General features: G+C 25.2%; 112 protein-coding genes, 10 tRNA genes, 1 other RNA gene and 5 pseudogenes (2 of these 128 cut by a window edge). 73 read left to right on the top strand and 55 right to left on the bottom strand.

From position 1 onward, the window contains the following. The 8 genes from ihfB to dcd form a co-directional block, all read left to right on the top strand. Positions 1–19: the final stretch of an integration host factor subunit beta gene (gene ihfB / locus K0T98_RS02160; RefSeq protein ID WP_225639227.1), read on the top strand. 260 nt of this gene lie to the left of the window's left edge; 19 of the gene's 279 nt are visible here — the last part of the coding sequence; its start codon lies off the left edge, out of view; it ends in the stop codon at positions 17–19. Positions 20–2,109: 2,090 nt separating this feature from the next. Beyond that, on the top strand, positions 2,110–2,343 hold the full coding sequence (locus K0T98_RS02155; RefSeq protein ID WP_225639226.1) for an oxidative damage protection protein: 234 nt from the start codon (positions 2,110–2,112) through the stop codon (positions 2,341–2,343). 114 nt (positions 2,344–2,457) lie between these two features. Next, positions 2,458–3,537, top strand: coding sequence for a membrane-bound lytic murein transglycosylase MltC (gene mltC / locus K0T98_RS02150; protein ID WP_225639225.1), 1,080 nt, complete (start codon positions 2,458–2,460; stop codon positions 3,535–3,537). Between the two features lie 1,844 nt (positions 3,538–5,381). Beyond that, positions 5,382–7,130, top strand: coding sequence for a lipid A ABC transporter ATP-binding protein/permease MsbA (gene msbA, locus K0T98_RS02145; protein WP_225639224.1), 1,749 nt, complete (start codon positions 5,382–5,384; stop codon positions 7,128–7,130). Then, the gene (gene lpxK / locus K0T98_RS02140; RefSeq protein WP_225639223.1) at positions 7,127–8,113 is read left to right on the top strand and encodes a tetraacyldisaccharide 4'-kinase; all 987 of its coding nucleotides are present in this window, start codon (positions 7,127–7,129) and stop codon (positions 8,111–8,113) included. Before msbA ends, lpxK begins: the two co-directional genes overlap by 4 nt. Positions 8,114–8,405: 292 nt before the next feature. Next, complete coding sequence (gene cspE, locus K0T98_RS02135; protein ID WP_225639222.1) at positions 8,406–8,615, top strand: transcription antiterminator/RNA stability regulator CspE; 210 nt, start codon at positions 8,406–8,408, stop codon at positions 8,613–8,615. A 3,303-nt stretch (positions 8,616–11,918) separates the two neighbouring features. Then, positions 11,919–12,407: an RNA pyrophosphohydrolase gene (gene rppH / locus K0T98_RS02130; RefSeq protein ID WP_225639221.1), complete on the top strand. Its 489-nt coding sequence runs from the start codon at positions 11,919–11,921 to the stop codon at positions 12,405–12,407. Positions 12,408–14,307: 1,900 nt separating this feature from the next. Then, entirely contained in the window at positions 14,308–14,889 is a 582-nt protein-coding gene (dcd, locus tag K0T98_RS02125) for a dCTP deaminase (protein ID WP_225639220.1), read from the top strand. Between the two features lie 941 nt (positions 14,890–15,830). Here the strand turns inward: dcd and phrB are convergent. Further along, a complete protein-coding gene (gene phrB / locus K0T98_RS02120; protein WP_225639675.1) occupies positions 15,831–17,252 on the bottom strand; it encodes a deoxyribodipyrimidine photo-lyase in 1,422 nt (473 codons plus the stop codon). 3,010 nt (positions 17,253–20,262) lie between these two features. Between phrB and dnaA the strand changes: the two genes are divergently transcribed. The 4 genes from dnaA to yidA all read left to right on the top strand — a co-directional run bounded on the left by dnaA (position 20,263) and on the right by yidA (position 28,220). Beyond that, positions 20,263–21,663, top strand: coding sequence for a chromosomal replication initiator protein DnaA (dnaA, locus tag K0T98_RS02115; RefSeq protein WP_225639219.1), 1,401 nt, complete (start codon positions 20,263–20,265; stop codon positions 21,661–21,663). Positions 21,664–21,687: 24 nt separating this feature from the next. Beyond that, positions 21,688–22,791, top strand: a complete 1,104-nt coding sequence (dnaN, locus tag K0T98_RS02110; RefSeq protein WP_225639218.1) for a DNA polymerase III subunit beta — start codon at positions 21,688–21,690, stop codon at positions 22,789–22,791. Between the two features lie 1,203 nt (positions 22,792–23,994). Next, a complete protein-coding gene (gene gyrB, locus K0T98_RS02105) occupies positions 23,995–26,412 on the top strand; it encodes a DNA topoisomerase (ATP-hydrolyzing) subunit B (protein ID WP_225639217.1) in 2,418 nt (805 codons plus the stop codon). 992 nt (positions 26,413–27,404) lie between these two features. Then, positions 27,405–28,220, top strand: a complete 816-nt coding sequence (gene yidA / locus K0T98_RS02100; RefSeq protein ID WP_225639216.1) for a sugar-phosphatase — start codon at positions 27,405–27,407, stop codon at positions 28,218–28,220. A gap of 726 nt (positions 28,221–28,946) precedes the next feature. Here yidA and nfuA read toward each other — a convergent pair. From nfuA to rfaD, 5 genes are all read right to left on the bottom strand, one after another. Continuing rightward, positions 28,947–29,522: a Fe-S biogenesis protein NfuA gene (gene nfuA, locus K0T98_RS02095; RefSeq protein ID WP_225639215.1), complete on the bottom strand. Its 576-nt coding sequence runs from the start codon at positions 29,520–29,522 to the stop codon at positions 28,947–28,949. Positions 29,523–31,314: 1,792 nt separating this feature from the next. Continuing rightward, positions 31,315–31,396 (bottom strand) — tRNA-Leu (locus tag K0T98_RS02090). A gap of 954 nt (positions 31,397–32,350) precedes the next feature. Next, a complete protein-coding gene (gene rfaC, locus K0T98_RS02085) occupies positions 32,351–33,319 on the bottom strand; it encodes a lipopolysaccharide heptosyltransferase RfaC (protein WP_225639214.1) in 969 nt (322 codons plus the stop codon). A gap of 6 nt (positions 33,320–33,325) precedes the next feature. Next, the gene (waaF, locus tag K0T98_RS02080; protein ID WP_225639213.1) at positions 33,326–34,375 is read right to left on the bottom strand and encodes a lipopolysaccharide heptosyltransferase II; all 1,050 of its coding nucleotides are present in this window, start codon (positions 34,373–34,375) and stop codon (positions 33,326–33,328) included. A 28-nt stretch (positions 34,376–34,403) separates the two neighbouring features. Further along, a complete protein-coding gene (gene rfaD, locus K0T98_RS02075; RefSeq protein WP_225639212.1) occupies positions 34,404–35,336 on the bottom strand; it encodes an ADP-glyceromanno-heptose 6-epimerase in 933 nt (310 codons plus the stop codon). A 2,232-nt stretch (positions 35,337–37,568) separates the two neighbouring features. On the opposite strand from rfaD, the gene mgtA reads away from it, so the two are divergent. Next, a complete protein-coding gene (gene mgtA / locus K0T98_RS02070; RefSeq protein WP_225639211.1) occupies positions 37,569–40,274 on the top strand; it encodes a magnesium-translocating P-type ATPase in 2,706 nt (901 codons plus the stop codon). A gap of 160 nt (positions 40,275–40,434) precedes the next feature. Here the strand turns inward: mgtA and rpmG are convergent, their stop codons facing one another. Then, a complete protein-coding gene (gene rpmG, locus K0T98_RS02065) occupies positions 40,435–40,602 on the bottom strand; it encodes a 50S ribosomal protein L33 (RefSeq protein WP_225639210.1) in 168 nt (55 codons plus the stop codon). Between the two features lie 1,826 nt (positions 40,603–42,428). Continuing rightward, positions 42,429–42,518 (bottom strand) — tRNA-Ser (locus tag K0T98_RS02060). Positions 42,519–44,036: 1,518 nt separating this feature from the next. Here K0T98_RS02060 and ppa point away from each other — a divergent pair. The 9 genes and pseudogenes from ppa (at position 44,037) to mlaB (ending at position 62,527) form a co-directional block, all read left to right on the top strand. Then, entirely contained in the window at positions 44,037–44,567 is a 531-nt protein-coding gene (gene ppa, locus K0T98_RS02055; RefSeq protein ID WP_225639209.1) for an inorganic diphosphatase, read from the top strand. A 1,516-nt stretch (positions 44,568–46,083) separates the two neighbouring features. Next, positions 46,084–47,877, top strand: a complete 1,794-nt coding sequence (gene cysJ, locus K0T98_RS02050; RefSeq protein WP_225639674.1) for an NADPH-dependent assimilatory sulfite reductase flavoprotein subunit — start codon at positions 46,084–46,086, stop codon at positions 47,875–47,877. A 3,638-nt stretch (positions 47,878–51,515) separates the two neighbouring features. After that, entirely contained in the window at positions 51,516–52,160 is a 645-nt protein-coding gene (adk, locus tag K0T98_RS02045; protein ID WP_225639208.1) for an adenylate kinase, read from the top strand. Positions 52,161–55,026: 2,866 nt separating this feature from the next. Beyond that, positions 55,027–58,254 (top strand): ribonuclease E, encoded by a 3,228-nt coding sequence (gene rne / locus K0T98_RS02040; RefSeq protein WP_225639207.1) that lies wholly within the window; start codon positions 55,027–55,029, stop codon positions 58,252–58,254. 1,151 nt (positions 58,255–59,405) lie between these two features. Beyond that, a pseudogene (gene mlaF, locus K0T98_RS02035) lies at positions 59,406–60,209 on the top strand (phospholipid ABC transporter ATP-binding protein MlaF); the annotation flags it as partial. Positions 60,210–60,239: 30 nt separating this feature from the next. After that, positions 60,240–61,022 (top strand): lipid asymmetry maintenance ABC transporter permease subunit MlaE, encoded by a 783-nt coding sequence (gene mlaE / locus K0T98_RS02030; RefSeq protein WP_225639673.1) that lies wholly within the window; start codon positions 60,240–60,242, stop codon positions 61,020–61,022. 4 nt (positions 61,023–61,026) lie between these two features. Next, positions 61,027–61,521 carry an outer membrane lipid asymmetry maintenance protein MlaD gene (mlaD, locus tag K0T98_RS02025; RefSeq protein ID WP_225639206.1) on the top strand — a complete coding sequence of 165 codons (495 nt, stop codon included), beginning with the start codon at positions 61,027–61,029 and terminating at the stop codon, positions 61,519–61,521. A gap of 53 nt (positions 61,522–61,574) precedes the next feature. Further along, positions 61,575–62,219: a phospholipid-binding protein MlaC gene (mlaC, locus tag K0T98_RS02020; RefSeq protein WP_225639205.1), complete on the top strand. Its 645-nt coding sequence runs from the start codon at positions 61,575–61,577 to the stop codon at positions 62,217–62,219. Continuing rightward, complete coding sequence (gene mlaB, locus K0T98_RS02015) at positions 62,219–62,527, top strand: lipid asymmetry maintenance protein MlaB (protein WP_225639204.1); 309 nt, start codon at positions 62,219–62,221, stop codon at positions 62,525–62,527. The genes mlaC and mlaB overlap by 1 nt, the downstream gene beginning before the upstream one ends. A 576-nt stretch (positions 62,528–63,103) precedes the next feature. Here the strand turns inward: mlaB and K0T98_RS02010 are convergent. The 6 genes from K0T98_RS02010 to K0T98_RS01985 form a co-directional block, all read right to left on the bottom strand. Next, entirely contained in the window at positions 63,104–63,841 is a 738-nt protein-coding gene (locus K0T98_RS02010; protein ID WP_225639203.1) for a phosphatase, read from the bottom strand. Between the two features lie 1,430 nt (positions 63,842–65,271). Next, on the bottom strand, positions 65,272–66,102 hold the full coding sequence (truA, locus tag K0T98_RS02005; protein ID WP_225639672.1) for a tRNA pseudouridine(38-40) synthase TruA: 831 nt from the start codon (positions 66,100–66,102) through the stop codon (positions 65,272–65,274). Positions 66,103–71,343: 5,241 nt separating this feature from the next. Continuing rightward, positions 71,344–71,415: transfer RNA gene (locus K0T98_RS02000), tRNA-Gln, on the bottom strand. Between the two features lie 30 nt (positions 71,416–71,445). Then, positions 71,446–71,530: transfer RNA gene (locus tag K0T98_RS01995), tRNA-Leu, on the bottom strand. A gap of 33 nt (positions 71,531–71,563) precedes the next feature. Further along, a tRNA-Met gene (locus tag K0T98_RS01990) sits at positions 71,564–71,640 on the bottom strand. A 1,875-nt stretch (positions 71,641–73,515) separates the two neighbouring features. Next, positions 73,516–74,469 (bottom strand): TerC/Alx family metal homeostasis membrane protein, encoded by a 954-nt coding sequence (locus K0T98_RS01985; protein WP_225639671.1) that lies wholly within the window; start codon positions 74,467–74,469, stop codon positions 73,516–73,518. A gap of 1,834 nt (positions 74,470–76,303) precedes the next feature. On the opposite strand from K0T98_RS01985, the gene K0T98_RS01980 reads away from it, so the two are divergent. Both K0T98_RS01980 and murA read left to right on the top strand, forming a co-directional pair. Next, positions 76,304–76,558 carry a BolA family protein gene (locus K0T98_RS01980; protein WP_225639202.1) on the top strand — a complete coding sequence of 85 codons (255 nt, stop codon included), beginning with the start codon at positions 76,304–76,306 and terminating at the stop codon, positions 76,556–76,558. Positions 76,559–76,621: 63 nt separating this feature from the next. Continuing rightward, positions 76,622–77,887, top strand: a complete 1,266-nt coding sequence (gene murA / locus K0T98_RS01975; RefSeq protein WP_225639201.1) for a UDP-N-acetylglucosamine 1-carboxyvinyltransferase — start codon at positions 76,622–76,624, stop codon at positions 77,885–77,887. 2,445 nt (positions 77,888–80,332) lie between these two features. On the opposite strand, the gene ispF is transcribed toward murA, so the two are convergent. The 4 genes from ispF to gltX form a co-directional block, all read right to left on the bottom strand. Continuing rightward, the gene (gene ispF, locus K0T98_RS01970; RefSeq protein WP_225639200.1) at positions 80,333–80,800 is read right to left on the bottom strand and encodes a 2-C-methyl-D-erythritol 2,4-cyclodiphosphate synthase; all 468 of its coding nucleotides are present in this window, start codon (positions 80,798–80,800) and stop codon (positions 80,333–80,335) included. Between the two features lie 67 nt (positions 80,801–80,867). Then, on the bottom strand, positions 80,868–81,575 hold the full coding sequence (ispD, locus tag K0T98_RS01965; protein WP_225639199.1) for a 2-C-methyl-D-erythritol 4-phosphate cytidylyltransferase: 708 nt from the start codon (positions 81,573–81,575) through the stop codon (positions 80,868–80,870). Between the two features lie 115 nt (positions 81,576–81,690). After that, on the bottom strand, positions 81,691–81,990 hold the full coding sequence (ftsB, locus tag K0T98_RS01960; protein ID WP_225639198.1) for a cell division protein FtsB: 300 nt from the start codon (positions 81,988–81,990) through the stop codon (positions 81,691–81,693). Between the two features lie 1,134 nt (positions 81,991–83,124). Next, the gene (gltX, locus tag K0T98_RS01955; protein WP_225639197.1) at positions 83,125–84,531 is read right to left on the bottom strand and encodes a glutamate--tRNA ligase; all 1,407 of its coding nucleotides are present in this window, start codon (positions 84,529–84,531) and stop codon (positions 83,125–83,127) included. A gap of 1,175 nt (positions 84,532–85,706) precedes the next feature. On the opposite strand from gltX, the pseudogene dnaX reads away from it, so the two are divergent. After that, positions 85,707–86,810 (top strand): annotated as a pseudogene (dnaX, locus tag K0T98_RS01950) (DNA polymerase III subunit gamma/tau); the annotation flags it as partial. A 1,347-nt stretch (positions 86,811–88,157) separates the two neighbouring features. On the opposite strand, the gene K0T98_RS01945 reads toward dnaX, so the two are convergent. Further along, positions 88,158–88,233: transfer RNA gene (locus K0T98_RS01945), tRNA-Val, on the bottom strand. Positions 88,234–89,498: 1,265 nt separating this feature from the next. Here K0T98_RS01945 and zapG point away from each other — a divergent pair. The 3 genes and pseudogenes from zapG (at position 89,499) to nlpD (ending at position 94,486) form a co-directional block, all read left to right on the top strand. Beyond that, positions 89,499–89,894 (top strand): Z-ring associated protein ZapG, encoded by a 396-nt coding sequence (gene zapG / locus K0T98_RS01940; RefSeq protein ID WP_225639196.1) that lies wholly within the window; start codon positions 89,499–89,501, stop codon positions 89,892–89,894. Between the two features lie 284 nt (positions 89,895–90,178). Beyond that, a pseudogene (locus K0T98_RS01935) lies at positions 90,179–91,393 on the top strand (Do family serine endopeptidase); the annotation flags it as partial. Positions 91,394–93,472: 2,079 nt separating this feature from the next. Then, positions 93,473–94,486 (top strand): murein hydrolase activator NlpD, encoded by a 1,014-nt coding sequence (nlpD, locus tag K0T98_RS01930; protein WP_225639194.1) that lies wholly within the window; start codon positions 93,473–93,475, stop codon positions 94,484–94,486. Positions 94,487–95,116: 630 nt separating this feature from the next. Here nlpD and queD read toward each other — a convergent pair. The 3 genes from queD to K0T98_RS01915 form a co-directional block, all read right to left on the bottom strand. Beyond that, complete coding sequence (queD, locus tag K0T98_RS01925; protein ID WP_225639193.1) at positions 95,117–95,476, bottom strand: 6-carboxytetrahydropterin synthase QueD; 360 nt, start codon at positions 95,474–95,476, stop codon at positions 95,117–95,119. A 3,323-nt stretch (positions 95,477–98,799) separates the two neighbouring features. Next, on the bottom strand, positions 98,800–99,681 hold the full coding sequence (gene htpX, locus K0T98_RS01920) for a protease HtpX (RefSeq protein WP_225639192.1): 882 nt from the start codon (positions 99,679–99,681) through the stop codon (positions 98,800–98,802). A 2,717-nt stretch (positions 99,682–102,398) separates the two neighbouring features. Further along, positions 102,399–103,262 carry a YicC/YloC family endoribonuclease gene (locus K0T98_RS01915; protein WP_225639670.1) on the bottom strand — a complete coding sequence of 288 codons (864 nt, stop codon included), beginning with the start codon at positions 103,260–103,262 and terminating at the stop codon, positions 102,399–102,401. A 1,318-nt stretch (positions 103,263–104,580) separates the two neighbouring features. On the opposite strand from K0T98_RS01915, the gene rpmB reads away from it, so the two are divergent. The 10 genes from rpmB (at position 104,581) to galU (ending at position 115,044) form a co-directional block, all read left to right on the top strand. After that, the gene (gene rpmB, locus K0T98_RS01910) at positions 104,581–104,817 is read left to right on the top strand and encodes a 50S ribosomal protein L28 (protein ID WP_225639191.1); all 237 of its coding nucleotides are present in this window, start codon (positions 104,581–104,583) and stop codon (positions 104,815–104,817) included. 969 nt (positions 104,818–105,786) lie between these two features. After that, complete coding sequence (gene tolQ, locus K0T98_RS01905) at positions 105,787–106,485, top strand: protein TolQ (RefSeq protein ID WP_225639190.1); 699 nt, start codon at positions 105,787–105,789, stop codon at positions 106,483–106,485. Position 106,486: 1 nt separating this feature from the next. After that, the gene (gene tolR, locus K0T98_RS01900; RefSeq protein ID WP_225639189.1) at positions 106,487–106,912 is read left to right on the top strand and encodes a colicin uptake protein TolR; all 426 of its coding nucleotides are present in this window, start codon (positions 106,487–106,489) and stop codon (positions 106,910–106,912) included. A 166-nt stretch (positions 106,913–107,078) separates the two neighbouring features. After that, positions 107,079–107,918, top strand: coding sequence for a cell envelope integrity protein TolA (gene tolA, locus K0T98_RS01895; RefSeq protein WP_225639188.1), 840 nt, complete (start codon positions 107,079–107,081; stop codon positions 107,916–107,918). A 2,075-nt stretch (positions 107,919–109,993) separates the two neighbouring features. After that, positions 109,994–111,289, top strand: a complete 1,296-nt coding sequence (gene tolB, locus K0T98_RS01890) for a Tol-Pal system beta propeller repeat protein TolB (protein WP_225639187.1) — start codon at positions 109,994–109,996, stop codon at positions 111,287–111,289. Positions 111,290–111,335: 46 nt separating this feature from the next. Continuing rightward, positions 111,336–111,878, top strand: a complete 543-nt coding sequence (gene pal, locus K0T98_RS01885; RefSeq protein WP_225639186.1) for a peptidoglycan-associated lipoprotein Pal — start codon at positions 111,336–111,338, stop codon at positions 111,876–111,878. Next, positions 111,868–112,644 carry a tol-pal system protein YbgF gene (gene ybgF, locus K0T98_RS01880; protein WP_225639185.1) on the top strand — a complete coding sequence of 259 codons (777 nt, stop codon included), beginning with the start codon at positions 111,868–111,870 and terminating at the stop codon, positions 112,642–112,644. Before pal ends, ybgF begins: the two co-directional genes overlap by 11 nt. A gap of 189 nt (positions 112,645–112,833) precedes the next feature. Beyond that, positions 112,834–112,906 (top strand) — tRNA-Lys (locus K0T98_RS01875). Between the two features lie 299 nt (positions 112,907–113,205). Continuing rightward, the gene (gene rimI / locus K0T98_RS01870; protein WP_225639184.1) at positions 113,206–113,685 is read left to right on the top strand and encodes a ribosomal protein S18-alanine N-acetyltransferase; all 480 of its coding nucleotides are present in this window, start codon (positions 113,206–113,208) and stop codon (positions 113,683–113,685) included. A gap of 453 nt (positions 113,686–114,138) precedes the next feature. Further along, the gene (gene galU, locus K0T98_RS01865; RefSeq protein WP_225639183.1) at positions 114,139–115,044 is read left to right on the top strand and encodes a UTP--glucose-1-phosphate uridylyltransferase GalU; all 906 of its coding nucleotides are present in this window, start codon (positions 114,139–114,141) and stop codon (positions 115,042–115,044) included. 86 nt (positions 115,045–115,130) lie between these two features. On the opposite strand, the gene hns is transcribed toward galU, so the two are convergent. Further along, entirely contained in the window at positions 115,131–115,538 is a 408-nt protein-coding gene (gene hns / locus K0T98_RS01860) for a histone-like nucleoid-structuring protein H-NS (RefSeq protein WP_225639182.1), read from the bottom strand. A gap of 4,328 nt (positions 115,539–119,866) precedes the next feature. Between hns and gshB the strand changes: the two genes are divergently transcribed. Further along, on the top strand, positions 119,867–120,814 hold the full coding sequence (gshB, locus tag K0T98_RS01855) for a glutathione synthase (protein WP_225639181.1): 948 nt from the start codon (positions 119,867–119,869) through the stop codon (positions 120,812–120,814). Positions 120,815–121,928: 1,114 nt separating this feature from the next. Here the strand turns inward: gshB and hemW are convergent. After that, positions 121,929–123,062 carry a radical SAM family heme chaperone HemW gene (hemW, locus tag K0T98_RS01850; protein WP_225639180.1) on the bottom strand — a complete coding sequence of 378 codons (1,134 nt, stop codon included), beginning with the start codon at positions 123,060–123,062 and terminating at the stop codon, positions 121,929–121,931. After that, on the bottom strand, positions 123,055–123,651 hold the full coding sequence (gene rdgB, locus K0T98_RS01845; RefSeq protein ID WP_225639179.1) for an RdgB/HAM1 family non-canonical purine NTP pyrophosphatase: 597 nt from the start codon (positions 123,649–123,651) through the stop codon (positions 123,055–123,057). Before rdgB ends, hemW begins: the two co-directional genes overlap by 8 nt. Positions 123,652–125,051: 1,400 nt before the next feature. Between rdgB and rluC the strand changes: the two genes are divergently transcribed. Beyond that, a complete protein-coding gene (gene rluC / locus K0T98_RS01840; protein ID WP_225639178.1) occupies positions 125,052–126,002 on the top strand; it encodes a 23S rRNA pseudouridine(955/2504/2580) synthase RluC in 951 nt (316 codons plus the stop codon). 43 nt (positions 126,003–126,045) lie between these two features. On the opposite strand, the gene K0T98_RS01835 is transcribed toward rluC, so the two are convergent. The 8 genes from K0T98_RS01835 to thrS all read right to left on the bottom strand — a co-directional run bounded on the left by K0T98_RS01835 (position 126,046) and on the right by thrS (position 136,039). Then, positions 126,046–126,627, bottom strand: coding sequence for a Fe-Mn family superoxide dismutase (locus K0T98_RS01835; protein ID WP_225639177.1), 582 nt, complete (start codon positions 126,625–126,627; stop codon positions 126,046–126,048). Positions 126,628–128,216: 1,589 nt separating this feature from the next. Next, on the bottom strand, positions 128,217–128,504 hold the full coding sequence (locus K0T98_RS01830) for an integration host factor subunit alpha (protein ID WP_225639669.1): 288 nt from the start codon (positions 128,502–128,504) through the stop codon (positions 128,217–128,219). Positions 128,505–128,508: 4 nt separating this feature from the next. Further along, positions 128,509–130,899 (bottom strand): phenylalanine--tRNA ligase subunit beta, encoded by a 2,391-nt coding sequence (gene pheT, locus K0T98_RS01825; protein ID WP_225639176.1) that lies wholly within the window; start codon positions 130,897–130,899, stop codon positions 128,509–128,511. Positions 130,900–130,911: 12 nt separating this feature from the next. After that, positions 130,912–131,895: a phenylalanine--tRNA ligase subunit alpha gene (gene pheS / locus K0T98_RS01820; protein ID WP_225639175.1), complete on the bottom strand. Its 984-nt coding sequence runs from the start codon at positions 131,893–131,895 to the stop codon at positions 130,912–130,914. A 958-nt stretch (positions 131,896–132,853) separates the two neighbouring features. Then, positions 132,854–133,210 carry a 50S ribosomal protein L20 gene (rplT, locus tag K0T98_RS01815; protein WP_225639174.1) on the bottom strand — a complete coding sequence of 119 codons (357 nt, stop codon included), beginning with the start codon at positions 133,208–133,210 and terminating at the stop codon, positions 132,854–132,856. 46 nt (positions 133,211–133,256) lie between these two features. After that, positions 133,257–133,454 (bottom strand): 50S ribosomal protein L35, encoded by a 198-nt coding sequence (rpmI, locus tag K0T98_RS01810; protein ID WP_225639173.1) that lies wholly within the window; start codon positions 133,452–133,454, stop codon positions 133,257–133,259. A 112-nt stretch (positions 133,455–133,566) separates the two neighbouring features. Continuing rightward, entirely contained in the window at positions 133,567–134,106 is a 540-nt protein-coding gene (infC, locus tag K0T98_RS01805; RefSeq protein WP_225639668.1) for a translation initiation factor IF-3, read from the bottom strand. Then, positions 134,102–136,039: a threonine--tRNA ligase gene (gene thrS / locus K0T98_RS01800; protein ID WP_225639172.1), complete on the bottom strand. Its 1,938-nt coding sequence runs from the start codon at positions 136,037–136,039 to the stop codon at positions 134,102–134,104. The genes infC and thrS overlap by 5 nt, the downstream gene beginning before the upstream one ends. A gap of 1,835 nt (positions 136,040–137,874) precedes the next feature. Here thrS and greA point away from each other — a divergent pair. The 15 genes from greA (at position 137,875) to K0T98_RS01725 (ending at position 157,249) form a co-directional block, all read left to right on the top strand. Then, positions 137,875–138,351, top strand: coding sequence for a transcription elongation factor GreA (gene greA / locus K0T98_RS01795; protein WP_225639171.1), 477 nt, complete (start codon positions 137,875–137,877; stop codon positions 138,349–138,351). Between the two features lie 480 nt (positions 138,352–138,831). Then, positions 138,832–139,461 carry a 23S rRNA (uridine(2552)-2'-O)-methyltransferase RlmE gene (rlmE, locus tag K0T98_RS01790; protein WP_225639667.1) on the top strand — a complete coding sequence of 210 codons (630 nt, stop codon included), beginning with the start codon at positions 138,832–138,834 and terminating at the stop codon, positions 139,459–139,461. Between the two features lie 48 nt (positions 139,462–139,509). Further along, positions 139,510–141,456: an ATP-dependent zinc metalloprotease FtsH gene (gene ftsH, locus K0T98_RS01785; RefSeq protein ID WP_225639170.1), complete on the top strand. Its 1,947-nt coding sequence runs from the start codon at positions 139,510–139,512 to the stop codon at positions 141,454–141,456. Positions 141,457–142,908: 1,452 nt separating this feature from the next. Continuing rightward, positions 142,909–144,246 (top strand): phosphoglucosamine mutase, encoded by a 1,338-nt coding sequence (gene glmM, locus K0T98_RS01780; protein WP_225639169.1) that lies wholly within the window; start codon positions 142,909–142,911, stop codon positions 144,244–144,246. Between the two features lie 175 nt (positions 144,247–144,421). After that, a complete protein-coding gene (gene secG, locus K0T98_RS01775) occupies positions 144,422–144,727 on the top strand; it encodes a preprotein translocase subunit SecG (protein WP_225639168.1) in 306 nt (101 codons plus the stop codon). Between the two features lie 114 nt (positions 144,728–144,841). Continuing rightward, positions 144,842–144,928: transfer RNA gene (locus K0T98_RS01770), tRNA-Leu, on the top strand. A 64-nt stretch (positions 144,929–144,992) separates the two neighbouring features. Then, positions 144,993–145,069 (top strand) — tRNA-Met (locus K0T98_RS01765). 189 nt (positions 145,070–145,258) lie between these two features. After that, positions 145,259–145,711: a ribosome maturation factor RimP gene (rimP, locus tag K0T98_RS01760; RefSeq protein ID WP_225639167.1), complete on the top strand. Its 453-nt coding sequence runs from the start codon at positions 145,259–145,261 to the stop codon at positions 145,709–145,711. A 21-nt stretch (positions 145,712–145,732) separates the two neighbouring features. After that, entirely contained in the window at positions 145,733–147,214 is a 1,482-nt protein-coding gene (nusA, locus tag K0T98_RS01755) for a transcription termination factor NusA (RefSeq protein WP_225639166.1), read from the top strand. Positions 147,215–147,240: 26 nt separating this feature from the next. Further along, positions 147,241–149,883 carry a translation initiation factor IF-2 gene (gene infB / locus K0T98_RS01750; protein WP_225639165.1) on the top strand — a complete coding sequence of 881 codons (2,643 nt, stop codon included), beginning with the start codon at positions 147,241–147,243 and terminating at the stop codon, positions 149,881–149,883. A gap of 532 nt (positions 149,884–150,415) precedes the next feature. Further along, a complete protein-coding gene (gene rbfA, locus K0T98_RS01745) occupies positions 150,416–150,814 on the top strand; it encodes a 30S ribosome-binding factor RbfA (protein ID WP_225639164.1) in 399 nt (132 codons plus the stop codon). A gap of 10 nt (positions 150,815–150,824) precedes the next feature. Continuing rightward, a complete protein-coding gene (gene truB, locus K0T98_RS01740) occupies positions 150,825–151,772 on the top strand; it encodes a tRNA pseudouridine(55) synthase TruB (RefSeq protein WP_225639163.1) in 948 nt (315 codons plus the stop codon). 297 nt (positions 151,773–152,069) lie between these two features. Further along, the gene (gene rpsO, locus K0T98_RS01735) at positions 152,070–152,339 is read left to right on the top strand and encodes a 30S ribosomal protein S15 (protein ID WP_225639162.1); all 270 of its coding nucleotides are present in this window, start codon (positions 152,070–152,072) and stop codon (positions 152,337–152,339) included. A 273-nt stretch (positions 152,340–152,612) separates the two neighbouring features. Continuing rightward, positions 152,613–154,703, top strand: coding sequence for a polyribonucleotide nucleotidyltransferase (gene pnp / locus K0T98_RS01730; protein ID WP_225639161.1), 2,091 nt, complete (start codon positions 152,613–152,615; stop codon positions 154,701–154,703). 692 nt (positions 154,704–155,395) lie between these two features. Further along, positions 155,396–157,249 carry a DEAD/DEAH family ATP-dependent RNA helicase gene (locus tag K0T98_RS01725; protein WP_225639160.1) on the top strand — a complete coding sequence of 618 codons (1,854 nt, stop codon included), beginning with the start codon at positions 155,396–155,398 and terminating at the stop codon, positions 157,247–157,249. Between the two features lie 474 nt (positions 157,250–157,723). Here K0T98_RS01725 and gpmM read toward each other — a convergent pair whose 3' ends face one another. Beyond that, the gene (gpmM, locus tag K0T98_RS01720; protein WP_225639159.1) at positions 157,724–159,265 is read right to left on the bottom strand and encodes a 2,3-bisphosphoglycerate-independent phosphoglycerate mutase; all 1,542 of its coding nucleotides are present in this window, start codon (positions 159,263–159,265) and stop codon (positions 157,724–157,726) included. Positions 159,266–160,308: 1,043 nt separating this feature from the next. Between gpmM and K0T98_RS01715 the strand changes: the two genes are divergently transcribed. From K0T98_RS01715 to K0T98_RS01695, 5 genes are all read left to right on the top strand, one after another. Next, positions 160,309–160,746, top strand: a complete 438-nt coding sequence (locus K0T98_RS01715) for a rhodanese-like domain-containing protein (protein ID WP_225639158.1) — start codon at positions 160,309–160,311, stop codon at positions 160,744–160,746. A gap of 267 nt (positions 160,747–161,013) precedes the next feature. Then, positions 161,014–161,487, top strand: a complete 474-nt coding sequence (secB, locus tag K0T98_RS01710; protein ID WP_225639157.1) for a protein-export chaperone SecB — start codon at positions 161,014–161,016, stop codon at positions 161,485–161,487. Then, entirely contained in the window at positions 161,487–162,500 is a 1,014-nt protein-coding gene (gene gpsA, locus K0T98_RS01705; RefSeq protein ID WP_225639156.1) for an NAD(P)H-dependent glycerol-3-phosphate dehydrogenase, read from the top strand. Before secB ends, gpsA begins: the two co-directional genes overlap by 1 nt. A 2,245-nt stretch (positions 162,501–164,745) precedes the next feature. Beyond that, the gene (locus K0T98_RS01700) at positions 164,746–165,408 is read left to right on the top strand and encodes a DedA family protein (RefSeq protein ID WP_225639155.1); all 663 of its coding nucleotides are present in this window, start codon (positions 164,746–164,748) and stop codon (positions 165,406–165,408) included. A 1,539-nt stretch (positions 165,409–166,947) separates the two neighbouring features. Further along, positions 166,948–167,020: transfer RNA gene (locus K0T98_RS01695), tRNA-Ile, on the top strand. 1,990 nt (positions 167,021–169,010) lie between these two features. Here K0T98_RS01695 and accA read toward each other — a convergent pair. The 16 genes from accA to rpsB all read right to left on the bottom strand — a co-directional run bounded on the left by accA (position 169,011) and on the right by rpsB (position 189,011). Then, a complete protein-coding gene (gene accA, locus K0T98_RS01690) occupies positions 169,011–169,961 on the bottom strand; it encodes an acetyl-CoA carboxylase carboxyl transferase subunit alpha (protein WP_225639154.1) in 951 nt (316 codons plus the stop codon). A 12-nt stretch (positions 169,962–169,973) separates the two neighbouring features. Next, positions 169,974–173,456 (bottom strand): DNA polymerase III subunit alpha, encoded by a 3,483-nt coding sequence (gene dnaE, locus K0T98_RS01685; RefSeq protein ID WP_225639153.1) that lies wholly within the window; start codon positions 173,454–173,456, stop codon positions 169,974–169,976. A 556-nt stretch (positions 173,457–174,012) separates the two neighbouring features. Beyond that, positions 174,013–175,215, bottom strand: coding sequence for a lipid-A-disaccharide synthase (gene lpxB, locus K0T98_RS01680; RefSeq protein ID WP_225639152.1), 1,203 nt, complete (start codon positions 175,213–175,215; stop codon positions 174,013–174,015). A gap of 5 nt (positions 175,216–175,220) precedes the next feature. Next, positions 175,221–176,009 carry an acyl-ACP--UDP-N-acetylglucosamine O-acyltransferase gene (lpxA, locus tag K0T98_RS01675; protein WP_225639151.1) on the bottom strand — a complete coding sequence of 263 codons (789 nt, stop codon included), beginning with the start codon at positions 176,007–176,009 and terminating at the stop codon, positions 175,221–175,223. Beyond that, a complete protein-coding gene (fabZ, locus tag K0T98_RS01670; protein WP_225639150.1) occupies positions 176,010–176,468 on the bottom strand; it encodes a 3-hydroxyacyl-ACP dehydratase FabZ in 459 nt (152 codons plus the stop codon). It lies immediately after the preceding gene. Positions 176,469–176,631: 163 nt separating this feature from the next. Then, a complete protein-coding gene (lpxD, locus tag K0T98_RS01665) occupies positions 176,632–177,660 on the bottom strand; it encodes a UDP-3-O-(3-hydroxymyristoyl)glucosamine N-acyltransferase (RefSeq protein WP_225639149.1) in 1,029 nt (342 codons plus the stop codon). A 4-nt stretch (positions 177,661–177,664) separates the two neighbouring features. Next, positions 177,665–178,165: an OmpH family outer membrane protein gene (locus tag K0T98_RS01660; RefSeq protein WP_445082776.1), complete on the bottom strand. Its 501-nt coding sequence runs from the start codon at positions 178,163–178,165 to the stop codon at positions 177,665–177,667. Between the two features lie 167 nt (positions 178,166–178,332). Then, entirely contained in the window at positions 178,333–180,723 is a 2,391-nt protein-coding gene (bamA, locus tag K0T98_RS01655) for an outer membrane protein assembly factor BamA (RefSeq protein ID WP_225639147.1), read from the bottom strand. 36 nt (positions 180,724–180,759) lie between these two features. Then, positions 180,760–182,115, bottom strand: coding sequence for a sigma E protease regulator RseP (gene rseP, locus K0T98_RS01650; protein WP_225639146.1), 1,356 nt, complete (start codon positions 182,113–182,115; stop codon positions 180,760–180,762). A 28-nt stretch (positions 182,116–182,143) separates the two neighbouring features. Next, the gene (cdsA, locus tag K0T98_RS01645) at positions 182,144–182,989 is read right to left on the bottom strand and encodes a phosphatidate cytidylyltransferase (RefSeq protein ID WP_225639145.1); all 846 of its coding nucleotides are present in this window, start codon (positions 182,987–182,989) and stop codon (positions 182,144–182,146) included. Between the two features lie 40 nt (positions 182,990–183,029). Further along, positions 183,030–183,764: a polyprenyl diphosphate synthase gene (gene uppS, locus K0T98_RS01640; protein WP_225639144.1), complete on the bottom strand. Its 735-nt coding sequence runs from the start codon at positions 183,762–183,764 to the stop codon at positions 183,030–183,032. 205 nt (positions 183,765–183,969) lie between these two features. Next, complete coding sequence (gene ispC / locus K0T98_RS01635; RefSeq protein WP_225639143.1) at positions 183,970–185,169, bottom strand: 1-deoxy-D-xylulose-5-phosphate reductoisomerase; 1,200 nt, start codon at positions 185,167–185,169, stop codon at positions 183,970–183,972. Between the two features lie 114 nt (positions 185,170–185,283). After that, the gene (frr, locus tag K0T98_RS01630) at positions 185,284–185,841 is read right to left on the bottom strand and encodes a ribosome recycling factor (RefSeq protein ID WP_225639142.1); all 558 of its coding nucleotides are present in this window, start codon (positions 185,839–185,841) and stop codon (positions 185,284–185,286) included. 92 nt (positions 185,842–185,933) lie between these two features. After that, positions 185,934–186,659 (bottom strand): UMP kinase, encoded by a 726-nt coding sequence (gene pyrH / locus K0T98_RS01625; RefSeq protein WP_225639141.1) that lies wholly within the window; start codon positions 186,657–186,659, stop codon positions 185,934–185,936. A gap of 179 nt (positions 186,660–186,838) precedes the next feature. Beyond that, the gene (gene tsf, locus K0T98_RS01620; RefSeq protein ID WP_225639140.1) at positions 186,839–187,636 is read right to left on the bottom strand and encodes a translation elongation factor Ts; all 798 of its coding nucleotides are present in this window, start codon (positions 187,634–187,636) and stop codon (positions 186,839–186,841) included. Positions 187,637–188,291: 655 nt separating this feature from the next. Continuing rightward, positions 188,292–189,011, bottom strand: a complete 720-nt coding sequence (rpsB, locus tag K0T98_RS01615; protein WP_225639139.1) for a 30S ribosomal protein S2 — start codon at positions 189,009–189,011, stop codon at positions 188,292–188,294. A gap of 373 nt (positions 189,012–189,384) precedes the next feature. Between rpsB and map the strand changes: the two genes are divergently transcribed. The 3 genes and pseudogenes from map (at position 189,385) to feoB (ending at position 194,294) form a co-directional block, all read left to right on the top strand. Then, a complete protein-coding gene (gene map, locus K0T98_RS01610; protein WP_225639138.1) occupies positions 189,385–190,185 on the top strand; it encodes a type I methionyl aminopeptidase in 801 nt (266 codons plus the stop codon). Positions 190,186–191,614: 1,429 nt separating this feature from the next. Continuing rightward, positions 191,615–191,844 (top strand): annotated as a pseudogene (gene feoA, locus K0T98_RS01605) (ferrous iron transporter A). Between the two features lie 169 nt (positions 191,845–192,013). Beyond that, a pseudogene (gene feoB / locus K0T98_RS01600) lies at positions 192,014–194,294 on the top strand (Fe(2+) transporter permease subunit FeoB). Positions 194,295–195,236: 942 nt separating this feature from the next. Here the strand turns inward: feoB and ligA are convergent. Both ligA and zipA read right to left on the bottom strand, forming a co-directional pair. After that, positions 195,237–197,279 (bottom strand): NAD-dependent DNA ligase LigA, encoded by a 2,043-nt coding sequence (ligA, locus tag K0T98_RS01595; RefSeq protein ID WP_225639137.1) that lies wholly within the window; start codon positions 197,277–197,279, stop codon positions 195,237–195,239. A 76-nt stretch (positions 197,280–197,355) separates the two neighbouring features. Then, entirely contained in the window at positions 197,356–198,333 is a 978-nt protein-coding gene (gene zipA / locus K0T98_RS01590) for a cell division protein ZipA (RefSeq protein ID WP_320412429.1), read from the bottom strand. Between the two features lie 2,854 nt (positions 198,334–201,187). On the opposite strand from zipA, the gene ptsH reads away from it, so the two are divergent. Together ptsH and ptsI are read left to right on the top strand one after the other, a co-directional pair. Next, complete coding sequence (ptsH, locus tag K0T98_RS01585; protein WP_225639136.1) at positions 201,188–201,445, top strand: phosphocarrier protein Hpr; 258 nt, start codon at positions 201,188–201,190, stop codon at positions 201,443–201,445. Positions 201,446–201,495: 50 nt separating this feature from the next. Further along, positions 201,496–203,211: a phosphoenolpyruvate-protein phosphotransferase PtsI gene (gene ptsI / locus K0T98_RS01580; RefSeq protein WP_225639135.1), complete on the top strand. Its 1,716-nt coding sequence runs from the start codon at positions 201,496–201,498 to the stop codon at positions 203,209–203,211. A 1,620-nt stretch (positions 203,212–204,831) separates the two neighbouring features. On the opposite strand, the gene purB is transcribed toward ptsI, so the two are convergent. Further along, positions 204,832–206,202: an adenylosuccinate lyase gene (purB, locus tag K0T98_RS01575; RefSeq protein ID WP_225639134.1), complete on the bottom strand. Its 1,371-nt coding sequence runs from the start codon at positions 206,200–206,202 to the stop codon at positions 204,832–204,834. A 1,602-nt stretch (positions 206,203–207,804) separates the two neighbouring features. Here purB and smpB point away from each other — a divergent pair. Next, positions 207,805–208,284 carry an SsrA-binding protein SmpB gene (smpB, locus tag K0T98_RS01570; protein WP_225639133.1) on the top strand — a complete coding sequence of 160 codons (480 nt, stop codon included), beginning with the start codon at positions 207,805–207,807 and terminating at the stop codon, positions 208,282–208,284. A 63-nt stretch (positions 208,285–208,347) separates the two neighbouring features. Further along, positions 208,348–208,711, top strand: a transfer-messenger RNA (tmRNA) gene (gene ssrA, locus K0T98_RS01565). Between the two features lie 3,418 nt (positions 208,712–212,129). Here ssrA and plsB read toward each other — a convergent pair. Both plsB and tsaD read right to left on the bottom strand, forming a co-directional pair. Continuing rightward, on the bottom strand, positions 212,130–214,568 hold the full coding sequence (plsB, locus tag K0T98_RS01560; protein WP_225639132.1) for a glycerol-3-phosphate 1-O-acyltransferase PlsB: 2,439 nt from the start codon (positions 214,566–214,568) through the stop codon (positions 212,130–212,132). Positions 214,569–216,848: 2,280 nt separating this feature from the next. After that, a complete protein-coding gene (tsaD, locus tag K0T98_RS01555) occupies positions 216,849–217,862 on the bottom strand; it encodes a tRNA (adenosine(37)-N6)-threonylcarbamoyltransferase complex transferase subunit TsaD (RefSeq protein ID WP_225639665.1) in 1,014 nt (337 codons plus the stop codon). A gap of 291 nt (positions 217,863–218,153) precedes the next feature. Between tsaD and rpsU the strand changes: the two genes are divergently transcribed. The 6 genes from rpsU to tusD form a co-directional block, all read left to right on the top strand. Next, positions 218,154–218,369: a 30S ribosomal protein S21 gene (gene rpsU, locus K0T98_RS01550; RefSeq protein WP_225639650.1), complete on the top strand. Its 216-nt coding sequence runs from the start codon at positions 218,154–218,156 to the stop codon at positions 218,367–218,369. A gap of 212 nt (positions 218,370–218,581) precedes the next feature. Further along, the gene (dnaG, locus tag K0T98_RS01545) at positions 218,582–220,330 is read left to right on the top strand and encodes a DNA primase (RefSeq protein WP_225639664.1); all 1,749 of its coding nucleotides are present in this window, start codon (positions 218,582–218,584) and stop codon (positions 220,328–220,330) included. A 267-nt stretch (positions 220,331–220,597) separates the two neighbouring features. Beyond that, the gene (gene rpoD / locus K0T98_RS01540) at positions 220,598–222,415 is read left to right on the top strand and encodes an RNA polymerase sigma factor RpoD (RefSeq protein ID WP_225639649.1); all 1,818 of its coding nucleotides are present in this window, start codon (positions 220,598–220,600) and stop codon (positions 222,413–222,415) included. Between the two features lie 1,310 nt (positions 222,416–223,725). Beyond that, positions 223,726–224,904: a phosphoglycerate kinase gene (locus K0T98_RS01535; RefSeq protein WP_225639648.1), complete on the top strand. Its 1,179-nt coding sequence runs from the start codon at positions 223,726–223,728 to the stop codon at positions 224,902–224,904. Between the two features lie 124 nt (positions 224,905–225,028). Beyond that, positions 225,029–226,111, top strand: coding sequence for a class II fructose-bisphosphate aldolase (gene fbaA / locus K0T98_RS01530; protein ID WP_225639647.1), 1,083 nt, complete (start codon positions 225,029–225,031; stop codon positions 226,109–226,111). Between the two features lie 4,202 nt (positions 226,112–230,313). Then, on the top strand, positions 230,314–230,686 hold the 5' portion of the coding sequence (gene tusD, locus K0T98_RS01525; protein WP_225639646.1) for a sulfurtransferase complex subunit TusD. It continues 20 nt past the right edge of the window; 373 of the gene's 393 nt are visible here — the first part of the coding sequence; it begins with the start codon at positions 230,314–230,316; its stop codon lies beyond the right edge, outside the window.

Genomic DNA, 230,686 nt, shown 5'->3' with positions numbered 1-230,686 from the left:
TGATCAGGTGAATATATAAATTGAGTTTACATAGCATTATAGAATATAACTATAAATAGATCATTTTTTTAAGATTTAAATATTTTATTAGAGAAACATGCTTACTTGATAGCTTGTTTCTCTTAAAATGCTAATTATTTAAAAGTAAAATAATTGCAATATTTTGTTATATCATGTTAATAACCTAACATAGTTTTACTGGTTAATTATTGATTGATTTTATCAAAATACATCAATAATACCCAATATATTATACAAAAGCATAAAATAATTCTATTAAATTAATTATCAGTAATATTTATATACAATATAATAGTATCAAGCTTAAATAATTAAGCTTGCGGTATTTAAAATATATTTTAAATATATTAACCAAGGGGTGTTCTTTTATTTAACCCAAGTACAAATCAAATAATATTTTTATTTTAAAATATACTTTGTTAATTTATTAGGGGGATGAAAAATTAAGTATTTTTAATAAAAAAAATTATATCTAAGTTACTTATTACCTCAGATATTAAATAATAATAAAATTATTTATGTACTAAATTTTATATCGTAGTGTTAAATTTAATTTTTAATATTAATTTTAAAAGTATAACACTAATCTGTTAACTATAGTTATATATTAAGTCCTAATACTTTTAACTATTTTAATAATATTTTATTACTATAGTAATAAAATATTATTAAAATATGCATGTACTAGTTAGCTGATATAATAATTAAATAATATTATTAAAAATTATTATTTTTAATAGTTAAGAAATTATATCAATAATAATATATTGCACTTATTGCAATATATTATTTAAAAAAGCTTCTAATAAATATAAAAATACTATTTTCAAGAAATTATCATAAACAGGAAAATTATAAATATAGTATATATTTTCTATTTTATTATAATAGTAGGTAAATTTTATAAAATTACATATAGATTATTTAAAATAAAGTACTATATAGCATATATCTATCTAATATCACTTATTTATATAGATAAAAAAGGAAATACAATATTATTTGTTTAAATATTTTTAATTATCTTTAATATTGCATATAATTATTATTATAATACCCCCTTTATCTTTTAGAAAGATATTAAGAATTATTTTATTTGTAATAAAGAAAGGTTATACTCTAATTTTATAGATCTAATAACTATGTCTTTAAAAAACTATTTTATTTATTTATGTATCTTTTATATAAGAAATCTGCAGTTTATATAATATTTTAATATTTATGCTAAATTTAATTTTTTATTATTAATTGATAGTTTTTAAAACTAATAACTATAAACGATCTATATAAATTACTTAATTATTTGCCCCGATAATATCTTTTTCTTGTTTTTATATTTTATTAATTTATAGCTTTTATTAGTAAGAAGATTTAACATACTATAGCATCATAGTATGATACTATACACTGATATCAGTATTATGTATAAAAATATCTATGAGTTTCTATAAAAATATTATACTTATATATTCATTGATTCAATAATCAAATAAAATAATTAGTATTCTCAATCTATATATATTAATATGAAATTTTATTTTTATTGTATAGATATAGGGCATTTTAGCATGGAATATTTTTTCCTATTAGACAAATATTATTTAATATATCATTATATAATTTTAATGTTATACTTTTTACTTTTTATTAGTAAAATAAGTGAAAGCTATTGTAGATATATAAAATATTATTTATTATTTGCTTAAGTAAGAATAATATGACTTTAACTTTTAAAATAAGGTGCTTAAAGAGAATAATTATCACTCTAAATTGCAATATAAAAAAATATCATTAGAGCGTAATGTCAAATAAAATAACTGATAAATACTAATTCTTATACAATAGTGTATAATACAAGTTATTGAGCTATTTCTAGCGACGATAAAAATAGATAGAAACTATTCTTAAATTAATTTATAATAGCGACCTGAATTTAAATTTAACTAAACATTATGTTTAAATAAATTTTATGGCATCTCTCTCACCCTAAATATTACCTTTTTTATAAAAAACCGTATAATAGAGCTATGAATTATTCATAGAAAATAAATAATGGTTTGCAACTAGGATAATTTTATATAAAATATTATGAGTAGAAATATTTTTTGTACATTTTTAAGAAAAGAAGCAAAAAAACAAGATTTTCAGTTATATCCAGGTGAGTTAGGTATACGTATATTTAATGAGATTTCAAAAGAAGCATGGTTACAATGGGTTGATAAACAAACAATATTAATTAATGAAAAAAAACTTAGCATGGTTAATCCTAAAGATTGCAAATTAATTGAGCGAGAAATGGTTAGATTCCTATTTAAAGGATAGTAATTTAATATTATTTATGGCATAGAATACTAAGAAATTAGTTTTACTAATAGTGCTTTATGCTATGAATACTTATACTTTAAACCTCCATATTTATCTAATATGGTTGTAAATATGAAAAAATTTTTGGTATTAATTCTTATTATATTTCTGCAGGTTGCTTGTTCTGGAAATAAAAATTCTTATAAGAATAAAAAATTACTAAAAGATACTCATGGCTTCAATATTTTAATGGGGCAGTTCTCTCATGATATTGAAAATATCTGGGGAATCAATGAAGTACTTATTGCAGGCCCTAAAGACTATGTAAAATATATTAATCAATATTTAACACGTATACATATTAACTTTTACTCTGGGCAAATTACTGTTGAGACTATTTCATCTAAAAATCCTGTATCCAACTTGAAAGAGGGTATTATTACTACATTATTAATGGGTGATGATCCAAATTCGATAGATCTTTATTCTGACTTAAATAACATTAAGTTTAGTAAGGAACCATTTTTATATGGCCAGGTTTTAGATAATAATAAACAACCAATTCGCTGGAAAGATAGAGCTAGTAATTTCGCTAATTATTTAATACATCATAAGATGATTAGGCGTATTTCCAGATCGCACGTCATTTATTCGGTTATTATTCAATTAGTACCAAATCACATGGATAAACGTGCGCGTAAATATTTTAGTATGGTGCATTATGCATCTTATAAATACGGTATTGATGAATCTTTAATTTTGGCTATTATTCAAGCTGAATCTAACTTTAATCCTTATGCAGTAAGTAATTCTAATGCTCTTGGTTTAATGCAGATTGTTCCACATACTGCTGGTAAGGATGTGTTCTTACATCAAGGTAAGTGGGGGGTGCCAAGTCGTAGTTATTTATTTAATCCAAAAAATAATATTAATATTGGTACGGCATATTTATCTATTTTACAAAATCATTACCTAGGAGGCATCCAAAATAAGATGTCACGTCTTTATGCGGTAATTACTGCCTATAATGAAGGTGCAGGAAACGTATTACATGCGTTTTCTAGCGATCGTAACTATGCAGTAGATGTTATTAATAATTTAACTCCGGTGAATGTTTATAAAGTATTACTTAGAAGTAGCTCTTTAGCTGGAAAAGATTGTTATTTATATAAAGTAAATAATATAAATAATATTTATAAGTATATAAAATAAATTTTAGATTTCTCTTACTATACAATATTGAATATTAAAGCGATCTATATAGTAGAATTACAAGCTATATTTGAATATTTAACTCTAGATTGTATTACGATTTTAAAGTTATAGAGTTAATAAGATAGTTATATAATTTTTTATAATGTTTATTCTTACTTAATTACGCTTTATTTATGTTATAATGCTAACTAATATATTATAAAAATTTTATTTTCTCTGCTGCTGTGGTGTTAATTGTAAAATATAGTTATAAATGATGATTCAATTAATATTAACTTAAGAGTCATATTTAAAAGTAATTAAAAATATTGTTATATTATATTAGATATATTGCATCCAAATAAAATACATATTTATTATTGATTCATATAAGCAATATAATTTATCCAAAATAAATAATTTTTTATTCTTATAAAATAATAAAAAAACTTTAATAAATTTAGTTTTTATGAGGTTAATTGTAATAAATTAACATTATTATTACTAAATATAATATATAAAAAGTCAATAAAAAAAATTTAGTAAAAGATATTTAACAATATTTAATCACTACTTTTATTTTCTAATAACAAAATATTATTTATTGATTGATGAAATAATATTATATAATATGTAATTATAAATAAGCTTATAAATGTATAAATAATTTTTTATTCATTATAATTAAGAGTAGTTTACCTTATTAAAACTTTGTATCTATTTTAGAATATAATAATTAAAAAGAATAATAATTTTTATTAATATATTATTAATATACCTTCTTTTTCCGAATAGAGTATTTTCTTACTATATAATATAAGATAAGTATATTCATTATGTTAATAAAAATTTATTCCATATTTCTTTTTTACTCGTTATGTACATCATATTATTTTTTTTATAAACTAATATATTTTACTACTTAGTGAAAAAATAATTTTCTATATTATATAACTGGAGTAAGAATAATTTATTTATAAACATTACTGATAAATAAAATATTTTTATATTAATAGTAATATCTTGAAAATATGCATTATAAAGTAATTCAGAACCGAAAGTATAAACTTTTGTTATATTATCAACAAATCTTATATGTAGCGAAAGAGATATATTATAGATCATATCTACTAACTGTATTATTTAGTAGTAATAACAATACAATAGTTTAATAGAAATTAAACAACTAAAAAGAAAAATTAAATCAAACATCTTTAAGATAAAGTTTGTAATATATTTCAATACTTGAATAATGATACATATAGCACTAATTATAACATTATTACTTAATTATAAATTGTAATATTTTTAGAATAATGATTCTATAACTATTGTTGATTTAATTAAATATTTAGATATTAAATTTTAAAATACTATTTTTAATCTAATACCCTATTAGGGTATTATACTAAAAAGATATTATTTAGACAAGACTGTTAATTCTAATAAAACTGTAATTTCTTATAATATCGTACATTATTAATAAGTATAATAATATTACATATAGATAATGACTATAGGTATGCTAACTTCAATAGATAGTATTCTAGAAGTAAATATATTCTTGAACAATTTTACTAAAATAGCTAAGAAAGCGTAAGTATGTAGTAAAATAATTTTACTAATTTTACCTTGAAATTGTATATAACTTAGTATCCTGTAGTGATAAGGGAGAGATGGTGTTAATTAGTATTATTAACATACTCACTTCATCATAGGTGGATTAATGTTTATAAAAAATTAATAAGTAGCGAATAAGTACATCAAATTTTTTTAATTTATATTGGTGTAATGGTAGACTTAATGTTAAAGAATATAGTGAATACAATTTATAGATCTTTTATTTTTAATTGGTTAACTAAATGTTAAATAATAAATGTCTTTCGACGTGGCAAACATTTATTCGCTTATGGCCATCAATTTCTCCGTTTAAAGGAGGACTAATTGTTGCGTCAATTGCTCTAGTAATTAATGCAGGTAGTGATGCCTACATGCTCTCATTGTTAAAACCATTATTAGATGATAGTTTCAGTAATACAGAGGCAGATATTCTTAAATGCATGCCATTTGTAGTTATCGGGTTAATGATTGTTCGTGGTATTTCTGGTTTTATTTCTAGCTATTGTATTTCCTGGGTTGCAGGAAAAGTAGTAATGAATATGCGTCGCCGTTTATTTAGCCATATCATGGGTATGTCGGTTTCATTTTTTGACCAACAATCTACTGGAACATTATTATCACGTATTACTTATGATTCTGAGCAGGTAGCTTCCTCATCATCAGATGCCTTAATTATTGTTGTGCGTGAAGGTGCTTCTATCATTGCTTTATTCTGTATGATGTTTTATTACAGTTGGCAGTTATCTTTTATTTTGATAATCATTGCTCCAATAGTTTCTATTACTATCCGTAAGGTATCAAAAAGATTTCGTGATATCAGTAATAATATGCAAAATACTATGGGTACATTAACTACTAATGCCGAACAGATGTTAAAAGGACATAAAGAAGTATTAATTTTTGGTGGTCAGGATGTAGAGATAAAAAGTTTTGATAAAACTAGTAATTGGATGCGCCAACAAAATATGAAGATGGTTGCTGCATCTTCTGTATCAGATCCGATTATACAATTGATATCTTCTTTTGCTTTAGCGTTTGTACTTTATGCAGCTAGTTTTCCATCAGTTATGGAGACTTTAACTGCAGGTACTATTACGGTAGTATTCTCCTCAATGATTGCATTAATGCGTCCTCTTAAATCACTGACTAATGTAAATGCTAAATTTCAGAGAGGTATGGCAGCTTGCCAAACTTTATTTACTATTCTAGATCTAGAACAGGAAAAAGATACTGGCAAGCTGGAAGTTAATCGCGCAAAGGGGGATGTTGAGTTCTGCAATGTAACGTTTCACTATAATGGTAAAAGTATACCTGCTCTTAAGAATGTTAGTTTTAAAATTCCCGCTAATAAAACTATAGCATTAGTTGGACGTTCAGGTGCTGGTAAATCAACAATTGCTAATTTGCTAACGCGTTTCTATGATCTTAAAGAGGGAAAAATTCTTTTAGATGGACATGACTTACGTGAATATACATTAAGTTCTTTACGTAATCAAGTTGGTTTAGTTTCTCAAAATGTCTATTTATTTAATGATACTATAGCAAATAATATAGCTTATGCACGCCATGAAGTTTATAGTCGTAAGCAAATAGAAGAAGCTGCTCGAATGGCTCATGCTATGGATTTTATTGAGAAAATGGATCATGGTTTAGATACTTTTATTGGTGAGAACGGTGTTTTACTATCTGGAGGTCAACGTCAAAGAATTGCTATTGCTCGTGCATTGTTACGTGACAGTCCAGTACTGATCTTAGATGAAGCTACTTCTTCATTAGATACTGAATCTGAGCGTGCAATTCAATATGCTCTGGATGAATTACAAAAAAATCGTACTTCTTTGGTAATTGCGCATCGACTTTCTACCATTGAAAACGCTGATGAGATTATTGTAGTTGAAGATGGTCACATTGCTGAACGAGGAGATCATAATACATTGTTAGCAAATAACGGTGCTTATGCACAGCTTCATAGATTGCAGTTTGGTTTATGATTGAACGTATATGGTCAGGGAAGTCGCCAATATATCTATTTTTACTTCCTTTTTCTCTACTTTACGGATTAGTCAGTAGTATTCGCCAGTTTTGCTATTCTATTTCCTGGTTAAAAAGTTGGAAAGCACCATGTCCTGTAGTTGTAGTTGGTAATTTAACTGTGGGGGGGAATGGTAAAACACCATTTGTGATCTGGCTAGTAGAACAGTTACATATTAAAGGTTGTCGTGTTGGTGTGGTATCCCGTGGATATGGAGGATATTCAGAAAATTACCCTATTTTATTAGATATAAAAACCTCAACAGATGAAGCGGGAGATGAAGCTGTTCTCATATACCAACGTACTAGAGCTATTGTTGCTGTAGCACCTAAGCGTAGCGATGCTATTAAAGTAATTCTAGCATATTCTGTAGTAGACATTATAATAACTGATGATGGCTTACAGCATTATGCTCTAGAGCGAGATTTAGAATTAGTTTTAGTGGATGGTGTCCGCCGTTTTGGTAATGGTTGGTGGTTGCCAGCTGGGCCAATGAGGGAACGAGCTGGACGTTTGCGTTCTGTTGATGCAGTAATTACTAATGGTGGTAAAGTAGTTACTGGAGAGATTCCAATGAGTCTTTCTGGTTACAATTTTGTGAATATACAAACTAGAGAATCATGTACCCCTGATTTTTTTAAAAGTGCTGTAGCTATGGCAGGTATATGTTATCCTACTAGTTTTTTTTCTACATTAAGACAGTTGGGAGTATCAGTGACTGAGGTTGTTTCTTTTTCTGATCATCAAAAATATAATGTAAAAATTTTAAAAGCCCTTACTCCTGATAACCAACCGCTTATTATGACTGAAAAAGATGCAGTAAAATGTCGTGATTTCGCTCAATATAACTGGTGGTATTTACCTGTTAATGTCAAAATACCTAATGACAAAAGAAAAGAATTATTAACAAAAATTACTGCATTAATTTTAGAAAAACATTAAATATCAATAATTATATTCTATAAAGATAGAATATAATTAAAATACTTTTATAGTTAGTAATTTTTTAAAAAAAATGACTTGCTCATTATTCGCCTTTATGAGTAAATATAATTAACCTATGATAATAATTAATTTATGTAACGACATAAGATAAATCGTTCTTTCTTAAGAAGTTATCTTTCGATTCCTCTTGTTAGACGAACCATATTCTTAGTGCCATTCATAAGTGTTGTTAATTAGCGTAGGACTCTACCCCTTAGGGAAATTTTAATTCAGTTATAAGGTAATATAAATGACTAAGAAGACCGGTCAAGTAAAATGGTTTAACGAAAGCAAGGGTTTTGGTTTTATTGAACAACAAGATGGTAGTAAAGACGTATTCGTACATTTTTCTGCTATCGCTAGTGAAGGTTTTAAAACTCTAACTGAAGGCCAGCGTGTAGAATATACTATCCAAGATAGTCCGCGTGGGCCTGCTGCTGCTAATGTTGTTGCTTTGTAATATTTTGTAGAGTACTTAGTTTATAATAGTTCATGGATCTCTCTTAAAGAGAGATCCCTAGTATTCTAACAATGCATTTTAATATGGTAGTAAGTAAGACCTCAAGGCCCGCTTTTGCGGGCTTAATTTATTGAATTATATAATATATGAAAATTTTGTATGTTTAATTAGAATTAAAATTTAAAATTTAAAAGTATACAAAAAATAAAGTGTAATATAAAAAATAAATTTAAGTATAATAATTGAGTTAATAAAAAATTTTTAGTAAATTATTTTAATTTGACTATGTTAATAATTTTTATAAATAGTTCTAGTATTTTGAATTTAAAAGAGACTTATAAATAATCGTATGTTGAGTGTTTAATAATGTATTTAGCTAGTTGTGGATAAGCACAAAAATATAGTCTCTTACTGAAAAGTAAGATAATAATAATTGTATATATTACAATCTTTATATATTACTAGTATAATTATTTGTTATATCTAAACATATTATGTTTAAATATAACATTATATAGTTTAATATAATTCAACTTAGTTTTGTATATCTCTTAATATAATTACTATTAATTGCGGTAATGTTTTTATTTTAAATAATTGTATTATTAGAATAATAACTTTATAAAATGATTTATATCTATAATATTACTCTAGATAAGTTAGAATAATATTATAAACACTGATTTATTTTTTATAATGAATGATATGAAATGCTTTAATAATACTTCATTAGAAGTATGATAATGTTTAGTGATAAACTTATAATATATTATAGAATTTAATTGTTTAATTTTAGGATAAAAATATTATATATATTCTATTAGATATGTGCATAATAATATTAATAAATTCATATTGCAAAATAGACTAAGTGTAATATTATCTACTAGATATTTAATTAAGTATTTTAAAGTATATATATTTTTTAATTAATAAAATATTTACTAGTATAAATGTTTTACTGTTTAAAACCATAATATACTATTAAATATTAAAATATTTAATAAAAAATATTTTAATAATAAATGGTAGATGTATCTATAATTATTTTATTAATAAATTAGTAAACAAAATTGGTTTGAATAGTATCTATTTTATAGATAACGTAATCTTATTATTTAGTTTAATAGATCAAAAAGTATAATAATTTATTTAAAATAAATATTTAGCTTTTTTATTAAAAATAGAGCACTACAATATAGTGATTGTTATAGGATACCAGTATTAAATATATATCTTTTAGTTTAATGCTTACTATTAAGATATCTTAAGCAAATAAATTTTAATTACATCTGCAGTAATTTTTATAGAATAAAATAGTGATTTGATAATTAATATATACTTTACATTTGTATCATTATTTCTTTCTATAATGTAAATCATAGGATGCTGTTTTAACATATACTAGTATTGTTATATGCTTAATACTATTTTTAATATTTATATATGGTGAAGTAATTATAGTATAATATTAAATATACATCTTCATAGAGAATAGATATTTATATTCATTCTAGGTATTATGTCTTTATAAAATTAGATTTAATTATTTTATCATATTTATTACTTGATACTAATTCTTAATGTACTTATAAACCATTAATCAATAGGATAGATATCCATTATGTAACTTTTTATTTACTTAAGTAAAGTATCTTACTAGATAATAGTATACTATCTGCCTGTTAATGGTTTTTTTGAATATTTTATACTATTATCTTATTAATTATATGTATTGGCTATTGTTTAACAATGGTATCTTATCGTTTTTTATGAAATATAAACTTTTTTAAATTAAATTTTAACTTAAAAAGGTTTTTGTAGTTTTGATAATTTAGTAAAATATATGTTTATAATTTAAACTAAGCTGTATATAATATGATTATATTTAATAATTAATAATTTTATTTAGTTTGTATTCTACTTTTTCAAATAATTCAATATATATTTATGTAATAATATTGATATTTTTAGGTGTCTTATTTAGTGTAAGGAATATTTTGTAGCTTTATTCTTTAATATAATGGCTAACATTTATATGTTATTATAATAATAATATATAGTCAAGAATTGATTAGCAAAATATATTTATATTATTTTTCAAAAATATAAATCTAATAATTTACTATAGTACCCTTATTATATAATAGTTAGCATAGTATTTAAGCAGTTATATGTACTAATTGATTTGGAGTAGTTTATAAAACCAGATTAATTAATAAGAGTAATAATCGCTATTATAGAGAATTATTCTTCTAACGTAAAAACTATGTAATACAAAATATAATATCTATTATTTTGATTTAGGATGTTTTAAAACTAAAACTAACTAGATTTCTTAAAAAATATGATAAATTTTAAAAATCTAAATAAAATATATTAGATATATTTTGTTTAGATCAAATTTTAGAAAAATTATAAGGTATGTTTTATATATGAAAATTAACTCTTAATACAATACTGTTATTACATATTGTTAATTTAATAGATAAAAAATATTCTTAAATATTTTAATCATGCTTATTTGTTTATCTCTCAAGCTGGATAAAATGTATTTAAATTACTAAGTAATACTAATATTGATTTTGAGCTACAAGTTATATAGATACGCTACTCTCTAGAAGAGTTTTTTTATCAATAATACTTATTTGCAATTATACTTTAATGTTAAATTTTTTTGTGATTAATATAAATTAGTAGCTCTATGTATAGAATGAGATTACTTTTAGAAATTAAAATAATGCACTTTATTATTTTGTAAAATACTACAGCATAGAAATTAATATAATTTTTATTAATGTATATAGTATAACCAGTCAATCACTATACTTAATTTAATATATTTTTATTGTGAGAGTGATTATCATAAATAAGGTAATAATTAGAATGCGATTTTAAAATGATTATATTGTATTAAACTTATAATGCAAATACAAAGTAATGATCTTGCAGTAAATATAGAGTGGGTGACGAGTAATGAATTTATTATAAATGTTATAATAAACATAAAATATATTATCAATATTATTGAATAATTTTAAAAATATATTATTGAATAATATTCAATAATATATAATGATGATAATACTATTAAATACATTAGATATTGTTAATACTTAATAAAATAATTTTTATTTTAAAAATTCAATAAGCTAATTAGCTATAATAAGGATATTAACATAAAGAAAATTTATTATTTATATTAATTTTACGAGTTTTTATCTCACTCACGAATTGCTTTACTCTTAAATATAATTTTAAAATGATAATAAGATATTTACTAATTATTGTTGAGGAAGTCTAGTGATTGATGATAATGGCTATCGTTCAAATGTAGGTATTGTAATCTGTAATCATCAAGGGCAAGTACTTTGGGCTCGTCGTCTTGGTCAAAACTCTTGGCAATTTCCCCAAGGGGGGATCAATCCTAGAGAAACCCATGAGCAAGCAATGTATCGGGAATTATTCGAAGAAGTGGGATTAAAGGAAAAAGATGTAAGAATTATAACATCAACACGTTACTGGTTACGTTATAAATTACCTATACGTTTAGTACGTTGGTATAAAAAACCGGTATGTATTGGCCAAAAGCAACATTGGTTTTTATTACAGCTTATGTGTCATGAGTCTGAAATAAATATGAAAAGAATTATTGCTCCCGAATTTGATTGTTGGCGTTGGGTGAGTTTTTGGTATCCTGTATGTCAGGTAGTGTCATTTAAAAGAGATGTATATCGTAAGGTTATGAAAGAATTCTCTCCTTTAATTATGCCATTGAGAGATTTAAATTAATATGAAAAATTTAATTTCTTTAAAAAATCTATAATAAGTTGTATATATTATATAAATCAATATAATAGCACTTCAATATTTTTGTATAATTGCAGTAGAAATTTATTATATATATTATAAATCTAAATATATTATATTTAAATATTGTATTTATTGTTTTATTTAAAATGATGGGTTATGTTAATAACAAATCAATATTTAAATTATATAATATTATTTGCTTTTATATGATTTAGGATTCTTAAAATCCTAGGTATAGTATATGAATTAAAATAAAAAATTGAGAATTTTAGTGTTTAAGATGTTTTTAAATCTCTTATATTAACTAGAGTATAGTTACTATTTAAATATTCTCCATTAATATTAGTATATTTTTTCTTTTATGGTAAAATTTTTATTAAAAATATATTATTAAGATAATAATTAAATTATTATGGGTAATGAAATATAATAAAATCACTTATTTAGTACAGAAGTAATACTAAATAATCATTAAGCATATAAAATGGTATTTTATATCAGTAATTACTGAATACTTATCATTTTTGTGTGTATTATAAGTATAATTGCCCACGCTTATCTTTTATATCAGAGCTACGTAATATTTAATTAATAATTCATGCTAAAAGTAAGGGGGAAATAAAAGAAAAAACTTTTTAAAGTTTAAAAAATTAATTTAATATATTAAAATTATCTTAAAATATTTTACTATAAAATAATTTCTTTTTCCCTCTATGACTTTAAAATAGTTGATAGAATATTTAATTAATAGATTGTCTATGTTTATAATAGATAATTACACTACTTATTTAATTAAAAGAGTTAAAAATAGTTTTAATAATGTTTATGCTGATTTAAAATTTTTTTTAAATAAGGTAATAATAATATAATTATAACTTATTGTAAGTTATAATTTACTAATTGTATTAGTAAATTATTTTAATCTTTTCATGTAGTTGTTTTAAAAATAATATTAAAATATTATTTTAATTTTCGTCTAATTTTAGATACTATTTTTTTTAAAAAATCAGTCTAGTGGTAAACCGTGATTTAAGTCTTACAAAATAAATTATCCTTATATCTATACTTTAATTGAAAGCATTTTAATTTGTAAATCATTAATTAAAATTAATTATATATTGAAGTTATAGATATATCATCTAGTAATCTTCTTATTGAACTTCAATATACAGCATAATATATTCTTAAAAAATAAACTTATAAAATAATATAATTACTTTTACTAGTAGATAGTAGTAAAAGTAATTATATTATTACCATATACTAAAAGATAAATAATGATTTTTATATTTTTGTAATATATAATACCATATTCATGGTATTATAAGTAATTTTCTATTTCTTATGTTTATAAAATACAAGAGTTTATTTATACATAATTTTATATTAATTTTTTATTTAAAAAACATAATAAAATTTATATAAAAATTTTAGGTTTAAATATTAAAAATATACAAGAAAGTACAGTATTTATTGCCTAATATATATTATAATGGATACATTAAATCAAATTAAAATTTTTAATATAAGTTAAAAAAGGATTAAGAAAATTTGTCTTTATGATTATATATAAAATATTATAAAACCATAAAGAGCTCTATTAGTTCTTAATAGTGAAATATAACTATCCTTGTCATATCTACTGTGTTAAAATAATAAATGTTTTAAGAAATTTATAATTATACTAATAATTACTTTTAAAAAGTAGTGATTAATATATAAATAAAGCTAGGTACTATAAAATTTGGTAATGCTATTACTAAGCCATAGATATAGTTATTATAAAAATATCATATATCTTTTAAATATCTTAGATAGATAAGAGTTATAAGATACTATATATACTATGTAATGATTTTCCTCTATAGAGAAAGAAAGTATGAAACTTTGCGATCGTGATATTGAAGCATTGTTAGATTCGGGAAAAATTATTATTTTACCTCGCCCACCGGTAAGTTGTATTAATGGTGCCACGGTTGATGTGCATTTAGGAAATAAATTTCGTGTTTTTAGGGGGTATACTGCCGCTTATATTGATCTAAGCGGACCTAAGAAAGAGCTATCAGAATCATTAGAACGGATTATGAGTGATGAGATTACACTCGAAAAAGAAAGAAAATTTTTTTTGCATCCTGGGGAGATAGCACTGGCAGTAACATTAGAGGTGATAACTTTACCTGATGATTTAGTCGGCTGGTTAGATGGTCGATCCTCACTAGCTCGTTTAGGGTTAATGGTGCATGTAACGGCACATCGTATTGATCCTGGTTGGCAAGGATGTATCGTTCTAGAATTTTATAATTCCGGTAAACTTCCTTTAGCACTTAGTCCTAATATGACTATCGGTGCTATAAGCTTTGAATTATTATCTGGACCAGCTTTACGTCCTTATAATAGTCGCCAAGATGCAAAATATCGTGATCAGCGAGGAGCTGATCCTAGCCGTATTGATAAAGATTGATGTTTTAAGAACCATATTATTTTACTATTATATATTAAGATTAGTTGTGCTATATAAATATATATAATATTTATTATTATTTATATAAAAAAGTGTACAAATACTTTGGGAATATTATTGTAATACATATTGATATATTGTTTATAAAAGACTTCTTTTATAGCAGAAGAACATTTTTAATACTACTTAATTATTATTAAGTATAATAATTAAGTATAAAAATATATTTATATTTTTTATATAAATAAAGTATATAATATATTTAATTATATAATGTAAGTGTAGTACAAGAAGAGCATAGTTAACTAATTTTATTAATTATTATAACTATTCACGGTTATATTATACTTGTAATATATATATTGATATCAATATAAGTTAATATATTTATATTGTCTAATACTGTGAGAGGACATAATATATTTTCTTATATTAAAATATTATTTTAAGTAATACTTAAAGATATATAAATATTTTTTTATGTAAAATTATTTTAAAAGTAAGGAAATATTTACAATATGATATTATCAACTTATATAAGTTTAATATCATAAATCATAAATCATAAATCATAAATCATAAAATATAATATTTTATCTAGAATATCCCACTTAGAAAGTGTACAAAAATTATTGTAAAATTAAATATAAGCTATAGAAGTAATTAGCGTTATTTTATTTAGATTAATCCCATAAAAATTTTATTTGTATAATATATGATATAGAAAAGTAATATATATATAAAATATTTTTATGTTTTTTAATATCTTAAGAAATACATAAATCATTGAATTTAATATTCAATAAAAAATATTTTTTAAAAAAATAAAGCAAGAAAGTTTATTTATAACTAAAGAATATTTTTAGCTTATAAACCTTCTAATGTTAAATAAGTTTAGCGAATATAGATAAAATCTTAGTAATATTTTATCCTATATTATTCTATTGATATTTTGCTTTTTTAAAAAATTCAAGAGTATGCTTACGTGCTAGTGCATGATCCACTAATGGTTTAGGGTAGTCTAACACGAGATGTTGCTTTATCGCCCATAGATGTGGGTAATGTATTTCATTATTTGGTACATCTTTTAATTCAGGAATCCAACATCGTATAAAATTACCATCTTTATCGAAACGTTTTCCTTGGGTTATAGGATTAAAAATGCGGAAATAATTTATAGAATCCACTCCAGAAGATGCTGCCCATTGCCAACCTCCATTATTAGCTGCTAAATCTCCATCTAGCAGTTGAGACATAAAGTAACGCTCTCCCTCTCTCCAGTTAATCAATAAATCTTTAACTAAGAAACTAGCTACGATCATGCGTAAACGATTATGCATCCAACCAATATAGTTCAGCTGACGCATAGCTGCGTCAATAATTGGGTATCCAGTTTTTCCATTTTGCCAAGCTACTAAATATTCGTCCTTATTAATCCAATGGATATTATTAGTCCATTTTATAAATGGTTTATGGCAACATAGTTTTGGATAAGCTACCAATAAGTGACGATAAAATTCACGCCAAATTAGCTCATTAATCCAAATAAAAGCACCACTGTTAGTATTATCTAATGTGTTAGGATATTCTATTAATATCTGATTAAAACACTGACGCGGAGATAATACACCAAGTGTAAGATACGGAGAAAGCATACTTGTACCATGTATAGATGGAATATTACGACGATGAGAATAATGTTGTACACTTTTTCGGCAAAACAAAAGAAGTCGTTTTAAAGCTGCATCTTCTCCTGCAGGAAATAGCACGGGATCTATCTCTTGTTTGGGATAATCAAACGGTTTAAGTTTAAATAGATGAAATATTTGGTTAATTACCTTAGGTGCCGGTAAAGAATTTGTATCTAAAGGTGTGAGTCTTTGCAAAAAAGCTCTGCGAAATGAGGTAAATATCTTATACATCTCACCCTTACGAGTAATTACACTACCTGGTGGAAGTAATAAAGAGTCATCAAACTCATAAACTTTACATATACCACTTAATAGATCAGTTATATTATTATCTCTACGTCTTTCATTTATCTCATACTGTTTGTTATAAAATATATTTTTTATATTATTTTTTTTGCAGAAATCTGGCAACCATTTTATTATTGCAATAAAATCATCACACTGATGATAATATAGTGGGATATTTTTTTTTGCTAAATTATATGCTAAATATTGTAAATTTTGATAAATAAATGTTGCTTGACGCGGTGACATGTCATGCTGTTTCCATTGTACGGGTGTTGCGATATATATAGCAAGAACTTTAGCATGCACATTTTTACAGGCTTCATATAGAGCCCTGTTATCAGTGATCCTTAAATCATTACGAAACCAAACTAAATGTGTTGTGATCATTACGATCCCTATCGTATAATACCAATTATTGTGTTGTAAATTATATTATTTTCTATATAAGAATATAAATTTTTTATCAAAATACGGTAAAAGTAAGTGGTAATAAAGTGTTTTAATAAATAATCACTATTATAGTTGTTTATGCTACCGGTGCACATAGAATAAAATATACCATATAATTTTTTATTAAAATTTAGGCAAATTAGTATAAATAAACCTTCATGGAATATATTGTAAATATTTAATAATCTCACGATAAAATATTTATAATAAAAAATTATCTTAAATAATATGTTATGTTCATAGAACTTACTAAGATACTTTGCAACTAGAGGTATAATTTAAGTATAAATATTTTTATTGTTATACTAAAACCCAAATATTCAATTTATATTACTTATAAAAAGAAAATCTTAATTTCTATTTTTATTTTGCTAATATAAGTTTTAATAAGTTACATTTTTTAGTATTATTATAGGTATTTATTGATAACAAAAATATATATACATAATAAGTATATAACGATTTATAAAATAATACTTTTACATATAGCAAGCAGTGTAGTAAGTTTGTATTATATAAATATAGATTATTTATATTCTGTTATTAGTACTAATGTAATTTTAGTATATTATATAATCTTATTGTACTATAATTAATAACAGTGATAATATTAATACAGGATTGTATCTATCCATTTATTTTTATAAAATGCTTTTTAACATTAAAATAATATAACAGATATGAATGTATCTTAAATTTATTATAGAAATTTTCATTATATAGTAGTAACTAAAAATATATTTTATATTAATTAATTAAATATATTTTGTTAGTTTAAAAATTTTGAGTAATTTTTTAAAATTTCAATGCTCAATAATTCATGTAAAACCAGTAAAAAGTATTTATTTTATCTCAGGTTACGTTTACTCTTTACTATAAAAATAATTAACTATAAGGTAAATTAATTAAATATAAATTACTTATATTAGTTATATAGTATAGTAATAAAACTTAATAAGTTATAAACCACTAATAAATTAGTGGGTATAGGTTATATAATTTCATAATTTTAATTAAAATAATTCATTATTATTATGCTCCTAAATACATAATCATCCATAAAATTTATTATAAATTAATCTCTATATGTTTAATTTAATTTTGTATAGAATTTATTTTATAATACTAATTTATTTTTAGATTCAGAAAGTATGTTATAAATTAATTACTCAATTTATTATGTATTAATTATAATATATCTGGTTTACATAAAGATATTTTTTATACACTATAAAATTATTTCTTTACTTAGGGTGTTAATAAAATTGTTTTATCAATTTTATTAAAGACTGAGTTTTTTAAATATCAATGATTATTGTTATTTAAGCTATTTAGCTAAAAAATAAAACACAGTTCAGCATACATATTTATAGAACCCCTTCAATCTTATCAATATGATGTTTTATATAAGTTATATGAAATAACTATATAAGAATATAATTTATAATTATTAGTAGTATATGGACTGCTAATCATAATAGTCAGAACATCTTATTTGTAATACATTATTTGAATTATATTCACTTAAGATAGTAAAAATTATCTATATGTAAAATATTTAATTATTTATTATCAAGGATAATAAAAGACATTATATTTTCTGAATTAATTATCTTTAATCAAATAATTATTTGAGAATTTTATATGATTAAACAATTAAACTTTTCAAGGAAAGTCATTCCATTTAATATATTAGAATATATTAAATTAATAAGATATTAATCTAAGTAATTTATATAATTTTAATTTTGTTAAATATCTAAAAGTAGCTTAATTAAATTTTATTATTTAAAGCTACATACGATATCTATCGTATGTAGCTTTATATTTATAGTAAATGCTATTAAGATAAAAATATTTTTATTTCTCTCTAAATATTTTTTATAAAAATACAACCCTACTACTATAAAATAGTACATACTATTTTGTAATAAAATATTTAATTTTATATCTATTCAATTAAGTTAGCAAGATATATAGATAATCTATTATAAGATACTTATTAATTTTTAATTCTCTATTAGACCTCTCGTATATATCATATTAAATATTATATATAAGTCGCATTACTAGTATAATTAGGTAGATATAATTCAATGTATTTTGAATACATTGGCATATTAGAGATATCTAATAACACTTAATATATACTTTTTATAATTAGTGTTATATTTAATGGATTTTTATTTATTTTAACTAAAATATTATACGTTATATCTAATTAAGATTAAATTAGTAAAAATTACTCTTTTTTTAAAATTTTGTTTCAAAATTAATATTTTTAATTGTTTATTATGTAAGTATACATCTAGATATCTAACAATAGATTTATTAGTTTTAAACTATAGTATGATTAAAATACTTTAGTTCTTTTTGTAATATGTTAAATAAACTATTTATTAGTAATATATTAGTAGTAGTTTTTTTATATTAATATATTTAATTAAATTTATTATTACAAGATTGACATTCATCTGATCATTTAATTTTAATAATTTTTATTAGATAAAGTATCTCTTTTAGTTAATCGTAATAATTATCAAGGAAGATCCATTAAATGGTTTATATCTATTCAACTAGATATATAAATTATAAATTATTCTCTATAAACTTTATATTTAGATAAAAACGATAAATATTTTTTGTAAAATAAATTATGAGTATTCTTATTAGTTTACGCTATTATGATATGTTTTATTTGTAATATAATACATATAATATTATTGTTTTTATATAAAATGATATGTATGCATCGTATTTAAAAGATATTATTATTTTATAGTTTTATTTTTAGTAATCTAATGTATATATTTTTATGTATTAAGATTAGATTCATTGTATATGGAGTACAAACTTTTATCAGTTTTAAATAAACATATTTTTTAAATAGTAATGTGAAATATTTTATTTATTTCTTATTAATATTGTTCTAGTGGAGTACGCCGTGTCACTTTTACTTTGGCAACAGTGTCTTGCCAGATTACAAGATGAGTTACCTGCCACAGAATTTAGTATGTGGATCCGTCCTTTACGAGCGGAATTCAGTGACAATATCCTGGCCCTTTACGCCCCTAATCGTTTTGTATTAGATTGGGTTCGTGATAAATATCTTAATAATATTAATCTATTATTAAATAATTTTTATGGAAGACACTCACTATTGATACGTTTTGAAATTGGAATTAAACCTGTTACAATCACTATGCCTTCTAAAAATTCAGTCACCAATATAGTTACAACTCCTATCATTCAGACTAAAAGTAACGGTCTTACAACTATGCACCTTAGTTTGAATAAATCACCTATTCAATCAGAGTTATGTTATTATTCAAATGTAAATTCTAAACATACCTTTGATAATTTTATTGAAGGTAAATCTAATCAATTAGCACACGCAGCAGCTCGTCAGGTAGCTGAGAATCCTGGTATAACTTATAACCCATTATTTTTATATAGCAGTACTGGATTAGGTAAAACTCACCTTTTACATGCGGTAGGTAATAACATCGTTACATGTAAAAATAACGCTAAAGTTATTTATATGCATTCTGAAGATTTTGTTTATAATATGGTTAAGGCTTTACAAAATAATAAAATAGAAGATTTTAAACATTACTATCGCTCTGTTGATGCTCTATTTATAGATGATATTCATTTTTTTGCTAATAAAGAACGTTCTCAGGAAGAATTCTTTCATACTTTTAATGCTCTACTAGAAGGTAACCAGCAGATGATTTTTACTTCAGATCGTCATCCAAAAGAGATTAATGGTGTAGAAGACCGATTAAAATCAAGGTTTGGCTGGGGATTAACTGTATCTATTCAGCCACCAGAATTAGAAACAAGAGTAGCTATTTTAATAAAAAAAGCAAATGAAAATAGTATACATTTACCTGGTGAAGTTGCATTTTTTATCGCTAAGCATCTGCGTTCCAATGTACGTGAGCTTGAAGGAGCATTAAATAGGGTCATTGCTAGTGCTAGTTTTACTAGGAATGTTATTAACATTGATTTTGTTCGTGAAATACTAAGAGATTTATTAGTCTTACAAAAAAAAATTATTACTATATATAGTATTCAGAAGACAGTTGCTGAGTTTTATAAGATAAAAATTATAGACTTACTATCTAAACGACGTGTACGCTCTGTTACTCGTCCACGTCAAATAGCAATTGCATTAACAAAGAAATTAACTAATCATAGTTTATCAGAAATAGGTGATGCTTTTGGTGGTCGTGACCATACAACAGTATTATATGCTTGTCGTAAAATTGATCGACTACGTGTAGAAAACTATAGTATTAAAGAAGATTTTTCTAAATTAATTAGTATATTGTCATCTTAATTAAATAACAGTAATAATAAATATATGAAATTTATTGTTAAACGAGATCATCTGCTAAAACCTTTACAACAAGTTAGCAGCTTAAAGGGTATACGATCAACATTACCCATTCTGAATAATTTGCTATTGCGAGTTAAAGAAAATTATTTATTTTTAATAGGTAGTGATCTAGAAATAGAAATAATAGCACGCATTCCTATTTTACAAGATTATGTTATGGGTGCTATTACTGTCTCTACTCGTAAATTTGTTGATATTTGCCGAGGTTTGCCAGAAGGCGCAGAAATAACTGTGGTCTTAGAAGGAAATCGTATGCTTGTATATTCAGAGCGTAGCAAATTTTATTTAGCTACGCTACCTGCTTCTCACTTTCCTAACGTAGATGATTGGCAGAGTGAAGTTGAATTAAGTTTACCCCAGGTGACACTAAGAAAACTAATTGAATCTACTCAATTTTCTATGGCTAATCAGGATGTGCGTTATTATCTTAATGGTATGCTATTTGAAACTAAAAATAAATATTTACGCACAGTTGCTACTGATGGTCATCGTCTTGCAGTATGCTCTATGTCTATTGGTAAAAAAGTATTACCTTATTATTCTGCTATCGTACCACGTAAGGGTGTAATAGATCTATATAGACTACTTGATAATAGTGAGACTTTATTATTTTTAGAAATTGGTAGTAGTAATATTCGAGCTCATATAGGTGATTTTACTTTTACTTCTAAACTTATTTGTGGTCTTTTCCCTGATTATCGTCTTGTATTACCAAAAAATCCAAATAAAATGTTAAAAGCTAGTTGTGATAAGTTAAAACAAGCATTTTCTAGGGTAGCTATTCTATCTAATGAAAAATTTCGTGGCGTACGTTTTTGTCTCAGCAATAAGCAATTAAGAATTACTGCAAACAATCCAGAGCAGGAAGAAGCAGAAGAAATTATGGATGTAAATTACGAAGGTCATGCTTTAGAGCTTGGTTTTAATGTTAGTTATGTTTTAGATATACTGAGTGTACTAAAGTGCAAATATGTACATATTTTTTTTACTGATGAATCATCTAGCGTTCAAATTGAAGATGCAGAGACTACTTCTACTACTTATATAGTAATGCCTATGAGAATATAGTAAATAAGATATATTTACTTTTTATTTATTACTTTATTTTTAGGTTATATCAATAATATTGATTGTATGATAGGTTAATTTGATATATGAGTTTTATTAGAACTAATACATTTTTTTGATAATATTTTTGTAATTTAAGTAAAAATATCATTATTACAAGACATATAAAAATTTATTATATTATGATATAATATCATTCTTTAGTTTTATTATATATTTATTATTAAAGTTAATTTTATTTATAATAATATAGCGGAAATATAGTATACTTAAAATAATTATTTTGATATATTTTCATTAAGTTTAGAATATTTTTTCACTTATTAGATTAGTAATCTACTAAAATATAATTTATTTTAATTAATAAACTAATTTATTATTGTTTAATAAGATTATATATCTGATATTACTGATTGATAATATTGATTAATAGTCAACATATTATTTATTAATATCTATATATTCATTTTTATTAATAATCTAGATAGATGCTTATATAACTCTTTATAAAATTTTTTATAAACTAGGATAAATATTATCCTATTTTAATAAAATGATATAATAAAAAACATAATTACTTAATTTGTTAAACATTACTCTAATATTGTAATAACTTACTTCTATAAGTCATTGATTCTTTTAGGTTAATTAATTTATAGCAAGATAATGTTAGTATATCTTGCTGACTAAATTTATAAACACTTTACCATTAGAGTTATATCGTAAAGTATAGTTTTTAGTCATTTTTTTTAAAGAGTATTAGTTATTTCTTTTAATTTAACTTAATTTAATTAATTCATTAAATATATAGTTATTGCAATATATTAATAATAATAAAAAATGTTCAATTTTAAATATAGTATTAGATAATATAAATTATTTTTTATTTAGAAGAAATTTTTTATTTACCTAGGTGATTTAAGTGAATATAAAAATAATGAATTGTATTATAATAGCTTATACAATACCACTGTAATGATTACATAGATTGCTAATATCTTCTAGACAATCTTATTGATTAGTTTTTTGATGTTAATTAATCTTAATTAGTTACATAACTACTCTAACTATTTTACTCTATATTTAAATTTTTATAGTAATGTATAAATAAATTTTAGATATTTTTTACATAAAATTATAAAAGTTTTAGTTAATAAATTAAAATAGTAATTTTACCATAATTTAAAATAAACGAGCCATATGATGTTAAATACTTATAACTCTTCAAGTATCAAGGTATTAAAAGGATTGGACGCCGTACGAAAACGTCCCGGCATGTATATAGGTGATACTGATGATGGTACAGGTATGCATCATATGGTATTTGAGGTTGTAGATAACGCCATTGATGAAGCACTTGCTGGTTATTGTAAGAAAATTATTGTCACTATTCATAGTGATCACTCTGTATCAGTACAGGATGATGGTCGAGGTATTCCTACAGACTTGCATGAAGAAGAGGGAGTATCTGCTGTTGAAGTTATAATGACCATGTTGCATGCCGGGGGTAAGTTTGATAATAACTCTTATAAGGTTTCTGGAGGTTTGCATGGAGTAGGTATCTCTGTAGTTAATGCTTTATCTGAAAGACTAGAAGTAATTATTCGTCGTGAAGGTAAAGTTTACAAGCAAACTTATGTACATGGTGTACCTCAATTTCCTTTAAAATTAATTGGTAACACAGAGGATACTGGTACAACAGTACGTTTTTGGCCTAGTAGGGATACCTTCTCTAGTAATACCGAATTTCAGTATGAAATTTTAGCTAAACGTCTAAGGGAACTTTCTTTTTTGAATTCTGGTGTCTCTATTAATCTACACGATAATCGTAATTATCGTGTAGATTACTTCCATTATAAAGGTGGCATTAAATCCTTTGTGGAATATATAAATAAAAATAAGCGTTCCATTCATTCAAATATATTTTATTTTTCTACTGTAAAAAATAATATAGGAGTTGAGGTAGCTCTTCAGTGGAATGATGGTTTTCAAGAAAATATATACTGTTTTACTAATAATATTCCACAGCGTGATGGTGGTACTCACTTAGCTGGTTTTCGTGCTGGGATGACGCGTACTTTGAATAACTATATAGAAAAAGAAGGCTATAGTAAGAAAGCTAAAGTTAGTGTTATTGGTGATGATGCTCGTGAAGGATTAATTGCAGTAGTTTCCGTAAAAGTACCAGATCCTAAATTCTCCTCTCAGACTAAAGATAAGTTGGTTTCTTCTGAGGTTAAAACTGCCGTTGAAACACAAATAAACACACTACTTGCCGAATATTTACAAGAAAATCCAGCTGATGCAAAAATGATTACAGGCAAAATAATTGATGCTGCTCGTGCACGCGAATCAGCTCGTAAAGCCCGTGAAATTACGCGTCGCAAAGGAGTGTTAGATTTATCAGGAGGACTACCAGGTAAATTAGCTGATTGTCAAGAGAGAGATCCAGTTTATTCTGAACTATACTTAGTAGAAGGAGATTCAGCAGGGGGTTCTGCGAAGCAAGGACGTAATCGCAAGAATCAAGCAATACTTCCTCTAAAAGGTAAAATATTAAATGTTGAGAAAGCACGCTTTGATAAAATGCTTTCCTCTCAAGAGGTTGCTACATTGATTACTGGTTTAGGATGTGGTATAGGTCGTGAGGAATACAACCCAGATAAGCTTCGTTATCATAGTATTATTATAATGACTGATGCTGATGTAGATGGATTACATATTCGTACATTACTATTAACTTTTTTCTATCGTCATATGCCTGAAATTATTAAACGCGGTCATTTATTTATTGCTCAACCTCCGCTATATAAAGTGAAAAGATGCAAGCAGGAGCAATATATTCAAAATGATGATGCAATGGACAAATATCAACTTTCTATCGCTCTTGATAGTGCAAAACTTTATGTTAATCAATATTCGCCAGCTATATCTAAAGATCATCTAGAAAAATTAGTAACCAAATACTATCAGGTACAGAAAATTATTATTAGAATGGAATTCCGTTATCCTAAGAAGGTATTAAACGAGCTAATATATTACCAACCACTATCAGATGTAGAACTTAGTAATCAAGATCAAGTACATCAGTGGATTACTTCCTTGGCAAATATTCTAAATGAGAAAGAGATTGACGGAAGCACTTATTCTGCAATGCTAAATAAAAATATTGAGCATCAAATGTTTATACCTGCCTTACTTATCCGTACCCATGGTGTAGAAATATGTTATAAATTAGATTTAGATTTTATTAATAGTGTTGAATATTGTCTTATTTCTAATTTGGGTAAGACTTTATGTGGTCTAATTAAAAAAAATGCTTTTATTATGCGAGGTGACCGTCGTAAATCAATTACTAGTTTTGATGAAGCTTTACAGTGGCTGGTAAAGGATTCTCGTCGTGGTTTATCTATACAACGTTATAAAGGTTTGGGTGAAATGAACCCAGACCAGCTATGGGAAACTACCATGAATCCTAAAAGTCGTAGTATGTTGCGCATAACTATAAAAGATGCTGTTGCTGCAGACCAATTATTCACTACTTTAATGGGCGACGCAGTTGAACCTCGTCGTACTTTTATTGAAGAAAATGCACTTCGTGCATCTAATCTAGATTTATAATCTACTTTAAAAAATAGCAAATCCAGCACATTATATTTTAGAATACTATTCTAAATTTTTAAGTATATTTAGTTATAAAATATTTTTAAAAACCATAGTATATAATACTCTTTATTTTTTATAAATTATAAATAATTTATTATTATTTGATAATTTATATTACAACAATTACCTCTCTTAATGAGAGGTAATTGTTAAGATGCTAAATGATATTAATTTAGATTGTATTATAGTAATAATATATTTTAATTAAATTAATATAAAATTATTTATTAATAAATAATTTTATATATAAAATACTTTAAATATTATTACGATATTTTAAGAGAAAAAATTTACCTATTGTATTTTGTAAAAATCTTAACTTTAAGAAGTTATTTAATCACCCCATTCATATAATAATTTATTACTAATATAATTTTAAGTATTAGGTTTGTGAATGCTATTAGTCTTTCATTATTTTTAGTGTAATTATTCAATTACTGATTCCTATTCAGGAATGATACATAACCTTATCAAGCTTCAATTGGTTAATATAGATAAAATACTTTCTTTATTATAGTGGTATATATTTCTATTATAAAATAGAAAGTTTATACGGTGATATGGATTTTATCCATATATTAGTTACCCGATAACTGATATAATTAATAAATTAATTTTATATTGTTATATTATTTATTTTAAAATTAGTTAGTATATTGTATATAAAGTTAGAATATAATTCTAGTATAAGAAAAATAGTAATCAAATAAATTATTTAAATTTTTATTCAGTAATACTTTCCACAATTTTTATTGTATCAATTAAAGAAAAAATTATAGTATTTTATTTCATTTTAAAATTACTTTAATTTTATATGATCTATAATTATCATAAAAAAAATTTTTGGTAATATATATCTGATTTTTTTATAAAATATTACTATAATTATTTGCATGAGTTTTATTTAATATAATGCATTAGTATAATGTATTTTAAGGAAAAATATAATGTCAATTAAATTAATTGCCATAGATTTAGATGGTACCCTTCTTAATAATAATCGTGTTATTACATCTGCGGTAAAGAAGAGTATTTTAACAGCTAAATCTTATGGTGTGCATATACTACTAGCTACTGGACGTCCTTATATTGGCACTCAGCAATATCTACATGATTTAGAGTTAGATAAAGTAGGATGCTATTGTATTTGTAATAATGGCAGTCTAATAGTACATGCTGAAAATGGGAAACCTTTATTTGAAACTTTGCTTAATTATTCTGATTATGTATATCTTGAATCACTATCGCGTCAGGTTGGCTCACATTTTCATGTCTTTGATCATCAAAAACTGTATACTGCAAATCGTGACATAAGCAAATATACTGTACATGAATCTTTTATTACTGGTATCCCACTATATTTCTGCCCTGCTGATGAAATGGATCAGAAGATTAGTTTTTCAAAGATGATGATGATAGATTATCCGTCAGTACTTGATAGGGCTATTACTTATATCCCGGAAAAAACATACAAGCTTTATACTATTATGAAAAGTAGTCCATATTTCCTGGAAATTCTGAGCAAAGATGCAGATAAAGGTAAGGGAATAGCCCTGATGGCTAACTATCTTAATATTTCACGCGAAAATATAATGAGTATTGGTGACCATGAAAATGATTTAGCGATGTTGAAATACGCGGGTATTGGTGTAGCTATGGGAAATGCAGAGCCTTTAATTAAAAACGCAGCTCAATTTGTTACTAAAAGTAATCAAGAGGATGGTGTAATGGTAGCAATAAATAAATTTTTGTTACATCAATAGATTAGATACATACTTTTAATTAAAATATTGCTTACTAGTTACAATTTTATTTGCTATAATAATAGCAATATTAGTTTGATTATCGTTAAGATCAATAATCTTTATGGCTAATCTTTTTAGTATCATTATATTGTATTATAAGGTAGTAAATTGATAATCATCAGTACATTACTTAATGATATATCAATAAGAAGATTGACAGTATATTTTAAGCAAAAAATTAAATAGATTATTTTTAATATAACTACACTATTAATCATATCCTTAGATAACTAACATTAATGAGTTATTTACATTTTATAATAAAATATCTAAATATATTTATTTATATATAATTAGATTTATATGGTGTTAAATTTAACATAAAAAATAAAAAATAAATTTTATATTACTTAATATTATATTATTTTCAGTTATATTATTATAATAATTTATACATTCTAAAATTATTTTTAATATTAAATAACTTAATTTTATAAGCTTTGATATTTTAATATTAAATAAAAATAACTTTACGTAGATAGAATATTATTCTAATTTATATAAATTAGAATATTATATAATGAAATTATAAAACAGCAATATAAATATTTTTTAGGAAAGATTTTATCTTGAGATACATAATCTGTATTATTTTTTTTTAAAAGTCCAATTAACATCCAATAATGTATTGCAAGTATAATTATTAATTTTATAATGATACCTTAAAACTAACGTACTAAATATTTAGTAGTAAGAATGTTTACTACGTTTATGATCAGTTATATCCCTTACACCTCTTAATTCAGGTATTTTACGTAATAACTCCTTCTCAATACCATCTTTTAAGGTATAGCTTACCATTGAACAACCATTACATCCTCCGCTAAATTTCAGGATAGCTATATTATCTTGAGTTATTTCTATTAATAGTACAATGCCACCATGATTAGCTAGCTGAGGATTAATTTCTACTTGTAACATATATTCAACACGCTCTTTTAATGAAGCGTTGTCATCCAATTGACATAGTTTGGCTTTTGGGGCTTTTAAGGTTAGTTGGGAACCTAATTTATCACAAGTAAGATCTATTTTTGCACCTTCTAGGTATGGTGCACTTATATTATCAATATAAGCTGATATTTCTTGAAAATCTAGTTTAGTATCACTGTCTTTTACTGTATCCAATGGGCAGTAAGATATACCACATTCTGCGTTTGATGTACCTGGATTTATTACAAAAATACGTATTTGGGTACCTGATTTTTGTTTTTTTAGCAGCAAAATAATGTGCTCTTCCGCAGCTTTAGTAATGTAAATCATAGTATTTGCTCAATAAATTATTTTTCTCTACTTCAATTATTATATACTTATTATAATAGTATTTGCAAGATTAAATAAAATATATATCTATTTTATAGATTAATAGTATTTTTTACTTAAAAGTATATCTATCTAATGATAGATACTAATTCTTAGAATATAATAAATTATTAATTTAAATATTATATTTAGAGGGATTAATTTAACTTCTAGTATTAATTGTACTATAATACATATAGGTTATAATAATAACTATAGATTACTTATCTCTATAAAGAGATAAGTCTTGTTTTATAAAAAACTTCGTATTTTTAGATTTTTTATCTTATTCAGTAAATATAATTTTTACTACATTAATGATTACTATATAATATTTTAACTAGGTTAGCATAATAATTTTTACCTAAAGTTAAAGAAGATATTACACTTATACTCTTAAAAATAAATACACTACTATAATTAATAGGAATATATATTAGTAATATATTTCAATAATTATTTATTAAGGTATTCATCTGTTATAAAAATTATTATTTATAATATAGTTAGTGATATTTTAGAATATGAATAAATTAATATTAATTTTATTTAAATAAATGAATGAAATTAGTTATTTAAAGAATATTGTTGTTTATAAATTTAATAAGTATAAAAAAGTCTATCATAAAAATACACACTTAAAACTTAGTAGACTTAAAATGAAATTATTTTATTAATATTGTATTAAAGCAATATTATTTTTTTATTTTATATATGTTTTATTTTTTTATAACATATTAATTTATTCATTCTAATTCATTCTTTTATTATTGATTAAGTGATAAATACTATTATATTTTTATATATAGTTTAATAAATAATCAATATTTTTTATGTTAAATAACCTATTATGACTATTTTAGTAAATCAATAGGATTATATATCATATATATATTTTAAAATATTTTGATAAACTATATATGTAATAAGATTTTTTTATAAAAGACACAGTAATATATTGCTGTTATATTTCTATTAATATTATCCATTATTTTAAAATAATAAAAGTAATAAATTAATTAATAGCAACTATAGAGAATTATCATTTTAAAGTACAATAATAGAGCTAATGTATTATTCATCGATAGGCTAAGTAATATATTTTTTATAATATAAGATATTATATGAGAATTTACTTGCTTGTATATATACCTAGTTAGATACATTTAACATACGAGGCAATATTGATATAAAATTAATATTGATTTATAATAATTATTATATTGAAAGTAATTATATTTATCTTATCTAATGCGTTATTAAAGTTGATATATCGAATAATATTATAAACTAGTTTTAATAAATACACATAAGCTATTCTATTGCATTAAAACTTAAGTATTGATTTTACTGTATGAGACATTAATTTATATAAAATTAATTATTAAAAGATATAATATAAATTATTTTTCTTTCAAGAACAATATTCTTAATATATTAATATAATAATTATAATTTAGTAAAATAACGTTTTTTATTTTATAACCTATCATTATATTAATAATCTTATAATGATTAATAATCATAGAACTTTTTATTAGCAAACTATTAATATTATAGATAAAGTTTTTAATATTATATAACTTGCTTTAATTTAGATAAAAAATCTTTCTATAAGAATTATATTGTTTAGTAAAAAAGTTAATATTAATTTTAATAAAATATTTATTTTTATTAAAATTAATTTATATCTCAAAATTCTTTCTCTAAGAAAAATTTAATATTATGAAATATGTTTTCTATAATTTTGTAGTGCCGAAAGCCGGACTCGAACCGGCATGTTTTACAACGATTGATTTTGAATCAATTGCGTCTACCAATTTCGCCATTTCGGCATTGTATAATATATAAGAATAATTACAAAATAATTTTGTATATAAGTATCCTAATAATATTATATAAGGATGATTTTATTGTATAATAATTTGCAATATACAATAATTCTGTATTATTCTTTATGTATATTTATAGCTAATTGTATATTGTAAATGAATATCATGCATATTTTTTTAGTTTTAAGACTTAAGATTATAATATATAATGATATTAAATAATATATTTATTATTAAATGCAAATTATTGATGAATGATTATATATTAATTTATAGTTAATTTTATGTATACTTTGGTATTACAAGTTAAATATATAATATATTTTATATACAAAATAATTAAATAACAAGTAGATTATTCCTTATAATATTTTGAATATTCTTTATATATCATAATTTCTGGATTTATTAAATCATACCTATTATATTCTTTTTTGAGTAGACCTAATTATATCATTAGTATGTGTATACCATCCCTAATTAAAAATTAGATATATTTAAATGTATTTCCTTACTGTTTTTTCGTAAAATTTTTATGCTGTTCTTTTATAAGTAGTTGTATAATAAATCTAAAAATTAATATAAGTCATTTAAAATAAAATCTTTTATTTCTGTGATATTAGTTAATATTTTAGAGATTAATAATAATAGATATTATCAGATAATTTGTTACTTGTATTGTTATACTTATAACTTATTTTTTATTCTTAATCTTATATATTTTTTATATATAAACAATAAAAATATACTAGCAATAAGAAAAAAATTTTACTAAAAACCATCTAATAATTAATAATTTTAGATATGAATAATAAATTATTTTATATACTGTGCATATTTTAGATATAAGTAATTATATTACTACTTATTTAAGTGTTTACAATTAATAAAGTATATAATATATTTTAATTTTATATAGTTAATGATGGTACAATAGTATTGTTTTATAAACATACTTTAAGTTGTTATATAAATTAATAATAATTTTACAATCATATCAGGACTTAGGTCTTTAATATTTTTATTTATCGAACAACATGCTACTTGATTATTTCCATACGCACCAATTAATTTCGGGTCTGTTTGGCCATATATAGTTATATTTGGTATATCAAGAGCAGCAGCTAAATGGCTTAAACCTGTATCTACCGATACAACTGCTCTTGCTCCTGCAATTATTATTGCTATCTCATGGAGCGATAAACGAGGTAATACCTCTACATGTTCAAAGCCATCTGCTAAACGCAAAGCTTGTTGGTGATCAATTTTTGTCCCCCAAGGAAGTTTAATCTTTATACCGATATAATGTATTAAAGATATTAATTGACGCCAGTTATTTTCCGGCCAGTATTTATAATTACGAGTTGTACCATATACAAAAACTAAATAATATCCACAATTTTTCGTTAGATACTTAAAGAAATGTTTTGAAATACCGTAATCTTTTACACTTTTAGGTTGATTGTATTCCAGGCTTAATGCAAATAGTTCACACATTCTTTCTACAGCATGTTTTGTTTTGCTTATGCTATGTTTATGGTTAAAAAACCAACTAGCAAGAGGTTCTCGTGCACTTCGATAGTCTTGTCCATGTAAAGGACCTTTTGCAATGCGTGTTATTAGAGCTGCGCTTTTAATTAGTCCTTGAGCATCAATGATAGCATTGTAGGTTCTACATTGAATTTCTTTTTTAAAACGATAACGCTCCTGACGAGTAGCTGCATGAAACCAATTTTTCCTCCAACGACGAATGGCTACAGGAATAACTCGATCAACAGCAGGATGCCAGCTAGGTATTTCTGAAAATCCCTCTTCTACTACCCAATCAAATTTAATTGATGGTATTGCATAGGTAGCATCTGTTAATGCTGGTAACGTTTGGAGTATGTCACCCATTGATGAAGTTTTTACTATCAAGACATGCATAATTATTTAATCATCCTTTAACAATAATTCTTTTAACGCTTGAATTACAATATCAGGGTGAATATCTACAAGAGTAGAATGGTAGTCATTATAATTTGAATTACGCTTGCGAATTTTAATATTACTAGTACTCAGGTGTATTATAATTGATTTTTTACATAATGGAGGAGTAAAGTAAGGATTGGTAGGTCCATAAAGAGCAACTACTGGTTTATTGAGAGCTGCAGCAATATGCATAAGACCTGAATCATTTGTAACTATTGCCTTGCAAGCTGCTATTAATATAATAACCTGCTCTAAATTAGTTTTTCCTATAAAATTAGAACAATATTTGCGTTCATATTTTGTTAGAGCGTAATAGATGTTTGTTCCGATATTATTATCTTGATATGAACCAAATAAAGCAATATAATACCCGTTTTTTATCATTTTTTGAGCTACAACAGTGTAGTGATAATGTGGCCAACACTTTGCTATACCTAATGCAGCACCTGGACATAAACCAATCATTAAGCGATGACTTGTAAGGTTAAATGTATCCATTGTTTTTATAATATCTTTATCCATGACTTTTAATATTGGCCAGAGTAAAGGTTTAGATAAATCTTCTGCCGTTTTAATTAGGTGTGATGGATAAGCTAATGCAATATAACGTTCTACCATCAATGGAAATGAGTTTTTATTAATCTGATAGTGTACATGTGTCAATATACCATAACGCATTTCACCCTTCCAACCTACTCTAAAAGGAATACGAGCAAAAAATGGTATAAGTGCAGATTTAAATGAATTAGGTAATATATATGCACGATCGTATTTTTTTTGACGTAAACTTTTTCCTAAACGATAACGTTCATTGATAGCTAATTTTTTATGTTCTATATGCATCTCAATAGCTTGATTTACTTCTGGCATATATGTTAATAAAGCATGGCACCAGTCTGGTGCCATAACATCTATTTCAGCATTAGGATTTATATCTTTTAAGGTTCGGTATAAACTATGAGACATAATCATGTCTCCTATCCAGGAAGGTCCTATAACTAGTATTTTCATACAGTATTTTATATTTTATTGTTTAATGTTATATTGAATTTTTATTCAGCCACGTAAGATATTCAGAGACACCATCTGTTATATTTTTAAATACTCTATCATATCCTATTGCTCTTAATTTAGCTGTGTTAGCTTTAGTAAAAATTTGATAACATCCCTTAAATTTATCTGGAAAAGGAATGTATCTAATTTTTCCTTTATTATGGTACGCAAAGATAGCATAGGCAATATCTTGAAAGGACTCATTACGGCCAGTACCACAATTAAAAATACCCGAAATATTTTTTTGCCAGAACCATATGTTTATATCAACAACATCACTTATATAAATAAAATCACGTTTAAAAATATCACTACCTTCAAAAAGTGTTGGATCTTCACCGTTGTTTATTTGATTATTCAAATGAAAGACAATACTAGCCATACTACGTTTATGGCTTTCACGCGGACCATACACGTTAAAGTAACGAAAACCACAAATTTGTGATTTTGCTTGTGGTAGGATATAATTAACATATTTATCGAAAAGTAGTTTAGAATATCCATAAACATTTAATGGTCTTTCGTCTTTACTTTCCTCGTTGCACTGCTTCTCTAAACCATAGACAGCCGCTGAAGATGCATATAGGAATGGAATATGATGTTTTAGACAAAAATCTAGAAGTATTTTAGAGTACTGGTAGTTATTATTCATAATGTACTTACCGTCCCACTCAGTAGTGGACGAACAAGCACCTTCATGAAAAATAACATCTATTTTTGTGAAAAAATTACCAGATATAATATTTTCAATAAATTGATTTTTATCAAAATAATCAATTATCTCTAGATCTACTAAATTAGTAAATTTAGTACCATCTTTAAGATTATCAACTACGATAATATTACTATAGCCAATATTATTTAGCTTTTTGATAAGGTTACTGCCGATCATACCAGCTCCACCTGTTACAATGATCATAAAATTTACCTTGATTATATAAAATAAAATCTCATAACAATTAATGATTTAATATAGCAATAATAACTGCATGACTACTGAAATTTTTTTTATTTATTAATAATAATATAATTTTAATAATTGTGATTTTAATATATAAATAATATTTATATGTTTATAGCAGAATTATATTAATTATCTTTTTTAATTTAAGTATTAAATTCTATTTAACTGAACTTTAGTAGTTATAGTAATAAAATATGATCTAATACAAAATCATCATCTTCATTAATATAAAAACTAACTAATATACATTTTAGATATTACTGTAGTGAGGTAAATAATCTCTTTCTATTTTATTTTCTTTTTATTATATTTTCTAATCACTAGAAGAGCAAAAATTAACATAATATTATTTTATTATTACAATACATAAAAGTATAATGTAATTCCTAATTACTATCTATATATAGTAAAATATCATTTTTATATTCTTATGTTATAAAATTTTTAGATTAAATGTATATTATATAAATATATATTAAAAATATAATAAGAAGATTTAATATATAAAATATTATAGAGGTAAATAGTTTAAGTATTAAGATTATTTTATATATATTTTTTTTATCTAAGGTTTTTATAGTAAAATATATATTTACATTTATTATCAAATTATACTTATAAGTATATAGATGCTTTTTCCAATTCAGTAAAATAATAAATTTGTTATATTTTTAATGACAAGTACTAGTAAAGTATGAATATAACAATAAATTTAAAGTATGTAATCCTAAATTACCTAGTGACTATTTTAGTATAACGCAATTTAGTTAATTGCTTAATTTTATTTAGATAACGTTAAGGGGATGCATAATTTTAATTTTCATAAGTATTTATAAATTAATATGAAAATAATTATTAATTTTATATTAATTTATAAAGTTAAGAGTATTTGTAGTTTAACTTTTTATATTTAAAATATAGAACAAAGCATGATTAAATAATTCTTTCTTACCCTGTAATTTTTAATTTTATATAACAAATACCATAGAAATAATATTATGAATAGTAATTTAAGGTAATTATATAAAAATAATTAAAATATAATATTATAAATATTTTATTAATATAGAAAATATTTTACAAATTATAGGACTAATAACTCCTTATAATGTTAGTATGTTGTATTATTAAATATTTAGCATATGCAATTATTAATGTATTACATTTTATTATTTATTAGTTGTGAAAATAAATAGTACTTAATAAATTAATATGTACTCGAGGGTACATTATAACTCATATACTAAAATTAAAATTTATTTATTTTACTAAAAATTTCTTTTACTTTATACTACTATTAGTACTTATTAAATTTGAAATTAATTTTATATAATGAATAAATTATGACTGCATTAGCTGTATATTTTTTATTAAAAAAATATACATTTAAACTAGTAATAATCCATAAAATAGCAATAATAAATATTATATAATATCATATCATTAAATAATGTATAATATCAAAAGCTATTTTAGCTGGCTGGATACAATCAGTTTCACGGAATATTTTTATAAAATAAAAAAACTTATTAAGTCATCTTAATAAGCTAAATTATAGTCTAGTAAAGGTTAAATACTTTTAAAAGTATAATATTATAAAATAAAATATTTGTTTCTTAATACAATGGCCTCTATTTTACTAGATTAGTACTCTACTATAATCGTATATATAATCTATAGTATCATGTTTTCTGATTTTAATAATATATATAAAAATACTAAGAATCGTATAAATATTATTTTATTAGTTAATAATAGGTTTATCTGGTATAATTAGATATTTATTTTAATAATCGTAATGGTTTTAATAAGTTAGGGGTAATGATATTCTCTATTATTAATTGAGATACCACTATTATAGTATTAATGGGTGATATAAATATCCTATATTATAGATTATTTATTAAAATTATCATTATAATCTTTATTAATAGGTATATTTTAAGATTATTATATAACACTCCTGCGTACTATAATATAAATAATTTATTGTGATAACTTACTTAAAATAACTTAAATATATTAAGTATATTTTGGTTTTATACGTCCTTATATTAGTCAATATTTTCTAAATATATTGAAGTATAATTATTTGTATTTATTCCTAATGAGATAATCTAGCCAAAAATAATATCTCTATTTTAGAGTATGGTCTGTTTGTACATTTACAGATGGTTATGAATATTTATGGCCCCAATCATAAAAAAAATCACTGAACAAGTTAATTATATAAATTATAACAAGAATAATAATTTTCTTGTAGAAGAGTCTATTATTGATATAGATCAAACTTTTCTTCACTTTGTTTCTAGCATACATGGCTTAGAAGAGCAAGATGCACAAGAACGTTTATTAAAAATAGGTTTAAATCAAGTTCCTCATAAAAAAATAATGCCTATGATTTGGGGGAAGCTAATAAGATCATTAAATAATCCATTTATTTTTATATTAATAGTAATATCTGTAACTAGTTTCTTCATAGATTATTGGTTACCGTTAAAACATCATAAAGAACCAAATATCATACCTATAATAGTCATGTTAATTATGGTATCTTTAAGTGGATTACTATGTTTTTATCAAGAATTACAAACCAATAGATCCGTAAATGCATTAAAATATACAGTCAAAACTACTGCTACTGTTTTACGTCGGCCTTATGCAGGTGCAGTAGGACAATGTAAAGATATTATCTTGCAGGAATTAGTTCCAGGAGATATAATTCTTTTATCTGCTGGAGATATCATTCCAGCAGATATAAAATTATTTGAGTCTGATAATTTTCTTGTTAACCAATCTATATTAACTGGTAAGCCCCTTCATATTAAAAAAAATCACTTAAATACTACACTTAGTCAGGAAAAATATATTGATAATATAGAAAGAGTATTGGAACTATCTAATATCTGTATAATGGGAACTCATGTTACTAGCGGTACTGCCAAGGCTATTATATTAGCAACCGGTGTAAACACTTATTTTAGTTCATTAACAAGATATTTAGTAAATCAGCGCGAAAAAAATTTATTTGAGCATGGAATAAATAGAGTAAGTTGGTTATTAATTCGCTTTATGTTATTTATAGTACCAATAGTTTTTATTATTAATGGTATAACTAAAAGGTGTTGGGCTGATGCGGCTTTATTTGCATTATCGGTTGCAGTTGGGATAACTCCTGAAATGTTACCTATAATTATTAGCGCTAACTTTGCTCATGGCTTAATTTCGCTATCTCGCAAGAAAGTTATCGTAAAGAATCTAAGTGCAATGCAGCATTTAGGTTCTATGGATGTATTATGCACTGATAAAACTGGAACTCTTACTGAAGACTGTTTAATTCTTAAACATTATATTGATATTAATGGACGAGAAAATAAAAAAATATTACATTTAGCCTGGTTAAATAGCCACTATCAAAGTGGAATAAAAAACTCTATAGATCTCGCTATAACAAAGTTTGTTAAAACATTACATGATACTAGAGATATTGTAGATCTTACTAAGATTGATGAGTTACCTTTTGATTTTAATCGTCGACGCCTTTCTATTATAATCAGTGATAAAGACTGTCGGCATACGTTAATTTGTAAAGGCGCAGTTGAAGAAATGATGACAATTGCTACCCATATCAATAATAATGGTAATATTTTACCTCTTGATGATAAAGTGCGCAATACATTGCTTCAGTTAGTTACTTTTTACAATAAACAAGGATTTCGAGTACTTATGATAGGTACTCGTGATTTTGGTATAAAAGGTTGTATAGTTCCATTAAGTAGTAGTGACGAAAAAAATATAGTAATATTTGGGTTATTAACGTTTTTTGATGCACCAAAAGATTTTGCTGTTAAAGCTATTAATGCCTTACATGAAAAAGGTGTTACAATTAAAGTACTAACTGGTGATAATCATGTCGTTACTCAAAAAATTTGCCTGGACATTGGTTTAAAACTACATAAGCCTTTATTAGGCTACCAAATTGAAGAGATATCTGATAAACAACTCGCTTTACTCGTAGAAGAACGTACTATATTTGCTAAATTAACACCCTGTCATAAGTCTCGTATACTTAAAGCACTGATGAGTAATGGTCATATTGTAGGATTTTTGGGGGATGCTATTAATGATGCTCTAGCATTAAGAGATGCTAATGTAGGCATTTCAGTGGATACAGGAGCTGCTGTATCTAAAGAATCAGCTGATATTGTTTTATTAGAAAAAAATCTCATGGTGCTAGTAGAGATAATTATAACTGGACGTAAAACTTTTGGTAATATAATTAAATATTTAAATATAACCGCTAGCTCTAATTTTGGTAATGTAATTTCAGTATTAGTTTCTAGTTTTTGTATTCCTTTTTTGCCAATGATGGCGATTCAGCTAATGTTGCAAAATTTTATTTATGACATATCCCAATTTGCTCTATTATGGGATGATATGGATAAGGAATTTTTATATAAACCTCGTAGATGGAACACTAAAAACATTGGCCGTTTCATGTTATGGATTGGTCCTATATCATCTGTTTTTGATATTATTACCTATTTTATTATGTGGTTCTGTTTTTCTGCTAATAGCATTGAACAGCAAGGATTATTCCAATCTGGTTGGTTTATAGAAAGTTTACTATCACAAATGTTAGTTATTCATATGCTACGTACTCATAAGATTCCTTTTATTCAAAGTACTGCAACATGGCCTATTATAATAATTACAAGTATTATTATAATCTTAGGTATTTATATTCCATACTCCACACTAGGTACTTTAGTTGGTTTTAAGGCTTTACCGTGGCAGTATTTTCCATGGTTAGTTGGTATATTAATTATCTATTGTATTATAATTCAATTAGTAAAACATTTATATATTAAGCGTTTTGGATTATGGTTTTAACTTATTACTCTTGTTTTATCAGAATAAAAAATCTATAACCTTATAGGAAATATAAAAGTATAAAGAATACAGTGAATTAACTGTGAACAATATAATTAAATAACATTCTAAAAGATTTAAAAAGAAAAAGTTAATATCTTATAATATAGTTATATTAAATTTATTTAATTTTATTTTCTTTATAAATTAAATGTCTACGTACAACCGGATCAAACTTTCTTAGTTCTATTTTTGCTGGTTTAGAGCGTTTATTCTTAGTGGTGGTATAAAAATGTCCAGTTCCTGCGGGTGAAACTAGTTTAATTTTTTCTCGAATCGATTTAGCCATTAATTAAGTTCCTTAATAATTTCTTGTAGAAGTATATTATAGTTAATATATTTATATATAGTTTAATTAATAACGATGACAATTTTTTATATAAAATAAGAATAATAAATATTATATAATAACAAGGTTAAATACTATATATGTAAAGTTAAATAAAAAAGTTATCTGTTCGATTTATTGTATTAGATCTTTTATTATTATTCAATTTAATTTTATTTATTATTTTTAATTTTAATTATACCCAATGGTATTAAAAAATAAATTTAATTTAAATATGTTAATAAAAGTAATAAAATTTTTAGTTTTATAGATATTTTAGTAAATACTTGGTGTTGTGAGTAATATTATTAAAAATATTAATTGCTGAGAAAATTTATATTTTCTATAATTACTTCTAATAATGAACATTAGTATAATGTTCATTTTATATTTATACTCAACACAATAATTGTAACTTATAAAAATATTATATTAATGACGTAAGATAACTAATTAAGTAGATTATTTTATCTATGATATTACTTACTAAGTATTACTCTATAATTAAGTCAAAGAATATTATTTAATCTATAATATTTATATTTAAACTATAAAATAGCAAAATGTTTATTTGATTTTACTAAAAATATCTTTTTAAAGGATTCATATTTTTATTTTATTATAATTTTTAATAAGTATAATCTTATTAAAGAAATTTGAACTATTATTCATGGTATAGAGTTTATCTCTATGGTATTATTAAAGTCTCTATCTGGCACGTAATATATGATACTATTTTATATAGAATACTAGATAGAGAAAATACTATATTATTTCTTGTTTGACTAACATGTAATATATAGTTTTGGTAGTATTTATTCATACTCCGGTAAAGTTATTTAATTTTTGTATACAGACTTAATTATTACTGTAAGTATTATTTAATAATACCAAATAATTTTAGTCTTATTTAGAAGTTAATTAAGCTATTTTTAAAATCAAACCCATAATCGTTGTTATTGTTTTTTTTTTGAAAATAACCTTCCTATAGAAGACAGAGTCTAATACTCCTTAATACATTTTAAACATATTAAAAAACTATCTATAGTAACTTTACTAATATCTATTCAATTAAGATATTTAAACTATTTAGTGTATATTTTCTTTATTTACTCGTGCTTTAATTATTAAGTACTAATAAATAATTTTATTTATTTTATTATTTTTGTTCTAATCTAGTAATTTTATATAATTTCATATAATACTAATGCATTTTACTCTGTATTCTTGATAGTGTAAACTACATAATGTATGATATTACTATCAATACTAAATTTAGTAACTTACATAATATTAATTATAAACCTAATTATTGAATGATTATATTTATATACTAATTTTCCTGTTAGTTTTAATAATAGAATAAATATATTTTGTAATGTTAAGGTATATATACCTTACATACTTCGAGATGTTTAATACAAAGATTATCTTAACTACTGTTACAATAAACTTATAATTATAAATTTTATCATGGATTTATATACTATAGACTGATTATTTATCATTATATCAAGTATTTTATGAATATAAAGTATTTTATGAAAAATATTTCATATAGTTATTCGTTATGTTTATAAATTTATTTTCTATATAAGGAGATATTTTTAAAATAACTATAGAAATCTCATGAGAGAAAATCTTACTTTTTAAGTATTTAAATAAAATTTATTTTTAAATTAAAATTATTATATTTTTTATGTAAATGTTTCTTTTTTAAGTTTGATTTTTAATAAATATATATCTACATATATATGTTTTACTAAATATTAATATTAGATAAGATATGGCGGTGAGAGAGGGGTTCGAACCCTCGATACGATTACACGTATACACGCTTTCCAGGCATGTTCTTTCAGCCACTCAGACACCTCACCTATTTTATCTGTCTATTATTTTAAAAAAATTAATCAAAAGGAATAGATTGGTTAATCAACTTAAGTGTTTTATTACAAACCCTTGTAGTTTATATACAAAATATTTCTATTATAAATAGTCAATATTTTATAGTAACTATTCATACAGATTATTGTAATGTTATTGGTATTCATTGTAATTATTGTATATATATTGTAATATATTGTAATAATAAAGTATAGTATATAATATTTTTATTATTAAATTTAAATAAATTATATTCTCTTTAAATATAAGTTTTAACCTATTTGGTTTTGTTTATAGTAAAATACTACTAGTAATATAATTTCTAATTAAATATTAATATAGTTTGAGCGCATTACAGCATATCTTTATAAAGTATTTTATTGTATCATAATATTTGTTTTGTATATTAAGGTAACATTATATGTAAGGTAAAATTAATAGAATTGATAATAATGTTATATTTATTAGTTATATAGATCACTTATTTTTAATAATTATTTAATTTAAAAATTATTTTTCTTTAGTTTTTTTTTAATAAAAATATATAGTAGTTAAGTAGTTAAGTAGTTAAAGACAGATAAATATTATAAGATAATATAAAAGTAACCAATCATTTGTTATTTATATTATGAGTATTGATATTGTCTATAGACATGATATTTAATTTACTAATGTAAGCATTAAGCTAATTAGCAGAATTTTATTGCTTATTTTGTATATCACTTATGTAAGTAACACATTACGTATATTTATACTAGAATTATTTCTCTATGAGAATTATTCAAATACTATTAACTAGGGCAATTAAAAGTATATAATAAAAAAATTACTAAATAAAAAGAACATATGCAAAATAATAATAGTATTTTATACTAATCTTTTTTTTCATTAGTATAAATCAAATAAAATACTCTGTTTTTATTAATTATTGATATAAATACCATTATAACTATAAAATATTATTAATTAGAAATTGTTTTTCTATCTAATTTTTATCAGCGTTCTAAACTAGAACATGCTAATCATTGACTTTAAGCAGTAAAAAATAATAATTTGAACTTGATAAAAATTATCTACTTTTATAAAGTATAAATAACGTTTTTTAAAACGTAAAATATTGACTAATAATAGTCGATATTTTAGAGATAATTTTTTTAAGTATTTGTAGTGCATTACAATATACTATAGCTATATAGTATATTGTGTATATATCGACTAATTAAAAACAATTAACATTATATATAGAATATTCTATAATGACTAATTATATTTTAGTAAAAAAAATTTTAGTTTAATAAAATTATTATTATAAACATATAGAAAATAACTAGTTATTTTCATTATTATAAATATATTCTGGATATAAACAACAATTATCTTTAGTAAGATAAGTATAATCAATTCAACGTTAGCTTATTTTCTCAAGAAAATATGTGTATATTTATAGCAACGTGTTTTATATGTATGTATTTTTTTATTACAATGTTATTAATGTCATAAAGGAAGTGGACATGAGCTTAATAAATATTCCTATTGGTAAAAATGTTCCTGAAGATATTTATGTAATTATTGAAATACCTTCTAATTTTATTCCAATTAAATATGAAATAAATAAAGTCACTGGTTGTTTATTTGTTGACCGTTTTATTCCTACTGCTATGTTCTACCCATGTAATTACGGTTATATTAATCATACTTTATCTTTAGATGGCGATCCAGTGGATGTTTTAGTGCCTACACCTTATCCATTACAGCCAAGTTCTATTATTCGTTGTCGTCCTGTAGGTATGCTAAAAATGATTGATGAATCAGGCGAGGATAATAAATTAATTGCTGTTCCACATAGCAAAATTACAGAAAAATATAATAATATTACAGAAATCAATGATCTTCCTGAGTTACTACTTGCTCAAATTTTACATTTTTTTGAGCATTATAAAGATCTAGAAAAAGATAAGTGGGTAAAAGTGCAGGGTTGGAGTAATTCTCAATCAGCAAGAGATGAAATTATCTCTTCTTTAGAACGATCTAGAAAAAAATAATTTTTTAATTATACAAGTCATTGGCGACTATCTAACTATTTACTATTGAGTTATATTTGGATATTCTAATATTTATTTGTATTTTTATTATTACATATAAAATATAAAATGACTTGTTATTATGTAGTATAATGTAGGATGATTTTATGGATAACAACATACTTTATAATATTTATTTTAATAAAATAAATGTTCTTGAATATAGTAATAAAATTTTAAAAAATTAAAAATAAATTTTACAAATTATTCTCATAGAGATATTTGCTATTTACCTTAACTAAAGTAGAATACTATAATAATAAAATGTCTAGTAAAATAGACTATTTTTTATTGATTTTCAATTAAAAATATAAACAATAAATTTTATTTATAAAATTTTTTACAGAAAATATTAATTTTCATAGAAATATTGTTTCTAATATTTAGTTATTATAAATAAATTAAATGTTTTTAAATAACTAATTGCTATATAATGATACATAAATTTTCTTTAATATTAAAGCTTATTGGCGCTATATCTTTAGTAAATCTTTTATATTATATAAAATTAAAGTATTTGATTGTAAAATAAGTATTATTTTGTTTAATATTTTTTTAATTAATTTACTATAATCCTAATCATATATGGTATTTTTTAGTTATTTAAACTGAATAGTTTACTAGGTAATAATCAATTTTATTATATTTATATATATACTAATAATACAAACAAGAGATAATAATTATAACTTATATTAATAAGGTTTAAGTTATTTTAAAAGTAATAGATTATATTAATAATATACCTGGACACATATACATAGTAGTATGTAGTATGTAGTATGTAGTATGTAGTATGTAGTATAAGTATAAGTATAAGTATAAGAATATTCATATTATATATTTTATACCTACTACTAATCAACTTAACATAAAATATATTTATTAGAGATTAATATTAAGTTTCTATGTAATTTAAAATATATAATTAGGTAATAATTAGGATTTATTGTTACTCACTTTTTCTAATCAAGAGAGAAATAGCAATAACCACTCATTTTGTATATTAATTAATAATATACACTTGTTAAAAACATTATAATTATAACTAAATGTAGTATAACAATTATCTATATAAAATTTAATACCCCATTAAGATAATATATCAAGATGTTATTAATTATGTATTAAATGGAATAATGTTATTAACTAAAACTTTGTTTTATATAATTATATTTAATAAATATAATTATAATACTAATATATTATTTACTTAATTTATTATGATAAATAATAGTATATTACCGATAACATCGATAACATATATAATATTACACTAAATATAATAATTATTATAAGGGTATATTCTAAATTAGAATTATTTTATTATCTCATTACTTGTTAATATATTCGTTATCTAACTAAGTAATTTTACAATACTGCACTAATTAATAATAGAATCTGCCGCGATTTTAATAGTTAAGTTTAATTATCATTTAAGTATTTCAGGGGATCATTGCGCAAGGAAAACTTAGTAATGACTGTTTATCTTTTAACTCCTTTTATGTTGCCATTAACAGCAGAGAAATTAATTAAGCTTCATTTAGATATTTACGAATTATTATCAGATAATCTTGCTTATATTTTTGGATATTTATGGGACATGATTATTCAACAATCAGATATTTCAATAATTTCTTATGTTTCCATAACGGTGGATGCAGCATCACATACTGGTAATACATACCATATAATTGAATATTTATATAACATTCTCACATCTGCAATCTTTATAGTTAAATTAGTTAATGTTTGTTCTTATAAATTTAAAACAATTATACAAGAAAAGTTTTTTTTATTAGTTGTCTCTACACAGAGAAAAAACAATCTTCTAAAGGAAATTATAGATTTTTATGAGTATTCATTCTCAAATAAGGTACCACAGCTAACAGATATTGCATTTGTAATATTTAGTTTAAGTACTGGTATATTTTATGAAAAATTTTTTCAAACTGGAATAGATCTTGATGCCAAATTGGGTGTACTAGGAGATGAACGTTTATTAAAATATGAGGGTAATAATGTTAATTTTAAAAATATAAGACAAGTATGGACCAGGAATATCATTGAAATTTTAAAAAAACGTTTTTCACAAGCTAATACAATAAATAAGTTATTAGATAGTGTTTGTAGAAACTTTGTTCAAAATACTACAATGCGCTATAGTAAAGAACATCCACTGACTGCAACTCTTTTACTTAATCAAAAAATTACTGGACATTATTCTAATAAAAATATACATCATATTGAAATAGATCTGGGTGAATCTGGTCTTTGTTATCAACCGGGTGATGCATTGGGTGTATGGTACCACAACGATTTAGAGCTAGTGAAAGAGATTCTAGGATTATTATTACATACTGGAAATGAAATAGTTACAATTCAAGGGAAGAATATTACGCTACATAAAGCATTAAGTGATCATTTTGAATTAATGCAAAACAATACTATAATAGTAGAAAAATACGCTAAGTTATCAAATGATAAGCATCTTATTACTTTATTGTCTAATAAAAAAAATTTACTGGAATATACAAAGAGAACTCCTTTTCCAGATATGATCCGACAAGCTCCTACTAACTTAAGTGTCGAACAGTTACTATCACTGTTATTACCCCTTACTCCACGCTTTTATTCCATATCTTCTTCTCAAGCAAAGGTTGGTAAAGAAGTTCATATTACAGTGGGAGTCGTAAAATATAATATAAATGGACATACCCGTACAGGTGGTGCTTCTGGGTATTTATCTACTCGTTTAAAAGAAAATAGTAAATTGCGAATATTTATTCAATACAACAATAATTTCCGTCTCCCTTCAAATCCACAAGCTCCTATTATTATGATTGGTCCTGGCACTGGTGTTGCACCGTTCCGATCTTTTATCCAACAACGTGCTGCAGAAGGGGCCACAGGGTTAAATTGGCTGTTCTTTGGTAATCCACATTTTACTGAGGATTACCTTTATCAGATGGAATGGCAGTATTATATAAAAAAGGGGATATTATCACGTATAGATTTAGCTTGGTCACAAGATCAGGTATATAAAATTTATGTTCAAGATAAAATGCGTAAGCAGGGGGGTGAATTATGGCACTGGATTAAAAATGGTGCATATATTTATGTCTGCGGAGATGCTAACCGTATGGCTAAAGAAGTTGAATATACGTTACTGGAAATATTAGTTAAACATGGTGGTATGAATATTAAACAATCCAATAAATTTTTAAATGAGCTACGTATTAATCGCCGTTATCAACAAGATGTTTATTAATAATTAAAATATTCAAAGTAATGATACTTTTAATCTAAAATAACCTTATTTATTACTAATAAATAAACTTTAAATAGATATTAAAAATCTTAAAGTATAATAATTATTTATGCGTGGTACAATTATTTAATATTTTATTTTGACTAGTTATTTCAATAAAGATAATATGATTTTTAATAAGTTATTCTATCTTAATAAAGTAAACTGAATATTTGTGCAAAAAATATTTAATAAAAATTAGAACTTTAGTATATTATAATGGTAAGCTGCAGCTTACTAGATAAACTATCTATGACGAGTAATGTCTGATAAATATAATATATTTACTATCTAAAATATTATTTACTGTAGTATTTAAATTACCACTATACAGTAATTTTATTACTTAATAGATTCTGATGAGACATGTCAGTAAAATAGCTAAAATATACACTTGCAATATACTATATATCTTCCATTTTATAGGATAAAGGTTATATTAATAATTTTATGAGTGTGCTAAAAAAAATTTTGTGCATCTTTTACTCAATATTTATACCTAAAACTAAAGTATATTTAGGTAAAAAATAACCACTATCGATAAACACTAGTTTAGAAAGAGGCACATTACTTACCTCATAATTTTAAAACTACGATGGTAATTAACTTCCGTAGAATAATATAGATATTATGTTTACAATTTTTGTTGTTGTATAGTAATTTCTAAAAAACAATTTTATTTTTATGCATTTATAAGTAAAGTCTATCTATTACGCAGGGTAATAAAACAAACAATGTATGTATTATTAATCATTTAGTTATTATTTAAGTATAAAATATATTCACGTAGCTTAAAGCGTAGTAATAACTAAACGTGATTGGAATTAAAACAGTACTAATCATAAAAATTCTAAAGATTATGTAGTTATAAATAACTATAAAATCAAAGTAAAATAAAATTTATAAGTGTCACTTTTAGATCAGTACTTATATATCAGATTTAATTAAAAAATAGTAGTGTATTGTAATTATCTAAGTTATTTTCTTAAAATTTACATCCTTCAAATTACTCAAATGTATAATAGAGATTTTTATTTAAAGACTAATTAAAATTTATTATTACTAGTGTAGTTTAAGAATATAAAATATATATAACCGTATTTTTAGTGAGTATAATGTAATTCAATTACACATTAAATAAAATAAATAAAATTTAATAACTGATATGCCTTATCCAACTCTTTATTAGATACTATTTATAAAGAGTATTTTTTCTTTGCAATTTTATTGTACGGACTTAAAGACTAATATAATAGATATGCTATAAAAATCAAACAAATTATGATTTATATTACTGAGTATTTTAATAAATACGGGAGCATATTTTGATAACTAATATTATGTATAATGGTACAATAAAAAATATTTAGTCGCTATAAACCGTACTTAGTGGTTAATCATTTAGGAATCCTTATTTCAATTATATATCGTGACAATATTAATAATACTGAAATTCTTAATTTATTTAAAAAGTTCATCGGTTTTTAGGTTAAAAAGTGCTATATAATAATATTTTTGTAATTTTATAATTAATTTAATAGGATTTATATATTTTTTTATTTAAAGGTTTAGTTAGATTATTTATTAGGGATAAAAAACTAAAGGTAAAATCTTATTACAATAATAATATTATTAATAGCATCAGAAATGTAAGTAATTAAGAGAATTGATAATTTTCATATATATTAGTAATTTTAATTTTTATTAATTTATAATCAGATGATAACATCATAATTTTATATTTTAAATAAAACAATACAAAAAGTAAGTAATAAGTATGTTAGACTAAACATTCTATTTTCTATAATTATAAAATAAGAGTATTGATTTTGTTATTATATTATAATTATATTAAAAGTGATATCTAAAGATACAGATATACTAGTATTAGTGGTATATAGTAATGTATATTTAAAATGCACTATGATAATACCATACTCTGATTCTATAGATTTTATCTATATAGTGTAAACTCTAATAAAGTTTTAAAATTGAAATAGCAGTATTATAACATTTAGTTAACTATTAATTAATAGATATTCAGAGAATATTAACCAATACTAGTTATCTTTCCTAAAAAATATCAATTGATTATTACTATAACTAAGATGAATATAAATCTAAAAATATTACTGTATACTTTATTTACTGGATTAAAAAAAGAACGTTATATAACACTCTAGAAATAGGATGTTGTAAATATTAAGAAGTTATAATTATAACAATAAGATTAATCCTAAGTACAGCGCAATCATGGGTATTAAAATACATATTTTGCCGTTTTGCTTCGTGAGCAATCAAGTAGTAAAATTGATTTAATAGTATATGTTAACAACATAGCAGTGTTTATAACACTAGCAATTATAGATGGCAACCTTAATAAATAGAATTCAATAATTATATAAAAAATTTTTTAGATTTTAAATCGCATATAACTTACTATATAGTTTTTCTATTATTTTTATAAAGTTATTTTACTGTCAATGTTATGTATTTTATTTTTATATTAAATATTATAGTCCGTATATATTTTCTATAAATTAAAGAAGATATTTTTACTGTCATGTTTATGAAGTTATATAAAACATAGATAATATATTTGAGTTTTATTTATATTAAATAGTAAAATGTATTTACCTTTATAAGGTCTTTCTTATTAAGAAATTTCCTGATAATATCTCAATAAGAACTATAAAATTATTTTTGAGTTACTATTTAAATAATAATTTAGCTATAATATTATAAATAAATATTTCTAGAGGTATAGCATAAATAAAAAACAACTTTTTCTGAGATATAGAATATATACATAATTTTATTATATCAAGTTATTTTATTTACTACTACTATTCTATACTTAAAGAATATTTTATATAAATTTATCTTTTGGGTTATTACGACTATAAAAAGATATTAATCTGCATTATAGTAATGAAAATGTATACTTTAAATTAAAAAAATATAGAAAATATAGTAAGATAATTATAAAATAATTAATTATTTTAGATAAAAATCTATTTAAGTAATGACTGTATTAATAAAGTAAAATTAAATGCAAAATAAATTAAATCAAGCTAATTACTAGAAGGTGTCTATAGCATAGGTATTACTTTATATAACATAGGATAATCAAAATAACAATATAATAAAACACCTCATGTTACACATGAACTAAGATTTGTATTGATTTTAATATTAAAAAATTTATGTTAATATTAGAGTTTATTAAATATTTACCATCTATTGTAAAAAATAAGTATTTTCAAAATAAAATATTAAGTTTATAATATAATATATTAATTAATATTAAATAAATATAATAAATATCACTAAATATTAATGCTATATATTTTTTAGCATCTACTAGCAGTAGTAATATATAAATATATTAAGTTGATTGATAAATTATCTTAAAATAATTACTTATAGTATGCACTTATAATAATTTATTTATATAAGTAGTTAGCTATATAAAAGGGTAAATATTTATTATTTTCTTAAAGTTACTTAAAGGTATTATTTCAATTTGAAAATAAACATGAAAACACAAGAGATAATATCTTTTAATTTTATTATAAAAATTTAAGAGAGTGTGCTTAATGCGTATTATTTTACTTGCTGCTCCTGGCTCTGGTAAGGGTACTCAAGCGCAGTTTATTATGGAGAGGTATAATATTCCCAAAATATCTACAGGAGATATGCTGCGCGCTGCTGTCAACACTAATATTGCATTAAATAAAAAATCAAAAGATATATTAAATACTGGTATGCTCGTTGCTGATGAATTAGTTATTTGTTTAGTTAAACAGCGTATTTTCCAAAAAGACTGCAAGAATGGTTTTTTGCTAGATGGGTTTCCTAGGACTTTATTTCAAGCTCATTCACTAAAAGCAGCAAATATTACAATAGATTTTGTATTAGAGTTCAATACTCCTTATACACTTCTCTTTGAACGTATTGCTGGTCGTCGAGTGCATTATGGCTCTGGCCGTGTTTACCATATTAAATTTAATCCTCCTAAAGAGGAAGGAAAAGATAATATTACCGGGGAGGATTTAGTTACTCGTCAAGATGACCAAGAAGATATTATACGTCATCGTCTAGCTGAATATCGAATACAAACTCATCCACTTATAGGTTACTATAAAGAAGAAGCTGCGAAAGGTAATACAAAATATATTAAATTAGATGGTACTCAATCTATCACTGCCTTACATACAGAATTAGGAAATATTCTAGGATAAGAATTTATAACTAGTTTAATTATAAAAAATATCTTTATTCTACTAATTAAAAATATCAACATACTATGTTAGTAAGTTGTTATAGCACATAAGTAAATAAAATTCTTTAATTTTGTATTATGATATTATATATTAATAATATTGATATAATATAGATTTAATCTATAATTCACTGTTCAAATATAAATATTGGAAAAAGTAACTTAATTTTTTGATATCATTAGTACAAACAATAATTATTTATTAAATTAATAGTGTATTGTAAAGTAATTATTTTATTTATATATCTACAAAGATCATTATACATAAAAGTAATAAAAGTTATGAACTATCTAATTAATTTTGTATTATTGTTTAATAAATAATATATTACTTTAAGTTGCCTTATTAGGCAAAATCTAGATACTGTAAAGAGATAAAGATATTAACTATAATAAAGTATATTAAATATATTTTATATAAACAAGTATAAGTATAAACATGAGATGTAATACCATGAGATAAGTAAGAGTACATTGATATAATAAAAATTTATGAAGAGTTTATCAGTGCTCATGGATGTATTACGTTAAGTTTCATGATGATACTTATTGTTATATGATGATATCAGTTTATATAGTTATAAGTAAGTATATAAGACCTACTATAATAATAGTATGTTTTCTATCCTATAGTATTTATTAAAAGAAAAAATTATATAATATATAATTAGTTAGATAGGAAAATAAAAATTTTTATACATTTATTCAATATTATCTAATATTTTTTAATGCAACTAGAGTTAAATATGAAGTTATAATCGTATTATATTAAAATGTACTATCTATAAAATTTTATAAAATTTACATATAGATTAAATTATTATTTTACATCTACAGTCTTAATGCTCTACTAATACTACTGTATTTTATAAAGTAATTAAATTTATTTAATATCATGTAATGCATCCTTGTCTCTGATAATTATATTTGTAAGAATAGCTAAATATTGAGTATTTATGTTTTTTTTCTGTTTTAATACTAATTAAAATTATATTTAATAGGGATATATATATGCTATTATTTTATATAATAAATTTGTATATTAAACTTTTTAATTAGTTATTAATGAAATATGTAACAAGTTAATTTTCTATATAGTTGTTAGAATTTTATTTATATCCCTTATACTAATAAAAGTTTCTTAATTTATTATTTAAGTATAATCATAACTTATGTTTAATATAAAATATTAACTGAATTAAGTATATTTTCTATATATACATATTAAATGCGAAATAAGAAGTTAAGATTTGTATTTTAAATTTAAAAGTTAACTATTTTATTTATAAAAGTTTTATACCTTAAACTATTTAATATAATTTCTTATACAAGTTATGTAACAAATGCAGCTTTATACTATACCATAATTTTTATAAAAAATATATTAAGATTATTAAAAATATACACTATTTTAATTTTATAAAATTATATATTATTATTATGTTTTATTACATTAGATAAAACCTATTTATAATACTATAAATTTTAATATTATTAAATTACATATTAAAGATTAAGTAGTGAGGTTATATTGTGTATTATCTTGGTAGTGACATATTAGTTATAATTTATATTATTTAAAATAATTATAAAATGTGGTGTATGTATCTTGCTTAATACAAACAATATATAGTGATTAATTAGATGGAATTATATTAAATACTATAAAATCTAATAGGTTAACTCATAAAATAAGTTTTAATATTTATATAAAAATATTTTTCTAATATTTAGAATATGTACTAAAATTATTTAAATATAAGTGATGATTTGTGAAGTAATTATAGTTGCTTTGATGTTATAGTATAAATAATTAACTAGAGTATTAATTCTATATTAGAGTATTGATTGTATATTAACTTGTAGGTGTAATTAATTTGTATATATTATTAACGTACTGCTTTATATTTAAGTAAGACTATTTGTAATAAATAGTGATATAAATATGATTTTAAATCATAATTCTTTGTGCTCTATTCAACATACTGTTACTGCTCTAGTATGTTATCTTATATTCTACATTTATCTTAATTAATACATTAATCTATTAGCAGATATGTATTTACCAGGACTAATATAGCTAAAAATTTAAAAAAATAAAATACTATTTTTAAATATAATGACTAATAGTGTATGGTTAAATCATATAGAAGCAAATAAAGAAATATTTTTCTAAAAAAATTAAATTTAAATTAACTAATCAAGATAATTTTTATAAAATATTAGAATAAAATATACTCTTTATAAGAGTATTATAAATATTAAATATTATATAAAAATAAAGGTTATTTTATGTTTTTATCTTATTAGAGTTATTTAAATAATGTTACATTAATATATTATTATATAATAATATAATTAGAAAATTTAATTGTCAGGTTATAAATATATCTAAATAACTAAACAGTAATTTTATAATCCATATTTTTATAATAAAATAATAATAAATATTTACGTTGTTAATCTCAAAATATAAAAATATAGATATAATCTAACGTTTATTAAATATCTAGAAATATAACAATATTATAAGAAATATTACTAATCAGGTAATGAGCTAGGTATGGGTATAAGTACAATATAAAACATACAAACAGGAGTCTTGATCTTTTATATAAGATCTACTAATAAATAGTATTATCCTTTATAAGGATAATTTTACGCTAATTAACATAATTTTGCTGAAATATGTATCCATATGCAAGCAATAATTATTAAGTTAATGACTTTACGATAAGTCTCATGGCTCCCCCCTGACCTTTTCTTGGTTAGTATGTTAGTTTACCCCGCAGCTTAATTGCCAATACAAAATGAGTAAGTTTAAGATGAAAAGAATGTTGATCAACGCAACTCAACAGGAAGAGTTGCGTGTTGCTCTTGTAGATGGACAGCGTTTATACGATCTAGATATTGAAAGCCTAGGTCACGAACAAAAAAAATCAAATATTTATAAAGGAAAAATTATCCGTATCGAACCAAGTTTAGAAGCTGCTTTTGTGGATTATGGTGTCGAGAGACATGGTTTTCTCCCTCTAAAAGAAATATCCCAAGAATATTTATCTAGCAATCACTTATCTTCTGGACGCCTAAATATTAGAGATGTCTTACGCGAATATCAAGAAGTTATTGTTCAGATTGATAAGGAAGAGCGTGGTACTAAAGGTGCAGCATTAACAACTTTTATTAGTTTAGCTGGTAGCTACTTAGTATTAATGCCTAATAATCCCCGTGCTGGTGGTATTTCTCGTCGTATTGAAGGTAATGACCGTATAGAATTAAAAGAATCACTATCTTATCTGAAACTTCCTGATGGTATGGGACTAATTGTTCGTACTGCTGGAATTGGTAAATCTACTGAAGAATTACAATGGGATTTGTCATTTCGCCTAAAACATTGGGAAGCTATTCAAAAAGCTGCTGAAGGACGATCTGCACCGTTCTTAATTCATCAAGAAAGCAATGTTATTGTGCGTGCATTTCGTGATTATCTGCGCCCTGATATTGGTGAAATATTAATTGATAACCCTAAAATTCTAGGGTTAGCCAAAAAACATATTGCTGCACTTGGGCGTCCTGATTTTAATAATAGAATTAAACTTTATACTGGTGAAGTTCCTCTATTTAGTAAATATCAAATAGAATCTCAAATTGAGTCTGCTTTTCAACGTGAAGTGCGTTTAAACTCTGGTGGTTCTATTGTAGTTGATTCTACTGAAGCCTTAATAGCTATAGATATTAATTCTGCTCGCGCAACGCGTGGAGTAGATATTGAAGAAACAGCGCTTAATACTAATCTTGAAGCTGCTGACGAAATTGCTCGTCAATTACGTTTACGAGATTTAGGGGGATTAATTGTGGTTGATTTTATTGATATGACTACAGTACGCCATCAACGCGAAGTTGAAAATCGTTTACGAGATGCTGTTAGGCAGGACCGCGCTCGTATTCAAATTGGTAGAATTTCTCGTTTTGGTTTATTAGAGATGTCTCGTCAGCGTCTTAGTCCTTCATTAGGAGAATCTAGCCACCATGTTTGTCCACGCTGTAGTGGTACCGGTACTGTACGTGATAACGAGTCTTTATCGCTTTCTATTCTTCGTCTTATTGAAGAAGAAGCTCTTAAAGAAAATACCAATGAAGTCCACGCTATAGTTCCTATTCCAGTGGCTTCGTATTTACTTAATGAAAAGCGTGATTCAGTAAGCGTTATTGAAAAACGTCAAGACGGCGTAAAGATTATTGTAGTACCACACTATCAAATGCAAACACCACACTATTCTGTAGTTCGTGTACGTCATGGTGAGGTAACTAGCACACTCAGCTATTTACTTCCTCAGTTACATGAAGCTGATACCCTTAATACTGAAGAAGATCTTATGTTTGAGCGTAAACGTCCTGAACAACCAGCGCTAGCTACTTTTTCTTTAGATGTTTCAGCAGCATTAGCAGAAGATAACGTAGCTCCTATAGTAAAAAAATCGTCTCATACTTCTTCAGGATCTAGTTTGATTAGACGTATTTTTTCTGCAATAAAAAATATATTTACAGGTTCAGAAAAAGAACAAACAATAATAACAAAATCTATAATACCATTAAAAGAGCCGCATCTTTATGATCAAGAATTTGATAATAATCAATATCATGATAATAATAGTAGTTATTTAAATCATTACAATAAATCTAATAGTAATTCTACAGATCAATGTAGTAATAATTACTACTCAGATCAATCAACTAATAATGAAATTGATTTCAGTGTTCTAACTAATGTACAGAGAAATCATAAGATATCGCTCTGTACATTACATGATAATGATCATCAGAATATTCATCATGAAGATGAAAGTAAGCATGATTTCCAGCGGGAAATAAAGTATGCAGCAAATAATGATAGACATATAAATACTGAAGTAGAAAAAAATAAATGTAAAAATAATAAGTATATAACTCGTTATAATCAACGTCATGTAATGAACAAAGTACACCTTAAAAATGAAGTTAAAAATGAAGATACTCTTACAGTTGTAACATTACCGGAATCATTAATTGTTGATAAATTTAATATTACAAAAATTAAAAGAGTTGCTCCGGGTGATGATATACAGCCACAGAATCATAAAGAAGAAAATTGCTATTACAATCGTCAATACCAAAAAAGTGCACTACGTCGTTCTCGTCGCTCACCACGCCATCTACGTGTTAGTGCTCAACGTCGTCGTCGTTATCGAGAAGAATTGTACCCTGCTAAATCTCCTATACAGCTAAAACTTGCTGCTGCATCTCTTGAGATGGCATTGGGTAAAGTATGGATTAGTTATCCAGTAGTTCAAAAGTTATCTACTGAAGTAGAAAAGAAACCATCAATTATTAAAAAACTTCAGACAAAAAATGATTGTTCATATATTTCTAAAAATATTACAGTAAAATCATCTATCATGAATACTTGTTCAGTTGCGCCAGTTATTGAGCCAATAATTATCCAATCGGTAGTAAATTCTATGATACCCACATCTGTTGCATTGTTATCAGGAGTTTCCTCTCTAGCTGAGTCATTATTAGAAGATAATAAAAAAAAGCTAAAATCATCTTTAAATAAAAATACAAAATTTAAAAAAATAGCTATTAATCAACATAAGGAAAAAGATCCAATTACTGTTAGCGCAGAAGTTACTTCAGCTGCAATTATAAAAGAAGATATGAACAGTTTTTTTGTGTCAAAAAATAAATTAAAAGCAGTAGTTATTAACAAGGAAGGGATACAAACTATTAAATCAGAGACTATTGTTTTTAAAAAACATAATCTAGAGGCTATTAATAAACCCTTGATTACTAATGATGAATTTATTAGGGTAGTTACAGATAAAAATCAGAAAATAGCCACAGCTCCTATTACTAAAGTACCTGCGGATAATACATATATATCTTACGTTCCTCGTAAAAAGTATCTACAATATTTTGATATAGATATACATAGTAAAGTTGGAGCTGGTGGTCACGCAGCAACAAATCAGTCAGCAGCACCAGTCACTAAGACGTCGTTAGTAATCGACTAATTAATAATTTTAGTTATATAAAAGTTAATTAGAGAGTGTATATTTTGGTGCAAAAATATTTTATAGAAGATTTCTATACTATCGTATAGTAATAAAATATTAATGTTATTATCCTCTCTTGAACTGCTTTCTAGGTATTTTCTATCTACGTTACTTATAGTAATGTAGAATTAATTAAATTTTTCAGAATATTATTTCAGTTAGAAAATTACTGTTTTTAATTATTGAGTGGTAGTATTTTTATACTTATTAACTTCTTTATTAGATTATTAGCTGTTCAAAGTATTTAAACATTATTAGTATCTATAATATGTAGGGGTATTATTGTTAATACAGTATTATTTATTATAAAATGATAGAATAAGTTTCTATTTTAAATGGCTGTTATTATAACATAAATATATATTATTTAGTAAATGTACATTATATGAATTAATATTAGGTTAATATGTTTTATTATGTAGTCATATTAACAATATTTAATAATTTCAATATAGTTATATTTATTTAGAATATCATTACTGAACTAATATAAAGATCGAAGTACATGGTTTGTTATATTATTTATGATTAATTATACAATTAAAAGTTTTTGTCATAAAAGATAAAGTATTATGTAGTTTAAAAATAGTTATTACGCACTTACTAACCCAGTAATTTAGTTATATTTTAGAAAACATCCCATATATTCATTACATTATAAATAATAAACTCAGGATTAAATACTAGATTTAAATTTTTCTTATAAGGAAAATCCTTATATACTAAATATAGATATTTGATCATATCATCTGCTAAAAATATTTATATTAAATAATAGTATTGATACATATATTCAATAACTACCTTAATTATTAATTTAAAATAGTATTTAACTTACTTATTTTAAGAATATCAAAATAAGATTTATACTGAAATTATTATATTATATAAAGATATAATCTTATCAAATTTTAATTTCCTTAGAGTATGAAAGATTATTTATATCTTGTAAAATACTATTACAGAGTTAAATTTGCATATTTAAAAAAAAATAATAATATATCGCATGAATCTATATAGTATAGTTGAAGAACTATTGCAAATCATAAGATCCAGCAGGATCGCTAAAAAATATCATTGGCATAATGATGACTAAGAGAGCATGGCTTATGCATCAACAGGCAACTAATTTAATAGAAATTAAAGATATGAGTTTTAGTTGTGGTAACCGTCAAATTTTTACTGATATAAATATGACCGTACCTAGAGGTAAAATTACCGCTATTATGGGTCCATCTGGAATTGGAAAAACGACTTTATTACGTTTAATTAGTGGTCAAATTCTTCCGGACAAAGGTAAAATATGGTTTGATGGGTATGATATTCCATCACTTTCTAGATATCAATTATTTGAAGTTCGTAAAAAAATGAGTATATTATTTCAATCAGGTGCTCTGTTTACTGATTTAACAGTAAGTGACAATGTAGCATTTCCGCTGCGCGAGCATACACATCTACCTGAATATTTGATTCGTACTATAGTTTTAATGAAGCTTGAAGCAGTAGGTTTGCGTGGTGCAGCTAATTTAATGCCGTATGAGTTATCTGGAGGAATGGCACGACGTGCTGCTTTAGCACGGGCTATTGCGCTTGATCCCGAAATGATTCTTTTTGATGAACCATTTGTTGGGCAAGATCCTATAACTATGGGAATTCTTGTAAAACTAATTGAAGAATTAAATCATTCTTTAGGTATTACCTGTATATTGGTATCGCATGATGTATCAGAAGTGTTGAGCATTGCCGATTATGCATATATTCTAGCAGATCAACGTGTTATTACGCACGGTAATTCTAAAGAACTACAAAATAATATTGATACGCGAGTAAGGCAGTTTCTAGATGGAATTGCGGATGGGCCTATGTCATTCCGATATCCTGCTGATGACTATCGGAATGCAACCCTTGGAATATCGCGATTAGAATCTGATAAAAATAATCGTATATTATTAAAATCATTAGTATCTTTTGGACGTTTAGGAATAAGATTGTATGTCTTTTTTAAGCGTTCTGGTTTTATAATGTTTAATGCTTTAATAGGCAAGCCTGAATTTGCTAAACAATGGCCATTACTATGCAAACAGTTATATAATGTTGGCGTGCAGTCTTTGCTAATTATTATGGTTTCTGGATGGCTTATTGGTATGGTACTTAGTTTACAGGGTTATTTAATTTTAACTACTTATAGTGCTGAGGCTAGTTTAGGTATGATGATAGCACTATCACTTCTACGAGAGCTTGGCCCCGTTGTTACTTCTTTAATTTTTGCTGGTCGAGCTGGTTCTACGGTAACTGCAGAAATTGGTTTAATGAAAGCTACAGAACAAATTTCTAGTATGGAAATGATGGGAGTAGATCCATTACGCCGTATTATTGCTCCTCGCTTTTGGGCGTGTATTATAAGTATGCCTTTATTAACAGTAGTTTTTATTGCATTGGGTATTTGTGGTGGATCTATGGTTGGTATTGATTGGAGAGGGGTTGATAGTGGATTATTCTGGTCTGCAATGCAGCATTCAGTAGATTTTTATACTGATTTTATTAATTGTATGATTAAGAGCGTAATTTTTGCGATTATAATTATATGGATTGCCTTATTAAATGGATATGATGCAATACCTACTTCTGAAGGGATTAATGACGCCACTATGCGCACCGTAGTACATTCTTCTCTAGCTATTTTAGGATTAGATTTTGTATTAACAGAACTAATGTTTGGAAATTGATGTAATGCATATAAAAAAAAGTGAAATATGGGTTGGTATATTCATGTTTATCGCATTATGTGCGTTTGTATTTCTATGCTTTCAAGTTGCTAATGTTCAATCTCTAAGAAACGAGCCTACTTACCGTATTTATGCAAGTTTTGATAATATTGGGGGGTTAAAAGCAAGATCTCCTATTAAAATTGGTGGTGTAGTCATAGGACGAGTGGCTAATATTACACTTACTACACAATCTTATTTACCACGCGTAGCGATAGATATAAATGAACAATATAACCAAATTCCTGATACAAGCTCATTAACTATTTGTACTTCAGGTTTATTAGGTGAACAATTTATAGCATTAAACGTAGGTTTTGATGACCCTAATATGGGAACATCTATCCTTAAAAATGGAGATGAGATTCAGAATACTAAATCAGCTATAATTTTGGAAGATTTAATTGGTCAGCTGTTATATAAAAGCATCAGTTATGATGCTAATAAAAAATATACTTAGTTTAAGACTATACCATTTAAAGTTTTGGTAGTATACTAATTTAAGGGTTATTGATGTTTAGATATATGTTTATAGTAGCATTTCTGCTTGTATTCTTTATGGTTATAACACTAGCAAATGCCAAAGTAGATCCAACTAATCCTTACAAGCTGATGGATACTGCGGCTAAGCATATTTTTAATCGTCTAAAAATAGAACAGTCTAAAATTAAGCAGGATCCCAATTATCTACGAACCATTGTACATGAGGAGCTAATGCCTTATATACAAATAAAATATGCAGGTGCTTTAGTTTTAGGTCAGTACTATAATAATGCTACTTCTTTACAGCGTGAGGTTTTTTTTAAAGCTTTTCAATGCTGTTTAGAACAGGCATATGCTCAAGCTTTAGCTATGTATCATGGACAAGAATATAATATTGCTTCTGAACGTACTATAAGTTATGATGTAACTATAGTTCCTATTCGCGTTACTATCATTGATCCTAAGGGTAGCTTTCCCGTGCGTATGGATTTTCAATGGCGCAAGAATAGTCAAACAGGAAATTGGCAAGCATTTGATATGATAGTGGAAGGTGTTAGTATGATTATCACTAAGCATAACGAGTGGGCATCTATTTTACGTATATATGGTATTACCGGATTGACCCAACAACTCATCTCTTCTGCGCAACAGTCTATTACAATAGAACAAAAGTAATGTCACTTCCCTATGCCCTTATATGGAGTAGCGAAGAAAAAACACTTAAACTTATTGGTATTCTTGATAGAAATTCTCTTATGATATTTTGGAATAATAGATATACCATGCTTCATGGTAAGCAAACTTTAGATTTAAGTGGATTAGTACGCGTAGATTCAGCCGGATTAGCTATGTTAGTTTATTTACAAAATACACGTATACCTCAAATTTTTATTACCGGAGCAAGCGAGCGTTTACTTACGCTAATTGCAGTTTATAATCTTCATGATCTATTACAAATAGATAGTACCCCATTAATATACTAAAACTAAGATGAATTGATAATTAGTAAATCTAAATACTGGTACTATCTATTAAGAGAAATACTTAAATTTAATCAATTTCAGTGATACGATTAATAAATTAAGGATACATGATAGCTTTTAATTTATTTAAAATAAAGAATATACTTAATTATTTAAAATATATCTCTAAAAGATCATAAGAAAAAATATAAAATAGGTTTCTTCCAATATTCAAGAAAAGATGTATTAATCTTTACTTTATTTTTACAAACTAATTCTAATTAATATATTAATTATAGTTAAGTATATAAAAAGATGTATACTTAAATAAGTTATTTTGTAAGCTTTTATATCCTAGTAATTGTGATATATAAGTATTATTTTATAAATATATATATTATTTTTGTAATACTTTAAGGTTAATCAATAATATTTTAATAAAAGGGAACATCTATATCTTATAGATAATCAGTACATGTTTATAATATAATATTATAGTTAAAATATTATGTTATAAACATAATATATATACCAGATATCATCTAATCGTATATGTTTTTAACAAATAATATTTTACTTTCAGAATAATAAATCAAATTACCAATCGTCCAGTTCTATAATAACACGTTTACCTCGATTCACTAAAAAATCTAGTAAACGACGAGGGGATACATTGAGCACACGATCCTGTGGAAAATCTACCTCTTTTATAATATGCATGCAATGCTCAAAAATTCCTAACGAGAAGGCTATATGAGAATCAGTTCCTAATGCAATATACCCCCCTGCTTTACGTACTTCTTTAACAATATTACGGCAGTTTTTTGCACTACCAAGACGAGAGTGATTAAATGAAGAGTTATTTAACTCTAGTGCTACGTTGTAACGCGCTGCAGCTTCTGCTACTGCACAGATATCAATAGGAAACTTAGGATTACCCGGGTGACTTATAATATCAGCTATCCCTTTTTCTATAGTGGATATCATTGCTTCAGTATTGTAATTGCAATTACGAGGTTTAAAAACTGGTTCATGTAATCCAGCAATAACTAGATCTAGCTCATCTAACATAATATCACTACAATCAATCTCTCCTGTTATATTTTTTATATTAGATTCAATACCTCGCAAAATAGCAATACCATCTATTACTCGTGGCCATATACGCATATTCATAAAATGCCAATAATGAGGAGCGTCTACCATATCAGGTCCATGGTCAGTAATGGCTAGTAGTTTAATGCCGCATTTCTTAGCTTGTGCTACATATTCTTGGAGTGTGCTATAAGCATGGGTACTTGCCACAGTGTGCATATGTAAATCTACGGGATACATGCTTTCTCCTGTATTATATAGGAAACTTTTCAGTTCTGAGCAATTATCATCGTATTTTATAATACTATTATATAAATCATATATTCAATAATCAATAATAAATTTTTTTATATTTTATAGTGAAGTTCAATAGTTTTGAAGATGCAATATTAATATAAATTTATAACTAAAATAATTTTAAATATAACGATATAAACTTATAGCTACTTATGTCTACTAGATATTCATCTTACTATATAGTGTACTTTTAGTACACATCAGAAATATATTTAATATTCAGTATTAATATTTATAGAATATATATTCTATCTTATATTTTTTATAAAATACATGGATTATAAAAGTATTATACTTTAATTTTATTATATATAATAAATTATATATTTTATATATACATATATAATGTTATAAGAAAAATATTTATTTACTAATTTTACGTCACCTTGTTTTTCTATTAATATGAGTTTATTTATTTTAAGATACTAACTATAGTGTTACCTCCTTTCTATCAATGTCTATAATTATTCTTAAAGATCATTTCTCTATTAGATTTTATTAATTTAAATAAGTATTACATAAATACAAATACCCCTAATTTTACTATAAATTTAGTATTATCTTTTTTAAAAATTTTTTTTATCACCTTAGTCTCAGAGTTGTAGGGTTTTATTAGTAAGTAATTTAGTATCTGATGTATGAGTAAATATTACTATATATAACTATATACATGATAATAATTTTTTATTTTAACTATTAAATTTTATAATTCATTTAATATAATTAAATATTAGCAGTATTCTTATATAGAAATATTTTTAAAAAAATCAAGAGATACAGAATATTTTTTAGTATTTACATTATCTATTAACTAAATATATTTAACTTATATATTAATTTTATGTCTAGGATATAAATAAATTTAAAATATCTGGGATATTAATTCAATATATTTTAATATATTTAAATTGTTCGAAAAATATAAATATATAAATTGTATTTCATTGGCACTCTAATAATTAATCAGATTATTATAATAATATACTTTAAAATAAGTCACATCTAGTTATATATGATATATAATATCTATTATATTATATAATATATTACCAATATATATATAATTATTATATAAAAACTAGCTTACAATCATTATTGTAACTATAATTTTTTATTCAAAATCTATTAAAATTTTATATGTATATCTCGCTAAGATAATCATATGTAATAGTGTAGCATGTAATTAGTAAAATAATTCTCTATTTTACTAGTAATCAATTACTAGAATATATTCTATAAATTAGAATAGAGGAGATTAAAGAGTTTTTAAGATCTTTTATAAGGTTATATAGTTATTTTATATATAAGATGTATATTAATAATAATGCTATTGTTACAGCATCTAAATATAGATATTATTATGAGTTAATCAACTAAAATAGAGGTCCTATTTTAGTTTTTGGAAGTTCAAAATGTCCGGGATAATCTACTGAAATAAGATACAATCCAGATGATTTAGCAGTAGCAGCTGCTAACCGGCGATCTTTTGCCTTTAATAGCTCAGCTATCCATCTTTCAGAATAATGACCGCGTCCAATTTCTATTAAACTGCCCACGATATTACGTACCATATGGTGTAAAAAACTATTTGCTTTAATATCTATTATAACATATTCACCTAGACGTATTACCTTGAGATGGAATACTTTTCGCCATGGAGTACATGATTGACAGTGAGAGGATCTGAAAGAGGTAAAATCATTTTCTCCAAGTAATACCTGTCCTGCTCTTTCCATACTTGCAGCATCTAGATAGTAAGGAAAATAAGTCATCCCATTTTGTAAGATGGCTTTACGATATCGGTTATTATAGATTATATATCGATAACGGCGAGCTATTGCGCTAAAACGGGCATGAAAGTTCTTATTTACAACCTTTATCCAGCGTACTGCAATATCTTTTGGTATATGACTATTTACTCCCATGATCCATGAACTATCTTTGCGTTTAACATTTGTCTCTAAATGTATTACCTGTCCTGTTGCATGAACACCGGCATCTGTTCTGCCGGCGCAGAAAATTGTTATAGGCTCACCGGCTACTTTACTTAATGCTCTTTCTAAATATTCTTGTACACTCGACACATCTAATTGACGCTGCCATCCTGAATATTGACTCCCATCATATTCAATACCTAGAGCAATTTTATACAGTAGATAATTAGTAGGTGTAACTTCAGGATATATATCTGTTGTTTTTAACATTAAGTTTATTATTTCAACCACCTGATTGGATATTTTGAAATTATTATCAAATAGTTAACTACTAGTTATAGCCTATCTTGGTGTAGATAAATATTAGAAGATTCAATAGTATTAAATTAATCTAATCTAATCTAATCTAATCTAATCTAATCTAATCTAATCTAATCTAATCTAATCTAATCTATTATAATATAATATAATATAATATAATTTATTATTTATTTGTTAGATATAAAAATATACAGCCGAAAGTATTAAAAATATGCATTGTTCTAGTAAGTAAATTACTTTATAGTGGATATATTCTATATCCTATATTTAAAATACAATATATTTATTAAATAACATTTATACTATACAATATATAAATTTATCACATTCGTATAATTACCTATACTTAATCTATTACCTGAATCTTACTTTCTCTTTATAAATTTTTTATATATTAGTTTTATAATTTTATATAATATTTATATATCACCGATAATAACATATTTTAACTATTATCTTCATATAATATTAGTTAGATATAGAATATTTTATTCTTATTTACTAGTAATAATCTTTTGTGCTATAAGAACAATATTCATTTTTTGCTAATTATTTAATTTACATTAAAATGCAGTAGTAATTTGTACTATAATAATTTTATGATTGAATAGTTATTATTAACTTTAGATGTGAACTTATTTTAATTTTTATTCATTTAATATCATATTTATTTTTATAAATATCAGTTTGATTATATATTTTAATATAAAATTATTAATTTATTGAGATTAGATTTAATTTGATATTTTAAAATAAATTATTCTTAATTCATAAAATAATTTTATAAATTTAATGATATAAATTAATTAATATTTTAACGATTATATTAATAATTATTTATTAATTAGATAAAAAATAGTATTTATTACTAGTATAGTTTATATTATAAATAAATTAGAGATTTAGTTAAATTTCATTTAAACTAATTAGGTTAATTATGCTGGTAAAAACTTATCATAAATTCTCTTAAGTAGTCTGTAAGATATATTAAAAATAAAATGATTAATAAAATATTATTTTTATATATACTAAGAAATATATTGTATCTCTATCTAAGTAATACTGATGATATTTAACTAAATATTAAATTAATTATTAATTTTTATATAATCTTTGTTTTATTTATAGTTTATTTTACAGGATATTTAAAATAATTAAGTTATTTTTAAAATACACTGAATATAGTTTCTATAATTATTCTTTAAGTATAATAATATATTTAATTAACTTGATAATAATTTTTAAGTAAATGACATAAATACCTTATCAAATTTAATAAGTATTATATTTTTAAAACTATGGTTAATATAATATATTAAGTTATAATATTTTTATATATTAATAGATACTTAGACAGGGAGTTATGTACTTAAAAAAATAAAAACAGCTCTATTTTTGATATTTTATTTAATACTGAATATATTTAAATAATATATTATAATATTTTGTCACTTCTTTTATTATTATTTCCTATAATATTAAGTGTAATTTAAGGTACAGATATTTATAAGATTTATAGAACTTTATCTTTTTATTTAAATAAAAATATCTTAATACTATTAAAATTAGGTAATATATTATAAAGTAATAATTACCTAATTTACTGTATCAAAAAAGATTACTAATAATAACTATCAAAAAAATATTAGTTAAAAACTATACCTAATAATTCATGGAAATAAGTGTATTTCTCAAAAATATTATCTATATTTGTGCTATATAGTTATTTTCTTAAGCTCATTAAAGCTCTTAATAAGTAAGAGTATATCTAAAATTTATTTTATAGGATAATCATTAAATATATTTATTAATAGTACCATTAAATTATAACTGTGTTTTACAGATTATTTCTAAATATATGTATACTGCAATATAAATTATAAATAGATACTACTAATATATTATAATTTTAGTTATAATTAGTTTATACCTTTAATAATTTAATAAATATTTTAGAAATAAATCCAGTTTATATGTATATGATAATTTATCATACGGATAATATTTTTATTGATATTAGAGAAATAATAACTTTTTATTATCAAAAAGTAGTTACCTACTCATAATAAATACATTAAAGATATATAGATTTGAAATCATTCTTGATATATAATAAAAGATTATATCACTTAAGTATGTATTTACGAATTATACAGAATATTTTACCATTATATAAATTATGATGATAATAAATTTTTTTATCTAAACTAGTTAACAGTTATATTTATTAGATAAGTTATCCTACATGGTAGTTATAATATTTATAAGTAAAATATTGTTAGTATTTTATACTATTACTGAATGATAAATTTATAAGAATATATAGTTATAAGTATTATTAATACAATAAAATTGATAATAAGTATGTATTTGATTTGAAATATTAGCAAGTTAGTAAAAATATTTTTATTATATTTATATATATGTATTGAAAATTACTATTTTTATCATAATGTAGAGTAGTATTAACTATTATTTTAAGCATATATATGAAGTTTACTGGAAGTATTTATATTAAATGACTGTATTTGTCTTTTATAGTCCACTAGACCTTATTAGTTCAAAGAGAGGGATAAGTTATATAATACTTTCTATTTTTAAAAAAAATAATTTTAATTTTTATTAAAGTATCTAAAGAATATTAATTTCTAAAACTAAAAGTAGTATTGGTTTTTTATTATTTGGATTATTATAAATAAATAGTATAGTACCTTAAATATAAATATATTTTCTGATGTTAAGGTTAAAATAGTAGAATATATAATCTAAGATTTTATTATGTATCAATAATAATATTATAATATGCTTATATTGAAGTTAGTTTGTATATAAAATAATTAGTAAATTTTATATATATGTAATTTACTTATTATTTTGTTATATTAATTAATATTTATAATAATAAATTACCAAAGTATTATAAAAAATATTTTTCTTATAAAATTACTTACTAGTAATATACATATATAAATTTTTTGACATTAAATCTTATTTAATTTTAAAAATATTTTTATATTATAAGGGGAAACAATTATTGTAACTAAAAATAATATAATTGTCATTAATAGGTATTATTATAGATATAAAGCTACTGTTTTATATATAAAAAACTATTCTAATTTTAATCAATCCTAAAAAATTATAGGTTATAATCTTTTTGAATTTTAAGAAAATTTTAGATTTATATATATAGTATAAGTGTTTCTTTAATAAAAGCATCTTGAAGTTTAGTATTTTTATAAAAAAAGTTATAATAATTAGTATTATATTTAAATTTTAAATACCCATACAAATGTCTATAATGTCTATATTTAATGTATATTAAATATCTTATCTTTTTATAATACTATTAAATACTTGGTTTTATGAGTTTAGTTAATAATGTTCATATTAAAATTTTAATAAATCTTCGATTCTAATAAAAAATACTAGTAATTAAAATCTTTATAAGTAATTAGTATGTTTAATTGATAATATTTCTTATTATTTATGTATATTTTACCTCTTTAAAAATAAATGAGCATTTTCTAGACTAAACTTGTTATTAATTTACACCATATAAATTATTATGTTTTTACTTTTCTTGATAAGAAAGTAATACCAATATAGTAAGTTATTCTAACTTACTATTAATAATTTTATAATATTACTAATCATGAAACTAATAGAAAAATAAATTAAATTCTCTATATATTTGTGGAAATACAATAACTTTGACAAAGTATTACTGGATAGTATAACCATTAATATTAGTGATTAAAATATAGAGAAAGTTCATAATAGTATTATTCATTAAATATTTTTAGTAAAGTATTTCTTTTTATATATGATAAAATTTTAAAAAGTACTTTAACTATAGATATTTAGATATTTTTATTAAATATAATAATATCTAATATTACTTAAAAATTGTTAGTATCTTTTTCTCATTTATTTTTGATATTTTACTAAAATATAAACTAGTTTCGTAGTACTTATTAGTTTTATAATACGCACTAAATACTACCTACCGGAACTACATATTTTCATATATTCTATGTATCACTGATTTATTTTATAAGCATAATTTATTATATATATTAGTAATATTATTTTTAGCTCAGTTAAGTATATATAAAAAAATATTTATTAATATAATATATTATTAATATTATTTAAATCTGTTATTTAAAATTTCTTAGTGTTTTAAAATTTTAGGTAATACTTAATAAATAGAATGTTATTTAATAAATAATTAATAATTATTTGAATATAATAATAAAATAATTATTTAGTTAAATTATGTATTAAAGGTATTTATTGAGTATAAAAATTGTATTTTATAAAAATTAAAATTTCATTAATAAGTGGGTTATTAAAAATTTCTTGAGTTATTTTAAAAGTATAAATAATACACTATAAAATATAATTTTTAGTTAATATCACCTAAGTTTAAGTTCTTATAAATATTTGGGTATTAAGATTAATTTTATTATAATTTGATAAAGAAATTATATTTTATATACAATATTTAAGTATTTCTAGATTATATAATACTATCATGAAAGTAAGTATAATGTAAAATTTAAGTATTCATATGTGTTATTATTATGGACAAACTATATAAAATTAATATGGTACAATAATATCTAGATATTCTTAAGTATTAAATAAATTCTATATTGTTTATTTAAAATATCTTTAAATTCATATTGTAAGTTACTGTAATATTTCAATAAAAATTGTAGGTTATATTTATAATATTTAATTGGATAGATATTGTTTTACTATAATTTAAACTTGAATGACGTAGAATACAGAGGGCATAATAGGTCATTATATGAATGATTATCTAAAGTTAGTGAAATAATTTATATATTGTTATATAAAACATAAATTATAGAGAATTATTAAATACTATAATGATGCTTCTTATATATTCATTAGTTTGCAATAATAAAAAATATATACCTGTTAAGATATATAATATATACCCTATAGATTATATATAATTTTTATTAAAAAATACACTTAACTAGTTAATAAAGTATTATAGATAGATTGTCTTATTAGACATAAAAAATAAATTCTTAAGGAATATTTTATATCTTCTGATGTATACATATTAAAATATATAATTACATAAGGCAATTAAATTATTTTAATACATATAATACCTAAATATAAAAAATGGTTGTTATACCTATGTTGCTGGGGTACCAGGATTCGAACCTGGGAGTGCTGGGATCAAAACCCAGTGCCTTACCACTTGGCTATACCCCAAAATATCTAAATAATTAAATTTAATTTAAATGGTACGGGAGACGAGAGTTGAACTCGTACACCTAATGGTGCTAGAACCTAAATCTAGTGCGTCTACCAATTTCGCCACTCCCGCTTATTAAAGAAAAATAATTTAATTATTAATTAATGGTGGCTACGACAGGATTTGAACCTGTGACCTCATCATTATGAGTAATGCGCTCTAACCTACTGAGCTACGTAGCCATATTCTAGATTATTTAATTAGGCACTTTAAATGAATATGCTGTCGCATTATGTATATATGAAAAAGATGCGTCAACTAATTTTATTAAGGTAATGTAATAAAATTATTTTACTTTTAAATTTATATCTCTTAAAAATTAATATAATAGCATTAATAGAATATGACTTCCAATATTAATAATTTATTAAAAAAATATTTTTATATATAATGTAAAATTATACATTTGATTAAATTATATTTTATATAACAATACATAATCTAATTTTTTATCAAAATATATAAGATATATTAAAATAATCACTTATGTAAATATAAAAAGTAAGTTTTTAAAAAAACTTACTGCAATAAATTACTTCATATATAAAAATTTATTGATGTTTTTAAATATTACTTTCATAAGTAAACATTATATAGAGACAAAAATATTTTAATTATACAGTTACTTAGTTTACCACACTAATAACATAATTTTATATAATTAAAAAATTATTATATAATAATAAATAGTATAACCGTATTAAAAAGTTATATTAATATTATTAATATTAATTGGCTAATATTTATTATAATTCACTACTTTGGCGCGGGATTATACTTCTAATAGAATAATAATCAAAAAATACCAAATATAGAATAGAAATATACTTGAATAATTTTACTATATTTAAAATTATATTTACCTATGTAACGAAACTGATTGAAATTGCAGGTACTTTATAATGAATATTATAAATAATACATAGTATATCAAATTAAAACAAATTTTACTTTAAAAAAGTATATATTACTAGTTTAAAGATTAAAGATTAAAATATTCTTTAATATTATTATTTTTATATGCGTTATTATATGGACTATAAATATATATCTTTTATTATTAAGTTATTTAATAAAATTAGATTAAAATATGAGGTAAAATACTATTTTATTTTGATATTAAATTATATTACTAAGTGTTAGTAGGATAAATAAGTTTTTATCTATCTGTTTATTTTACAAAATAGTTACATAGAAAAGTATATAATAAAATTTATCTCAACTAATAAATAATAAGCTTAAATAATATTTCTTATAAACATTGTAAATAATAAAAGTCAACCCGTTTTTTTTTAAAATTTATTTGTAATATAAAGGTTAATTATTCTAATAGAAAAAACCCTCAAATAATTCATCTATCTTGTTGAAATTGTTGTTGATTTAATTGCTCTTTTTAAAGAGCAAGTAAATATATTTACTATTTTAAATAGATTATACGGTATTAGAAATGAATGGGATTAAAAATCCTATATGATTTATTTGATTTTATCATTAACGTAGATTTTATCTTTTAGATGTAAAAGTACAGCAATATATATAATGATTCTTATCTAAGTAGATAAGTTAATATATTTTTATTAATGTAGTTATTTTTCTATATGAAAAGAGGGGGGGTGAGATAATCTCTTACTTATTTTAGAACTTATTGTGGTTAAATAACCTATCTGTATTATTTTTTTATATGATAATCTTGATAGTAAAGATAAAAAATATTATATAATAAAATTATATAATATTTTTTAGTGGTTAACTATCTATTTTAAGTAGATATTAAATGACAAATAAATAGATTATAAAAGTTCATTAGACTTGAATTATTGAGAAATAGTATTTAGAGTTTTAATTAGTATTAATATCCTTTATGTTTAATTAAATAGAAGATTAATAATAAAAGTATTTAATATACTTAATAAAATTAAAATATAACTAGATTATCTAAAAATTAAAAATAATATAAAATATATAATGTAAAATTTCATAAAATAATCCTAAAATATAATTTTACTTCTTTCCGTTAAAATTTAGGTTATTTTTAAAAAAATATAAATTTATTATTGCTAACTACCATCTTTGTGATTAATTAATATATTAATTATTAATGTGAGCACTATTATACCAATAACCACGCTTAAAGAAATAATAGTGCGTATATTATAAAAATTCATACAAAGCATTTTGCAACCTATAAATATCATAATTACCGATAGTCCGTACTTCAGCATAGAAAATCGCTTTACTATACCAACAAGAAGAAAGTACATAGCTCGCAGACCCAGAATAGCAAATAGATTAGAAGTTAGTACTAAAAATGGATCTTTGGTTATTGAAAATATAGCTGGGATGCTGTCTAAAGCAAAAATAATATCACTAAGTTCAACAAAAATTAGTATGGGTAGTAGTTGACTAAAAAGTGAAGTTCCTTTGTTATTAACAGATAAGTTTTCTTTTTTAATACTATCATTTACTCTAAGTTGTCTTCTAATCCAGCATACCAATGTCTTTTCCTTATTCTTGAGATCATTATTTTTTTCAAATACAATCTTTAATCCAGTAAAAATTAAAAGTGTACCAAATATATATAAAACCCACTGAAAATGAGTAACTAAACAGCTACCAAAAAATATCATCATAGTACGCAGAATAATAGCACCAAAAATACCGAATATTAGCACACGATGCTGTAGATTGGGTGGTAAAGAGAGAGATTGAAACAGCATTAACCATACAAATAAATTATCTATTGCTAGCACTTTTTCAATTAAATAACCTGTTAAAAATACTGTAGCCTGCTTATATGCAATAATATGTCCCATAGTTCCACTAAGATGCCACCAGAGAAATAAGTTAAATAATAAAGATAGAATTACCCATAAGATAGACCATATAGCTGCTTGGCGCAGTGTCATAATAGTTGTACCGCGTTTTTTTTGTAACAGTAAGTCTACGGCAAGCATAATAATTATAATAATCGCAAAAATAACCCATAATAGGGGAGAGCCAATGGATTTAATCATGTAAATATCCTTTGTAATACTTATTTAATAAAAATATTACGATAACTAAGGATGACAATAACTAATGTTATCTAATTTTAATACACCTTATTGTTGGTAAGATCTATCTAAAAAAACTTCTTGATATTTAATAACTTAATGCAATTATAAATAATAAGTTATGCATACTCGATAACTATCGTATTGATCTATGATAGTAACTAAAGATAAATGTAGTTATCAGCTATATTCATACATTAATGAGTGTAATTGGTGTATACTGTAATACTAATTAACTAGTAATAAAGTAACTAGGTTGTAATATGTAGTAGATAATGCATAAAATTTATTAGATTAATCTTGTAAGTATTCAAGTAGAAAAATATTCTAGTTAATACTTTAAAGATGTATTAGATTATAAATTACCTAAACTATATAACTCAATACTTTGTGATCGACTAAGACCTATTAAATTATATAGTGAATTATGTATTAATATTAGCGTAAAAATATAATTTAATATTACAGATATTTTATATAATTACTTATTATTATATAATGAATAATAAGTATTAAATTAATTTAATTAATATATTATGTTAATAGAAAATATTTTTATAATATATTTTATTTATTATAATTATATTAGATTATATCATTTGTATAAACATTATGAGAAAGTTAAGAGAAGTTCATTATTTTTTTAATTTTAAAAAAATATATTCCTTAATAACTATATTTATTTTTTTATTAATTAATATTTTAGATAAAGACAATAGTATGTAATCTAGTCACTCTAATTTGAGATACTAGATATATGATATTAAAATTATTTGTAGTAATAATGGGTCACTTTTTATATACATCTAGTTATATTTTTATTAAAGATGACATTGTAAGATGATCTACGCGTAGAAGTATCTCTTTTACTGATTGACAGTGAAAGAGATAAAAGAAATAACTTAAAATATTGTTGTACTCTAATAACATAATCTTAAATACTAATAAAGGATAAAGTTGTTATGTGACCATTCAGCAAATAATTTGATTATCTCGATATTTAAATAAAATAATAACTTAGCTGAAATAATTTTCAATTATTTAAAAATTTTTATATAATAATATTGATTTTAGATTATATTTTAAATATTAATCCTTGTTTTAAATTCTTTTTTCAATAATATAATTAGAATAATTATAGTTTTATCCTAATAGTTAAAACTAACTGTTATTTTTATCTCAAATACAATTCTTTATTTATAATTTTATTATATTCATAGATTTTATCTTGATAAATTTACGATTTTATAGTTTAAACAGATAGTAAGAATAAAATCAATGATTGATAATATATTTCTCTAAAAACTATATCAATATATTTATCTAATTTTAAATTAAAAAATACTTCATATACCCTTTTATTTTTAATATTATAAATAAAACATTAGTTAATAATGAGTTAATATTAAAAATATTATCTAGTCATATACTCTGTATATCATTTTAATACTATGTTTAGATTATTATCTATAATATTTTACATAGATTATAATATCTTAATCTAAAATAAGAGTACAATTATTTAAATAAGTTGTTAAGGACTTATTTTAGAAAATAAAAGAATTTTTTTAACTAAAAAATTGAGTGTATTATTTAAATAATAGAGTATTTTATTATATTATTTTATGTATATTTGTTATGTAGTTATATTTTATTATTTGTAATATAAGTTCTTGAAGAATTTTTGTTGTCCTTATATAGTTTGATATCACATCAAAACATAAAGATTGTTATAGTGAATTATATTATAATTCTTATATTGTTCTGTATAATTTAATTATTGTTGAGTACTATGGATAATAACGAAATTAAAAATTTATTAATCAATGCATTATCCCCTCAGGAAGTTTATGTAACATGTAATGGAAACCATGTTCAGGTTATTATTGTTTGTGAACAATTTATCGGTATTAGTAATGTAAAAAAACAGCAAGTAGTTTATGCTCCATTAATGAAATATATTGTTAATAGTAGAATTCATTCTTTATCAATAAAGGCACTTACTCCTAAAGAATGGCAATTCTACTATAAACTAAATACGTTATAATTATAATACTAGTTCTTTTATTACAGTAATAATTATTTAAATAGTGAATTTATATTGATAATAATGGATAAGTTTTGTGTGCAGGGTCCTTCTTGCCTAAGAGGTGAAGTAATCAGTTCTGGTGCAAAGAATGCAGCTCTACCAATTATGTTTGCTGCATTGTTAGCTGAAGAACCTGTAAAAATTGAGAACGTACCAGAGTTAAAAGATATTGATATAACTATAGAGTTATTAACTTATCTAGGAGTATATATTAAACGGAGAAACTACATATATATAGATGCTAGAAACATTCATGCATTCTGTGCCCCGTATCATCTAGTTAGAACCATGCGCGCTTCTATTTGGGCACTTGGTCCTTTAGTAGCTCGTTTTGGTTATGGTCAGGTTTCTCTACCTGGAGGTTGCGCTATAGGGGATCGTCCAATTGACTTACATATCACTGCTTTAGAACAACTAGGTGCTAAGGTAACATTAACAAAAGATTATGTAACAGCTTCTATCAATGGACGTCTCAAGGGATCACAAATACTTATGGATAAAGTGAGCGTTGGTGCTACAGTTACTAGTATGATAGCAGCTACGTTAGCTAAAGGTACAACATCTATTGAAAATGCTGCGTGTGAACCAGAGATTGTTGATACCGCAAACTTTCTCAATACTATAGGTGCAAAAATATCTGGTGCTGGCACTGATCTGATTAGTATTGAAGGTGTTAATCGATTGGGTGGTGGTAGTTACCGAATATTACCGGACCGTATAGAAACTGGAACTTTTTTAGTTGCAGCAGCTGTAACTCGTGGAAAAATTATATGTCGTAAGACACGTCCAGATACTTTAAATATAGTATTAACAAAATTACGTGAATCAGGTGCAGATGTTGAGGTCGGTGAAGATTGGATATCTTTAGATATGCATGGTAAACGTCCTAAGGCAGTGATTATACATACAGCGCCTCATCCTGGTTTTCCAACTGATATGCAAGCACAGTTTAGTTTATTAAATATCGTAGCTAAAGGTAATGGTGTAATTACTGAAAATATTTTTGAAAACCGTTTTATGCATATCCCTGAACTAATTCGTATGGGAGCTCATGCGAAGATTACAGGTAACACCACAACGTTTAAGGGTGTGCATAAGTTATTTGGTGCACAAGTTATTGCAACTGATTTACGTGCATCAGTAAGCTTAGTTATTGCTGGATGTGTTGCTGAAGGTACTACTATTATTGATCGTATTTATCATATTGACCGTGGTTATGATAAAATTAAGAATAAACTAAACTCATTAGGAGCTAAAATAGAACGCTTTAAAAGCAAATGTAAATAAGTAAATTGTTTTGAATTATAAAATATATTAATACTTTAATAAATTATATTTTTTATTTTATTTTATAATAAATTAATGAATATTATTTAATAATATTTTTATAAAGATACTATTGTAAATAGTTGTTTATAATTTGCTATAAATAATTATTTTTAAATATTTATAAGTTTATTAAAAAATATTAATGAACAAAATTATTATTTATATATAAATAATAATTTTTAAATAATTCCTGTATTTTAGTTACTAATTTTTGTATAATTAATAGCAGATTATAATATCTTTGATATTATATTATTATTATTGTGCAATACGAGTAATTTTATTAAGTATGATATTATAAATAATAAATTTTATTTTTAACCTTATATAATATTTTAATATACTTCTAGAAGAAGAATAAATTTTATAATTTACAATTAATTATTTAATAATGTGCAATATACTAATTTTTTTAGTATCTCATGTAAGATAAAATTATATTATATATAATACAGAAAGATAATGAAAAATAATTTTTATTTTAGTTTAATAAATATACTTTAATAGTGACTATGTTTATTTAATTTTATTAAAGAAAGTTTTCTTAGGGTATTAAGTAATACAATTTATAATATAGAAGGTATTTTGTACATAAAAAGATAAATGAAATATAATATTATTTCATTCATAAAAATATATTTTTTATATTATTAATATTGTTGAGTATTATATATATTTTAAACTTAACTAAGTTTACTCTGTATTAAAAAATAAATTTAACTGTCTAAATGGACTGAATCAAAAAATTTAAATCACACTATTTTATATATTTTAAGATCTGTTTTTATTTATTTTACTAACAGGTAAAAATAAACTTCCAATATAATATAATGGCGCTAATAAACCCTTAAGGATTTCAGGTTATACTGCGGTAACAATGATAGCACTAAATAAGTAGTCCACGCATATAGCACATCTCTATCACCCATCACTATGACAAATGAAAATATTCTATATATTTAATTGTTTCAGATTTCTTTTGCTTGTCATTATAGATTTTTAATCCTTTTACCAAAAATTATACGCCTTACTGGATGCGCTAGTATTGCTGTTTAATATCCCAATTCCATGCCAATTTCTCATACTCTATTTTTACACCCTGTATGTAATAATTCTATTATTACTTCTATTCATATAAGGTTATCAAATAAATAGTTTATCCCGAACTTATTAGTACACCTGTATTCCATAGGCTTTATAAGACATAAACTCATCAATAAATTTTTCACGGGGTACTGTATAACTAGAGATTTCAACACTAGATCATCATGCATTTCGTAATGTATTAATTATTGTAATAATCTCAACATACGTTGTGATATAGCATTTACCACCGACCTTGTTGTATTTGATTAATAAATAAAAGACGATAACTATACTTAATATAGTATAATATACTATCATTATTGAAAGTATTATATAAACTTATTTTACTGAGCAGAAGTATTATAAAAAATTTTTAATTTTAGTTCAGTGAATTCGTTTATTTTATCTATATCCACTGTATTATTAATTAATTAATTATCTTATTCCTCAATCTAGTATAACAAGTTACTTTGATTTAATTTAAGATAATAATTATTCTTTATATCCAGGAGGGAGTATTTATCATATATGTATATATTTGATCGGTAAATTATTTTAATTTTACTATATGAGTTTTTTTATTAAATAAAATCTGGTATTTTAATACCATTAATATCTTTCATAAAACCTTTAAATCAATATTAGATACGATCTAATACATAAGTATATCCAGTTTTTTTAGCAAATTATATTATAAACGTTGTATACAGTCTAAATAAAGCTAAGATTTGCAGTGTTATCTTGATGTCCATTAATAATATTAAATTGATTAAATAATTTTAAATTGTATTTTTTATATTTTTTATCCCTATTTTAATATCTAAATATTATTGTTATGTAAAAAAGATAAATATATTTTTATATACTGCTCTAAATATCCAAAGACTAATATTTAGGTTTATGAAATATCTTATGATATCTTATTACTACAATGTTAATAATAGATATTATAAGTTAGATTAATTATTTTAAGTAAAAGTAGTTACTATAATATAGATAAAATACATTACTAATAAATAATGTTAAAAATTTATTTTAGAATTTATAGAATAACTTACTAATACTAGTCAACCTAATCTTAATATACATAAGAAATAGTATGAATAATTTTTTGTGTATATAATATATGAAGAACAATTATATTTAGTATTTATTAAATAAATTCAATTTATTAAGATCTTATTTAGAATAAATATAATAAGGTTTTGAATATAATTTTTATTTAGAAAAATAATTCTTCTGTGTAGTTTGAAGAACTATTTAATTTTATTAAGAAATATTTAGATAATAATAAATATTTATAATTTAATAGTTTACTTATAGTAATAGTACTACTGCTTCACAAGCAATACCTTCACTACGACCAGTAAAACCTAACTTTTCTGTTGTGGTTGCTTTTACACTAATATTATCTATATGACAATCTAGATATTCAGCTAAATTAGTACGCATTTTAGAAATATATGGAGATATTCTTGGGGTTTGAGCAATAATAGTGATGTCAATATTTCCTAAATAATATCCTTTTAGTCGTATAAGACTAAACGCTTGGAGTAAAAATACATAACTATCTGCGTTTTTAAATACTGGATCAGTATCAGGGAATATATTACCCATATCTCCTAAAGCAACAGCACCAAGTAATGCGTCAGTTGCAGCATGCAATAATACATCACCATCGGAATGTGCAAGCAAACCAAATTTATATGGAATGCGTACGCCCCCAATAATTAATGGTCCTGAGCCACCAAATTTATGCACATCAAAACCGTGTCCAATTCTCATAAATCACTCTCCTTTAAATATCATTTAAAAATAAAAAAATAAAGATTATATTTAAATATTTTAAAAGTTATATATTTTGAGATAAATATATTTGAGCTAATCTCAAATCTTCAGGATTTGTTATTTTGATGTTATCATAACGACCAGATACTAATTTTGGATGATAACCGCAATACTCTAATGCAGATGCTTCATCTGTTATATGAGCTCCTTCATTAAGAGCATGTTCTAAACACATTATTAGTAATTTTCGTGGAAAAAATTGTGGAGTTAATGCATGCCATAGCCATTCGCGATTAACTGTATACTTAATACTATCTATTTTAGCTGTCGATCTTTTTATGGTATCCCTAACAGGAACAGCCAGGATTCCACCTACTTGGGATGTGTAGCGTAGTGCCAATAAATTACTAAGATCATTTTGATGCAAACAAGGCCTTGAAGCATCATGTACTAATACCCAATATGCATCACTAGCAGCTCTTAATCCGGCTAGTACTGATTCTGCACGACTTGCTCCTCCTCCATGTAATACCTGAACACGATAATCTTTTGCTAGAGGCAAATTATAAAAATAATTATCTTCGGAGTTAATTGATACGATAATGCGTTTAATATCTGCATTGCATAGTAATGCAGTAACTGAATATTCCAGTATTGTTTTACCTTTAATGGACAGGTATTGCTTTGGACAAGACGCTTTCATCCTACTTCCAATACCAGCTGCTGGTACGATAGCCACTATAGGTAGATATGTTAATTGATCATGAAGCATTATATATTTAACTTGTAATGAATATAAATTATTTTAATATGCTTAATAAATAAATATTATTTATGGTAAACTAATTAAATGATGCATAAGATACAGAGAAATAACCTAATAAGCACTAATGCGTTATAATATTGTGCTTATTTTGTTTTGGTACTAATCGATAAAATATCTCACCAATCTTTATCATACCAAGCTCATTACGTGCGCACTCCTCAATGGCTTCTTGATTATTACTAAGATCATCTATTTCAGCAAAAAGTTTATCATTACGATATTTTAGTATTCTGTTATTATGTTTTTGAGTTATAATATCTCTTTGTATTTGTATATAATCATGCATACCATTTTTGCCTATCCATAATGAATACTGAAGCCAACCCCATATTATTATTAATAATATCTTGAATGTGTTCATGTATATCCTCTAAACCACATAAAACTTCTTATTAACTTTATTAATATGCTAAAATAAGTGTTTTATTAGTTAGTATTATTTATACTATAATTGTAGTTTACTATTATACTAAATAATATTGGGGATTAGTGATCATAAATATTAATATATTAAGATTATCATGGTAAAGTACCGTACGAACTATAGTATTAATATTTAATATATTTATATAACTAAAAATAAGTGTATTTTTTCTAAAATAGTGTTGTTGTATAATAAAGGTTTTATTTTTATTTCTGATATTGGAACTTAAAGTTTTAGTAACTTATTTAAAATAGTACAAACCTCTTTTTAATATTTATAATAAAAACCTCAAATATATTTAATTACTTAACAAGATTTATTCAAAACATTACTAGTTCAGTTAATTAATACTTTATGTTTTCTTAAATGTGTGTAAAATGTCATAGACTATTTACGCGTAAATTATTGTACAAATTAGCATCTAACTTAATATATAGTTATGTACAATAAAATTAGTATATGATAAAAGAGCTTGTATTTTATTTTTCAAATCTTTAGATATAGTTTATAAACTATACTTTCAGGCTAATTAATATGCTGGTTAATTATTTAAATAACCTCTAATTAGTAAATATTTTAATAAAGTAAATATAGTAAAAATAAATATAGATATTAGTATTTTAATAAATTTTGATTTAATATTAGGTTATATCAACACATCCTTAGTTCAGAATATATAACACGATATTACCTATATGAATATAGATAAATCAAGCGTATTAAATTTATAATGTATTTATTAATATATTATATAGAATATAAAAATTATTTATGCTCTTCTTTATAAGAAGATCTTCTTTAAATACAATGTAGTATCAGAAAGTTATTAAGTAGTTTTAAAAACCACATAAAACTATAAAATTTAATTTTTATTAGTTAATAGTAGTAATATTTCTTATTATAATCTACACAATTATTGTAATTTTAATAGTTATTTATAGTTATGTATAACAAAACTACATAATATTTTAGTGATTAATAGTATCATATTTTATATATTATATTTTATAATTTTTTATAACAATATATTATCTAATCTAACTTATATTTTCTTATTTAGTTATTACCTTGTTATATATGTTTAGTGATTAAAGCTAAGGCTGCATTAATACGTTTTAGTGAACGCTGTTGACCAATATAATAAATGGTTATATCTATGCCTGATGACTTGGATGTACCTGTTACAGCAACACGCAATGGCATACTCACTTCACTGATCTTAACGTTAAGATAATTTGCAGCACTTTTAATTTCATTAGAGATATTTTTAACAGTCCAATCAACGATTGATGCAAGTTTTTCGCTTATTATTTCTAGTGGTTTATATGCAATTGGACTTAGATATTTTTTTACTGCTTCTGTTTCAAATTCAGTAAAATCTTCATAAAAATAATGCGCCTGTTCTGCCATTTCTTTTAGAGTGTTGCAACGTCCAGCTAATATCTGAATAATGTCCAATAAATTTGGACCATTATTAGTATTATAACCAGCATTACAAATATGCCATGCTAAATGAATAGATATATATTTAGGAGACATATGTTTAATATAATATTGATTTAGCCATTGTAATTTTTTAGTATTTAATATACTCGCAGATTTACTAATGTTATCAAGAGTAAAAAAATTTTTCATTTCATCAATACTAAAAATTTCTTGATCTCCATAAGACCAACCCATACGCACTATATAGTTTAATATAGCTTCTGGTAAATAACCTTTATTACGATATTCTATGACTCCAGAAGTACCATGACGTTTAGATAATTTTTGACCATGATTATTTAGTATCATAGATACATGTGCATATTCTGGAATCGGTGCTCCTAATGCTTTTAATATATTAATTTGGCGTGGTGTATTATTAAGATGGTCTTCACCGCGGATAACATGCGTAATTTCCATATCCCAATCATCAATGACAACACAAAAATTATAAGTTGGAGAACTATCAGTACGACGAATGATAAGGTCGTCTAGTTCTTGGTTACTAAATTCAATATAACCACGAATCTTATCAATAAAAATTACCGATCCTTCCCTAGGATTTAAAAAACGTACTACATGTGGTTCATGTGGAGAATGATGTAAATGATTATCGCGACAATACCCATCATACTTAGGTTTTATACCTTTAGCCATGCTTATTTGACGCAATGAGTCAAGACGCTCTTTAGAGCAATAACATTTATATGCAGTACCTTGTTTTAGCATGTGATTTATAATATCATTATAACGGTCAAAACGCTCAGTCTGGTAATAAGGTCCTTTATCCCAGTCAAGATTAAGCCACCTCATACCATCTATAATAACCTGAACTGCTTCTTTTGTCGAACGCTTAAGATCGGTATCTTCAATACGAAGAATAAATTCGCCATTATTATGACGAGCTAATAACCAGGAATAAAGAGCAGTACGTGCACCACCTAAATGTAGATAACCAGTGGGGCTGGGTGCAAAACGAGTTTTGATTTTCATATAAAATAGCCCATTTACTAAAATTGATATAATCATAGATTAATAAATTATTATACTTGTATATAGTAAGTTTATATTCTACTTTTTAATAAAAAAGCTACATTTTTTATAAAAATTAGCTCGAATAATCGATTTATATTATCCTAAAGTGAGGCTTATTTTAAAAATATTAAAGAATATTTCTCAGTATAAAGTAAATTCTTTAAAATAAATACTATTTATATATAATGCTATTACATGATGTAGTTTATGAACTATTATTATATATTCACTACTATGTAAATATAAAGTGAGATATTACACCTAATGTAACTAACAATAAAAATTTATTACACTTATACTCTATGTGTATTTAAAGGAAATATTCTAATAGCAAGAAATATTTTACGTAATTATAAAAAATCAATTTAGGTTCTAATTATTAATCATAATTAATACTATATATTTTATATTATATAGATTTTTATTTAATATTTCATAAATAATTTATTAATTTTATTGTTCTAATACTCTATGTAAGTAGAATTTCATTTATATTAAAATAATGGATGTAATAATTTTATATGCTCAATAGAAAGATTGACATATTTATATGTATTCGATCTAGTATTTATAGTAATAATAAAGACTATAGAACTACGTTAGTCGATAGGTAAGAATATTTGATACAATCAAATTCTTTATCACTACATAATTTATTATGACATATTAAAAATTTTTCTCTATTTTATGAGACTGATTAAAACTAGTATTTATTACTCAAAATTTTACTGAATTATTAGGATAATATCCCTAAAGTAATTATAGGGAGAATATTAAATTAATCTTACAAAATAATTTAAAAACCATAAAAATACAAAATATTATTTTTAACTGAGTGTTATTCTAAATCAATATAGATCTGATCTATTATTATTTAATATAAAATTTAGTGTAATGAAGAATATAAAAAATTAACATTAAGATTATGTATTATCATTGCAAAATATATTAGTATTGAAAAATATAATACGATCAATATTTAGAGTTGGATTAATTAATTATTATATTTTGTATTGATAAAATTTTACTTATACAAAATAATATATTATAATTAGTTTAATGCATTATTTTGTATAAAATTATATTATTTATTTTACTTAATAAAATTATTCTTTATATATTAATTATTATTAATGAGTTATCAAGTTCTTGCCCGTAAGTGGCGTCCACAAAAATTTTCTGATGTTTTAGGTCAGAAACATATTATTGTTGCGTTAGAAAATTCTCTTTCTTACGCACGCATTCATCATGCATATTTATTTTCTGGTACACGCGGTGTAGGTAAAACTAGTATTGCACGTATTTTCGCTAAAGGATTGAATTGTAAAATAGGGATTAGTGCTACACCATGTGGTATCTGTGATAACTGTCAAGAAATTGAACAGGGACGGTTTATTGATCTTTTAGAGATCGATGCAGCATCACGTACTAGAGTTGAAGATACTCGTGAGCTATTATACCATATGCAGTACACGCCAGTGCGTGGGCGTTTTAAAGTTTACTTAATTGATGAAGTACATATGCTTTCCCGGCATAGCTTTAATGCGTTGTTAAAAACACTAGAAGAACCTTTTCCGCATGTTAAATTTCTATTAGCTACCACAGAACCATTAAAATTACCGATTACCATCTTATCTCGGTGTTTACAATTCCACCTGAAATCATTAGGTGTCGAGGAAATTCGTAATAAGTTAGAAAGTATCGTTATAGCTGAAGGATTAACAGCAGATTCTCATGCGTTGCATCTGTTAGCACGAGCTGCTGAAGGTAGTATGCGAGATGCTTTAAGTTTAACAGATCAAGCAATTGCTATGGAATTACATCAGATAACTATAGAACATGTTTCTCAGATGCTTGGTATATTAGATAATAATCAATCTTTATCTATTATTGAAGCTCTCATAGAAGCAGATAGCGAAAAAGTAATGAATTTAATTGAACAAATAGCTTTATTAGGGGTAGATTGGGAAAATCTTCTTATTGAAATACTTACTCTTTTACACCGTATTGCAATATTACAGTTATTACCTAATAATTTAGACAATTACTATGCTTCTATTGAGCATAGGTTGCGAGCAATAACAAATACTTTATCACCTTCAGATTTACAACTATTTTATCAGATCTTGCTAACTGGTCGTAAAGATCTTTATTATTTTCCAGATCGTCGAATGGGTATAGAGATGACTCTCCTACGTGCTTTGGCTTTTCATCCAAATGTATTAATTAATGAACCTGTATCTACATCTTAACAAAGAGTCTTACTTAATATTTTGCTATAAAATTAATCTATCAATAATTATACGTACTGTAAAATAAAAACTAATTCAACTAATAATATAGCACTTTTTCCAACAATAAAGTTTAGTTTAAAGACACTATGTTTACTCACTAAAAAACAAAATATAATTTATCTGATGTAAATACTACTTAAAATTTTATATACTAGGAGTAAGATACTTGAAAATATATTAGTAAAATTCATTTAAAGTTACTAATAAATTTACTAATAAGGTTGCAATGGATAAAACTAAAGTTTTGAAAAAAGACATTAATTATTAATTATTTCAGAATGAAAATATTAAATATTAATCTTAAGAAGATGAATATTATAAAAAATTCTTAAGAATTATAGCAACAATAAATTACCTAATATATATAAAATTATCCCAGTAGTAGTATATTCAGTAGAATACTCGTCTATCGGGTGCTACATACACTCAATTTGCCGAAATTAATTAAGTATATAAACATGAAATATTTTTTAAAATTTATAGAAAAGGTAAAATTACTCTGTATTTACGTTTTTTACGGAATTATTTAAACTCTAATTCAGTAAGATATATACTATCTCAAGCAATCAAGTATAAAAATTATAGTAATATTAATATTCTAAGGTATTTATTAGATGCTTAATTTTATAAAGCTAATATTAGCCCATTTTCAATACTATAATTATAATTTCTTATATGAATATATGTACTCCAAGGTATAACCTTTTATGTATTATAAAAAGATTAGTAAATGATCTAATTATCAAGATAATTACAATATTATTCTTAAAAATATAGTTAAAAAAACATTTATTTAAGTGATTATTTTTAGTGGTCTGTAACTATATTAGTAATCATCTCTTTATAGAGCAATTAAAAATTGTATAATTATTTTATTTTATTTTAGTAATTAATTAAAATATTAAAGATATATCAAATATTTAATAATTATGATATTACTTATGGAGTACTTTTTACAAAGTATTTAAATACTTCTTTATAGTTTTTTAATGATACTAAAAGATATAAAAAATTAGTATGCAGATAAATTTTATTACAAATAAAAAATTTTATAAATACTCATTAAAGTCTTATTTATTCTATATATAAATTAAGCTTATCTTTTAGAATATCATAGATATGTAAGTATAATTACTTTTGATGGAATAGTTACTTTTAAGATGGAGTTATTTAATTAATTTATAAAAATATAATCACATATAATACAATAATTTAACTCTATGGTTTTTTTATTTGTTTTACTTTAGTATTGCATTATAAAAATTTAAATATATTAATAGTTATTGAACTTGGTGGGTGATGACGGTATCGAACCGCCGACCCCCTCCTTGTAAGGGAGGTGCTCTCCCAGCTGAGCTAATCACCCTCTTGCTTGGTAAGTAAATTACCATAATTAATTATTTAGTGATAGTCAAGTTTTTTTTAAGATATAATCTTATATTTAAAATAATAATAAGCATATTATATAATATATATAAAAACTTATATCTCAAGTGTTTAATTTATTTTTTTATAAATTGAGTAAAATATCTTATAATATATTTTACAAAGTACAGTCTTAATTTTAATATTGCAGGATTATACTGTATTACTTTTAACTATTATTTAAGACTATTTTATTTAAAATAATAATATATTTTAAGAATTTTCTAACATAGAATATATATATATTTTATATAACTTATACCTTGTTAGGTGATTATAATAAATCACTATATTATAGATATCTTACATAAGATAAGATAAGATAAGATAAGATAAGATAAGATCTTATATCATTTTGATAAATACAGTTGCAAATGTATTTTTTAATATTTAATGATATATAGTAAAAATACTGCATTTATATCCTTTAAAATAGTAATTTATTAGTATTCATCTTTATATTGAATAGTATTTCATTTAGAATAGAATTATTATTCTATGTTTGAATATTTTTAATAGGTTTTTTATACAATGAATTTTTTATAAAAAATTTTAGTATTTTGTAGAAAATATTATGTATTTTATATGTATTACTATTTAATACCTAAAGTGAGAGGTTTTACTAAAGTTAAATTTATATAAATAATTTTTATCTATATTATTTAGTACTATTAGATGAAATCATCTATATAATTAGATTTTTGAAAAAAAATATAGTATTGATACTTTATGTTATTTTCTACAAAATTTTTAAGCTAAAATTGTAAGTTGTTATATTTTAATTCTATTAATTATTTTTGGGGAATATTTATATATTGATAAATAATAAATTCCCTCCTTAGTTTACTGACTTAAACACAATATAAAAAATTTGTAGGTTTTTTAAAACCTATTACTAGGAGATTAATCTTTATATTATTTATACACGAGAAATCAAATTACTTATTAGGCTCATATTATCTGATAGTTTTTTTATTTTGTTATCGCTACTGATCCTTAAGTAACTTAAATGAACAAGTAGTAAGATATCTTATTTAAATATTAATTTAACTTAATACAATACAATACACATGAATAATTTTAGTTTATTAAAATTAACGATTATAGTGTGTTTGCACGTGGTAATATTATCTATAAATAACATAGGTTAATAAATAAAATATTTTATATATACAATAATAATTATATATAATTATAGGAGTAATTATGACTTGGGAGTATATACTTATTGGTTTAGTTTTTGGTATTTTGATTGGTGTTATATTAATGCATTTTAGCAACCCAAAACCTTATCATCAACAGATGTTAAAAAATGAACTGGAAAAAAGCAAAAATGAATTAGCACAATATCGTCAAGAGTTAGTAGGGCATTTTGCCCATAGCGCTGAACTACTAGAAAATATGAATAATAATTATCGTCAAATTTATGATCATATGATGACAAGTTCAAAAAACCTTCTACCTGGTACACCCCAACAAAATAATCCATTTAGGTATAGGTTAAATTCAATTGAGAACGATCAGTTACCTATAGAATTTCCTCCTCGAGATTATTCTGAAGGATCTTCCGGAATCTTACAAGCTGAGCATAGCAATAAATAAATTGTTATATGTTATTTATTTACTAGCAGTAATTCTTTTATTAACCTGCTGGAATATCAATCTATCACATTGTAAGAATAAGTATGTAGTACGCTATACCTGTTCTTAAGTAGCAATAGCAGAAGCTTATTACTAAGATACATTGCATCTTTTTGAAAGAAATGAGAACTAATTTAATGACGAATAAAAATTTTTTTTTGCATAGTGTATATATTTTGAGTATGGGTTTAACAATATTTTCTACACCAATAGTCAATGCAGCATTACCGCCGATAATTGCTGTACAAAGCGTTCCCAGTTTAGCTCCAATGTTGGATAAAGTATTACCAGCAGTAGTGAGTGTCCATGTTGAAGGAATGCAGAATACTAGAATATCCAGGGGGGTAGAACGCCAGTTTGAAGGATTAGGATCCGGTGTTATTATTGATGCCACAAAAGGTTATGTACTAACTAATAATCACGTAATAAGTGATGCTACTACTATAAAAGTACAATTGAATAATGGACGTGAGTATGCGACTAAGCTTATCGGTCGAGATGAGCAATCTGATATTGCTCTTATCCAATTGATAGGAGCTAAAAATTTAATTGCAATAAAAATTGCTGACTCAGATAAACTTAGAGTAGGTGATTTTGCCGTTGCTGTAGGTAATCCTTTTGGTATTGGTCAAACTGCTACATCTGGTATTATCTCTGCATTAGGACGCAGCGGTTTAAATCTTGAAGGCTTAGAAAACTTTATTCAAACTGATGCTGCTATTAATCGTGGTAATTCTGGCGGAGCATTAATTAATTTGCAAGGCGAACTCATAGGTATTAATACCGCAATATTAGCACCTGGGGGTGGTAATATTGGTATTGGTTTTGCAATTCCTAGTAATATGGCTCAAAGTCTTAGTGCTCAATTAATTAAGTATGGTGAGTTTAAACGTGGTGTTTTAGGTATTCGTGGTCGAGAAATGACAGCTGATCTCGCACAAGCATTTAAATTAGATGCCCAGCGTGGGGCTTTTGTTAATGAAGTTTTACCTCATTCAGCTGCAGCTAAAGCAAGAATTAAGGCAGGTGATGTAATAATATCCTTAGATGGTCACCAACTGAGTAGTTTTGCTGAATTACGCGCTAAAATTGGTTCTGCAGCACCAGGTACCGTTCTAAAACTTGGTATATTACGTAATGGTAAACCATTAACAGTTCCTGTTACTTTGGGTGATAGTGGTTTAACTACTACTCAAGCGGAAAATATATGCCCCGCCCTCCAAGGAGCAACACTCAGTGATAGTGATCTAAAGGGCACTCCAGGAATTCATATTGATGATGTTGCAAAAGGTTCTATTGCCGCTAAAATGGGTATACATAAAGGTGATCTAATCATTGGTGTAAATAGCGAACGTATCCATAATATCGCATCATTACGTAAAGCTTTGGCAACTAATCCTCCAGTTATAGCTCTACATATGTTACGTAACGGGACAAATCTATATTTACTTATACGCTAATATATTTTTTATGAAAATAATTTTAAACAAACACTTGTAAAATTTGGTATATATTACGCGCTACTCCCAATTTTACAAGTTTCTCAAAAAAAATGACCATTTGGATATTAATAAATATAACTAAGATAATAATAAATATAATTAACATTTTAGTTAAAAACTAAAATTATTAATTACGAGATAACCTTATATAAAAGATGTTTAGATAATACAAAGATTGTTTTTTAGTAAAAAATCAAGTTTAGCAAATATTATATTGAGTGTTTTTAGAATTACTTAAAACATAGCTACTTTTATGTGTACTATTGTTAATTTTTTAAATAGAAGTATACATCTTATAATATAATAATATTAAATTCTATAATTTATAAAATTATAAGTAAAATTTGTATTTTTTGCGTATATATTATAGTGTAATATGTTAATCTCTTAATAAAGATAATTATTTTAATCTACATTAAAAGAGATGCATTATTATAGTGCATTTATTGCATACTTATGAAGTATACTAAACTATGAGTAATTATTAAGTTGTAAGTAATTATTAGAGTAATCGTTAATTATGTTTAATAAATTAAATAACTTTATCACTACAGATAATTAATTACAGTATTAAAATAAATATTATTTTGCTAAAAATAATTTAGTATTATATTATGTAACATTATTATTATATACTAAAGATATATTAAGATAGTTTTATATAAAATTACTACTATCAATATTAAACATTAAATTTATTAACTATATAAGGTTAGATATTTGTATTATTTTAATTGAAAGTATAGAATATTCTTGTAAGTTTTAAGATTTCATTATATTATTGATTATTAGTGAGTATAAAATGCTATATAAATATTTTTAAATACATATAATAGATATTTTAATTATATTAAATAGTACTTTTTATAATAAAAATATTAAACAAAATACATTGTATGTATAATTGTATAGATTTAATAATCCATAAATAATCATAAATTTCTTGTAGTTTTCAAGATATATAACATATACTCAATTTTTTAATTTCATAAAACTAATAATAAACTTATTTAGTATTTACTAAACTATGCTTTTCTGTTTAATAATATATCTAAAATATTTTTATTTACTAATTAATAGAATGAATTAGTAAATATTTTAATAAAAATAAGTTTTTCTGTATTAGTATATTAATTAATATGAATCTTTACAGAAGTATTGATAATTCAGTAATAGATCACAAAATAATATTATAAATTAAATGCTATTTTTATATTCTTTCAAAATAATTAATAAAAATATTATATATCTAACCAAGTAATTATTAATATACACCTTTATAAAACTATTCTTTAGATATATTCAATAATTTATCGTAAACTTTTTTTAAAGTTTCTTTAGATAAAGATCATAAAAAATATTTAATGATATTTTTTAATGATAATAAGAAAATTATTTATCTTTTTTATCCATTATAAAAATAATTTAAGTAATAGTTAATTATTATATATTAATATATAATTTATGTATTTCTATTATCAAATTATAATAAATAATACAGGGAATACTATTAAACAATTATAGTATATATACTAGGTATAAAAATATTTTTTATAATAAGTATTATAGAGTAAATCTATTACTATTAAATTTATTTTAATTATTAATTAATGTCCCAGATATTTTTATATAATATAAAAATTAAAATATATTATTTTTAATAATATTGAATAGCAATTTACTGGTAGTACTTGAATAATTCAACTATTTAATAAAATAGTACATTTTTTATAGAAAGAGTTAATTTTTAATAAAAGAGAATATAAAATATAATAGATCATTAGATCTGATTGTATTTATTTAATACATACTAATTCAAAATTATTTATACTAAAAAGTTATGGTGTTAACCTCAATAATTATTAATATAGATAATACATAAGTAATGTATTAAATTTATCTGATTATTAGAGATTAAATTTTCTCCTTGATAATACTATATGTGAGTTAAGAACCCTACTGAAAACTATTTTTTATAATACAAGCTCTAAAGATATAGCTTATTTAAAATTGCAACATGGAAGCATTGCAAAATAAATGCGTTTATATAAAAACTATAAGAATATTACAGGTTTATTAATAAATTGGAGTCATATAAAGGCTTTTACTTTAATGACTTTATGTTTAACTAGTTGTTCGTCATACAATATCTCTGCACCAATCACTACAATACACAGAATGAGTGATATTAATATATTTTCAAATAGGGAAAAGCGTAGTCATTTAGTAAAAAACAGTAAAAAAGATCCTATTTTATATAAACGTAGTTATTATAAAATTCCCTATGGAAGTTATAATAATAATACATATACCATCAAACGTGGTGATACTATGTATTATGTCGCGTGGATTTCGGGAAGTAACTGCCGTATGCTTGCGAAGAAAAATAATATTACTAAACCTTACAATCTTTATATTGGTCAGACTATTCAATTAAATATAAACTACAATAATAACTTGATTATAGATAAGAATAAAAAACATAGAATTTTAACTCAACATTCAAGTAGTAATGTTACTATAACTAATATTAATTCTTCATTTAATAAATATCATTCTAAAAATACAGGTATACGAAATATTAATCCAATATTTCCTCGATCTGTTTCTAAAAAAACTATAACCTCTTCAGCAATAAATCTAAACTCATCGACGAAAAGTCTTTTAGGTAATAACCCATCTAATATTTGGAAATGGATTACTAAAGGTAAAATCATCGACAATTTCTCTTCTGCGGAAGGTGGGAATAAAGGATTAGATATTGCTGGTCTACGAGGCCAAGATATATTAGCTACGGCGAATGGTCGTGTAGTATATGCCGGTAATGCTCTTAGTGGGTATGGTAATTTAATTATAATTAAACATTATAATAACTATTTAAGCGCTTATGCACATAATGAGACTATACTAGTACAAGAACAGCAAGAAGTAAAAGCTGGTCAAAAAATTGCAACTATGGGTAGTACGGGAACTAGTTCAGTAAGATTACATTTTGAAATTCGTTATAAAGGAAAACCTGTAAATCCTTTATATTATTTGCCGCGTAGATAATTAGCATAGGATACTAAGTATTATGCAGTAATATTACTTATAGTGTAAAGATAAAAGTTATGTAGTATATTAAAAGTATAATGAAATAAAAAATTAAAAGTTTTTATATACAAGAAGAAGATAATTTAAATAAACTATTTTAAAATAGTTTAGTCCATATCAACGCATTATATGAATTTATTGTATAAAGTTTTTAACTTATTTATTATATTATAAGGTTTATTTTTAATATTTCATATATAGCAAGATTACTTAAATTTAACTAGAGATTTTTTATTATTAAACATTAACCTGATTCTTATCTCTTCTAATTTTAATATTGTCTTTAAACTTCTATCTTAAACTTTTAATAAAATTTATATATTCAATTAAATAACATCAGGAGTAATATAATTATTAATTATATAATATATTTATTTTTATAAAAAATATTACAGTGTGAATTACAAGTAATCCAATTTCCTAAAAGAGTAAAATATTCTTTATAAATTAAAGAATTATTTATAAACAAAAATAATCTTTTATTTTTAAAATAAAAAATATCATTTTGGTTGTATAATTTAAAAATTTTTTTATTTATTGTATATTTTATTATAAAGAGAGAAATCTATAGATAGGTACATACTTAAATTATCCGCGATATATACATCCAGCGGTGCATGTTTCTTTCACGGATATTGCGCTTAATAAAGATAGTTTAGGTTTAAGTTCTTTCCATATCCATTTTGCTAAGATTTCGCTAGTAGGATTTTCTAGTCCAGGAATATCGTTTAGATAATAATGATCTAAACGATCTTTAATTGGTTTAAATTTTGATTTAAGCTCTGAAAAATCCATAACCCAACCTGTATAAATATCTATTTCTCCAGTAATTTCAATACGCACTAAAAAAGAATGACCATGTAATCGACTACATTTATGATTTTCTAAAACATATGGTAAGCGATGTGCAGCCTCAAACTTAAAATCTTTAAATAATATTGCAGTCATAATAAATACTCTTATATAGTTTGTAAGGAGGTATTGTAACTTGATCGATCATGTAACCTGATATTTTAGAATAATTGAATATCTTAATAATAAAATTAAATATCAAAAAAATATATAGAATCTTATTCTAATTTAAATAACAAGAAAAATATTAATTAAATTTGTTATATTCAAGATAAGGTATTTTTATAGTAAAGATACTAAATTTATATTACAACTATATAATGTAAATTAATAATCTATTTAATATATTTTTCCTAAAAGGAAGGTTTATTAAAGTAATTTTTTTATAAAAAATATATTTATATTTCTAATTAAAAGTCATTTACCATATCTTGCATAAAATAAATTTACTTAAACCTGATTATCTAATCGAATTAGATAATAACATACTCCATATAATAAATTATATTCTTAATATTAAGATATATCAATAGATTGGCAGATAATCCTAGTTATATTTTTGTATACCCTATTCAAGGGATAGCTATTATTTTTTTAGGTGATCTTTCTTAGAAATTAATGATGTTTTATTAAAAATTATAAGTAAGATAATAATAGTAAATTTTTTGTTTTATAATATTATTAATAGTATATTATGTTTTTTTTTATAAGATATTTATATTTAATAAGAGTCCCGCTGCGTAAGGAATATCTATTTATGTGATACTAATTACTATATATATCTCATATTTATCTTATATTTATATAAAGTATACTTATTTCTTTAAGTGGTTGTTAACATAATATTAATTATCTTTAGATTACTCCATAAGTATTATTTAATAAATAGTAAATAGTCTTTTAAGTTTTTATTTTTTAAATAGCGTAAGTAACACTTAAATAGATTTTATATTCTTGTTATTAGAAATAAATATAATTTCATTAAATACAATTCTATTACTATATCACAGATATATTCCTAACTAGACATTATATCTATTACTGACAATGATATTCAGTAAATACATATCCTTGATTAGTGTGAGTTTTATAAAAATATTTAGATTATTATATAATAATATTTTATACGAATTTTACTTACCTAAATAGATAGATGTATCTTTTATTATTATTGTAATAACAGTCATCAAAATAAAAAAACTTTATAATTTTTTTATTATTTTTCCTATATAATTATAGAATAAAAATATTCTAACTAATAATAATATATTATAATTACTATTAGTGCCACAAGTAAATTGATTCCTTACTAATAACCTTACTAGTATACTTTTATTTTTAAATGTATTTAATAAAAAATATTAGAGATATAAATAAATATTTACGTTGTATATTTTATAAATTTTATATACTTATTATGTAGTTTTTTTACTTTTAATATATCAAAAATATAAGATATATCTTCTAGATATAAATATATAAAATAAAACTTAAGTAATTTAGTTATTAAAGTAAATTTTATTAAGAGTTATTATAACTTTAAATAATTTACTATATCATTAGTTATTTCCAATTATATAGTAATTATTAAGTTTAATAAAAATTACTCATAAATAAACTATTATCTGTTTGATATACTGTTTATATTACTACCATCTCACAATAAATTTGAGTAATTATTAAAATTTTTAAATAATTCAGATAAAATATTTTTAAATTATATTTTTATGTGATTATTCTTTTGGTTTATTTATATACTATTAATAAATAAGGTAGAGATAATTGTATTATTGTATCTTACCTCTCTCTCTTATAGAGTATCTCTAAAATATACTAATAAATATATAAATGATCAAATATTAACTTCTATATTTATTATATTATACAGGTAACTTAGATTAAGATAATTTTTTAATATGTAGTAATTATTCCTTAGAGGTCTATATGTACGATACACCTATTAATATAACTATACTGAATATAATTATATTATAAAAATATATATAATAACTTTAGTAAGATAAAGGAGTTCACTTGTGACGATTGCAGTGTTATAAAGGAATATTAGTCTTACTAAATATTTACAGTTGTTTACTTAAAAATATGATGAAAAGTATTTTATATACTTTATAATTTATTATAAAAATAAGTAATATAGTATAAAAGTATATTTTACTAAAAATTGAAATTATTTGTTAAATAAATCATTTAGATAACATTATTTTGAATAAATTATTAAATAATATATTAGAGATGAACTGATTTCTTTTTTAATAATTAGAATAATAATATTGAATAATCATACATATATCATAGTTTTAGTATACTAGAGTAAGATACTTAAATCTAAATTTTTAATTTACTGATATAACTCTTTATTATACATAAAGTTTACATTATTAATGATTAATTAATGGATAGTTTATTAACTAAAGAATGAGTTAATAATGAAAAAGAATATTTCTTATCCTAATAAGGATTAAATATTTTCTCATATTGTATTATTAGATATAATCTATTATTATCTGGATAATTTTATTTATATCAACGCTATTAATTAATATTTCCAATGCATTATATAAAAAAGACATTTATTCTATTTTTAAAATTTAGCTTTTATTTTGTCAGGCTGTAAATTCTAGTATATTTATGTATCAATTAGTATTATAAAAAACTTTTTGATTTACTGATGTTACTTATTAAATAAGTTGTATATAAATAATTTTATTTATATTTATATTGTTTATATTTTTCTAATTTTTATCATATCTTTATTACTAAGTATCAATACTTATAAAATATTAATTTTTAATAATATATTAAATAAATAAAGTTAAGTATATATCTTAACTAACTGTGGTTATGTTGTTCCATTAAAATTAAAGTATACATATAAATAGTAATTTGTCAGAAACACTATATTTATGCAAGGTATATAAAACATATTTTTCATGCTAGGAAAACTATCTTAACTATACTTTAACTTCGTAATCTGTAATATATTATCGTATAGACTGATTATGACTGTAATTTTTACAAGCTAGTGATTTGCAATTTTTTATGATAAGTAATTTATATTTTTAGTAATCTATAAATATTTTTATAAAGACAATATAATATTCTGTTTTTAAAAAAATATTTTTTTATATAAAAATATTTTATCTAATTATGATTATTTTATCAAAATAGTAAAATTTAAAAAATCATACTCATTAGTATTGTTTGTATTTAATAAAGATATTTGGATATATTAGGTGAATACTATTCATTAGTTATTTTATTAAAATTATATAGTAAATAATTTTTCAAAAGATAAATAAAATTGTACAAAAGTTAAGTTTATTAAAAATTATCTTAATTTTAAATAATACCCTTCTAAATATATTTACTTTTATGTATTTATTCTTCTAAATAAAATTTCAGGTATTAAGAATCTTAAGAGCTTGAATACGTTTTTCTAATGGTGGGTGCGATAAAAAAAGTTCACTAAAAGATTGATTACGACCATTTATGCAAAATGTTATAATATGATTTTCTTCTTGCGGTGTATAACTTGTTTTTAAACGCTCTAATGCAGCAATCATTTTATGATTACCTACTAAATTTGCAGCACCAGCATCAGCACGAAATTCTCGATAACGTGAAAACCACATAGTGATTATACTCGCAAGTATAGCAAACACTAACTCTAATATCATTGATATAGTTAAATAAATAATAGAGTTATCAATATTATTGTGTTTTTCTGTTTCATCATTCTCGCTAGAGAAAAATCCTGCAATAATTTGTGCTATTAAACGGGAAATAAAAATAACAAAAGTATTTACTATGCCTTGTATTAACATCATAGTGACCATATCTCCGTTAGAAATATGACTTATTTCATGTGCTAAAACCGCTTCAATTTCATCATGGCTCATATTTTTCAGCATACCTGTACTCACAGCTATTAATGATGAATTACGACTAGGACCAGTTGCAAAGGCATTTATATCTTCTGCGTGATAAATAGCTACTGTTGGCATATTAACACCTACCTGTTGTGATTGAAGATTTACAGTTTTAACTAACCAACTTTCTATGTCATTACGTGGTTGATTTATTACTTCACCACCAACAGAACGTAACGCCATCCACTTAGACATCAATAGGGAAAGGATAGAACCACCAAAACCTAGTAGTAATGCTGTAATTAGTAGGCCTTGTATGCTAGATAATTCAATTCCAGTTAACCTTAATACTACACTAAATATAAGCATAATTGCTAGGTTAGTTAGCAAAAATAAAGTAATACGCATCATATTATTTATTAATCCTTATTTATAAAATGTTTATTATATTGTAGGAATATATATATTTTTAAAGAAAATTTTAAGTAAATAAAAAAATATTTTAAAATTATCACTTTGATAAGTTAAAATACTAAAATTCAAACGTAGACTATTAAAATAATCTATATTTTAAAAATGATCCACATTAGCTTATGTTAATAAATTATTATAATATAAGATTATATTTTAGTGCAATCTTAACATTTTATAATTCAATTATTATAATTTTATAATCATTAAGGTAATGATTATTATTACTATGTTATTTATTTATTAATACCTTAAAAGTATTTATGTTTTATAAGTATCAGATATATTTTTATTAATTATTTTAATGAAGCCTTTAATAATTATTAAATATTTAAAGAAATAATATTGTCTATTGTTATTATAATGACAGTTACATTTTTATGATATATACTAAAAATTTTAAATTTAAAAAAATATAATTGTCTTGTTAGTTAACACATTGTATAGTATTTTAAATAGCTTAATTTAAAATTAATAAGATATCTCATGTATGATTTTTTATAATATTATTTATGATAGTAAGTGAATATTATAAATTTATATTAATCTAATATTAAAATATTATAATATTAAAATAACAAAAAATTATGCAAATATATTACAGCAAAGTTATGATTCATAAGTAAAAAAAATTAACTTTTATGCCTTTATTTATACCTGATGGTAAATAAATCGAAGTTATTCGTCTATTATAAAAAGATTTAAAAGCTATCTTGCACTATTAAACAATATTGGGCATTATAGAATCAGATAAAATATTTAGAATAGCTAATGTTATTGCCGATTTTAATAATTTGTGGATAGTGATAATGCCTAATAAAACTTCAATAGCATTAATCTATATAATATAATGAAGTTTTTTCCTGAGAATAATGTTGAATACTTTATTTCTAATTATTATTATAAGCCTGAAGATTATATATCAAGTCTTAATTATTTAATTGAAAAATGATTCTTAGTAAATTTATTTATTAAATAAATATCTCTTTCTGTAACTAAAGTATTGTTTAAGCGTAAAAATCTTATCCCTAACACTTTAATTTCTGCAATTTATAGTTTAGGTTATGCCAGTATTTATCTTTATATATGGTATTATATGTAATACTAAGATTAATTATAGATTGGCGTATTGTTTTATATACTTTATTGTAAGTATAGTATACACGTCATAAAAGAATATGATCAATGTATGTTTGATATTTACGGTAAATAGATCTATATATTTAGTAGAATAGAAATATGAAGTTTTGCGCATTGAATTACTTAATAAAGAAATTAATAGTTTATTTTTATTTAATCCTGTAAATAGAAAAATATTGCGAGATATCTAATATTTTACAATTTTATCTAAAAAATTATTACGTTACCACGCGCAAGATGATTTTACCTGCTATGTAAAAATTATAATTTATCTTAATAAAATTTTATCAACTTTGTTACCAAATAACAAAATTCCAAAAGCTCTGCTCTTAACGAAAAGTATTAAATTTCATATGGAAATGATACATGAGTTTTGTTGTTGTGAGCAGTAAAATTATTCTTGCTATTTTTCTAGTAGTAGAATAATTAAATACATTTAACTATTTTAATTATCCACCTAATAATTATTTAGTGGTAAAAATATTAATTTAATATTAACTATCTCATAAATATGCTGCATGTATTTGAGTGGTAAATCTCGTAAAGAGATATTGATAAAATATAAGGTTTTATCTACTACTATCTTTAGATAACGGACCTATAAAATATAAATAGCTTGAGGAGTGATTATTTTAAACTATTGATAATTTAACAACAAATTATTTTACACTAAAATAATTTGTTGTTATGTAATGAATTCATTAGTCAAATCAACGGGTTTATTAGATCCAATAATTAAAATATGCCAAGTAAAAAAGAATTAGAAAGATCATTGATCTTTCTAAAATCTACATACGAAATTAAGAATTATATTTTTATTTATTACAAAAATAACACATATATCTGAATTTTAACCATATCTCCATAATCATTAAGATAAATTATAAGTATACCGGAAATATCATTTATAGCTATTTTAGATGCGGGAATAAAATTTATTTCTAATATAATCTGAATGTTTACTAATATTAACTATTAGTTAAGTTTCAAGCAATCCAAAATGTCAGGATATTTTATATAGATATGTTATAAATATATAAAAAATCAATAGAAGTAACCAAACAGAGGTATTGCTAATTAGCAATCTTATAATCTTAAATGTAATATTATACTAAAAAAGTTAGACAAGAAAATTTTAGATACGGTGCAAATAGGAGAAATTATCTTTAAATTTTAAAGTTAACTATATGTCTAGATACAAATAAAAATGTTTTTAACTGCTTATAAAGCAATACCTCCTAAACATTTCGAGCATAAAATTAATAATTTAAAGGAACAGATATATAAAGATACTCAAAATTTGAATTTTGAAAAATCTATCAGTTTAAAGAATAATATTCCAGGTATTATATAAATATTCTATTAATATTTTTTAGATTATATACAAAGATGCAATATAATAAAACTTATATTATCTGAGTTATTTAGTTAAAATATATAGTGTTTTAGTTTCACTAAAAAATATAGGATAAAATAGTGACAGTAAATTGTTGTACTTTTTATTTAATATAAAAATATCACTCAATATTCTGAATCTGCTCACGCATTTGTTCAATAAGAACTTTAATCTCTATTGCAGAGGCAGTTACTTCAGCATTGATAGATTTAGATGCTAAAGTATTTGATTCGCGGTTTAGTTCTTGCATAAGAAAATCAAGGCGACGACCAATAGCGTGATTTTGATTTAGAATCTTATATGTTGCTTTAACGTGTATTTCAAGGCGATCTAGTTCTTCAGAAATGTCAGTGCGTTGTGCTATCAAAAGCATTTCTTGTTCTAGACGGTTATTTTCTAACTGAATTTGTGCCTCCTTCAACTTACCAAATAAACGTTCACGCTGCCATTTAAGTATTATAGGTATTTGCTGCTTAACTTTGGATACTTCAATTAAAATTTCTCTTAAACGTTTCTCTATTATAATTTTTAAAGCATAGCCTTCACTTTCACGTGCCTCAATAAGATCATCTATAGCAAATGTTAATGCATCCATTAGTTCAGTTCTAATGATTGCTATATCATGTTTTGGGAAGAATAATACACCAGGCCAATTTAAAATGTCTAGTGGGTTAATTTCACCTTCATCGCTTTGAATTTTTACCCAATTAGCTACTTCAAGTAGTTGTTTTGCTAAATTTTTATTTAGCATCATAGGTCTTTTGGTAACTGAATCATATAAAAATCTTAAATCACATTCTATTTTTCCACGTGTTAAACGCATGCGCAATATTTTACGCACCATAGGTTCTAGGCTGCGACATTCTTCTGGCAGACGAATATATATTTCAAGATATCGTTGATTAATAGAGCGAATTTCCCAAAATGCACTTCCCCAGTTACTTTTCATTTCACGACAGGTATAAGCAGTCATGCTTCGAATCATTTTGCATCCCTGTATTTTATGCATGGTATTGATATTACCAATTTAATGTAATCTTTTATAATATAATACAATCTTATAAAGCTATACATTTATTTATAAGGAAATAATGAATTTTTTTATATTTTATACTATTAAAACTTTTACTGATCATGCTAATATAGTAATTTTAGAATTAAAAGCAATAAAATATTAAAGTTAGTAGTTAATTGTTATTTATACTTAATAATATAAAATATTAAGTTAAAGATGATATTATTGTAAATGATAAATTAAGTTAATATTTAATTTTATGCATTTATATAAATTTAATATTGTGAATTTATTCATACAAATTATCTATATAACTAAATATTTATATGAATATAAAATGTTTAACATATTACGGTAATGTACTAATAAAATACATAAATCTTAACAATAATGAGAGAATACTGTAGTAATAATATACTCTATAAGAGTAATCTTAAATTATATTTTTAGATAACGATATTCAATAAAATTAAGATAAGAGAATTTTATTCTAAGAGATATCTTGATACCTAATTACAGTGTAATAATTAATTTACCATATACTTGTTATATCTCACTAATAACCTAACAAGTTTATATAAAAATTATCAATGCATTTTTCTTGTATATACACAGGGGAAAATAATATTAACAATATTAAATATAACTCTTAATAGTTTTATAGTGAATTAGTAAAAATACTTTAATAATCATTATCTTAATTAATATATTTATATTAGCAAATATTAATATATAGGTATAATCGTTTATTTACAGCGAGTAGTATCTTACTTAATTTATATTTATTTTTATATAAAATATATATTTTAAGAATTTCAGTAAGTATATAAATATTTAGTTAATTTAAATAAGAATGCATTATTACTTATTAATATATAATTTTTTTATACAGTAATACAATTGATATAAGATTATATTAAATCTATATATGATTTAGTAAAAAACTAAATTCTCATTCTCATTAGAGGTATACCTAATAGATGATAATAATTAAGATATTAGTAATTACGAAATAATATCCTTTGCTGAAAATAAAATTTCAATAATTATAATAATCTTACTATAATTTTATTATTTAAATATTGAGTAGTTATTCTTTTATGTATACTATAAGTAATATGATCTAAATTTATTGTAATCAAATGTTATATAACATCAGTTATTTTCTTTATAACTCACGGTTTTCTTCATAGAAAATAATCATATGTCTCTAGAGACAAAGAGAAATAATATTTCTTATGATAACTTAATGGTTATAGTAGATAACTTATTTTTTTAGAGGATAGATATGTCTAAAATCTGCCAAGTTACTGGCAAACATTCAGTTACCGGTAACAAAATTTCTCATGCGATGAATGCAACTAAAAGACGTTTTTTACCCAACCTACATTCACATCGTTTTTGGATTGAAGATGAAAAGCGTTTTGTTACTTTGCGTTTGTCTACTAAAGGTATGCGTTGTATTGATAAAAAAGGTATTGAAATTATTTTAGCCGAAATTAGTGTCCGTAGTCAAAGAGATTAATATACCATGTTATAGTTAAGAGTGTGTTTAATGAAAATAACATTATTATATTATCAAATAACTTTGCACACAGTGCTGTTACAATTAAGCTAAGTAAATATAAATACTTTAGCATTAAAGGTTTTATATAAGCTTAAATTTTTTATTAATATAGGATATATATTACAATAATTTTATAAAAATATTCATGAATATTGAATAACTTACTTCTAAGTAAAATTAGAATTTTTCTATACTTTTAAAAAAGTAAAATTTATTTATTTTTAATAACATCTCTCCAATAACAATTATATTTGACAAGGAAAATAAATATTTTTAAGGTTTATCTTTATATTAAAACATAACTTACGATAAAACAATTTAAACCTGATATAAGACACCTAAAATAAATCATTATTATTAGCCTAAAGTACCTTGTACTTTAGGCTCGAAAGTATATTTAATAAAATTATTTATATCAATATATACAATATATATTGATATAAATAATTTTTCATAAATAAGATAACTTTAGTGAGTGTTCTCTCATTGTTAGCGTGTATCACGCTAAGTGATATCATATAAATTTCAGCAATAATAGTGATCCATAATTATCATTAAAACAACATAATAACTGTACGATATTTTGATTGTTATCTATTAAATACTATTTATGTATAAAAGCACATACATATGTAATAATATAGACTAATAAACTTTGTATTATAAGTTATAAACTATAAAAATATTTTATAGTTTTGATATTTAAAATAATTAATAAACTTAGTTTTTTACAAAAGTAAAAAGTAAAAATTTTATAATATTTTTATATTTTATGTATTTTTTTAATAAAAATAGGAATTAAAATAATGTAATATCGTGATTTATATTTATAGAATAAAATTTTATTTAAGATTATGTATTATACTTATACATGGATATACACTAAATTAAGAATATTCATTTAATATTTTATGCGGAGTTGCAATAATGCCTGATATGGATATGTTAGATTTATTTTTTAAAGCTAGTTTTTTAGTAAAAATTATCATATTAATTCTAATATGTTTTTCTATTATATCTTGGACTATTATTATACAGTGTATTCGCAGTATGAATAAGGCTATACGTCATGCTAAATCTTTTGAAGATAAATTTTGGTCAGGTATTAAATTACCTCAACTTTATCATGAAAGTCAAATACGTTGCAATAGTTTGGTTGGTTCTGAACAGATCTTTTATTCTGGTTTTAAAGAATTTACGCGTTTACATATCTTACAGAATCAAACAACAACTAGTGTAATTAGAGGTGTCGCTCGTGTAATGAATACCTCGTTAAATTGTGAAATAAAAGAGCTAGAAATATATATACCATTTCTAGGTACTATTGGTTCAATCAGTCCATATATAGGTTTAATTGGTACCGTTTGTGGTATTATCCATACTTTTATAGGTTTAGGGACTACCTCTAAGCAGGTAACACTGCAAATAATTGCACCGGGAGTATCAGAAGCACTTATAGCAACAGCTATTGGTTTATTTACTGCAATTCCGGCAGTTATTGCATACAATAGTTTTAATCAATATTTAGATAAAATTGAACATAATTATAGAAATTTTATAGAAGAATTTATTGCGATTTTATACCGTCAAGATTTTACTACTGATTCTAAAATAATTAGGAGGTAGTATGGTACAATTAAGTAGCCGTCGAGTGTGCAAATATGAAATTAATATTATTCCATTATTAGATGTATTATTAGTTTTAGTATTAATTTTACTTATATCATCTCCAATTGTTACTCAGATTATTAACATTGATTTACCTAATAATAAAGATTCAAAAAAATTACTAATGAATAACAATGATCTTCCAGTTATTATTGAGGTTTCTGGGATAGGGCAGTATGCTGTTGTTATTTCACATAAACGTATAGAACATATTCTTGCAGATCAGGTCATTAAAGAAGTACAGTTACAGCTTAAAATTAATCCAAAAAAAATGTTTTTAATTGGTGGTTCTAAAGATATATCTTATAATGAAATCATTAAAACACTTCATTTGCTACATGTAGCAGGTGTTACATCTATTGGTTTAATGACACAAAGTATTTAATAAGAAAATAATCTTTAAATATGTAATCTGATCATCCTATTAAAGCACTGGCTTTTGTATATTAATTACATTGATATAAGTAATTTAATAATATGTAGCTCTAAATTATCCTGTGAAGCCATCTCCCCTGGAAAGTAGTTATTAAGAATTTAATAGTGGTAATATTATGCAAAAAAACGATAAGTTGAATAGCTCTTTTATGATTTCAATTATTCTACATATCGTCCTAATAGGATTGTCCATATGGATCTCAATCACGAAGAATTCAAGCATAAATATTAGGTCTGATGTTAATACAATGATGGTTGATCACGTTGCAATAATACAGCATTATAATTTACAATTAAAACAACAACAAAAACAAATTCATTTAATCAGCACAGAACAACAGTATAATCAAAAAGAATCAGGAAGAGAAATAAAATATTTACAACAAAAACAATCCGAGAAACATCTAGATTTCAAGAAAGAGCAGAAAAATAAAATACAAATAATAGATCATGCTAAGCAGGTCACTACTAATATAACTGAAAAAAAATCTATTAAAAATAATAATAATCAATTATATAATAAAACAAAAAATAATATTAAAGATTCAGAAAGAGTGCATAATTTATTTAACTTATTAGCAGATAGTAAAAAAAATCTTAATAGGAATGGAAATTTTAGAGATATTAGTTTTGATGTTAAAATTAAATCAGCCAATCATAATAATAGCAAAACCAATATAGCTTCCTCTACGGAAATTAGTGACTATGCTAGAAAAATTCAAGCTGCGATTGAAAGTAAATTCCATATAGACTCAATTTTTAGTGGAGAAGTATGTAAATTACACATTCAGCTTTCGTCAAATGGTATGTTATTGAATGTTATTTCTAAAGGTGGTGCCCCTGATCTTTGTCAGGCGGCTATAACAGCAGCCAAAATGGCTATATACCCTAAACCTCCTAGTGAATCTATTTACCGTGTATTTAAAAATGCTTTTATTAATTTTGAACCAAAATAATTACTTTTATAATTTTATAAAATACAAAGCAATAATATATATTGATAAAGGTAAATAATGATCCAAATATATTACCATCTATTATCCATAATCATATCAAAATTTTTATAAAAAATAAAATTGAATAATATTATTATATATCAATAATGATGATAATCATGCAAGGTATATTACTTAATTATTTGAGTATAAATTATTTGTGATTGAAAGCTCTCACGTATTGAAATATATATTATTTATGTTAGTTTTTTTAAAACTAAAATATTACTCAATTAGATTAATATTTATTACTATTAAAATATATCTCCTGATCAGGATTTCTATTGCATGAAAGTTTTTCATTAAAATACTACTAAAAATAAAATTATATCTATATAGTATATATAGATATAATTAGCTAAATTTAATATATGCAATAAGATAACTTTATTTATTGTATCTGATTATTTGTATTACTTTACTAATCTATTTTATATAAAATTAATTTAGTCTTTTAATTAATTATTATAGATATTCTATAAAATAATTTAACAAAATATTTATAATCTCATTCTTATATGTAAATAGATTTTTTATGTAAAAGATAACTTTATTTTTGTTTGCTATGTGATTAGCACCACTACTCATTAAATATTATACTAGATTTTAACTAATTAGCTCAAAAAAGAAGGCATATTATATTGATTTATTTAAATAAATAAGCAATTTTTATAAAATTTAATTTTTATAGAGAAATTTTATTTATTATAAATAATAATTTGTTTTTTCTTTATCAAGAAAGATGTAATATAATTTATATTTATTATATAAATATATATATTTGATATTTACTACTATTTTTAGTATAAACTAATATACTCAAGAATTTTATTTATGCTTAAATATATTAGCTATTATTTATTATTTTAAGTAATATATATACTAGAAGTAGTATCAATAGGGTATTGATTTTTAATAAAGTTTAACAAATTGTAATTATAGTAACTCTACAATACACAATATATAAAATTAATGATCTAATAATTAATAATAATTATATACTATTCATGTAATATATATTACAAATATTTTATATTGTATTCATGATAAAATATTTTCTTAACGGTGCTACTTATTACAACAGAGTTAAAGTTATTTTAAGTGTCTACTTTTTTGATATTATCATGATAATATTTATTAATATTTAAATTAAATAAAATTTAATATTATGAGTAATACAAGAAATATATATAATTATATTATATTTAGATATTATATAAATCTAGATAGTAATAATCTACACAACATATTGTGTGTCTAATTAAACATCTTATTTTATTAATAACTAAGTAAATTATCACAGTAAAAATTTAAAAAAACTGGATGTAATATCTTATATGCATTAGGTTATAAAAATATTTTTATTAACGATATGGTAGTAAAAATATTTAAAATAGAGGTGCTTTAAATATAGAGTTTTATATTATTCGTGGTAAGATACTAAAGTAATATAAATAAAAAAATGATATTATATGACCAATACAATACCTGATAATGCACTGTACGTAATAATAATAATTACCTTGCTTGTAGTAAATTTACAAAATAACTCTGCTTAATATAAATAATTTTTTGTACCCTTAAACAGCAAAAGTAATAGCAAAGAACCATAGGTGTCTTCACAAATCACATACTATGTTAAAATATTTTCTTTTTAATCTTGCAATCATTAGGAGTGATTAATTAATTTTATTAGATATGATTAATGTAAAAATTATATTTAGTAATATTATCTTATTACTTCCATCTTTGTTTGCACTTATATTTGATTAAAATATTTCAGTTAAAATACTGAGAGAAAGTATTTTTTATTTAATACAGACTCAGGATAGCTGGTAATATAATGTTTAATTATAAAAATATTACTGCAAAATATAATAAATAATTTAATAAACACTTAATACAATGTATAATAGTAATGATGTTTTTATTGTTTCTTAATTATTATTAAGCAATAAATAAAATAGTTTATTAACACTCTTTTTTAAAATTTTTAAAATTATAATTATTTAGTTGGCTATATATGAGGATATTTAATGAAGCAGGCATTTATTATAACTATTGGGCTATTAAGCCTATGGTGGGGTAGCATGCTTCATGCAGAAATAAAAATAGTGATTACTCATGGTATAAATACTGCACGTCCAATTGTTGTTATTCCATTTAAATGGACCGGACTAGGTCCTGCCCCTGAAGATATCGGTAAAATTATTGCTGCTGACTTACGTAATAGCGGTAAATTTAATCCTATTAATACTAAACGTATACCACAAAAACCAATAACAGTTAATGAAGTAATACCTGCAGATTGGACTTCATTGGGTATTGAAGCAATAGTTCTTGGGCAAGTTCATCCAAGCTCTGATGGTTATTATATTGTAAATTACAATATGATTGATATATCTAACAATTCAAGGAGGATAATATCTCAAAATCAATATAAAGTTAACAGACAGTGTTTACGTTATGCTGCTCATAATAGCAGTAATGAAGTTTTTGAGAAACTTACGGGTATTAAAGGTGCATTTCGTACTCGCATCGCCTATGTAGTCCATAATAACAATAATCAATTCCCTTATGAATTATGTATTGCTGACTACGATGGCTATAATCCATTGATTATTCACCGTTCGATGCAACCATTAATGTCTCCTACCTGGTCTCCCGATGGAAAAAAACTTGCATATGTAACATTTGAAAGTGGCCAGTCAGTTCTTATAATTCAGACTCTGTCTGACGGAAATATTAGTCGGGTTGCGGCATTCCCACGGCATAACGGTGCGCCATCTTTTTCTCCAGACGGTAAAAAGATAGCTTTTGCATTATCTAAAACTGGTAATCTTAACTTGTATGTAATGGAGCTAAGTTCTGGTTCAATGCGTCAGGTTACTGAAGATCGTAGTAATAATACTGAACCTTCGTGGTTCCCAGATAGTAAAACTTTAGCATTTACTTCTGATCAATGTGGTCGCCCACAGATTTATAAAGTTAACATTAATAATGGTGAGTATGAACGTCTTACTTGGTATGGTATTCGTAATCAGAACGGAAACGTAAGTTATGACGGAAAGTTTCTTGTTATGGTTAGCACAAACGAAGGTGCACAACATATCACTAAACTAAATATTACATCTAATACACGTCAAGTTTTGACTAGTACGTTCCTAGACGAAACTCCGAGTATCTCGCCAAATGGTACTATGGTTATTTATAGTGCCACTGAAGGCCTGAATTCTGTTTTACGTTTAGTATCTACTGATGGGCATTTTAGAGCGCATCTTCCGGCAGCTAATAGTCAGGTTAAATTTCCTGCTTGGTCGCCATATCTATAATATATTTATATAATAGATTTATAATAAATAACAAAGGATTAATAGCATGCAAATTAACAAAACTCTAAATAAACTGATGTTAGGACTATCTATTATAACTGTTTCTGCTTGTAGTTCACACAAAAATGCGAATGATGATCAATCAGAAATAAAGACTAATAATAGTATAGAAGATAATAATAGTAATTTATCTTATGCAGGACAAGATCATATTCATATAGAAGAACTTCAAAAGAATAATATAGTTTACTTTGATTTAGATAAATATAATGTAAGCGCTGAATATGCTGAACTTTTGGATACTAATTCCGCTATTCTGCGTAAAAATCCATCGTATAAAGTAACTATAGAAGGTCATACCGATGAGCGTGGAACTCCAGAGTACAATATCTCATTAGGAGAACGTCGCGCTAATGCAGTTAAAATATATCTACAATCTAAAGGCGTAGAAGCTAATCAAATATCTATAATTTCCTATGGGAAGGAAAAACCAGCTGTACTAGGTCATGACGAAACTGCATATACTAAAAATCGCCGTGCAGTACTTGAAATAAAGCAAGTAACAGGAGAATTATTGAATGATCAGTAATTTTAGACTTGTTTTGTCTAGTCTTTTTTTACTGAATGCAATAGCAGTATCATCTACTGCTATTGCACAAACCTTAATTAATCATTCGGCCTCAATGGAAGATAGAATTACTGTACTTGAACGTATCACTAATGCACAAAGTCAGCTATTTTCTCAGTTACAGCAGCAACTTTCTGATAATCAGCTAGATATTGATTTACTACGTGGTCAAATTCAGGAAAATAGATATAATCTTAATCAGATTAATTTACGTCAAAAACAAGATTTATTACAGTTAAATAGTAGGAATAATGTAAATCAAACAACAAGATCTAAAAATGATTTATCTTTAAATTCAGCAAATAATCATTGCTATTTAGCTAATCCTACTGTATTACCAAATAATTATAAAGATTATGCTAAGACAGAATATAATTCTGCAATAAATTTAGTAATTTTAAAAAAACAAAATGATCAAGCAATTATTGCTTTCCAACAATTTATTAAAAAATATCCAAATTCAATCTATCAGCCAAATGCTAATTACTGGTTGGGTCAACTTTTATACAAAAAAAATAAAAAAGATGATGCAGTTTATTATTTTGCTGTAGTAGTAAAGAATTACCCTCAATCATCAAAATCTTCTGAGGCTATGTATAAGGTTGGAGTAATCATGCAAGAAAAGGGTGATCTTGATAAAGCTTGTATTGTATATAAGAATGTTATAAAAGAGTATCCAGGTAGTGATGCAGCTAAGAAAGCACAAAAAATTATTACTACATTATAGAAAATATTATTAATTTATAAAAATATTACTTGTTGCAGCTAATTTATGCTGTATTATAATTATAAAGAGATAAAAATTAGTTTACAGAATATATATTCTATAATTTCTATATTATAATGAATTATTAATTTAGTTAATATTATTGTATTGTATTAAATATAATATAATAATAAAAATATTTAAAACAGTGGGTCGTTAGCTCAGTTGGTAGAGCAGTTGACTTTTAATCAATTGGTCGCAGGTTCAAATCCTGCACGACCCAATTAATATTGAATAATATTTAAATTAAATTTAAATAAATAACTTACATCTTATAGAATTAAAAAAATTTTTTAATATAAATTATTTTATATTAAAAAAATTATTAATACTATTTATAGTGGTAAATATATAAAGATATATAATTAATTATGCTTCATGTTTATGAATTACACTTAAGTTAATTATTTTAAAAAAATCTTTTTATTAAAATATAGATATTATCTATATGAATAAAGTTAATAATATATAATATATAATATATAATATTAGAATAACCCTATATTATAGAAGTTTACAACGATGTATAATACTTTTTCAATAAAAAATAAAGTATCTCCTCTTAAGTATACAGATTTTAGGGCTGCTTTTAAGATTGAGTGCGACAGTAACATATATCCATGGTCTGCACAGACTTTTTTAAGTAATTATGGTAAATGTTATTATAACCTTAAATTAGAATATAATAATATATTAACCGCTTTTGCAATTACTCAAGTAATATGTAAAGAAGCTACTTTATTTAATATTGCTGTTACTCCATCTTATCAACGTCAAGGATTAGGACGTAAGCTATTTCAAGAACTAATCTCTGATCTAGTAAAGAAAAAAAATATTTTAAAATTATGGCTAGAAGTACGTGATTCAAACCATTTAGCAATAGCTTTTTATGAATCAATGGGTTTTAATGAAGTATCAATACGTAAATGTTATTACCCAACCCTTACTGGATGGGAAGATGCACGCATAATGGCGTTATCTTTAGCCTATGATAAAGAGTAAGTTATTTTATTCTAGTAAAATTACTGTAGTATATATTCTATATACCTTTAAGTTATTTTAGGGTAACTTACTTTATTTAATATTCAATACTAGATCTAGTATAGAGTAGACCACTATTAAGATTTTTATGTTTACTCTTTAAATATATTAATAAAACCCCAAGAAATAATATTAAAACTTATTAAGAATATTAAAAGATATTTTTAAACTGAACCTTACTATATATAATTAATCTATTTTAAAATTAATGTTAACTAACATATATAAAAAATCTTAAGGGATATAGTTTATATTCTTATTATTATATTGTAATAAATATTATTTTATTTTATATCTTATAAGATATACAATGTGCAAAAAATATTATTTGAAATGAGGACATTACTATACAATACCTTTAATTTTTACTTTATTTTATCTTCTTAATAGTAAATAAAGCTTTATAGAGGTCATATGTCAATATCAATAAAAAAAGCTATTATACCTGTTGCCGGACTAGGGACTCGCATGTTACCAGCAACCAAAGCTATTCCCAAAGAAATGCTCCCCTTGGTAGATAAACCTATGATTCAGTATGTAGTAAATGAGTGCATTAGAGCAGGTATTAATGAAATTATTTTAGTTACTCATTCTTCAAAAAACTCCATTGAAAACCATTTTGATAACAATTTTGAATTGGAAAATATATCAGATAAACATTTAAAACGTCAGTTGCTATCCGAAGTTCGTTCTATTTGTCCTAAAAATGTTACTATAATACAGGTGCGTCAGGGATTACCTAAGGGTCTTGGACATGCAATTCTTTGTGCTTATCCATTAGTTAATAATGAACCATTTGTTGTGGTCTTACCTGATGTTATCTTAGAAGAATACAACACGAAAATTAATACAGATAACTTAAGCAAAATGATAGAACGTTATAAAGAAACAAAATATAGTCAAATTATGGTTGAACCAGTACCTATTAAATATGTATCCAACTACGGAATTATAGATTGTAATATTATTAGCTTGCAATCTGGTAAGAGTACCCCGATAAAGGCTGTAGTAGAGAAACCTACATATGATAAAGCACCCTCAAATATGTCTATTGTTGGTCGTTATGTATTTTCTCCTAAAATATGGTTATGTTTATCTAAAATACCCTTAGGAATAGATAAGGAAATTCAACTTACAGATGCTATAGATATGCTAATTCAGGAAGAAGTAGTAGAAGCACACCTCTTAAAAGGTCTTAGTTATGATTGTGGTAATAAAATGGGTTATATACAAGCCTTTGTAAGAAAATGTATGCATCACCCTTCTTTAGGTAAAGAATTTACTACCTGGTTAAAATCTTTAAATTACTACGCTGATTAAATATAAATAAGAGATGACATTATAATCTAATAACTTATATAGAAAATATTATTATATATATTTATGTTTAATATGAATTATAAATTTTACAACAGAAAATCTTCCAAAGACTTACCGTTTTCTTCAATAGCACGTTTTATTATTGAGGGGGTACGACCTTGTCCAGTCCAAGTTTTAGTTTCATTGTTTTTATTAACATATTTATATTTAGCTGGACGCATGACGCGTTTAGATTTTCCTGGTACTTTGCTATTAGACATAGTTTGCAGAAGCTCATTAGGATCAATACCATCTGCAATTAACATCTCACGATATTGTTGTAATTTTCTAGCACGCTCTTTAATCTCTTCTTGAGCCTGATTCTCTTCTTCACGTCGTTCTTTTACGACAACTTCTAATTTTTCTAACATTTCTTCTAGGGTCTCTAAAATACATTCTCTAGCTTGTGCACGTAAAGTACGTATGTTGTTCAAAATTTTTAATGCTTCATTCATTTATTTTCATCTCAAATTATATTGTGATACTACTATTTTAATTATAATAGAGTGTCGGTTTATTGAACGCAATAGTAAATGTAAAATATTCAAAAATATTTTATATATATGCATAACTACTATTTTAAATATTTTTTAGAATATTTCATCTAATAATAAAATTATAATTATAAGCAAATAATTATTAACAATATTTTAAGGTAAAGATGTATAACTGGATATAGTGAATAATAATTATTATTGGGTAATTATATTAATTTTAATTATTAGCTCTAAAATAAATACCTCAATATAATCTAACGTTAAATAAAAAAATAATCAATTATTTTATAATAAACTATTATCTATTAGATAAATAATCTAAATTAAAATTATTGAATATTTTAAAGTAAATATTATATAGTGAAAAAATTTAAAATATTTAACTATATATTTTATATATAATGCCGCAATCTACTAAATTCAATCAAAAGATAACTTAGATTGATATTTTATCATCATACTAAATATAATCTATATTACTACATTTAGGTATATTAATAATATAATTTATAAAAATAAAATCCCAGATAAGGTATAAATTAAATAAATTTATATTTTTCAAACTAATAAATGATTTACTTAATACTTATTAAACAATATAATAGTATTATAAGTATGATTCTTAATTTCTTTAATAAATTTTACATTATGTAATGTTATTAAAATATTCTTAAAATTTTATAAAAAATAACAAATTCTATTGTATAATTCTTAATTAATATCTTAGATAAATATAATATATATAATAAATACAGTTATGTCGAAGTGTAAAATAATTTATTCTAATTTATATTTTTTATAATATTATTACTAATACATAAAAACTTTACTCTTTATAAGAATAGTAACCTAAATTAAAGATTTATTAAATTATTAACTACATAAAAAATATTAGCTAATATGCGGTTATATTAAAATTTCCTTAGTGTTTTATTTTTTTAAAAAATAATTTTTAAATATTTGCCTAGAATTATTTTATATGTTATATGGATAACAGTAAAAATAATCAATAAACTAAACATTAAGTTTAATATGATTAACTGAATATTATTTAAATCTAGTGAATATGCGTTACATAGATATTTATATCTTTTTATCTAATATCTAACATATATACTTAGCAAACTAGTAGTGATACTACATCTAACATAGATAATACTTATAAATGTATGGTAATATTTTATTTTTAATAAACTTTATTACTTTTAATTTACTTAAATAGCGTAAGTTGCTATTATTGATATAATATAAAAAATATCTCTTTATCCTGTTATAATAGTTCCTTATATATGATCATAATACTAGTAATTAATCTATAAAATAGCTTAATTAACGAATTAAGCATATTATTCACTTGTGTATGTTCTGTGGCTAATAAATATTATATTTATAATATTAAATATATTGCTATATTAATTTTACGTATAGAATATAAATAATAAAATAAATAAACTAAATTTAATTTTTAAAGTTAATCATTTATTACTGCACCATAAAACTTATTACACTAAATTTTAACATTTTGTATTGTTATTTTTTGAATACTTTTATATCTTTTATTTATTAGTATTATATAAGTATATTTTATAATAAATATAATAAAATTACATTTATTACGATGTTTATAGTTATTATAATAAGGTATTTTTCATTCACCAGCCAACTCAATTTGTTTTTAATAAATAAAACACTATTAGTAACTATTACAACTATATTATAATATGAAATACCGAATAATTCTTAATGCACATAATACAATATTTTAATTACTAATAGAAATAATTTTATTAAAATATTGTAATCAATAATTTCATATAAGTTATCTGATTAGTAATATAAGTATAAGATAACTGATGTATAAACCATAAATACAATATTAATTGTATAATATTTGTACTTTAATATTTGAAATATATTCTTTTGTAAATTATAATTTTAATTTTGCATTTAAAGTAATATAAAAAATTTTTTTATTAAGGGTAATCTAACATTCATTTATATTAGTCAATAGCATTCTTGTTATTTATTCCTGTTTATAGTTATTATTATTTATTATACTCAAAATATTGATTCATAATACCAAAACTTATTTAAAATTTAGATATATTATTTTTCTTACTTTTAATTAGTATTTATCAGTAATTAAGTTAATAAAAATAACCCTTTATTACTCCTAGTATTTTATATATCTTGATCTTAACTGAATTATTTTACCGTTATCTATTAATAATAATTATATTATAAATAGTTACTAACTATTTTTATTACAATTATATTGTATTATTGATAGTAAATTATCTAGCTATAATAAAATAAGATTTAAATATATATATAAATATCCTTATAAAATATCTACTTAATTAATAATATTTATTCTCTAAAGATTTAATAATCAGTCTATTTATTTATTGCATGATTATCTTAGTATATATATTTAGGGTATTAATTAATAAATTTATTCCATGTTACTTATGTCATTTGGAAAAAATAAACTTTTAATAACTCAATATTCTTGTATTTTTAAATACATTAATAATATAAAAATACTTTGACTACTAATTATTTGATATATCACTTATAGTATACATACTATCTTAGTAATGTATTAATTCTTATTATTCTATGAGAATTACTTGCTATTTTATTATAATATCCAAATATCATAAATCTGATATTACTTTAGATTAAAAGGTACAATTTAAATTTTTTAAATCAATTACCTTATAATAACCAAGTTAATAAATAAAAAAATAAAGAGTTAATTTTTTTAAATTAATATCAATGTTGACTTAAAGTCTTTTTATCTATTTGTAGTAAACATATTAGATATTTATATCATTATTACTATATTAACTTAGATATAAATCTAAGATATATTTTCTTTCATAAAGAAATATTTCTAAGGTAACAAGTATTATATATAATATTTTTTAATTCCTTTAGGATCTGACTTATAATATTATATAATATTTAATACATAATTTATTGTTATTATTTAAGATAAATCAATATATATAATTTATCAATTTTTGATACATCTAATGTACATATATATTAAAAATATAATCTTCATATTAACATATGATAAGATATATATAATTAAGTATAATTACTTACAGTCTATTAGACATTATAATCTATAGTATTTTTTCATCATTAGTGATCTATATTAAATTAATATATATCACTTATTAGTATAGTAAATTTATAAACTCTTCTAAAATTTATCTTTCTTAGAAAATTTATTATAAGATATGTAAGTTTACAATTAAATTAATTAAAAATTATAAGATATTATTAATAGTATAGATAAATTATCTTTATTAAATCAGTTTAAGAATAAGTAAAACTAATTAAATTAACTTACCTAAATATAATCAAAATTTATATTATAAAAATGGTTATGATTAAAATATCATGTAATTTTATAATTACATTGTATAATATTTTAAAAAAAATTATTTATTTAAAGAAAAAACCAAATATATGTATGTAACTTATTTAAGTATTTAATTATCATGTGTGTTTTTTTAAACATCTTATATTATTATTTTTAATACCTTAATAAAAGAAGTATCTTACTGTTATTATTTATATGTATATAAGTTAAAATAAATAATATATAATTTAATAAATATTATGTTATGTATATATCTTATTTATTATCGTGTAGTTACTAGTTATATCGTAAAATTACTTACGAGTAATGATGTGGAATATAAATTCCACAATTAATTTAATATTGATCTTAATCAAAGTGTTATTTAATTTATTTCCATCGTATTACTAATAAAATAAGAAATTATGCATAAGAAATATTAATATATAAATATGAAAGTGATAAAAAATAATTTCATTATTTATATATAGTATATAATATACCTATTATATTTTATATATTTATCTAAAATAGATAATAAAATTTATTTAAACAATTATCTAGTTATATAGACAATTATTTTTTTTAAAAAAATGAGACATTATCTTATTCCCTTATGCCATATTATAAATATTTATAAATACTGTCATTAAAAATCAAGTAGTTTATACGAATTTATAACTGTTAATTTATACACTATAAAAACATTGTTATAAACAATAGTTTAGATATCAGCAGTTTTAACAGCAGATTTAAATGTTTTCTAAGTTAAATAATCTATATTAGGACTAATTTAAAACACTAAATTATCTTTTACTTTAGCTCTATTGATTGGTTTTAAACATAAAAATATTTTACTATAAATTTAATTACTTTATATTATTATTAAGAAATTTATGGAGCAATAATGATCAAATTTGGTATTATTATGGACCCTATTAGTTCTATTAATATTAAAAAGGATACTAGCTTTGCTATACTGTTAGCGGCTCAGAACTGTGGTTATGAGATACATTATATGGAAATGAGAGATCTGTATATGTATATAGGAGAAGGACGTGCTCATACAAAATTACTTAAGGTAAAAGAAGATAAGGATAACTGGTATGAGTTTCACGGAGAACAGGATATTTTATTATCTTATTTGGATGTCATCTTCATACGTAAAAATCCTCCTTTTAATTCTGAATTTTTATATATTACCTACATTCTTGAATGTGCTGAAAATCAAGGTACTCTTGTAATTAATAAGCCGCAAAGTTTACGAGATTGTAATGAAAAATTCTTTATAACTTGTTTTCCCGATTTAATTCCTGATACTTTAGTTACATGTCAGGATGATCATATACGCGCGTTATATGCTAAACATGGTGATATAATTATTAAACCGTTAGACGGTATGGGTGGAAAATCTATTTTTAGAGTAAAAGAAAAAGATATTAACTTATCCGTTATAATAGAAACTTTAACTAAAGAAGGTAAAAGTTTTTGCATGGCACAAAACTTTCTACCGGAAATAAAATATGGCGATAAACGTATTTTAGTAGTAGATGGTGAAACGGTTCCGTACTGTTTAGCTCGTACTCCTAAAATCGGTGAATCTCGTGGAAATTTAGCAGCAGGTGGTTATGGTGATGTTCGTCCGCTTACAAAAATTGACTGGGATATTGCGCATAAAATAGCTCCAATCCTTCAGAAGAAAGGTCTTTTATTTGTTGGTTTAGATATCATAGGAGATCGCCTGACGGAAATAAATATTACTAGTCCTACCTGTGTTCGTGAAATTGAAGCAGAGTGTAGTAATATATCAATTACAGGTATGTTAATAAGTGCAATTGAACGTAGAATTAACTAACAACATTAGAATTTTTATTCTAAAATACAATAAATTTTTTAATATTTGTTAAAAACTTGTACTATATTATAGTAATAATAACTATTACTTCTTAAATACTGATATTATAAATCAAATTAATAATAAAAATTATTAAATTTAATTATTTGTATTAATATTTTTTATCTAGCAATCTACACAAAAATATTAATAGATTAAGTGCTTTTCTTCTTATTCTATGTAATTACAATTAAAATGTAAACTCTCCCGATAAAAATAAAATACTATAAATACAATTTCATAATCAAAGTATTTTAATTACTATTCACAACCTAACTGTTGTTAATAACTAAAATAGTAAAATCAATAAAAATATTTAATATATCATCCGTATTATTTCTTAAGCAGTAAGGAGTAAGATAAGAGAAAATAAACCACATAAACAATGGGTCTATATAAACTTAATTTAAAATACATCCAGTATAAAATACTGATAAATAAGATATAAATTAATAGGTATTATAAAAGTTTTTAATTAATTTTACCCTCTTACGAAAGTTATTATTATTTATATTTATAATGTATTACAGTATATTTTAAATAGATAAACTAAAATATAAGGTTTGATAGGTAAAATAAGTACTAACAACAGAAATATTCATAATATAATTCATTAAATTATATTATGAAAGTATTTTTACTTATTTTAATGATTTATATACTATTACTAGGAATCTTTAGTATTAATTGTAGTTATGTTAACCTCTGGTTAACTATATAGTAATATACTAAAATTTTAAAAGAGATTTAGCCACTCAAATTTATTGACTGTTTAAATAATAAATATTATAATGAAATATCTAATAATCTTATTAATTCTTTCTTACAAAAACGGTATATAAAATATCAATGATTATATATGCAAATATATATGTATCATTGATATTTTTATTATATAATATATACAATAATCATTACTACTAAATATAATTCATGAGATTTCAATTGAAGATTGAGGTTTATATAGCAATACTTAAAAAGTATTATTCTAAGATCTATATGAAAATATTCTTTCTAAAACCTACTAATTTTATAATTTCTTTTATAATTATTTTTAACTCATGAATATTTACCTCTACAAGAAAATCTCTAATAAAGAATTAAGAAATAATTTGCCATATTGAGTTATTTGCCAAGACTCTTTAGTTTCTATAATATAATTTCTAGCTATCGCATGATTTAGTTGAGTTCTAATAAACTCTTCTTTAAGTCCCGTATAAAGCTGAAATTCTATCCGTGGTGTTGGCTCAAATAACCTAAAACGATTTATAAAAAATTCTAAAGGAAGATCATTATTATTTATCTGAGTCTTTTTGTGTAAATAACTACCCTTCATATACTTACGAGGATGACGCGTCTTTACTGTACGAATAATACAACCGTCTCTAAATGTTATTTTACCATGTGCACCACAACCAATTCCCAGATAATCGCCAAATCGCCAATAATTTAAATTATGATGACACTGATAACCATCTTTCGCATAAGATGAAGTTTCATATTGCTTATAACCAGTAGAACGTAATAGAGTATCTCCGTATTGGAAAATATTCCATAGGGTATCATTATCTGGTAATTTTGGTGGATGTGCAGAAAATAATGTATTATCTTCTATTGTTAATTGATACCAAGATAGATGTGGCGTATTATTAAATTTAATAGCGTGATATAAATCCTCCAGTGCTTCTTCTGAAGATTGATTTAATAATCCATATATCAGATCAATATTAAAACTATGTAGGTCTAATTTTTGTATTACAGATATTGCTTTCTTTGCTTCTTCAGGAGTATGTATTCTTCCTAAGATAGATAGATGTTTTTTGTTAAAACTTTGTGCACCAATAGAAATACGATTTATACCTGCTATTTGATAAGAAACAAAAAGCTCAGTTTGTATTATACCTGGATTAGCTTCCATAGTAACTTCAATATTTGCAGCTAATGGTAAACGTATACGTATACCATCCATTAAATGCTGCATTCCTTCTGCACTTAATAAATTAGGAGTGCCTCCCCCAATAAAAATAGTACTAATTTCACGCCCATAAATTAATTTTATATCATGATCTAAATCTGCTAAAAGATGTCTAACATACTCCATAGAAGGAATATTACTATTGGTAGCATAAGAATGAAAATCACAATATGGACATTTCTGTAAACACCACGGAATATGTATATAAAGACTGAGAGGGGGTGTATTAAGCATTATGCATAGCTTCTAATAGCAACTTAATTGCTTGACCACGATGTGAGATTTTCATTTTATGCTCTCGAGTCAACTGCGCAGCAGAACAATCTAGATTAGCAGGATAAAAAACAGAATCATAACCAAAACCATTTTTTCCTAATGGTTTAAAACCAATCTCTCCTAACCATATACCATGACATACTAATGGGGTAGGATTTTTAGCATCACACAAGTAAACTATTATACAGTGAAATTTAGCTTGGCGTTTTCCTTTTGGAACATCTTGTAAATTTACTAGTAATTTTTTTAAATTTTGACGATCACTAATTTTATCACCACCAGCATAGCGTGCAGAATAAATTCCCGGAGCCCCCCTAAGAGCATCTACAGTTAAACCTGAATCTTCAGCAATAGTAGGTAAACCAGTAATTTGCGTAACATGGCGTGCTTTTATAATGGCATTTTCTATGAATGTCAAACCAGTTTCTTCTATAGAATCTACTCCTAACTCATCCTGAGTTATAATATTTAAATTAAAATTAGTAAGTATATTTGTTAGTTCATGTACTTTACCTAAATTTTTAGTAGCCAATACAATTTTATTCATAATCAATCCTGCATAATTAAAGTATCTTAATATTAATAAAAACAAGATAAAATAATTATCTGATATTAACAAATTAATATAGTATTTACTTTAATGATTTTATACATACTACTTATGATGTACTATATTTAGTATATATAAGAAATAATAATTATTAGCAAGTACTAATAAATATCATATTATTTATGATAGAATATATTTCAGAGAAGCATAGAATTCCCTATTGTTAGAGTTAAACTTTAGTATTTAGTAAGTTGTTTACTTATAAAATTAATGAAATATTAATAAATCTAGCTGAAATATAGGGATATGATTTTTATCTAATAAAATAAAATCCATATTTAAGAAACAAATTCATCAGTAAAACAAATAGAGTGGTACGTAATATTTCGATATTCGAGAATATATCTTATCTCAATAATTAATTATGCTTAACGAATATCAAGGTTATATAATTATTTAGATATATATTAGTAGGTTAAAAGTTACGTTATATCAATAACAGTAACTTATTTTTTTAAAAAATTACTATGTGCTATATGAAGTAAATTTATTTAAATATTCTTTATTAATATTGATCTAAATATAGTGATAATTTAAATGTACTTAATAAATCCAAAGCAATAAATATATATAAGTTAATAAATAATAGATGATTTAGATCTAGAAAAATAATGTTTATTCTTTAATCAAAGAATGATAAATTTAATTACTCCCAATATAGTAGTAATTATTACTAATATATATTAGGTGTTTAAAATAATAAGAGATTATTTGAGTTTCTCAAAACTACTGTAATCAGTGGTTAATATTATATATATCATTTAAAATATTAAAATATTTTAAAAAAATCAAATTATTATTTATTTTGAGTAATGCAAATAAAATTTTATTCCTAATATTATCTAAATGCTTAGGATTATATATCCTCTAATATTGCTATAATTAATATTTATATTTCTATATACTTTAGTGATCTTGTAGTAACCATACTATATCTTATTAAATAATTGCTTATATAGATAAAAACAATATATAATTTTATTATACTATTTATATTAAAATTAGTATATAGAAGCTATAAGGATTGTATTTTATTTAATCATAGTAAGGCAAGTGAATACACAATTCTATTTCATGATAATTTTCATCTAAATAAACAACTTAATCTTTAATATATATTAATATGGTAAATAGTATAACTAGTATTCAATATTATTGAAAATTTTAAATAATAATCTAGTAATGTATTAGAGCTTATATTCTATAATTCATAGTATATTATAATACATTATTATACCATTCGTATTTATATATAAAATTTTTAACAATTTTAGTATAAAAAGAATACGATATTTATCGTTTTAAAGTGTATATATAAATATGAGTATAAATTAGATATGAATAAATCATTAGTAACATTCGTAACTATTACTACTAATGCCGCTAGGCAGCGTATTGATAATTTTTTACGAAACAGGCTTAAAGATATACCAAAAAGTATGATTTATCGTATTGTAAGTCAAGGTGAAGTACGTGTTAATAAAAAACGTATTAAACCACAATATAAATTACAGATTGGGGACCAAGTTCGTATTCCCCCGATGTTTATTTCTAAGAATCATAAGACACCAGTTTCTATTGAACTAAATAAAATAGCAATACTTAATAATTGTATTATATTTGAGGATGATTACTTACTAGTACTTAATAAGCCTTCTGGAACAGCAGTACATGGTGGTAGTGGGCTAAGTTTTGGTGTTATAGAGGGATTACGTGCATTACGTCCTACAGCAAAATTTCTTGAACTAGCACATCGTTTAGACCGTGAAACATCCGGGGTATTATTAATTGCTAAAAAACGCTCGGTACTATTAGCTCTTCACGAACAATTACGCATGAAAAGCATTCAAAAAAATTATCTTGCCTTAGTAAGAGATCACTGGAATTCACATCACGAAGTAGTTAGGGTGCCAATACAAAATAATATTTTACAAGGTGGTAGGCGTATTGTGCGCGTAAATAATATAGGTAAACCTTCAGTGACATATTTTAAGGTAGAAGAACAATTTACAAATGCTACACTAGTAAATGCATATCCTATCACAGGACGTACTCACCAAATACGCGTACATACTCTTTATGCTGGTCATCCAATTGCTTTTGACAATCGCTATGGTGATCGTGAATTCGATAGAATACTAGAATTTACTGGTTTGGATCGTTTGTTTTTACATGCAGCAGCATTATATTTTAAACATCCTAACACTGGTAAATATATTGATATTCAAGCTCCTATGGATGAAAATCTTGTTAATTGTCTTAAAATATTGCGTAATATAAAAATATAAAAACTTATAACTAGTAAAATTATGTTTTAGTTCAATAAATATTTTATTTGTGATAGTTGTTAGCAACAAATTCCCAATTTACTAGAGACCATATATTTTCTAAGTATTTAGAGCGCGCATTACGGTAATCTATATAGTACGCATGTTCCCAAACATCTATGGTTAGTAGTGGTTTTGCTACTCCAGTAATTATAGTAGCTGCATTTGAGGTATTTATAATAGATAAGGAATTATCTGTATTTTTAACTAACCAAGTCCAGCCAGAACCAAAATTATTAATTGCAGCTTGTGTAAACTTTTCTTTAAAGCACTTGAATGAACCAAAAATTTGATTAATTTCTTCTGCTACAATTCCGATGGGAATATTACTGATCTTTGGAGCCAGGGATTGCCAATAAAAAGTATGATTCCAAACTTGAGCAGCATTATTAAAAATATCTCCAGTAGCAGTTTTAATGATATCTTCTAGTGATTTATCTGCAAATTCAGTACCTTGAATCATATTATTTAAGTTTATTAAATAATTCGCATGATGTTTAGTGTAATGGTAATTTAATGTTTCTTCAGAGATAAATGGTTCTAGTGCATTTTTTTTATATGGTAATGTAGGTAGTGTTAAGGACATAGTTGTCTCCTATATTGTTACTTAATATATTATATAACACTTTTTATCTAAAAATACTATATATTATTTTTAGTTATTAATAAATTATCTATTTTTATATTAAAACATAACACATAAATATTTAAGTTATTGTATATAGATATCAGTAATATTAGTTTTAATAAACTATATACATAAGTTATTTTAAATATATTTTTATTTATATTATTTAGACTAATACCTATAAAATACAATTAGTATAATATTTTATGATAGTATATTACTGGAATGCTTTCTGAATTTAACTTTCAATAGATTAATAATATTTTTTTTTCAATGAATATTTAAGGAGTATATAGTAAATTTCTTATAATATTATATTATAAATATAATCAATACTTATTTTTGTTGTTTTTCTCTTATATCTATACTAAAAAATAATTTTTTATATGAAAAAGTACTCTTGCTATTTATTTAAATAAAATACATATATATTCTATATAAAATAAATTCACTAAATTTTATAAAAATATTATATCTTAATTTAAATAGTATTTATTACAATAAAATAATCTATCCTTAATTAATAAATTAATAATTTATAGGTTTCCTATAAATTATATATATCTATACATCATTTCTAAATATATACTCTATTAAGAGTACATATTTACTTTTGTATTATATTTAGGATTATAAATACACTGTTTGTTTTTTGTATTTTATTTATAAAAACTAATTTAATAAAATATTTAATATGAATAGTATAAATATTCTATATAATATTTATTTAATAAATTTTTTTACTTAATTAAGAAATACAATACAAAAATGTTTTATTAGGTAGTATAGCAATTGACCCCTTATAGAATAAGGTAATATAAATTAACTTAATATTATTATATAAAAATCTATTTCTGCTATAAAATAATTTAATAATTATTATTATTCTTTTTTTATTATATAATATATGTAAAGTAATATAGCAATTATTACAACTAACAGATCTATTCAAGATAAGATTATAAAATACAATAATGATAATTGAAATATTAAATAAGTATACTAAATCTATAATAATACTTTAAAATAAACTTACTACCTTAATGCTAATATTACAAATCTATTACTAGATTAAGTATATTAAAAATAGTATATTAAAAATAAGAAAAATAAAAACATAAATATTTTATATAAAATATGACAAATAAAATATTACTATTACTACTTCGTTAAAAATTACTAGTATTACTTAATTATCATTATATAAATTAATTTTACTAAGGCATTTATCCATCGTGTAAAATAAATGTCTCTATTTTATTTTACTAGTATATACACATTAGCTGAATCTAAAATCAATAAATTTTTAAATAAATATTATTATAAGTACTAATCTTCTTAAGATCTTATAATTACTATCTTATTATATAATCTTTTACTAAAATATTTAATAAGGTATTACATTTACTTTCTCTTAAGTAATTTATTTAATAACGCTATATGAATGAAATTCTACACATGTATCATACATATAATATTATATATTTACCTTGAACTTATCATCATAGAATAATGATTTTAAAAATTAAATATTACCTACTTTATAATCATAGTATTTTTTTGATACGACTTTTAAGTTTATATCCTGCATGAAATGTAACAACACGTCTCTCTTTAATTAAGATATCTTCTCCAGTTTTAGGATTACGCCCCGGTCTTTGTTTTTTGTCTCTTAAGATAAAATTACCAAATCCCGATAATGTTACTGACTCTCCTTTTCTTAAAGACTGCCTAATTTCTTTAAAAAATATTTCTACAAGATCTCTAGCATCTTTTTTGCTAAGTTTCATGCTTTTAAATAAATGTTCAGATATTTCAGCTTTATTAAGAGCAATCATTTTAATCCCTCAAGGAAGCTTTAAATCGATATTTTAATACTTGTACACATTTTGCTACAGCTGCAGTAATCTCCTGCTCTTTTAGAGTATGCGTAGTATCTTGAAATATTAGACTAATAGCTAAACTTTTATAACCATCAATAACAGTCTCACCATGATATACATCAAATAAGTTTACATCAACTAATTGGTTTATACCAACTCTTCTACACTCTAATAAAACATCTTCTGCAGGAATATTTTCATCTATTACAATAGAAATATCACGACGATTTGGTGGATAACGAGAAATGTGGAGAGATTTAGGAATGCGACGTTTTGCAATAGCTTGCAACTCTATTTCAAATATTACTGTACGACCATTAAGATCTAGTTTGCGTTCTAGAGCAGGGTGTACAACACCAATAAACCCAACGAGAATTCCTGATAAATAAATTGCTGCACTTTTTCCAGGATGTAAAGCAGGGTGAGTTTTTGCTTTGAATTGAAATTCATTCATATTGCAAGTTAAATCTAAAATAGATTCTAGATCTCCTTTAAGATCGTAAAAATCTACAATCTTATTCTCAAAATTCCAATGTTCTTTATACTGATTACCAGTAATTACACAAGCTAACATAGCTTCCTGACGCACACCTAAATTAGCAGTAGTATTAGGAATAAAGCGTAAACCAGTTTCAAATAAACGTACACGTGATTCCTGACGATGCTGATTATGTACCACAACAGATAGAAGTCCCGTCCACAAAGATACACGCATTGCCGACATTTCGGGAGAAATAGGACTGAGTATACTTAAAGATTCTTCAGAAGGATGAAGTAAATTTTGAATTTTAGGATCGACAAAACTGTATGTAATGACTTCCTGATAACCACGATCTGCGAGCATAGTTTTTACACGCTGCAGTGGAAGATTATCTTCATTATTTTTAGTCATCATCAATTCAACTTTAATTGGTACATCTGGAATATTGTGATAACCATATACACGTGCAACTTTACTTATAATATTTTCTTCTATCTTAATATCGAAAGACCAGCTTGGTGCTACCACTTGCCATGTATCTTTAGTAAAGATAACTTTACAGCCCAGACGTTTTAGAATGTCTGTTACCTGGTCATCTACTATATGATAACCAATTAAACGATCTAATTTTGCACGTCGTAATATAATAGTTGGGTATTTTGGTAACATTACTTCATTGGTAATCTCAATCACAGGACCTGCCTGTCCACCACAGATATTAATTAGTAAGCTAGTTGCGCGTTCCATTGCCTTAGCTTGAATATATGGATCTACACCACGTTCATAGCGATGAGAAGCATCTGTATGTAAACACTGACGACGTGCACGCCCAATAATATAGGATGGATTAAAATAGGCACACTCTAATAATACATCATTAGTTACCATATTGATACAGGAGTATGCACCTCCCATAATACCTCCCATAGCAAGTATTTTTTCCTGGTCGGCAATAACTAATGTATCTGCTGATAGCGTTACTTCGTTACCATTTAATAGAATTATTTTTTCATTCTCCTGCTTAGCCATACGTATTACTATACCGCCTTTAATAAGATTTAAATCAAAAGCATGTATAGGTTGTCCTAGTTCAATTAGGACATAATTAGTTACATCGATAATAGGATTAATAGATCTAATACCACTACGACGCAATTTTTCACGCATCCACAATGGAGTGCTCGATGTTAAATTAATATTTTTAACTACACGGCTTAAATAACGTGGACAAGCTTCTATTGCTTCAACTTTTACTGGTAATGTATCGTTAATTGTTGTAGGTACAACTTTTATTAGTGGTTCATTTAAAGACATATTATTATGTATTGCAACATCACGAGCTATACCAATAATACTTAAGCAATCAGCACGATTTGGTGTTACATTAATTTCTATAGTATTATCATGAAGCTGCAAATACTCACGTATATTTATTCCTATAGGTGCATCCATTGGTAATTCTATAATACCATTATCATTTTCTGAAATACCTAGGTGAGTAAATGAGCACAGAATACCTTGAGATAGTACTCCATGTATTTGAATATTTTTAATTCTATCCCCATTTGATAGGGTAGAACCTATAGTTGCAACCGCAACTTTTAGGTCTTTTCGACAATTAGGTGCCTCACATACTATATCTAAAATTTTATCTTTACCAATATCAACTTTTGTTATCCATATTTTATCTATATTTGGATGATGATTACATAAAATAACTTTACCTACAAAAACTCCATAAAATTCACTAGCAACTGATTTTATAGAATCTACTTCAAGACCGGCCATAGTAATTTGTTCTAATAGTACCTCACTACTAATAGCTGGATTAACCCATTCGCGCAGCCATAACTCACTAAATTTCATTTTATTACTCATTTATTTAAACTGTTTTAGAAAACGTAGATCATTTTCAAAGAATGCACGTAGATCAGTAATACTGTAGCGAAGCATCGTTAAACGCTCTATGCCCATACCAAATGCAAAGCCATAGTACATATCCGGGTCAATACCTACATTTAACAGTACTTGAGGGTGAACCATACCACAACCTAATACTTCCATCCATTTACTATTTTCACGCATAATATCTATTTCTACTGAAGGTTCAGTGAATGGGAAATAGGAAGGACGAAAACGAATATGCATATCTTCCTCAAAAAAATTTTTTATACATGCATGCATAGTCCATTTTAAATTAGTAAAACTAATATATTTATCAATAATTAAACCTTCCATTTGATGAAACATTGGAGTATGAGTACAATCATAATCGTTACGATACACACGACCCGGGGAAATAATCCTAATTGGAGGATGATGTTTTTTAAGGGTACGAATTTGTATGTTAGAGGTCTGGGTACGCAGTAGACGCTCCGTATCAAACCAAAAGGTATCATGGTTATGACGTGCTGGATGATGCACAGGAATATTTAAAGCATCAAAATTATGATAGCAATCCTCAATCTCTGGTCCAGTTTCAACGATAAATCCCAGTTTATTAAAAAATGCCTCAATACGTTCTATAGTACGAGTGATAGGGTGAACATTACCCGTATCCATACGACGACCAGGAAGAGAGACATCGATATTATCCTTAACTATAGAAGTGTTAATCGATGTTGATTCTAAATCTAATTTACGAGCATATATAGCATCTTTGACTTCTTTTTTAGCTTGATTAATTATAGTACCAGTTATGGGGCGTTCTTTGATTGGTAAATCACGTAGTAGCCTCATTTTGAGTGTTAAAAAACCCTTTTTACCCAGAAATGCAATACGTAAGTTATTTAACGTAGTTATATCTTGGGCATTTTTTATAGCTACCTTTATTTGAGTAACTAAGTCCGCGAGATGTCGCATATATTTCCTCTTTTTCTAACTAAATTATCAAATTAAATTAATTTACCTTTATATTTTTAAGTGGATTATAATAGACATAAAATCTACTGTAGTGTAGCATGGCTCTATGCTATAAAATTATTTTACCCTTTATTAGGGTGTAGTTAATGTTTATTAAAGAAAGTGATAAAGATTTATGTCTATTTTTTTACCCATATTTTGAATTTTTTAAAATACTATTTATTAATTACTATATTTTAATAGGTATTTTCAATCATCTCATAAATTTTAGATAGATCAATGTCTTTATGTAATCGACTTGATCTTCTGTTCAGAAGAGCTATATATTATTATATAAATATAATTTTACTTCTATAAAAAATTATGATAGTAAATATACTTATAAGAGAGGTTTTTTAGTAGAAGGGGGTGAGTAATTTAATTAAAGGATAGTATTTTTTAAGTAGTTTTCTTTGAAATATCTATTAGTTAGAAATACCATGTAGAAATAAATCTAGAATAAATCTAGTTTATGAAACATATCATTAGTAAGTTAGACTAGATTTTAGATGTAATACTTATTAGTTGTAATATTTTCATAGTATTTTCTCTCGTGCTTTAGCGACTACCAATAAGTATATAATTTTATAAAGTGTTTTAAATACGTGATATATTAATTTTAATGATACCTAATTATTGTAATTAGGTTTCTAAGAGAAATATATAAAGATTTATCTATATTTATTAATATTATGTTATATGTATATAAAATACAGATATTTGTAATAAAGTAATATTAATACTTATTAATTATCATAACTTTATAAGTAATGTTAATAATTATATTAAAATAATTTAGGCAATGCTAATTTATATATTTTATTTAAAAGTTTTATGTTTTTATATTATCTAGTTTATAACTAAATAATATAAAATTTAGATAAGAGAAAGTATAGAATCTTTCTCTTATCTTGGTAAATCACACTAACGCAAGTTTTGCTTTTTCTACAAGAGTAGAAAAAGTTTCTGTATCTAATACAGCGACGTCAGATAATATTTTACGATCTATTTCAATAGAAGCCTTTTTAAGACCATTAATAAAATAACTATACGATATACCATTTTGACGTGCAGCTGCATTAATCCGTGAAATCCACAACCTACGGAATTGACGTTTACGTTGACGACGATCACGATAAGCATACTGACCCGCTTTAATTACTGCCTGTAAAGCAACGCGATATACACGTGAACGAGCACCATAGTAGCCTTTTGCTTGCTTTATAACTTTTTTGTGGCGTGTTAGTGCAATTACACCACGTTTTACGCGAGCCATATATACTTTCCTTAATCCTTAATCTTGATTTAAATACGGTTAACACTTATGCATGTGGCAAACACGCTACAACTAAGCCTATATCCCCTTTGGATATTTGTCCTTTTGGTCGTAAGTTACGTTTACGTTTAGTGGATTTTTTAGTTAAAATATGACGCAAGTTTGCATGTTTATACTTAAAACCACCACTGGCAGTTTTCTTAAATCTTTTAGCTGCTCCACGCACAGTTTTCATCTTTAGCATTTCGATTTCCACTCCGCATTGGTTAATTATATACATTGGTGATTAATTTTACATTCGCTACATAGCTATAAATCATTTAGCTGATAGTATTTGAATTGATCAAATAAATTTATTATTTCTTTTTAGGCGAGAGTATCATAATCATTTGACGACCTTCAATCTTTGAAGGGAAAGATTCAACTACTGTCAGTTCACTAAGATCTTGTTTGACGCGATGTAATACTTCTATACCAATCTGTTGGTGAACAATTTCACGTCCACGAAAACGAAGGGTTATTTTAACTTTATCTCCATTTTTAAGAAAGCGAATTAAACTACGAAGTTTTACCTGGTAGTCGCTATCATCAGTTCTAGGTCTAAATTTAATCTCTTTAATTTGAATAATTTTTTGTTTTTTCTTCTGTTCTTTAATTGCTTTGCTCTTTTCATAGAGGAATTTTCCGTAATCCATTATTCGACAAACTGGTGGTTCGGCATTGGGACTAATTTCTACTAAATCAACTCCCAATATCTCAGCTTTTGTTAAAGCTTCATTAAGACTAACAATACCTATCTGCTCGCCATTAATACCTGCTAAACGAACTTCTGGGACACGAATTTCTCGGTTGATACGATTAGAACGTACTGGTTGAACTCTTTTTCCGCCTTTAATAACTTGATTCCTCTATTTGGTGAAGACTACGGCTACAAATCTCTTCTTGCAGCCTTTTAATAACTTCATTAATATCCATATTTCCTAAATCTTTATTACGACGTGTACGAACAGCCACTTTATAAGATTTTACTTCTTTATCTCCACAAATAAATATATAAGGGATTCGACGTAATGTATGCTCACGAATTTTAAAACCTATTTTCTCATTTCTTAGGTCTGATTTAGCACGAATACCAGAATCTTGTAGCTTTTTAGTTAATTTATGAGCATAATCAGCTTGTGTATCAGTAATATTTATTACTTGTACCTGTACCGGTGCTAACCAAGTAGGATAGTAACCATTATATTCTTCAGTCAATATACCTATAAAACGTTCCATTGAGCCAAGAATCGCGCGGTGAATCATTACTGGTACTAAGCGTTTATTTTTTTCATCTATATAAGATGCGTTTAAACGACCAGGTAAAGAAAAATCTAGCTGTACAGTACCACATTGCCATGCACGATCCAAACAATCATGTAATGTAAACTCAATTTTAGGGCCATAAAAAGCTCCTTCACCAATTTGGTATTCAAACTGAATACTATTTGCTTGCAGAGCCTGAGTTAAAGATTCTTCTGCACGATCCCATACTTCATTGCTTCCTATACGTTTTTGGGGACGAGTAGATAACTTGACTAATATCTTTTTAAAACCAAAGATACTATATATTTCATAAAGCATCTTAATACAGCCATTAACTTCATCAGGTATTTGCTTTTCAGTACAAAAAATATGTGCATCATCTTGAGTAAAGCTACATAAACGCATCAGTCCATGTAAAGCACCCGATGGTTCATTACGATGGCAGATACCAAACTCACTAATACGTACTGGTAAATCACGATAAGACTTTATACCTTTATTAAAAATAAGAACATGTCCAGGACAATTCATAGGTTTAATGCAATATTCATGGTTTTCTGTAGAAGTGATGAACATTGCATGTCTATAATGCTCCCAGTGTCCAGTGTGCTCCCATAATACATTGTTCATCATGAATGGACTTTTTACTTCTTGATAATGATATTCTTTTAGCTTAACACGCATAAATTTTTCTAGTTCATTAAATATTGTCAATCCATCATTATGCCAGAAAACCATTCCAGGACATGTCTCTTGCATATGATATAAGTCTAACTGTATACCAATTTTGCGGTGATCACGTTTTTTAGCTTCTTCAAGACTCTTTAGGTAAGTATTTAACTGCTTATTATCTGCCCAGGCAGTACCATATATACGCTGTAAAAAATTATTCTTATTATTTCCACGCCAATAAGTGCCAGATAATTTATGTAATTTAAAGTGATGACAAAAACCCGTATGAGGTACATGCGGCCCACGACACATATCAATATATTCTTCATGATGGTATAAGTTTAGATCTTTATTATGATCTATATTCTCTTTTAAAATAGCTATTTTATATGGCTCTTGACGTGTTTCAAAGATCTTGCAGGCTTCTTGCCATCTTACTCTCTTTTTTAAAATATTATAATTTTTATCTGCTAATTCATGCATACGTTTGTTAAGTAACTTAATATCTTCCAGAGTGAGGGTGTAATTAAGATCGACATCATAATAAAAACCCTTATCTATCACTGGACCAATAGCCATTTTAGTGTCTGGCCATAATTGTTTGATTGCATGACCTAAGAGGTGTGCGCAGGAATGACGAATAATGTCTAGACCTTCTTGATCTTTTGCAGTAATAATGTATACGATAGCATCGGCGGTAATAACATCACAAGCATCTATTAACTCACCGTTTACACGACCTGCAATACAATATTTCCCCAAGTTAGGTGAGATATTTATAGCTAAGTCTATTACTGATATAGATTCGTAAAATTTACGCTTACTACCGTTAGGTAGAGTAATAACAGGCATGTATATTTCCTTACTATGCATCCAATATCCATAAGATATATTGTATAATATATATTTATAAATATTTTTACTGCAATTTTTAATTGTTCTCCAAAATATTAATCCTTACATATAAGTACTGTATACTTATTACTACTCCCATCAATTTATAATTTATATAACACATAATTTCTTTAGTATTTATAATGAAATAATAAAAAAATTATACATATAATATCCCAACAAAAAACTTGTAATTATTTTAAATAATAAAACTAGCAATAGTAAAATATTTAATGAATTTACACATGATTTTGAGTATAGAGTATTTGATGATCGTTAAGATATTAACTTATTTATAAGTAATGGATAAAAAGTGTGTATATTAATATATAGTATTAAAGTATTAAAGTATTAAAGTATTAAAGTATTAAAGTATTAAAGTATTAAAGTATTAAAGTATTAAAGTTATCATAAAACTATTACTAGTGCAATTCTAATTTATAGATAAAATATATAAATTAAATTAATTCTTTTCTTAACCATAAATCAACTAATTTAAAAATAGCAGTAAAATAGCATTATTCTCTTCTAAATATAGAGTGATAAATTATTAACACAAAATCAATATAATATTTATATAAAAGATAACTGAAGCAGTACTATTTTCTATATTTAGGGTAAATATATTATTTTGATTACCCTATAAAAGATTAATCAAGTTTTTCTTGAAAAATACTATTAGTAATGATACAGATATATTGTAAAGTCTTCTTTATCTATTTTTTTATAGTAGTTAAATACTATTTAGTAAAATATATTTGAAATATATACTATCTCTACTATATTTGCTAAATTTATTATACTTTATACTCTTAACTACATAAAAAGATATTTAATTTTAAATTATATAATAATTATTATGAATATATAATATACCTAAAATTATAATATTATTTTTACTAGAAAAATATAAAGTTATTATCTCTTAAAATATATTAAAAAATAAAGATCTAGCAGAAATATTTTTATATAATGAATTATACTTAATAGTATTCAATAGAGTTTTAAGTGATATAGTAAATGATATATCCTTAGTAATTCCAAGCAAATTAACATACTAAATCACCGATTACTTATAATAATAGAATACAGAAAAATTACATAATAAGTAAAATAGTTTTAATTAAAAAACACCTTCAAAGTATGATTGAAAATATTTACTAATGTTATATTGATTTTTAAAAACCTCATAAAATATAAAAGATACTTATTTTAAAAATAGTAGCAAATCCTAAATTTCTTATTTAGAAATTTATATCTATTAAATATTAAAGTAGAATATCTCTATTATAGATCTCATTCTAATAATATTGTAATTATATATATTAAGTTTATTAAAATTTTCATAAACATTATTGAAGATATGAAAAATAAAATATAACCATTCTATTTTATATAGGTAAAAAATATTTGATTGAATGATAAATAATTTAATTATAATAATTTAAGTAATATTGGTTATATATAGTTATAACGAATTTTTTAGAGGTATAATATAGAGAAAAAGATTATAATCTTATTATATACCGATAGTTAAGTCTTGCGATATAAAGAACAATAATTTGCTAGTATACCTATTAATGTAACAGTGTTAATCTATAACTAACTATCTATCTATCAATAAAATTACATATTACTATACAATATCCATCTAATTTATTGCTATCTACTTAGTAAGACTCAAGTTAAAGACATATTTTACGTACTTGTATTCCGATTGTTTCGGACCAATATTACATGCACAAGAACATGAGGTAACTGAGTAAAATATAGATAAAGGTAACTAATTATTTATGAATAAAATTCCTATGACGTTACGTGGTGCAAAAAAACTACGTGAAGAATTAAAATACTTAAAAAGCACTCGTCGTCCAAAAATTATTTCTGATATCTCAAATGCACGAGAACACGGTGATCTCAAAGAAAATGCTGAATATCTTGCTGCTCGTGAACAGCAAGGATTCTGTGAAGGTAGAATTCAGAAAATCGAAGATCAGCTATCTAACGCAAATATAATTGATATTACCAAGATTCCATATACAGGTCGCGTTATTTTTGGTTGTACTGTCAGTGTTAAAAATTTTGATACTTTAGATAAACAAACCTATTCTATTGTAGGAGATGATGAGGCTAATTGTAAAGAAAATCGCATTTCTATACATTCCCCCATTGCTCGTGGTTTAATCGATAAAGAAAGAGGTGATATAGTAACCATTCAAACCCCAGGGGGTAAAGTTGCATTTGAAATACTGAAGGTTGAGTATATTTAATATTTTCAATATTATAATAAAATATATTAAAACTCATTATGATTTTAAAGATTAAAATATCCGTGTATATAATGTATTTTTGATAACAAAGAGTTAAATATAACAATAAATTAAACTTGCATATTAGCTTAGACAGTAAAATATATACACTATATTCTAGTATACTTTACCCTACTTTTTGAATAAGGAATAAGATTATTAATATTATTATTTTTTAAAGGTAGTTTTTACTTTATAATACTACAAAGTACAACAACTTATTTTATTGTAACTTGAAAATACTTCTATTTTATATAGCACATATATATTATATGACTGATATTTAAAATGTTATGTTATTGTATAATTACTGTGTATTTAATTAATGTGAGATTGAAAAAGCAGATTATGCCGCCACTTTTAATATTTATAATCAGTTTTTATTTTCTATGTTATTCAAAATTACTTAGTAGATAAAATTGTAGTTTATGAGAATACATAATAATGGGTAAAAAATATTCTGCTAGTTCTAAGCGTTGGATGCATGAACACTTTAGCGATAAATATGTAATGCAAGCACAAAAACAAAAACTTCGTTCTCGTGCTTGGTTTAAACTTTGTGAAATACAAAAAACTGATAAATTATTACAAACTGGTATGACTGTTATTGACTTAGGTGCTGCGCCTGGTGGGTGGTCACAGTATATATCTACACAAATAGGTAGTAGAGGGCGAGTAATCGCCAGCGATATTCTTCCTATGAATCCTATTATAGGTGTAGATTTTTTACAGGGTGATTTTCGTGATGAATTAGTTTTTCAAACGTTAATTGATTACTTAGGTAAAGACAGAGTACATGTTGTAATGTCAGATATGGCACCTAATATCAGTGGTACTCTATTAGTAGATATTATGCATTCAATGCATCTTGTTGAGTTAGCCCTTGGAATAGCTAAAAAAGTATTAATACCTGGTGGTAGTTTTTTGGTAAAAATATTTCAGGGAGAAGGATTTGACGAATACCTCACACAAATTCGCTTATTGTTTACGAAGGTTAAAATTCGTAAACCTAATGCATCCCGCGTGCGTTCTAAGGAAGTATACATCGTAGCGACAGGGCGAAAAATATAATCCCCCTGATGCTTTTTGTTAAAACAGTCGTAATATGAGGTTAATCCCTTGAGTGACATAGCGAAAAACCTAATCATTTGGTTGGTCATTGCAGTAGTATTAATGTCCTTATTCCAAAATTTTGGGTCCAGCGAGTCGAGTACCCGTAGGATTGATTATTCTACGTTCCTCACTGAAGTTAATCAGGATAAAGTACGAGAAGTCCGTATAAGCGGGCGTGAAATTAACGTTATAAAGAAAGATAGTAGTAAATATACGACTTATATTCCTACAAATGATCCAAAAATGTTGGATTCATTATTAACAAAGAATGTAAAAGTAGTTGGTGAGCCACCTGAAGAACCAAGCTTGCTAACTTCTATTTTTATTTCCTGGTTTCCAATGTTTTTATTAATTGGAGTGTGGATATTTTTTATGCGTCAAATGCAAGGAGGTGGCAAAGGTGCTATGTCGTTTGGTAAAAGCAAAGCTCGTATGCTTGTAGAGGATCAAATTAAAACTACATTTGCAGATGTTGCTGGTTGTGATGAAGCAAAAGAAGAGGTGTCAGAATTAGTTGATTATCTACGAGATCCAGGCCGTTTTCAGAAATTAGGTGGTAAAATACCTAAAGGTGTATTAATGGTTGGTCCTCCAGGTACTGGTAAAACCTTATTAGCTAAAGCAATTGCTGGTGAAGCTAAAGTACCCTTCTTTACTATTTCAGGCTCTGACTTTGTTGAAATGTTTGTTGGTGTAGGAGCATCACGTGTTCGTGATATGTTTGAACAAGCTAAAAAAACAGCGCCATGTATTATTTTTATTGATGAAATTGATGCAGTTGGTCGTCAACGTGGAGCTGGTTTAGGTGGTGGTCACGATGAACGTGAACAGACTCTGAACCAGATGCTGGTTGAAATGGATGGTTTTGAAGGTAATGAAGGTGTTATAGTTATCGCAGCAACTAATCGTCCTGATGTACTTGATCCTGCATTACTACGCCCAGGACGTTTCGATCGTCAGGTTTTTGTGGGTTTACCAGATGTACGAGGTCGTGAACAAATTTTAAAAGTGCATATGCGTCGTGTACCTTTAGCGATTGATCTTGATGCTTCCGTTATCGCGCGTGGTACACCAGGTTTTTCTGGAGCTGATTTGGCTAACTTAGTTAATGAAGCAGCACTATTTGCAGCGCGTAATGATAAAAGAGTTGTCTCTATGGTTGAGTTTGAAAAAGCTAAAGATAAGATCATGATGGGTGCAGAGCGCCGTTCTATGGTTATGACGGAGGAACAGAAAGAATCTACTGCATACCATGAAGCTGGACATGCAATTATAGGTCGTCTCGTTCCTGAGCATGACCCAGTACATAAAATAACTATAATTCCACGAGGTCGTGCATTAGGTGTAACTTTTTTTCTACCACAGGGTGATGCTATTAGTTATACTAGACAAAAACTAGAAAGCATGATTTCTGTCGCTTACGGCGGTCGTTTGGCAGAAGAACTTATTTACGGTATTAAAAAAGTTTCTACTGGCGCATCACAAGATATTAAACAAGCAACAACAATAGCTCGTAATATGGTCACTCAATGGGGATTTTCAGAAAAACTAGGACCATTATTATATTCAGAGGAAGAAGGAGAGGTTTTTTTGGGACGTACTGTTTCTAAATCTAAGCATATGTCTAATGAAACTGCACGGATTATTGATCAGGAAGTAAAAGCTTTAATTGAACGAAATTATATACGTACTCGTAATTTACTGGAAGAAAATATAGATATTATGCATGCAATGAAAGATGCATTAATGAAATATGAAACTATTGATGCTCCACAAGTTGATGATTTAATGGCTCGTCGTAAAGTTCGTCCACCTCATGGATGGGAAGAAGAAAAAAATAATAATACAGAAACATTAATGACTTCTGATAATTCATCAGAAAGTAAATCAAAAGAAAATTTGAATACGTCTTCTGAAGATATAAGTTCTACTAGAAGTAATAAGGAAAAATAATCATATATAAGAACATTTTTCATTATGGGAGTGAGTTGATTCATCTCAATATTAGCGAACTTATCCGTATGTTTGAATTAGTAAATATACTATAATCTATTTAATTACTTAAATTTTAATAAAATATATATAATTTGAATACATAAATACTTAATTAAAGTAATTTGATACAGCATTATGTGCATGCTAGTATATATTAAGATTAATAATAATTATTAGAATATTATTCTTTTTTTTAATTTAAAATAATAGCTAAAAAATAATCATATTGTAAATTCTAATTCATCATGCAGAATTATTATTCTGATAAACTTAACTAAATGTCTCATTAAATAGCCTTTAGGAGCTACATTTTACTATTACAGTGAAGAATATATACAAACCATTTAAAATAAAAGTATATTTATAAAATATAAATCATTCAGTGCAATTACTAAAATATTAAAACTATTAACAATTTAACTATAAAAAAATAATTAAATATGCAATAATTATGATTGCACTTATTCATAGTGATCATCTAAAGATAATAGATATAATTTAATATTAAATTATTTACGTAATACTCTATCAGTATAAAGTATAATTTTTATACTGTAAATTGTATTGTAGGTAAGACGGTATAATAATAAAATAAAATTTATAATTCGTAATATTAATATGAAATATTTTCAATGCGGAGAAATAAACTAAGCTAGAGACATCATAACATTTATACTAGAAACAATTTAGAAGTATTGTATAATAAATTAAACAGAATATTTACGGTGCTATATTAAAATAATATAAATATAACCACTACTCATCTCCCAGTAAAAAGTAAGTAGGATATGATAATATATAATAGATAGTTATAAGCTTATCCAAAGCTCAGTTTAGTATCTGTATTGAGTTTGATTAAAGTACTGTACTACTCAATACAATGCCATACTTATTTATTGCGATGGTAAATACAACTAAAAAAATTTAAAACTCTATTAGTGTAGAAAAAATGTAATAGGATATTCTTATAATGTATAGAGGTTCTTGTATATGATACCTAATATATTACTATAATTTTGATATCTGTATTGCGCTAACTACTTCGCAAAATAAGTTATTATATATAATATTCTTTTTATACCGCTCGTCAATAGTATTTTACTATTTATAATGGTCTAATACTGCTTAAGGTATTTATTAGAGTGATTAATAAATAACTGGTTCATCCTAGATATTTAAAATATTTTAGCACTCTTTACTTCTATTATACAGAGCATGTAATTATATAGTTAATTAGCTACTTAAATAAATTTTCATATAACACTGAGTTATTCATAAACTTATGCGCATAATTTTTTAAATACAAGATAAGAAAAGAGATTAGATTATTCTAATCTATTAAATAAAACTAGATAGTAAAAGTAGTATATATCATTGAAGTTGTACCTTTGTTAAAGAAGAATAAAATTGATGAGCGAACGCAAATATTTCGGTACAGATGGTATCCGCGGTAAAGTAGGTGACCACCTAATAAATCCTGATTTTATGTTAAAGTTAGGTTGGGCTGCTGGTAAAGTTTTAGCTAGAAATGATTCACGTAAAATTATCATTGGTAAAGATACACGTATTTCTGGTTATATGCTTGAATATGCATTAGAAGCTGGTTTATCTGCTGCTGGATTGTCATCCTCTTTTACTGGGACCATACCAACTCCAGCAGTTGCGTATTTAACCCGTACTTTACGTGCTGAAGCTGGTATCGTTATTTCTGCTTCACATAATCCATATTATGATAATGGTATTAAATTTTTTTCTATTTATGGCACTAAACTATCAGATAAAGTTGAAGAAGCTATTGAAGCAGCAATGGAAAAACCACTTACTTGTGTATCATCCGCTGAATTAGGTAAAGCTAACCTTATTATGGATGCTGCTAGTCGTTATATTGAATTCTGTAAAAGTACTTTCCCTACTAGTCTTAGTATGAACGGTTTAAAGATTGTTGTAGACTGTGCTAATGGAGCTACCTATCACATAGCACCAAATGTTCTATTTGAATTAGGTGCAACGGTTATTAAGATAGGATGTGAACCAAATGGAATGAATATTAACAAGGCATGTGGTTCTACTGATATTCGCCAATTACAAGAGAGAGTATTAGCAGAAAAAGCAGATATAGGCTTAGCTTTTGACGGTGACGGTGATAGAGTTATCATGGTTGATCATTTAGGTAATAAATTCAATGGTGATCAGATTCTATATCTGATAGTAAATGAAAATTTATGTCAGGGTAATTTATATGGAGGTGCGGTAGGTACAATCATGAGTAATACAGGCTTAGAATTGGCTCTTAAACATATTGGGGTTCCATTTGCTCGCGCACAAGTAGGGGATCGTTATGTATTAGAAATGATGACAGCTAAAGGATGGCGTTTAGGGGCTGAAAATTCAGGGCATATAATTCTTCTTGACAAAACAACAACTGGTGACAGCATTATAGCTGGGCTACAAGTAATAGCTGCAATGATACGTAATCAAATGCCCCTGCATGATTTATGCAGTGATATGCATTTATTACCACAGGTTTTAATTAACATTAATTTTAGTGGAAATCATAATCCACTAAAAACAAAAAGCGTTCAAGATGTCACTGCAGCCGTTGAAGAACAACTTAATGGCCGGGGGCGTGTAGTTTTGCGTACATCTGGTACTGAGCCACTTATTCGTATCATGGTTGAGGGGGAAGATAATAGTAAGGTTACAGAAATGGCTCATCGTATCGCTGATAGTATTAAAGATGTTATGTAAGTTTAAAAGAAGAATAAACTTATTATCTTTTTAAAATTATATTATATAAATAAAAAATTATTCTTGCATAAAGACATTATATTTGTTATATTATATAAAATTTTTTATTATGTCCACTTTATATATTCTTTTATATAGAAAATATATAAAGTGGACAAGGAAGATAAATACTATTATGTATGAAGTTTTATTAATAATTTTCTTACTAATTTCTATAATTTTAGTTGTAATGATTATATTACAGCAAAGTAAAAGTTCTGATATAGGTATGTCATTTGGCACTGGAACATCTACTAATTTATTAAGCCCTAGCTGTTCTAGTAATTTTATTACTAGAACAATATCTATTTTAGCATTAACTTTCTTTGTACTTAGTCTTTTTTTAAATAATATAAGTAGACATCAGAGAAAAAATAGTAGTGTATGGGAAAAATTAAATACACCAATAAAAACCGAGTATTCCGTAACATCTAAAAAATAATAATTTTAAGGTAGAGATACTCAACATACATTCTATTAAATTAAAATTAGTAAGTAATAAAAATTAAATGTATATATTTTTTATAAATTTACTATATGTTGTAACTCTCGCACTACCGAGGTAGTGGAATTGGTAGACACGCTACTTTGAGGTGGTAGTGCCCTGTAGGGCGTACGGGTTCGAGTCCCGTCCTCGGTACCAATGATGACACATAACTTTTCTTTAAATATGTTATTCGAGAGGGTATTATATGTTACAATGATGCAGCGGGGTGGAGCAGCTTGGTAGCTCGTCGGGCTCATAACCCGAAGGTCGTCGGTTCAAATCCGACCCCCGCAACCAAATTTTTAAATACATTTATAAGTTAATATACACTTTTAAGTGTAGTTTTAAATGATGTTATCAACAGCACTGAATTCTCTCTGGAGTATACAGGGTACAGTTTAATAAAGCCCCGATTTTCGGGGTTTTTTATTATCTAACAACATAATAACTAGTGTATTTAGCCCTTTTATTATTTTAGGAGCATGATTGTCTATATTAAAAAATAAATTAACAGAAATTATTTCAACTCCTATTCAAACATTAGGTTTTGAATTTATAGGTATTCAATTTATTCGTAGTAGTAATTTAATATTACGTATCTACATAGATAATGAAAAAGGAATAAATGTTAATGATTGTGCTAATGTTAGCCATAAAATAAGTACTATTCTTAACGCTCAAGATCCAATTAGAGCTGAATATAACCTAGAAATATCATCTCCTGGTATTAATCGTCCAATGTTTACTCCTGCACACTATATTCGTTTTATGGGAGAAGAGGTTGTAATATTATTATTTATAGCTGTGCAAAAACATTATAGATGGCAAGGTATTATAAAAGATGTCAAATATGAGATGATTACCATCACTGTAGACGAAAAAGACCAAGTGTTCGCATTAAATAATATTAAAAATGCGAATTTAGTACCTCACTATTAAAGATTGAATGAGACCACTAGGATGAATAAAGAAATTCTAGCTGTTGTTGAAGCAGTTTCTAACGAAAAATCGCTTCCTCGCAAAAAAATTTTTGAAGCTCTTGAAACTGCATTGGCAGCTGCAACTAAGAAAAAATATGAACAAGAAATAGATGTTCGTGTTTGTATTAACCGCAAAACTGGTGATTTTGATACTTTTCGTCGCTGGATGATTGTTTATGAAGTCACTCAACCAACCAGGGAAATAACTATTGAAGCCGCTCAATTCGAAAATCCAAATTTAAAATTAGGTGAATATTTTGAAGATCAGATTGAGTCCGCGATCTTTGATCGTATTACCACTCAAACCGCAAAGCAGGTTATAGTACAAAAAGTAAGAGAAGCTGAACGATCTATGGTAATTGATGCATTTCGCAAATATCAAGGCGAAATAATAATGGGTATTGTCAAGAAAGTTAACAGAGATAATATCTTATTGGACCTAGGAAATAATGCTGAAGCTGTTATTACACGTGAAGATATGCTACCTCGTGAAAATTTACGTCCTGGTGACCGTATTAGGGGTGTATTGTATGACGTACGCCCAGAATCTCGCGGTGCTCAATTATATGTGAGCCGTTCCCGTCCAGAAATGCTAATAGAATTATTCCGTATTGAAGTTCCAGAAATTGGCGAAGAAGCTATAGAGATTAAAAACGCAGCACGTGATCCTGGTTCACGCGCAAAAATTGCAGTAAAAACTAAAGATAAACGAATAGATCCCATAGGAGCATGTGTTGGTATGAGAGGTGCTCGTGTTCAAGCTGTTTCTAGTGAACTTGGTGGTGAACGCATAGATATTGTATTATGGGATGATAATCCAGCGCAGTTTGTAATTAATGCAATGGCACCAGCTGAAGTGGCTTCTATTATTGTAGATGAAGATAAGCATACAATGGATATTGCGGTTGAAGCAAATAACTTAGCTCAGGCAATTGGACGTAATGGTCAAAATGTTCGTTTAGCAGCACAACTAAGTGGATGGGAATTAAACGTTATGACCGTTGATGATCTTCAGGCTAAACATCAAGCTGAGGCATATACAGCTATAGAGACATTTACTAAATATCTAGATATTGATAAAAATTTAGCTAATCTTCTCATTGAAGAAGGGTTATACACTCTAGAGGAGCTCGCATACATTCCTGAACAAGAACTTTTAGCTATTAATGGTTTAAATAAATATACGGTAGAGTCTTTGCGCGAACGTGCAAAAAATGCTTTAACTACTCTAGCATTAGCTCAGGAGGAAAGTTTAGGTAATCATAAACCAACTGAGGATTTATTAACTTTAGTAGGTATGGATCGTGTTACAGCTATCAAAATGGCTAATAATGGAATTTGTACTCTAGAAGATTTAGCTGAGCAAGGGATAGATGATTTAGCGGATATTGATGGTCTTAATAGTAAGAAGGCTGGCGCATTTATTATGGCTGCGCGCAATATTTGCTGGTTTAGCAAGTGAATAATAAACTGTAGCAGGAAAACAGTATGACAGAAGTAACCGTAAAATTACTGGCAGCAGAAATACAAACTTCTGTTGATCGCTTAGTACAACAATTAGGTGATGCAGGGTTTAAAAAGTCTGAAAATGACTTTGTTAGTCCACAGGAAAAAGAGGCACTACTAATTTATTTAAATAGTGAACATGGAAATATATCAAGTAAACTTACATTACAGCGTAAAACACGTACTATATTAAATATACCTAGTACTGATGGAAAAAACAAATCCGTACGAATTGAAGTTAGAAAAAAACGTACTTATTTAAAAGGAGATAAAATAGTTACTTTAAATAAAGTAAAAACAAAACAAGAAAAAGATAAACTACTTAAATATAATCAAGAAAAAGGTCATATAAAAAAACAAAATAAATTTGAAGTAACCTATAAAACTAAGAGTAGTATAGCAGAAAATAGTAAAGTAATTAATAAAAATATCAATAAAAAAACTCAATCTAATTATATAGATAAAGCACGCCGAGAAGCAGAATCTGCTGCATTAAAACGTAAATCTGAAGCAGAAGCTCTACGTAAATTAGAAGAAGATGCTAAGCGTGTTTCTGAAGAAGCCCGCAAGATGGCCGAAGCTAATGAAGGTATAATTATTGAATCAGATATAACATTAGATAATTCTGATTACCATGTAACTACCTCTTATCATGCTCGAGAAGCAGAGGATGAAAATGACCGTCAAGTTGAATCTGGACGCACTAGATCACGAACTGCAACTAAAACTTTAAAACAAAAGAAAGCTAATAAGCTATCTGAATCTAAAGTAAATCGTGAAGAAGAGAGGGCCCAGATTCGTAGTAGTAATAAAAATAAACGTAAGTTAAGTGCTCTACATCAAAGTTTTAATAGACCTGATCAAGTTATCACACGCGATGTAATTATTGGGGAAACCATTAGTATTGCAGAGCTAGCTAATAAAATGGCCATTAAAGGATCCCAGGTTATTAAAGCAATGATAAATATGGGGACTATGGTTACTATTAATCAGATTATACCTCAGAAAACGGCTAAAATAGTTGCTGAAAAAATGGGTCATAAAGTTATCTTACGTCGTGATAACGAACTGGAAGAAGCACTAATGAGCGATAGAGATACTGGTATTATTTTAGCACCCCGTGCACCAGTTGTTACTATTATGGGTCACGTTGACCATGGTAAAACATCTCTTCTCGATTATATACGGTCTACGAAGGTGGCATTGGGTGAATCAGGTGGTATTACACAGCATATAGGTGCATATAAAGTACATACTAATAATGGATTTATAACATTCTTAGATACTCCAGGACACTCCGCATTCACCTCAATGCGTGCTCGTGGTGCTCAGGCAACTGACATAGTTATTCTAGTGGTTGCTGCTGACGATGGAGTTATGCCACAGACTATAGAAGCTATTCAACATGCTAATGCAGCAAAAGTGCCAATTGTTGTTGCTGTAAATAAGATAGATAAACCAGAAGCAAATATTGAACGTATTAAAACTCAGCTATCTAAATATGGTGTTATGCCGGAAGAATGGGGTGGCCAGTCTCAATTTATTCCCGTATCTGCTAAAATAGGTACAGGCATTAATGATCTATTGGACGCAATTTTATTACAGGCAGAAATTTTAGAATTGCAAGCTATTAACATTGGTATGGCCAGAGGTGTAGTTATTGAATCTTTTCTAGATAAAGGTCGTGGTCCAGTTGCAACTATTTTAGTTCAAGAAGGTACCTTAAATAAAGGAGATATTGTTCTCTGTGGTTTTGAATATGGGCGAGTTCGTGCTATGCGTGATGAACTAGGTTATGAAATAACTTCTGTAGGTCCTTCTATACCTGTAGAAATTTTAGGATTATCAAGTGTTCTAACTGCTGGTGACCAAGCTATAGTTGTTCGTGATGAGAAAAAGGCTCGTGAAGTTGCTTTATATCGTCAAGGTAAATTCCGTGAAGTGAAGATAGCCAAACAGCAAAAATCTAATCTAGAAAATATATTTGTTAACATAAAAGAAGGTAATTCTTCTGAATTAAATATAATTATTAAATCTGATGTAAATGGTTCTTGTGAAGCTATTTCTCATGCATTATTAGATCTATCTACTGATGAAGTTAAAATAAAAATTATTGGTTCTGGAGTAGGTAGTATTACTGAAACTGACGCTACTTTAGCTAATGCATCTAATGCAATTATACTCGGTTTTAATGTCCGAGCAGATGCATCTGCTCGACGTATTATTGAAACTGAAAACTTAGACCTAAGATACTATTCAGTGATTTATGATTTAATTTACGAAATCAAGAAAGCAATGAGTGGAATGTTAACTCCTGAGTATCGTCAAGAAATTATTGGATTAGCAGAAGTACGTAACGTATTCAAATCTCCTAAATTTGGTGCAATAGCAGGTTGTACCGTGATTGAAGGTATAGTCAAACGTCATAATCCAATACGTGTATTACGCGATAATGTCGTTATTTACGAAGGTAATTTAGAATCTCTACGCCGCTTTAAAGAAGATATTAACGAAGCATCAAAAGGTATGGAATGTGGTATAGGTATAAAAAAATATAATGATGTCCGCTCTAGTGATATAATAGAAGTATTAGAAATAATAGAAGTGAAGCGTACAATAAACTAAGCAGTTAAAAATATATAAAGATAAATTTTATAAGTACTTATAAAAACTATATATAATAGGATCTAATTTTACCTAATACTTAATATTAACTATAACTAAATCACTACCATTCATTTATAATAAAATTTTAATAAAAGTTACATAAAATGTAGTATATTAAAAATAAAGATCAAAATATATCATTACTAATATGCGAACTTGTTAGATATATATGTTAATTTAACTAATAGTCATTAATAACAATATTTTTTACTTTAATAACTTGGAGGATATGATATTAACGAAGTGCACTGATATTAATTATATTAATAGAGAGATAATATCTTTAATATTATCCTACGTCATTTTAATGTAATTAAAAGTATTATTACTAATAGTTCTCGACGCATAGTGACACACTATAAAAATAATTGGGATATTTTTAACGAATTAATTGAACTATAAATAATTTATTTAACCCTGTTTATTAGTAGAATATATTTTAATCTTAATAAAATATTATACTCTAAAATTAATATTTCCGGAGAATTCAATGATAAGAAAAAATAACCGTATTCAACGTGTATCTCAAGAGATACAAAAAAAAATAGCTATCATTTTGCAAAGCCATATTAAAGACCCACGCATTGTTATGGTTACAGTTTCTAGTGTTAAAGTTTCTTGCGATTTAAATTATGCTAAAGTATTTGTAACTTTCTTAAACGATCATGATCCTAATACTGTAAAAATTGGCCTTCAAGTATTGCAGAAAGTTTCTGGATTTATCCGTATGTTACTAAGTAGAGTTATGTATTTACGCGTAATTCCTAAGATCACTTTTGTATATGACGCATCTTTAATTGAAGGTATACGTATGTCTAATCTTATTACTAATATTTTTAAAAATGATACAGAACATAGTATTTTATCAAATAAAGTCTTAAGTACATAAGGAAGTGATGATGTCACGAATCCTACGGAACAGCCGTAATATTAACGGGGTACTGTTGTTAGATAAGGATTTAAATATATCTTCAAATAAAGTTTTACAGGAGGTAAAAAGTATATATAATGCTAAAAAAGCCGGACATACTGGTACATTAGATCCTCTAGCAGAAGGTATGCTGCCTATTTGTTTTGGTGAATCGACTAAATTTGCTCAATTCTTATTGAATGCCAAAAAAAGATATATTGTTATTGCGCGCTTAGGACAAAAAACTAGTACTGCTGATTCTACTGGTAAACTTATTAAGGAATGTTCAGTTAATTTTTCACAAATACAATTAGATGAAGCACTATCCCAATTTCGTGGTAACATCTGTCAAATACCATCAATGTATTCTGCTATTAAAAATCATGGCAAACCACTTTATAAATATGCACGTCAAGGACTTGAAGTACCACGTAAAGCTCGTAATATTACAATATATCACTTACGGTGTATTCGCTACCAAGATAATGAATTAGAGTTAGAAATTGACTGCTCCAAAGGTACCTATATTAGAACTGTAATTGATGATTTAGGTACACTTTTAGGCTGTGGCGCACACGTTATCTATTTACGCCGAATACAGGTTTCTCAGTATTCATCAGATCTTATGGTTACTCTGAAGAGTTTACAACAAATTGTTACCTTAGCCCAAGAAATTAATATCGAACAAAGTATCATGCTTGATTCTTTATTATTACCTATAGATGCCGCTGCGTCTCATCTACCCGAAGTTAATATTACCGATATTTTTGCTACTCACATCATACAAGGAAAAGGGGTGCAAATTCAGGCAATATGTTTGCCTACCGAGGGTATGGTGCGTATTAATGCGGGTAATAAACGTAAATTTATTGGAGTTGGTAATTTAGATAATCAAGGATATTTAACTCCATACCGTTTAGTAAGCAATATTTACTAGAAATATTTTAAAGAGGTAGTATTAATAGTTAATATTTTGCTAATTTAGACTGGTAGTCTACCTGTTGTTACTGTTTATATAATATATAATATCAGAATACATAAAAAATATTATTAGAATATTTGATATCCTTTACTAATTAATTTATCTTATTGACTGATTAACGTATCTTTAACAATTTTGTATTTTAGGTGCTTGTTGTATTTTTTTTATACTCAGAGTATAATAAGTATAAGACAGCTGAATTAGAGATCGGCCGCATGTTTTTAGTTATTTTACAAAATACGGAGTTAAATAATGTCTCTAAATATTTCAGTTACAACTGAAATTGTCTCTAATTTTGGTCGTAACACTAAAGATAGTGGATCTACTGAGGTTCAAATTGCTCTGTTAACTGCACAGATTAGCCGTTTGCAAGTTCACTTTAATACGCATAAAAAAGATCATCATAGTCGTCGTGGTTTGCTGCGTATGGTTTCTCGGCGTCGTAAGTTACTAGATTACCTGAAGAGTAAAGATCTAGCTAGTTATACAAACGTAATTAAACTTTTAAGTCTGCGTCGTTAGTCCTTAAAATATTTTAAGAATTTCAAGGGGCCAATATAGGCCCCTTTATTCTAGGGATTAGTATAGATAAAACTATGTCTAATATAAAAATAACTAATTAGTATTTACTAATATTTAAATTAAATTACAATTTTATTAATCATAGTAATTCATGTTATTTAATAATATGTTACAAACATTCTCACGGCTAATGCTATGAAAAACTTGAGATTATATAATAAAAGTAACTTTCTTAATGAGCGTTACTAAACTTACCAAAATAAGGAAAATACTTTGCTGAATCCTACAGTTTGTAAATTTCAGTACGGTCAAAATACCGTAACTTTAGAGACAGGTATGATAGCTCGTCAAGCTACAGCTGCTGTCATGGTAACTATGGATGATACAGCAGTATTAGTTACCATTGTTTGCGCTAAAGTAGCTAAAGAAAATCAGCGTTTTCTTCCTCTAACAGTTTATTATCAAGAACGCACCTACGCTGCTGGTCGTTTTCCTGGTGGATTTTTCCGTCGCGAAGGTCGTCCCAGTGAAAATGAAACTCTAATTGCGCGTTTAATTGATCGTCCAATTCGCCCACTGCTTCCAATAGGATTCTTGAACGAAATTCAAATTGTTTCTACTGTTGTTTCTATCAACCCTCAGATTAATCCTGATATTGTTGCAATGATTGGTGCCTCCGCTGTAATGAGTTTATCAGGTATTCCATTTAATGGTCCATTTGGTGCAGCCCGCGTTGGTTATATTGATAATCAGTATGTGATAAATCCAACTACTAATGAACTACAAAAAAGTAAACTGGATTTAATTGTTGCTGGTACTGAAAAAGCGGTAATAATGGTTGAGTCAGAAGCTAAACTTCTTAGTGAAGAGCAAATGCTGGAAGCAGTTATATTTGGCCACGAACAGCAACAGATTCTTATTAAGAATATTAGGATACTTACCGTTGAAGCCGGAAAACCTCGTTGGGCATGGATCACACCTGTGGTTAATGAATTTTTGAAAACACGTGTTACTGCAATAGCAAAGACTAGAATCGGAGATGCGTATAAAATAATTGAAAAACAAGATCGTTACGCGCAGATTAATCAGATTAAAAATGATGTAATTACTACTCTTCAAACTGAAGACGGATCTTTAATTTCAGGAGAAATAACAGATGTTATAAATTTACTAGAAAAAAATATTGTACGCAGCCGCGTGTTAAATGGAGAGCTTCGTATTGATGGTCGTGAAAAAGATATGATACGAAGTTTAGATGTGCGCACTGGTATTCTTCCTCGTACTCATGGTTCTGCACTTTTCACACGCGGTGAGACTCAAGCACTAGTTACTGTTACTCTTGGTACAGAACGTGATGCGCAGATTATTGATGGATTAACCGGTGACCAAACTGATAGATTCTTGCTGCATTATAATTTTCCTTCGTACTCTGTTGGAGAAATTGGGATAATAGGATCCCCTAAGCGTCGTGAAATTGGTCATGGTCGTTTAGCAAAACGTAGTCTATTAGCTGTAATACCTAAACAAGAAGAATTTCCGTATACTGTACGTGTGGTTTCTGAAATAACCGAATCTAACGGTTCTTCTTCAATGGCTTCTGTCTGTGGTGCATCTCTAGCACTGATGGATGCTGGTGTACCAATAAAAGCAGCTATTGCTGGAATTGCAATGGGTTTAGTAAAAGAAGAAGAAAATTTTGTAGTACTATCTGATATTTTAGGTGACGAAGATAATCTAGGGGATATGGACTTTAAAGTTGCTGGTGGTCTAGGTGGTATGACTGCTCTTCAGATGGATATGAAAATAGAAGGGATTACCTATGAAATTATGCAAGTAGCTCTTAATCAGGCAAAAAGTGCTCGTCTACATATTCTGAGTGTAATGGAACGAGCCATTAATAGACCGCGCAGTTATATTTCTAAATTTGCGCCGCGTATTCATACTATAAGTATTAATCCTGAAAAAATAAAAGATATTATTGGTAAGGGTGGTTCAGTTATCCGAGCTCTTACTGAAAAAACTGGTACTATCATTGAAATTGAAGATAATGGTATTGTAAAAATAGTAGCTACTAATGAAGAAAAAGCTAAACAAGCTATTATGCGTATCGAAGAAATAACTGCTGAGATAGAAGTGGGGCGCATATATCAAGGGAAAGTTACTCGTATAGTTGATTTTGGTGCTTTTGTTTCTATAGGAGGTGGTAAAGAGGGTCTTGTGCATATTTCTCAAATTTCTGATAGAAGAGTTGAAAAAGTAATAGACTATTTACTTATGGGCCAAGAAGTTTCAGTGAAAGTACTTGAAGTCGATCGTCAAGGACGAGTTCGTTTGAGTATAAAAGCAGCAAGAATATTAGAATAAAGTAATTATCTAAAGAATTAATAAATAGTAAAAATTTATTAATTCTTTATACCCTTATTATTAAAATAATGTTTTATTATATCATAATAGTTCACTAATTATATTTTTATATAAATATTACCTAAGAACATATTATGTTAATATTAAGATAAGTAAGTAATTTTTACATTTCTTTTATATTGAAGTGTAAAAAGTATATAATACTTTAAATTTTAATCTTAAAAGCATATATTTTATATATAGACTTTATATTATAAAATATTTAGATAAGTTGAATTAAATAAATATTAGTAAGAATAAATATCCATGGATTATATTTTATTTTTTTAATAAAACATATTAATGTAATGTTAGAAAAGAATATAACAAGTAATACTACTTTAACTTATTTTAATAATACTTTATTTATTTAGCAGGGTAATTACTCAAGTAGGAAGTGATAATTTCTAACCATACTACCACCATATGTTATAATTAGTATTTTTATTTCTATACAAAAAGGATTTATTAAAACCAAAACAGCGATAACTGACGAATAACAAAATATATTTAAATTTATTTTTTACTCCTTAAAAAGTTTTTGTCCGTTATTTAATATAATTTAAGCCGGTTCACACTTTTCAATGAAAATACACTACTTATATTTTCTAGAATAGTTATGTAAACTGGCGCTATTAATGAGGCACGTTTACATGACTAAGTTAAATAATTCTTTTGCTTATTTAGGTTTATCTGAACCAATTATAAAAGCACTAAGAGATCTTGGATATGAAAGACCATCTCCCATACAAATAGAATGTATTCCCCATCTTTTACAGGGACGAGATGTATTAGGTATGGCTCAGACAGGTTCTGGAAAAACCGCTGCCTTTTCTTTACCATTATTATGTAATATTAATATAAGTCTTAGAGCTCCACAGATACTTGTTTTAGCACCCACTCGCGAGCTAGCAGTACAGGTTTCTAGAGCAATATCTGACTTTGCTAAATACATGAAGACTATAAGGGTTGTCGCCCTTTATGGCGGTCAACGTTACGATGTACAGCTGCGCTCTCTACGAGAGGGGCCACAGATTGTTGTTGGAACCCCAGGAAGGCTGCTGGATCACTTAAAAAGAGGTACCCTTAAATTATCTAAATTAAGTGGTTTAGTTCTAGACGAAGCTGATGAAATGTTAAGAATGGGTTTTATTGAAGATGTTGAAAACATTTTAGCACAGATACCAGCACAACATCAAACAGCTTTATTTTCTGCAACTATGCCTGAAGCAATACGTCGTATTACACGTCGCTTTATGAAAGAACCTAAGGAAGTACGTATTAGGTCTAATATTAACACTCAGCCAGACATTAACCAAAGTTACTGTAATGTCTTTGGTATACGTAAAAATGAGGCGTTAATTCGCTTCCTAGAAGCTGAAGATTTTGATGCTGTCATTATTTTTGTAAAAACTAAAAATGCAACTTTAGAAGTTGCAGAAACATTAGAACGTAATGGTTATAGTAGTGCTGCTCTGAATGGTGATATGAACCAAGCTTTACGTGAACAAACTCTAGGACGCTTAAAAGACGGTCGTTTAGATATTCTGATAGCAACTGATGTTGCTGCTCGTGGTTTAGATGTTGATCGTATAAGTTTAGTGATTAACTATGATATACCAATAGACTCTGAGTCTTATGTTCATCGTATTGGACGTACTGGACGTGCTGGACGTGCTGGACGTGCTTTATTATTTGTAGAAAACAGTGAGCGTCGACTATTAAATAATATCGAACGTATTATGAAAATAGCTATCCCAGAAGTTAAAATTCCCAATTCTGAACTCTTAGGCAAGCGTCGTCTAGCAAAATTTGCTGCTAAAATACAACAACAACTTGAAAGTAACGATTTAGATAAATACCGTGATTTACTTACTAAACTAAAACCAGATAATAAACTAGATATGGAAACATTAGCAGCAGCATTATTAAAAATAGCAAAGGGAGAATTACTACTTATTCCACCACCAGAGTTAGTAATAGAACGTCGTAAAAATAATAAATTTTATGAACGTGATGAACAACGATATAATAATATCCGTAAAAGCGCTAAACACAGAGAACATGAAGATATGGCATTATATCGTATCGAAGTTGGTCGTGATGATGGCGTAGAAATACGACACATTGTTGGCGCTATTGCTAATGAAGGTGATATAAATAGCTGTTATATTGGTAATATTAAACTATTTGCTTATCATTCAACGATAGAACTGCCCAAAAGTATGCCAAGTGATTTACTATCTCACTTTACCTGTACTCGTATCTTTAATAAACCATTAAATATGCAATTGATGGGTGACGCACCAACACATCACTCATATAGTAATCGTCCAGCAAATAATTATGATAGACGTCGTACTTATAACAATGAACATTGTAATATGAATGGACGTAATAGAACATCTTTTAATTACGATCGGCGTGTCAAAAATAATAGTGATCGCAGTGTATCTACGAAATATAATACTTTACCTATAATACCACGCCGTCGTAATACATCATAATAACATGTATAAAAATAATTTATTAAGATTGAAACTTATAAAGTTTCTTTTATTATTATTGAGATTATACAATAACATAAAATGTTCCTCTTAATAAAATATGATTAAAATCTTAGGATATAGAACTTATTAATAATTAATAACGCCCCAGTTATTATATAATAGATATTAATATTTTTATAACAATATTCTATATAATATTTTTATTTATCTTCAAGTCAATTATCTTACGTATATATTCTCTAGATTTTATCTTTATTTAGTATAAAAAAAGAAGTTTAATTATATTTAAATCTATAAGGAAAGTAGTAAGGCAGAAAATAAAACAATAATTAAACATATCATATATGTTTAATTATTGTTTATTGATTAGTAACATTATAACCAATAATAAATTTTATTTTACTGCCTTAAGTATGAAATATATTTCATTTATAATATTAATAAATAAGGATCAATCTTAATTGATATATACTATAATATAAAAAGTGGTTTGCCAGTCATCTCTTTAGGAATTTCCATGTCCATCATAGTTAACATAGTTACTGCAATATCAGATAACTTACCACCTTGAATAGCTATAGCCGGTTTACCCACGTATATTAATGGCACTGGTAAATTAGTATGAGCAGTATATGCTACGCCAGTTATCTGATCGCGCATAAGCTCAGCATTTCCGTGATCAGCAGTGATAAGTAACTGACCCTCCACATTATGTACAGCTTTAACAACCTCACCTATACAACAGTCCAGAGCTTCAATAGCTTTTACAGTTGCTGAATAAATGCCAGTATGACCAACCATGTCACCATTGGGATAATTACAAATAATTGCATCGTATATTCTACTATTAATTGCAGAAATTAATGCCGAAGTCAATGCATCCGAATTCATTTCGGGTTGTAGATCATAGGTTGCAACTTTTGGTGAGTTAATTAAGATACGGTCCTCACCTTTAAACTGCTTTTCAACACCACCATTATAAAAAAAAGTAACATGAGCATACTTCTCAGTTTCAGAAATACGCAGCTGGGTTTTATTATACTTCATAAGCCATTCGCCGAAAGTGTTTTTTAATGGTGATGGTCCGTAAGCATATTTAGCTGGAATATTATCAGCATATTTAGTCAACATTATAAAATTACTAAAGTTAATAACTTTTTTACGTTTAAAGCCACAAAAATCAGTGTTAACAAAGGCACGTGTAATTTGACGCGCACGATCAGCACGAAAGTTCATAAAAATTAAAGCATCTCCGTCTTGCATTATAGCATCAACTTCATTTATTCCCTTGATTACAGTTGGTTGAATAAACTCATCGTTTTCATTGCGCTCATAAGCTTTTTTAAGACCTTCAACTGCATTTATAGAAATAAATTTTCCTTTAGCTTCAGTTAGTAGATTGTAAGCTAACTGAACACGATCCCAGCGATTATCACGGTCCATCGCATAGTAACGACCCACTAAAGAAGCAATACGTCCTTTACCTAATGCAGTAAATATTTCAGTAAATCTTTTTAGTGTATTTTTAGCACTACGGGGGGGGGTATCTCGTCCATCTAGGAATGCGTGTAAATATATTCTCTCTACATTATGGGTAGCAGCCATTTTAATCATAGCAATAATATGCTCCTCATGGCTATGAACACCCCCTGAGGACATTAGACCCATTATATGAACCGCCTTACCTAGAGACGCTGCTTTATCTACTGCACTAACTAAAGTTTTATTAAAAAAGAAAGTACCATCTTTAATTTCTTTATTTAAGCGCATAAGATCTTGGTATACAATACGTCCTGCACCCAAATTTACGTGACCTACTTCAGAGTTACCCATTTGACCATCAGGTAGACCAACATCTATACCAGAAGCAGAAATAAGAGTATGTGGATATTCTTTCCATAAATGTTCCATTACAGGTCTTTTAGCGTTAAGAATAGCATTATCTTGAATTTCTTCACGATAACCATAGCCATCCAGAATTAATAGTATCATAGTTTTTTTTATACTTGTCATTACTATCACCTCGTTATATACTTAAATTTTAAGATAAAATAAATTTTATAGATAATTAATAATTTATCTTCTGTAAGAAGATAAATTATTTGCTTGAAAATATTTTACTGAGCAATATGTATGGCAACTTAAATAAGTTAATTAATATATATTGAAAATATAATGTATTGTGTTTTACTAATCTAGTATTATAATATTAAATATTACTATAAATAAATTACCTTATAAAATAGGTACTGTAGATTCAAAAGTACATTTTTATATACGTAATAAAAAAAGTTCTCAAAAATATTACTAACTCGCTCAAAGCATAGTGTGCTAGGTCAAATATTAATAAATTTATTAATATTATTTTTTCACTTTATAATCTTTTTACTTTATATAAAATATATAAGTATATTTACTATACTATTTGATAATTATAAAAAATAATATTAAATAAGGCTTCTTATAATAACATTTTTATGAAAGATAAAATGTATGTAAAATTAAAGTAAATCAGCTATGTATTAATAATAATACCTAGTAATTAATTATTATTATAAATAATTAAATGATTCATAGTAAAATATAACTTACTATTAATAATAAGATAACACGCAAATTTTATTAAAATCTAATAATTATAATTATAGGAAGTAAATGATAATAATCTTAATAAAGATGAATATCCTTACAAAAATAATGAGATTATCAATGTATAAAAATAGTAATACTAAAATTTAGATATGGATTATTAATCATCATATTAGTTTATAAACTCATAAAATAATCATAACTTATGATATCTAATATAATAATAAAGTTTGAAATATCATTTCACTTTGTATAGAAAGAACTATTTGCCTTATATGTTTTAATAAAAATAAACTTAGATTTTTATATTATTTATTAAAGAAGAAATTATTGGTTTCAGTAAGAAATTTAGTTATTTTCTGCAAAATATTTGATCATTTTTTTCTATCTGTAATTTATATATTGTCCTGGTATACTCCCATAGTATATTTATTTATTTCTAAACTTAGAATAGAGTAGTTATATTAATGTCAATACAACATATTATAAATTTTATCAATATTCATTACATACTATGTATAGCATGGATTCTATTATTTTTAGCAGTAATAATTACTACATTCAAAAGTTATGTTTCTAAAGTAAAAGAAATTACTTACTTTGAGGCAACTATTTTAATGAACAAAGAAGATGCTATAGTTATCGATACTCGTTCTCCAAAGGATTTTTTCAATGGTCATTTGGTAAATTCTTTAAATATAAAACCTAACGAACTGCAAAATGAAAAACTTTACAAACTAAATAAATATAAAATTAAACCAGTTATTTTAGTTTGTGCACATGGTATTCTCTCTCGCAAATTAGGCGAGTATTTAGTAAAAGTGGGCTTTAAAAGAATTTATATACTACAAAATGGTATTATAGGCTGGGATAGTGCTAACCTACCTTTAGTACGTAATAAATAATATACAAGAAGTTTAAATATTAAGATATAATATATATAATATTATATATGTCCTAGTACGAATCACTATTAAAGTTACATAGTACTATATATACAGATGACTAACACAATAATTTCTTAAATTTATTATGATTCTATTTATAGAAGAATCACGGGTGAATATTACTATTTAAACACATTGGATAAAAAATAGATTTACTTTAAGAGTAATTATAAAGTTATTCTATAAATTCTATATATAAATACTAATCCAAAAGGTGTAAATAATATGTTAGAACAAAAAACATCAGAAATATCTTTGCAGATACAACGTATTTATACTAAAGATATCTCTTTTGAATCTCCAAACTCACCAGCTATATTCCAAAAAGACTGGAAACCAGAAGTTAAACTAGATCTGAATACTGTATCTACTAAACTCATCAATGATGTATTTGAAGTTATATTACGCATAACTATCACTTCTTCTCTAGAAGAGAGTATTGCATTTCTGTGTGAAGTACAACAAGCGGGAATATTTACTATTTCGGGAATTGAAGGAAATAAATTAGCTTATTGCTTAGGTGCTGACTGTCCTAATATTCTTTTCCCATACGCCCGTGAATGTATTACTAATTTAATTTATCGTAGTACTTTTCCACAGTTAAATATAGCTCCAATTAACTTTGATGCAATGTTTATGCACTTTATGCAGCAAACTAAAGTAGCCATAGATTCTAAACAACAGCCGATAAGTGCCTAATGAATAATAACTTAAACTTTTCAATGACTATTATAGGTGCTGGATCTTACGGAACTGCTCTAGCAATTACATTAGCACGCAATGGATACAATGTAGTACTTTGGGGGCACAATCCTAAACATATTCATATCTTACATACAGCACGTTGTAATCAAACCTTTCTACCTGATATTCATTTCCCTGATAATTTAAAGTTAGAGACAGATCTTACAAAAGCCATTGCAGTAAGTCGTGATATAATGATCGTTGTACCTAGTCATGTATTTAGTGAAGTTTTATACAAAATACAACCTCACTTACGTGCTAATTCGCGTATAGTATGTGCTACAAAAGGATTAGAAAAAGGTACTGGGCACTTATTACAACATGTTATCCGTAAATATTTAGGTCCTGATATTCCTTTAGCTACGCTATCAGGACCTACATTTGCAAAAGAACTAGCAGCTGGTCTTCCTACAGCTATTGTACTATCATCTACTAACGTACATTTTGTTGAATATTTACAAAAGCTATTACATTGTGGTAAGAGTTTACGAGTTTATAGTAATCCTGATTTTATTGGGGTACAACTAGGAGGGGTCATAAAAAATATTATTGCAATTGGTGCTGGCATATCTGATGGTATTGGTTTTGGAGCAAACGCTAGAACTGCCTTAATTACTCGTGGATTAACTGAAATGATCCGACTCGGTGTTGCTCTAGGTGCCGATGCAGCTACTTTTATGGGAATGTCTGGATTAGGGGATTTAGTTTTAACATGTACTGATAATCAGTCTCGTAATCGTCGTTTTGGTATTATGTTGGGACAAGGTCTTAGAGTACAAGATGCTCAAAACAATATTAATCAAGTGATTGAAGGGTATAGTAATATTAAAGAAGTAATGACATTAGCCCTACGCTATGCGATAGAAATGCCAATTACTGAGCAAATTTATCAAGTTCTCTATTGCAATAAAGATGCTCGTAAGGCTGCATTAACTCTATTAGGCCGTACTTGTAAAAAAGAGCAATAACTCATTAATTACTAAATTATTAGTACACTTTATTTTACCATAAATATCTATTTTAATTAATAAAAATATCAATGATAACTATTTTACTATGTGATTCATTATGGCAAGATATGTTACAGTGATCAAATACTTATATAGAAGTACTTTTTCTAAATAATAAATTAATAAATAGCATACTAATCTAGTGCTAATATAATTAATATAAAACTTATAGTATTTTAATTGTGTTAGAATTACCCTGTGAATTAATAATTCTTCTACTTCTCTTCTTTATCTCAAATACTTTTATGTGTTACAGAATTATTTAATTAATAATTAACTATAGTGTTAACGCTGTTGTAATTTATTAGATATTTAACTTATAAAAATTATATTAGTTATTTTAGAATATATATTCTATATACTATTCATATTTTTTATAAAAATATACTAGATAATGCAAATATCATTATAATGAATTAAAATGTAATTAATTTATTACAAATTATATACCCATCTTGTAATTAGTTATTATAGGTAATACTAGTAAAAAGTAATTACAATTCAAAAATATATTAAGGTGTAATTATGAGTAATAGTGTTAAATTTTAGGTAATATTAAAAATTGGGATTAGCACTGGGCTAGTAGTCTTAAATATAATTCTACTATATAAAATTATTACTAATTGTATTTATTCATATCATTAGGAATTTTTTAGTAAAAAAATCTCATTAATATGAATCGGTAAATTTTCAGCGGTATATATTATTCTTTTAAATTCAGTAAAGGCCATATAGATAGTAGATATAGTTTTTGTAATATAAGCACAGCAGTATTCTTATACCTAATAGCTCAACTTTTACAATACATCTTTATATCTAAATAATGTTATTGATTAAGCAAAACAAAGTTTTTATGTTTAAAAAAATTATAGATTAAAAGTAATATTTTTTCTAAAATAAAGAAAAAATTAATATATATAAAAATTAAGTATCTTTGAGATTAAATCGTAATAAAAGGCTATTTAAAAAAGATTTAAAATAGATAAATTATTAATTAGTTAAATTTGAAAATTAATTTTTTCTTATTAAAATTTCAAAATAATTCTTATAAGAATAAGAATATAACTATTTTATTTTTAATATACTAATCTGAGTGGTTATATAAATTTAATTAATCATTAAGTTTCTTAATTATATATAATTTATTAAATAAATATTACTTGAAACCAAATTAATTATATAGTGACAAACTCTTTTAAATTAAAAATCATATTCTATGATTATAGGTAATAAATAAAATTAATATTCTATATTAAAATATTTAAAAATTAAATACTGATAGTAAAAATTTATTTAATTAGATAAAAAAATTATAGATAGAAATAATAAAAAAAATCCATCTTAAGAATAAATTATATAAGACTAATTTATTATGCTAAAATTAATATTTTATACTATATTTTTATGAATAAATATACTTAATATCTGACTATGAATAATTATATCATATATTCTACTTTATTTTTTTAATATATAACATTTGTTAATTACACTGATAATGAATACCTAGATAAATAGAAAAGTATATAGTCAATATAAAACTATAAATATCTTAATGATTGAATGCTGTTTATATTATAATTAATATACAATTAAATTTTAAATTCATGTAATTACATAAATAGAATAATATAATGACATATTACTAATAATAATAAATAAAAATAAAATAAAAACAGATAAAAAAATAAAAATGTTTAAGAAATATAGATTAATAAAAATAATTATATAGTTTCTATTATACATTATAGAAAATCAATCAAACGAGAGATAACTAATAGTAAGTTAAAATGATCATGTTGAACAACATATCAAAATAATCATATCTTGATAAGATTATAACAAATAACTTATTTAAGTTATAAATATTAATAAGCAATGTATTAGCATTATTTATTGATTAAAACAATAATCCTGCTAAAAATTACCTACCTAAAATCATAATAAGCTCCACTAAATTTTAAGTATATAGATCATCATTAGTAATATAAACTATATATAATAATTTTAGGATGGTAAAATCTTTATATAATATATTACTTAATAGTAAACCTTATATTAGCTTACCTTAATATATTTTATTCAAAATATTATATAAGAAATTTCTTCATATTTAGATATAAATAAAATAAATTAGTTTTTTATAAAAAACATTAATACATATTATACGCAGTAATAAAGAGGTAATAAAGGGTAATAAATAATGGAAGTAATCAAAGATATCTTACAAGCTCTGTGGGCACAAGACTTTGTTGTACTAAGCGCTCCTAAAATGGTATTATCAATATACAGTATTTTATTTACAATACTGCTATTAGAAAATGGAATTCTTCTTTTTGCATTTTTACCAGGTGATAGCTTGCTATTGCTTGCAGGTGCATTAATAGCGAGGGATGTGTTACCTTTATTACCTACTATAGTTGTACTTATTATTGCATCAAGCATAGGATGCTGGATTAGTTATATTCAAGGACGTTGGTTAGGTCATACCAAGTTAGTTCGTAGTTGGTTAATTAAATTACCAGAACATTATCATCAACGTGCATATAATATGTTTCACACACATGGATTAGTTGCACTATTCATGGGTCGTTTTTTAGCATTTGTGCGAACTATTTTACCAACTATAGCTGGATTATCAGGACTTAAAAATACACGATTTCAGGTATTTAACTGGTTAAGCTCATTATTATGGGTATGCTCTATGTTAGGTGCTGGTCTAGCTATTAGTTATATTCCTTTTGTTAAACAACACGAAAATCAGATGATGACTTGTTTAATGCTTTTACCTATAATATTATTAGTCATAGGGCTCATAGGAACTATAGTGGTAATTGTACGTAAAAAGCGCAATACTACAGATTAATTAATTAAAAAGTTATATAAAAATCTTTTTCAAAATTTTATTTAATATATATGATTCAATATCATTTCCTTATGAATTAATATTTTAATATGATTAATCTTATATTAAAATATATAGAATTACTTAAATAAAATATAATTTACCTAATTATTTGATTTGATCTCTGTAGTCACTTTAAAATATTTTTATATTAATAATTATATAACTCTATAGTACTAATTGAAGAATAGACCTTAAATATATTAATATTAAAACAAATAGACAAGAAGTATACTTGTAATGATTAATATATTTTAAGTTTTCATATATTTGTATAACTATACTACCCTAACATATTCATATAGTAGTATAGACCCTCTTTAAAATTAAATATTATATACTCTATGTTATATAGAATTAAGTTTTTATCCATCTGTATTAATTTTAATATAAAATATTAATGAATAATATCTTTATTTATTAATTAAGTATTATAGATTAATCAAATACTACAAATTACGAAAGTATAAGGAAAATAAGATATAGTTAATAATAGTATCTAAAATTATATTAAAATAAATTATTAGTATGGTTATAACTTGTATATAGAACATAACCTATAAAATAATCTATGTTTATTTATAAATAATAGGTTAATAATAATTAAATTAAACTTTATATATTTAAATTTTAATATATATTAAAAGTAAAATTATTTTCTTATTACGTAGATTGACTATAATGTCATATTAGTATCTAATTATAATTATAAATTAATAAGTAAGGGTACTTATATAAGTAAAATAGTATTTAATAAGATTATTATAAAGGTATTAAAGAATATTAATTAAATAATCTTGTTATTTATTATGAAAATATTTAAAAATAATTAATTTATTGATACTATTTAATATCAAGATCTTTATTTTCAAGAAAATATTTAAAGAATTACTAATTACTACAATATAATGCAACTATAATTATGATATAATAAATTATATAAAAAAAAATTTAGTAAAATAGAACTTGTATAAGAGTACTACTTCATTTATATTCTCATACTACAGAAATAAAAAATTAAACTAATATTCCTAAAATTATTTAAAAATAAAAATAAAATACATCAGCTTGCAATGTATATATTGCATATATAAAATATAGTTACGTGAAATAAATTAATTAGGTTATATATATTTATAATATATTATTTTAACTAGATATATTCAACACGAATATATTGTTTACTTCTAAAGTATATGTTATATTAATTATAATAAGTAATTATTTAGTTTAAATATGAGTAAATAATATATTTTATTATGAACTACTCCCTCTCTGTAAAGAAATTTTTTACTTATACACATTTAATCTAAATTTTTATTTTTATAAAAATACATATAATATGACTTATAATATTATTATATATCACTATTTATGCTAAAATAGTATTTTATCTTTTATATTATATAAATCAATATTTAAAATATTTATAAAGTCATATGTTTATGAGTTACTTAATAATATGTAGATTATTAAGAGATAATACACACTCCCTTATTAGGCCCCTTAGCTCAGTGGTAAGAGCAGGCGACTCATAATCGCTTGGTCGCTGGTTCAAATCCAGCAGGGGTCATTAAGAAGTATTTAAAGTTAATTTTAAAAATAACTTTTATACAAAAGATCTAAAATAATATCTATTCCTGATATATATACAATATATTTTATATTTTTAATAAAATAGTAAAAATGTTATAAATCATTATAAAGTTTGAATTACACTAAGAGAACTTTAATAGATTATAAGTATTACCACAGTCTGTGTAAAATAAGATTTACTATCAATTTATTTTATCTATCAAAAGCATATCTTACTTAAATATTTATAAATATGTAATATAAGTCTTTTATTATTATTTAATATAAAGTTTTTATGATATAAAATATCATCAATTAGTCATGTCCTAACTCGTTATATATTTTTTAAAGTTAAAAAAATAATACTTATAAAAGTAAGTAATCATAAATTTTAATCTAAGCGCAATTTATATTGTTACATATAAAGCAAATAACTGCTAGTATTAGCATATATCTTGTTTTAGGTTAGCTATAAAAAGCATTGAGCTATAAATATACTAAATATTAGAAATATAATAACGAAATTATTATAAAAATCATTACATAATAAATTATCTTTTAATATAAAATATTTGATTATATTTTTAATAGTAAATGTTATTTATAGAAATAATTATATTTTTGATTAATAAAAGTATTGTTTAGCTAATATCTATTATTAATATCAAGATGTAGTGCATATAAAGCGCATAATAAAGAAAATATTTTTAAGTTTATCTCTAGATATTATTAATCTAAATAGATTAGGTCTTTATTATAACTTATATTTTGTTACAAATATATTTTATATTTAGTACCTGTATATTATAAATAAAAACAATCTATTTTAATAGATATTATACAGAATATTCACTAATACTTCATCAATAAAAATATTCACTATAATACAAAATATATTAGCATTAATATGCACATGTACATTAATGATTGTATAAAATATTTTTACTATTACTAATATAGTTTATGTAGTTTTTATTAAATTTTAATATGATCTTTATATCATGCATCTTTTATTTATCATTACATAATGATAAATAAAAATTATTTAATAATAAGATCATAACACCTAAATTGAAATATTCATTATAAAAAATAAAACATACAAAATAATAGAATTAAGTATTTATACCTTACTATATATTTTATATAAAAATAAAGTATATAAATCATTAATTCTTAAATATATATAACCACTATTATGCTTGATTGAATAGTATAAAATACTTATTTATCTTTATGAAGTTGTAGAAGATAGCAATAATTTTCTAATTATAAGTATACCTAATATAATATTAATATAAAAAAATATTAACTGATTTCTTAGTTCAACTTAGATGGTACGTTCTTGATGTAATTATTCATATTAATTATGACTCTATAGTAATTATAATTACTAAACTGATATAGTCAGATATACTATTATTTTATAATATAAAATTATGATTAAAATACTAAATAATATCTAATATTATAAGAGTATAAAAGTTATTTATCAAATAATAATATTAATAAAACTATAAGTTATAAATCATAACTTTTATTTAATGCTTATTAGCATAAATGTATTGTATATTTTATACTTATACTAAGTATAAAGTCTATTTAGTACTATACAATTCAAATTGTATACTTTATATTCTTAACTACTTAATGATGTTAAATCAATAATTTTATTATATTAATAAATTATTATAATATATAAGTAATTGATTATCACTTGAGTATATAAATACTATCACATTATAGATTATAGTAAAATCAAGGAGATTAGTTTTATACTACAAATATTATAAATCTAATCGTGTTAGATTAATTTTCTAAATCATCAAATATATGAGCTATTTTAATATAAAAACAAGAAAACATTTACATTGTATAATCTTGTAATATTTATATTTTACTTTATAAATGAAATATGAATAAAAATTCATTATGCGGTGATATAAATATTATTATATTTTATAACACCTAAAAATCTATACCTGATACTAACAATAACCATAACTCATTAAACGCTGATAACGCATATTTAACAGATCTTTAGTTTTTAGCAAATCTAAATTATTCAAATCATCTAGCAATCTTACTTTTAAATTAGCAGCCATAGCAAAAACATCACGATGTGCACCACCCATAGGTTCCTCTATAACGCAATCAATAAGATTCAATTCTTTTAAACGCGGAGCTGTAATACACATTGCATCTGCAGCTAGTGGGGCTTTATCTACATTTTTCCATAAAATAGAAGCGCAACCTTCCGGAGATATTACTGAATATGTGCTATACTGTAGCATATTCATTTTGTCTCCTACGCCAATTGCCAATGCTCCTCCAGAACCTCCCTCACCTATTACAGTACAGATAACGGGAACAGTTAAACCAGACATTTCACGTAAGTTACGAGCAATAGCTTCAGATTGACCACGCTCTTCAGCTCCAACACCAGGATATGCACCAGGGGTATCTATAAGAGTAATTATCGGCAGCCTAAATCGTTCAGCCATTTCCATTAATCTTAAAGCTTTACGGTATCCTTCAGGGGCTGGCATACCAAAGTTGCGGCGTATTTTTTCTTTGGTTTCACGACCTTTCTGATGGCCAATAATCATAACCGTACGACCATTCAAGCGAGCCATACCTCCAACAATAGCTTTATCATCTGCATAAGCACGATCACCTGCTAGCTCATTAAAATCAGTAAAAATATGTTGAATATAATCTAAAGTATAAGGACGAAGAGGATGGCGTGCTAATTGTGCAATTTGCCATGCTCCTAGTTCAGAAAATATCTTACTAGTAAGTTCCATACTCTTTTCACGCAAGAGTTTTATTTCTTCATCTATATTAAAATCTATTTTTTTATCTTCATGGCTAACTGAGGTCAGTAAGTCAATTTTAGCTTCAAGATCTACAATAGGCTGTTCAAAATCTATACTCATAATATTCCTATATTAGTCAAATTCTAGTGCTATTTGTGTATCTCCCACGAGATTACGAAGTTCAGTTAAAAGTTCTTCTGTTATCTTCACCTTCCAGAAAGCATCACAATTTAACTTTGTACGCATATTATTGTGTTGATAATATAAATATACCGGGATAATTCCATATGGGTATGTTTTTAACAAGTTATGAAGAATATTTAAAAACTGATCATTATTTTGTTTGTCAGTTAAGGATATAGCTATTCTACGTACATATTTTTCACGTGCTTCACTTATATCCATGATATTACAAGCTATCATTTTTATTTTACTACTAAAGTAATCTAAGTTAACCTGTCCACTAATAATTAAAATACGATCTTTGTGCAGTAAATATTGATATTTATATAATACATCAGTAAATAATATCACCTCTAAACGTCCGGAGCGATCATCTATCGTACATAATCCAATATGATTACCCTTCTTTGTAGTAATTATTTTTATATCTATTACTAAACCTACGGCAGTAGTGATTTTACCTCTATGTGTCGGATATATATCTTTTAATTGTTTACCACTAGCGTATTTTTCTATTTCCTTGAGGTATTGGTTCATGGGGTGTCCGGTTAAGTAAAAACCCAACGTATCACGTTCAGCATCTAATAACATCCGGGTAGGCCATGGTGAGACGGTACTATAAATTTTATTAGCTTGCTGAGGTACTGTGGTGAATACATTAAACATATCTACCTGGCCAGAAGATTTTGCCTTATGATGCTGGTTAGCAGCTTTTAATGCATTACCTAGCGAATTCATTAAAGATGCACGATGAGATCCTAAACAATCAAATGCACCAGATAAAATTAATTTCTCTAAAGTACGCCTATTTAACTTTTTAGTACTTGTCCTAGCACATAAATCAAATATTTCTTTAAAATATCCACCTTTATTTCGTGAGTCAATGATAGCCTCAATAGAACTTGCACCAACACCTTTTATCGCACCTATACCATACATAATCTCACCTCCTTCATTAACATAGAAGTAATATTGTCCATTATTAATATCTGGAGGAAGCACTTTAAGACCCATAAGAAAGCATTCATTTACTAAATTAACAATTTTTTCAGTATTATCCATATCTGCAGTCATAACAGCAGCCATAAACTCAGACGGATAATGTGCTTTAAGCCATAGAGTTTGATATGAGATTAATGCGTATGCTGCAGAGTGAGACTTATTAAATCCATAACCAGCAAATTTTTCTACTAAGTCAAATATCTTCATTGATAATTCACTATCGATGCCCATTTTCTCTGCTCCTTCTTTAAATACCGATCTCTGCTTAGCCATTTCTATTGGATTTTTTTTGCCCATAGCACGACGCAATATATCTGCTCCACCTAAAGTATAACCAGATAGTATTTGAGCAATCTGTATTACTTGTTCTTGATACAAGATAATACCATAAGTTGGTTCTAATATAGGTTTTAGTAATGAATGCTGCCACTGAACATCTGGGTAATAAACATCTTCAAGTCCATGCTTACGATTAATAAAATTATCAACCATTCCTGATTGTAAAGGACCGGGACGAAATAGTGCTACTAATGCAATAATATCTTCAAAACAATCTGGTTTTAGACGTTTAATTAAATCTTTCATACCACGTGATTCAAGCTGAAATATAGCTGTTGTTTCGGATTGTTGTAATATCTTAAAACTTTTTTGATCGTTTAATGGTATCTTATTAATATCAATAGCAGAATTACCTTTTTTAACTAGTTTGGCATTAATCATTTTTAATGCCCAGTCAATTATAGTTAGTGTTTTTAAACCCAAAAAATCAAATTTTACTAATCCAGTACATTCTATATCACTCTTATCGAATTGAGTTACAGGATAATTACCTTCAGAATCACAGTATAATGGCGCAAAATCAGTAATTTTAGTTGGCGCAATTACTACACCACCAGCATGTTTACCTGCATTACGAGTTATACCTTCAAGTTTACGTGCCATATCAATCAAAATACGAACTTCCTTATTCTCTTCGTAAATTTTTTTAAATTGTAGTTCTAACTTAAATGCTTTTGATAAGGTCATTCCAGGATCTAGAGGAATTAATTTAGATATACGATCAACAAATCCATATGAATAACCTAAAACCCGACCAACATCACGTATAACAGCTTTTGCTGTCATAGTTCCAAAAGTAATAATCTGAGATACTGCATCTCTACCATATATTTCAGCCACATGATCAATTACTAAATCACGTTTTTCCATACAGAAATCAACATCAAAATCAGGCAGAGATACACGTTCTGGATTTAGGAATCGTTCAAATAGCAAATTAAATGCAAGAGGATCTAACTCAGTAATTTTTAGTGCATAGGCTACCAAGGATCCAGCACCAGAACCCCTACCAGGACCTACAGGCACGCCATGATCTTTAGACCATTGAATAAATTCCATAACAATAAGAAAATAGGATGGAAATCCCATTTGATTAATAACTTTTAACTCAATATCTAGACGCAAATCATAACGTAAACGCTCTTTTTCCCGTATTTCTTCGTCAGGGAATAAGAATTCTAAACGATTTTTTAGTCCTTCTTTGGATTTAGCAATTAAGTAATCTTCTTTTGATATTGTGCCAGTAGGAAACAATGGCAGGAAATATTCACCTAAACCAATTGTTACATTACAACGCTTTGCAATTTCCACGCTATTTTCTAAAGCTTCAGGAAGATCAATAAAAAGACTACACATCTTTTCTATGCTACACATATACTGTTGAGTGCTGTAGTGTTTAGGACGTTTAGGATCATCTAAAGTAAAACCTGCATGAATGGCAACACGTATTTCATGTGCATCAAAATCAGCTGGCTCTAAGAAACATACGTCGTTTGTAGCTACAACTGGAAGATCACACTCTTCTGCTAGCTCTACAGCAAATTTTAGATAACTTTCCTCGTGTGTACGACCAGTTCGAATAAGTTCTATATAATAACTATTAGCAAAATATTTTTTATAAAAATCTATATACTTATATAAAAAATTCTTTTTACCACGAAGCAACATTTTCCCTATATCACCTTTAAGACCACCAGATAATAAGATTAACCCTTCACGATAATTAATAAGCCATTCATAGTCAATTAATGGACCTTTAACGCCGTATCCACGTTGATAAGCATGCGATATGAGCATAATAAGATTTTTATAGCCTGTATTATTAGCTGCTAGAATAGTAATAAGAGAAACCTCATTATCTAAAAAATTGCTTTTCACCCATAAATCTGCACCTATAATAGGTTTAATACCTGCTTCATGTGCTAAATTATAAAATTTTATTAATCCACATATATTAGTATGATCAGTAATAGCAAAAGCTGGCATACCTAATATAGCAGCTTTCTTTACTAACGTACTAATTTTTGCTAATCCATCAATAATAGAATAATCGCTATGAACGTGCAGATGTATAAAACGTGGTTCAGTCATATATTTACTACTCTTTTATAAAGGATGTTACTCATATTAGAACATAAAATATATAATTAAGAGGAGAGATAGAGTATGAATTTTGTTTAAATTAATCTAAAATATTTTATAGTAATATTATTTTTATCTTTATCCAGATAAATACTTGGAATATTCAATATAGGTATTCTTATAGTTTATAATTAAATATTTCTGTAGTAGTATATTATACACAATATATTTACAGTCTTTAACGGTCTTTAATATAACATCAAAATAGCACTTATTTTTTTCTAAAGAACTACTTATTTTAAGATAATTTTAGAGTATATAAGAAATTTTTATAGTTATAATCACAGTATAAACATACTATTAAAATAGTACGATAAAACTATGAATAAATTATTTATATAGAATTATATATAGGAGTTAAAACAAATTTAGTCTATAAATATTCTTTATTATTACAAGTATTAAGAAAGATAAAATGATATTTAATATAATTTTATAAATTATATTAAAACATTTTTTACTTATTATTTTGGATAAAAATAAAAAATAAGATATACGTATTTAACTATATATTAGAATAAATTACTAATGATAATACAGCATCAGCTGCCTGTTCATTAGCCCCACAACAAATACTTTTATGTAATTCTAATAAAGTCTTTTGTAAAACTTTAGTAGATTGATCATCTTTAAGTAACGGTAATAATGCAGCTGCTAATTTTCTAGGCTGACAATTATACTGTAATAACTCTTCAAATATTTTACGACGCGCTAACAAGTTAGGCAGAGAGACATAGTCAATTTTTACTAAACGTTCAGCTAGCCAGAATGTTACAGGATTCATGCGATAACCAATTACCATAGGGCATTTAGCCAACATACATTCTAGAGCAGCAGTACCAGATGCTAATAATGCAGCATTACTAGCATACATTGCATGACGTACCTGTCCGTCTAAAAGATATACTTTTAAATTGGGAGCAATTTTAGATTTAATACGTTCAAATTGCTCACGTAGTTTTGCATTTACTAAAGGTACAATAATCTCTAATGCAGGATATTTTTCAAGTAAAATTAGTGCTGTTTTTAAAAAATCAGCACTAAGCATTTTAACTTCAGTATTTCGACTACCAGGTAATAAAGCTAAACATAAAGCATCTGGTGCAATACCTAAATTTTGGCGAGCAACTTGTTTATCGGGATAGGGATTAAGAGGCATTGCATCTGCCATAGTATGACCTATAAAGCGACAAGGAACATTAAATCTATCGTAAATTTTTTTTTCAAATGGTAAAAAAACCAACACTAAATTAGTAGCTTTACCAATCTTTAAAACGCGCTTTTGACGCCATGCCCAAACAGAGGGGCTAACATAATGAATAGTTTTAATACCACACTGCTTTAAATTACCTTCAAGTGTTATATTAAAATCTGGAGCATCTATTCCAATGAAAACATCAGGTTTTAATTTTTTAAAACGTTTAGTTAATTCACGACGAATTTTTAGCAAACGAGGTAAATGTTTAAGAACTTCAGTTATCCCCATTATAGCCAGTTCTTCCATATCAAACCAAGTTTGACAGCCTTCATTTTTCATTAAAGGACCTGCAACTCCAAAAAAACTAGAATTAGGATAACGTTTTTTTAAGGAACAAATTAAACCAGCACCCAAAATATCACCGGAGGTTTCCCCAGCTACCAAACCTATAATTAATGGGCGCGAGTTATTATACGTTGAAAATAAATAAGAAGAGAACTGAGATGGCATTATTTTTATCTAATCATACCGCGCGTAGAGCGCTTAAAAAAATCAACAAATAGCTGAATATCAGAATTCTGTTTAGCTAATTCAATAATTTTGGGTTTAACTTCATTTAATGTCTTACCGCTACGATACAGGATCTTATAAACATTACGTATTTTATGTAAGGATTCTTTATTAAAACCACGACGTTTTAAACCTTTAGTATTTAAACCAAAAGGTGTAGCATGATTACCCTGTGCAATAATATAAGGAGGTATATCTTGAGAAACTCCGGAGCAACCTCCTACCATTACATGCGCACCAATCACACAAAATTGATGAACTGCAGTCATCCCTCCAATAACAACAAAATCATCAACCGTAACATGACCACCTAAAGTAACATTATTAGCTAGAATACAACTATTTCCTATTACACAATCATGCGCAATATGTACATTTATCATTAGCAAGTTATCGCTACCAATTTTTGTTACATTATTTCCCTGTGCAGTACCACGATGAATAGTAACATTCTCGCGAATAAGGTTACGATCGCCAATTTCTACTCTTGTTGGTTCATTATCATATTTCAGGTCCTGATTAACTTCACCAATGGATGCAAATTGATATATTTCATTATTACGACCAATTCTAGTCATACCATTCACTACAACATGGGACTTTAATATAGTACCTTCATAAATTTTTACTTCTGATCCAACGTAGCAAAATGGACCGATATATACACTAGCACTAATTACTGCTCCTTCTTCTACTATAGCACTTGGATGGATAAAGGAGGTTATGTTAATCACCTATCCAACCTCCCGGCTACGGGCACACATCATTGAAGCTTCACAGACAATTTTATCATTAACTTTTGCAATACCATTAAAACGCGCAACTCCACGACGTTCTTTAAGAAATTCAACTTCCAAAATCATCTGATCACCAGGTTGAACTGGACGCTTAAAACGAGCATAATCAATACCAGCAAAATAATATAGTTCACCAGTTTCTAATTTACCTTCGCTTTTAAATGCTAAGATACCAGTGGCCTGAGCCATAGCCTCTAGAATTAATACACCCGGAAAAATAGGTTTTCCAGGGAAATGACCTTGAAAAAATGGTTCGTTGAAAGTAACGTTTTTTACTGCTTGTAAGAATTTACCTTCTCTAAAATCAAGAACACGATCTACTAAAATAAAAGGAAAACGATGTGGTAGTAGATCTAAAATATCAGAAATATTAAGAGCATGAGTATTAGTAGTCAAAATACTCTTCCTATAAGAAAACTCATTTTTATAAACAATAAGTCTTGCTTCATATTATAGCAAAACAATGAAATATTGCAGACCTCCGCAAATAATTTTTTTATTTTACATAAAAGGATAAATGCTAGGAATGTATATTACTAATAAGGCGTAAAAATAATATTTAGCTATGGTTGATTTGCTTTTCAACAACCTTAAGACGTTTATTAATTGTATTAATATTCATTACTAGAGCTATTGTTTTACGCCATATTTTATTTGGTAATAAAGGGATACCAGAAGAATAAATACCTGGTTTAGTAATAGAACGCATAACCATACTCATACCAGTGATTCTAGCTTTATCGCAAATTTCTATGTGACCATTAATCACGCTTGCACCACCAATTTGGCAATAACAACCAATCTTTAAGCTACCTGCCATAATAACACCACCAGCAATTGCTGTATTTTCACCAATTATAACGTTATGTGCAATATGGCATTGATTATCAATAATAACACCATTACCAATAGTGGTATCATCTAAAGATCCACGATCTATAGTAGTACAAGCTCCTATTTCTACACGATCACCAATACAAACAGTACCTAGTTGGGGTATTTTAAGCCAGTGCCCTTTATCATTAGCATAACCAAAACCATCAGCTCCTATAACTGATCCTGACTGAATAAGGCAATAATTACCAATTACAACTCTATGATATATACTTACATTTGCCCATAAACGAGTACCAGAACCAATTGTAGTGAATTTACCTACGAAGCAACACGCCCCAATAATGATGTTGTCTCCCAATACTACTCCTGCTTCAATTACTGTATTAGCACCAATAGAAACATTACACCCTATACTAGCTGTTATATCAATTACTGCGCTAGCCGCAATATATTTTGAGGGAGCTGGTGTAGTATCCATAATTTGTGCCATTAACGCATAAGTAACGTAAGGATTCTTTACAACAAGCGCAGCAGATTTCTTACTACAGAAGGATAAGTCATCTTTAGTTAAAACTACAGCTCCTGCATTACAGGTAGATAATTCCTTACGGTACCGACTATTAGATAAAAAAGTAATGTGATGGGATTTTGCTGAATGCATAGAAGCAATCCCGGTGATTATTATATCTTTATTTCCATAGAGTGCTGCATTTAACTGTTGGGCAAGATCAACTAGTCGAATTGAAGGCATGTTTTTATTTAACCTGTTTTAGAACTTGTGCAGTAATATCATAGGATGAATTAGTATAAGCAACTGCATTTGCATCAATTACTAGATCATATCCTTTATCTTTAGCAATAATGCTTACAGCATCCTGAATACGACTTAGGAGTTTATTATTTTCTTCTGCTTGACGCCTACGATTATCTTGCTCAAAAACTTGTGCGTGCTGAAAGAAAATATCACGCTGTGCCATAATGTCTTTTTCCATCTTAGTACGATCACTAGCTTTCATGGTAGAGCCATCACGTTGAAGTTTTTGTATTTTAGACTGTATTTCACGTTCCTGCCTTTGTAAATCCATGGCACGATCATTGAATTCGGTTTCTAATTTTTTAGCGATCACTGTTCGTTGTGGTAACTGCTGAAAAATACTTGAAACTTTAACAATACCAATCTTATAAGCAGCCTCAGTATGTACTGAAACTAATAATAAACTTCCCAACAAACTTACTATATATATCCACATTTTCAATTGTATACTCCTTACCTTCGTCATCTGTACTTATTAAAAACAAGTATATCTATATAGGTACGTAAGTATAATATAAAAGATAAACCTTTAATTATTTAAAAATGTTTAGAGTAGAACTTATGTAATTTAGCATAATTACTATTTAAAATACCTTATATAATTGTTTATTACCAAGTATTACCAATATTAAATTGAAATTGTTCTGATTTATCACCATTATATTGTTTAATAGGCTGTGCGTAAGAAAATATCAATGGACCTAATGGGGATATCCACTGTAATGAAAGTCCAGCAGAAACTCTAATATTACTAGGATCACCATAATCTGAATAAGTCGAATAAGATATTTTATCCCAATTAGTATCCCAGACAGTACCAGCATCAATAAAAATTGAAGTACGTAGAGAATTAGAATATCTTTCACTAATAAATGGTGTCGGTGTAATTAATTCTACAGTACCAATGATCATTGCATTACCCCCGATTGCATCATCATTATATGATTTAATTTTATTGATAGTACCGTTAGAATTTAAATAAATTGCTTTAGGTCCAATATTGTTTGATTGAAATCCACGTATCGAATTCGCTCCACCAGCATAAAAATTTTCATAGAATGGCATTTCTTTACTATTAATACCTTCACCATAACTAAGACGAGAACGACCCATAATAACCCAAGAATAATCTTTATCCAAAGGCAGATAACTTTGGCTATTAAAAGTTACTTTATAGTATTCATTATCTGAACCAGGAATTGTTACTTTACCACTTAAAGAGGCTTTCGTTCCTTGAGTAGGGAAAAAACCACGGTTAACATGATTATAATTCAATCCCAAAGACCATGTGAACTCATTGGCCGTATAATTTGCTCTTGTAGCATAATTTAGGTTTTTACCAACAGATTTTAAATAACGCCACATAGAAACTTGTGGTTGCATATCATATAAAGAATTGTGAACATAACTTAAACCTGTACGTATTGAGTTATTTTCATTAATTGGAAAACCTAAAGTACCATCAAGACCATAACTACTATTAGTATAGTTAGATAATTCTGCATCGTCAGCTTTAAAATCATTATAGAATACACGTTCACCTAAACTAACACCATCTATAGTAAAATACGGATTATTTATAGAAATATCAGCATATGTCTGATATTTATTTTTTGTACTACCTATACTAACGGTATTTCCTGTACCTAACCAGTTATCTTGTTGTACACCAACTTGAAAGCTCATACCGCTTTCTGTACCAAAACCTAAACCAAAATTGAACGCACCAGTATTAGTTTCCTGAACTTTATAATTTATATCTACTTTATCTGGAGAACCTAAAACGGGCTGAGTATTAACGTTAACTAACTGAAAATAACCTGTACGGTTTAAACGTTCCTTACCCTGATCAACTAAATCGCTATTTAACCATGCTCCTTCCATTTGTCGCATTTCACGACGCATAACGAAATCTTTACTAATATGGTTGCCGGTAAAATTAATATTACGCACATAATAACGATGACCAGTGTCGACGTTAATTTGCAACTGAATAGTTTTATCTATATTATTAATTTTAGGTTGAGTTTGTATATTAATATGATCATATCCATATTGCCCTAGCAATCTTTTAATACCTTTCTCTATTTGAATTACTTGCTCTTCATTATACAATTCTTTATTAATCATTTTTTTAGCTAAATAATTGATCTCTTTACTATAATTACTATCGTTAACTGTTACTTCAACACCAATTATTTTATACTGCATACCTTCAGTTAAGTTAATAGTAATATAGATACCTTTCTTATCTGGAGTTAAATTAATATGAGTAGAGTCTATATTAAAGCAAGCATATCCATGATCTAAATAAAATCTTCTTAGACTTTCTAGATCACTAAAAAATTTTTGTCTATAATATCGACGATCGCTGACTAAGTTCCACCAAGGAACTTCGTCGCGTAATTGAAAAATACTTATTAACTCTTCATCTGTAAATACATAATTACCTATAATATTAATTTGTTGAATTTGAGCAGATTGACCTTCTATAAATAATAGTTTTAAATCAATACGATTACGGGGTAGTGGTGTTACAACTATTTTAACTGATGCATTATATTTACCGATACTATAGTAGAAATCCTCTAAACTTTTCTTAAGACCATCAAGTATTGTACAATCTAAGGGTTCACCCAAGATTATACCAGAAGATTCAAGGTCTTTTTTTAACATGTAGTTTGTTATATATTGATTACCAGAAAAAGTAATATTGGCAATTATAGGACGTTCTTTTACCTGTAAAATTAAATTATTACCCTTACGAATAACTAACACATCTTCAAAATTACCAGTAGCATATAATGCCCTAATAGTATTACTCAGATCTTCACTATTAACCGTATCTCCAGCTCGTATTGGTATATTAAGCAAAACTGCATCGACGGCAACTCTTTTTAGGCCTTCAAAATAAATATTTTTTATTATAAAATGATCTGCTCCATATGAGAAGACGCTGCTAAAAAGTAGCACTGATAAGAACAATTTTTTTATCGCCATTATTATTATACGTACTTCCTTACCTACATCGTGCCTTTAAAAGCGCGACAAATCATTTAAAAATGTAAAAATCATTAACAATATTAATAAAATAGAGAAGATACGGTAAATAAAGTCTTGTACTCTCGCAGATACGGCAACTCCTTGTAATTTCTCTATTACTAGGAAGAGGAGGTGACCACCATCAAGAACTGGGAGTGGTAATAAGTTAATAACCCCTAAATTAATACTAATTAGAGCTAAAAACATTAGGTAAAAAACTAACCCATACTCAGCTGATATACCTGCACCCTGAGCAATAGCAATTGGTCCTCCTAAGCTGTTTATTTTTACATCACCAGTAACTAGTTTATCTATCATAGAAACTGTAATTTTAATCAACTGCCAAGTTTTATTAATAGCCTGATAAAATGCTATAAGTGGACTATATTTTTTAATTAACTTGTACTGATTAGACAGAGGAGTTATTGTAGGTGTAATACCTACAAAACCTTCGTTTTTATCTACACTAATAATCTTGCTATCTGGTATTAAATTTAATAATTTAACCTTTCCATTACGTTCTATTTCAATTTCAATATTTTTATTGGGATTTTCTTTAACTTTTTTAATAAAAGTCGCCCAATTTAGTAATAATTGATGATTAATTTTAATAATCTTATCACCAACTTGTAAACCAGCTTTCTGTGCTGCAGATGCATTTCTTACGTCAGATAATACCGGTTGAATTTTAGGTCCGCACGGAATTATGCCAATCGTAACTACAGGATCTTGTTTATCTGGCTTACACTTCCAATGAGTTAAATCTAGAGTTTTCAATATTCTATTGTTACTTTTAAATTTAGCTAATTCTATAGTAATATTTTTTTCCCCAATTTTACTAATTAATGCCATACGCACTTCATCCCAATTAGAAGTTTGAATCCTTCCAATAGACTTTACCTCCCATTCTGGTAAAATATTTGAGTGATAAGCGATAGAATTAGGAATTATTTCATTAATAACAGGACGTACACCAGGAACTCCTATAAAAAAAGCTAGCCAATAAACAGCAATAGCAAAGATTAAATTAGATATTGGACCAGCAATAATTATGATTGCTCGCTGCCATACTTTTTTATTGTCAAATGTTTGATTAAGATACTCAGGGGGTATATTCCCCGATTTTTCATCCAACATTTTTACATAACCACCAAGAGGAATTAATGCAAGAACGTATTCTGTCCCGCTACTACCTATCTTTTTCCATAATGATTTACCGAAACCAATAGAAAAACGTTCTACCTTAACATTACAAATACGGGCCATTATAAAATGGCCTAATTCATGTACTGTAGTTAACACTCCAAGTGCTACTGAAAATGAAAGAAAGCTCCAGAGTATATGAATCATTAGTCAGTTCCCTGATTGAAATAAACTATTAAAATACTAATAATATAAGATATGCAAAAATTGGTACTGCAGCAGTTAAGCTATCTATACGATCAAGAATACCACCATGTCCAGGGATCAAATGGCTACTATCTTTAATTCCAGCCTCTCGTTTAAACATACTTTCAGTTAAATCACCCAATATGGAAGTTAATACTGCTACAATAGAATAAAATAGTAAACCATTAGCATGGAGAGTGATAGGTACATAAAGACCTAATACTCTAGATATTAGGTATGTAGTGGTTAATCCACCTATAAAGCCTTCCCAGGTTTTTCCTAAAGAAACCTGGGGACATAATTTATTTTTACCAAATATATTACCAAATATATAAGCTCCAGAATCAGCTCCCCATACTAAACACATTATATAAAGAAGATGCCATGCTCCTTGATAATAATCAGTTGCATATCCATATTGGCGCAATGCAATTACTCCCCCAAAAAATGGAATAATAGTAGCTGCTCCGAATATTATTTTTAAGATTCGAGAATGCTTCCACCACCATGCAGACTGTGGATAAAATAAAACTAATAATAAAGCAGTAATCCACCAAAAAATAGATACCCATAGAGAGTTAAAAGTTAAACGTAAATCAACATTAAATTTATATAAGTCATTATACATTAATAATGCTAACAATACACCAAAAAAAAGAGCAATGAACATACGATGTATATTTACTGTAAATCCAGCAAGCTGTCCCCACTCCCAAGCAGCTAACATACATATAACTAAAGTTATAATTGAAAAACCAATGGGAGGTAATAAAAATAGTGACGCAATAATAATAGGTGTTAAAATTACAGTTGTTATAATTCTAAATTTTAACAAAATATACCTCCATTATAATGCATGAAATATTTTTTTAGATCTAACTATTCCCAAAACGGCGATTGCGTTTTGTAAATGCATTTAACGCACTGGAAAATGTTAGTTCATCAAAATCAGGCCATAATACGTCTGTAAAATACAGCTCTGAATATGCAATTTGCCATAGCAAAAAATTGCTAATCCGATACTCTCCACCAGTCCTAATAACAAGATCAACCGGAACAAGATCATATAAACAAAGTAATTGGTTTAATAAGTTTTCAGTAATATCACTAGGTTGGATAGCATTAATCTTTACTTGAGTAGCTAATATTTTGACTCCCTGTATTATATCCCATCGTCCACCATAATTAGCAGCAATATTTAAAATAAGACCATTATTATTTGCGGTAATATTTTCAGATCTAAGAATACGTTCTTGTAATCGATAACTAAAACGACTGATATTACCAATAAATTTTAGACGTATATTATACTTATGTAATCTTTTTATTCCGCTATCTAATGTATGTATAAACAATTCTATAAGAGCAGTAACTTCTCTCTCTGGTCTTTTCCAGTTCTCACTACTAAAAGCATATAATGTTAATATCTTAATACCATGGCTAATAGCAAAATGTATAGAACGACGCACTGCTTTTACCCCGTATTTATACCCAAACATAAATCTCTTACCCTGAAGATGAGCCCAACGTCGGTTGCCGTCCATAATAATAGCAACATGTTGTGGCACATATAGTATATCATGAGTATTTGATAATTGAGTAGAAGACATGAAGTATAATTAATTCCTAATTGGATAATAACAAGAAAACTAATATAAATACTTAAACTTATATAAAAGATCTATGATAAGTATACATACTTAATAAATATTTATTGAAAATAAAATACTAAAATATAAATACAATTAAATAACTAGCTATCTAAATAGCTAAATAGCTAAATAGCTAAATAGCTAAATAATATATTACTTAAAATTATATTTGAAATTTTACACAAAGTAGTTTTGCAACCTTCCTAGATTGATAGTCAATATCTAAAACCTCATCTATACTTTTAGGCTCACTAAAAGATAAATTTAATAATGCCTCTTGATTAAGGGATGCGATATCAATAAAACGAATTTTTCCACATAGAAATGCATTAACGGCAATTTCATTAGTTGCATTCAGCACAGTTGTTGCAGCTTGTCCAGCACGAGAAGCATCTATAGCTAATTTTAGACAAGGATAACGTAATATATCTGGTTGTTCAAAAGTTAATGATCCAATTTTATAGAAATTAAGAGGCTCAAGATTATTGTTTACACTTTTTGGATAATACATAGCATACGCAATTGGTATACGCATATCAGGGGTGCTGAGATGCGCAGTCACGCTACCATCAAAATAACGCACCATAGAATGAATGATAGATTGAGGATGAATAATAATTTCAATCTCTGATTCAGAGGCGTTAAAAAGCCAGTGAGCTTCAATATATTCCAACCCCTTATTCATCATAGTTGCAGAATCTACAGATATTTTACGCCCCATAGACCAATTAGGATGTATACATGCCTGATCTATTGTGACTGTTGCAAAATTATCAACTGGTAACTGATACAATGGTCCACCAGATCCAGTAATAACAATATGTGAAATATTGTGTTCTCTAAGAGTTGTAAAACCAAGATTATTTTGAATAGTTTTAGGCATGATGCGAAAAATTGAATTATGCTCACTATCAATGGGTAAAAGTTTAGCATTACTTTCCCTTAAAGCATTCATAAACAACTGTCCACAAGTTACTAAAGATTCTTTATTAGCTAGTAGAACACATTTGTTAGCTTTTATAGCGGCCATTGTAGGCATTAATCCAGCTACACCAACAATAGCGGACATAACTTGATCAACATTATCTAGAGTAACTAACTCACATGCATCATTTTTATCAGAAGTAACTTTAATATTAAAAATACCCGCTTCTTTTAAGCGTAAATATAGTTCTTTAGCTGCATTTTTATTCGCCATAGATACATAATGCGGAATAAATTCAATACACTGCTGAAACATAATATCAACGTTTTTATCCGCTACCAATGCAATAACTTTAAAGTCATTAGGATTAGCACGTACTACAGACAACGTGTTGATACCAATAGATCCGGTAGAACCAAGGATAGTTAAGTTTTTCATGCAAACCTTATAAATAATTATTTAAAAAGGATATATTCAAGAGTTATATTGTTTTTAAAAAACAACAACATAACTCAAAATACTTCTGAAACTACTCTAAAATACAATATATTATTAAATTTTCATTAACTCTTTTTCTTTATTAATTAATAAGATATCAATATTCTTTATCATAGTATTGGTTATCTTCTGAACTTCATCCTGAGATTTACGATCCTCGTCTACACTAATTTTCTTATCTTTTAATAATAATCTAATTTTATCGTTAGTATCACGACGTACGTTACGTATAGATATTTTACTTTGTTCTGCTTCAGAACGCACTATTTTGATCATTTCTTTACGACGTTCTTCAGTCAATGCAGGGAATGGAATACGAATAATTTTATCCATAATAATTGGATTTAAACCTAAATTAGATACAGTAATCGCTTTTTCTATTGAAGAAGATAAAGAACGATCAAATACAGTAATTGCTAAAGTATGGGAGTCTTCAGCGATAACGTTAGCAACTTGACTTAGGGGGGTAATAGCTCCGTAATATTCCACGGATATATTATCCAATATATGAGGGTGCGCACAACTAGTACGAATTTTATTAATATTTAATTTAAATGTCTCTATACATTTATTCATGCGTGTTTTAGAATATTTTTTAATTTCATCAATCACGTTAAAAGTCCTTGAAACAGTTTATTAACTAACTTTTTATTTTCTTTATTTCTATAATATTAATATATTATTATACGACTTAATTATATGTATTATTTGCATATTAGGGTACCTTCTTTTTCACCCATAACGATACGACGCATAGCACCAAGCTTATTAATATTAAATATACAAATAGGTAAGTTATGATCACGAGCCAGAATAAAAGCTGCTAAATCCATTACTTGAAGTTTTTTTTCTAAAACATCCTTATAAGAAATCCGGTTAAATAACGTTGCGTTTAAATTAGTTAATGGATCAGACGAATATACACCACTAACTTTAGTTGCTTTTAACACAATATCAGCTTCTATTTCTATTCCACGCAAACAAGCTGCAGAGTCAGTTGTACACAATGGATTACCCGTACCTGCTGAAAAAATAACTACATGATTATTACGTAATAAACTGATAGCTTTTACCCAATTGTAGTTATCACAAATACTATGCAGGGGTATTGCTGACATAAGGTATGTATTAATAGAAGACCTAAGTAATGCATCACGCATTGCTAAACCGTTAATTACAGTGGCTAATATCCCCATATGATCGCCAACAATACGACTGATACCAATACGTGCTAAGCTATAACCACGAAACAGGTTACCCCCTCCAATCACAATTCCTACTTGAATACCTAATTCCACTAAATCTTTTATTTCCTGCACTATAAGTTTTAGCACACCTGCATTAATACCAAAATTTTCTGAACCCTGTAAAGATTCACCACTAATCTTAAGAAGAATACGATGATATAGGCATTTAGAATTGATTGTCATAAATATTCTATCCTAAAAAAGCAGTTAATAAAAAAATAATATAGAAGGTATTTAAAAATAAAGATATTATTAAATTAAAATTTTTCTAAAATTAGAATAATTAATATAATTATAATTTCCGAGAATTATATTATTTTAGTGATTTATGTAAATTTTGCAGTAAAATTTACTGTATATCACTAAAGCTCTTGACCCAATTCAAAACGAATAAAGTTGGTCACTTCAGCATTATATTCAGTAAGTAACTGACCGATGGTTTTATTTAAATCCATAATAAAATTCTGACCAGTAAGAGATACTGAATCAATGAATTTTTTCATACGACCTTTAACAATTTTCTCTGCTATTTCTTGCGACTTACCAGAGCGCATTACAATATCTAGTTGAATCTGATACTCTTTTTCTACCACTTTAGCGGATACATTTTCTGGATTAATAAATTCTGGTTTACTTGCAGCAATATGCATTGCAAGTTGCTTTGCTAGTTCCTGATTAGCATTTTTAGCAACAACCATAACGCCAATGCGAGTACCGTGCAGATAGCCAGCGAGTACTTCTCCTTTAAGAGCAGCGACGCGACGTATATTAATATGCTCACCTATCTTCATAACTAGATCTATGCGTTCTTTTTCGAAATATGATTTAAGAATGTCAATATTAGTAATTTTATCTACAATAACAGTATTTAAAACTTTCTCAGCAAATTTTTGAAAATAATCACCTTTAGCAACAAAATCAGTCTGACAGTTCACTTCTAGAATTACACCATAGTTTTCTGTTATACTCATTTTTATTACTCCATCAGTTGCTGAATTAATAGCTTTTTTTGCTGCTTTTATAGCACCAGATTTACGCATATTTTCTATTGCAAGTTCAATATTTCCTTGAGAGTTAATTAGTGCTTTTTTGCAATCCATAACTCCTACCGAAGTACGTTTACGTAATTCTTTGAGAATATTCGTAGTTATATCAGTCATTATATTTTCCTTAGTGTTCTAATTTGGTTTAGAATAGTAAAAACTAGATTATAGTAGTTGCATTAAAAGTTATTTAAATAGTATAATAATTTATAGTTTGTTATTTAACATTAATAAAAGTCATAAATTATATAATAAATAATTTATTCAATAAATTATTAATACTGAATTAGTAGATATCCAGTAATTTATAAATGAAATATATCAATATTATAATTATAATTACTGGATAAAATTAAATGTTGTTAATTTTATTATTATAAATCTAATAAACTGTTTTTATATCATGATTTTATAATCCAGAAGATTACATTACTTAGTATGCTACCCATAAATAAATGAGAACTAACATCGTCCTTAATACATACCTATTTTAGTAAAAAACTTATTTATTAAAATAATAATAATATTTTAGTGATCTTAAAATACTTTTAAACAAAAAATAAATAATCCTTATTATTTTTAATAAAAATGCATATAATGTCTAATATTACACCTCCTTAAAATAATTTAGTATAATAAGTAATGATAGTCCTATATGATATAGAGTAATTAATATAGTACCAGCATATAATCTTATATAAATTTCATTGAAATACATGATAAAATCAATAAGATTTTTTCTAAAGTATTTCTTAATGATACCCAATTCTTCTTAGTTTTCCTCCACTACTAAACTTATCTTCTGAGCATAACCTTCACGAATAGCTTCTGCTGCAGCATTTAGGTATAAACTTACCGCTCGAGTTGCGTCATCATTACCAGGAATAACGAAGTCAACTCCATCCGGATCAGAGTTCGTATCAACGATAGAGAATACTGGAATACCTAGGTTATTAGCTTCTTTAATAGCTATATGTTCATGATTCGCATCAACTACAAATAAAGCATCTGGTAAACCTCCCATATTTTTAATACCTCCTAAACTCTTTTCTAATTTAGCTAACTCACGAGTACGCATTAGTGCTTCTTTTTTAGTTAATTTTTCAAAAGTACCATCTTGAGATTGAGTTTCTAGCTCTTTAAGTCTCTTAATGCTTTGGCGAACAGTTTTCCAATTAGTGAGCATACCCCCTAACCAACGATGGTTAACAAAGAATTGATCACAACCATTAGCATATTCTTTTACAACTGCGCTAGCAGCACGTTTAGTACCAACGAACAAAACCTTTCCTTTACGAAAAGAAATTTTTTGCAATTGGACTAAAGCTTTATTTAACATTACAACAGTTTTTTCAAGGTTTATAATATGAACTTTATTACGCGCACTAAAACCGAAAAATATAAAAGGCTTCATTTTTGGATTCCAGTAACGGGTTTGGTGACCAAAATGTACACCAGCCTTGAGCATGTCACGCATAGAAATATTTATCACAATTAAACCCTCTATATAAGTTTGAAGTTTAACCTCCAATATACCAGTAAGAAAAACCTAAAAGTATTTACCTTAAAATATGTATAAAAGATAATATCGAATCACTATATATTTTTTATTATTTTATAAAGATAACACATTTAAGATTTAAAGATCTACCTGCCATTCTAAAATATTCATTATTGAACTTTCATAATAGCATAAATCAAATATAGGCTTCAAATTTTGTTAGATTTGTAATCTATAATCATTTAAAGTATTTATTACAATTAAGAGTTAAATTAAAATTAAAACATTATTGCTACTCTAGCAATAATGTTTTGCTAATTTATAAGATAAGATAAGATAAGATAAGATAAAAGGAAACATATTAATGTCAATTTTAATAAAAACATCCCAACAAATTCAAAAAATGCGCATTGCTGGAAGATTAGCTGCAGAAACTCTAGAAATTATCAAGCCATATGTTGTTCTTGGTGTTAGTACTAGCGAATTAGATCGTATATGTGCCGATTATATCACAAAAAAACAGAAAGCAATCTCAGCTTGTTTTGGATATCATGGCTATCCAAAATCAGTTTGTATATCTGTAAACGAAGTAGTATGTCATGGTATCCCTAGCGATAAAAAAATACTTAAAGATGGTGATATAGTTAATATTGACGTCACTGTTATTAAAGACGGTTGGCATGGAGATACATCTAAAATGTTTATTATTGGTAAGCCAACTATTCTGGGTAAGAGATTATGCCAAATTACATTAGAAAGCTTATATCTAGCTATAAAAATGATTAAACCTAATATCCGCTTGCGCACTATCGGTATTGAATTACAAAAATTTATTGAGGGGCATGGATTTTCTGTAGTACGTGAATACTGCGGACATGGCATTGGTAAGATGTTTCATGAGGAACCTAAGATTCTACATTACAATACATATGACGGGGGTATAATACTAAAGAAAGGTATGACATTTACTATTGAGCCTATGGTAAATGCAGGACACTTCCAAATACGCACTATGCGGGATGGGTGGACAGTAAAAACAAAGGATCATAGCTTGTCTGCGCAGTACGAACATACTATTGCAGTAACAGATAACGGTTGTGAAGTCCTAACTTTACGTAAAGAAGAAAGAGAACTTCCACGAATTATAGTGCATAAGAATATGTAGTTAATCAATAAGATTAGAAGATATACAATATATGAAATATAATCTCATATATAACAATAATGTATCACTACTATTTTCTATTAATTTTAGTAAAGATATTTATAGTCAGAATAGACTTAATAATATTGAATATAAAGAGTATAATAATTTACATTATATAACCTTTGGATTAATATTTTATTTTAATACTTTTATTCATCTTATTTCACCTATAATATCAGTTGTTTAATTAATTATAGATCTTTAATAGATCACCTCATCCCCTTTAACAACTAGTATGGTTATTTGGATTAGTTATAATTAATAGCAATATTTATATGATCTCTTTATTTTTTATCAAAAATATCCTTATAATTAGGTTAATTATTATTAATGCTCATTAGCATATTAAGTACATGAATATTATCAAAAAATAAGATAATATTATTTAATGTAAGTAATAATATGTGTTATAGTATAATGTAAAATTTTCATTTTTTTAAATAAAAAGTAATATTTTACTTTTTAGGAAAAAGGAATACGGAGTTTATAAGGACTTACATAAAAAATAGTATATTAAAATTAATGTATAAGATATGAATGAAACCTATAAAACAATTTCTTTATATACGTATATTTTCTAAGTTATACTGTCATGCCAAATATTTACCTAAGATTATAAATAAAAATTGCAATAATATTATAAATAATCTTTTCTAGCAAACATTTACGATATACTTAACCTTATTATTTTTAATAAAAAATGTGTCTGTTTAATTTTGATTATGAATCAAATATAAATTATCTTAAAATATTAAAATTAATTATGACATACAAATTAGGAAATAAGCAGAAATTACTAAAAAATTTTATAAACAAAATACACTAAGTTCTTAATAACCCTAGTGATTTAAATAAGATAATATAAAATATAAGTACAATGATTATATCATAATATATAACTAGTTAAAATTCAACAGAATTCATTCATGAATAATCATATATTATTATTTTAGATAAAATACTATTATTAGTGTAAAATAAAATACGTCCTTAAATAAAAAAAATAAAAATAATAAAAATAATCCTTCATGTTACTTGACTACCTTAATGACGGATAGTTAGTAAATTATCGAAATATTCACATATTTGTTAATAAACAATAGTTCTAATTTGCAACAAATAAAAATAATGATAAAATCATAATAATAGAAGATGATAGGTAGTTATATCCAAATAAATTTAGGTATAGAGTATGTACTCTAATATTATTAATAATAATTCTCAGTATATTTATGATAATTATTATCTTTAAATTTAAAATTAGATGATATTATCAATAAATAGATCTGTAGTAATAACATAAAAATAATTTTATTATAAACTAATCTAGTACTAATGCTTTAAAACTACATATTGATAACAAATAACTGAATAGAAAAGGTTTTTTATGAATCATCTTATTCCTAATTGTAAATATAAAATTATTAGTTTCTCACATTTAATTAATCATGCTTATAGACAAAAATTACTTTCTTTGGGGTTTTTACCTGGTTCTCCATTTAGTGTTATTCGTCTTGCCCCTCTATAGGCGATCCTATTGAAGTTAAATCACGTCGTATAAGTCTTTTTATGCGTAAAAAAGATTTAGCATTCTTAAAAATAGAGCGAATACCATAACTAAAAAACCCAAATCAAAATCTAATAATACCACTAATTACAGCTAATATTATATATCAGTACGTTTTTTATTTTTAGATAATTAATTACTGATAAATATATTATAAAAAGTCGATAAGACTTTTTATCTTCTTATATAATATAAAATATTCTTATACAATTTTTGATTATGGAACTACTCACAATAGGGTTAATAGATAACCATAATTCAGGTAAGACTACCTTATTTAATCAGTTAACTAGATCTTGTCAGAAAGTTGGTAATTGGGCTGGAGTCACGGTAGAACGTAAAGAAGGTTATTTCTTTACAGAAGGACATCACATAAAACTAGTGGATCTCCCTGGTACTTACTCTTTAATAACTATTTCAGAAAATACGTCACTAGACAAACAAATATCTTGGAATTATATTCTTAACGACGAAGTTGAATTAATTATCAACGTAGTTGATGCTTCTAATCTTGAACGTAATCTATATCTTACTTTGCAATTACTTGAACTAGGTATTCCATGTATAGTAGCACTAAATATGCTAGATATTGCCAACAGACAATATATTGAAATTAATACTTCAGCACTTTCGAAACATCTTGGTTGTCTAGTAGTACCACTCATTTCTATCCAAGCTATAGGTATAGATAAGATAAAAAAAAGCTATTGATTTACCATAATCTTGTGCTATCTCAGGATTATTGGAATATCCACTTTTGCTAAAACAACTGGATAATCTATCAAAAGTTATACCTATGACTTTAACTATACAAAAGCGTCGCTGGCTAGCACTTCAACTTCTTGAAGGTAATATTTCTAACTCAACCATCATGAAGGATGCATTTCAAATATTACCTAAAATTCAGAAAACATCTCAACTGACATTTAATGAAGATCCAGCACTTATCATAGCTTATTTACGTTATGAATATATTAAAGATATTTGTGATTCTATTAGTAATACTACACAGGTTATTTATAATATGTTTACCGAAAAATAGATTATATAATTCTTAATCGTTGGCTGGGTATTCCTATTTTTTTATTAGTAATTTATTTAATGTTCTTTCTATCAATAAATATTAGTGGAGTATTACAACCATTATTTGAATGTAGTTCTGTAACTATTTTTATTCAAGGTCTACAACGAATAGGGTATATTCCTCGCTTCCCTTTATGGCTAACTACTATACTGACGCAAGGAGGAAACGGTATAAAAACAGTACTCCCTATAATCCCAGAAATTGGAATTATGTATGTATCCCTTTCTTTTCTTGAGGATTCTGGCTATATGGCACGCGCAGCCTTTGTAGTTGATCTCATGATGCAAGTACTTGGTTTACCTGGTAAATCATTTGTTCCTCTAATTATTGGTTTTAGTTGTAATGTATCCGCAGTTATGGCTACTCGAACATTAGATACACTACGTGAACGCTTAACAACAGTACTTATGGCACCTTTTATGTCCTGCCGTGCACGCCTAACAATTTTTGTTATATTTTCATCAGAATTTTTTAATCAACAGGAATCCCTAGCAGTATTCTCACTATATATGATAGGTATTATTACGGCAATTTTTATTGGTCTTATGATAAAATATACTATCATGACTGGAGAGGTATCTCCTTTTATTATGGAACTACCAGTATACCACTTACCAAATTTAAATCATTTAATACTACACACTTGGCCAAGATTGAAAAGTTTTGTGTTACGTTCTGGCACAATAATAATTATTGTAAGTACTGTAATAGGTACTCTTAATAGCTTCTCTTTTAGAGGTAAGACCGTAAACGCAACAAACGATTCTGCACTCGCTTCAGTAAGTAAATTTATAACACCACTATTATATCCTATAGATATTAACAGAGACAATTAGCAAGCCACTGTAGGTTTAATTACTGGTGCTATAGCAAAAGAAGTAGTTATGAGTACTTTAAATACTCTATATACATCAGATCAAATTTATAAAACAGATTTTAATCCAAAAAACTATAGCTTAATTATTGGCTTAGTAAAAGCTGTAAATGAAACATTGCAGAGCTTAAAATATACCTGTAGTCTGCATTTTTTAGTTAAGTCAATAAAAGAAGATAATCAATGCATGAAAATACAATCTAGTGCAGTTATGAGTGTCATAGGTAATAAATTTGGTAGTACTAGCGCTTGCTTATGCTTACCTTATTTTTGTACTATTATATATTCCTTGTGTATCAGTTACGGGAGTAATAGCACGAGAAAGTAGTCGTAACTGGATGATCTTTTCTATTCTATGGAGTTTAAATATTGCTTACTCATTAGCAACATTATTTTATCAGATAGCAAATTTTAATCACCATCCACAATACAGCTTACTTGCTATTACGATTATCTTAATATTTAATACTTTAGTATTAATAGTTCTACGATATTCTAGGAATAATTTAAGTTTTATTTTTGGTAAAATTAATAATCAATAATAATTATTGTGATACTAAAGGTATATAAAATATTATAATTTTATAATAAAGTAATACGCAGAGACAAAAGAATGGCAATTTTATTTAAAGTAAGAGATACGGTATCCTTACATAAACAAATTAAACTCAAACAGCTATATCAAGAAGTACATAAAGTTCCCCATCTATAGTTCTTATGGTATTGAACACTGAGAAAAAGAGGGGTATATAGAAAAAATTAAAGAAACCGAATATAATTTATATAGTTAATATTTATAAATATGTCCTAAAAAAACGGGAACTTATACAAATATAATGCCTATAGTTTTATAACTATAATTTTATAACACAAGAAATACTAATTAAATTATTATTAATACTATTATAGCTATAATAAGAATTTAGAACATTATATAAACTCTTGATAATATTTTTTTAAAAGAATGATATTTCATATTTTGTAATGTATTGCATTACAAAATGTATTGTAGTTTCTTTAATTTTATAAAAAATAATTAACTAATTTAGTTTTATTTTCTCGAATAAAATTATCAATCAATATTTAGAGTAATTAGTCTAATTATTCATAGTAGTTATATATCTATCTCTAATCTAGATATATTAAAAACAACTTACCTAGCTTTTTAGTTCTAATAAAGTAATATTCATAATATTAATTATTATATTTTGAAATATTGTTAAGATAAAAATCTCAAATATACTTTTATATTCAACATGATTTACTAATCATACTGCTGAGATTACTTTATTAAATAAGCATGTTACCCTTATTGAATAATGTTTCAAATATAAAATATATTATATATTTTTTAGAAAAATTAATTATAAATAATCTTTGTATTCATAAAAAATATTATTTATCTTAATTTTATAATTTTATTGTTTTAATTACACTGATAGATGATATCTCTTTAATAAATAGAACTGTTAGTAACTTATATTTTACAACCCTAATAACTTGATTATATCTACTTCATTTATAATTGTAATACCTAGATTTTTAGCTCTATCTAACTTAAATCCTGCTGCATTACCAACAATTAATATATCAGTTTTCTTGGATAAACTCTTTGTTATTTGAGCACCCAAAGCTAATAGGCTATATATAGCCTGATTACGAGATATTAAATTAAATGAACCTGTAAATACTAAGCTTTTCCCCCAAAAAAAATTTTGCATATCTTTAGTTAAAACTGTCTGAGGCTTGATATACCAATGGATTCCAATCTCAGGGCTAATTAATTCATTAATAATTTTCTTATTATACTCTTTATTCAAGAAATCGTATACATGCTCTGCAACCACTGTACCGATATTCTGTACTCTTTTTAGCTCTTCAATATCTGCACTACATAAAGACTCTAATGAACCAAAATGTGCTGCTAAATTTAATGCCATTACTTCCCCTACTTTATATATTCCTAATGCATAAAGAAACCTTGCCATTGTAGTTTTTTTAGACTTCTCTAAAGAGTGAACTAAATTAGTCGCAGACTTTAGACCTATACGATTTACATTAGTAAAGACATCTATAGTTAAGCGATATAAATCAGGTGGGGTATGCACATATTTTTTTTCAACTAACTGTTCAATGATTTTACCTCCAATACCTACTACACCCATAGCTTTACGTGAAATAAAATGTTTGAGTGACTCTTTAAGTTGAGCCTTACATATTAAGCCACCAGTGCAACGAGATATTACTTGTCCGGTAATGCGCTCAATGTTAGAACCACATACAGGACAATGTTTAGGAAAAATAATCTTCTGTGCATTTTTAGGACGTCTAGAATTTACCACACTAAGAACCTGTGGAATAACGTCTCCAGCACGACGAATAATAACGGTATCACCAATTAATAACCCTAAACGTTTTATTTCATTAGCATTATGTAATGTAACGTTTCTTATCATAACACCTGCTATAAGAATAGGATCTAAACATGCAACTGGTGTAATAGTACCATTCCTGCTAACCTGAAACTCAACATTGTTTACTACAGTCATTTGTTCTTGGGAAGGAAATTTAAACGCTGTGGCCCAACGAGGCGCTCGTGTTATACAGCCAAGATGTTTTTGAAAATAAAAACTATCTACCTTAATTACTATACCGTCAATATCGAATTCTAACATTGAACGTTTTTGTTTAATTTTACGATAAAACTGTAACACTTCATCACTACCGTTACATAGTTTTACCCAATTACTAACTGGCAAGCCCCAATGCTTACATTGCTGTAGATATTCATAATGACCCAGTGGAAGTTTTCCATCATCTATCCATCCCAAACCATAACAAAAAAAAGTAAGAGGACGCTTAGCAGTAATACGTGCATCAATTTGACGCAATGATCCTGCAGCTGCATTACGGGGATTAGAAAAAAGTTTTTGATTTTTATCACGTGCTTCTTCGTTTATTCTTTTGAAACCAGATAATGGCATTAAAACCTCACCACGAATTTCAACACTACTAGGGATATTACTCCCTATTAATTGTAAGGGGATTGCACGTATTGTTTTAATGTTAGCTGTAATATCTTCCCCTATGTTACCATCGCCACGCGTAGCACCACGAATTAAAATACTATTTTTATATAAAAGGCTTACTGCTAAACCATCAAATTTAAGTTCACAACAAAAACTTAAAGGATCTGATATTTGTAAGCGTTCATGTATGCGCTTATCAAAAGACAAATAGCTCTCTTCATCAAAAATATGATCTAACGAAAGCATAGGTATCTTATGATGAACTTTACTAAATGAAGATAAAGGTGCTGCTCCTACTCTTTGGGTAGGAGAATCTGATGTAATGAGTATGGCATTATGCTTATCTTCTAAGTTTCGCAGCTCATTCATTAAACGATCATACTCATCATCAGGTATTTCAGGGGAATTCAGTACATGGTATTGATACTCATGATAACGTAAAAAAGTTCTTAGTTGTTCAACCCTTTTTATAAGTTGCTGTACATTAGTATATGTCATAATTTATTAATAATTTGATTAAAAATAAAAACTTTAATATATAGAATATATTTAATTGTATTAGATAGTTATCCTATTATTTTTTAGTATTTAAAATTTCAAGTATATGCATTTGATAAATTTCTAATTTTTGTAGAGTCATCATTCGGCGCTCATCGTCTAATACCACACCACCAACATCTTCAGCTATACGCTTAGCTGATTGAAGCATTAGCTTTAAATTTTGATTAGCGTCACCATATGAAGGTACTTTCATAAATAAAGAGATACCAGGAGTACTAAAATAAGACATATTTTCAAGTTTGAATTTACCTGGTTTAATCATATTTACAATACTAAACAAAACTGGACCACTACCCATAGGATTTAGATGACGATGAAAAATATTCATAGCGCCAAACTGAAAACCATATTGTAATATACTTTGCAGTAATACCTCACCTCTTATTACGCTACCGTAACTTGCAGCAACATGCAAGACTAGAATTATTTCCATTATTTTTCTTGGCTGAATAATATTATTCTTCCTAGAATTAGTAGAATTCTCCAGTGATTTTGAATTATTTAATAGTTCATAATTTAGATTAATATGATTATCTTTATAGTTCTCATGCAGCAAATTATTCTTTGCTACTATCGGATAGCTAAATACTTGTTGTGCTTCTAAATTTTCCCTAAATTGTACAATATGGTTGAGAGGCGTATGCAGCTTATTTAAATTTTTCGAATTCTCATGTTGAAAAATACTAAACTGGTTGAATATAGTTTTTATAGATTTTTGTTTGGCATGACAAGGATTCTGACTCAGAAATTTATCTACATTTTTATCTCTTTTCACTAGTAAATGTGTATCATAAGATTTTTTTATTCTTGTCTTGAGTAGAGTACGAAAAGACCAATTAATATTTTTACGACTAATCCAAGATCTATGTAATAACAAAGCTATAATCGTACCAAAACTAACAACAATGAATATTAGAAGCAAATCATGCATCATGGTAATCTCTGTTGTTTGAATACCACTACCATACATAATGGCAAACTCTTCACTCAATAGCTCCACTTATATAGTGAGTACAACTATTAAATATACTAAGATATACAATAAAAGTTTATTTATTACTTTTCTGTTGATTAGCAAAATATATAGATAAAATAGTTATAAAAATTATTTTTCTATTACAATATAAGACATAATTAAAGAAATTAATGTATTATATTATTTACTGCAAGTAAATTAATTACTAATAACTTAGCATTAAATACTTAGTTATTATATTAAAATTCATTAATTTTTATTCTTTTTATAAAATAAGATGTAGTAGATGATTTTTTAAATCAGATATAATAGTGTGATATATACTATTATTTATATAATTATTTAATAACTTTATTTAAGAATAGAATCAATCAAATAGAATTTTTATTAAAATGACTATTCGTAGTTTTATAATCATTTTTAAAACATACGTCTAAAATAGACCATCTATGAATATTATTACTATAATACGTCATATTATTAAATATATATTTACGAGAGTAAGTATATGCTTATCATTTTATAAAAACTAAATATTATGAAATTAAGCTTATTTATATCTATAAAAAAAATCAGATAAGCTATCTATAATCAAATTACTATAAAATTATATATTAAAATTAATCAATATATTAAATATTACTTATACGTAAATAAAAGTTTTTTATCTAAAAACAAACTTGTCATTATAGTAATTATGATAGATTATATAAATAATAAATTGATTATCTAGATAGATAGGATGTTTGCTATGTTATAAAAGTATTTTATAATACTTTAGTTAAAATTTCACATAAAAGATTAGTAATAAATAAAAAATAGATCTTAGTAATCTATGTAGGATGCTAATATTATTAAAAGTAATTTGCTTAATTATCAAAATTTATAAGTTTTTATAACTTAAGACAATTAAAATTATTCTCTAGTTTTTACTTAAAATTATCCTACTAATTTATAGTATATATTCTATAATAAAAATATTACCTATTTTAATTATGCTGATTAATAATATTTAATTGCAATTTATTAAAAAATATTTACTATATATAACTACATAATGATAATTATAAATAATTACTATTCATGATACTAGAATTTAAGTAAATATTAGTTCTTTGGAATTATTGTTATCCTTATAAAGTTTTACTATAAATTTTTTAATACAGTTACAATTATTAATATAAAGTTATACAAAGAATAAAAGATTTATAACTACCATAAAGCACGTCTTTTATGCAGTAACATGATTTAATATTTCCCCTAAAAGCAATATTCACTGTATGAATAATAATATATATTATATACTTCTTTTTAAGAAAAGTTCTATTAATTATTAACACAACTAAATATAATGTATTTACTTCTTTAAGAGAAACAATAGAGTGTAATACAAAAATTAAGTATGTATTTCATATGGTAAAGGACTTATTATGATGAAAATTTTTTAGGATAATTACTTAATAATAGGCCATTATCTGCTCAGTCATCTAAATCATATAGTAAATAATTATATTTTATTAAATATAGAATTTTGTAGTCCAATTTTAGTATTAAAGATAGAATCAGTGCTAATACGATCTGGAATTTTGATAAACAAAATATCCTTAAATCAGGTATTAAACTAATTAAAATAACTATTAGAAATACTAGTATGTCCTTTATATTTGATAGCTAATTCACGTAGTTATAAGCTAATATTAATAATTATTAATACTATTAAGTCTAGAATGTTATTAATCAATCAAAATGTTAGGTGCAGATTTAATGCTCAATAAAGTCATTAAAAATTATGAAATATCTAGATCTTAAAAGATAAAGAAATAGCTACCTTAAAGAGTAATTTTTTCTCATTAAAATAATCTAGTAATCCTTTCAACCCTGATATTTATAAAAACAACCGTACAAAAATATAGGAAGATACTTTTGACAAACTTTATCGTATGAGTTTCTAGAATTTGTATAGACGGAGTACTAACTAATACTCAACACTCTAAAACATCAAAAACCAAGTTATCGCAATAGCTATTAAACCAGAAGAATCAACAGTTATCATTCATACTATAGCTAGTAAAACTATTTGACTAGGACCAAATAAAATCCAAGGTGTTGTCTTGGGTTTTATCAGTGATAATCTCCAATTTAAATTTAATTAATTATATATAATTAATTGATTGGCAATAATAAAAATATTTATATGAAATGGGTTTTAATAAAAAATACATCTCTGCTAGAGATCGTACCTTAAATTATATTTAATGTAGTAATAAAAAATATCTAAAGAACTAAAATTTACTAATAAAAATACTCAGGTACTACATCTTCTTCTGGTAAATGTTATTTAACAATATTGCTTTATTTGTAGATTTATTCACTCAATAAGGCATTACAATAATGACATTATAATTTTCTTAGTGTATTAAGGTAACTTTATTGAGTTATTTTATAATATAGTTTAAATATTAATCTACAAATATTTATTTATTATCTAATTAAATATATATAAAGATACTACTTAAAATTATTAAAAATGATATTAATCATATATTATTATCCTTTAAAGATAAAGATTATTTTGCTGTAATGATAATTAATATTTTAAATAATATCTAATGTAGCATTCAATACAAAGCATTAGGCCTACTAAATAGTCAGTGTAATCTATTTTCTATAGAAATATTAATATAGAATTACCATTCTATTAAAGAATCATTTTGTGATATTTTACTTTATTTAAACTAAACTAAAATTATTTTATATAATTCTTATATCTTAACTATTCCATAAGATAGGTAGTAATTAAATAGAATAAAGTTAGAGACTTAATTTAACAGTTAACAATAATATAAACTAAAAAACAATTGAGGAAAATATGTTCCAACAAAAGGTTACAATTACCGCACCAAATGGTCTGCATACACGTCCTGCTGCTCATTTTGTTAAAGAAGCAAAAGGGTTTACCTCAGAAATTACTTTGACTTCTAATTCTAAAAGTGCAAGCGCAAAAAGCTTATTCAAACTACAAACCCTAGGTCTAGCTCAAGGTACTGTTGTTACTATTTCCGCTACAGGAGCAGACGAACAGAAGGCAGTTGAATATTTAGTAAAATTGATAGCAGAACTTAAATAATAATTAAGTAAAGTAAGTTTTAGTTACATTTTAAATAAATGAGGAATATTATGATTTCAGGTATTTTAGTATCGCCAGGTATTGTATTTGGTAAAGCTCTTTTGCTAAAAGAGGATAAAATTATTATCGATCGGATAAAAATTAATCCTGGTGAAGAAGAACAAGAGATTGATCGTTTTAGAGCTGGATGTAAACAGGCATCTAAGCAACTAAAAAATATTAAAATAAAAGCTGAGGAAGTTTTTGGTAAAGAAAAAGCAGCAATTTTCGAAGGTCATATAATGTTATTAGAAGACGAAGAACTAGAACAAGACATTATAACCCTTATTAAAGAAAATAAAATGACTGCAGAATTTGCAGTTAATAAAATTATTAGTGATCAAGCTAAAGCTCTAGAACAATTAGAAGATGAATATCTAAAAGAACGTGCGTCTGATATTCGTGATATAGGTAAGCGTCTTTTAATGAATATCTTAGGTATGCACATCGTTGATTTAAGTGCTATTCAGGAAGAAATTATCTTAGTTGCAAACGACTTAACCCCATCAGAAACTGCACAACTAAATCTAAAAAAAGTTTTGGGATTCGTTACTGATCTAGGTGGACGTACATCTCATACCTCTATCATAGCTCGTTCTTTAGAACTACCAGCAATAGTGGGTACCTCTAATATTACTAAACAAGTAAAAAACGGTGATTTTTTAATTCTAGATGCTGTAAATAATAAGATATATGTGAACCCGACAAAAAAAATAGTACAAAAATTAAGAGTAGTATGTAATAAATTTACATCTGAAAAGAACGAACTTTTAAAACTAAAAGATTTACCAACTATTACGCTTGATGGACATCAAGTTGAAGTATGTGCCAACATAGGTACTATACGTGATATAATTAGTGCTAAACGTAATGGTGCCTCAGGCATTGGTCTCTATCGTACTGAATTTTTATTTATGGACCGCAATACACTTCCAACAGAAGAAGAACAATTTCAAGCATATAAAACAGTTACTGAAAGTATGGGTTCTCAATCTATTATAGTTCGTACTATGGACATCGGTGGAGATAAAGATTTACCATATATGAATTTACCAAAAGAAGAGAATCCATTTTTGGGATGGCGTGCAATTCGCATCTGTCTAGATCGTAAACAAATTTTACATACTCAGCTAAGAGCTATTTTGCGTGCTTCTGCATTAGGTAAAATACGTATTATGTTTCCAATGATTATTTCTATTGAAGAAGTCCGTGAACTTAAAGTTGAATTAGAGCTACTAAAAAACCAGCTACGCAAAGAGAAGATAGTTTTTGATGAAAAAATAGAAGTAGGAATTATGATTGAAACTCCAGCAGCTGCAATTATTGCTTGTCACTTAGCAAAAGAAGTTGACTTTTTTAGTATTGGAACAAACGATCTTACTCAGTATACTTTAGCAGTAGATCGTGGAAATAAGATAATTTCTCATCTTTATAATCCTATGTCTCCCTCAGTAATAACACTCATTAAACAGATTATAGACGCTTCCCATGCAGAGGGTAAGTGGACGGGTATGTGCGGAGAACTTGCTGGTGATGAAAATGCTACACTACTACTTTTAGGTATGGGACTTGATGAGTTCAGTATGAGTTCTATTGCTATACCTCGTATTAAAAAAATTATTCGTAATGCTAATTTTAAAGATGTAAAAGAATTAGCAAATGAAGCATTAAGACAATCTACAGTAGAAGATTTAATGGCAGTGATAAATAAATTTATAAAAAAATAAATTTATAAAAAATAATTATCTGCTAATATAAATAGATACTATCTATGCATATTTTAAATTTAATATAAAACATTAAAGATCTTTTGTGATATTTATTTATAAAAAATATTTATTTTAATTATAAATTAATAAAGATTTAATTAGAAAATATTTTAATATATTATTATATTTACTTGAGTTAGGAAATATAGGTATATTGATATACCTTAGATTATTAAGGATAATTACTTTAAAAGAAAATAGTTTAATTGTGTAGATAAAAAAAAACCGTATTGTGATGATATAAAACTTTTTATGTTAAAACAATAAAAGTTATACTTTAAATCCATGTTTTTATCTTAAATAGATTTAACTCATTAAAAATTTAACAACCTTATTATTACGGTTATGTTGATTATGACAACCATAAAACATATAAAATTATATACTTATTTTCTTAATAAAATAAAGATAACTAAAGCAGTGTATTATTATACATTCTTATATATAATTATAGCAGATATGTTGTAGTACTTACTTGTAGTATTTTAAATACTATCATTTAGTCACTAGTATTATGATGTTTAATTTATTCTATATGATAGTTAAGCCGATAAGTATTTAAAGGATAATTGTAAAATGTAATTTTACTTAAAATAATAAAACATCCATGTATTAAATTATACTAAATACTAACTACAGTAGAAGAAGTGAAATAATATATTATGTTTGATGTTCTCTGTATATAATTATTTCATACTTTAATAATAAATAATTAGTTTAACTGATAATAGTTTTATGTACTATTAAGAGTATTAATATAATTTCATTATTTTAAAATATTAAAATATGTTGTATTTAATATACATTATATTAGTATTTTACTATTTATTTTATAAATAAGAGTATTATACTTTAAATAAGTAAAGCCACCTATTGACTCATGTATAGTTGAAGAGGATTGCCTGTATAATACATTTAATATAATTATTTTATATTAAATGTATAAGTGCAGTAATATACATAAAAAATATATATTACAGGTAATATACTTATTAGTAAGATATTATTCTTAAAATATCATAATATTTTAATAATTTTTTTATAAATAAAGTAATATTTAAAATAATTAATTATTCTAAGCATACATAATCAACGAAGTTGTATGTATCTACTGATAATTTACTTGATTAGTATCATACTACATATAAGAAAAATTTTTCTTAATATCAATAAAATGTAATATTCTAAAAGAAAGTAAGAAAATTCTTTAAAACATATTAAAACTATATCAAATATCAGTATTTTAAATTGTATTAAAATAAAATAATGGTAGATCTTAAAAATTAATCTTATTTAAAGTATAAAATAATTTTGTATAAATATTATATCTCTTGCAATTATTTAATTATATTACTAATATATTAAAATATATTTATATATAACTAGATATCAAACTAGTAAAATTAAATTTATCAAAATAAATTAATATTTATTAAATCATAAATTATTGAATTAATAGTTATTTTAATACTAAAATTTTGATATATTATTAACAATGCTTATAAATCAATATATTTTGTTACAGTAAAAATACTTATTTATATCATAATTTAAGAAAATATTAGAAATAACTTTCTATTACTTTAGCTTATCAACTAAAGTAATAGCTGCACCAATATAATTAGCTGGAGTCATTTCTTTGAGCCTTATTTTTTCAGTATCAGGGAGTGATAATTCATTAATAAAAGTTTGTATATCTTTAGCATTAACACGTTTACCACGAGTTAGTTTTCTTAATTTTTCGTAAGGTTCTTTAATACCATAGCGACGCATCATAGTTTGAATAGGTTCAGCTAGTACTTCCCAGTGATAGTCTAATTCATATAAAAGATAATCTTGATTTACTTCTAATTTACTCATACCTGCTAGAGTAGAGTGATAAGCAATCAATGCATAACCTAAACCAACCCCCATATTACGTAATTCTGTTGAGCTAGTGAGATCTCGCTGCCAACGAGAAATAGGAAGTTTAGTAGATAAATGTCCTAATATAGCATTTGATAAACCTAAATTACCCTCTGAATTCTCAAAATCTATTGGATTAACCTTATAAGGCATAGTAGATGAACCAATTTCACTCTTTATAGTTTTTTGCTTAAAATAATTTAATGAGATATAACCCCAAATATCACGATTAAAGTCAAGAAGTATGGTGTTGAATCGTACTATACAGTTAAATAATTCAGATATATAATCATGAGGTTCAATTTGAGTCGTATAAGGATTCCAATGAATACCCAAAGAAGTAACAAATTCTTCACTAAACTGATGCCAATCTATTGTAGGGTAAGCCACCAAATGAGCATTATAGTTACCTACAGCACCGTTAATTTTTCCAAGAATTTCTATCTTCTCTAATTGAGAAAATTGACGTTCCATACGATATACTACATTGGCAAACTCCTTACCAACAGTAGATGGTGTTGCAGGCTGTCCGTGGGTACGAGAAAGCATAGGGATATGACGATATTCTTGAGCTATAATCGTTATAGAGTCGATAATTTTACGCCACTGTGGTTTAACTATATCTTTACGAGCAGTACTTAGCATTAAAGCATAAGATAGGTTATTAATATCTTCAGAAGTGCAGGCAAAATGAATGAATTCAGATACTGCGTGCAAGGCAGGTATTGTTGTTACTTTCTCTTTTAGAAAATATTCTACGGCCTTAACATCATGATTAGTAATATATTCAATATTTTTTATACGTTGAGCATCCTGTTCTGTGAATTCTAAAATTATTTTCTCTAGAAAGCACTGAACATCATCATTAAAAGATGGAACTTCACAAATTTGTCTGCAGGATGCTATTTTTTGTAACCAACGTATTTCTATTTGTAAACGAAATTTTAGTAAACCATACTCACTAAAAATAGGACGCAATATGGTAATTTTATCTCCATACCTACCATCAATAGGTGATACTGCAGTTAGATAAGATAATTCCATCAGTAAAGCTCCTACAGGGTTATCATGTAGATGATATAAACTTTATGTTTTTAAATATTACAGTAATATAATTCGCTAAAATTAAGATCTCTTATCATAATATATAATATAGGGTTAATACAGAAATAAATATCATGTTATTATTCAAAGAATAAATAACACAACAAATTATATTAATATAATAATACTCTGCAATTACTGAATAAGAATTAAATTAAAGTTCAAAAAATTAGATAAGGCATAGAGTAAATAGTAGATATATTGTGAACTAATAGATTGCTATGTACAATAACATAGTTTTCTACAGTAATAAAATTAAATATATTACTAAGTTTATATTTAACTAATTGGTCAATTAAGACAATTGAATTTTTAGAAGGTTATATGTTAATATCACTATTCTTAAAAAAGAAAAATAAACCACTGACTACTACGATATTATTTTAGTACACTATGGTAATATCATTTATATATACTATTGTTATAGTAATATGTTTTAATTTTATATTAGTAATATTTTTAAAAAACTATAATAGATAGTACTAATTAAATAAATATTTAATTTATTTATTACCACTAATACTATAATATTAAAATTATATATATATTTTACAAAACAAACTTAAGTAATAGGAAAATTAAATGTCATAATTAAATACTAACAAGACTTATGTAATATTAGAAATATAAAACATAGAATTACCAAAATACATACCCATAATCTAGAGTAGTAAAACTATAGAAATATTGAGTAAATATAATCATTAATGGATTTATTAAAAATAACACAATAATATAACCAATGTAGTATAAGAAAAACATAAATATGAGTTAATATAGTCATGATCAATCAGAATATATTAATATAAGTTTAATAGTTTAGTATATTTTCATTGAAAATATAAATACTTCCCTACCTATATACTATAAATGCAACTGTTAATATAGTTATTTTAAGGAATATAAATACTTAAATATAGTTAGTATGACATTATTTTATTTTTATATAAAATTATGTAAGTTTTTACAAATTATAATAAAAATAATTTTTTAATACAGACTTTTATTATCTCTTAAAGAACAAAACTGAATAAGCTTATCTTTAAATTTAAAGAAAAAGTATAATCTTTACTTATAAGCATTATCTAAACATTATAGTTTAAGAGGTAATATAAGATCATTAAATCATTTTAAATAAAATCTACATAAAACTTTATTTTTACTACTTTAATTTTCTTAAAAATGTATTTTAGGTAAAAAATATCGTATTTTATCTAATCTAAAAATATTAATTAGAGTTATCACAAAATTTAGTGCTAATATTAAAATAAGTTTTTTACAAAACTAAGTACATGTATAGTACATAAAAATATAATTAAACTAATTAGTATATTTTAGTAGTAATAATATTTATAAATAAAAAAATAATTTATTTGCGATAGATAGATGATTAGATAATTTTAAAAAAAAGTAATCAGTATATATTATATAGGGATATATAAAAGTGTCCAATAAATTAATTTTAGTTTAAAATAGTTAATAGTTGATAAAGTTAAAATAATATTTTTAGTAATTCTAATTACTATACATTATGGTAATAATATGATAAAAAAAAAGTATCAGCTGATTTCAAAAACTATTGCTATAAATAAACGTGCTCGATATGAATACTTTATAGAGGAAGAAATAGAAGCAGGGTTAATACTTCAGGGATGGGAAGTTAAGTCAATACGCGCAGGTAATGTTAATATTAATGGTAGTTATGTATTTTTTCGCGATAGAGAAATATACTTATTTGGTGCAACTATACAACCCCTAAACACAATGTATACAAATATTTTTTATGATCCTATACGTACGCGCAAACTTTTATTAAAAAAACAGGAATTAGAAAAACTCAGTGGTAAGGTTAGTCAAAATGGTTTTACCATAGTCGCTCTCTCTCTTTACTGGAAGAGAGCTTGGTCTAAAATTAATATTGGTCTAGCTAAAGGTAAAAAAGAGCATGACAAACGTAATTTAATTAAATATCGTGAATGGAAAATACATCAAGCACGCATTATCAAGCGAGCAAATAATTAACATACTAAGATTATAAATAATAATAGATATAGAATATTTTTCTGATATACTATAACAGTACTTGGGGCTGATTATGGATTCGACGGGATTTACAAAACTGAAAGAGCATGCCGAGGAACGGTTGGCCTCGTTAAAAGCCGTAAAAAATAGTCGCAAATGACGAAAACTACGCACTAGCAGCTTAATAACCTGATTAGAGCCCCTTCTCCCTAGCCTCCACTCTTAGGACGGGGATAAAGAAAGGTCAAACCTAAAAGAGATCGTGTTCTATACTTTGTTTGAGGTTAAAACATTAAATATAATCAAGCTAGTTTATCAGTATCGTGTCTGTTCGTATCTGATAAATGAATCTAAAAATCAGACTAAGCATGTAGTGCTAACAGCATAGTAATTTCGGACGGGGGTTCAAATCCCCCCAGCTCCACCAAATAAAATAATTTATTGTTAATATTAGATTATTTTAAATACAATATAATTATCAAAGATAATAATTATTTATAGATTTTAAATATATTGAATATTATTATTCTTATACTTTTATATAATAATCTATATAGATTATTCAATCTATATAGCTAAGAGTTTAATTTTCATTTATATTAAATATATATTTATTTGTTTTAATTTTTAAATATCAACAAATAGATACACAAGATCACTAGATCTTAGATAAAGTATAGTAAAGATTATAAAAATATTTTAGGATATTACGTTATATATACAACTCAAAGCTTTAAGAATTATTATTTTAGTTAAAATATTTTTAATAAATTAGACCATTATTTAAATTAATAATGAATAAATAAACATATACTTACTTTTAGTATAGAGTATGATTTCATATAAAAGTTGTTATGTTTTAAATATTTTACTAGGTAAAATATTTTTATTTATCATTAAGATCACCCAATCTTGTACCTTACCATGGTATAAATATATTATTAATTTAATTATGATATAATAATTTTTATATTTGTTTAATTTATCACTATAGATATATATCTTTTAGTCTATAAATATTATTTTTTAATTACAAAATAACATAAAACAATATCCATACAATAAATATATTTTATTATTAATGACATATAATATATTTTTTATGTATTTTGACGTATATACAATTTTAATGATATAAATATTTTATAAATATTTATAAGATAATAAAGATATAAAAATCAAATTACTACACGGATATATGTATGGTAGTTTATTCATATGTTATGATACTTATCATATAAAGTGCTTGATAAATGTCATACTTTAGATCTTATGTTATAAAAAAAGATACAAAGAATAATACTCATTTATTTAAATGAATTTATAATGATAAAAATATTTGACATAATTAAATACAATACTGGTACTTTTAGTGAGTAAGAATAAAATTTATGTTTTACTATAAAATATATCAATTTTATACTCTTTAATATTGTATCAATTAAGTAAATTCTAAATATATTACTAAATATATAAATACTTACCCCGCTTTTAAGAAAGCTATATCTTTTAAATATAAATAAATATTTTATATTAAAATTGTTCTCTTTAAGATAAATAATATTCTAAATATTTCATAACTTTGTGCTAATACCTATTCTAATAGTTATATACTACTTATAATAAATTTATTAAAATAATTTAAATTTATTATTCTTTATCAAAATACCAGTGGTATATATTATTATGATAATAAAAATAATATTTTTTATTGTATATACTTAATATTCTTAAATTATATATTAAAATAATATATTAGGTATTAATCTTTATTGATTAGTACCTAATGTTTAGAACAATCTTACTGTAAAAATATTTATAGGTATAAATGTTATATTTTTACTTATTTATTACTCTGATAGATATTTTATTACACATTTACATACATAGCACGCTCATATATTTATTTAAATGTTATTTTAATAATAATATTTAAGAATAATAACTTTAACACCTATCTTATCTATAATTTCATTACTACAATTTATTTAAGAAAAATGCGTTATTGTATAAAGATGTTTTGTACATTTAAGTATATTTAATATTATGACGATCCACGTACTTATACTAATTAGTAGTATAAAATCATCTAGCTAACTTTTATCTATAATAGAGAATTATCTTCAAACACAAATAAACACTCTAATACAGTATATCTAGTAAAAAATACTAATACATATCAATCTAATAAAATAGAGAGATACTAATATTTTAAGTTTAAAGAAATTACTGGCTATTTATATATTTATTATACTGATTAGGGGAAATAATCATACTCTTTACTAAAAAGATATTAAAAATTATAGTAATAACTAAGAAATATTTATAAAATATATATAGATTCAATCTATAATAAAATTATTTATATATTTTAAGATTTTTAAAACAGTACGATGATATATTTAAAGTATATTGTATTAATAATAATATATAATATTGATTATTGCATTTTAACATTTCTCATACTACTAAATATGATTTAGTATGAGTATTATTTAATAACATTCTAATAACAATTAATTTTGATTGTTAAAAAAAATAACCTTAAGATAAAATCTTAGGTAGCATGCGCAATAAATATAGATATTATCTTGTATAGTTTTATAATATAAATTAGTATATATAGTAAGTAAAAAAGTAAATTATATAATATATTAATAGAAATATAGACTAATTACAAATTATATGAACTTTTATTAATTTAAAATAATTAATAAAAATATATAATCATAATACACAAGATTACTAATCCAATACACTAATAATCTGTATAAACATTTTAATACACCAATAACTTAATTTTTTTAACTAAAAAAATTTTTATCTCAATAACTTAAATAAATAGTTTATCTACTATTTATTTAAGTACACATTATTTATATAATAATTTTATATGCAATATTTAGCAACATTTTTATATTTTAAAAATATTTTATTATGATATTGATCACCTCCTAAAAATGATTTCGTTACAATAGAGGATACTATTTTAAATTAAAGTGAAACAACTTATATAAATATTATAAATATTTATATAAGATTTTAAATTGATGTAGTAAAGAGACATCACCTCTAAATATCTTAGAGGTAACTTATTAGGTGCGAAATAGATTATATCTATACTTACTATGTCTCGTTATATAAATTTATTATATAGATAATATAAAACTTTTATCTAATTAGTAATTTTTATATAAAATGATATCTAAATAGGTTATTTATAAATATATATTGATTAAGCATTTATTTTTTGATAAATAACGATACATTTCCACACCTATTAAAATAATAAAAATTAATCAATAAAGTATACGTTATAAATAATGATATTAAAATAATAAGAAATATTTATTTCACTATAGAATTATATAAAAAATAATATATCTTTGATATATGACCTATAATAATAAAATATAAAAAAATAAATGTATATTTTTATATATATTAAAAATAATCATATAAATAATCTAATTTAGAATGCTTCTGATCTACGATCAAAGACACTTTAGATTGTAAATCTAACTATATTAGTAATTTCATCTCTAATATAACTTAAGTATATCATATTAATAATATACTAATATGAGTACAATAGGTTTCATTAAACTAGTTAAAATAATAATATTAATATCATTTAATTAATTATGAACTAAAAAAATTATTTTTAATTATGTTATTAAAAAATACAATTATCTAGCTATATTTATATTATTATATATAATAGATATTTTTTGAAAAAACAATATATAAAAGATATCATTAGTTGCTACTTAAATTAGTAATATTTAAAATGAAAAATTTTTAAAATCAATACAATAAAGACTATACATTAATTAATGTAATTTTTAAAAAATATTTTTTTTACTATTATCAGAAAAATATTTCTTGATCTCGGGTGTGATCATGGTTAATAATAGATTATATATTTTCATTATATGTTCAGAAAAAGTATCTCCTACATCGTATACATATCTTTCTGAACGTAAGGTAGTTACTAGCTTAGAAAAAATGGTTTTATCAAAAAACTCAGGTGTATTAATGTAATTTAATACCGATAAATGCCTTACTATAAGACAGCTTTCTTTTTCTAGTGCGCTGCGACTTATATCGGGGTTAGTACTTAAAATAAAGAAAACAATAGCATAAAGTTGTATATTTTCTCTTATGACAAACGCTAATAAATGAAGTCTAAAAATACGTTCGGGATTGATAATTAGATTATCATTTTTAGTATAAATCAGTTGCTGACGACATAGTTCAGTAATAATAGATTCAAGTACTTTAAATAAAGTACTAAATTTATAATATAAAAACCACTCTTCTTTTAATATTGGATATAGTAGTTTTACCAACTGTAAAAGTTGATTGCGAGAAATCATTTTATTATGGTATATAACAATATTAGCTATTAATGATGGCAATACCAACATATGCTGAATATTATTATTATAGTATATTAGTAATATAGCCTGCTTACGTGTTAGTATAATACGTTCAATAAGATTATCTTTCTCTACTTTAAATTTACCTATATATAGAGCATTGTTAAGTAGTTCTTCTGATGTTTGGTATGGTACAGTAGCATCTAAAGTATAAGGTACGTTACGCAATAGCTGTAAATAACACTCTAATTGTTCCAATAATTGTGTACGAGTTAATATATGCTTAGGAGCTGCTAATAATGCAAGAGAACATAAATTTATTGCATTAACAGCAGCAGATTTATTGATATTAATCATAACTGTATTTGCAATCTTATTAACTATTGGAGTTAACCAACATGGACGCTGAACTTCTATTAAATTAATAAAATTCTTCCACTCAGGAACATGCTGGTTTAACCAGTTATTAATAGTAATTGGTTCACCAAAATTTATATATACTCTCCCTAAATTACGTAGTTTAATTAACCCACGAACCATCTGAACTAAATTTTCTTTTTCTTTGGGTTCTCCACGTAACTCTTTAGAATAGGTTTCTACTTCAATTATATGTTCGTAACCAATATATACTGGAATTAGGGTGATAGGACGTTTTAATCCTCGTAATATTAATTGTATAGTTATTGATAAAATACCTGTTTTAGGGTTAAGTAAACGACCTGTACGTGAACGACCACCTTCCATAAAGTACCCAATGGCATGACCACGGTTAAAAAGTTCACTTAAATATTCACGAAATATAATAGAATATAGCTTATTACCCTTAAAACTACGACGAATAAAAAAAGCACCTAAACGACGAAAAATAGGTCCAGCTGGCCAGAAATTTAGATTTATACCTGCTGCAATGTAGGGAGGTACTAATCCTTGATGATATAATATGTATGATAATAGTAAATAATCCATATGACTACGGTGACATGGAATATAAACAATTCCATCACCCTCCTGTGCTAACTTACGTACACGTTCAATATTATGAACATCAATACTCTGGTATAAGAAGTTCCACATCAAACTTAACACACGGTCAGATAAATACATAACGATATAAGTAAAGTTTGAGGCGATTTCTTTGATGAAATGTACTGCTTTTTTTTTAGCTTGTTCAAGAGAAATTTTTTTGCCACGTGATTCATCTTCAATAGCTTTACTCATCTCTTTAGATGATAATATTTTAATAAATACATCCTTAGGATGAGATGGTATTGGACCTATAGCAGATAAAATTTGACGGGAAAAATACATTCGTGCCATACGTATCATTTTTTTTACGATATTTGGATGAGCACCATATTGATTTACTATATCATGTAATGATATTTTTTTAGAGAAGAGAACAAAACCATTACTTCCTAAAAAAATAAAGGTAAAGATTTTTTTAAAAATATTCATAAACTTCTGATATAAAGATAATTTTTTATAGGATATATTACAATATGGGGAACGACTCAACATAACTAAAATTGGAATAATCTGGATATTGAATAACTGATTATGACAATACAATTCTAAATATTGATGTAATAATTTTACTGAACCTTGTTTTAGCAAAGTGTAGCTATATAAACATGTACTCTCTTCAATAAAAATAGTGCGTGGCAAAACAGTAGTATCATCAATTTTATTATCATCTAGTGGATCAGGTAAATTATTAGAAAGACAACTATATCGGAAAGTTAAAAAATCTATTTGTGAATAATATGGTAAAATATAAAGTATAGGGTAGGTTATATCCAAACGTAGCGCAGTTAACGGCTCAGAAAGAATAGTTTTACTTTTAATAAATATTTTTATATTTAAATATAATAATTTAAAATAAAATTTACGACAGAATAACATCAAACATAAAGCCTTTATAAAATATTAAGTGCATAAATAAAAAAATTATTTAGATCTAAATAATCATTCTATTTTAATGAGCAAGAATTATTTTGTTAGATAAATAAATATACAGCTAAATAAGAATGCTACATCTTTTTAAAGTAATCTCAAAGAGAGAATTTACTTAATATTGTTTTATATATTTTTTAAAAATATTAATTTGAGATAAGAGGTATTAATTTTATGCTATATTATAGTATATTTCTCATTAAATATTAAGAAATAGTCTTATTTATTCTACTATTAATTATAACTATTTTTATAGAACATATATTTTTTATATTATATAGATATTATTTAATTAATAATTTATATAAAATATTATATATAAAACATCAATGAATTATTGTTAATAACATAGGAGTATTTTATTATATACTGATATAGATATGGTACTTGTTAAAAACATTTATCAAAGAACTATAAAATATGGTATTTTAAGTACTGCATAACTGCATTTTATAAAACAAGATAAATCATATTAACAACTCTATAGAATATAATAACTTTAAATTATATTATAATACAATATATAACCTTAATATAAGTATATATTATTACAATTCTAATAAATATTCATTTATTAAAAAATATTAAAATATAAATATGTATTTTTAATAAATATAAGTAATAATAGTTATTATAACTAAATTCTTACTAATTATTTTTTTAATTTTTAATTATTATTTTATAAATTACCTCATGTAATTGTTGTTATAATTAATGATTTTTTTTACATTATTGCTTGTATTAAATTTTATCATTATTAAATAACTTAAGGTATAAAATATATAAATTCTTATTATTACAATAAATTATATTTCCTAAATATATTCCATGTAATACTGTAATTACTCTTTAAATAATATACTTAAAATAAGTGTATACAATATAATTATTATTTATAATATACTATATAAAAAATAACATTTATATTAATAATAAATAATTCTTCTATCTTACTAAAAAAAATCAATAAAAATATGGTTGGTCTTTAATGAAATTTTATTTTATATATAAGCAATAATTGATGCTATGCATTACAAACATTATATTGATTTATTGTAATCTTCTTTTGATAAATGATTTTTTCTTATAACATCTGATGTTAGTAACTAGTTGAATCATAGTATTACTAGTATAATTAATACTTTAATTGTACAGTAAGTATTATTACGTATTTTCTTTTAAGTATTATATATATTTATTATATTACTTTATGAGAGTAAAAAATAAAATAATTTTATATGTATAATTTTTGATAAAGTATCAATATTAATTTTAATACTATACTTAATTATCGGCAAAAATAAAATAAAAAATTATTTTATTAATGTAAAATTGTTTACTATAGATTTTAATAATTATATTATATAATAATAATATAAATTCATTATATATTACTTATTAGTTGTGATTATTAAAAAATTATGGAAAAATAAGTCTATAAAAATAAAAAACTGAATTAAAAGTTATATAATAATTCCATAGATTTACATAATTCTAGTAATCAGATAAATATTGAATTTTAAGTAAAGTTAGTTTTTTATATAACACAATCTAAATTTTCAAGAAAATGCTATAATATTATAAATTTAAATATATTTTATACACATTTTTTATATTTTATAAGAATATTAGATAAAATCTAATAAGTCTTAAATAAGATTTATTATGAGAAATATAACCTAAATTTACTAAATTTAATCTCATATCAAAATTATGACAGTTTATATATTAATATCGTAATTCGTACTCAGTTATTTTCTCTATAAACAATGCTACCTTTAATAAAATATACCTTTTTAATAGATTTTAGTTAATATTAAAAATATTCTTAAATAAGAAGCAGTATTAATTTTATATATTTAAATCATTCATATATTCTAACACTAAAATTAGCATTCATTAACCAATTTCTTTTTAGCGTATACTAACTACTAAAAATAATAATTAAGAATTACCACCCTATTTTTATTATTTATTGTATTATGTAATAATAATAAAATTTAAATACATATACATTTTTAATAAAATATTTAGTTACTGAATAGTTATTTTGTATAGAAAAGATAATAGTTTTTATCTAAAAACAGCATTCTTATAAACATGTATTTTCTATATGCAAATTTCAATTAGAATATTTATTGGAATACTTCTCTAACCTAGTTTTTTATTTCAATATATAAATATGAAATAAATATAATTAGTATAAAATACTATAAATATTATTTTAAATTACATTGCTGGCAGCTCCATTAAAGGCCAACGTGGACGTACATAAATAATTAAATTTGAATTTATGTTACATTTGAAGCGTAGCATTCCAGTGTAACTGATAATCACTCCATTATCTGTGCAAAACTCAGGACGAGCATAAAATGCTTTACCATTTCTGTTTTTCATCATTATAGTTAATTGATCTCGCAATTTATTGTTAGCACTCACACCCCCACCCATAACTAAATATTTAAACCCAGTTTGCTCTAATGCACGCTTACATTTTATAACCAATATATCAACTATAGCATCTTCTAATGCAAGAGCGATATCATAACGTGTTTGATTATCTTTAGGATTACTAAGAATAGTCTTTGCTACAGACGTTTTAAGACCAGAAAAACTAAAATTAAGTTCAGGGCTATCTATCATTGGTCTAGGAAAAATAAAACGCCCTGTATGTCCATACTTTGCTATTTTAGCAAGCATGGAACCACCAGGATATTCTAATCCTAGTAACTTAGCTATTTTATCAAAGGTTTCCCCTGCGGCATCATCAAGAGATTCTCCTAGTAACTTATATTGCCCCATACCAGTAACGCTAATTAATTGAGTATGCCCACCAGACACTAGTAAAGCAACAAATGGAAATATAGGAGGATTATCTTCTAACATCGGCGCAAGCAAATGACCCTCCATATGATTAACAGGAATAGCAGGCAAATCCCATGCAAATGCGAGAGCCTGACCAATGGATGCACCAACTAACAAAGATCCAATAAGACCAGGACCTGCAGTATACGCTATTCCATCGATATCTTTTGATGTTAAATTAGCTTCTTTAAAAGCAGCCTGAATAAGAGGAATAACCTTGCGGATATGGTCTCTAGATGCTAGTTCAGGCACAATACCACCGTAATCAATATGCGTTTTTATTTGACTATATAATTGGTTAGCTAAAATACCTTTTTTATTATCATAAATACCAATACCAGTGTCATCACAAGATGTTTCAATACCTAAAATACGCATAATAGCTCCAATAAATTGTATTTCATCGGTCAATAACAACTTACAATATGATTAAATTATAATACTTTCAATATATGTTATAAAAATAAAGGTGATACAATTAATCATCACACTCAGTATGTCACTCTTATGATAAAAAATAAATATAATAACTTAATGTTAAAGAGACTGTAGACATAAATACAAGACTGCTTTATAAAGTAATAATGTTTATGTTAAAATATTAAGTACTGTTTTTAACAGATAACATTAGATTAGTAATTAATATATTTATATCGAGGTTATTAACATATGCCATTAATTAAAATACGTGAAAATGAGCTATTCGACGTTGCTCTGCGTCGCTTCAAAAGGTCCTGTGAAAAAGCGGGTGTTTTATCTGAAGTACGTCGTCGTGAATTCTATGAAAAACCAACTACTGAACGTAAACGAGCCAAGGCTTCTGCTGTAAAACGTCACGCAAAAAAAATAACTCGTGAAAATGCACGTCACACACGATTATACTAGATTTATAAAAGTTATTATAACAAGATATTCTACAAAATATAATTGAATTTAATTTTAATATTTTAGGAGATTTAATTAATGTAATATCACATTTTAAGGATGTACCTTTTGTAGAGAGAATATGAGTTACTTTTTTATTCAGAAGGCTAAAGCATGTTAATAATATACTCTAGCGGTTTATGCTAGTACAAACTAACTATAATATGAAATTTATGACAAGAAGAATCCCTCATGTATTCATAAATGACTTATTAAGTAGGATAAATATTGTAGATATTATCTATGCACGTATATCATTAAAAAAGCAAGGTAAAAACTATAATGCTTGCTGTCCATTTCATAATGAAAAAAAACCCTCCTTTACCGTAAGCGCAGAGAAACAGTTTTATTACTGCTTTGGGTGTGGAGCTCACGGTAACGTCATAGATTTTTTAATGCATTACGATAGTCTGAATTTTATTGAAAGTATTGAAGAACTAACAGCTATATCTGGTCTTACAATACCTTTTACACAGGGAGTTATTTGTAATAAAACAGAATACCATAAACGTCAAATTTTATATAAATTAATGGGTGTCTTAAGTAATTTCTATCAAAAAACTTTAAATAAACCCAACAATAAACATGCATGGCAGTATCTAGAAAAACGAGGACTAGACGCCAAAATTATTAATTACTTCAGTATTGGATATGCCCCTGCAGGTTGGGATAGCACTCTCAAGAATTTTAGCCATGATGAAGCTAGTCGTACGGCACTAAATGATGCTGGTATTATTATTCCTAACAGAAATGGCCGTATTTATGACCTATTCCGTAATCGTATAATATTTCCTATTCGTGATAGACGTGGACGAGTTATTGCTTTTGGTGGTCGTACTTTAAATAACGATATACCTAAATATATTAATTCTCCTGAAACTGATATTTTTCATAAAAGACGAGAGCTATTTGGTTTATATGAAGCGCATCAACACCGAGATCAGTTACCTTGCATACTCATTGTTGAAGGTTATATGGATGTAGTGACTTTAGCGCAATTTGGAATAAATTATGCTTTAGCTTCACTTGGAACAAATACCACAGCAGAACATATTAGACTAATGTTTCGTAATACAGATACAGTAGTGTACTGCTATGATGGTGATAATACTGGTCGTAAAGCAGCTTGGCGGGCACTAGAAACAGCTCTTCCATTTTTATCTGATGGACGGCAATTAAAATTTATGTTCCTGCCAGATGGGGAAGATCCTGATACACTAATACGTAAAGAAGGTCACTTAAAATTTGTACAACGTATTAATCAAGCTGAACCAATGTCATCTTTCTTATTTAATACATTAATACCTAAAGTAGATTTAAGCACACCTGACGGACGAACAAAGCTTAGTGCATTGGCTTTACCGTTAATTAAAAGGATACCAGGTGATACTCTAAGATTCTACTTACGTAGGTTTTTGGGACAAAAAATAGGTATTTTAGATGATAATCAGCTTGAAAAAATACTACCACATATAGTGAATACAGAAAGTATATACCAGCAACCCCAACTAAAACGCACAACTATGCGTACACTTATAGGACTACTATTACAGAATCCTTCTTTAGCATCTAAAGTGACTTCTTTGGAAAGTTTAAGAACATATAACCTGCCAGGATTACCATTATTTATTGAAATAGTGCAAACATGTTTAGCATACCCAGATTTAACAACTGGCCAGTTAATTGAACTTTACCGTAATAATAAATACGCTAAACATCTTGAAACTTTGGCAACTTGGAACCACATGGTGATTAAGGACATGGTTCATCAAACGTTTCTTGATACATTAAAAAGTTTATATAACTCAATACTACAATGTCGTCAAGAAAAGCTTATTGCTCTAGATCGAACTCAAGGTCTCAATGCCGATAAAAGACGAGAATTATGGATGCTGAATCTAGCATTAGCTAAAAAAACCTAATTAACATCTAATTAATAATAAAACATTTTATTATTGACATAATACCTGCTTCAAACTAAGTAATCTTTAATACTTTTAAAACTTCAGATTACTTATCTAACGTTTTAAAGTAAACATTATAGTGTAAGTGCTAATTAGTTAAATAAATATTACATAATGTCATAATACTAGTCAGCGGCACGTAATTTAAAAATTGTGTCAGTTATTGTTGGTAGGAATACTGCTCAACACCGATTTAAACCCTGAAGTACGTATGGATATCGTCTTATGGAGCAAAACCCACACTCACAGTTAAAAATTCTTGTTACTAAAGGCAAAGAACAAGGTTACCTAACCTACGCCGAAGTTAATGACCATCTTCCTGATGATATTATAGAGTCCGATCAGATAGAAGATATCGTACGGATGATTAATGATATGGGCATTCAAGTAATGGAGAAAGCACCTGATGTAGATGATTTGATGCTAGCAGAAAATATTGCTGATGAAGATATCACTGAAGCTGCCGTACAAGTATTATCAAATGTAGAATATGAGATCGGTCGAACTACAGATCCAGTACGTATGTATATGAGAGAGATGGGTACTGTAGAACTTTTGACCCGTGAAGGTGAAATAGACATTGCTAAACGTATTGAAGAAGGTATTAATCAAGTTCAGCGTTCAGTTACTGAATACCCAGAAACAATCACCTATCTACTTGAACAATATGAACGTGTTGAAACAACAGAAGCTCGTTTATCTGATATAATTACCGGTTTTATCGACCCTAATGCAGAACAAGATTTAGCACCCATCGCAACTAATATTGGTTCTGAAATTTCCTCAGAAACTATGAGTGATGATGAAGAGAATGAAAACGAAGACGATATCAGTATAGATCAAGAACTAGCACATAAAAAGTTTTCAGAACTTCGTGACCAATATAAAAAAACACACCTAGCCATTAAATCTCATGGTCGTAGAAATAAAATCACTATCGAGGAGATACTAAATCTTTCAGAAGTTTTCAAACAATTCCGATTAGTGCCTAAACAATTCGATTATCTAGTAAATAACATGCGTCTAATGATGGATCGTATACGTACTCAAGAACGTTTAATCATGAAATTATGTGTTGAACAAAGTAAAATGCCTAAGAAGAACTTTATTACTTTATTTACTGGAAATGAAACAAATATTGCATGGTTTGATACTGCATTGGCGATGGCAAAACCATGGAGCGAGAAACTAAAGTACGTACGTAAAAACATTGAATTTAGTATAAAAAAGTTACATCAAATTGAAGAAGAAACTGATCTTACCATTGAGCAGTTCAAAGATATTAATCGTCGTATGTCCATTGGTGAATCAAAAGCGCGTCGTGCAAAAAAAGAAATGGTAGAAGCTAATTTACGATTGGTTATTTCTATAGCTAAAAAATACACTAACCGTGGTTTACAATTCTTAGATCTAATACAGGAAGGTAATATAGGTTTAATGAAAGCAGTTGATAAATTTGAATACCGTCGTGGTTATAAATTTTCAACCTATGCAACGTGGTGGATACGTCAAGCTATTACCCGTTCTATTGCTGATCAAGCACGTACAATCCGTATTCCCGTACATATGATTGAGACTATTAATAAACTAAATCGTATTGCTCGTCAAATGTTACAAGAAATGGGTCGTGAACCTACACCAGAAGAACTAGCTGAACGCATGATGATTCCAGAAGATAAAATTCGCAAAGTACTTAAGATAGCAAAAGAGCCTATTTCTATGGAAACACCTATCGGTGACGATGAGGATTCACATTTAGGAGATTTTATTGAAGATACGACGCTAGAACTACCACTAGATTCTGCTACTTCTGAAAGCCTACGTTCTGCGACTCGTAATGTTTTATCTGGATTGACTGTGCGTGAAGCTAAAGTATTACGTATGCGTTTTGGTATAGATATGAATACAGATCATACTCTAGAAGAAGTAGGAAAACAGTTTGATGTTACTCGTGAACGTATTCGTCAGATTGAAGCCAAAGCACTGCGTAAACTACGCCATCCTAGCCGTTCTGAAGTATTGCGTAGCTTTTTAGATGATTAATATTGTATAAAAATATTTTATATATTAAGTAGTAATTGTATTTATATAATATTATTACATAAAAAAATATTAATTGTTAAAATAGATAATAATGAATATGTTATATTTATTGCATCACATAAAATATTATTAGAATAATAAACATATTCGTATATTTTATTATAAAACATAATATTTCATCTAGTTATAGAATAGTTTTATAGTAAATAGTTGTAAATGATTACAATATTACTTTAAATTATTTTATAGAAAATTCTAAAATCTATAGTATATTAATTTAATAATCTACTATTTAAACGCAACTATTTATTATATTTTTCGTGCTCCGTAAAATCATAATATACATAAACCTAATTCAACATTACCTATTATTGTAACTAATTTTAAGTATATCTAGCAGGAATAATAAGCGTTATGCAAATTTATTGCCGATATAAAAATAGTATAATACAAGTTAAACCAAAAAATAAAGATCACATAGTACACCTTTGTAATATGTACAGATCTTTAATACATAAAGAGTAACTAAATGAATGATAGAGAATATCACTTAAATAAATAAAACTAAACAACTATACAGATTATATACTTTATTCTTAAAATTTTAATTTTTAGTTGTAATACTAAAAGTAAATTTAATTTAAAATTATTAAGATAGTTAGAATAGATATAATAATTTTTTATTTAAAAATATCATTTTTACCACTATAGTTATATAACGATAACTATATCTAATATATCAAGACACAGCACTTAAAATAACAATATTTGCTTTTATAAATCTATTATCAATAGATAAGGTATATCAGCTATAAAATACTAAACTGATTATATAAAAAATATTTTGTTATAAACCTTATGGAAAGATAGGCTATACCTTATTATATCCTTTTTGTTATTACAAATTTATCTCTAAACAGTTTATTTTCCTAATAATTGCAATAACAACCTAAATTTATATAAATAAATAAGTTATGGATAGAATTTTATATATAATATTGTGGATAAAAAATAAATAACATTATCAATCACCTATAGTAATGTACTGATTACATGATATAATTTTATATGATTATTAAATATTTTTATTAATTATATAGTGATAATTAAATTTACTATATTTGATTACATGTACATATTAATTGATCTAGGTACCTATATAAATATTCTTAGTATGCTAATAAGTTATATCTCTTATTATATACAAATCAATACAATAAAAACTCTACACTTATCTTATTCATATCATAAATAGGCTTATACTATTATAATTTTCAATATATTTAATATAATTAACTAAAAGGTTTATTATGTCCATAATTAATATGACAGATTTAGATCTGACCGGTAAGCGTATCTTAATTCGTTCAGATTTAAATGTTCCAATTAAAAACGGCAAAGTTACATCTGATGTACGTATCCGTGCATCTATGCCTACTATAGAAGCAGCCCTAAAACAGGGCGCTCATGTTATGGTGACCTCTCATCTTGGTCGTCCTACTGAGGGTCATTACGATGCAATATACTCTTTACTACCTGTAGTCAACTATTTTAAAGAACATCTTAAATTACCTGTGCGTCTAGTTACAGACTATCTAGATGGCATTGACGTTGCTAAAGGAGAATTAGTTATTTTAGAAAATGTTCGTTTTAATACAGGAGAAAAGAAAAACGACACAATTCTGTCTAAAAAATATGCTGCACTTTGTGATATTTATATCATGGATGCATTTGGTACTGCACACCGTGAACAAGCCTCTACTTATGGCATAGGACAATTTGTTCCTATTGCTTGTGCAGGTCTTCTGTTATCCTCAGAACTATTAGCATTAGGTAATCTTGAACGTCCAATAGTTGCTATAGTTGGTGGTTCTAAAGTTTCTACTAAACTCAACGTTTTGGATACTTTATCTAAAATGGCAGATAAAATGATTGTTGGTGGTGGTATAGCTAATACTTTTATTGCTGCACAAGGGTATAAAGTAGGTAAATCTCTATATGAGAGAGATATGGTACAAGAAGCAAAAAGGCTATTGACTACTTATGATATCCCAGTACCAACAGATGTACGTGTTGCTACTGATTTTTCTGAAAATGCAACTGCAACCATGAAATCTGTAAGTGATATTAAAGATAACGAGCAGATATTGGATATAGGAGATAATTCCGCATATATACTAGCTGCACTTCTAAAAAATGCAAAAACTATTATATGGAATGGCCCAATAGGTGTTTTTGAATTCCCTGATTTTCGTACAGGAACTAAAATTATTGCTCAAGCAATTATTGAAAGTAAGGCATTCTCTATTGCGGGTGGAGGTGATACTATAGCAGCTATAGATATATTGGGTATTTCAGAAAAAATTTCATACATATCTACTGGAGGTGGTGCATTTCTTGAGTTCATTCAAGGAAAAAAACTTCCAGCTGTAGGTATGCTAGAAGCACATGCTAAAAATAATTTGAATTATAGTATTAAGATAAACTAATACTATTCTTTTATAGAATAAACAAGGTTTCTTTTATATGTATTTATTGATCTTAAATAACTAAAATAATTAAAACTACTAAAAAGGTTTATTTTACTACAACCAAATATAGGAAAAATATAGCATGCATAAAATTTTAGATTTTGTTAATCCCGGCGTAATCACTGGTGATGATGTGCAAAAAATTTTTCAGATAGCTAAAGAAAATAATTTTGCATTACCTGCAGTTAATTGTATTGGTACAGATTCTATTAATGCTGTGATGGAAGTTGCTGCAAAAGTAAGTGCTCCAGTTATTATACAATTCTCAAATGGAGGTGCAGCATTTATTGCTGGTGAAGGAGTACGATATCATATTACTCATGATACTGCTGCTGTATTAGGTGCAATCTCTGGCGCATATCACGTACACCAAATGGCTAAACATTATGGTATTCCAGTAATACTACATACTGATCATTGCTCTAAAAATCTTTTACCATGGTTAGATGGACTTTTAGATCATGGAGAAAAATACTTTGCAACTACCGGAAAACCGCTATTTTCATCTCACATGATTGATTTATCCGAAGAATCACTAGAGGAAAATATTAAAATATGTTCTAAATATTTAGCCCGCATGTCCAAAATAAACATGACACTAGAAATTGAACTAGGTTGTACCGGGGGGGAAGAAGATGGTATAGATAACAGCAATATTGATATTTCTACACTGTATACTCAGCCAGAAGATGTAGAATATGCTTATAATAAGCTAAATTTAATTAGCCCACGTTTCATTATAGCAGCTTCTTTCGGTAATATACACGGAGTTTACAGACCGGGTAATATAAAATTAACCCCCAGTATTTTACATAAATCTCAGAATTATATTTCTTATAAACATAATCTACCACACAATTATATCAATTTTGTATTTCATGGGGGTTCTGGATCAAATACTGCAGATATCAAAGAAGCTATAAGCTACGGAGTAGTGAAAGTTAATATTGATACTGATACACAATGGGCGACCTGGGAAGGTCTATTAAATTACTACAAAGAAAACAAAAGTTATCTTCAGACCCAACTAGGTAATCCAGATGGTATAGATAAACCTAATAAAAAATATTACGATCCAAGAGCTTGGTTGCGAGCTGCTCAAAATAGTATGATAGTTCGTTTAGAACTAGCATTCGAAGAACTAAACTGCAAAAAAATTCTATAATTTTTTCACAATGTTTTCACTCTAATTGAGACTATTAATAATATTCAAAATAATATATCTATGAAAAGGTAATCATAAGTACTATATCAATTAATTACCTATAGAATATCATTCTAATATATGTAATACTATATTAGTTTTCTTAATATTACAGACTTTATAGTCTGTAATATTATTTAATATTTAGTCTAAAGATATAGAATAAAATATATAAATTATATTAATAAAAAGAATTATATATAGATAATATACATATAGTATTTTTATACTAATAAGTAATACTTAAGTTATTAAAGTAAGTATTACAAATAATAATACGAGATAATTTTTTATGGAGAATAGATAGTATTAAATAATACTAAATTATAGTAGTATTTAATACTGATTATTATCATCTTGATGATAATTTATTATTTTTTTAATGTATATATGATTTTAATATAAGGACATATATCTTATTTGAAATATCTTAACTTAAATTAATATATATATTATATACTGTATAATAATATTTTTATATATTAAATAAGTATAATAAATGATACGTATCATAATACCATTTTTATCAATATTAAAATTATTATAGTACATAAAATTACCATATTAATCATCATTACTTTATAATAGATGATACATTAAATAAATATAACTTAATAATTACATCAAATTATATAAACTTTAACTCAGTATATGTAATATAATTTCTCAGATATTTTAAATTTACTTAATCTATACAGTAGAAATATAAAATTTAAAAAATATCTTATCGTAAATAATTAATAATAACGTAGTTTTATAATAAATATAGTTTATTATAGTAATGTACTACTATTACATTAAATAGTCAAAATATTATTAAAATAAATATTTACCTTGATTTATTAAATCAATTTATGCTCTCAGTAATATATAATAAAGTGTAGATAGATTATATTCTTAAAATAGTAAGTAACCTTATTATATAAAAATTTTATTACCTAACATAAATTATTTTAATACATAGAAATTTATTTCATAAGCTAATATGAATTGAAATACATAAAATCATGAATATAACAATAGCAATTTACTATTCATTTAATAAAATATTAAAAATATTTTATTACTTTTACTAGAAATATACTATTCAATAGTATATTTTTACGTAAAGTTATTTAACTTAAATTTTTTAAGAATGATTTAAAATTATTTATCTAAACTAACTTTTTTTAAGAAATTGTCTATTTTTGTGTATTATAATTACTAGCAAAGACTACCTGTCATTATAATTATCAATATATTGACAACAAAGATAACAACTATCAAGATATATATAAAAACATAATAAGAAATGAAATATGAATCTCAATACAGATAAGTACATGATAAATTATGTCTAATAAAATAAGACCTATGCACAATATTTTGAAATGATATTTCAAGTTATTATCTAAAAATAAGATAATACATTTACCACTAATAGATTATTTTTATATTAACAATAAAATGTAGTGATATTTTGTTGCTTAATATTAAAAAGATTTAGAAATACTAAAATAGTAGTATATACAACCTATAACATATTTAATTATTTGTAATACAAGAAGATATCAAAATAAGTTAATAGATAAAAATACAATTTTACGAATAAATTAAAAAATTGTTTATTTTCCTTTAAATAACTTAATTATTGACTGTACTTAATACAATCTAAATTTAAAATATAGTCATAGAAAAATTATTAATCTAAAAAAATTACTGATGTTAAAATTAATAATATTACAATTTTAATAAAACTACTTGACAGTATTTAATATAAAATTATTACTATATTTAAGGAGTATTTTAAGTTTATATATCTATGTAATAATTGCTAAATAAATTAAATTAAATTAAATTAAATTAAATTAAATTAAATTAAATAATCATATTATAAATACTAAGTAATTTGTTTATCAAATAAACTTTGTTATAAATTTTTTATGTAATCTTATATAATAATACAATTAATATTGTATTATTACTAGATAGTAACTTATTTAATAAATGATTGTAACTTAATAAAATATTAAATGTATTTAATACTAGATTCTTCGCTACACTATTTTTTTAAATAATAAAATTACATTACTCCTAGTATCCATTAATAAAACTAATAATATATTAGGAACATATTATGTAATATACTGTATAAAATAAATAAGTTATTTATATTGGTTATTTTATTTATACATGCAAGCAAATTAATTTTAAAAAAAAATATATAAATAAAATACATAACCTCATAAAGATAGAAAATAAATATTAATATATCAATATTAAAAATAACAATAAGCTAGGTATTATAAATAACAAACCTCTCTTGTACTAAGATTTCCGAAGTCTTAATTATTAAGATTTGTAGGAAGTATAAATTATACTATAGTGAAGCAACTTACATAGACTATATTTTATATTATTTACTCTACTTATGTCAAACTTATAAAGTTTAATAATAAATATTAAGTTAATTTATTAAATAAAGGCGATATAAATAAAAATAATTAGCACTATGAGGTTAACTTTTATTAAAAACATCATAATAATATTATTTATAATAAACTTTATTATAATATTTTATAATTTTTATACCTTATTACATAGAAATAAATAATTAGAAATGGTTTCTATAATAGAAATATTCTTCTAACTTTAAAAAATACTTTAAGAAAAAACATTTCAACACAAATACATAGGTACCTCTATTCAATAAATTATATTGATGAATTCATACTATATAAATGCTATAGCAAATATCTAAACATTTTAATTAATATTAAACATATAATTTTTATATTTATTCTATTTTTTAAATTACTATAGTAGTCAAATACTACATTTAATTAATGATGTTATTATTAATAAATAATATAATATAAAACGCTTTATAAAACATAGAATATCAATTCTTTAGGTATTATAAGTAAAAATATTTAAATATTCTTGAGACATCTATAAAATTATGATCAACATCTATTGTTTATATAATAATCTTATCTTTAGATAGATACTCTTAACATATACATTATACCTATATTATTTATTATTATTGCCATACAAAGGGGCATATCTGGTATATAAACTAAAATTTAGTATAATACTCTTGACATAAAAATATATTTTTTATACTTTTATTAAAGATAATAATATCTTAATAATAAACACATACCTTACTAAGAGTTATCCGTTCTTAATTATAATTTTATTAAAATATAGCTTAATCTAAAAAGATACAAATCTTATAATAGTTAAATATTATTATACAAATATAATTAAAATAAATAAAATTTTAGTTATATATAGATCATCTATTAATATTGCATAATAAAGTATACCAATAAAAGATTGATCCTATATTCAATATAATAAAACATTTTTTATAGAAAATATTCTTTAATACATTTATAGAAATACTTCAGTCAATGTTTACTGTTAAAAAGGAGTTGTCTTTAATGTTTAATAAGTTTAATATATATTATTACTCAAAATCTATAAATCTAATAAATGATGATCTCTATTAATTTAGAATAAAATAGAGATATGTATTCATATGTTAATTATTAATTATTAATTATTAATTATTAATTATTAATTATTAATAATTAATAATTAATAATTAATAATTATAGAATTATATGCATACAACCTTAAAATAAGAAGTATAATATATCAATATCAATAAAAATATTTAGTAAGTTAATAAAAATTATAAATCTTCTTGGATCATTAATAAATTACGATAGTATCGTCTACTAGAATACAGTAAATTATAAATTGGTGTTTATAATAAAATTATCTCTTATAATATAAGATATAGGTATGGAGTGAATAATGTAATTATTTTGAATATAAAATTCATTCACTTAATCTTTTATACTGTTTAGAGGATTTTTTCTAGCAAACTAGAGATATTACTTTAATCTATTAATCTAAATTCTATCACACATCATTTTTTTTGGAATAAAACTATGTAAGTATATAATTTATTCAGCCAATACTAATTAGTATTACTACTATTCAGTACACAATATAAATGATTAATAAGAAATATAAATCTATAATGTCTTTAATATTATCAAAAGTTACTTAGTTAAGATATAACTAGTTTAGTATTTTTAATAAATATTATAAAATTTATATTTATACTAATATAAAAGCGATAACATACAGAGTACAGAACATTAATGCTTATTTATTCCCTACTTGTCACCGGCCCAGCATACGGCACTCAGGCAGCTAGTAGCGCCTACCAATTTGCACAAGCTATTATTGTTAATGGGTATCGTTTAATGAGTGTATTCTTCTATCGTGAGGGGGTATATAACGCTAATATACTCACATCAACTGCAAATAATGAATGTAATCTAGTACGCGAATGGCAAAATCTTGCTCAAGCAAATAACATAATTTTAAATGTTTGTATTGCAGCTGCTTTGCGTCGTGGCGTAATATCACATCATACAGCTGATGAACCTGAACTGTCGTTCTATAATTCACAAGATAGTTGTTTTATATTTAGTGGTCTAGGATCATTAGCTGAAGCGATTCTTAATAGCG

Origin of the sequence: Candidatus Profftia sp. (ex Adelges kitamiensis) (assembly GCF_020342455.1) — a bacterium.
Taxonomy (GTDB): domain Bacteria; phylum Pseudomonadota; class Gammaproteobacteria; order Enterobacterales; family Enterobacteriaceae; genus Profftia.
This window is presented reverse-complemented; position numbering and strand designations above follow the sequence as displayed.

Bases quoted from the DNA above. Each gene is read 5' to 3' on its own strand.
- waaF (WP_225639213.1), bottom strand. From the start codon at position 34,375: ATGAAAATACTAGTTATAGGACCTTCCTGGATAGGAGACATGATTATG.
- lpxD (WP_225639149.1), bottom strand. From the start codon at position 177,660: ATGCCTTCAATTCGACTAGTTGATCTTGCCCAACAGTTAAATGCAGCA.
- tolB (WP_225639187.1), top strand. From the start codon at position 109,994: ATGAAGCAGGCATTTATTATAACTATTGGGCTATTAAGCCTATGGTGG.
- rpsO (WP_225639162.1), top strand. From the start codon at position 152,070: ATGTCTCTAAATATTTCAGTTACAACTGAAATTGTCTCTAATTTTGGT.
- rseP (WP_225639146.1), bottom strand. From the start codon at position 182,115: ATGATTCATATACTCTGGAGCTTTCTTTCATTTTCAGTAGCACTTGGA.
- queD (WP_225639193.1), bottom strand. From the start codon at position 95,476: ATGACTGCAATATTATTTAAAGATTTTAAGTTTGAGGCTGCACATCGC.
- K0T98_RS01700 (WP_225639155.1), top strand. From the start codon at position 164,746: ATGGAAGTAATCAAAGATATCTTACAAGCTCTGTGGGCACAAGACTTT.
- accA (WP_225639154.1), bottom strand. From the start codon at position 169,961: ATGAGTATAGATTTTGAACAGCCTATTGTAGATCTTGAAGCTAAAATT.
- htpX (WP_225639192.1), bottom strand. From the start codon at position 99,681: ATGATGCGTATTACTTTATTTTTGCTAACTAACCTAGCAATTATGCTT.
- rpsU (WP_225639650.1), top strand. From the start codon at position 218,154: ATGCCATTAATTAAAATACGTGAAAATGAGCTATTCGACGTTGCTCTG.
- fbaA (WP_225639647.1), top strand. From the start codon at position 225,029: ATGCATAAAATTTTAGATTTTGTTAATCCCGGCGTAATCACTGGTGAT.
- cysJ (WP_225639674.1), top strand. From the start codon at position 46,084: ATGACTGTTTATCTTTTAACTCCTTTTATGTTGCCATTAACAGCAGAG.
- mlaC (WP_225639205.1), top strand. From the start codon at position 61,575: ATGTTTAGATATATGTTTATAGTAGCATTTCTGCTTGTATTCTTTATG.
- lpxK (WP_225639223.1), top strand. From the start codon at position 7,127: ATGATTGAACGTATATGGTCAGGGAAGTCGCCAATATATCTATTTTTA.
- mgtA (WP_225639211.1), top strand. From the start codon at position 37,569: ATGGCCCCAATCATAAAAAAAATCACTGAACAAGTTAATTATATAAAT.
- msbA (WP_225639224.1), top strand. From the start codon at position 5,382: ATGTTAAATAATAAATGTCTTTCGACGTGGCAAACATTTATTCGCTTA.
- galU (WP_225639183.1), top strand. From the start codon at position 114,139: ATGTCAATATCAATAAAAAAAGCTATTATACCTGTTGCCGGACTAGGG.
- purB (WP_225639134.1), bottom strand. From the start codon at position 206,202: ATGGAATTATCTTATCTAACTGCAGTATCACCTATTGATGGTAGGTAT.
- gltX (WP_225639197.1), bottom strand. From the start codon at position 84,531: ATGAAAATCAAAACTCGTTTTGCACCCAGCCCCACTGGTTATCTACAT.
- map (WP_225639138.1), top strand. From the start codon at position 189,385: ATGTCAATTTTAATAAAAACATCCCAACAAATTCAAAAAATGCGCATT.
- ptsH (WP_225639136.1), top strand. From the start codon at position 201,188: ATGTTCCAACAAAAGGTTACAATTACCGCACCAAATGGTCTGCATACA.
- pheT (WP_225639176.1), bottom strand. From the start codon at position 130,899: ATGAAATTTAGTGAGTTATGGCTGCGCGAATGGGTTAATCCAGCTATT.
- zapG (WP_225639196.1), top strand. From the start codon at position 89,499: ATGACTTGGGAGTATATACTTATTGGTTTAGTTTTTGGTATTTTGATT.
- tolQ (WP_225639190.1), top strand. From the start codon at position 105,787: ATGCCTGATATGGATATGTTAGATTTATTTTTTAAAGCTAGTTTTTTA.
- hemW (WP_225639180.1), bottom strand. From the start codon at position 123,062: ATGCTTAATACACCCCCTCTCAGTCTTTATATACATATTCCGTGGTGT.
- greA (WP_225639171.1), top strand. From the start codon at position 137,875: ATGAATAAAATTCCTATGACGTTACGTGGTGCAAAAAAACTACGTGAA.
- rbfA (WP_225639164.1), top strand. From the start codon at position 150,416: ATGATAAGAAAAAATAACCGTATTCAACGTGTATCTCAAGAGATACAA.
- secB (WP_225639157.1), top strand. From the start codon at position 161,014: ATGTTAGAACAAAAAACATCAGAAATATCTTTGCAGATACAACGTATT.
- ybgF (WP_225639185.1), top strand. From the start codon at position 111,868: ATGATCAGTAATTTTAGACTTGTTTTGTCTAGTCTTTTTTTACTGAAT.
- bamA (WP_225639147.1), bottom strand. From the start codon at position 180,723: ATGGCGATAAAAAAATTGTTCTTATCAGTGCTACTTTTTAGCAGCGTC.
- K0T98_RS01835 (WP_225639177.1), bottom strand. From the start codon at position 126,627: ATGTCCTTAACACTACCTACATTACCATATAAAAAAAATGCACTAGAA.
- rpmB (WP_225639191.1), top strand. From the start codon at position 104,581: ATGTCTAAAATCTGCCAAGTTACTGGCAAACATTCAGTTACCGGTAAC.
- gpmM (WP_225639159.1), bottom strand. From the start codon at position 159,265: ATGACAAGTATAAAAAAAACTATGATACTATTAATTCTGGATGGCTAT.
- yidA (WP_225639216.1), top strand. From the start codon at position 27,405: ATGTCAATTAAATTAATTGCCATAGATTTAGATGGTACCCTTCTTAAT.
- tsf (WP_225639140.1), bottom strand. From the start codon at position 187,636: ATGACTGATATAACTACGAATATTCTCAAAGAATTACGTAAACGTACT.
- pyrH (WP_225639141.1), bottom strand. From the start codon at position 186,659: ATGACAATCAATTCTAAATGCCTATATCATCGTATTCTTCTTAAGATT.
- rfaD (WP_225639212.1), bottom strand. From the start codon at position 35,336: ATGATCATTGTAACAGGTGGAGCTGGTATGATCGGCAGTAACCTTATC.
- tolA (WP_225639188.1), top strand. From the start codon at position 107,079: ATGCAAAAAAACGATAAGTTGAATAGCTCTTTTATGATTTCAATTATT.
- dnaG (WP_225639664.1), top strand. From the start codon at position 218,582: ATGACAAGAAGAATCCCTCATGTATTCATAAATGACTTATTAAGTAGG.
- plsB (WP_225639132.1), bottom strand. From the start codon at position 214,568: ATGTTATTCTGTCGTAAATTTTATTTTAAATTATTATATTTAAATATA.
- mltC (WP_225639225.1), top strand. From the start codon at position 2,458: ATGAAAAAATTTTTGGTATTAATTCTTATTATATTTCTGCAGGTTGCT.
- ligA (WP_225639137.1), bottom strand. From the start codon at position 197,279: ATGACATATACTAATGTACAGCAACTTATAAAAAGGGTTGAACAACTA.
- nusA (WP_225639166.1), top strand. From the start codon at position 145,733: ATGAATAAAGAAATTCTAGCTGTTGTTGAAGCAGTTTCTAACGAAAAA.
- K0T98_RS02155 (WP_225639226.1), top strand. From the start codon at position 2,110: ATGAGTAGAAATATTTTTTGTACATTTTTAAGAAAAGAAGCAAAAAAA.
- pal (WP_225639186.1), top strand. From the start codon at position 111,336: ATGCAAATTAACAAAACTCTAAATAAACTGATGTTAGGACTATCTATT.
- K0T98_RS01535 (WP_225639648.1), top strand. From the start codon at position 223,726: ATGTCCATAATTAATATGACAGATTTAGATCTGACCGGTAAGCGTATC.
- K0T98_RS01980 (WP_225639202.1), top strand. From the start codon at position 76,304: ATGGATAATAACGAAATTAAAAATTTATTAATCAATGCATTATCCCCT.
- thrS (WP_225639172.1), bottom strand. From the start codon at position 136,039: ATGCCTGTTATTACTCTACCTAACGGTAGTAAGCGTAAATTTTACGAA.
- secG (WP_225639168.1), top strand. From the start codon at position 144,422: ATGTATGAAGTTTTATTAATAATTTTCTTACTAATTTCTATAATTTTA.
- nfuA (WP_225639215.1), bottom strand. From the start codon at position 29,522: ATGATTTACATTACTAAAGCTGCGGAAGAGCACATTATTTTGCTGCTA.
- ispC (WP_225639143.1), bottom strand. From the start codon at position 185,169: ATGAAAAACTTAACTATCCTTGGTTCTACCGGATCTATTGGTATCAAC.
- nlpD (WP_225639194.1), top strand. From the start codon at position 93,473: ATGCGTTTATATAAAAACTATAAGAATATTACAGGTTTATTAATAAAT.
- rpmI (WP_225639173.1), bottom strand. From the start codon at position 133,454: ATGCTAAAGATGAAAACTGTGCGTGGAGCAGCTAAAAGATTTAAGAAA.
- truB (WP_225639163.1), top strand. From the start codon at position 150,825: ATGTCACGAATCCTACGGAACAGCCGTAATATTAACGGGGTACTGTTG.
- mlaD (WP_225639206.1), top strand. From the start codon at position 61,027: ATGCATATAAAAAAAAGTGAAATATGGGTTGGTATATTCATGTTTATC.
- tolR (WP_225639189.1), top strand. From the start codon at position 106,487: ATGGTACAATTAAGTAGCCGTCGAGTGTGCAAATATGAAATTAATATT.
- rimI (WP_225639184.1), top strand. From the start codon at position 113,206: ATGTATAATACTTTTTCAATAAAAAATAAAGTATCTCCTCTTAAGTAT.
- ispF (WP_225639200.1), bottom strand. From the start codon at position 80,800: ATGAGAATTGGACACGGTTTTGATGTGCATAAATTTGGTGGCTCAGGA.
- dcd (WP_225639220.1), top strand. From the start codon at position 14,308: ATGAAACTTTGCGATCGTGATATTGAAGCATTGTTAGATTCGGGAAAA.
- rne (WP_225639207.1), top strand. From the start codon at position 55,027: ATGAAAAGAATGTTGATCAACGCAACTCAACAGGAAGAGTTGCGTGTT.
- tsaD (WP_225639665.1), bottom strand. From the start codon at position 217,862: ATGCGTATTTTAGGTATTGAAACATCTTGTGATGACACTGGTATTGGT.
- gpsA (WP_225639156.1), top strand. From the start codon at position 161,487: ATGAATAATAACTTAAACTTTTCAATGACTATTATAGGTGCTGGATCT.
- glmM (WP_225639169.1), top strand. From the start codon at position 142,909: ATGAGCGAACGCAAATATTTCGGTACAGATGGTATCCGCGGTAAAGTA.
- dnaN (WP_225639218.1), top strand. From the start codon at position 21,688: ATGAAATTTATTGTTAAACGAGATCATCTGCTAAAACCTTTACAACAA.
- mlaB (WP_225639204.1), top strand. From the start codon at position 62,219: ATGTCACTTCCCTATGCCCTTATATGGAGTAGCGAAGAAAAAACACTT.
- rdgB (WP_225639179.1), bottom strand. From the start codon at position 123,651: ATGAATAAAATTGTATTGGCTACTAAAAATTTAGGTAAAGTACATGAA.
- ptsI (WP_225639135.1), top strand. From the start codon at position 201,496: ATGATTTCAGGTATTTTAGTATCGCCAGGTATTGTATTTGGTAAAGCT.
- lpxB (WP_225639152.1), bottom strand. From the start codon at position 175,215: ATGCCATCTCAGTTCTCTTCTTATTTATTTTCAACGTATAATAACTCG.
- murA (WP_225639201.1), top strand. From the start codon at position 76,622: ATGGATAAGTTTTGTGTGCAGGGTCCTTCTTGCCTAAGAGGTGAAGTA.
- K0T98_RS01715 (WP_225639158.1), top strand. From the start codon at position 160,309: ATGTCAATACAACATATTATAAATTTTATCAATATTCATTACATACTA.
- ispD (WP_225639199.1), bottom strand. From the start codon at position 81,575: ATGCTTCATGATCAATTAACATATCTACCTATAGTGGCTATCGTACCA.
- truA (WP_225639672.1), bottom strand. From the start codon at position 66,102: ATGTTAAAAACAACAGATATATATCCTGAAGTTACACCTACTAATTAT.
- rplT (WP_225639174.1), bottom strand. From the start codon at position 133,210: ATGGCTCGCGTAAAACGTGGTGTAATTGCACTAACACGCCACAAAAAA.
- uppS (WP_225639144.1), bottom strand. From the start codon at position 183,764: ATGTCTTCTACTCAATTATCAAATACTCATGATATACTATATGTGCCA.
- gshB (WP_225639181.1), top strand. From the start codon at position 119,867: ATGATCAAATTTGGTATTATTATGGACCCTATTAGTTCTATTAATATT.
- infB (WP_225639165.1), top strand. From the start codon at position 147,241: ATGACAGAAGTAACCGTAAAATTACTGGCAGCAGAAATACAAACTTCT.
- K0T98_RS02010 (WP_225639203.1), bottom strand. From the start codon at position 63,841: ATGTATCCCGTAGATTTACATATGCACACTGTGGCAAGTACCCATGCT.
- cspE (WP_225639222.1), top strand. From the start codon at position 8,406: ATGACTAAGAAGACCGGTCAAGTAAAATGGTTTAACGAAAGCAAGGGT.
- smpB (WP_225639133.1), top strand. From the start codon at position 207,805: ATGATAAAAAAAAAGTATCAGCTGATTTCAAAAACTATTGCTATAAAT.
- rpoD (WP_225639649.1), top strand. From the start codon at position 220,598: ATGGAGCAAAACCCACACTCACAGTTAAAAATTCTTGTTACTAAAGGC.
- rfaC (WP_225639214.1), bottom strand. From the start codon at position 33,319: ATGCATGTCTTGATAGTAAAAACTTCATCAATGGGTGACATACTCCAA.
- ftsB (WP_225639198.1), bottom strand. From the start codon at position 81,990: ATGAACACATTCAAGATATTATTAATAATAATATGGGGTTGGCTTCAG.
- ppa (WP_225639209.1), top strand. From the start codon at position 44,037: ATGAGCTTAATAAATATTCCTATTGGTAAAAATGTTCCTGAAGATATT.
- rluC (WP_225639178.1), top strand. From the start codon at position 125,052: ATGAATAAATCATTAGTAACATTCGTAACTATTACTACTAATGCCGCT.
- K0T98_RS01725 (WP_225639160.1), top strand. From the start codon at position 155,396: ATGACTAAGTTAAATAATTCTTTTGCTTATTTAGGTTTATCTGAACCA.
- gyrB (WP_225639217.1), top strand. From the start codon at position 23,995: ATGTTAAATACTTATAACTCTTCAAGTATCAAGGTATTAAAAGGATTG.
- dnaE (WP_225639153.1), bottom strand. From the start codon at position 173,456: ATGACTGAACCACGTTTTATACATCTGCACGTTCATAGCGATTATTCT.
- K0T98_RS01915 (WP_225639670.1), bottom strand. From the start codon at position 103,262: ATGATTCGAAGCATGACTGCTTATACCTGTCGTGAAATGAAAAGTAAC.
- hns (WP_225639182.1), bottom strand. From the start codon at position 115,538: ATGAATGAAGCATTAAAAATTTTGAACAACATACGTACTTTACGTGCA.
- rpmG (WP_225639210.1), bottom strand. From the start codon at position 40,602: ATGGCTAAATCGATTCGAGAAAAAATTAAACTAGTTTCACCCGCAGGA.
- adk (WP_225639208.1), top strand. From the start codon at position 51,516: ATGCGTATTATTTTACTTGCTGCTCCTGGCTCTGGTAAGGGTACTCAA.
- pheS (WP_225639175.1), bottom strand. From the start codon at position 131,895: ATGCGACATCTCGCGGACTTAGTTACTCAAATAAAGGTAGCTATAAAA.